Source organism: Pseudomonas sp. FP2300 (genome assembly GCF_030687595.1).
GTDB lineage: Bacteria > Pseudomonadota > Gammaproteobacteria > Pseudomonadales > Pseudomonadaceae > Aquipseudomonas > Aquipseudomonas bijieensis.
Genome location: NZ_CP117440.1, coordinates 5780017 through 6007116, shown reverse-complemented (window position 1 = coordinate 6007116; position 227100 = coordinate 5780017). Strand labels below are relative to the sequence as shown.

The window sequence follows — 227100 nt, the reverse complement described above, 5'->3', positions numbered from 1 at the left end:
TATTGCATCAGGACAGCAAAAAGTAATCACGCCCTTCGACCTGCCCGCGCCGCAACGGGTTGCGGGTGCACCACGGGGCATAGGCGGCGTCGACGAAGCGGTAGGGCAGGTGTTCGTCCCGGCCCTGGGGGATGCCCAGGCGGGTGGTCTGGATCGCATTGACCGTCGGCACGCCGACATCTTCCACCAGCAAGCGCTCGGGGTCGAAGCGTTTGGCGTCCCAGTCCGGTACTTTCAGCCCCAACGCCTTGCACAGCAGCGTCTGACCGGCACAGAGTTTCTGCGGCGTGCGTGGCCGGCCCTGGGCGTCGGGGTTGTTCAGCAGCATCTGCGCCAGGCTCGTCGGGCCGGAGACGGTGTCGACCCATGGGTACGCCGATTTGATCAGCACCGCATTGCCGGGTCCCTGAGCGCTGAAGTTCAACGAATCGCCGCCCCGGGCGTAGTACATATAGATGTGGCCGCCATCCAGAAACAAAGCCTTACGTTTTTCTGTGTAGCCCAGCGAGGCGTGGCTGCCCTTTTCGGCAAAGTAGTACGCCTCGGTCTCGATGATCCGCGCGCTGAGCCACAAGTCACCGACCTTGTGGCGAATGACTTTGCCCAGCAGGTCTTTGGCAAGCACCTGGGCGTCGCGATCGAAAAAGGCGTGGGGCAGGGCGTTGGGCGATGGCAAATCGGTCATGGTGATAGACGAAGGGAGGCCAAAGGAAGCGCGATGATAGCAATGGAAAGCTTAATCACCGCTGAACACTCGCTTCAACAGGCTGTTTACGCCGGTTTTGCTCCTCCGCCGGTCACCACTGCGAGTCCATGCTGTTAGTCGAGGGTTACGACAGCTATAATCTGCCGCTTTCCTCTTTGCCAAGACCACACAGACCATGACTGAGTCCGTTCTTGACTACATGACCCGCCTGGGTCGCGCCGCTCGCGAAGCATCGCGCATCATCGGCCGTGCCAGCACCGCGCAGAAAAACCGCGCCCTGCAGGCCACCGCCAATGCGCTGGACGCTGCGCGCGCCGAATTGTCCGCTGCCAACGAACTGGACCTGGCCGCTGGTCGGGCCAATGGTCTGGAGCCGGCCATGCTCGAGCGCCTGGCGCTGACTCCGGCCCGCATCGACGGCATGATCGTCGGTCTGCGCCAGGTCGCGGCCCTGCCGGATCCGGTCGGGGCGATCCGCGACATGAGCTACCGGCCGTCGGGCATCCAGGTTGGCAAGATGCGCGTGCCCCTGGGCGTGGTCGGGATCATCTACGAGTCGCGGCCGAACGTGACCATCGACGCCGCGAGCCTGTGCCTGAAGTCGGGCAACGCGACCATCCTGCGTGGCGGCTCCGAGGCTATCCACTCCAACCGCGCCATCGCCGCCTGCATCCAGCGCGGCCTGGCCGAGGCCGATCTGCCAGCGGCCGTGGTGCAAGTGGTGGAAACCACCGATCGTGCCGCAGTCGGTGCGCTGATCACCATGCCCGAGTTCGTCGATGTCATCGTGCCCCGTGGCGGCAAGGGCCTGATCGAACGGGTCAGCCGTGACGCCCGCGTGCCGGTGATCAAGCACCTGGACGGCATCTGTCATGTCTATGTAAGTGCCCACGCCGAATTGCCGAAGGCCCAACGTATCGCCTTCAACGCCAAGACCTACCGTTATGGCATCTGTGGCGCGATGGAAACCCTGCTGGTGGATCAGGCCGTTGCCCAGGCCTTCCTGCCATCGATGGCCGTCCAGTTCCGCGAAAAAGGCGTCGAACTGCGTGGTTGCGAGCGCACCCGGGCGATCATCGAAGCCGCGGTTGCCACTGAAGAAGACTGGAATACCGAATACCTGGCGCCGATCCTGTCGATCCGCGTGGTCGACGGGCTGGACGAGGCCATCGAGCACATCAATCGCCACGGCTCGCACCACACCGATTCCATCGTCAGTGAACACCAGGGCGAAACCCGGCGGTTCGTGGCCGAAGTGGATTCGGCGTCGGTGATGATCAACACCCCGACCTGCTTCGCCGATGGCTTCGAATACGGATTGGGTGCCGAGATCGGCATTTCTACTGATAAGCTGCACGCCCGCGGCCCGGTCGGCCTGGAAGGCCTGACCTGCGAGAAGTACATCGTGGTCGGTGACGGCCAGTTGCGCGGACAGGAGCCGGCCTGACTTGGGCGACCTCGACCCGTCAGCCGCAGTGACGACGACAACTGCGCCCCGGCGCATCGGTATCCTGGGCGGCACGTTCGACCCGGTGCACATCGGTCATTTGCGCGGTGCGCTGGAAGTCGCCGACGCCCTGGCCCTCGATGAGCTACGCCTGACGCCCAGCGCCCGGCCGCCTCACCGGGATACGCCGCAGGTGTCGGCGCAGGACCGCCTGGCGATGGTCGAGTGCGCGGTGGCCGGTGTGGCGCCGTTGGTGGTGGACGCCCGCGAATTGCAGCGGGACAAACCGTCCTACACCATTGATACCCTGGAGCTGATGCGTGCCGAACTGGCCGCCGATGCCCAGGTTTTTCTGCTTCTGGGCTGGGACGCATTTTGCGGCCTGCCCACTTGGCATCGCTGGGAAGAGTTGCTCCAGCATTGCCACATCCTGGTGCTGCAACGCCCGGATGCCGACAGCGAGCCGCCGGATGCCTTGCGCAACCTGCTGGCGGCCCGCTCGGTGAGCGACCCGCTGGCCCTGAAAGGGCCGAGCGGACAGATTGCATTCGTCTGGCAGACGCCGCTCGCGGTATCCGCCACCCAGATCCGTCAACTGCTGGCCAGCGGTAAGTCGGTACGTTTCCTGGTGCCCGACGCGGTCCTGGCCTACATCGATGCGCACGGGCTGTACCGTGCGTCGAACTGAAAAAGGCGCGCTTCAAGGCACGTGAATGCGTGTAGCGAAGCGCCCGAACATACGAGCAAAACGAGTTTTATATGACTGACAAAGACGTAAACAAAGTAAAGCGCAAAGGCACGTTCAAAAGCGCCCCGCTGCCCGTAGAAGCCCATACCGGCGTGGCACTGGCCGGCGAAGAGCTGGTCAAGGTGGCCGTGGCGGCCCTGGAAGACGTCAAGGCCCAGGACATCCAGGTGATCGACGTTCGTGAAAAGCAGAGCATCACGGACTACATGATCATCGCCACCGGTACTTCCAACCGCCAGATCGGCGCGATGCTGGACAAGGTCCGCGAAGCGGTCAAGGCCAAGGGCGTCAAGCCGCTGGGTGAAGAAGGCAAGGGCGACAGCGACTGGGTGCTGCTGGACATGGACGACGTCATCGTGCACATGATGACCGCCTCGGCGCGCCAGTTCTACGACCTGGAGCGCCTGTGGGCCGGTGCCGAGCAGAGCCGTTCGGCCAGCGCCGCGCACCACAGCCCGGAAAATCCCCATGAGCACTTCACCAAGCTCAACAAAGACCAGCAATAAGGGACCGCTGTGCGACTGCGCCTGATCGCCGTCGGTTCTCGCATGCCCAAGTGGGTGGAAGAAGGCTGGCATGAATATGCCAAGCGTCTTCCGTCCGAGCTGGCCCTGGAACTGGTGGAAATTCCGCTTAACACCCGTGGCAAGAATGCCGACGTGGCGCGCTTCATCCGCCAGGAAGGCGAAGCCATGCTGGCCAAGGTTGGGCCGAACGAGCGCATTGTCACCCTCGAAGTCCACGGCAAGCCCTGGAGCACCGAGCAACTGGCGGTGGAGCTCGATCGCTGGCGGCTGGACTCGCGCACGGTCAATTTCATGGTCGGTGGCCCGGAAGGGCTGGCGCCGGAAGTTTGTGCCCGGGCTGATCAGCGCTGGTCGTTGTCGCCGTTGACGTTGCCACACCCGCTGGTGCGGATCCTGATCGGCGAACAGCTGTATCGTGCCTGGACAGTTCTGTCCGGGCACCCTTACCACAAGTAATCCTGCCCCATGCCTCAGCCGATCCGCATCAAGGACCACGAAAAAGACGCCCGCCTGGTGCGGGGCCGCGTCGTGTTCGGCGCCATTACCGTGGTGACGCTGATCGGCGTGCTGATTGCGCGGCTGTATTTCCTCCAGGTGATCCAATACGAGTACCACTCGACCCTGTCGGAAAACAACCGGGTGCATGTGCAACCGATTCCGCCGACCCGCGGGCTGATCTTCGACCGCAACGGCGTGGTGGTGGCGGATAACCGGCCCAGCTTCAGCCTGAGCATGACCCGCGAGCGCTCCGGGGATTGGCAGCATGTGCTCGACGTGATCGTCGAAGTGCTGCAACTGACCCCCGAGGACCGGGCGATCTTCGAGAAGCGCATGCGCCAGGGCCGACGGCCGTTCGAGCCGGTGCCGATCCTGTTCGAGCTGACCGAAGAGCAGATCGCCCTGATCGCCGTGAACCAGTTCCGCCTGCCCGGCGTCGAGGTGGTGGCGCAACTGGTGCGGCACTATCCCCAGGGGCCGCACTTCGCCCACTCGGTCGGCTACATGGGGCGGATCAACGAGAAAGAGCTCAAGACCCTCGATCCGGTGAATTACAGCGGCACCCACCACATCGGCAAGACCGGCATCGAGCGCTTCTACGAGCCCGAACTGCATGGCCAGGTGGGTTACGAGGAAGTCGAGACCAACGCCCGTGGCCGCGTCTTGCGGGTGCTCAAGCGTACAGACCCGATTCCTGGCAAGGACATCGTCCTGAGCCTGGACATCAAGCTGCAAGAGGCGGCCGAAGCGGCGCTGGGCGGGCGTCGTGGCGCCGTGGTGGCGCTGGACCCGAATACTGGCGAGGTGCTGGCGATGGTCAGCCAGCCGAGTTTCGACCCGAACCTGTTCGTCACCGGCATCAGCTTCAAGGCTTACGCCGAGTTGCGCGACTCCATCGACCGGCCGCTGTTCAACCGCGTGCTGCGCGGCCTCTATCCGCCGGGCTCGACCATCAAGCCGGCCGTAGCGATTGCCGGGCTGGACTCCGGCGTGGTCAACGCTTCGAGCCGGGTCTACGACCCCGGGTACTACATGCTGCCCAACTATGACCACAAGTACCGTAACTGGAACCGCACCGGCGACGGTTATGTGGACCTGGAAACGGCGATCATGCGGTCCAACGACACCTACTTCTATGACCTGGCCCACAAGCTGGGGATCGATCGGCTGTCGTCCTACCTGGGCAAGTTCGGCATCGGCCAGAAAGTCTCGCTGGACATGTTCGAAGAATCCCCCGGTTTGATGCCGTCCCGGGAGTGGAAGCGCGCGACCCGTCGCCAGGCCTGGTTCCCCGGTGAAACCCTGATCCTGGGGATCGGCCAGGGCTACATGCAGGCCACGCCGCTGCAACTGGCCCAGGCCACGGCCCTGGTGGCGAACAAGGGCAAGTGGTATCGCCCGCACCTGGCCAAGACCATCGAAGGCCAGAAGCCGGTAGACCCGAATCCGATGCCGGACATCATCCTGCGCAATCCGTCGGACTGGCAGAAGGTCAACAACGGTATGCAGCAAGTGATGCACGGTGCCCGGGGCACCGCCCGCAAGGCGGCCATCGGCGCGCAATACCGCATTGCCGGCAAGAGCGGTACGGCCCAGGTCGTCGCTATCAAGCAGGGCGAGAAATACGACCGCTCCAAGGTCCAGGAACGCCATCGCGACCACGCCTTGTTCGTTGGTTTCGCGCCCGCCGACAACCCGAAAATCGTTGTGTCGGTGATGGTCGAGAACGGGGAGTCCGGCTCTGGGGTCGCCGCGCCAGTGGTGCGCCAGATCATGGACGCCTGGTTGCTGGATGAGCACGGACAGCTCAAGCCTGAATACGCAAGCCCCACCACCGCGGAGGCTACGGCCCGTGAAGAATAATTTCGACCGGATCCTCTCCAGCGAAGATGTGATGCGCCGCCGGGCCACCTTGTTGCAGCGCATGCACATCGACGGTCCGTTGCTGATCCTGCTGCTGACCCTGGCCGCCGGCAGCCTGTTCGTACTGTATTCGGCCAGTGGCAAGAGCTGGGACCTGCTGGCCAAGCAGGCCACCTCGTTTGGGATCGGCCTGGTTTCGATGATCGTCATCGCCCAGCTCGAACCGCGATTCATGGCCCGCTGGGTGCCGCTGGCGTATGTAGTGGGCGTGAGCCTGCTGGTGGTGGTGGACGTAATGGGCCACAACGCCATGGGCGCCACCCGCTGGATCAACATTCCCGGGGTGATCCGCTTCCAGCCTTCGGAGTTCCTCAAGATCATCATGCCGGCGACCATCGCCTGGTACCTGTCCAAGCGCTCCTTGCCGCCGCAGCTCAAGCACGTGTGCATCAGCCTGTTGCTGATCGGCATCCCGTTCATCCTGATCGTGCGCCAGCCGGACCTTGGCACTTCGCTGCTGATCCTGGCCGGCGGTGCTTTCGTGCTGTTCATGGGCGGGTTGCGCTGGCGCTGGATCCTCAGCGTGATCGCCATCGCGGTGCCGGTGTCGGTGGCCATGTGGTACTTCGTGATGCACGACTACCAGAAGCAGCGAATCCTGACTTTCCTCGACCCGGAGAGCGATCCGCTGGGCACCGGCTGGAACATCATCCAGTCCAAGGCCGCCATCGGCTCCGGCGGGGTGTTCGGCAAGGGCTGGCTGATGGGCACCCAGTCGCACCTGGACTTTTTGCCGGAAAGCCACACCGACTTCATCATCGCCGTGATGGGCGAGGAGTTCGGCCTGGTGGGCATCTGCGTGCTGCTGCTGATCTACCTGCTGCTGATCGGCCGCGGGCTGGTGATCACCGCCCAGGCCCAGACGTTGTTCGGCAAGTTGCTGGCGGGCAGCCTGACCATGACGTTTTTTGTTTATGTTTTCGTCAACATCGGTATGGTCAGTGGCCTGTTGCCGGTCGTGGGGGTGCCGTTGCCATTCATTAGCTACGGAGGAACTTCGCTGGTGACACTACTGTCAGCGTTTGGGGTTTTGATGTCGATTCATACGCATCGCAAGTGGATCGCACAGGTTTGAATAAGGTGAAGAGTTCAATGCAAGCAATGCGTGGCTGGTCGACGCGATATGCGCCGTGGATCGGCCTGGTCGGCTTCCTGGGCAGTGCATCGCATGCCTTGGCGGGCGAATACGAAGGTTCGCCCCAGGTGGCCGAATTCGTCGGTGAGATGACCCGCGACTACGGTTTTGCCGGCGAGCAGCTGATGGGGGTGTTTCGCGAGGCCGAACGCAAGCAATCGATTCTCGACGCCATCTCTCGGCCTGCCGAGCGGGTCAAGCAGTGGAGCGAGTACCGGCCGATGTTCATCACCGAGGCGCGTATCGCCCGGGGCGTGGACTTCTGGCGCCAGCACGAGGCGGCCCTGGCCCGGGCCGAGCAGGAATACGGCGTGCCGGCCCAGTTCATTGTGTCGATCATTGGCGTGGAGACCTTCTTTGGCCGCAATACCGGGAATTTCCGGGTGATCGACGCGCTGTCGACCCTGGGTTTCGATTACCCGCCGCGCGCCGAGTTCTTCCGCAAGGAGCTGCGCGAGTTCCTGTTGCTGGCCCGCGAAGAGCAGGTCGATCCGCTGACCCTCAAGGGCTCCTATGCCGGGGCCATGGGCCTGCCGCAATTCATGCCCAGCAGTTTCCGCGCCTATGCGGTGGACTTTGACGGCGACGGCCACATCAATATCTGGACCAACCCGACCGACGCCATCGGCAGTGTCGCCAGCTATTTCAAGCGCCACGGCTGGGAAGCCGGCCAGCCGGTGGTCAGCCGTGCCGACGTGCGTGGCGAGCAGGTGGACGAGGGCCTGACCGAGGGCATCGAGCCGACGAAAACCGTCGGGGAGTTGCGGGCCCTGGGCTGGTCGAGTCATGATGCGCTGCGTGACGACATGCCGGTCACCGCGATGCGCCTGGAAGGCGAACAAGGTCCCGAATACTGGATGGGCCTGAAGAATTTCTACGCGATTACGCGTTATAACCGCAGCGTGATGTACGCCATGGCTGTATATCAACTGTCTGAAGAGCTGGTCAAAGCACGGGGCGTCAAATAATGCGGGCAATGCCTACCTATCAACCCCTGAAAGCCAAGCCCCTCAAGCTCGTGGCATTGGCTGCGCTGTCGTTGTTGGTCGTCAGTTGTTCGACCAGCCGCGCGCCGACCCAGAAAAACACCACTGCCGTGCGCGCGACGCCGGGCCTGGACATCAACCGGGCCCACAAGGACGGCGCGCCATGGTGGGACGTGGACGTCTCGCGCATTCCCGACGCCACGCCGACCCTGCACACCGGCCCCTACAAGGCCAACCCGTACACGGTGCTGGGCAAGACCTATTTCCCGATGGCCGACTCCAAGCGCTACGTGGCTTCGGGCACGGCGTCCTGGTATGGCACCAAGTTCCACGGCCAGAACACCGCCAATGGCGAAGTGTATGACCTGTATGGCATGAGCGCGGCCCACAAGACCTTGCCGCTGCCCAGCTATGTGCGGGTGACCAACCTGGACAACAACAAGAGCGTGATTCTGCGGGTCAATGACCGTGGGCCGTTCTATTCCGACCGTATCATCGACCTGTCGTATGCGGCGGCGAAAAAACTCGGTTACGCTGAAATCGGCACCGCCCGGGTCAAGGTCGAAGGCATCGACCCGCAGGAATGGTGGGCCCAACGTGGCCGTCCGGCGCCTTTGATGCTCAACGAGCCGAAAGTGGCGCAAAATGCCGCGCCGACCGTGACGGCGTCCACCGGCACGGTCGAGCAGTGGACACCGCCGCCGCAGCAACATGCCGCGGCCGTGCTGCCGGTACAGATCGATGCAAAAAAAAACGCTTCTGCACCAGCGTCTGGCCAGTTTCTGCAAGTGGGCGCGTTCGCCAACCCGGACGCTGCCGAGCTGCTCCGGTCGAAGCTGAGCTCGATGGTGAGCGCCCCGGTGTTCATCAGCTCGATCGTGCGCAACCAGCAGACACTGCATCGGGTGCGCCTGGGGCCGATCGGTTCTCCGGGTGAAGTCCAGCAAGTGCAGAACAGTGTGCGCCTGGCCAATCTCGGTTCGCCGAGCCTGGTCACCGCCGAGTGATTGATTGAGGCCCGCTTGCGGTTGGAGCGGGTCAGGTTGTTGGCTCCATGAATAATAAAAGCCCGGCAAGGGTGTGAGTGAGCAACTTAAATACGCGGCAACCCGTTAGAAGGCTGCCTGTTTTAGTTTTGCCTTCGGGCAAGTCCCATTAGCGATTTCGAGAGACGGATGAACATCACCACCTTTGCCAAACGCCTTTGCCTGCTAGTCCCGCTGCTTCTCTCACCGGCCGCGTTCGCGGTCGAGATGATGCCGGCCCCGCCTCAATTGGCTGCCAAATCCTTTGTGCTCATGGATGCCAGCAGCGGCGAGGTGCTGGTAGAGAACAACGGTGACCAGCGCCTGCCACCGGCCAGCCTGACCAAGCTGATGACCGCCTACATCGCCACCCTGGAGATCCGTCGCGGCCAGATCGGTGAAAACGATCCGGTGACCGTCAGCGAAAACGCCTGGCGCACCGGCGGTTCGCGGATGTTCATCAAGGTCGGTTCGCAAGTGACCGTCAGCGACCTGCTGCACGGCATCATCATCCAGTCCGGCAACGACGCCAGCGTCGCCCTGGCCGAGCACATCGCCGGCAGCGAAGATGCGTTCGCCGACATGATGAACAAAACCGTGGCCGACCTGGGCATGACCAACAGCCACTTCATGAACCCCACCGGCCTGCCGAACCCTGAGCACTATTCCTCGGCTCACGACATGGCGCTGTTGGCCCGGGCAATCATCCATGAAGACCCGGCGCACTACGCCATCTACTCCCAGAAGGAATTCTTCTGGAACGGCATCAAGCAGCCTAACCGCAACCTGCTGCTGTGGCGCGACAAGACCGTCGATGGCCTGAAGACCGGTCACACCGACGAAGCCGGCTACTGCATGGTGTCTTCGGCGGTGCGTGACGGCATGCGCCTGATCGCCGTCGTCTTCGGCACCAGCAGCGAAGTGGCCCGTGCCGCCGAGACCCAGAAGCTGTTGACCTATGGCTTCCGCTTCTTCGAAACCCAGACCTTCTACCAGAAGGGCACCGAACTGGCCCAGGCCCAGGTCTGGAAAGGCTCGAGCAACCAGGTCAAGGCCGGCCTGGCCCAGGACCTGACCATGACCCTGCCCAAGGGCCAGCTCAAGAAGCTCGCTGCCAGCATGACCATGAACCCGCAACTGACCGCTCCCATCGCCAAGGGCGACGTGATCGGTAAAGTCGAAGTCAAACTGGACGACAAAGTGGTGCACAGCGCTGACCTGATCGCTCTGGACGCGGTCGAGGAAGGTGGTATCTTCCGCCGCATCTGGGATAGCATCCGTCTATTCTTCTACGGCTTGTTCAACTGATTGAAGTGTTGACCTGCATGGCCCCGTTTCCATCCGGAGCGGGGCCATGTGCGTTACCACGGCTTACGAGGCCGTTACGCCATGACAGACTCTGAAGTAAAGGCGCCAAAAATCGAATTCCCTTGCGCGGATTATCCGATCAAGGTGATTGGCGACACCGGTGTGGGTTTCAAGGACCGGATCATCGCGATCCTTGAAAAACATGCCACCGTTGATCACAAGACCCTGGCCGAACGCCAGAGTACCAACGGCAAGTACACGACGATCCAGTTGCACATCATTGCCACCGGCCAGGAACAGCTCTACGACATCAACAGCGAGCTGCGAGCGACCGGTTTCGTGCACATGGTGTTGTGATGCCGGGCACGCTGGGCTTTCGCGAGCTGGGTACGATGGCCTACGAGCCGGTCTGGCATGCCATGCAACGCTTCACCAACGAACGCGGCAACACCGCCGACGATGAAGTCTGGCTGGTGGAACACCCACCGGTGTTCACCCAGGGTCAGGCCGGCAAGGCCGAGCACCTGTTGTTGCCGGGGGATATCCCGGTGGTGAAGGTCGACCGGGGCGGGCAGGTGACCTACCATGGCCCTGGCCAACTGGTTGCCTATCTGTTGCTGGACGTGCGCAAGCTGGGGTTTGGCGTGCGCGAGCTGGTCACCCGCATGGAGACATGCCTGATCGAGCTGCTGGCCAGCTACGGTGTTACGGCGGCGGCCAAGCCGGATGCGCCGGGTGTCTACGTCGACGGGGCGAAAATCGCGTCCCTGGGTTTGCGGATCCGCCACGGCTGTTCGTTTCATGGCCTGGCCTTGAACGTGGACATGGACCTTGCGCCATTTCGACGGATTAATCCCTGTGGCTACGCTGGACTGGCAATGACCCAGTTGAGCGAGCACGCAGGATCGATTGAATTTGCCGAGGTAAGTGCCCGGCTGCGCGCGCAGCTCGTCAAACACCTCGACTATGCTGAGCAGACGACCCTTACGGGCGGAATCGACTGATATGACTACTGATGCAGTGCAAACCATTATCCCGACGCAGGACGTCACCGAGCGTCCGGCCCCGCGTGCCAAGGTAGAGGCCGGCGTCAAGCTGCGCGGCGCCGAGAAGGTTGCACGCATCCCGGTCAAGATCATCCCGACCACCGAATTGCCGAAGAAACCGGACTGGATCCGCGTGCGCATCCCGGTGTCCCCGGAAGTCGACCGTATCAAGGCCCTGCTGCGCAAGCACAAGCTGCACAGCGTCTGCGAAGAAGCCTCCTGCCCGAACCTGGGCGAATGCTTCTCTGGCGGCACCGCCACGTTCATGATCATGGGCGACATCTGCACCCGTCGCTGCCCGTTCTGTGACGTCGGCCACGGCCGTCCGAAACCATTGGACGTGAATGAGCCAGAAAGCCTGGCCATCGCCATCGCCGACCTGAAGCTCAAGTACGTGGTCATCACCTCGGTGGACCGCGACGACCTGCGTGATGGCGGTGCCCAGCATTTTGCTGATTGCATCCGCGAGATCCGCAAGCTGTCGCCGAACGTCCAGCTGGAAACCCTGGTGCCCGATTACCGTGGCCGCATGGACATCGCCCTGGAAATCACCGCCGCCGAGCCGCCGGATGTGTTCAACCACAACCTGGAGACCGTGCCGCGCCTGTACAAGGCTGCGCGTCCGGGTTCGGACTATCAGTGGTCGCTGACCCTGTTGCAACGCTTCAAGCAGATGATGCCGCACATCCCGACCAAGTCCGGTTTGATGCTGGGCCTGGGGGAAACCGACGAGGAAGTCATCGAGGTCATGAAGCGCATGCGTGAGCATGACATCGATATGCTGACCTTGGGGCAGTACCTGCAGCCTTCGCGTAGTCACTTGCCGGTGCAGCGTTTTGTGCACCCGGATACCTTTGCCTGGTTTGCTGAGGAAGGGTACAAGATGGGGTTCAAGAACGTTGCTTCGGGGCCGTTGGTGCGGTCTTCGTATCATGCGGATGAGCAGGCTAAGTTGGTCAAGGCTGAGCTGCTTGGGTCCTGATTTGTTTTTGGAGTGGTGTGTATATCCGTTTCTTCGGTAACGGCTACTTAGGGTTCCGCCCTTACGGCGGGTCACTTTTGAAGAGCGCAAAAGTAACCAAAACGCTTTTGCCCCACCACTCGGTGCCTCGCTAGGGCTCGGCATGCCTTCACTCCGGCATTGGTTCGTGGGCCGCCGCGAAGGGCCATCCATGGCCCAGCGCGGCTAACCCGGCATCCATGCCGGGTTGCCCACGAACCAATGCCTGCGTTCAGCCATCGTGGTTAACGGGGCGCCCGAGATCAACGTCCACCGCGAGGCGGCCTGATAGCCGACCTGGTTCTGGGTGAGATCGCGTTTCTCCTGTGGGAGCGGGCTTGCTCGCGAAAGCGGTGGGTCAATTTGCGGTGATGTTGGATGTGCTGACGCCTTCGCGAGCAAGCCCGCTCCCACAAGTTTTGTATCGTGCGCGGATGTTGTGAGCACCCACAACCCATGTGGGAGCGAGCCTGCTCGCGATAGCGGTGGTTCAGCTACAAAGATGCTGGATATATCCCGATCTGGCTTTGCTTTGCTTTGCTTTGCTTTGGATCTTGATCTTGATCTGGACGCCCCGTTAAACCACGCTGGCCGAACGCAGGCATTGCGCAGTGGGCATCCCGGCATGGATGCCGGGATAGCCGCGCTGGGCCATGGATGGCCCTTCGCGGCGGCCCACGGAGCAATGCCGGAGTGAGGGCACACCGAGCCTAGGCGAGGTGCCGAGTGGTGGGGCAAAGCGTTTTTGGTTACTTTTGGCGCTCTTCCAAAAGTGACCCGCTGTAAGAGCGGAACCATAAGTGGCCGTTACCGCAGAAACGGATATACACACGATCAAAAAAGCCGGGAACCCCATGGCCCTAACCCCACACCACCCCGTCCCAACCCTCCCTCAAGAAGGCCTGATCGGAGTGATCGCCCCCGCCGGCCCCGCCCCGCTGGACACGGACAAAGCCATCCAATGGATGCGCGCAAGGGGTCATGAGCTGCGAATATTCCCAGGCGTCTACGAAAAGGACAACTACCTGGCCGGCAGCGACGAAGTTCGTCTCAACGACCTGCACGCCGCCTTCGCCGACCCAGAAGTCAAAGCCATCATCTGCCTGCGCGGCGGCTACGGCACGCCCCGCCTGCTGGACCGCATCGACTTCGACCTCCTGCGACGCAACCCCAAGCCATTCATCGGCTACAGCGACATCACCGCCCTACATCTGGCCATCAGCCGTTACGCAGGCTTCGTCACCTTCCACGGCCCGCTGCTCAACGCCGATCTGCTGGGTGACAAGGAACCCCCAACCGTCACCTCGTTTTTCAGCCTGCTGCATGGGCAGTTGAAGGCCGGTAGTACACTGGACCATCCCGCCGCATATCCATTGACCACCGTCGAGCCGGGCATTGCCCACGGGCGTCTGCTGGGGGGCAACCTGTCGATCATCGCCGCGACCATGGGCACGCCTTATCAGATCGATGCCGACGGGGTGATCCTGTTCATCGAAGACGTCAACGAGCCGCTGTATCGTATCGACCGGCTGCTGACCCAACTACGCTTGGCCGGCACGTTGCACAAGCTACGCGGCGTGTTGGTGGGGGATGTGGCTGGGGTCGATGTCGAGGCGTTGAACCGCTTGCTCAAGCAGACCTTCGAGCCATTGCGCATTCCGGTGTTGTCGGGCTGGCGCAGTGGGCATTGCGATCCGAACCTGACGTTGCCCATGGGGGCATTGGTGACGTTGGATGCGGGGGAGAAGAGGTTGGTGTTGGAGCAGGATGTGGTAGTCAGTCGCTAGTCATATAGCGCCTGCGAATCAGCCATCGCGAGCAGGCTCGCTCCCACAGGTATTCCGATCAACCTGTGGGAGCGAGCCTGCTCGCGATGGCGGTAGCGGCCATAAGCTGATTCAGCGGCTACGCAACGCCTCCAGCAACTGGTGCGTCGGATACCCATCCGCCGGCCAGCCGAACGACTGCTGGGCGCTGCGGATGGCTTTGCGGGTGTTGGCGCCGATGATGCCGTCGGGGTTGCCCGCGTCGTAGTTGTGCTTGCCCAGCAGGGTCTGCAGTTCGATGCGTTCGCTGCGGCTCAGGGGCAGATCTTCTTTTGGCCACTGGCCGTAGACCAGCCCTGCACCGCTGAAGCGCTGTGACAACAAGCCAACCGCCAGGGCGTAGGACGATGAGTTGTTGTACTTGAGAATGGCGCGGAAGTTATCGAAGATCAGGAACGCCGGGCCGCGATGGCCGGCCGGCAACAGCAGGGCCGCCGATAGCTGTGCTTGATCGGGGGCTGTCGGCAGGCCGCCATATGCTGAAACGCCCAGCCGCATCCATTCGGAAACGGGCTTGCGGATCGTGCCATCGGCTAGCGTGTAGTCGAAGCCTTCACTGAGCGAGACCTCGAAGCCCCACGGCTGGCCGCGTTGCCAGCCGGAGCTTTGCAGGTAATGGGCGGTCGAGGCCAGGGCATCGGTGGAGCTGCCCCAGATGTCGCGGCGACCGTCACCGTCGAAATCCACCGCATGGGTGTTGTACGTGGTGGGAATGAACTGGGTCTGGCCCATGGCGCCGGCCCACGACCCGAGCATTTTTTCCGGTGTGATATCGCCTTGTTGCAGGATTTGCAGGGCCGCGATCAGTTGCGCATGGGCAAAGCCCGGGCGTCGTCCTTCGTAGGCGAGGGTCGCCAGGGAATTGATCACCGACTTGGTGCCTTGGAACTGGCCAAAGTTGCTCTCCATACCCCACACCGCCACCAGCGCCTCGCGATCGACGCCATAACGCTGCTCGATGCTTTGCAGGACCTGGGCGTTCTGTTGAATCAGGCTCTTGCCCTTGTTGACTCGCAGTGGCGACAACGCGCCATCGAGGTATTCCCACACCGGGCGGGTGAACTCCGGCTGGCTGCGATCGGCCTTGATCACGCTCATGTCCGGGCTGACGCCGATAAATGCACGGTCGAACAGATCGCCACGGATCCCGGCGGCCAGTGCCTCCTTGCGAAACCCGGCCTGCCATTCGGCGAAGGTCTGGGTGGGCGCAATGGTCAGCTCGTCACCGGTCGGCACCACGGGTGGCACGATGGCCGGAGCGGTCACGGCAGGGGCGGTCTGGAGTGGTTGGGCGTCGGCGGCGGTAGGTTTTTCGGCGCAGGCGACAAGCAGGGCGACACTTGCGGCAACGATCATTTGGCGCAGTGGCCAACGATGGGAAAGACAGAAGGGCATGCACGGGTCCAGAAATACAAATCAGGTGCTGACCTTAACATGCGAAAGGGGCGTAGGGCTTGTCCGGTTGTTTCAAGCTGCCAGAAAGCAAGAAGCCTCCCAGTTGTCAGACTGGAAGGCTTCGCGGCGGTAGCTGCCCTTGCCCTTGGCGGGTCGTTCCTGGCGGCTGCGGAACAGGGGTTGGGCGACGATGGACTTGGCCTTGTTGGGGCCATGCCTGGATGGCTTTTTGCTCATGATGGGATCTCTCGTGGGGTGGTTTTTGCGGGGCAAATCATGGGACAGAGTTGGGAGGTTGTCCAGTCCCTGGGTTGTGCAAGCAGTGTCATCAGACGGACACGCAACTTGTGGTGGAAGATGACCTGTGGCGAGGGGATTTATCCCCGCTGGGGCGCGAAGCGCCCCCATTACAAACTGCCTGACACTCCACGGCGCCTAGTTTTGGGGTTGCTTCGCAACCCAGCGGGGATAAATCCCCTCGCCACAGGTATGCAGTGTGCTTCTGCCGAGTGACTACTCAGCGGGCAAAGGCAGTCGCTGCCCAGCCATCAACAGCGACAACCGACTGAGGCTCATCCATGGCGAGCCAGCGGCCTGGCCCTTGATCTGCGCATCGATACGCTGGGCCTCGAGTAGCAATTGCGCCCAGCGCGGTGCGGAGTAGCGTTGCAGGGCCTTGCTCATCAGCGGTTTGCGTTTGTCCCAGACGGGCGGGCGGGCCTGGCTGAAGGCTTTGTCCAGCGGTACACCCTGGCTGTATTGCAGGGACAGGTTGGCCAGCAGGCGCAACTCCCGGGCCAGGGCCCAGAGGATCACCGGCGGCTCGACGCCTTCGCCCCGTAGACCTTCGAGCATGCGCAGGGCATGGGCGGCTTCGCCGTTGAGGATCGCATCGGTCAGCCCGAAGACATCGAAGCGCGCGCTGTCGGCCACGGCAGCCTGCACCGTTTCCACGGTGATCTGCCCACCTTCGGCCATTAGTTTGAGCTTTTCGATTTCCTGGGCGGCGGCCAGCAGGTTGCCTTCGACCCGGGCGGCGATCAGCTCCACCGCGTCCTGGCTGGCCGAGAGGCCGGCCTGGGACAGGCGCTGGCGGATCCAGCTGGGCAACTGGCTGACATCCACCGGCCAGATCTGCACGAACTGGGTTTGCGGCCCTTCGACCAGGGCCTTGCCCCATTTGGTCTTCTGCGCGCTACCGTCGAGTTTCGGCAAGCTGATCAGCAGCACCGTGTCTTCGGCGGGGCGCGAGCAGTATTCGATCAGCGCGGCGGCACCCTTGTCACCGGGTTTGCCGGAGGGTAGACGCAGTTCCAGCAGGCGTTTTTCGGCGAACAACGACATGCTCGCCCCGGCTTGCAGCAGCGTGCCCCAGTCGAAACTGGCGTCGGCGGCGAATACCTGGCGTTCATCGAAACCTTGCTGGCGTGCCGCAGAACGGATGGCGTCGGCGGCTTCCTGGCACAGCAGTGGGTCATCGCCACTGATGATGTAGACCGGCGCGAGGGCGCCTTGCAGGTGTTTGCCGAGTTGAGCGGGAGCGAGCTTCATAAGAGCGGGCGAGCGGGACGCCGGAGCGCCCCGCAAGGCTTATTCAGCCGGGATCTGCATTGGTGACTGTTGCGGGGTTTCCGCTTCAGCCTTGCGTGCCGCTTCCAGCGCATCGGCTTCGGCCTTGGCGCGAGCATCGGCAGTCTGTTGCAGTTGCTCCAACTGGGCCGGGCTCAGTTGTTGCAGACGCAGCATCATGCGCTGTATGAGTTCACGGCGCATTTCGCCGCGCACTTCGATGGACTCCTGGTCGGAACCGGTGATGTTGTTGCCGTCGTGCAGGTAGACCTTCTGCACTTGCAGTTTGTCGTCCATCAGCACCAGGTCGTTATGGCCGCGAATCTCATAGCTCAGCACGTTGTTCAGTTCGTACTCGGCCGAACGACCAGCGCCGGCATAGCTCAGGCTGCGCTGGCTTTGCTGTTCGCGAGTCAATACGAGCTTGTACGGGGCGCCGCTGTAGACTTTCACGCCGCTGCTTTCCAGGTTGTCGCGCAGCATTTTAACGGTGTCGCCATAGGCGTCCCGTGCGCTGAGGTCCAGTTCCTTGATCGCCAGCTCGGTGGTGCCGGTGCCGCGCAGTTGGAAGCCGCAGGCGCTCAACAGGACCGCCAGGCCCACTACCAGCAGATTACGTTTGATCATCTTGTTGCTCCCCTTGAACCCTATGGGGGTCGACCATGCGACCCCGCAGGTTGTATTCGGCGCCAGGCTCAAGCCTTGCGCCCGATCCAATTAGCTTGCGACGATGTTGACCAGCTTGCCGGGCACGACGATCACTTTGCGGATCGTCAGGCCATCGACAAAGCGCAGTACGTTGTCATTGGCCCGCGCAGCGGCTTCGACTTCTTCACGCGTGGCGGCGGCCGGCATTTCGATCTGGCCGCGCAGCTTGCCGTTGACCTGGATGACCAGGGTCAAGCTGTCCTGCACCAGCGCGGTTTCGTCCACCACCGGCCAGCTGGCGTCGATCACCGGGTCGGCGTGACCCAGGCGATTCCACAGCTCGTGGCTGATGTGCGGTGTGATTGGCGCCAGCAGCAAGGTCACGGCTTCCAGGCCTTCGTGAACCAGTGCGCGATCCTGCTCGGTGCCTTGCGCGGCTTTTTCCAGCACGTTCATCAGCGTCATCACCTGGGCGATGGCGGTGTTGAATTTGTGGTTCTGGCCGACGTCATGGCTGGCCTGCTTGATGGCCAGGTGGATCGAGCGACGAATGGCTTTCTGTTCGTCGTTCAGGCGGCTGATGTCCAGTTTGCCCGGCAGGCCCTGGGTGACGTGGGCTTGCGCCAGGCGCCAGACACGCTTGAGGAAGCGGTGCGAGCCCTCGACGCCCGAGTCGGACCACTCTGCGCTCATGTCAGGTGGCGAGGCGAACATCATGAACAGGCGGCAGGTGTCGGCGCCGAACTGGTCGATCATCGATTGCGGGTCAACGCCGTTGTTCTTCGACTTGGCCATCTTCTCGGTGCCGCCGATTTCCACCGGCAGGCCGTCGGCGATCAGCTTGGCACTGATCACCTTGGCTTTGCTGTCGCGTTCGAGTTCGACGTCGCTCGGGTTGAACCAGGTGTAGGCGCCGTTGGCTTCGCGACGATAGTAAGTCTCGGCGATCACCATGCCTTGGGTCAGCAGGTTCTTGAACGGTTCGTTGGAACTCACCAGGCCTTCGTCACGCATCAGCTTGTGGAAGAAGCGCGCGTAGAGCAGGTGGAGAATGGCGTGTTCGATACCGCCGATATATTGATCCACCGGCAACCAGTGGTCAGCCGCGGATTTCTCCACCAGGCCACCTTCATAGTGCGGTGAGGCGTAGCGGGCGTAATACCACGAGGACTCGACGAAGGTGTCCATGGTGTCGGTTTCACGCTTGGCCGGTGCGCCGCATTTCGGGCAGCTGCATTCATAGAACTCAGGCATGCGTGCCAGGGGCGAACCGGCGCCGTCGGGTACGACGTCTTCCGGCAGGACCACGGGCAGTTGGTCTTCCGGCACCGGTACGTCACCGCAGGTGTCGCAATGCACGATCGGGATCGGGCAGCCCCAGTAACGCTGGCGGCTGATGCCCCAGTCCCGCAGGCGGAACTGGGTGCGCGAGGCGCCGAGGTTTTTCTTGATCAGGGCCACTTCGATGGCATCGAACGCGCCGGGGAAATCCAGGCCGTCGAATTCGCCGGAGTTGATCAGCTCGCCGTGTTCGCCGTAGGCGTCCTGCCAAGGAGCCGGGGTCTGGTCACCGGCGCTGGTGCGCACGACGGCTTTGACCGGCAGGTTGTACTTGTGGGCGAATTCGAAATCGCGTTCGTCGTGGGCCGGCACGGCCATGACCGCACCGTCGCCATAGTGCATCAGCACGTAGTTGGCGACCCATACCGGCAGTTTCTCGCCGGTGAGCGGGTGCTCGACGAACAGCGAGGTTGGCAGGCCTTTCTTTTCCTGGGTGGCGACGTCGGCTTCGGCAACGCTACCGCCCTTGCATTCGGCGATGAACGCTTGCAGCTCGGGGTTGTTGCGGGCGGCCAGGGTCGCCAGCGGGTGCTCGGCGGCCACGGCCACATAGGTGGCACCCATCAGCGTGTCCGGACGGGTGGTGAAGACTTTCAGGGCGCCGGCTTCGCCAATGGAGGCGACGTCGTAGGGGAACTGCACTTCCATGCCCCGGGACTTGCCGATCCAGTTGCGCTGCATGGTCTTGACCTGTTCAGGCCAGCCAGTCAGTTCGTCGAGGCTCTCCAGGAGTTCATCCGCATAGGCGGTGATCTTGAAGTAGTACATCGGGATTTCGCGCTTTTCGATCAGCGCGCCGGAACGCCAGCCGCGACCGTCGATCACCTGCTCGTTGGCCAGTACGGTCTGGTCCACCGGGTCCCAGTTCACGGTGCCGTTCTTGCGGTAGATCACGCCTTTTTCGAACAGGCGGGTGAACAGCCATTGTTCCCAGCGGTAGTACTCGGGCTTGCAGGTGGTGACCTCGCGGGACCAGTCCACCGCCAGGCCCAGGCTGCGCAGCTGGGTCTTCATGTAGGCGATGTTTTCGTAGGTCCACTTGGCGGGGGCCACGTTGTTCTTCATCGCGGCGTTTTCCGCCGGCATGCCGAAGGCGTCCCAACCCATGGGTTGCAGGACGTTCTTGCCTTGCATGCGCTGGTAGCGGGAGATCACGTCGCCGATGGTGTAGTTGCGCACGTGCCCCATGTGTAGCTTGCCGCTGGGGTAAGGGAACATCGACAGGCAGTAGTAAGTCTCCTTGCCTGGCTGTTCACTGACTTCAAAGGACTTTTGCTCGTCCCAGAACGACTGGGCGGCGGCTTCGATTTCACGGGGCTGGTAGTGTTCGTGCATGGCTACTTTTGTACTGAATGGGGTGGCCCAATCCTCTTCGTTGCCATGCTGGACGCAGACGACGCCGAATGCGGCGTTTTCGATGTCCAGCCAAGCTGGAAGTGGAGTTACAGGAAGCGCCGTAGCATACATGACCGCGCTCTGCCGAGGGAAACCCTGATTGCTGCTCAACCGTTGCCAAACCATTGTCAATCATCGGCGATGACCGGTGTTCAGGGCCGTTGGTCGCGGCGCCCTGCCGGTTTGCCCAGCGAAGCTAAGCTTCTCAATGGGGAGTGAGTCTTATCTTCAATGAGGTGAGGGATGGTTGAATCACAACGAAAAGTCGCTACACCTGAGTTGTATGAAAAACTGATCGATCGTCTCGGGGTTGCCCTGGACGCTGCAAGAACCGCCGGTCGCTTGCGTGATGAACGCCCGGCAGAGCTGGAGCTGCGAGGCTTGAGCCCCGCAGAGTTCGAACTGGTCAAGGCTTACCTCGAACAGGCCGGACATCAAGCTCCCACCAGTGGGGCCCAGGTACTCAAGCGTCTCGATGCGCCCCGTTCGGCCAAGGTTGTATGGCTCAAGGACCGGACGCCTGACAAGGATGCTGTAAAGGTCCGGTCGCTGCAGTTCAAGTAAAGCCGGATTCACGCGTGTCGCTCTTTTTGATTCAAGGTTTTTTCGAATCTGTTGTCGCTTTGCGTCAACCCACCTAGGCTTCGGGCATCTATGGAGATGCCCGATGCCGTTTCGCTATTTCATCAAACAACTTTTATTGCCGCCCGGCATTCTTTTGCTGTTGTTGGCGCTTGCCTGGTGGTGGCGCGACTCTCGGCCGCGTATGGCCCGTCTGTGCTTTTTCGTTGGGCTGGGTGGTTTCTGGCTGATGAGCCTGCCCGGGGTGGTGCAATGGAGCGCCAGGGCGCTGGAGCGCGAACCGCCGCTGTTGCTCAGTGATTGGGCGACCCTGGCCCAACGCGCCGACGCCATTGTGGTGCTCGGTTCGGGCCGTGAACGCGGTGACCTGGCCTGGGGCGCCGACCAACCCACCGGCGTCGGCTTGGAGCGCCAGCGTTATGCCGCGCGACTGGCCAAGGCTTCAGGCTTGCCGGTGCTGACATCCGGCGGCTTGCACTATGGCACCCCGCCCAGCGAGGCTCGGCTGATGGCGGACTCGATGCTGGAGGATTTCGGCGTCAACGTGCGCTGGCAGGAGGGGCGTAGCCGTACGACCTGGGAAAACGCCCGGATGAGCGCCGAAATCCTGCTGCCGCAAGGCATCAAGCGGGTCGTGGTGGTCACCCAGGCTTGGCACATGCCACGGGCGGTCTGGAGTTTCCAGCGGTCGGGGTTTGACGTGGTGCCGGCGCCGGTGGGGTTCCTGGGACAGGACAATGCCCGGCCATTGGGCGGCTGGATGCCGGAGTTCAAGGCGATCTGGCAATCCGGGCAGTTGATGAATGAGGCGGTGGGGCTGGTGGGGTATTGGTTGTTCTATCGCTGAAACACCGCGCGGAGTGAAGTGATCGCTGTTGTGGCGAGGGAGCTTGCTCCCGCTGGACTGCGAAGCAGGCCCTGTTTTTGGGGCCGCTGCGCGCCCCAGCGGGAGCAAGCTCCCTCGCCACAGGGTTTTTCATTCACATGGGGAACGAGTCAAACCGTTTTGGCCATCCGTCCCGCCATCAACGCCCAGCCCAGCAACAACACACATAAAATGATCAATGGCCACGAACGCCATTGCAGGTACGGCGTCAGGTCCTGCATCGGCACCACTTCGCCATACAGGATGCCGCGTTCGAATTGCGGTATCTGCGCGGTGATCTGACCGAAAGGGTTGATCAGGCCGGTCACGCCGTTGTTGGTGGCGCGGATCATCCAGCGGCCGGCTTCCAAGGCGCGCATCTGCGCCATTTGCAGGTGCTGCAACGGGCCGATCGAGGTGCCGAACCAGGTGTCGTTGCTGATGGTCAGCAGCAAGTCGCTGCGCGCCGAGAGGCTGGCGGCAAATTCCGGGTAGACCACCTCATAGCAAATGAACGGTGCGATCTGGTAACCCTTGGCCTGCAGCAATGGCTGGTCGGCCGGGCCCCGGGCGAAGTCCGACATGGGCAGGTCGAAGAACGCGATCAGGCCGCGCAGGATGTCCTGTAGCGGTACGTACTCGCCGAACGGCACGAGTTTCTGCTTCAGGTAGGTGCCGTCGCCTTCGCCGGTCACGGTGATGCCATTGAAGTAACGCTTCTCGTGGTGGACCAGTTGGCGAATCGGCACGCCGGTGATCAACGCCGAATGCCGCTCGGCGGCGAAGTTGCCCATCATGTCCAGGTAGCCCTGGGCGGACTCCTTGAGCACCGGTACTGCGGTTTCCGGCCAGATCAGCAGGTCGACGCGCTTGGAGGCGAAGCTCATGTCGCGGTACAGCGCCAGTTGCGCGTTGAGCTGCTCGGGGTCCCACTTCATGCTTTGTTCGATGTTGCCCTGGATCGCCGCGACGCTCAGCGGATCGCCCGAAGGGCTGGTCCAGGCATGCCCCTTGAGAGCCATGCCGACTACCCACGGGCCGATCAGCAGCATCACGCCGGCCGCAATAAAACCTTTGCGCCCGCTGCGGATCAACTGGGGCGCGTTGTACAGCAGCGCGGCGGTCAAGGCCAGGGTGAAGGAGATCAACCACATCCCGCCCAGCGGCGCGAGGCCGGACAGCGGGCCGGCGAGTTGGCTGTAGCCGGAATAGAGCCACGGGAACCCGGTGAGGAACCAGCCACGGAAGGCTTCCTGGCCCAACCACAGCGCGGCGAACGCCAGGGCATCGGCCAGCGGCGCCTCGTTGCGCCGCAGCCAGCGCGCCCAGAGCCAGGCGGGCAAGGCGAAAAACCAGGCGATGGCGGCGATGAACAGCAGCATCAGCAACCCGGCGAGCAGCACCGAGGCGCCTCCGAAGTTATGGATGCTGACGTAGATCCAACTGGTGCCGGCGCCGAACAGACCAAAGCCGAAACACCAGCCCCGGCCCAGGGCCTGACGTGGCGACAACTCGCGCAGCCCGGCATAGAACAAGCCGACCGCCAGCAATGCCAGCGGCCAGATGTTGAACGGCGCCAGGGCCAGGGTGGTGATCGCACCGGCCGCCATGGCCAGCAGGTTACCGGGCCAGCCGGGGCGGGTTATCCAGCGCATTTTTGTCCTTAGCGGGGCTCGCAGGGGTTATCGGCCAATGGGGGACAGGCGCAGCAGGTGAATCCGACGGCTGTCGGCATTCAGGATGCGGAAGCGCCAGGAACCGATTTCCGTGGTTTCGTTGCGCTTGGGCAGATGCCCGAAAGCACTCATCACCAGGCCGCCGACGGTGTCGAACTCATCGTCGGAGAATTGGCTGTCGAAGAATTCGTTGAAGTTCTCGATCGGCGTCAGGGCCTTGATCAGGAAGTCACCGCTGGGCAGAGGCTTGATGTAGCTGTCTTCCTCGACGTCATGCTCGTCTTCGATGTCGCCGACGATCTGCTCGAGCACGTCCTCGATGGTGACCAGGCCGGCCACGCCGCCGTATTCGTCGATGACGATGGCCATGTGGTTGTGATTGGCGCGGAATTCACGCAGCAGCACGTTCAGGCGCTTGGACTCGGGCACGAAGGTGGCCGGGCGCAACAGGTCCTTGATGTTGAAGCTGTCGCCGTTTTCCTGAAGGATCAGCGGCAGCAGGTCCTTGGCCAGCAGCACGCCCATGACATCGTCATGGCTTTCGCCGACGACCGGGTAGCGTGAGTGAGCGGAGTCGACCACGGCGGGCAAAAATTCACGCGGGGTCTGGGTCGCCTTGATGCTGACCATTTGCGAGCGCGGGACCATGATGTCCCGAACTTGCAGGTCAGCGACCTGGATGGCGCCTTCGACGATGGCCAGCGCTTCGCTGTCCAGCAGTTTGTTCTGGTGTGCATCGCGCAGCAGCTCCAGTAGCTCCTGGCGGTTTTTCGGCTCATGGGCAAAAGCCTGGGTGAGCTTGCCCAGCCATGACTTCTGCCCGTTGCTCGATCGATCTTCGCTCATAGCGATTACTCTGAATCCTTTGTCGTTACAGGTTGATGTATCAGTGTTCGTCGCCGGCGTAAGGGTCGGGATGACCCAGCTCTGCAAGCAACGTTCGTTCCAGTGCTTCCATTTCTTCGGCTTCGGCATCTTCTATATGGTCGTAACCCAGTAGATGCAAGCAGCCGTGAATCACCAGATGGGCCCAGTGGGCCTCAGGGGTCTTGTCTTGTTCCGTCGCTTCACGCTCCACCACCGGGACGCAGATCACCAGGTCGCCCAGCAACGGGATGTCGAGCAGTTCGTCGGGGACGTCGGCGGGGAACGACAACACGTTGGTGGCGTAGTCTTTCTGCCGCCAGGTGTGGTTCAGTTCGCGGCCTTCGGGCTCGTCCACCAGGCGGATCGTCAGCTCCGAGTCGGCGCTGCGTTGGCGCAGGGCCAGTTCGCACCATTGGCGGAACTGGGCTTCGCTGGGGGCGGCGTGTTCGCAGGCCACTTGCAGGTCGAGTTCAAGCATCTTGGCGATTGCCCTTGTCTGCGGGCGCTGACTCGTCCTGGCGATGCTCGAAGCGCTCGTAGGCTTCGACAATGCGCTGCACCAACGGATGGCGCACGACGTCCTTGGGCATGAAGTGCGTGAAGCTGATGCCCGGCACATCCTTGAGGACTTGGATCACATGGTTCAGCCCGGACTTGGTGCCACGGGGCAGGTCGACCTGGGTGATGTCCCCGGTGATGACGGCGGTGGAGCCGAAGCCGATCCGGGTCAGGAACATTTTCATCTGTTCGACCGTGGTGTTCTGGCTTTCGTCGAGGATGATGAAGCTATTGTTCAGGGTCCGGCCACGCATGTAGGCCAGCGGCGCGACCTCGATGACCTGGCGCTCGATCAGCTTGGCCACGTATTCGAAGCCGAGCATTTCATAAAGCGCGTCATAGAGCGGGCGCAGGTATGGGTCGATCTTCTGGGCCAGGTCGCCGGGCAGGAAGCCGAGTTTCTCACCCGCTTCGACCGCCGGTCGCACCAGCAGGATGCGTCGTACCTGTTCCCGCTCCAGCGCATCGACGGCGCAGGCCACGGCCAGGTAGGTCTTGCCGGTACCGGCCGGGCCGATGCCGAAGTTGATATCGTTGCCGAGGATTTCCTTCACGTAGCGCTGCTGATTCAAGCCGCGAGGGCGAATCATGCCTTTTTTCGTGCGCAGGGCCACGGCAGGCTCCGACGGGGCGTGGTTGTCGAGTTCTTCGACAGCCGACTCCTGCAGGAACAGGTGGACGGTGTCCGGCGACAGCTCGCTCCCCTTGGTTTCCCGGTAGAGACGGCGCAGCAGGTTTTCCGCGGAGGTGGTGTGCTTGGGTTCGCCGATCAGTTCGAACTGGTTGCCGCGATTGCGGATCTCGATGGCCAGGCGCTGTTCGATCAAGCGCAGATGCTCGTCGAATTGCCCGCACAGATTGGCGAAGCGGCGAGCCTCAAAGGGCTCGAGAATAAAGCGATGTGGTTCGATGGGTGCGTTCAAGGTCGTTTTTAGCCGCCCAGGGGCAATTAAGGTGAAATCAAGGATAACGCCAGTAGGCTGGGTGCGAAAGCTCTTAATAAACCGAGCAATCTTGTGGGAGCAAGGCTTGCCCGCGATGAATGCAACTGGGTCTCTCAAGAATTGAGGCGCCTGTATCGCGGGCAAGCCTTGCTCCCACAAGTTCTGCTTTCACAGGGGATCGGGGGTTACTGGACCAGCGAACCGCGCAGCGAGTGCGGTTGCGCGGCGTCGATGTGCACGTCGGCGAACTGGCCGATCAGGGCCGGGGTGTCGCAGCGGAAGTTGACGATGCGGTTGTTCTCGGTCCGGCCTTGCAACTCGCCCGGATCTTTTTTCGAGTAATCGGTCACCAGGATCCGCTGGATGGAACCGACCATTTGTCGGCTGATCTCGAAACCTTGCTGGTTGAGGCGGTGTTGCAAGGCGTTGAGCCGTTCCTTTTTCACTTCTTCGGGGGTTTCGTCGGCGAGATCGGCGGCCGGGGTGCCAGGGCGCTGGCTGTAGACGAAGGAGTAGGAAAAGTCGAAGCCCACGTCTTCGATCAGCTTCATGGTCTGTTGGAAGTCTTTCTCGGTTTCGCCAGGGAAGCCGACGATAAAGTCCGAACTGATGCAGATCCCCGGCACCGCCGCACGCAACTTGCGCAGTTTGGATTTGTACTCCAGGGCCGTATGGTTGCGTTTCATGGCGGCGAGGATCCGGTCGGAACCCGATTGCACCGGCAAGTGCAGGTGCTTGACCAGCTCGGGAACGTCGGCGTGGGCCTGGATCAGGCTGTCGGAGAACTCCAGCGGGTGCGAGGTGGTGTAACGGATGCGGTCGATGCCGTCCACCGCCGCTACGACGCGGATCAGCTCGGCGAGGTCCGCCAGGCGGCCGTCATGGGTCAGGCCGCGATAGCCGTTGACGTTCTGCCCCAGCAGCGTGACTTCGCGCACGCCGTTTTCCGCCAGGTGGATGATCTCGGCGATCACGTCGTCGAACGGTCGGCTGACTTCTTCGCCACGGGTGTAGGGCACCACGCAGAACGTGCAGTACTTGCTGCAACCTTCCATCACCGACACATAGGCGCTTGGGCCGTCGATGCGCGGTTCGGGCAGGTGGTCGAATTTTTCGATCTCCGGGAACGAGACGTCCACTTGCGGCAGCTTGGTGCTGCGCGCGGCGTCGATCATCTCCGGCAGGCGGTGTAGGGTCTGCGGGCCGAAGACCACGTCCACGTATGGTGCGCGATCACGGATGGCGGCGCCTTCCTGGCTGGCCACGCAACCGCCCACGGCGATGACCATTTCCGGGTTGGCCAGCTTCAGCTCGCGCCAGCGGCCGAGCTGGGAGTACACCCGGTCCTGGGCGCGTTCGCGGATCGAGCAGGTGTTGAGCAGGATCACGTCCGCATCTTCAGCGCGGGCGGTGACTTCCAGGGCCTGGTGTTCACCCAGCAGGTCGACCATGCGCGAGCTGTCGTACTCGTTCATCTGGCAACCGTGGGTTTCGATGTAAAGCTTCTTGGCCATGGACGGGATCATCACGTGATTCAAAGAACCGCGCATTATAGGGAACAAGTCCCCCGGTTCCTACCGCTGTGCGAGCAGTGGCTATGCTATAGTTCGCGCCCTCATTTTTACCCGCCGATGTGTTTCGCCAGCCATGACCAAACGTGAAGCTCCAATCTACAAGGTGATTTTCCTCAACCAGGGCCAGGTGTTCGAAATGTACGCCAAGCAGATCTATCAAAGTGATCTGTGGGGCTTCCTGGAAGTGGAAGAGTTCGTCTTTGGCGAGCGCACGCAAGTGGTCGTCGATCCGAGCGAAGAAAAGCTCAAGGCGCAGTTCGAAGGCGTGGTGCGCAGCTTCGTGCCGATGCATTCGATCGTGCGCATCGACGAAGTCGAACGCCTGGGCACCCCGAAAATCAGCGAAGCCCGCGGCGCGGTCGGCAATGTGATGCCGTTTCCGATGCCGATGCCTGAGAAATAAACCTGTCGATAAGTTGAGCGCAGCCCTTTGTGGCGAGGGAGCTTGCTCCCGCTGGGCTGCGTAGCGGCCCTAAGATTTCTGGGAGCGCTTCGCACTCCAGCGGGAGCAAGCTCCCTCGCCACAATAAGCTCCCAGCCACAAGGCTGCGGTGGATTCAGGGCAGCGGGGAGAAAGGTGTACGCCCATCGGCGTTCTGCAATTCCATCAGGTATTTGCGAAAGATCTGCCCCAGCACCTGGGTCGCCACTTCCAGCTCGTCGCGGGGCATTTGCTCGGCGACTTCGTCGGCGGTGTCCAAGGCCTCTTCGGCGCCGTTGACCGCCGCCATCTTCAGGACAATGTAGGCCTGGACGTTGTTGGCCGGGACGCCTTCGCCGTGGAAGAACATGCCGCCGAGCTTGAATTGCGCCTGGGCATGGCCTTGCAGGGAGGCTTTTTCGAAGTAGTTGAGGGCCTGCTTGAGGTCGCGCGGTGCAGCCTTGCCTTCGTAGTAGAACTCGCCCAACTCGTATTGCGCTTGTGCATCACCTGCATCCGCCGCTTTTTGACAGGCGTCGAGTGCCGGTGCGAGATCTTGTGGCTGGGTGTTGAGCGTGCAACGGCCCAGCGCCGGGATCAACAACGAGTTGCCGCCTGCCTGTGCATTCGCCAGCAGGGGCTGAAGGAGCAACAGGCAGCCCAAGGCAAGGGTGCGGCCGGTGCGGTTCATGGGAATCGACTTACCTCTGAGGGGCGCGCGGACCCTCCGGGGGATCCAATAAGCGCGCATTATGAAATAAGCAGGGCCATCCTTACAAAGTCTTTACTCGTTTTTCTGCTGCGCGGGAATGCTAATAGCTGGTTCGGGCATAAATACGTAGGAAAAGAGCGGGGGAGTTGTCGGCAATCACTGACGCCAGCTTCAGCCAGCGTCAGTTATCCACAGTCTTACTTCAGCGCAGCGAAGGCTCGCTCGGCCGCATCGAGGGTGATCTTCAGCTCGGTCTCGCCGTGGGCGATGGAGGTGAAGCCGGCTTCAAATGCGCTCGGGGCCAGGTACACGCCACCCTCGAGCATCAGGTGGAAGAAGCGCTTGAACCGGTTGGCGTCGCTGGCCATCACGTCTTCGAAGGTGACGATGTCATCGGCGCCACTGAAGTACAGGCCGAACATGCCGCCGGCCTGGGTGGTCACGAACGGGATGCCCGCCGCGTCGGCACGAACCTGCAAACCGTCGAGCAGGCGGGTGGTGTAGTCGGTCAGTTCGGCGTGGAAGCCCGGGCGGCTGATCAGGCGCAGGGTGGTCAGGCCGGCGGCCATGGCCAATGGGTTGCCCGACAGCGTGCCGGCCTGGTAGACCGGGCCCAGCGGTGCGATGCATTCCATGATCTTGCGCTTGCCGCCGAAGCAGCCCACCGGCATGCCGCCGCCGATGATCTTGCCGAAGGTGCTCAGGTCCGGCGTGACGCCGTAATGGGCCTGGGCGCCGCCGAGGGCCACGCGGAAACCGGTCATCACTTCGTCGAAAATCAACACCACGCCATGCTGGTCGCACAGGCTGCGCAGGCCTTCGAGGAAACCCGGCGCCGGCGGTACGCAGTTCATGTTGCCCGCCACCGGCTCGACGATGATGCACGCCACTTCCTGGCCAACTTCGCCGAGCATCTTCTCGACTTCCTCGAGGTCGTTGAACGGCAGGGTCAGGGTGTGTTTGGCGAACGCCGCCGGTACGCCGGCCGAGCTCGGCACGCCCTGGGTCAGCGCGCCGGAGCCAGCCTTGACCAGCAGGCTGTCGGAGTGGCCGTGGTAGCAGCCTTCGAACTTGATAATGCTGTCGCGACCGGTGAAACCACGGGCCAGGCGGATCGCGCTCATGGTCGCCTCGGTGCCGGAGCTGACCATGCGCACCATTTCCATCGACGGCACGATCGAGCAGACCAGGTCGGCCATCTCGGTTTCCATCGCGGTCGGGGCGCCGTAGGACAGGCCGTGTACCAGTTGCTTGCGTACCGCATCCAGCACGTCCGGATGGCTGTGGCCGAGAATCATCGGGCCCCAGGAACCGACATAATCCACATAGCGCTTGTCGTCTTCGTCGGTCACGTACGCGCCTTCGGCGTGCTTGAAGAACAGCGGGGTGCCACCCACGCTCTTGAACGCACGAACGGGCGAGTTCACGCCGCCGGGGATGTGTTTCTGGGCATTGGCAAACAGGGTTTCGGAACGGGACATGGTTGGGCTCTCGAAAACGGAAAATAGACTATTTGTTCTGCAGCAGCTCGTTGAAGGCGCGGGCGCGGCGCGTCACTTCAGCACTGCTGTCGGCACCGAACAGGCCGTGGACCACCGCCAGCAGGTCGACCCCGTGGGCCACCAGCGGGGCGGCATTCTCCAGGGTGATGCCGCCGATGGCGCAAACCGGAATATGCAGTTTGATGCGCGCCTGTTCGAGCAGTTCAAGGTCTGCGCTGGGGGCGCCGGGCTTGGTATTGGAATTGAAGAAGCGCCCGAACGCGACATAACTGGCGCCTTCGCGGGCGGCCTGTTCGGCCAGTGCCAGGCTGGCGTGGCAGGTGGCGCCGACGATCGCCTTGTGTCCGAGCAGTGCCCGCACTGGCGCCAACGGGCCATCGGTCTGGCCCAGGTGCACGCCGACGCCCAGGCGCGCGGCCAGTTCAGCGTCATCGTTGATGATCAATTGGGTCTTGTAGCGCTCGCACAGGTTACGCAGTGCCTCGGCTTCCCGCAGGCGTCGGGCCTCGTCGCTGCTTTTGTCGCGGTATTGCAGCAGGGTCACGCCACCTTCCAACGCCGCTTCTACATAAGCGAGGAACTTGCCAGCCAGCAATTGGCTATCGGTGATGGCGTAAAGGCCACGTAATTTCATTCCACAGGCCTCCAGTGTTACGAGCAGAAATCCAGCGGCAGGCGACGCGGTACGAACTGGCCTTTGCCCAGTCGTTCGGCATCGCGCAAGGTGCGCCAGGTGTAGTCCAGCGCAGTCTTGACGGCGCTGGCGAGCTGTTCGCCCTGGGCTAGCCGACCGGCGAGGGCGCTGGCCAGGGTGCAGCCGGAACCGTGGTAACTGCCGGGCAAGCGCTGGCAGGTAAAGGTTTCGCGGCGGCCATCGCGGCTGTACAGGCGATTATGGACTTCATGTTCGTCGCCGTGACCACCGGTGATCAACAGGTGTTTGACGAAGGGCAGCAGTTTTTCCGCGCACTCGTCGGCGCTGCCTTCGGGCAGTTCGGCGAGGATGCGCGCTTCCGGCAGGTTGGGGGTGGCGATGACGGCCAGGGGCAGCAGGCGTTCGCGCATGGCGTAGCCGACCTCATCCTTGCCCAGGCGTCCGCCACCGCCGGCGCGCAGCACCGGGTCGCAGACCATGGGCAGATGCGGGTGCGCCTGGAGCAGTTCGACCACCGTGTCGACCATCTCCAGCGAGCCGAGCATGCCCAGCTTGACTGCCGCGACCTGCGAGTCGTTGAGCACGGCATTGGCTTGTGCCAGCACCCACGCTCGATCGAGCACCCGGAAATCACTGACGTTGACCGTGTCTTGCACGGTCAACGCGGTAACGGCGGGGGCGGCATGACAACCCTGGGCGAGCAGGGCTTCGATATCTGCCTGCAAACCGGCGCCGCCACTAGGGTCGTGGCCGGAGAGACAGAGGACAACGGGGCGGGAGCTGTAGATATTCATGGTGCGCGAGCTTACCACCAAACCTGTTTTATCGGTGGTCGGACGCTGAGGGTTTTGTACTGAGTGACTTGCTGGTGAGTGCTTTTGTGGCGAGGGAGCTTGCTCCCGCTGGAGTGCGCAGCGCTCCCAGGATTTATGGGGCCGCTGCGCAGCCCAGCGGGAGCAAGCTCCCTCGCCACAGGAAATCGCTCACCACTGTTCTGCGCCCGGTCAACTAACCAATCTGACCAAAGCAACAGCTCTATCTCAACGCTTGGCGCTGAAACGCCCGTTCTAGAGCCTTCTATAGGAAAGATTTCAATGGTGCAAATTGGCCATCAACGGCTATGCTAGAGATGGATCCAACTCATAACAGGTAATGCCGGTTTTACGTCTACTCAGGGAATGGGGGGCTTCCTGACTCAACCGGACAGGCCACGCTGGGACTTAAATGCGCTATTTGCTGATGTTGCTGCTGTGCTTGTCCCCTCTGGCAAGTGCTCTGGAATTCGATGAATTCACCCAAAGCCTGCCCTTGGGTCATGCCCTGCAGGTGTTCGAAGATGCGGGTGGCACTGCCACCATTGATGATGTCCTGGCCCAGGCTGCCACCGGCGCCTTCAAGCCCCATGACAAAGCCACGCTGAATGCCGGTTACTCGCGATCAGCCTTCTGGTTGAAAATCGACCTGCACTACCGCCCCGGCAATCCGGACGCCCAGCGCACCTGGCTGCTGGAACTGGCGTACCCGCCGCTGGACCACCTGGATTTGTATCTGCCAGATGCCGCCGGGGGGTACCGCCTGGTGCGCCAGACCGGCGATGCGTTGCCATTCGCCAGCCGCGAGATTCGCCAGAACAACTACTTGTTCAGCCTGGATTTCAAGCCTGAGCAGCGGCAGGTCCTGTACCTGCGCCTGCAAAGCCAGGGTTCGATCCAGGCGCCATTGACGCTGTGGTCGAGCACCGCCTATCTCGAACAGCAGCCGGTGCGCTTGTATGTGTTGGGGGTCATCTATGGCGTGCTGCTGGGAATGCTGGTGTACAACCTGTTCATCTACCTGAGCGTGCGTGATACCAGCTACCTCTATTACATCTTCTATATTGCCTCGTTCGGCCTGTATCAGTTGTCGGTCAATGGTGCGGCCGTGGAGTATTTCTGGCCGGACAATCCCTGGTGGGCAAACGCCGCGACGCCGTTTTTCATCGGCTGCGCGGGCCTGTTTGGCAGCCAGTTCGCCCGCAGCTTCCTGCAAACCGCCCGGCATGGCCGTTGGCTGGATCGCATGCTGCTGGCACTGATCGCCTACAGCGCGGTGGTGGTCGGCCTGTCGTTGATGACCAGCTATGCCTTGGCGCTGCGCCTGGCAACGGCGTTGGCGCTGGTATTCACGGTGGCGATCTTTGCCGCCGGGTTGTTTGCCTGGTGGCGTGGCCTGCGGGTGGCACGTTATTTCATCATTGCCTGGTCGGCGTTTCTGCTGGGGGGCATCATCAATACCTTGATGGTGCTGGGTTACCTGCCGAATGTATTCCTGACCATGTACGCCAGCCAGATCGGCTCGGCCATCGAAGTGGCGCTGTTGTCCCTGGCCCTGGCCGACCGTATCAATGCCATGCGCGAACAGCAGGCCCAGACCCTGTTGGACGCGGGGCAGAAACTCGAAGTGCTCAACCAGCAACTGGCCCACGGCAACAAGCTCAAGGATGAATTCCTCGCCACCCTGACCCATGAGCTGCGCACGCCGATGAACGGCGTGATCGGTTCCCTGGAATTGATGGAAACCGTCGAGATGGACGAGGAACTGACCCAGTATCAACAGACCGCCGCCGGTTCGGCGCGGGACATGATGCGCATGGTCAACGGCATCCTCACGCTTACCGAGTTGCAGGCCGGCAAGCTCAAGGTCTATCCGGCGCCGTTCAGCTTGCGTGGGGTGGTCGAGGCGCTGCAGGTGCAGTTCGGCGCCAATGCCGCGGCCAAGGGCCTTGATTTCAAGGTCGACGTGGCCCCGGGCCTGGCGGACCGACTGCTCGGTGACAGTGGCAAATTGGCCCAGTGCCTGGAATGCCTGCTGGACAACGCCATCAAGTTCACCCGAGTGGGCGGCCTGGCGCTGCGAGTCAGTGGCAGGCCGACGGAGCTTGACCGGCTGATGCTGTCCTTTGCCGTGATCGACACCGGAATCGGCTTTACCGACCTGGGGGAGGCGACCTTGTACCAGCGTTTCTTCCAGCTCGATGGTTCGATGACCCGCGAATATGGCGGCCTCGGCGTGGGCCTGGCCATCTGCCGGCAACTGGTGGAACTGCTGGGCGGGCGCCTGACCCATACCTCCGAGCCCGGTCGCGGCAGCCGTTTTCATTTGAACGTGGAGTTTGACCTGGCCTTGCCGGCAGCTGTGCCGACGCCGTTTTCCTTCGGTGGTCGCCAAGGTTCGCGCCTGCCACAGGATTGCACGGTGCTATTGGCGGATGACAACAGCATTGATCAGTTGGTCATGCGCGGCATGTTGCTCAAGCTCGGTTATCGGGTGCGCACTGCCGACAGCGGCCGTGCGGCGCTGGATCTGCTGCACGGCGAGAGCTTCGATGCGGTGCTGCTCGATTGCCAGTCGCCACCGCTGGACGGTGTGTCGGTCTGCTGCCAGATCCGTACCTTGTCCGGTTGCGAGGAACTGCCGGTGCTGGTGGTCAGCCCGAACCTGGGGCAAGAGCGCTGCCCGTCGGGCGCGCTGATCGATTACCTGAGCAAACCGGTGAAGTTCGAGACACTGCAGGCGACGCTCCAGCGCCGTGTGCTTTGCCACGGGCAGGGTGAAAGCGCCGATATTTAGGCGGATATGACACTTTGTTCGGCCTGGGGGCGGTGCTTAACTGAACCTCCTGGCTGATCGAGGAGCCCTGTCATGAACCTGCACCAGTTCGCTGAAACCCACGACGTCACCAATCAGCCGCCATCCCTGGATGGTGCCAACCTGTACCGCATCGACCTGCCGTTGCAAGAATGGTCGCGGCGTTTCGGCGCTGGCTGGGCGCAGGCGCGGATAGATGCGTATGGGGCGCTGGCCGGTGGGCCGTTGATGGAAGCGGGCTTCCTGGCCAATCAGAACAAGCCGGTGTTCTCCAGCCATGACCGTTATGGCCATCGCATCGACCTGGTGGAATTCCATCCCGCTTATCATCAGTTGATGCGTACCGCCGTCGAGCACGGCCTGCCCAGCTTGCCCTGGGCCCATCCACAGCCCGGCGCCCATGTCGCCCGTGCCTCGATGACCTATCTGCACAGCCAGGCCGAAGCCGGCACCGGCTGCCCGCTGACCATGACCTTCGCCAGCGTACCGGCGCTGCGCTTGCAGCCGGACCTGGCCGAACGCTGGCTGCCAAAGGTGCTCGCCACCGAATACGACCCGCGCAACGTTGGCATGGCGCACAAGGCCGGGGTCACCATCGGCATGGCAATGACCGAAAAACAGGGCGGCACCGATGTCCGGGCCAACACCACCAAGGCCTATCCGGTGGGCGCCAGCGGTCCGGGCCAAGCCTATGAACTGGTGGGCCACAAATGGTTCTGTTCGGCGCCGATGTGCGACGCCTTCCTCACCCTGGCCCAGACCGACAAGGGCCTGACCTGTTTCCTGCTGCCGCGCCATCGCCCCGACGACACGCGCAATCAGTTCTACATCCAGCGCTTGAAGAACAAGCTGGGCAACTGTTCAAACGCCTCCAGCGAAGTCGAGTTCCGTGGCGCACTGGCCTGGATGGTCGGTGAAGAAGGCCGAGGCGTGCCGACGATCATCGAGATGGTTGCCATGACCCGCTTCGATTGCATGGTCGGCTCCAGCGCCCTCATGCGCCAGGCGCTGACCCAGGCCAGTCACCACTGTGCCCACCGCAAGGTTGGCGGCAAGCTGTTGAGCGAGCAGCCGCTGATGCAGAACGTCCTGGCTGACCTGGCGTTGGAAAGCGAGTCCGCCCTGGCCTTGAGCCTGCGCATGGGCCAGGCGCTGGACCACTTGAATGACGAGCACGAAGCCAAGTTCGCCCGGCTGGTGACGGCGGTAGGCAAGTACTGGATCTGCAAGCGCGCCCCCGCGATGATCAACGAAGCCGCCGAATGCATGGGCGGCGCCGGCTACGTCGAAGACAGCATCCTGCCGCGCCTGTACCGCGAAGCGCCGGTCAACTCGACGTGGGAAGGCTCCGGCAACGTGCAATGCCTTGATGTGTTGCGCGCCTTGTCCAAGGAGCCCGGTGTGCTGGAGGTCTTGTTCAGCGAATTGGGCGACGGCCACGGCGACAAGCGCCTGGCCGGGCACATCCACCAATTGCACGCAGCGTTCAAGGACACCGACGACATCCAGTACCGCGCCCGGCAATTGACCGAAGACGTCGCCGTCGGCCTGCAGGCCAAGTTGTTGCTCGAGGCGGGAAACAGCGACATCAGCGACGCCTTCATTGCCAGCCGCCTTGGCTCGGCTGGCCGGGTATACGGTGCCTTGCCCCGGGGCCTGAATGTCGAAGCCATCGTCACCCGCTCCACCCCCCATGGTTTCTAGGAAGACCGCGAAACCCTTGATCCAGCATCTGTGGTGACTGACACACCGCCATCGCGAGCAAGGGATTGGCGGTGAATGAAGGGTTTGTAGTCACTGGAGGTCAAGGGTGGGAGCGAGCCTGCTCGCGATGGCGTCGGCACATCCAACAGCTCTGGTGACTGACGCACCGCTATCGCGAGCAAGCTCGCTCCCACAGGGATTGTCGATGAATGATCGAGCGCGCCAATACGCCACTGTTCCCGTCGGGCGGCGATGCAGGCAAGATGAAGGCCTGCAAGTCAGAACACAGGAAGCTGATCGTGACCGAAGCGTTTATTGTCGTTCAAACCGCCGAACAAGCCGTGGATCGTCTGGCGGCCCTGCACGAGCGTGCGACCACCGCGTTGAATCAGGCGCTGATGCGTTATCTCAAGGACCGCGTCGAGCCGGATGCCGAGCAACGTGCGTTGTTTCGCTATCCGGCCTTGCGCCTGACCTATCACTGCCACGGCGAAGTCCCGCAAACTACGCGTGCCTACGCCAAGGTCCAGTTGCCCGGCACCTACAGCGTCACCGTCACCCATCCCGCCGCGTTCCGTAAGTACCTGCTGGAACAGCTGGTCCCGCTGATGCACGACTTCACCGTCACCGTGGAAGTCGGTGTCAGCGAGCAGAACATTCCGTACCCGTACGTGGTGGAGCAGGGCGATGAACTGGCCGGCTCCGGTGTAACCGCCGCGGTACTGGCGCGGGTGTTCCCCAGCACCGACCTGTCGGCCGCCACCGACGGTATCGCCGACGGTCTCTACGATTGGGAAAACACCGACCCGCTGCCCCTGGCGCTGTTCGATGCCGCGCGGGTGGATTTTTCCCTGCGTCGGTTGGTGCATTACACCGGCAGCGACTGGCGTCATGTGCAGCCGTGGATCCTGCTGACCAACTATCACCGCTATGTCGACCAGTTCATCGTCCACGGCCTGGAGCAACTGCGCAGCGACCCGCGCTTTGTGCGCATGGTCCTGCCGGGTAACGTGATCATCGACAAGAACATGGACCACGGCGAAGCGTCGGCCATCGCCGCCGGTGTGGTCTGGCACCGCTACCAGATGCCGGCCTATCACCTGCAGACCAATGATGGCCATGGCGTGACCTTGGTGAACATCGGTGTCGGCCCGTCCAACGCCAAGAACATCACCGACCACCTGGCCGTGCTGCGCCCGCATTGCTGGTTGATGATCGGCCACTGCGGCGGGCTGCGGCAGTCCCAGACCATCGGTGACTACGTGCTGGCCCACGCCTACATGCGTCGCGATGGCATTCTCGACCGGGTGGTGCCGCCGAACATTCCGATTCCGGCCCTGGCCGAAGTGCAGATGGCGCTTCAGCAGGCTGCGGCGAATATCACCGGTGAAAAGGGCGACGAGCTGAAAAAACGCCTGCGCACTGGCACCGTGCTGACTTACGACGACCGCAACTGGGAGCTGCGCTGGGCCCAGGAGCGTCCGCTGATCAACCTGTCCCGCGCCGTGGCGGTGGACATGGAAAGCGGCACCATTGCCGCCCAGGGTTATCGCCTGCGGGTGCCCTATGGCACGTTGCTGTGCGTCTCGGACAAACCTTTGCACAGCGAGATCAAGTTGCCGGGCTCGGCCAACGCGTTCTATGAGCGCGCGGTCAACCAGCACCTGAAGATCGGCATCGAGGCGTTGGACCTGCTGCGCACCGAACTCAACTCGCTGCATTCGCGCAAACTGCGCAGCTTCGACGAGCCGCCGTTCCGCTGATACGGCGGTGGTTATTTAGCGGTCAGGCCACTAGCATTAGCGGCCCTGACCGCTAGATGTTGTGTTCGCCATGTCACGCCCCCCACGCCCTGTTTCCCGCCGCCCTGGCGCGAAACCCCCAGCTTCCGCGCCGCGCCGTGTGGCCAAGGCGCCGCCAGCCGAGCCAAAACTGATCCTGTTCAACAAACCTTTCGATGTGCTGACGCAATTCAGTGACGGTGAGGGGCGGGCGACGCTCAAGGATTTTATCGACGTACCGGGCATCTACCCGGCCGGACGGCTGGATCGCGACAGCGAAGGCTTGCTGTTGCTGACCAACGACGGGCAACTGCAGGCACGCATTGCCGATCCCAAACACAAGCTGGCCAAGACCTACTGGGTGCAAGTGGAGGGCGAGCCGAGTGCCGAGCAATTGCAGCGTTTGCGCGCCGGGGTGGAGTTGAACGACGGCATGACCTTGCCGGCCGAGGCCCGCCAACTGGACGAACCGCAATTGTGGCCGCGCAATCCGCCGGTACGTTTTCGTAAAAGCGTGCCCACGAGCTGGCTGGAACTGGTGATTCGCGAAGGACGCAACCGTCAGGTGCGACGCATGACCGCCGCCGTGGGCTTGCCGACATTGCGCCTGGTGCGTGTCAGGATCGGCGACTGGACGATCGAAGGGCTCGACCAGGGCCAGTGGAAAGAAGTGCCGGCGCGCTTATAGCGTCCCGGATTCGATCAGGCCAATCACCACGCTCTTGATGACGAATGCGGCCACACCGAGGCCCAGCACGAAAAACAGGATGAACGAGCCGAAACGCCCGGCCTTGGACTTCTTCGCCAGGTCCCAGACGATGAAACCCATGAAAATGATCAGGATGCTGACCAGGCCGGTCATCATCCACTCTTCGAAAACAGCAGGATCCATCAGGACACTCCGACGTGAGCTGGGTTGAAAAGGCGCGGCGAGTATACGGCATGGGGGGCGGGCGAGGGGTTGGCCTGCGGCGGTGTGTCGCAGCTATTCGTCGCGTGCTGTAGATTTTGTGGCGAGGGGATTTATCCCCGCTGGGCTGCGAAGCGGCCCCTAAACCAAGCAACTCAGTGTGCCAGGAAGATTGAATTTACTTCTTCAGGGCTGCTGCGCAGCCCAGCGGGGATAAATCCCCTCGCCACAAAAGCAGTCAGCTACGCAGATGAGTCAACGGCAGTTCAGTGCTGTTGAGCACCTGGTTCAGCACAAAACTCGAGCGCACGCTGGTAACGCCATCGATGCGCGTCAGGTGCCCCAGCAACAGCTTCTGGTAATGGTCCATGTCCGGCACCACCACCTTGAGCTGGTAGTCCGCGTCCATCCCGGTCACCAGGCTGCATTCCAGCACTTGCGGCAGGTTGCGGATGGCGGCTTCGAAGTTTTCGAAACGTTCAGGGGTGTGGCGGTCCATGCCGATCAGCACATAAGCCGTCAGGCTCAGGCCCAGCAGCTTGCGGTCGAGCAGGGCGACCTGGCGGGTGATGTAGCCGTCATCCTCCAACTGCTTGACCCGTCGCGAGCAGGGGGAGGGCGACAGGCCGATGCGTTCGGCCAGTTCCTGGTTGGAGATGCGCGCGTCGCGCTGCAATTCCGCCAGAATGCTCAGGTCGTAACGGTCGAGTTTGCTCATCGGTCGGGCCTTTATCTTGATAATTGCGGCAGATTATCTATCCTGGGTTAAAAATTGCGCAAGTGATGTTTATTTCCGCAATCTTCGCAATCATCCATCGACGCTCCAGGCTTATGCTTACCACCAAGATCACTGCTCGGACAAACAGTCCAGTGCAGCCCGCCCAATCAGGCCGGCTGCGGTCGCAGTACCCACCGGTACTGGCAGGCCCCCGAGCTGCACACTGTCCAGAAGACGGCGTGAGGTGAGCCGACGTCATAAGCGTCGAGCACGGACGAAATTCTCAAGGGGAGGCCGACGGGCCTCCCTTTTTTAATGCCTGCGAAATAAACCCCGTGGCTGATAATCTGTCGCAGAACCGGCCTGGGCTTTTCCAGTCTTATCTTCAGGCCCTGAACCGTTGTGAGGAATTTCATGAAGTCGCGCATCTGGCGTTTGGCAGGTGTTGGTCTGTTGTGGGCAAGTGTCAGTGCGCAGGGAATGGCCGACGATCAGCAAAACCGAGGCGGCCCGGACGGCGGTCGCGGGCAGGACGGGCGCGGCGGCAACGGCCAGGGTTACTCGGGCCAGCCGCGGCCGCAGAGCAACGAAATCATCCGGGGCGACAACAGTCGTCAGTTCGAGGTCAAGCCGCAGCCGCCGTACCAGGGCGGCCAACATTATGATCGTGGACCTCAAGACCCCAACGGCCATGGCCGCCCGCAACCGCAGCCTGGCAACAACCTGCCGATCCAGGGCCGGCCCGACAGCGTGACCCAGACCCGCGAACCGCAACCGGGATATTACCGCGACATCCCTCGTCGCAATGACGGCTATCCGAACGCAGGTCCGCGACCTGACCATGACGGCCGTCCCGATCAGCATTGGCCCGGTCGACCGGGTGGCCACGGCAACGGTTGGGGGCCGGGACCGCAATACCGTCCCGGTTATGTGATCGACCGTTTCCCGGATCGTAACTACCGCGTGCCTTATCGCGGCCAGGACTATTTCTATTCGGGCGGCTACTGGTATCGCCCGCAAGGACCGCGGTATGTCGTCGTGCAGCCACCACGGGGCATTCGCACCCGCTATCTGCCCGATTATGCCCGTGAGGTCTGGATCGGCAGTTCGCTGTTCTTCCTCGCTGCGGGTGCCTATTACATCTACGAAGCCAATACCCAGGATTACGTCGTGGTCGAGCCGCCTGTGGCCAACCCGCAACCTCAGCCTCAGGGCAACAGCTTTGACGTGGTGGCCTATCCGGCCAACGGCCAGTCCCCCGAGCAGGTCAATCAGGATGGCTACGACTGCTATCGCTGGGCGGTGCAGCAGAGTGGTTTCGATCCGCGCAACTACACCTATCCACCGGCGCCGGAAGTGGTGCAGACCTATCGGCAGGCCCAGGGCAGTTGCTTGAGCAGTCGTGGGTATCAGGTGACGTACTGATCACACGGTATAGAAGCAGTTCCCTGTGGCGAGGGAGCTTGCTCCCGCTGGCCTGCGCAGCAGGCCCAGGATCTTGCGGTCGCTGCGCAACCGAGCGGGAGCAAGCTCCCTCGCCACGGGTGTTGGGCATCAAGCGCTGGCGCGCTTCACCACTTCCGAAGGATCGGCATGCACCAGCACTTCGGCCTTTGGATAAGCATTGTGGATAGCATCGGCGGCCTGGTCGCTGATGCCGTGGGCCACTGACAGGGTCAAATCCCCTGGCAATTCCAGGTGCAATTGCACGAACCAGTGGTTGCCGGAAATCCGTGTACGCAGGTCATGGGCACCGAGCACGCCGGGCACGGCGCAGGCCAGTTCCAGCATATGTTGGCTGACGTCGGGCGGCAGTTCCTCATCCATCAGCACCGCGAAGCTTTCCCGGGCGATCTGGATGGCGCTCCACAGGATGTACGCCGCGATGCCCAGGCCGAACCAGGCGTCCAGTTGATACCAGCCGAACCCCGCCAATACCAGGGCGACCAGGATGCTGCCGTTGAGCAACAAGTCGGAGCGATAGTGCAGCGAGTCGGCACGCACGGCGTTGGAGCCGGTGGCGCGGATGACCCGATGCTGCAACGCCAACAAAGCCAGGGTCAGCCCGAGGGAAAACACGATTACGCCGACGCTGAGCCAGGGCGCGTCCACCGGCACCGGGTTTTTCAGGCGTTCGAAGGCCTGCAAGGCGATCAATACCGCACTGCCGCCGATGAACAGCGCCTGGGCCATCCCGGCCAGGGACTCGGCCTTGCCGTGACCGTAGCGATGGTCATCGTCGGCGGGACGCAGGGCGTAATGCACCGCCAGCAGATTGAGCAGCGAGGTGACGCCGTCCAGTGCCGAGTCGGTCAGCCCGGCGAGCATGCTCACCGAGCCGCTGAGCCACCAGGCCAACGCCTTGGCGACGACCAGGATAAGTGCCACGGCCACCGAGGCCCGGGTGGCCAGGCGTAGCAGGCGAGCGTGTTCGGTGCTGGCGGTCATGGCGCGGTCGTTCCTTCTGTGGCGCCGGTCATGCGGCCGGTTTGAGACCGAGCGCGGCCAGTTGCTGGGCGCTGCCCTTGTGCTGGATCAGCCGTGGATCGTCCAGCGGGAAGCTGCGGCCCAGTTCGTGTTCCAGGATCGCCTGCAACTTGTGGTTATTGACGGTGCCATCGGGGTTGATGGCCGGCTTGAGTTTTTCTGGCTCGATCTGGACGCTTTTGCCCGGTTCGAAATAAATGGCGCCGGTGGCGAAGTCCACGGCGAAGGCGATCAGGCCAGGGATGATGTAGAACAGCAGGCCGACGGCATCGAGCGCGGCAATCGCCGGGTCGATCTTGCCATCAATCTGGCCGCGACGGTCCGGGTAGAAGATCGAGCCACAGGCGCTGATCTGAGTCAGCAGGGAGGCGACCAGCACGCCACCGATCACGCGAAAGGGAATACGCATAGCAATCTCCTGAACAGGTAAAGGCGTTGCTGGTTGGAGTCCAGACCACGCTAAACAGTTCGCCGTTATACTCGGCCCTCTGTTTTGGAGCCAGCATGATTTCTTTGCCGATTGATGAAGTTTTACCCGCCCTGCGTCAAGCCTTGGCCTCACGCCACGAAGCCGTGCTCGAGGCGCCGCCCGGTGCCGGTAAAACCACCCGTGTGCCCCTGGCCCTGCTGAACGAGCCCTGGCTGGCCGGGCAGACCATCCTGATGCTCGAGCCCCGGCGCCTGGCGGCACGGGCGGCGGCCGAGCGACTGGCCAGTGAACTGGGGGAAAAGGTCGGTGAAACCGTCGGCTACCGGATTCGCCTCGACAGCAAGGTCGGGCCCCGGACCCGCATCGAGGTGGTCACCGAAGGCATCCTCACACGCCGCTTGCAGGATGATCCGGCGTTGGAAGGCGTGGGGCTGCTGATTTTCGATGAGTTCCACGAACGCAGCCTCGATGCCGACCTGGCCTTGGCCTTGAGCCTCAACGGCCGAGAGCTGTTTCGTGACGACCAGCCGCTGAAGATTCTGCTGATGTCCGCCACCCTGGAAGGGGAGCGCCTGGCCGGGTTGCTGGACGATGCGCCGATCCTGCGCAGCGAAGGGCGTATGTTCCCGGTGGCGGTGCGTTGGGGGCGGCCGTTTCAACCCGGTGAATTCATCGAGCCGCGACTGGTGCAGACCGTGCTGGAAGCGCTGCACGATGAAACCGGCAGCGTCCTGGTGTTCTTGCCCGGCCAGGCGGAAATCCGCAGGGTCCATCAACAACTGGCCGAGGCCTTGGGTGAAAACACCGATGTGCTGCTTTGCCCCCTGCATGGCGAGCTGGACCTGGCGGCCCAACGCGCCGCCATCGACCCTGCGCCACCGGGCCAGCGCAAAGTGGTGCTGGCCACTAACATCGCCGAAACCAGCCTGACCATCAACGGCGTGCGGGTGGTGATCGATGCTGGCCTGGCGCGGGTGCCGCGTTTCGACCCGGGCAGCGGCATGACCCGTCTCGACACCCAGCGCATTTCCCGGGCCAGCGCCACCCAGCGGGCCGGACGGGCCGGTCGATTGGAACCGGGCGTGTGCTATCGATTGTGGTCCGAAGACCAGCATGAACAACTGGCTGCTTACGGCAGTGCGGAGATTCTTTCGGCGGATTTGGCCGGGTTGGCCCTGCAACTGGGGCGCTGGGGTGTGGCGCCGCAGCAATTGGTCTGGCTCGATGTCCCGCCGGCCGCTGCATATGCCCAGGCCCAGGATCTGCTGCAACGCCTGGGCGCGCTGGAGGGCGAGCAACTGACCCGCCACGGCCAGGCCATGGCCGAACTGCCGGCCCACCCGCGTATCGCGCATCTGCTGCTGCGCGGCCAGGCGCTCGGGCTGGCGGACATGGCCTGTAACGTCGCTGCGCTGCTGGGCGAGCGCGACATTCTGCGCGGCGCCGGCGCGGATCTGCACAGTCGCCTGGCCTTGTTGTCCGGCGAAGAACGGGCGGCGCGGGGCGCCCAGGGTGGGGTGCAGCGGGCGCGGCAACTGGCCCGGCAGTATCGCGGTTATCTACGGGGCAAGGCCGAAGAAGCGGTGGCCGACCCCGAGCATCCGCGCTGGCTCGGTGCGTTGCTGGCGCTGGCCTACCCCGACCGCGTCGCCCAGCAGCGCCGGCCCGGCGGCGCGGAATATCGCTTGGCCAATGGCCGTGCTGCGCTGTTTGCCGAAGCTGACAGCCTGATGAAACAAGCGTGGCTGGTGATCGCCGACCTGGGCAGCCGCCATGGCCAGCGGGAAGAGCGGATCTACCTGGCGACGGATTTCGACCCAGCGTTGTTCGATTCGGTATTGGCCGAGCAAGTCCGTGTTGTGGATCAACTGGATTGGGACGAGCGTGAAGGTGTGCTGCGTGCCGAGCGCCAGCGCAAGGTCGGCGAACTGGTGCTCAGCCGCGAGCCATTGATCGGCCTGGATGAGTCAGCCCGTAGCCAGGCCCTGGTAAACCTGGTGCGTCGCAAGGGCCTGGAATTGTTGCCCTGGACCCCGGAACTGCGGCAATGGCAGGCGCGGGTGGCGCTGCTGCGTCGCCTGGACCTGGAGGCCAAGGGCGAGAGCGAGTGGCCGGATGTCAGCGACGTGGCGTTACTGGACAGTCTCGAACATTGGCTGATGCCGTATCTGGGGCGAGTCTCGCGCCTCAGTCACTTCGCCAACCTGGACTTGTCCAGCATCGTTCACAACCTGTTGCCCTGGCCCCTGCCGCAACGCCTGGATGAACTGGCGCCGCACCATTTGAGCGTGCCCTCGGGCTCGTCCATCCGGCTGGACTACAGCGAGCACCCGCCGATCCTGGCGGTGCGCTTGCAGGAGCTCTTCGGCCTGGCCGACACCCCGCGCATTGCCGGCGGGCGGCAGGCGGTCAAGTTGCACCTGTTGTCACCGGCGCGGCGACCGGTGCAGGTGACCCAGGACCTGGCGAATTTCTGGCGCAGCACCTACGCCGAGGTGAAGAAGGACCTCAAGGGGCGCTATCCCAAGCATTACTGGCCGGACGACCCCCTGGTGGCGGAGGCGACGGCGCGGGTCAAGCCGCGTAAACCCTAGTGCCCTGTATCACAAAGACTATTTCAGATGCCTCGAGACGATATCTGCAATCAAAAGACCTATTTTTTCGCTGAAGGCCACTGATACCTGACCGTTGGCATACTGGATCCTGGCCGGTGCGAGGGATTCGTCGCTTTCGGTCACGCCCTTTACAACGGCATATCCATTGACCGATACGGTCAGGCGAACTCTCTTGACCGACAAGCCATGGCCAAAGTCCTTTTGCAGGACGTCCGCCGGGACAATGCCTGAAATTCTGGGGTCCGCTAGCGGCGAGCTTGCATCTCTATCGTAGTGGTTGAAGAACCGCTCGATGAGTACGCCCTCTACCTGCTCGAATGTGAACGCCAGGTTGTCGAAAAGTCGGTGTGGGTCGAATTCCTGTGTTCTCAGGCAGAACGTCAAGACCTTCAAGATGACTTGCGACCCTTTGAAATTAGGGTTACCCGCAGGCGGATGAGTGCTTTCGGAGAAATGGAGCCGGGTCAGGTACAGGGCATCGTCCTTGACCAGGATATTCAAGTCGATCCTGGGTGGCGTGGGTTTTATCCCGGCGGATTTAATGCCGTACCATTCATAAAATCCGCCGAACCGGTCATGAATGGGGTATTGGGTTTGCGCCCGTTGTTGATGTCGGATTCGTAATACAGCATGTTGGAACACAGTGATTCCGCCAGTTCTTCAGTCGGCGAGATATGCGTCCAGGGCCACTCCTCGATGGAAGCGAAGCGTTCGTCTTCCGTTTCGATCTGGTGCCTGAGATGGTGTGTCCCGGAACCGGCTAGATAGCAGGTTCCAAAGTTCTTGGTGGTTATCGTGGCTTCGGGGCGGTGGATGTAGGCGCGCTTGGCACCTTTTCCATCCAGTAGAACGCCCAGCATATGGAATGCACCCGCGGTCCTGCCCATGCCCATTAGAGCCTGGTCGATCGTGTCGGCATCTATCAGGGCATCCGGTTGATAGCTGAGTTTTGTCTCGATCGACCCTGCCAGCGCCACCCAGAATTCATAAGCCGATCGACAATCCCCTGCAAAGGCGAGCATGCCGCTGTTGTTCTTCAGGATGTAGGTTTTTCGACCCATGCGCGCGATATGAAACGGACCGTCGGCGTCATGCCAATCAGTGGGTATCAACCCCAGTGAAGGAACCCATACAGACATCGATTTGCGCATGTCCGGACCGTCCGCGCTGATCAAACAGTCGGCGATCAAGTGCGGGTCATTCTCGGGGTTGATCAGGGCGATTACCGTCATGGTGACACTCCGTTCATGGCATTGCCGGCAACAAGAACCGCGCAATCACCGGCAAATGATCGGAGATGCGCAAGGTATCGTCCTGCCTTACCTGAGCTTCAACCCGTTTGATCCGCGGGCTGTAGAACAGGTAGTCGACGGTGCGGTCGGGGCCGTTGAGGCCGGGGTCGTTCGGGTAGTGGGTCAGCCAGTGTTCGCGGTCGATGCCGCTGGCCTCGTTGTTGGTGGGGATCATCGGGTATTTGTCCCACAACAGGTGCAAGGGGCTGTCGGCGGAGTAGGGCGTGCGTTGCTCGGACGGCAGGCGCCGGTACTGGCCCAGGGGCAACTGGTTGAAGTCGCCGCCGATCAACCAGGGCGTGCCCGCCGATTCGAATTTATCCAGTGTCTTGGCGACGGCGGTGATTTGTCTGGGCGGGGTTTCTTCCGGCTCGGTGGCCCGTTCCAGATGCGTGTTGAGCACCGCCAGTTGGCCGCCATCGCTCAGTGGCAGATAGCTCACCAACAAGGCATTTTTCGGCTGGAACTGACGGCTGATGAAGTTGGCGTCGGCCACCGGCAGTTGTACTCGTTCGGCGTGTTCGATGCGGTAGCGGCTCAGGGTCGCCAGTTGCCGGCCGACGCTGCCGAAGATATGCGGGTTGGGGATGAAGTCGGCCTTCCAGTCGAAGGCACTGGTGCCGCACGGGTAGAGGTCGGCCAGGCGTTCCTGCAACAGCTTGAGCTGGTCCTGGTAATCGCTGGCCTTGGCGCCCTTGTCCAGTTCCTGGAGCAGCACGATGTCCGGTTGCTCGTCGCGGATCACCCGTGCCACTTCGTCGAGGCTGAAGGCCATGTCTTCCAGGGTCGGGCTTTCATCGTCGCCCTGGGCCAGGTCATTCCAGAACACGTAGCGCTTGCCGGCGAGGAACTGAACGTTCCAGGTCATCACCTTCAACGCCTGGCCGGGCACCAGCGGTGCCGCGTTGGCGGTGCAACTGACCGGCACGGTTTCCCGGGGCTGTGGTCGCCAGGTCAGGCCGTAGATCGACAGGGCGGCCAGGCTGAGGATCAACAGCAGGCCCAGCAAGGTGTAGCGCAGTAGACGGGTCATGGCTCGGCTTATGGGCGAAACGCGAAAGTGCTCCCGAGCATAACCGAGAGCGGTTCTCAAGCCCAAGCCCAGGGCCTTCGCAGTGTGCGATCAGCGGTTATCAGGCTTGGCCTCGATCAACATGAACATGCGGAACAGCACCACGCTGGTGAACAGTTGCAGGAAACTGTGGACGCTGTCGATCAGCAGGCTGAGCACGGGGTTCTGGGGCGACGGATACACCGAGACGCTGACGCCCTTGAGCAGCCATAGCGGGCCCATCACCGCGAGAATGCACAGCAGGATCCGCCAGAAGTTGCCGCGGGACAGGTTCAGGCTTTCCTTCATCGCGGCCAGGGGTGTCAGGCCCCTGAGGACCAACAGGTATTCACTGAAGGCCAGGGTCACCATCAGCCACAGGCCAGGCAGGAAGTACAGCGAAAGCCCCACCAGGATCAACAGCGTGTTGAGGGCCGTCAGCAAGGCAAAGCGTGGCCACAGGGTGAGGGCCGTTGCGAGCAAGTCACGGGTGCGTGGCGCTTCACCGCGGCTGCGGGCGTCGAGAAACAGGATCAACGCGGCGGTGTACAAGGGGTAGACCAGGAGCCCGACGATCACGCTGTAGCCGGGGAAACCCTCGGGGCCGACGGCGTTGTCCACGCCTTGCTGCAGCACAGCCTCGAGTATGACCAACGGCAGGCACAATTGGGCGATCCGGCCCAGATGGCGCTTGAAGAAATACAAAGAGTCGCGCAACACGTCAAACGGATTCATGAGTCGGTATCGCAGTTCAAAAAAGCGGTTCGACACTTTAACCGATCAGGCGCCCGCACAAGCAAACGTAAACATCAGGTAAAGACCATTGAAACCTTTTTGGCGAGCCCCATTACTGGTGGGCACCGGTCTTCGGGATCGGAATGGTTTCTACCCGGCAATCTAACGAGGTCGCCATGAACAGCGAAGAACAAACCCTGATCGATGGACTGTTTTCACGGCTGCAACAGGCCGAAAAGGAATCAGCCCCGCGTGACGCCCAGGCCGAGGCGCGGATCAAGGAGCACATGGTCAGCCAGCCAGCGGCGGGCTATTTCATGGCCCAGGCGATTCTGGTGCAGGAGGCCGCGATCAAGCGCCTTGATGAACAGAACAAGCAACTGAGCCAGCAAGTCGAGCAATTGCAGGCCGAGCTGCAACAGGCCCGCAAACAGACGTCGGCGCCCAGCGGCGGCGGTGGTTTTCTCTCGAGTATTTTTGGTGGCAGCTCGCGGGATTCACGCCCATCGAGCCCGCCGGCCTCCAGTGGGGGCGGCTGGCGCGAACCGGCGCCGTCGTCCTTCAATGCTCCGCCCCAACAGGGCTTCGGCGCGCCGCCCGGCAATTACGGCGCACCGCAACAGCAGGCCCCGGCAGCGAGCAGCTTCCTGGGCGGCGCCCTGAAAACCGCAGCGGGCGTGGCCGGCGGCGTGATGCTGGCCCAAGGCATCAGCAGCCTGTTCCACAGCGGCCAGCAACCGCAGGAAATCGTCGAAGTCATCAAGGAAGAGCCGGCCCAACCGGTCAACGACACTGCCAACAGCAGCGACAACGGCTGGGGTGATGATCAGCGGGTGGCCGATAACGACACCTATGGCAATGACCAGGGTGGTTTCAGCGACGCGGACTACAGCGACGATTCTTCTTTCTTCGGCGACGACGACTCCTTCGTCTGACCCACCATTCGTCCGGGGCGCCCTGGCGCCTCGGGCCGATTATTCGCGGAACAATCCTTCAGACTGGCATACTGGGCAACTTTTCGGCCCTGGTGGTCTGCGTGCGTGTGCATCCAAGAGGAAACGCGGTGAAAAAAATTGCAGTGTTCGCCGATGTCCAGAACCTCTACTACACCGTGCGCCAGGCCTATGGTTGCCATTTCAACTACGCCGCGCTGTGGGCCGATGTGAGCAAGCAGGGGCAGATCGTCGAGGCCTACGCCTATGCGATCGATCGCGGCGACAGCAAACAGCAGCAATTCCAGCAGATCCTGCGCAACCTGGGTTTTGTCGTGAAGCTCAAGCCCTACATCCAGCGCAGCGACGGCTCGGCCAAGGGCGACTGGGACGTGGGCATCACCCTCGACATCATGGACGCCGCCGACCACGTCGATGAAGTGGTGCTGGCCTCCGGTGACGGCGATTTCGACATGCTGCTCGAGCGCATCATCCAAAAGCACGGCGTCCAGGCTGTGGCCTATGGCGTGCCGGGGCTGACCGCCAATTCGCTGATCCGCGCCGCCAGCCGCTACGTGCCCATCGAAGGCGCCTTGCTGCTCAAGAATTGATTTTTACGGAGCTCAGACAGGTTTGGAACGCATCGCAGTCATCGACTTTGAAACCACCGGCATCACGCCAAGCAGCAGTTGTCGGGCCACCGAAATTGCCGTGGTGATCCTTGAGCAGGGCCGGATCGTCGACCGCTACCAGAGCCTGATGAATGCCGGCGTGCGCGTCCCGGCGTTTATCGAGCAACTGACCGGCATCAGCAATGCCATGCTGCGCAGCGCACCGTCGGCGGAAAAGGTGATGAACGAGGTCAACGAGTTCGTCGGCATCACGCCGCTGCTGGCTCACAACGCTGCGTTCGACCAGAAGTTCTGGGACTTCGAACTGGGGCGAATCAAACGCACCCGCTTGCAGAATTTTGCCTGTTCACTGTTGCTGGCCCGGCGCCTGATGCCGGCGGCGCCGAACCACAAACTCGGCACCCTCAACGCGTTCGCTGGCTTGCCCCACACCGGCCAGGCTCACCGGGCCATGGCCGACGCCGAAATGGCCGCCAACCTCACCGCGCACCTGGCCTCGGAACTGCGGCAAAAGCATGGGCTGCGGGAGTTGTCCCATGATTTGCTGTGCAGCTTGCAGAAAGTGCCGGCGGCGAAGATCAACGAGCATCTCAAGCGGCATCGCGGGTTCTAAGCACACCACAAAACAAAAACTGTGGGAGCGAGCCTGCTCGCGATAGCGTTGGATCAGCCAACATCAATGTCGACTGACATACCGCAATCGCGAGCAGGCTCGCCCCCACAGTTTTGATTTGTGTTGGGTCGTTTATTTCCCGTTGCCTTCCAACTGCCCCAACGGCACACGCTTTTCAATGGCGCTGGACAGCACGATCGAGGTCTTGCTGAAGCCGAACTTGGCGATGCGGTTGATCAGCTCTTCCAGCTCCGGCATAGAACCGACCGCCGCTTGCATGATCACGCACGGATCGCCGGTCACCCGATGGCATTCGGTCAGTTGTGGGATCTTGCACAGTTCGTCGTAAGTCTTCTGTTTACCGTGTTGGTCCATCCGCAGTTCGATGACGCATTGGATCGGCAGGCCGATTTTCGCCATGTCGACTTTGGCCTGATAGCCGGTAATCACGCCGCTGGTTTCCAGCTTGCTGACTCGCTCGGCCACGGCGGGGGCCGACAGGTTCACTTTGCGGGCCAGTTCGGCGTAGGACGCACGACCGTTTTCCAACAAAGCGCTGAGCAGCATGCGGTCGTATTTATCCACGGTTTGGCTTCCGATGACATGACTTTCGAAAGCATGGTTTATAGCGTTTATCTCCGTGCTTTGAAAAGTGTATGGGTCGGATAAACAGGTTTTGTAACTTATTTTCCGTCTGTCGCCTTTCTAGAATAGCGTCTCTCATTGTCCTGACTTCGAGCCGACCATGCCTGGCCCACGCCGTTTTCCTTTGCCATTGATCGCTGCCTTTTTCGCCTTGTACGTCATCTGGGGGTCGACCTACCTGGTGATTCGCATCGGTGTCGAGCATTGGCCGCCGCTGTTGCTGGCGGGGATCCGTTTCGTGCTGGCCGGTTCGCTGATGTACGGCTTCCTGCGCTGGCGTGGAGCGCCGGCACCGACTTGGGCGCAATGGAAGGCCGGGGCCATCATTGGCGTGCTGTTGCTCAGTTTCGGTAACGGTGCGGTGAGTGTGGCCGAGCACACGGGCGTGGCATCCGGGGTCGCTGCGCTGGCGGTGGCGACGGTACCTTTGTTTACCCTGCTCTGCGGCTACTTCTGGGGCGCGCGCAATACCCGTCTGGAATGGGCGGGGATTGTGCTGGGGTTGATCGGCATCGCCATGCTCAATCTCGGTTCGAACCTGCAATCGAGCCCGTTGGGCGCGACCTTGCTGGTGTTCGCGGCAGCGTCCTGGGCCTTCGGTTCGGTGCTGAGCAAGCACCTGCCGTTGCCGGCGGGGGCGATGGCCAGCGCCGTGGAAATGCTGGTGGGTGGCGTGGTGCTGTTGATCGGCAGCGTGGCCAGCGGTGAGCATCTGGACAGTATTCCGCCGTTGGAAGGTTGGTTCGCCCTGGCTTACCTGACTTGCTTCGGCTCGATCGTTGCCTTCAACGCCTACATGTACCTGCTCAAGCATGTACGTCCGGCGGCAGCCACCAGTTATGCCTACGTCAACCCGGCCGTGGCGGTGTTGCTGGGCATTGTGTTCGCCGGTGAGACCATCGGCATCGAAGAAGCCCTGGCGATGCTGGTGATCATCAGTGCGGTGGTGTTGATCGGCTTGCCCCAGTGGCGCAAACCCAAGCCTGCGCCGGCCACATCCTGATTTAGGGTAAACTGCCGCGCATTGCACACCTTGCGCTGATTTTTCCTACGGTATTTCCATGACTTTCGCCACCCTTGGCCTGATCGAACCCTTGCTGCGCGCCCTCGAGACGCTTGGTTACCAGACCCCGACTCCGGTGCAGGCCCAAGCCATGCCGGCAGTGCTGGCCGGTCGCGACTTGATGGCCGCCGCCCAGACCGGTACCGGCAAGACCGCCGGTTTCGCCGTGCCACTGTTGCAACTGCTGACCACCGAGGGACCGAAAGTCGCGGCCAACTCGGTGCGGGCGTTGATCCTGGTGCCGACCCGCGAGCTGGCCGAACAGGTCCATGAAAGCGTGCGTCAGTACGCGCAAAACTTGCCGCTGAGCACTTACGCTGTGTACGGCGGCGTCAGCATCAACCCGCAGATGATGAAGCTGCGCAAAGGCGTCGACCTGCTGGTCGCCACGCCGGGCCGCTTGCTCGACTTGTTCCGCCAGAACGCGTTGAAGTTCAACCAGTTGCAGACCCTGGTGCTGGACGAAGCCGACCGTATGCTCGACCTGGGCTTCTCCGAAGAACTGGCGAATATCTACAAGGCCCTGCCGAAGAAGCGCCAGACCCTGTTGTTCTCGGCAACCTTTTCCGATGCGATCCGCTTGCTGGCCGGGCAGATGCTCAACGATCCGCTGAGCATCGAAGTGAGTCCGCGCAACGTGGCCGCCAACACCGTCAAGCAATGGGTGGTGACGGTGGACAAGAAGCGCAAGCCGGAATTGTTCGTGCACCTGATGCGCAAGAACAAGTGGAAGCAGGTGCTGGTCTTTGCCAAGACGCGCAACGGCGTCGATGCGCTGGTGGAAAAACTCCAGGGCCTGGGCGTCAACGCCGACGGCATCCACGGTGACAAGCCCCAGGCCACCCGCCAGCGTGCCCTGGACCGCTTCAAGGCCAGCGAAGTGCAGATCCTGGTGGCCACCGATGTCGCCGCCCGTGGCCTGGATATCGAGGATTTGCCGTTGGTGGTGAACTTCGACCTGCCGATCGTCGCCGAAGACTACATCCACCGTATCGGTCGTACCGGTCGGGCGGGCGCTACAGGGCAGGCGATTTCTTTGGTCTGCGCCGACGAAGTGAATCTGCTGTCGGCCATCGAGATGCTGACCCGTCAGACATTGCCCCGGCAGATGGAGCAGGACTTCGAGCCTGAGCATCGGGTGCCGGACACTGATGCCAGTGGCCAGGTCATCAAGAAACCGAAAAAGCCGAAGAAACCAAAGGCCTCGGGCGGTGGTGGCAAGCGCAACCTGGGCAAGTGGGTGGACAGCGGCGATTCCTCGCCTGTGGAACCCTCGGTCAAGCCTGTGCGAAAAGTGCCGGTGTTCAATACCGGGCCGCGTAAGCGTAAGCCTTGATGATCTGCTCTATCTGATAAACCGCTTTCGCGAGCAGGCTCGCTCCCACAGTGATCGCATTCTTTCTGAAAGAACTCGGTCGAATGTGGGAGCGAGCCTGTTCGCGATGGCCGCTCCTCGATCTTCAATCCAGGCGCTGTAACCACTCCACCATGCCCAATCCCGCCGCCCGGCCGCTGGCAAAGCACGCCGTGAGCAGGTAGCCGCCGGTCGGCGCTTCCCAATCGAGCATTTCCCCAGAGCAGAACACGCCAGGCATTTGCTTGAGCATCAGGCGTTCATCCAGGGCTTCGAACGCCACGCCACCGGCGCTGCTGATGGCTTCGTCCAAAGGCCGGGTCTTTACCAGGGTGACCGGCAAGGCCTTGATCGCCTGGGCCAGCCGCGCCGGGTCAGCGAAACAATCGGCGGGTGTGAGCTCGCGCAACAGCGCCGCCTTGACCCCATCGATGCCCAACTGGCTGTGCAGGTGCTTGGCCATCGAGCGTGAACCACGAGGTTTGTCCAGGGCTTGCTGGATTTTGTCCACAGGTCGCCCTGGCAGCAGGTCCAGGTGGATCGTTGCGCTGCCGTGTTGGTTGATCGCTTCGCGAATCGCTGCCGACAGCGCATAGATCAAGCTGCCTTCGATGCCCGTGGCGGTGATTACGCATTCGCCGAGGCGCGGCACATCGTCGTTCAGGCCGATGGCGATGTTCTTCAGCGGGGCGCCAGCGAATTTGCTGATCATCAGGTCGCTCCAGGCCTCTACCTCGAATCCGCAGTTGCTCGGTTGCAACGGTGCCAGGGCCACGCCGCGCTGTTCCAGCGCCAGCATCCAGGCGCCGTCAGAGCCCAGGCGTGACCAGCTGCCGCCGCCCAGTGCCAGCAGTGTCGCGTCGGGGCGTAGTGTTTTCTCACCTTCCGGACTCGCTATTCGCAAACTGCCATCGGGGTTCCAACCGAGCCAGCGATGACGGGTGTGGATCACCACGCCGGCATCACGCAGGCGCTTGAGCCAGGCGCGCAACAGCGGGGCGGCTTTCATGTCGGTGGGAAACACTCGCCCGGAACTGCCGACGAAGGTGTCGATGCCCAACCCGTGAATCCATGTGCATAACTCATCCGCACCGAATGCCCGCAGCAGCGGCGCGAGGTTCGGCGCGCGTTCGCCATAGCGGGACAGGAAGGCCTGGAAGGCTTCGGAGTGGGTGATGTTCATGCCGCCAACGCCAGCCAGCAGGAATTTCCTGCCCACCGATGGCATGCCGTCGTACAGGTCGACCTGGACCCCGACCTGGCTCAACACCTCGGCCGCCATCAGGCCGGCGGGGCCGCCGCCGATGATGGCGATGTTCGGTGTGGAAGGCTTGGCGGTCGAGGTCATGATTTGAACTGTGGGGGCTGGAATAGGCGGGGCATTCTACCAGCACAGATCCCTGTGGGAGCGGGCTTGCTCGCGAATGCGGTGTGTCAGTGACATAAATATCGACTGGCGCACCGCATTCGCGAGCAAGCCCGCTCCCACAGGAGTAGGTAGGTGCTCTTGAGAGCTGATCAAAAAACAACCAGGACTGCGCAAGCTATAGTCAACACAGCCTGTAGGCCGTTTCGCTCAGGTTATCCACAGGCCGGCCCACAGGCATTGTGGGTAACGCGCCCAGCGTTCAATGACAACCTGATGACGACCAGACCTTTTGTGCGCTGTGGTGCAGGATCCCATGGCGACGGGCCAGGGCCTGGCGGTCCTTGCTGTAGCCGCCGCCGATCACGCCGACCACCGGGATGTCGCGCCCCAGGCAATGGCGCATGACGCTCTCGTCCCGGGCGGCGAGGCCTTCGTCGGTCAGCTTCAGGTAACCGAGGGCGTCGTCCTTGTGGACATCGACGCCGGCGTCGTACAGCACCAGGTCGGGCTGGTAGAGCGGCAGCAGATAGTTGAGCGCATCGTCCACCACCTTCAAGTAAGCGGCGTCGCCCATGCCCATGGGCAAGGGGATGTCCCAGTCGCTTTGGGCCTTGCGTGCGGGAAAATTCTTTTCGCAGTGCAAGGAAACTGTCACGGCATCGGGGGTGTCATGGAGTATTCGAGCGGTGCCGTCGCCCTGATGTACATCGCAATCGAAAATCAGCACCCGCGAGACCCGACCGCTGGCCAGGAAATAGCGACTGATCACCGCCAGGTCGTTGAAAATGCAGAACCCGGCCGGGTGGTCGTAATGGGCGTGATGGGTGCCGCCGGCCAAGTGACAGGCCAGACCGTGCTCAAGGGCCTGTTCGGCGGCCAGGAGCGAGCCGCCCACGGCGCGTACCGTTCGACGGGCCAGGGCTTCGCTCCAGGGCAGGCCGAGTCGCCGTTGGTCTTCGCGGGACAACTCGCCGCCCATGTAGCGTTCGATATAGCCACGGTCGTGGGCCACGGCGAGGATATCTGGCGGACACAGCGCCGGGCGCAGCAGGTCGGCGTCGCGGGTCAGGCCGCTGTCGACCAGGTGATCGCGCAGCAGGCGGAACTTATCCATGGGGAAGCGATGTTCCGCCGGGAATTCGGGACTGTAGTCTTCGTGATAGATCAGTGGCAGCGGCATGGTGTTTTCAGTGGTGATTATGTGACGGATCCTACCAGCGTTGTAGACTCTGGGGCATGGAAGGGGAGTGAAGATGGAGCCGATACTGGAACTGGAAAGCGCACGGCTGCTGTTGCGGCAGTGGCGTGACGAGGACTTGCCGGAATTTGCCGCCATGTGCGCAGACCCACAGGTGATGCGTTATTTCCCCGCGCCCTTGAGCCGCCTGGAAAGCGCCGCCCTGATCGGTCGCGTGCGTGGGCATTTCGCCGAGCATGGTTTTGGTTTGTGGGCCCTGGAGCGCAAGGACACCGGGGCCTTCATTGGCTTTACCGGGCTCGGTGTGGTCGGGTTCGACGCGCCGTTCACACCGGCCATCGAGATCGGCTGGCGTCTGGCGCGGGAGCACTGGGGGCTGGGCTATGCCAGCGAGGCGGCGTGGACCGCACTGCGCTGCGCCTTCGACCAGTTGTTGCTGGACGAAGTGGTGGCGTTCACTGCTGTGGATAACCTGCCGTCGCAAAAGGTCATGCAGGCCATCGGCATGCAGCACGATCCGGCTGACGACTTCGAACACCCAAAGCTCGCGGTCGGGCATCCATTGCGTCACCATGTGCTCTATCGCATCAACCGTGAACAGTGGCTACAGACCCTGCACGGTTAGCCGACACGGACGTTTACAATGCCCGCCACAATGGCTCGGGCCAACAATCGATCCACCGCCGCAGCGCAGACTGCGCGGTGTTGCGCTGTGTGAGGAAAGTCTGAATGAGCCACGTGTTGGAAGATCTGGTCGACCTGCTGACCCTGGAACCGATCGAAGAAAACCTGTTTCGCGGTCGCAGCCAGGACCTGGGGTTCCGTCAGTTGTTCGGTGGCCAGGTGCTGGGTCAGTCGTTATCGGCGGCCAGCCAGACCGTGGAGGAGGCGCGTCATGTGCACTCAATGCACGGTTATTTCCTGCGTCCGGGTGATGCCGCACTGCCGGTGGTCTACCAGGTGGACCGGGTGCGTGATGGCGGCAGTTTCAGCACCCGCCGGGTGACGGCGATCCAGAAGGGCAACCCGATTTTCACCTGCAGTGCGTCGTTCCAGTATGACGAACAGGGCTTTGAGCACCAGAGCAGCATGCCGCAAGTCGTCGGGCCGGAGAACCTGCCGTCCGAGTTGGAGCTGACCCAGCAGCGCGCGCACCTGTTGCCTGAGCACATGCGCGAAAAACTGCTGTGCCCCAAGCCGATCGAGGTGCGCCCGGTCACCGAAAAAGACCCTTACAACCCGCAACCGGCCGATCCGATCAAGTACGTGTGGTTCCGCGCCGATGGCGCCCTGGCCGATTCGCCAGCGTTGCACAAATACCTGCTGGCCTACGCCTCGGACTTCGGCCTGTTGACCACTTCGCTGCTGCCCCACGGCAAATCGGTGTGGCACAAGGATATGCAGGTCGCCAGCCTCGACCACGCCTTGTGGTTCCACGCCGACCTGCGCGCCGATGACTGGTTGCTCTACGCGATGGACAGCCCGTGGGCTGGCAATTCCCGCGGGTTTTCCCGTGGTAGCGTGTTCAATCGCGCCGGGCAACTGGTGGCCTCGGTGACCCAGGAAGGCTTGATCCGCCACCGCAAGGACTGGGCATGAGCCTGGCCGACGTTCGACACTGGGTATTCGACATGGACGGCACGCTGACCATCGCCGTGCATGATTTCGCGGCGATTCGCGTGGCCCTGGCGATCCCGGCCGAAGATGACATCCTCACCCACCTGGCGGCGTTGCCGGCCGATGAAGCCGCGGCCAAGCATGCCTGGCTGCTGGAGCACGAACGGGACCTGGCGTTGGGCTCCAAGCCCGCACCGGGGGCGGTCGAGTTGGTGCGCGAACTGGCGGCGCGTGGCGTTCGCCTGGGGATCCTGACCCGCAACGCCCGCGAGCTGGCCCACGTGACCCTTGAAGCCATCGGCCTGGCGGACTGTTTCGCCGTGGAAGATGTGCTGGGCCGCGACGAAGCACCGCCCAAGCCTCATCCCGGTGGCCTGTTGAAACTGGCCGAGGCCTGGAACGTGGCACCTGAGACGATGGTGATGGTCGGTGACTACCGTTTCGACCTGGACTGCGGGCGTGCTGCTGGGGCGCGGACAGTGCTGGTGAACCTGCCGGACAATCCATGGCCGGAGCTGACGGATTGGCATGCGCGCGATTGTGTCGAGTTGCGGCGGATGCTTTTGGCTTGAGGGTTGTATTGTCTGATCGATCGTTATCGCGAGCAGGCTCGCTCCCACAAGGGGATTTCTGTTGATCGCAAAATTTGTGTCCACACCAGATCTACTGTGGGAGCGAGCCTGCTCGCGATGAGGTTCTGGCATTCGCTAAAAAACTCACTGACCGAACAACACCCTCAACCCCTCAGGCGAAGTCAGCATCCCATTCCCGTTATGCCCCACCCCCGGCACTTCGATCAGCCGCTGGTTCAACCCCACGGGATGGCGCCGGGTCAGGTAGTCAAAGAAGAAATGCCCGCGCAATAACCGATACGGCCCCTGGGTCTGCGCTTCGCAGCCCTTATCCAGCGCCGGCTGCTCCGGATCGGTGTCTTGTTGCCCGAGCAAATAGACGATGTCGCGCTTGACGTAGTTATTTTCCAGTTGCGTGGGTGTTTGTCCCGCCGCGTAGGCGGGCAAATCCTGCAGGCCGTATTTCCAGTGGTTGAAGCCAGGGCAACTGGCAGGGTCGAAAGCCATGGGGCGTTGGGCATCGAAGTAGGCATAGGACGACGGGTTGGCGATGACAAAGCGTGGCTCTATCCGATATTGACCGTGGGCGAGCAGGGCATAACGCTGCACGACCTGGGCGCCGCCGGAATGGCCGGCGATGACGATTTCTTTCACTTCGGGAAACTGCTGCCGGTCACTGACGCGCGCAACGATGTCGTCCAGAACCTGGTAGGAACTGACCGGATTGGGCCCTGTGGACAGGCCTCCGGCCATCCAGTCGTTGCCGTGCCAGCGCAGGACGTCATTGGGTAGCGTGTGGCGAGCCACGTCCTGCTCATTGAGGAACTGCGGGGCGATGATCAGGGTGGTGCCCAGTTGCCCGGCCTGCCCGGCAGCCTTTTCGGCGCTGTGCAGATAGGTGTTGGCATTGCGCAGCCGACCGTGGAGGATGATCAGCACACGCTGGATAGACGCCGGGGGCGGGCTCACGGCGACGGCCATGGCTCCGCCTTTGAGTTGCAGGCGCCCTTGGGCGACCACCTTGACGCTGTGTTCCTCGGCCTGGGCCACGGCGCAGCACAGCACCAGCCCGATCAATGCCCCCCACTTCATCTACAGGGTTTTCGCCGCGAACGTGTCGCACTGGCTGACCTGGCCCTGGGCGAAGCCGGTCTTGAACCAGCGCACTCGCTGCGCGGACGTGCCGTGAGTAAAGGAATCCGGTACCACGCGGCCCTGGCCTTGTTGCTGCAAGCGGTCATCACCGATGGCATTGGCGGCGTTCAAGGCCTCCTCGATGTCCCCCGGCTCCAGCCAGTTCAGGCGTTTTTGCGCATGGTTGGCCCACACGCCGGCCAGGCAGTCGGCTTGCAACTCCTGGCGTACCAATAAGCCTCCATCACCTTCCATCTGCCGACCTTGTTGGCGGGCTTCCTGGATTTTCGCCGACACGCCGAGCAGGGTCTGCACATGGTGTCCGACTTCGTGGGCGATGACGTAGGCCTGGGCGAAGTCCCCGGCGGCAGCGAAGCGTTGGGACATTTCCTTGAAGAAGCTCATGTCCAGGTAAACCTGGCGATCGGCCGGGCAATAGAACGGACCGGTCGCCGAAGAGGCGAGACCGCAGGCCGAGTTGACCCGACCGCTGAACAACACCAGTTTCGGTTGTTGGTATTGGCGTCCGGCTTGCTGGAAGACCTGGCCCCAGGTGTCTTCGGTGTCGCCGAGGATCGAGCGCACGAATTCGGCCTGTTCATCGTTGGCCGGTGGCGCCTGGCGGGTTTGTGAGGAAGTGGGCGCAGAGGTCTGGTCCATCTGCCCGGCCAGTTGTCCGAGAATCTGCATCGGATCCTGGCCGGTGATCCAGCCAATGCCGACGATCAGAATGATGGCCGTCAGGCTCAAGCCCTTGCCGCCGCCGAAGCGCATCCCGCCACCGCCCCCACCGTCACCGCGAGCGTCCACCACGTTGTCACTGCGGCGACCTTTTTTCCATAACATGTGGGCGTTCCTCTGATTGACCGGAGTGTCACTGTACTGCCGTTGCGGTGAGTCTAGCTTTTGGGGCGTCAGGATGCGCGTGGCGCCTGAGCTTTCAGGCAATCATCGCGGGGTTTGGTTCATCAGGGCATGAATGAATGGCTCACCGGTTCCAGAATTTGAATTACACTTTGCATATTCTGGAACTTGCGAACATTACATCTGGATCTCTCATGGCCGGCAGTCAAATCGAACGGGTTTTCAATGTGCTGGAAAGCCTCGCCAGCGATCCTCGCGGGTGGCCGCTGCTCGGCTTGGCCGAACAGTTGCAGATCCCCAAGAGTGCCACCCACCGTTTGCTCGCCGAACTGATGCGCCTGGGCTATGTGCGCCAGAACCCCGAGAACCTGCGTTATCACTTGTCGACCCGCCTGGTTGCCATGGGTTTTCGCTATCTGTCGCGAAGCGGTGCCGACATCGTGCAGCCAGTGCTCGATCGCCTGGCACGGGAAACGGGTGAACTGGTGCGCCTGGGTGTCATCGAAGGGGAGTGCCAGACCTGGATCGCCAAGTCTCAGGGGGCCCGTTCCGGCTTGCGCTACGACCCGGACATGGGGCGTGAGACGCCGTTGTTCTATACCGCGTCGGGCCATGCCTGGCTGGCGTGCATGAGTGATGCCGAGGCGTTGGCGCTGGTGGCGCGCCAGGCCGTGCAAATGCCGGCGGACGCCGGGCCGAACGCGCCACGCAGCAAGGCTGAACTGCTCCAGTACCTGCACCAGGCTCGTGAGCAAGGCTATGCCTGTGTCGAGGAAAGCTCGGCGATCGGCACGTCGGCCATTGCCGCTGTGGTCCGTCATCCATTGGATGGCCGGGTCATAGGTGTGCTGAGTGTTGCCGGGCCCAGCGCTCGGATGACACGGGCACGCCTGCATGAGCTGGCATCGACCTTGCTGGTGTTTGCGGAGGAGTTGTCGCAAGCCAGCCAGGCCTCGGAGTTGTTCAGCTGAATCCACGGTCGCAGATATTGGTTCTTCCCTACACACGCAACGCAGGATTCCTACATGACCGTCAGCACCCCGCTTTCCGGCGTCAATCAGGCCTTCAAGGGCATCCTGCTTATTCTCTGTGCGACGTTCCTGTTCTCCAGCCATGACGCACTGTCGAAATATCTCTCGGGTTTCTATCCGATCATCATGGTGGTGTGGGCCCGATACGTGGTGCATACGTTACTGATGGCAGGTATTTTCCTGCCGCGCTCGGGGCTGCGGGTCCTGCGGACCAAACGTCCTCTGTGGCAACTGGCCCGGGCCCTGTGCCTGCTGGGGACCAGCCTGTTCTTCACCACGGCCCTGATGTATATCCCGTTGGCCGAGGCGACCGCGGTCAACTTCCTGGCCCCGGTGCTGGTCACCGCGCTGTCGGTGCCATTGTTGGGCGAGCATGTGACGCGTGGCCAATGGATCGCGGTGATCTTCGGTTTTATCGGGGTGTTGATCATCGTCCATCCGGGCGGGGATCTGTTTACGCCGGCGGTGTTGTTGCCGTTCTGTTCGGCGCTGTTTTTCTGCTTCTACCAGTTGCTCACGCGCAAGCTCAGTGAGATCGACAGCCCGACCACCAGCAACTTCTTCGCCGGCCTGTGCAACACCTTGGTGATGAGCGCACTGGTGCCGTTCTTCTGGCAAGTGCCGAGCCTGTTGCACGGGGCGATGATGCTGGCGCTGGGGGCCTGCGGGATGACGGCGCACCTGATGCTGACCCAGGCCTTCCGCTTTGCCGCCCCGGCGCTGCTCGCGCCGTTCGGGTACTGCCAGATCGTGTTTGCCGGCTTGCTGGGGTGGTTGCTGTTCAACCACACGCCGACGCTGACCACGGTGGTGGGCATCGCTCTGATTTGCTTGAGCGGGCTGGCGGCGGCGTGGCAACAGCGGCGTAAATAACTGGCTACACAGACCTCCTGTGGCGAGGGGATAAATCCCCTCGCCACAAAGGTGCTCGGCTTGATTGCTTGAAGCTGGTCCGGTATCAGTTTTTCAGCGTCGGCACCTTGCGCGGCGCCATGAAGTACAGCCAGGTCAGGGCAATGAAGTACATCGCCGGAATCAGCGTGAACAGCACGGTGTAGTTGTTATTGGTGATCGTCAGGATGTGGCCCACCAGTTGGGTCATGAACATCCCGCCGATGGCCGCGCACATGCCGCCGAAGCCGAACACCGTGCTCATCATGTGCTTGGGTGTGTAGTCCATCACCAGGCTCCAGATGTTGGCAGTCCAGGCCTGGTGCGCGCCGATGGCCAGGGAAATGGCAAACACCGCCATCCACAGGTTGCTTGCGCCGGCCGCCATGATCACGCCGATGATGCAGCAGGCGAACAACAGCATGGACACCAGTCGCGCCTTGATCGGATTGAGGCCGCGACCGATCAGGAACGAAGACAGGATGCCGCCGCCCACGCTGCCGAAGTCGGCGGTGAGGTAGATGATGATCAACGGAATACCCATCTGGGTCACGTTGATGCCCAGGTTGTATTGCTGGTTCAGGAACGGCGGCAACCAATAGAGGTAGAACCAGAACACCGGTGCGGTGATCGAGTAGGCCAGGGCGAACGCCCAAGTGCCACGCATGCGCAGGATCCGGGAGAAGGGCACGCGGACCTGGTCTGGCTCGTCCTGGGCCTGGATGTAGTCCAGTTCCGACTGTTTGACGCGGGGATGATCTTCCGGGTTGAAGTATTTCAGGCCCCAGAACAGTAGCCAGATCCCGCCCAGCGCGGCCATGCACAGGAACGCGGCCTGCCAGCCCCATACGTGCAGGACCAGCGGCAGCAGCATCGGGGTGAACATCGCGCCGACGTTGGTCCCAGCGTTGAAAATGCCAGTGGCCACCGCCCGTTCACCGGCCGGGAACCACAGCCGCGTGGTCTTCACGCAGGCCGGGTAGTTGGCAGCTTCGGTCAGGCCCAGGATAAAGCGGCAGACCATGAAGCCCACTGCCGAGGTGGCCAGGCCGTGGGCGCCGGTCGCCAGGCTCCAGAGCAGCACGGCGCAGAAGAACACGCGCTTGACGCCGATCCGGTCGATCAGCCGCCCTTGCAACACGAAGCCGACGGCATAACCGACCTGGAACCAGAAGTTGATGTTGGCGTAATCCATCGCCGTCCAGCTCATCTCCTTGGCAAGAATCGGCTGCATCACGCCCAGGGCGGCGCGGTCGATGTAGTTCAGGGTGGTGGCAAAAAACACCAGGGCGAGCATGCCCCAACGGGTCTTGCCTACGGCCATGGCGCCGCGGATCTTGTCACCGATGCCACTGGTCGAGACACCCAGGCCGGGGGCCAGGCGGGAGCTTTGGGAAGGAATCATAGCGGGTACCCGTTTTTGAAATTCTTATGGTTGGTCTGGGTCTGTCCATTGATGCCGGCGGCCAGGGCCTGCGTCAATGTGGGAGCGATGGTGCGCAGTGAGCAAAAAATCGTCAATTCGGCAATCGGCATTTTGTTCGATAATCGCCCAAAAAACTAACTGGATGGTACATATTAAATTGCTGAAAGAAACCGGCAGCTCAATAATCGGCTGACTCTTTAAAAAGCGGCGCACCTTTTGTAGCCGATGCCTGTCCCGGGAGCCGAAGTCATGCAGCGTTCCATTGCCACCGTGTCCTTGAGCGGTACCTTGCCGGAAAAACTCGAAGCCATTGCCGCCGCCGGTTTTGACGGGGTGGAAATCTTCGAGAACGACCTTCTCTATTACGATGGCAGCCCTCGGGAAATCAGGCAGATGTGCGCCGATCTGGGCATTGCCATCACCTTGTTCCAACCGTTTCGTGACTTCGAAGGCTGCCGCCGCGATCGCCTGGCGCGCAACCTGGAGCGCGCCGAGCGCAAGTTCGACCTGATGCAGGAGCTGGGCACCGATCTGGTGCTGGTGTGCAGCAACGCCTCGGCCGACAGCGTCGGTGATGAACAGATCCTGGTCGATGACCTGCGCTTGCTCGCCGAACGCGCCGGTGCGCGTGGCTTGCGTATCGGTTACGAAGCGCTGGCCTGGGGGCGGCACGTCAATACGTATCAACAGGTCTGGAACATCGTGCGCCAGGCCGATCACCCCAGCCTCGGCGTGTTGCTCGACAGCTTCCACACCTTGTCCCTCAAGGGCGATCCGAGTGCGATTGCCGAGATCCCCGGCGAGAAAATTTTCTTCGTACAAATGGCCGACGCGCCGATCCTGGCGATGGATGTGCTGGAGTGGAGTCGGCATTTCCGCTGCTTCCCCGGGCAGGGTGAATTCGATTTGCCTGGCTTCCTGGCGCCGATCATCAAGAGCGGCTACACCGGGCCGTTGTCCCTGGAAATCTTCAACGACGGCTTCCGCGCCGCGCCGCCACGGGCCAATGCCGCCGACGGTCTGCGCTCGCTGCTGTACCTGGAAGAAAAGACCCGCCAGCGCCTGGCCGAAGAAGCGCCGTCCACCGGCAATGCCGATATCCTTTTCGCCACACCGCCGGCGAGTGAATACAACGGCATCGAGTTTCTCGAGTTTGCTGTGGACGATAACCTCGGCGCCAAACTGTCCCATTGGCTGGAGCGGCTGGGCTTCGTCAAGGCCGGTCAGCATCGCTCCAAGAATGTGAGCCTGATGCGCCAGGGCGATATCAACCTGATCCTCAACACTGAGCCGTACTCCTTCGCCCACAGCTTCTTCGAAGCTCATGGACCATCGTTGTGCGCCACTGCCGTGCGGGTGAAAAACAGCGCCAGTGCCCTGGAACGGGCGGTGGCCTACAAGGGTCAGCCTTATCGCGGGTTGGTGGGCCCCAACGAACTGGAACTGGCGGCGGTGCGTGCCCCGGACGGCAGCCTGATCTACCTGGTGGATCAGGAAGCCGACGTTTACGGCACCGATTTCAACTTGCAGCCCGGTGCCGTGATTGGCGCCGGACTCAAGCGCATCGATCACATGGCGATGGCGCTGCCGGCCGACAGCCTCGACAGTTGGGTGCTGTTCTACAAGAGCCTGCTGGATTTCGAGGCCGATGACGAAGTCGTCTTGCCCGACCCTTATGGCCTGGTAAAAAGCCGTGCGTTGCGTAGCCGCTGCAGTTCGATCCGCTTGCCGCTGAACATTTCCGAGAACCGCAATACCGCGATCTCACACGCACTGTCGAGTTATCGCGGTTCGGGGGTGCATCACATCGCTTTCGACTGCGACGACATCTTCGCCCAGGTCAGCCGTGCCAAGGAAGCTGGTGTGCCGTTGCTGGACATCCCGCTCAACTACTACGACGACCTGGCGGCGCGGTTCGATTTCGATGATGAGTTTCTCAGCGAACTGGCGTATTTCAACGTGCTGTACGACCGCGACGCCCAGGGTGGCGAGCTGTTTCACGTCTACACCGAGCCGTTCGAGGGGCGGTTTTTCTTTGAAATCATCCAACGCAAGAACGGTTATGCCGGTTACGGCGCGGCCAACGTTGCGGTGCGCCTGGCGGCCATGGCCAAGTCCCGCAGCGGTGGCTTGCGGCACGCCAAGTTGTAGGGAAATCGTAAATGCGGCGGTAAAGGGCAATGCCGTGGCTTCCTTCACTGCACGGTGCGGCCCATAATCGCCAGCCTGTGCAGTGATGGCCGTGAGCCCCGCAATGACTATGAATCCAGAGCTTTCCGCAGCGCTCGACGAACCCGTCGCCACGCCGCGCAAGAGTCGCAAGAACAACCCGGAGAAGACCCGGGAGAACATTCTTCAGGAAGCCATCGTCGAGTTCGTCCAGCAAGGCCTGGCTGGCGCCCGGGTCGACGCCATCGCCGAGCGCATCCACACCTCCAAGCGCATGATCTACTATTACTTCGGCAGCAAGGAGCAGTTGTACGTCGAGGTGCTGGAAAAACTCTACGGGGATATCCGCACCACCGAGAGTCGCCTGCACCTGGCCGAGCTGGCCCCGGTCGACGCGATCCGGCGCCTGGTGGAGTTCACCTTCGACCACCATGACCGTAATGTGGATTTCGTGCGCATTGTCTGCATCGAGAACATCCACAACGCCGAATACGTGAAGCAGTCAGGCGCGATCAAGGCGATGACCAATACCATCCTCGATTCCCTGGGCGTGATCTTGCGGCGCGGTGCTGAAGAGGGCGTATTCCGTCCTGATCTCCAACCCCTGGACGTGCACTTGCTTATCAGTTCTTTCTGCTTTTACCGTGTGTCCAACCGCCAGACGTTCGGCGAGATCTTTCAGATCGACCTGTCGGATGAAGCGGTCAAGCAGCGGCATCGGCGGATGGTTTGTGAGTCGGTGTTGAGATACTTGCAGGCCTGATTCTGGAAACCTTGTGGGAGCGAGCCTGCTCGCGATAGCGGTATGCCAGTCAAGTCGATGCTGGCTGATCCACCGCTATCGCGAGCAGGCTCGCTCCCACAGGGAGTTATCACCAGGTCTTAGTGATTCATGCTCTGGAAATGCGCCAGCATCCGTTGTGCATCCGGCGCCACGCCGCTGAACAGTTCGAACGCCTTCACCGCTTGGAACACGGCCATGTTGCCGCCGTCCAGCGTGCGGCAGCCGAGGGCACGGGCGTTGCGCAGCAGTTCGGTTTCCAGTGGGAAGTAGACGATTTCCGCGACCCACAACTCGCCCCGCAACAGCTCGACCGGTACCGGCATGCCCGGTAGTTTTGCCATGCCCATGGGCGTGGTGTTCACCAGGCCGTCGGCATCGGCCATGGCGCTGGCCAAGTCATGCCCGGCCCGGGCGCGGCCTGCGCCGAAGTGTTGGTTGAGGTTATTAGCCAGGGCCTCGGCACGGCTGACTTCGACGTCAAAAATGCTCAGCGTCTGCACGCCTTCTGCCAGTAGCGCATGGGCCACCGCCGCGCCAGCGCCACCGGCGCCCATCTGGACCACGCGCTGGCGCGCCACATCTCCCAGGCCGCGCCGAAAACCTTCGGCGAACCCCAGGCAGTCGGTGTTGTGGCCAATGCGTTTGCCATTCTTGAGCACCACGGTATTCACTGCGCCAATGCCCCGGGCCTCCGGTGACAGTTCGTCCAGCAATGGGATGATCGCCTGCTTGCAGGGAAAGGTAATGTTCAGGCCGGTGAAGTCCATGCGCTCGGCGGCCTTGAGCAAATCGGGCAGGGCGCCGCTGTCGAGTTTCAGCGCGTCGAGGTCGATCAGCCGATAGAGGTAGCGCATGCCCTGGGCATCGCCTTCACGCTCATGCAGCGCCGGTGTGCGAGACGCCTGGATGCCCGCACCGATCAGGCCGGCCAGCACAGTGATATTCGACATGCTCATCAACCCTTCAAACGCTGACTGAAATGTTCCAGGGCCATGCGATAACCATGGCTGCCAAACCCGCACATCACGCCGATGGCGACCGATGAGACGAAGGAGTGGTGGCGAAAGGTTTCCCGGGCGTGGACGTTGGACAGGTGGACTTCGATGACCGGCACTTCGCTCGCCACCAGGGCGTCGCGGATTGCCACCGAGGTGTGGGTCCAGGCTGCCGGGTTGATGACGATGCCGGCGCATCGGCCGCGTGCGCCATGCACCCAGTCGAGCAACTCGCTTTCCTGGTTGGTCTGGCGAAACTCCACCGCCAGGCCGAATTCTTCGGCGGCGCGGCCGCACAGTGCCGAGATGTCGGCGAGGGTTTCGTGGCCATAAGTTGCCGGCTCGCGGGTGCCGAGCAGGTTCAGGTTCGGGCCGTTGAGCACCAGAACGATCGGAGGCATCGCAATTTCTCCACATTTTTATTGTTGGCGTCGGCCAGGTTCAGCCGGTGGAGATAAATTGTACTAGATGGTTAATTTGGTCAAACAAAGCAGCCGACATCGGCCAATAAGTGTTCGATGATCGAACATGACCTTTGTCGGGAGAGGAGGGAGGGCACTTGTGGCGAGGGCATTTATTTGTGGGAGCAAGCCTTGCTCCCACAGAGTTTTGCTCCGTCCAGCCCATAGGGGAGGACGCCCCAGCGTTTAACGCCGAGTCAACAACACCCCAGATTCCATGTGATGGGTCCAGGGAAATTGATCGAACAACGCGCAGCGCGTGATGCGGTGGGTGTCGTTCAGTTGCGCGATATTCGCGGCGAGGGTGTCAGGGTTGCAGGAGATGTACAGGATGTTGTCAAAACGGCGGGTCAGCTCGCAGGTGTCCGGGTCCATGCCGGCGCGGGGCGGGTCGACGAAGACGCTACCGAATTCATAGCTCTTGAGATCGATACCGTGCAAGCGACGGAAGGGCCGGACTTCGTTCAAGGCTTCGGTCAGTTCTTCGGCGGATAGACGTACCAGCGTGACGTTATCCACAGCGTTTTCGCTGAGGTTGCTCAACGCGGCATTCACCGAGGTCTTGCTGATCTCGGTGGCCAACACTTTGCGTACGCGAGTGGCCAGGGGCAATGTGAAGTTGCCGTTGCCGCAGTACAACTCCAGCAGATCGTCGGCGCGATCACCCAGCGCGTCATACGCCCAGTTGAGCATCTTCTGGTTCACCGTGCCGTTGGGCTGGGTGAAGGCGCCTTCGGGTTGGCGATAGCTGAAGGTCCGGCCGCCGACGTCGAGTTTCTCCACCACGTAGTCGTGGCCGATCACTTCGCGCTTGCCCTTGGAGCGACCGATGATGCTCACGCCCAGGTCGGTCGCCAGTTTCGCGGCCGCCGCGTGCCAGTGTTCATCCAGCGGGCGGTGATAGCACAGGGTGATCATCGCGTCGCCCGCCAGGGTGGTCAGGAACTCCACCTGGAACAGCTTGTGGCTCAAGGGCGCGCTGGCCTGCCAGGCGGCCTTGAGCTGCGGCATCAACTGGTTGATGCGCAGGCTGGCGATGGGAAATTCCTCGATGAGGATCGGTGTGCGCTTGTCGTCCTGGGAGAACATTGCGTAGTGCCGTTCGCCGGCCTCGCGCCACAGGCGGAATTCGGCCCGCAGGCGAAAGTTTTTCAGGGGCGAATCGAACACCGCAGGTTCTGGTGCATCGAACGGGGCCAACAGGTCACGCAAGCGGGTGACCTTGTCCTGCAACTGGGCGGCATAGGCCTGGGAATCAAAAGTCATGCGTTGAACCAACCCAATTTGATCACGAACAGGATCGACAGAATGACCAGCGCCGGGTTCAGCTCACGGCCACGACCCGACACCAGCTTGATGGCGGTCCAGGCGATGAAGCCGAAGGCGATGCCGTTGGCGATGGAATAGGTGAAGGGCATCGCCAGGGCGGTGACCACCACGGGGGCGGCGACGGTGATGTCGTCCCAGTCGATTTCCGCCAGGCCCGAGGTCATCAGCACGGCGACGAACAGCAAGGCTGGGGCGGTGGCGAAAGGCGGGACACTGGCGGCCAGTGGCGAGAAGAACAGCGCCAGCAGGAACAGGATCGCCACGACGATGGCGGTCAGGCCGGTGCGGCCGCCAGCGCTGACGCCCGCTGCCGACTCGATGTAGCTGGTGGTGGTGGAGGTGCCCAGCAGCGAACCGGCCATGGCGGCGGTGCTGTCGGCGATCAGCGCACGGCCCATCTTCGGCATATGGCCGTCCTTGCCCATCAGCCCGGCGCGCTTGGCGACGCCGATCAGGGTGCCGGAGTTGTCGAACAGGTCGACGAACAGGAAGGCGAAGATCACGCTCACCAGGCCAATGTCCAGGGCGCCCTTGATGTCCAGTTGCAGGAACGTTGGGGCCAGGGACGGTGGCGCGGAAATGATGCCGCCAAACGGGGTGAAGCCCATCAGGATCGAGACTATGGTGACCGCCAGGATGCCGATCAGTACCGCGCCGCGTACTTTCAGTGCTTCGAGGGCGACGATCAGGATGAAACCAAGGGTGGCGAGGATTGGCGCCGGCTGTTTCAAGTCGCCGAGGCCGACCATGGTCGCCGGGTTTTTCACCACGATGCCGGCATTGTTCAGGGCGATCAGCGCCAGGAACAGGCCGATACCGGCGGCAATGGCCGAACGCAGGGGCAGCGGGATGCTGTTGATGATCCATTCGCGGATGCGGAAGATCGAGAGAATGAAGAACAGCACGGCGGAGATGAACACTGCGCCCAGCGCCACTTGCCAGGTGTGGCCCATGTGCAGGACCACGGTGTAGGTGAAGAAGGCATTCAGGCCCATGCCCGGGGCGAGGGCGATCGGGTAGTTGGCGATCAGGCCCATGACCGTGGAGCCGATGGCCGCGGCCAGGCAGGTGGCGACGAACACCGCGCCTTTGTCCATGCCGGTTTCGCCGAGGATGCTCGGGTTGACGAACAGAATGTAGGCCATGGCCAGGAAGGTCGTGACGCCCGCCAGGATCTCGGTCCGCACGTTGGTGTTGTGTGCCTTGAGTTGAAACAGCCTTTCCAGCATGTCTGCTCCCCGTGGCGCGCCCGGCGCCGTGAATGTATCGACCTCAACAGCAAAGCACAGGTCGCCAGCGGCGCCCGGGAATTTTCTGTGGGTCGGAAAAAGCCGCGCATCATACCAGCAGCGTAGCGTTGTGGCTGCGATCGTCGTCGATGTTTTGCCAACGCGCCAAGTGGGCCATACTGCGCGCGGTTCCGGGAGGTCTCTATGGTTCGCATGAATAAACAGCTGATGGCGGCAGTGGGCTGCACCCTGGGGCTGTGGTTGCCCGGCCAGGCTGCGGATGCCGCGTCGGCACCACCGCTGAGTGAGGTCAAGGTGCTCAAGGTCGAGTCGCCGGCCTGTGGCTTCGAGGACATCGCCTTGGGGCAGGCGCAGACGCGTTGCGATCACAGTGGCCCGAATATCAAGGTCTACGTGCTGGAGGTCGGCTATGGCCGTCAACCCCATGTCACCCTGGACGGCTTTGAAGTCGACGGCACCCGCTCGCCGGTGTGCGCGTACAGCAATGGCAATCTCAATGACTGCTCGGTGCGGACCAAAGTCGTGGGCTATTTGTACGTCTTCGACCTGAAGGGTAAGCAAGAGGGGACCTTCAGCTTCAGCAACATCTCGATCAACGCGCCGGGCAACCGGATGTCGACCCAGCTGTACATCAAATAACCGCTACCCCATGCAGGAGTTGTCGAGCGAAGCGAGGCTGCGATCTTTACCCCCACGCTTGAATCTCAAGCGCATATCAAAAGATCGCAGCCTTCGGCAGCTCCTACACTACAAGCATCATCCAGCGGAGAGCGCCCATGATTCCTGGAACCAAGATCCCCCGAGCCCTGATAGCCGTCGCCGAGGGTGTCGACGACTTGCAGACGGTCACCCTGATCGACGTGTTGCGTCGAGCGCAGATCGAAACCGTGGTGGCGAGCATCGAAGGGCGGCGTATGCTCACCTGCGCCCGCGGCACGCGCCTGACGGCCGATGGCATGCTGGTGGACATGCTCGTGCAGGATTTCGACCTGATCGTCCTGCCGGGCGGCATCATCGGTGCCCAACACCTGGCGGCCCATCAGCCGCTGCAACAACTGATCAAGGGCCAGGCCGCCACCGGACGTTTCTTCGCCGCCATCGCCGAAGCCCCGGCCCTGGCGCTACAGGCATTCGGCGTCCTGCGCCAGCGGCGCATGACCTGCCTGCCGGCGGTGAGCCAGCAACTGTCCGGTTGCAGCTTCGTCGATCAACCCGTGGTGGTGGACGGCAACTGCATCACCGCCCAAGGCTCGGCTGCCGCCCTGGCGTTTGCCTTGATGCTGGTGGAACAACTCAGCGGCAAGGGCGTAAGAAGCGTGGTGGCGGCGGAGCTGCTGGCCTGACACTCGTCAAGCCGACACCGGCCTGTGGTACCGCTATCGCGAGCAGGCTCGCTCCCACAGGGATTTATGGTGGATGCAGGATCTATGAGCACCCGAGAACCCATGTGGGAGCGAGCCTGCTCGCGATGGCGTCAGCACATTCAACCTCAGTGCAAGCTGACCCACTGAAGGCGCTGGCTTCCAACGTCAATCATTTGCCTTGAACGCTTCACCCCACCCAGAAGTCGTACCCCTTATGACGGCGGTTTCCCAAAACGCCGCGAGTACGACCAACCGTGAGGTGTTCCATGAGCGCGACCTTGTCCGAAGCGACGCCGGCGGCCTTCGTCCGTCACCCGATTCGCCTGACACTCAATGGCCAGGCACGTGAGCTGCAGGTGCTGCCCTGGACCACGCTGCTGGACCTGCTGCGCGAGCAATTGGACCTGGTGGGCAGCAAGAAGGGCTGCGACCACGGCCAGTGTGGCGCCTGCACGGTGCTGCGCGATGGCAAGCGAATCAACGCCTGCCTGACCCTGGCCGTGATGTGCGACGGTGCCGAGTTGACCACCGTTGAAGGCCTGGCTGGCGATGATGCCTTGCATCCCATGCAGCAGGCGTTCATCACCCATGACGCGTTCCAGTGCGGTTACTGCACGCCGGGGCAGATCTGTTCAGCGGTGGGGCTGGTCAACGAGGGCAGGGCGCAGACCCGCGCAGAGATCGTTGAACTGATGAGCGGCAATCTTTGCCGGTGCGGCGCCTACAACAACATTCGTGATGCTATCGAAGAGGCTTTGCCGCTCTGCCAGCAACCGGGAGGTGATCAATGAATCCCTTCCACTACAGCAAGCCAGACACCGTGCAGGCCGCCGTCGACTTGTCGAGCCCGGTGTCACGTTTCATCGCCGGCGGCACCAATCTGCTGGACCTGATGAAAGAGAACCTCACCCGCCCCGAACACCTGATCGACATTACCGGGCTGCCCCTGGCGGACCTCAGCGAAACCCCTTCCGGCGGGGTGATGATCGGTGCGCTGGTGAGCAATGCCGACCTGGCCTGGCACCCCTGGATCGAACGCCGCTATCCGCTGCTGTCCCAGGCGATCCTGGCCGGCGCCTCGCCGCAGTTGCGCAACATGGCCAGCACTGGCGGCAACCTGTTGCAACGCACCCGCTGCTATTACTTCTATGACGCCAGCGTGCCGTGCAATAAACGCCGACCCGGCAGCGGTTGCCCGGCCCGCAACGGTTTGAACCGGATCCACGCGATCTTCGGTGCCAGCGAACAATGTGTCGCCACTCATCCTTCCGACATGTGCGTGGCCTTGGCGGCCTTGGAGGCGGTGGTCCATGTCCTGGGGCGGGGTGGCGCGCGGACCATCGAGTTTGCCGACTTCCATCGCTTGCCCGGTGATGCCCCGGAACGGGATAACCAACTGGCCGATGATGAGCTGATCACTGCTATTGAGTTGCCTGCCGCCGGTTTTGCCGACCATAGCCACTACCTGAAGATCCGTGACCGCGCCTCCTACGCTTTTGCGCTGGTCTCGGTGGCGGCGGCGCTGGAGTTGGACGGGCCGGTGATTCGCCAGGCGCGCCTGGCCCTTGGCGGCGTGGCGCACAAACCCTGGCGCGACCGGGCTGTGGAGAGCTGGCTGGCCGGGCAGACCGTCAGTCGCGAAACCTTCACTGCCGCCGCCGATGCGCTGCTGCAAAACGCCGAGCCGTTGGAGCACAACGGCTTCAAGGTCCGATTGGCGCGCCGGGCAATTGTCCGCGCCTTGAGTGATGCCGCATTGGGTTGCGCACCGCAGGGAGGACACGCCTGATGAACGCTTCGAGCAAATCCATAGGGCAGCCACTGGACCGCGTCGATGGCCTGCTCAAGGTCACGGGCCAGGCTCGTTATGCCGGTGAGTACCCCGAGGACGGCCTGCTGCACGGCAGCGTCGTGTCCGGCACTCTCGCTCGCGGCCGCGTGCTGCGCATCGATGCCTCCCGAGCCCTGGCGCTGCCCGGTGTGGTCGCGGTCATCGATCACACCAATCGGCCGAGGATCGCCAGCTACGATGAGCCCTACCAGGATGCCGATGCGGCGGACGGCTCGCCGTTCCGGCCGCTGTACAACGACCACGTGCTCTACAGCGGCCAGCCATTGGCCCTGGTGGTCGCGGAAAACCTTGAGCTGGCCCGGTATGCAGGTTCCCTGGTTGAAATCGAATACGAGGCCCAGGAGCATCAGACCGATCTGATCACTCTGCAAAACGACGCCCATCCGGCACCGGCCGAACTGCCCAAGCCCCGTGGGAATTTTCAGGGCGAGTACGCCAGCGCCGCGCTCAGCGTGGATGTGTCCTACAGCACGCCGATTGAACACCACAACCCGATGGAGCCACACGCCTCCACCGTGCTGTATCAGCCTGATGGCAGCCTGCACATCCACGACAAGACCCAAGGCACGCAAAACTGCCAGGCCTATGTGCAAAAAGTGTTCGGGCTGGAGAAAGAGCAGGTGCGAGTGTTCGCCGCGTTTGTCGGCGGCGCCTTCGGTTCAGGGCTGCGCCCGCAGTACCAATTACCTTTGGCGGTGATGGCGGCGCTGGCCCTCAAGCGCTCCGTGCGGGTCAGCCTGACGCGCCAACAGATGTTTACCTTTGGCTATCGGCCGCGAACCCTCCAGCGCGTGCAACTGGGGGCGGCGGCCAACGGTCGCTTGCTGGCCGTGGCGCACACCGCCGTCGGCCAGACTTCGCGCTTCGAGGACTTCACCGAGCACGTGGTGGAGTGGAGCGGCATGCTCTATCACTGCGATAACGTCCAGTTGACTTACAAACTCGTGCCCCTGGACGTCTACACGCCCCTGGACATGCGCGCGCCCGGTGCCGCCCTTGGGCTGATTGGCCTGGAATGCGCCATGGATGAACTGGCCTGTGCCCTGGCGCTCGATCCGGTCCAGTTGCGGTTGATCAACTACGCCGAGCGCAACGAGAACGAAGGTAAGCCGTATTCCAGCAAAGAGTTGCGCGAGTGTTATGCCCAGGGCGCCCGTCGTTTCGGCTGGGACAAGCGCAACCCGGAGCCGCGCAGCATGCGTGAGGGGCGGCAACTGGTGGGTTGGGGCATGGCCGGTGGTGTATGGGAGGCCATGCAGCAGAAAGCCAGCGCCCGGGCCTCGCTGGACCTCGATGGCAAGCTGACTGTCAGCAGCGCCACCACGGATATCGGCACCGGGACCTACACGGTCATGACCCAGATCGCCGCCGAGGCGTGCGGTGTTGCCCTTGAGGACGTCACGTTTGTCCTGGGTGATTCGTCGCTACCCACCGCGCCATTGCAGGGCGGTTCGTTCACGGTTTCGTCGGTGGGCACCGCCGTGCAGCAAGCCTGTGAAGCGCTGAAGGAAAAACTCCTGGCCGTGGCTCGCCAGGCGTGTCCGGCCTTCGGTGGCGCGACCCTTGAACAAGTGACGTTTGTGGATGGCCAACTGCGGCTGGGCGAAGCGAGCGTTGCATTAGCGGAGTTGGCGCAGAAAAGCGGCGAGACCCCGTTGCAAGCCCAGGTCACGGCCAAGCCGGATGAAAAACGCCAGGCCTACGCCACGGCCACGCACTCGGCGGTGTTCGTTGAAGTGCTGGTGGATGAAGACCTGGGGACGGTGAAGGTCAACCGCGTGGTGAGCGCCATCGCCGCCGGCCGGGTCGTCAACCCGAAAACCGCCCGCAGCCAGATTCTCGGTGGCGTGGTGTGGGGCGTCGGCATGGCTTTGCACGAAGAAACCCTGACCGATCACACCCTGGGTCGCCACATGAATCACAACCTGGCCGAGTATCACGTGCCGGTCAGTGCCGACATCGGCGACATAGAGGTGATTTTTGTCGAGGAGCGTGACGAGATCGTCAATGCGCTGGGTTCCAAGGGCGTGGGTGAAATCGGCATCGTCGGGGTGGCCGCGGCGGTGGCCAATGCGATTTACCATGCCACCGGCAAGCGGGTGCGGGACTTCCCCATCACCCTCGACAAGTTGCTCTAGGCTTTTGCTTCGTCCACCGGTTCGTGCATCCGGTCACGGTTGGCCAGGGTCGGGAACAGTTTGATCCAGGCCCCGGTCACCAGCAGCGTGCCGATGCCGCCCATGACCACCGCCGGCACGGTGCCGAACCAGTGGGCGGTGAGGCCGGACTCGAACTCGCCCAGCTGGTTCGAAGCGCCGATGAACAGCCCGTTCACCGCGCTGACCCGGCCACGCATTTCATCCGGTGTTTCCAACTGCACGAAGGAGGCGCGGATGACCATGCTGATCATGTCCGCCGCGCCCAACACCACCAGCACCGCCAGGGAAAACCAGAACGAGGTGGAGAGGCCGAAGGCAATGGTGGCGACGCCGAACACGCCCACCGCAGTGAACATCACTCGGCCGACCTTGCGCTCCACGGCAAACCGCGCCAGCCACAGCGACATCAGCAAGGCCCCGACCGCCGGCGCCGAGCGCAACAGACCCAGGCCCCAGGGACCGGTGAGCAGGATGTCCTTGGCGAACACCGGCAGCAGCGCCGTCGCGCCGCCGAGCAAAACCGCGAACAGGTCCAGGGAAATCGCGCCGAGAATGTCCGGGCGACTGCGAATGAAGCGAATCCCGGCCAGCAATGAATCCAGCGTCGCCTTGCCTTTGTTCAGCGGCGTCTGCCGAGCGGGCAGGTTGAGCATCAGGCAACAGGCGATGAGGTAGAGCACCACGGTCGGTCCATAGACCCAGATGCTGCCGAAGGCATAGAGCAGGCCGCCGAGTGCCGGGGCGACGATGGTGGCCGATTGCTGGGCCGATTGCGCGGCGGCCACGGCCCGGGGAAACAGGCCCGCCGGCACGATACTGGGCAGCAGCGCCTGGGTGGTGGGCATCTCGAAGGAGCGGGCGGCGCCCAGGAGGAAGGCAAGGATGAAGATCATTTCCCGGGTGACATTGTCGGTGGCGCTGCCGATCACCAGGGCCAGGGCAATCATTGCCTGCAATGACTGGCAAATGGCCGCGACCTTGCGCCGGTCATAGCGGTCAGCCACATGCCCGGTGTGAAGCATGAACAGCACGCGCGGGGCAAACTCCACCAACCCCACCAGGCCCAAGTCGAGGACGTTGCCGGTCAGTTGATAGAGGTTCCAGCCAATGGCCACGGTGAGCATCTGGAAGCCGCTGGCGGTGAATATCCGTGCCAGCCAGAAGGCGATGAAGGGACGATGGTGACGGAGCAGCAGCGGCGCTTGGCTGGGCATCTATGACGGGTCCGGTGGTGAAGACCACGAGATTATCACCGAGCTGTAACAGGAAGTTGCGTTGGCTGGAAAAATAGTTAGCCAAACATCTACTTTTCACCTAGCACGCTTTTTTTGTGGCGAGGGGATTTATCCCCGCTCGAGTGCGCAGCGCTCGCAAAAGCTTGGGGCCGCTTCGCGCCCCAGCGGGGATAAATCCCCTCGCCACAACAGTGCACTCCTCAAGATTCAAGGAATCCTGGTTTGGAGCAGGGTTTCGACACTGAGACAACCTGCCACGCGACAAAAGACCACGCCGTCCATCGGTAATAATGCGACTACTCTTTGAGCATTGCTTGATCCAGATCAATACCTCTCGGGGCGTTGGGCTGGCGGCCATCCGGCCAGAGTCCTGCGTTGTGACGGTTATAAAAAGAACGATTTGAAAAGCATCGCACTCCATATCCCTGGGGATTGTGATGCAGGCCCCGCCCGCAGCCGGTTTTACCTGACAGAGGAAGACTTATGTTCGGTTTGGAGGCGCTCGATCTCGCCCGAATCCAGTTCGCGTTCACCATCTCGTTCCACATCCTGTTCCCGGCCATCACCATTGGCCTGGCGAGTTACCTGGCGGTACTCGAAGGCTTGTGGCTCAAGACTCGCGACGATACCTATCGCGACTTGTACCACTTCTGGTCGAAGATCTTCGCCGTCAACTTCGGCATGGGCGTGGTGTCCGGCTTGGTCATGGCCTATCAGTTCGGCACCAACTGGAGCCGCTTTTCGGACTTCGCCGGGGCGGTGACCGGACCGCTGCTGACCTACGAAGTGCTCACGGCGTTCTTCCTCGAGGCGGGTTTCCTGGGGGTGATGCTGTTCGGCTGGAATCGCGTTGGCCGTGGCTTGCACTTCTTCTCCACGGTGATGGTGGCGATCGGTACGTTGATCTCGACCTTCTGGATCCTGTCCTCCAATAGCTGGATGCAGACTCCGCAGGGTTACGAAATCGTCGATGGCCGGGTGATTCCGGTGGACTGGCTGGCGGTGGTGTTCAACCCCTCGTTCCCCTATCGCCTGCTGCACATGTCCACGGCGGCGTTCGTTGCGACGGCGTTCTTCGTCGGTTCATCGGCCGCCTGGCACCTCTTGCGCGGTCGCGATACCCCGGCCATCCGCCGGATGCTGTCGATGGCGATGTGGATGGCCTTGCTGGTGGCACCGATACAGGCGGTCATCGGCGACTTCCATGGCCTGAACACCCTCAAGCATCAACCGGCGAAGATCGCGGCCATCGAGGGCCACTGGGAAAACGTCGGCAATGAGCCCACCCCGCTGATCCTGTTCGGCTGGCCAGACATGCAGGCCGAGAAGACTCGCTTCGCCGTGGAAATCCCCTATCTGGGAAGCCTGATCCTGACTCACAGCCTGGACAAACAGGTGCCGGCCCTCAAGGAGTTCCCTCCTGAGGACCGACCGAACTCGACCATCGTGTTCTGGTCGTTCCGGGTCATGGTCGGCCTTGGATTGCTGATGATCTTCACTGGCCTGTGCAGTCTATGGCTGCGCCGCAACGATCGGATCTACCAATCACGACCGTTCCTCCACATGGTGTTGTGGATGGGCCCCTCCGGCCTGGTCGCGATCCTGGCCGGCTGGTTCACCACGGAGATCGGCCGCCAACCCTGGGTGGTCTATGGCTTGATGCGCACGGCCGATGCTTCCTCCGGCCACAGTTTCGCGCAGATGAGCATCACCCTGGTGCTGTTCGTCGTGGTGTATTTCGCGCTGTTCGGCGCGGGCTTGAGCTACATGATGCGTCTGGTGCGCAAGGGGCCGCAGGTCCACGAAACCGAGCCGAGCGATGGTGGCCCGGGCCAGAAACGTACGCCGGCCCGGCCATTGTCGGCCGCCGATGACGATGTGGACCAAAACGACCGCTCGAACAAGGGGAATTGAGTCATGGGTATTGATCTTCCGCTGATCTGGGCCGTGGTCATCATCTTCGGCATCATGATGTACGTGATCATGGACGGCTTCGACCTGGGGATCGGCATTCTCTTCCCCTTCGTCAAGGGTGAGCGCGACCGCGACGTGATGATGAACACCGTGGCGCCGGTCTGGGACGGTAACGAAACCTGGCTGGTGCTCGGTGGTGCCGGGCTGTTCGGGGCATTTCCGCTGGCTTATTCGGTAGTGCTTTCGGCACTGTACCTGCCGTTGATCCTGATGCTCATCGGGTTGATCTTCCGCGGCGTGGCCTTCGAATTCCGCTTCAAGGCCAAGGCCGAGAAGCGCCACCTGTGGGACAAGGCATTCATTGGTGGTTCGCTGACGGCCACTTTCTTCCAGGGGGTGGCGCTGGGGGCATTCATTGATGGCTTCGAGGTGGTCAATCGCCAGTTCGCCGGCGGCTCCTTGGACTGGTTCACGCCATTCACGGTGTTCTGTGGCTTGGCGTTGATCGCCGCCTATGCGTTGCTTGGCTGCACCTGGCTGATCATGAAGACCGAGGGCAAGCTGCAAGAGCAGATGCATGACCTGGCGCGGCCGCTGGCGTTCGTGGTGTTGGCGGTGATCGGTATCGTCAGCATCTGGACACCGCTGGCCCACGCGGACATCGCCGCCCGCTGGTTCACCCTGCCGAACCTGTTCTGGTTCCTGCCGGTGCCGATCCTGGTGCTGGTGACCATGTACGGCTTGTTCCGCGCGGTGGCGCGTAACGCCAACTACACGCCATTCATCCTGACCCTGGTGTTGATTTTCCTCGGCTACAGTGGCCTGGGCATCAGCCTGTGGCCGAATATCGTGCCGCCATCGATCTCGATCTGGGACGCCTCGTCACCGCCCCAGAGCCAAGGCTTCATGTTGGTCGGCACGCTGTTCATCATTCCGTTGATCCTGGTGTACACCTTCTGGAGCTACTACGTGTTCCGCGGCAAGGTGACCCATGATGATGGTTACCATTGAGGACGTTGAGCATGGCCAAACCTGACTTGAAGGACATCGAGGCCGCCGAACGCAAGCCGCTTTGGCAGCGGCTCGGCTGGCTGGCGCTGATCTGGGCCGGCAGTGTGCTGGCGTTGTTCATCGTCGCCAGCCTGATGCGGATGTTCATGAATGCCGCGGGGCTGACCACCCACTGATTTCCCTGTGGGAGCAAGCTTTGCGCCCACAGAGGACGATTTATTTCCGGGCTTTGAGTATCACGAACTTCGGCGTGGCGGCCACTTGTTCGACGCCTCGGAACAACCGCGCCAGTTTGCTGTGGTAGCCCAGGTGCCGGTTGCCGACGATGTACAGCGCGCCACCCACCACCAACGCTTCGCGAGCCTGCTGGAACATTCGCCAGGCGAGGAAATCGCCCACCACTTGCTGCTGGTGGAAAGGCGGATTGCATAACACCACATCCAGCGACTGCGCCTCTTGTCCCGCCAGGCCATCGCCGGCCCGGATGATCACTTCCCTATCGCCCAAGGCCGCACGCCAGTTCTCGGCGGCCGATTGCACGGCCATATACGACTCGTCCACCAGGGTGTAGTGGGCGTCGGGGTTTTGCAGGGCACTGGCGATGGCGAGCACGCCGTTGCCGCAGCCCAGGTCCGCGACACGGGCTGTCCCGAGGTTTTTCGGCAGATGTGGCAGGAACGCGCGGGTACCGATGTCCAGGCCTTCGCGGCAGAACACGTTGGCATGGTTGAGCAGTTCGATCTTCGGTTCGTCCAGCCAGTAACGCGTGGGGTAGGGCGATACGCTGGGCGGCTTGGCTTGCGGCGTGGCGATCAACAGGCGGGCTTTTTTCTGCGCCAGGGAGGCCTGCACCGGGCCAATATAGCGCTCCAGCAAATCGCCGGCGGCCCGCGGCAAGTGCTTGATCATGGCCCCGGCAATCACCTGGGCGCCTGGTGCCAGTTGGCCTTGCAGGCGAATCAGCTGTTCCTCCAGCAGGGCCAGGGTTTTCGGTACTTTGACCAGGACACGATCGAATGGGCCGGTCGGGGGCTCGCTGGCAGGCAACGTCGGCACCGCATCGAAGGGGCGACCGTTGCGCACCAGGTTTTTCTCCAGCGCCTGCAATGCCAGGAAGGAATCATTGCTGCTGGTTACTTGGACCTTGCCGGCCAGGCTGGCCGCCAGGGCGCCGAAGCCGTCATTGAGCACCAGGACCCGAGTCTGCGCGCTCGGCTGTTGTTCGGCCAGGTACGCGAGCAGGTATTCATCGGCTGCATCGAAGGCTTGCAGTGGTTCGTTCTGCTGTTCGGGTTGGCGGATCAGGTCGAGTTGGGCGAAGGGGCTGTCGAGCAGGGGCATGGCTGGGGACTCTGGAGATCAACGAATATCCCGCTGCCTGGAGGTAGGTGTCTGTGCGGGACCGCCTGAATGAACTGCGTCGCGTGCAAGAAGCGGCATCATTCAAGTGGGACCGTAAATGGTACGTTTTTTTGTTGCACATTACTCGCAGGTTTTCGGCTTGGCGCTGCCACTCCACTGTTCAGATCACATGGATCTGGGCCGCTTTTGCCACCGCTGAAATTTTATTGCTGACGTTCAGTTTCCGCATGCAGCTGCACACATGGAAGTTCACGGTTCGTTCGGAAAGACAGAGAATCCTGCCCACTTCCGACGCTGTCTTGCCTTCGGCAGACCACCTCAACACCTCGATCTCTCTGGGCGACAGGTGGTATTTGGGCTTGACTGCCAGGGCGTCAGACAATTTTTTGCTGGCGAGTACGTGCAGCCTTTGACTGGCGAAGATGGCATAGCCGAGATTTGCGTAGTGTTCCTCGATATCAATGGGGCAATGACTCCGGGCCAGGCTGAACAGGCTGCAACGTGACCCCTGGTCATCATGAACGGCTTGGGTCCAGCCGTACTTGAGTCCCTGTCGATTAAGTTCTCGCCATAACTTGGGGGCCTGAGCGAAAACAGTCTCATCCCATAAAATGGGGAGTAGTGATTGATTGCAATGTGCTACTAATGGATCGTTCGATGCATAGCCATTCTGTTCATAAAGTCTGTCCCATCCATAAGGGTAGTTATTGAGGTTCACCTTGCTGGTGTGCTTGTCGGGGCTTCCGAGATAGGCTGAAAATGCGCAATATTCAAATCCCTGATTGTTAAAGAAATTCAGGACCAGACGATAGGCCGTCTGCAGGTCTTTTTCACAAGACAACTTTCTCAATAGCAAGTCCTTCCACTTTTCCATCGCTCTCTCCTGGGTTGATTCGTCCATGCGGATCCAATCCATGATGCGAAATTTCAGTGTAGGACTATTCTTAGTTTGTAGTGAGTTTTTTTTGATTTGCTTACATTGAGGGATGTTTAAAAAAATAAACTTTTTAATTAATTATTACTACAGCTACTGCGGTTTTGTATAGGTTTGGTAAAGGTTTTTGCCGGGTGGCGCGAAATTAGTGGTTAAAGTGCTATTGCTCACCGTTGGTGGTGGAGACGCTCGCTTTGCGGGACACTGTGAGTCTTGTCCCATTGGAGTGGCTCATGACCGACAGCGCAGAGAAGTTCACCCGCCAGACCCTGCTCGATGTCCAGCCGTTGACATCTCATTTGTTTACTTTGCGTACGACCCGGGATCGCGGCTTTCGCTTCCGGGCGGGTCAGTTTGCCCGGCTGGGGGTTGTCAAGGCGGACGGGAGCACCGTCTGGCGGGCGTATTCCATGGTGTCTTCGCCGTTCGACGAGTTCCTCGAGTTCTTTTCCATCGTGGTTCCCCATGGTGAGTTCACCAGTGAACTCAGTCGCTTGCAGCCGGGTGACGAACTGCTGGTGGAGCGGCAGGCCATCGGCTACCTGACACCGGATCGTTTCGTCGACGGTCGGGATTTATGGCTGCTGTCCACGGGGACGGGGGTGGCGCCGTTTCTTTCGATCCTCCAGGATTTTGAGGTCTGGGAGAAATTCGAGCGGATCATCCTGGTGTACAGCGTGCGCGAAGCACGAGAGCTGGCGTATCAGGAGTTGATCAAGGACCTGACCCAGCGCGACTACCTGGCCGAGTACGCTCATAAGTTTCGTTTCATTGCGACCGTCACCCGCGAGCAGCATCCAGGGGCGCTCAATGGGCGGATTACCACGCTGATCGAAAATGGTGAGCTGGAGCGAGTGGCCGGTGTAGCGCTGACGCCGGAGCATTCGCGAGTGATGTTGTGTGGCAACCCGCAAATGATCGACGACACGCGCAAGTTGCTCAAGGCCAGGGGGCTGCAACTGAGCCTGACCCGTCGGCCAGGCCAAGTGGCGGTGGAAAACTACTGGTAGGCTGATGTCGATCAGTTGGGGGTATGGCTGTGACCGACTGGTTCAGGGCCGTTCGTTCTGAGCCTTGAGCAGGTCGCGAATCTCGGTGAGCAGCAATTCTTCCTTGGTTGGAACGGGAGGCGCGCTAGGGGCTACGGCTTCTTCGCGCTTGAGGCGGTTGATGGCCTTGACGCCCATGAAAATGGCGAACGCCACGATGATGAAGTCTATGGTGCTCTGGATGAATTTACCGTAGGCCAGTACCACGGCAGGTGCATCACCTTGGGCTGCCTTGAGGGTGATGGCCAGGTCACTGAAGTCCACCCCACCGATCAGCAGGCCAATTGGAGGCATGACCACGTCGCCAACGAATGACGAAACGATCTTGCCAAAAGCGGCACCGATGATGATCCCGACGGCCATGTCGACGACATTGCCCTTGACCGCGAAGGCCTTGAACTCGCTTAGCACGCCCATGAGTTATTCCTTGTGACAGATGAAAGATGAGTGGCAGTGTAAATCAGCCTAGCGAGTCCCGCTCGAAACACCGGCTTACAAAGCTTCAGTTATCGACCCGGCCCTGGGGGAAAAGTTTTCAAAGTGCCATCAATCGCGCGTGATACGCGGTTTTAGCATAGCCCCCCATAACGTTTTTTCTATCGATGCGGTACGGCATTTCTATTTAGGTTTTCCTTTTTCGAGCACTAGCCTCTGGATGGCGCACATGGATGCGCTCTATAACATCAGAGGAACACGCCTATGAATACTTCCTTCGGCTACGGGCCTTATTCCCATCGCCGCGCTTTTTTTGTGCTGACCGCGAGCCTCTTGTCCTTGTCGGTCAACGCGGCCACCCTGACCCGGGACAACGGTGCGGCTGTCGGTGACAACCAGAACTCGCAAACGGCGGGCCCCAACGGCCCAACCCTGTTGCAAGACGTGCAGTTGATCCAGAAGCTCCAGCGCTTTGACCGTGAACGCATCCCCGAGCGCGTGGTGCATGCCCGTGGTACCGGCGCCCATGGCACATTCACGGTGTCCGACGATCTCAGCGACCTGACCAAGGCCAAGGTCTTTGCCGCAGGCCAGGTCACGCCAGTGTTCGTGCGTTTTTCTGCCGTGGTACACGGCAATCATTCGCCGGAAACCCTGCGCGACCCCCGTGGTTTTGCCACGAAGTTCTACACCGCCGACGGTAATTGGGACTTGGTGGGTAACAACTTTCCGACCTTCTTCATTCGTGATGCCATCAAGTTTCCAGACATGGTCCACGCCTTCAAACCCGACCCGCGGACCAATCTGGACGATGATTCACGTCGTTTCGATTTCTTCTCCCATGTACCAGAATCGACCCGCACTCTGACCGAGTTGTATTCCAACTCCGGGACCCCGGCCAGTTACCGTGAAATGGACGGTAACGGCGTGCATGCTTACAAACTAGTTAATGCCAAGGGCGAAATTCATTATGTGAAGTTTCATTGGAAAAGTTTGCAGGGGCTGAAAAACCTCGATCCGAAAGAAGTGGTGAAAGTTCAGGGTCAAGATTACAGCCATATGACAAACGATCTGGTGGCTCATATTAATAAGGGCGACTTCCCGAAGTGGGACTTGTACGTCCAGGTACTGAACCCACAAGACCTTGCCAAGTTTGATTTCGATCCACTGGACGCGACCAAGATCTGGCCAGGCGTGCCTGAGCGAAAAGTCGGGCAAATGGTCTTGAACCGCAATCCGGCGAATGTCTTCCAGGAAACCGAACAGGTGGCCATGGCGCCGGCCAATCTTGTGCCGGGTATCGAACCATCCGAGGATCGCTTGCTCCAGGGGCGCGTATTTTCCTACGCCGATACGCAGATGTACCGGATAGGCGCCAACGCCCTGCAATTGCCGATCAACGCCCCCAAGGTGGCGGTGAACAACGGTAACCAGGACGGTGCGATGAACCCGGGCAGCACCAGCACCGGCGTGAACTATCAGCCAAGTCGCCTGACCCCTCGTGAAGAGCCGCAAGCGGCACGCTACAGCCAGACTGCGCTGACCGGCAGTACCCAGCAGGCGAAGATCCAGCGTGAGCAGAACTTCAAGCAGGCCGGTGATTTGTATCGTTCGTTCAGCAAGAAAGAGCGTGATGACCTGATCGAAAGCTTCGGCGGCTCTTTGGCGACCACCGATGACGAGAGCAAGCACATCATCCTGTCGTTCCTCTACAAGGCTGACCCTGAGTACGGCACTGGCGTGGCCCGTGTCGCCAAAGGCGACCTGGCCCGGGTCAAGGCCCTGGCGGAAAAACTGAGCGACTGATTCACAGTCCGGCAAGTGCATAGCCTGTGGGAGCAAAGCTTGCTCGCGAAGCAGGCGCTGCGGTCTGAATCCAGACCGAGTTGTCTGCGTCGCGGGCAAGCATGCGCCCACAGTCGTATGCCAGAGGAGACATCATGATGCGCAGATTCCTTTTATCGATGCTTGCGATCTGGTCAATGAGCGTACTGGCCGATCAGCCAATACCCACTGAGCCCGCAGCCGTACAGGAACAGTTGCAAAACTATTATTTCGACGCCGCTCGCCGCGGCGATGTGCCGATGCTCGATACCTTTATAGAGGCCGGTTACTCGTTGGATACCCGGGATGAAAAGGGCTACACCGCGCTGATTCTGGCGGCCTATCACGGCCACGGCCCGGCGGTGGAGCGGCTGCTGGCGGCAGGGGCCGATGCCTGTGCCCAGGACAAACGCGGCAACACAGCGTTGATGGGCGCCATTTTCAAGGGCGAAGTGCAGATTGCCCGGCGTCTGCTGTCCACCGATTGCAGTCCGGACCAACGCAATGGTGCCGGGCAGACCGCAGCGATGTATGCCGGTCTGTTCAAGCGTGATGAATTGCTCGACGCCTTGAAGGCCAAGGGCGCCGACCTGGAGGCCAAGGATCCGTTGGGCAATACCGCGATGGGACTGGCCAAGGGTGAAATCAGAATGCCGGCCCCTCAGTGAACCTTCACTGGGCTATCATCGCGGTTTTGACCCGGAGTTCAGATGGCCAAGGCAAAGCGCATGTACGGCTGCACCGAGTGCGGCTCGACCTTTCCCAAATGGGCCGGCCAGTGCAGCGAGTGCGGGGCCTGGAACACCCTGACCGAAACCATGGTGGAGAGCGGCGGAGCGGCGGCGCCCACCGGTCGCACTGGCTGGGCCGGGCAGCAGGCGCAGATCAAGACCCTGGCCGAAGTCAGCGTCGAAGAAATTCCACGTTTCTCCACCGCGTCCGGTGAACTGGACCGCGTACTGGGCGGTGGCCTGGTAGACGGTTCGGTGGTGCTGATCGGCGGTGATCCGGGTATCGGCAAATCCACCATCCTGTTGCAAACCTTGTGCAACCTTGCCACCCGCATGCCGGCGCTGTATGTCACCGGCGAAGAGTCCCAACAGCAGGTCGCCATGCGCGCCAGGCGCCTGGGCTTGCCCCAGGACCAACTGCGGGTCATGACCGAGACCTGCATCGAAACCATCATCGCCACGGCACGCCTGGAAAAACCCAAGGTGATGGTGATCGACTCGATCCAGACGATTTTCACCGAACAACTGCAATCGGCCCCCGGCGGCGTGTCCCAGGTGCGCGAAAGCGCGGCGTTGCTGGTGCGCTACGCCAAGCAGAGCGGCACGGCGATTTTCCTGGTGGGCCACGTCACCAAGGAAGGTGCGTTGGCGGGGCCACGGGTGCTGGAGCACATGGTCGATACGGTTTTGTATTTCGAGGGCGAATCCGATGGTCGCCTGCGTTTGCTGCGGGCGGTGAAGAACCGCTTCGGTGCCGTCAACGAACTGGGTGTGTTCGGCATGACCGACCGGGGCCTGAAAGAAGTCTCGAACCCTTCGGCGATCTTTCTGACACGAGCCCAGGAAGAAGTCCCCGGCAGTGTGGTCATGGCAACGTGGGAAGGGACTCGCCCGATGCTGGTGGAAGTGCAGGCGCTGGTGGACGACAGCCATTTGGCGAACCCGCGCCGGGTCACCCTGGGCCTGGATCAGAACCGGCTGGCCATGCTGCTGGCGGTGTTGCATCGACACGGTGGGATTCCGACTCATGACCAGGACGTGTTCCTCAACGTCGTGGGTGGGGTCAAGGTGCTGGAAACCGCGTCCGACCTGGCGTTGATGGCGGCGGTCATGTCCAGTCTGCGCAACCGGCCGCTGCCCCACGATCTGTTGGTGTTCGGCGAAGTGGGGCTGTCAGGCGAAGTGCGGCCGGTGCCCAGTGGGCAGGAGCGGCTCAAGGAGGCGGCCAAGCACGGCTTCAAACGCGCCATCGTGCCCAAGGGCAACGCGCCGAAGGAAGCGCCGGCGGGGTTGCAGATCATTGCCGTGACACGCCTGGAACAGGCGTTGGATGCGTTGTTCGAATAACACTGGCCATTGCGGAAGAAATGTATGTGGGAGCAAAGCTTGCTCGCGATGCAGGCGACTCGATTTCGAAAGACCGCATCGCAGCCATCGCGGGCAAGCCTTGCTCCCACATGGATCCCCGTGCCAAGGGGCGGGGCAGCTCAGATATGAATCAACGCCGCCAACTCCCGCTCCAGTTCATCATGATCGGCCAGGTTCAGCTCCACCAGTCGGCGCAGGTGGGCGATGGAGTCCAGGTCGATATGCTCGCAGACGAAGCCCAGGTGGCCGTGGTCGTCGTGGGCCAACCGAACCTCCATCTGCACTTCCACCTCATTGCTCAGGTGAATGTCGGCAGTAAAGGTTTTCTCGGGATTACCCAGCCAGGGCTCGGGTTTTTCGATCAGCAGACCCTTGAGGGACAGGTCCAGCAGCTCCACCGGCCATTTGTATGGGGGCTGGCTCAGTTCGGTCCTGGCATGGAATTCGATTCGTACGAAGCGGCGACGATCGCTCATTACGTATTCCCTCTGAAGATTCATTGACTATAGACCCTGCTGGCGGAGCATCGTCACCGTTCGGCCGCCGACAGACGAATGTCGGGTATGGCCTTTGCCCTGGTTAGCGCTAAACTCCAGTGGCTGCCTTTCTTGTCCACCCTGGCTGGAATATAAAAATGAAAAACAATAATAGCCTGCTGCGCCATCTACCCTGGCTACTGCTGGCCGTCGTAGGAGCGTGCGCCCTGGGCGTCGTGGCTTTGCGTCGAGGCGAGGCGATCAACGCCCTCTGGATCGTCGTCGCGGCCGTGGCCATCTACCTGGTCGCCTACCGCTACTACAGCCTCTTCATCGCCAACAACGTGATGCAACTCGATGCGCGCCGGGCCACCCCCGCCGTGCTCAACAACGATGGGCTGGACTATGTCCCGACCAACAAACACATTCTCTTCGGCCACCACTTCGCGGCCATTGCCGGCGCGGGGCCGCTGGTCGGGCCGGTGCTGGCGGCGCAGATGGGCTACCTGCCCGGTACGCTCTGGCTGATCGCCGGCGTGGTGCTGGCCGGTGCGGTGCAGGACTTCATGGTCCTGTTCCTGTCCACCCGCCGCAACGGGCGCTCCCTGGGCGACATGGTGCGCGAGGAAATGGGCCGCATCCCCGGCACCATCGCGCTGTTCGGCTGCTTCCTGATCATGATCATCATCCTCGCGGTGCTGGCGCTGATCGTGGTCAAGGCCCTGGCCGAGAGCCCGTGGGGGATCTTCACGGTGATGGCGACCATCCCGATCGCGATGTTCATGGGCCTCTACATGCGCTACATCCGTCCGGGCCGCATCGGCGAGATCTCGCTCATCGGCGTGCTGTTGCTGCTGGGCTCGATCTGGCTGGGCGGGCAGATCGCCGCCGACCCGGTCTGGGCCAAGGCCTTCACCTTCACCGGGATCCAGATCACCTGGATGCTGATCGGCTACGGTTTTGTCGCGGCGGTACTGCCGGTGTGGCTGATCCTGGCGCCGCGGGACTACCTGTCGACCTTCCTCAAGATCGGCACCATCGTCGCCCTGGCCATCGGTATCCTGGTGACCATGCCCGAGCTGAAAATGCCGGCGCTGACCCAGTTCACCGACGGCACCGGGCCGGTGTGGAAGGGCGGGCTGTTCCCGTTCCTGTTCATCACCATCGCCTGCGGCGCGGTCTCGGGCTTCCATGCGCTGATCTCCTCGGGCACCACGCCCAAGCTGCTGGATAACGAAACCAACGCCCGCTACATCGGTTACGGCGGCATGTTGATGGAATCCTTCGTGGCGATCATGGCCATGGTCGCCGCTTCGGTGATCGAGCCAGGCGTGTACTTCGCCATGAACAGCCCGGCGGCGATCGTCGGCGGTGACGTGGTGGCCGTGGCCCAGACTGTCAGCAGTTGGGGCTTCGCCATCACGCCAGAGGCGCTGCAAGCGGTGGCCAAGGACATCGGCGAGACCACCATCCTGGCCCGTGCCGGCGGTGCGCCGACCCTGGCGGTGGGGATCGCACAGATCCTGCACTCGGTGCTGCCGGGTGAGAACACCATGGCGTTCTGGTACCACTTCGCGATCCTGTTCGAGGCGCTGTTCATCCTCACGGCGGTGGACGCCGGCACCCGTGCCGGGCGGTTCATGCTGCAGGACTTGCTCGGCTCGTTCGTGCCTTCGCTCAAGCGCACCGAATCCTGGCCGGCCAACCTGATCGCCACCGCCGGTTGCGTCGCACTCTGGGGCTACTTGCTGTACCAGGGCGTGATCGATCCGCTGGGCGGCATCAACACCTTGTGGCCGCTGTTCGGCATCTCTAACCAGATGCTGGCCGGTATCGCGCTGATGCTCGCCACCGTGGTGCTGATCAAGATGAAGCGCCAGCGCTACGTCTGGGTCACGCTGCTGCCGGCGTCCTGGCTGTTGATCTGCACCACCACCGCGGGCCTGATCAAGCTGTTCGACGCCAACCCGGCGATCGGCTTCCTGGCCCTGGCACGCAAATACAACGATGCCCTGGCCGCCGGCCAGATCCTGGCCCCGGCCAAGAGCATCGAGCAGATGCAGCATGTGGTGTTCAACGCCTACACCAACGCGACGCTGACGGTGTTGTTCCTGTTCGTGGTCTTCAGCATCCTGTTCTACGCGCTCAAGGTCGGCATCGCCGCCTGGGGCACCAAGGAACGCACGGACAAAGAAGCGCCATTCCAGGCACTGCCGGACGCTTGAGAGGATTGCAACGATGTTCAATGACTTGAGTCGCCTGGGTAAATACCTCGGTCAGGCCGCCCGCCTGATGGTCGGCATGCCCGACTACGACAACTACGTCGAGCACATGCAGACCAAACACCCGGACAAGCCGTTGATGGACTACGAGGCGTTCTTTCGCGAACGCCAGGAGGCCCGTTACGGCGGCAAGGGTGGGCCCAAGTGCTGTTGAAGCACCGCTTGGGTTGAGGTAACTCCTTGTGGGAGCGGGCTTGCTCGCGATAGCGGAGTGTCAGTTAACGATGCTGTTGACTGACCCACCGCGATCGCGAGCAGGCTCGCTCCCACAGTTGTTTTGGGGTGGTCTCAGGATTTGCATACGCCACAGAACCCCTGTGGTCTTCTTTTAATTTCGAAACAGGAGAACCATGTTGTCCTCTCCCATCCCGGTCACCATCCTCAGCGGCTTCCTCGGCGCCGGCAAGACCACGCTTTTGCGCTATCTGCTCAAGGCCGAGCACGGCCTGAAAATCGCCGTGATCGAGAATGAATTCAGCGATGCCGGCATCGATACCCAGCTATTGGGCGACGAGCCGGTGCAAGTCATGACCCTGGCCAACGGTTGCGTGTGCTGCACCATTCACACCGACCTGACCAAGGCCCTGTACCTGCTGCTCGAACGACTGGACAGCGGCGAAATCGCCTTCGACCGCCTGGTGATCGAATGCACCGGCCTGGCTGATCCGGCGCCAGTGGCGCAGACGTTCTTCATCGACGAGGACTTGCGCGAGCGCTATATCCTCGACGGCATCCTGACCCTGGTGGACGCCGCGCACGCCGAGATCCACCTGACCCAGGCCATCGCCCAGGCCCAGGTCGGGTTTGCCGATCGCCTGCTCCTGAGCAAGACCGATCTGGTGGAAGCGGCCCAGGTCCAGGCCCTTGGCGAGCGTCTGGCGCGGATCAACCGGCGCGCGCCGATCAGGGTGGTCGAACACGGCAAGATCGACCTGGCCGAGCTGCTCGACATTCGTGGTTTCAACCTCAATGCCGACCTGGGCGCGGGGTTCAGCCTGCGTCCGGTTGGCAAGGCGACCCCGGGCGATCGCATCAGTAGCTTGGTGCTGCGCACGGACAAGCCGCTGGATATCGACAAGCTCAGCGAGTTCATGAACCAGTTGCTGGAAGAACATGGCAAGCAATTGCTGCGCTACAAAGGCGTGCTGAACATCGCGGGCGAACCCCGTCGGCTGGTGTTCCAGGGCGTGCTCAAATTGTACGGTTTCGATTGGGACACCGAATGGGCGCCAGGCGAAGCCCGGGAAAGCGTGATCGTGTTCATCGCCGACGAACTGCCCGAAGAGAAGATCCGCGCCGGCTTCGAAGCCGCTCTACTTTGACGATCCCGTGCCTGCGGCCAGCAGCAGTTTTTGCTCCAGGTGGTCCAGGTGCTCGTCCATCAGCCGCAGCGCTTCGTTGACGTTACGGCCTTCCACCGCGTCGACGATTGCCAGGTGTTCCTGCCAGGCGCAGTGCCGGCGGGATTTGACCTCGTGCCGCGCCAGGGCCAGCGAGGTCAATGGCACCAGGCTACCGAGGAATTGTGCCAATGGCGCGTTGCCGGCCATGGCGGCCAGTTGCAGGTGAAACTCGCCGGACAGGCGTATCGCCGGGCCGCGCTCACCTCGGTCCAGGCAGCGCTGTTCCTGTTCCACCAGATCCCGCAGGTGCCGTAGATCCTGCGGTTGCGGTGCCTTGCAGGCCAGGCGCACCAGGGTCTGCTCAGCCAGGCGGCGGGCGTGGAGGATCTGCCGGGTCTGCTCCAGGTCCGGCGCGGCGACTTGTGGCCGGTGGTTCGGTCGCAGGATCACCACTTGCTGGTGGGACAGGCGCGCCAGCACCCGGCGAATGATGCTGCGGCTGACACCGAACACATCCCCCAGGCTTTCTTCGGTGAAGCGGCTGGCCGGGGCAATGCGTTGTTCGAGGATGGCGTCGAAGATTCGCGGGTAGATATCGTCCACCGACGGTTTGCCGATCCGGCCGGGCAGAGGCAGGGCGGCAAGCATATTGCGATTATGTTGATGGGAAACGAGAGTGTTCATGGCGGTCTCCGCAGGCAATGGCTCAGGTGCCGAGGTTGTCGTCCGGAATATTCAATTCGATGCCCATGCGCTGGCCTTCCCGGAGAATGTGCCGACGCATTTCGGCGCTGGCCTGGGCGCTGTTCTTGCCCCGGATGGCACGGACCACGGCTTCGTTTTCTTCCAGGCGCTCGGCCAGGTGTTCGGGTGAGTTGCGCAGCACATCGGCGCTTTGCTTGAGGGCGTTGCTGGTCTGCTGGACCACGTTCTGGAAGATCGGGTTGGACGTCAGGGCAAACAATTCTTCATGGAAGGCGATGTAGGCGTTGGCGCAGGCATCGCTGTCGTCGGCTTCCAGGGCTTCGCGCATGTCCATGAGGGTCAGGCGCAACTGGCCGACTTCCTTGCTGCTGATGGACTGGGCCACAAGACCGACGATGAAGGGCTCCAGGGTGTAGCGCAGTTGCAGCACGTCTTCCAGGCTCGCGCCGGCCATGGCGCTGCCTTCACTGGCTGTATCGCTGAGAGTGGCCTCCAGCACCACCACGCCCTTGCCGGGCATCGAGCGCACCAGGCCCAGGGTCTCCAGCACAATCACCGCTTCACGCAGGCTGGGTCGGCTGATGCCCAGTTGTTCGGCCAGCTCGCGTTGGCCGGGCAGCATCTCGCCCGAGCGCCATTGGCCCCGGGCCAGGGCGGCGCGGAGCTTCTCCACCACGGAATTGACGACGGTTGATGAACTGATCACATGTCACTCCTTGAAAATCACTCAGGCGGTGCCGGTTCGCGGGCCGGCACCGCAGTCTTTCAGAATTGCTGGTGATGGGCACTGCCCACCGGTTTTCTGGGTTGGAAGGTATAGCCTTGTTGACCGGACAGCACCTTGCGCGCACGAGGGATGTCGATGTCTTTTTCCCAGCGGGCGATCGCCACGGTCGCCACGCAATTGCCAATCAGGTTGGTCAGGGCGCGACCGATGCCCATGAACCAGTCCACGGCCAGCACCAGCACCAGGCCGACCACCGGGATTGCCGGGATCGCTGTCAGCGTGGCCGCCAGGATCACCAGCGCCGAGCCGGGAATCCCATGGGCGCCCTTGGAGGTGATCAGCGAGACCAGCAGGATGGTCAACAGATCGCTCATGGCCAGGGGCGTACCGGTCGCGTTGGCGATGAAGACAATGGCCAGGGTCAGGTAGATCGAAAAACCATCGAGGTTGAACGAGTAGCCGGTGGGAATGACCAGGCCCACGGTAGAGCTGCCGACCCCCAGGTGTTCGAGTTTGCGCATGATCTGTGGCAACACGGCGTCGGACGACGCGGTGCCGAGTACGATCAGCAGCTCTTCGCGCAGGTATTTGAGGAACGGCAGCATCGGCAGGCCCGACACGCGCATCACCACGCCCAGGATCACCGCGACAAAAGCGATGCAGGTCAGGTAGAACAGGCCGACGAGGTTGCCCAGGTGCTGTAGCGAATCCAGGCCGTATTTGCTGGTGGTGAAGGCAATGGCGCCAAAGACACCGATAGGGGCCAGGCGCACGATCATGCCCATGATGCGGAAGATCACGTGGCTGAGTTCGTTGATCAGGCGGGAAATACCGGACGCGGCATCACCGACGAGATTCAGTGCGCTGCCAAACAGCACGGCAAACAGCAGCACCTGCAGGATGTTGTTCTCCGCGAATGCTCCGATCACTGACGTCGGGATCAGGTTCATCAGGAACTGGGTGGTGGTGACCATGTGCTGGCCGCGCTGGGCGATATCGCCCATGTCGGCGCTGGAAAGCTGGTCAAGATGGATGTTCGCGCCGCTGCCGATGCCCGTGGTGAAGGCAAAGACCAGGCCGATGACCAAGGCGATGGTGGTGAGTATTTCGAAATAGATGACCGACTTGAGGCCGATGCGCCCGACCTTCTTGAGATCACCGGCGCCGGAGATGCCGCTGACCACCACGCAGAACACGATCAGGCCGATGAGCATCTTGATCAGCTTGATAAAGCCGTCGCCGAGGGGTTTGAGCTGTGCAGAGTATTCGGGAAGGGTAAGCCCGCAGACGATGCCGAGCACCAGTCCGAGGACAACTTGAAGGAAGATCGACCGCGAGCACCATTTGAGCATGGGAGGGATTCCTGGTTCGGTGTCCATGTCCGCCGGCGCTGGGGCTGTTGGCGTCAGGACTTCATTATTGTGGTCTTACCGGTTTGTCCAGTGCAGGCGCAGTCTAGGCGCTGTTTTTGCGGGTATGCAAGCTTGATTGTGATGATTTGGCTTTACCGGTCTTACCAGTTGTGGTGAAAGCCTTGAGCTTGAGCCTTTTTCCGGCCGGAAAAAAATTTTGCCGCCAGATGCCTACGCAAATAGTGAGGAGAGAACACAAGACTGTGGCGCAATGCTGTTCACTTAAGGATTGCTTGATTCATTGTGGCGAGGGGATTTATCCCCTCGCCACAGGGGATAGATGGGTTGTCCCTGTCTTACATTAAAATGTTCTACGGGTATTTTGTTCAGAGAATACTCAGAATGAACGTCGCTTTTGACTGTTCTTCCGTCTCGGCAAGATAGAGATAAGGCGAACCTCGCAGTCTTAATCCCCCCACATGTTTTTTATTGGCGGTCATGAGCGAAATGCGGGTGTGGCCGGATTTGATATTTTTCGGCGTGATGACATTCTGTTGAAAGTCGATAAGGGTGAAGAGAGTCGGCTTTTTAGTATTGGGATCCTTTGCACCAAGTACTTCGAACCAGCTTTTACTGAGCACTTTGTTGTAGTGCTCGCCAGTGTTTTTTAGGGTCAGGAGATAGCCATTCGCGGTATGCCGGAAGTGCAACCGCAAGGGTTCACCGCGCGTCCTCGGATCTTCGGCGCGCATGCCAAGCAGGTGTGAATGATCCTGGGTCTGGGGTTTGCCGGTATAAAAACCACCGCTGAAAGAGCTGACGGTCGCCAGCGCGGGTTTGCCATGCAGCCTTTCCAGTAGATTGACGTGAGCGCTAAACATATCAAGTGTTGCATGAAAGGAATTTTCACTGTCCATGTGAATATTGACTCCTGTAGTTGTTGATTAAATTTTGGATGGGGCGAACTGGATCTTATTGAGTTGTTAATCCCTTGTGGGGCTGTCTGTATTACAGGAGGTTAAATGCTGGCTGGCGTTAGTTGTTTGATCGTATGTTTTACAACGCCAATAAAAAAGGCCCGCATCTTTCGATGCGGGCCTTTTTGGTTACGTTTTGGCGAGCTGATTAAGCGCCGTACACCGGCAGCTTCTTGCAGATAGCCTTGACCTTCTCACGCACGGCGTCGATCACCGCTTCGTTGTTCAGGTCTGCCAGGATGTCGCAGATCCAGCCGGCCAGTTCCTTGCACTCGGCTTCCTTGAAGCCGCGAGTGGTCACGGCCGGGGTGCCGAAACGCAGGCCCGAGGTGACGAACGGGGAGCGTGGGTCGTTTGGCACCGAGTTCTTGTTCACGGTGATGAACGCCTTGCCCAGCGCCGCATCGGCGTCTTTTCCGGAGATCTCTTGCTTGATCAGCGAGAGCAGGAACAGGTGGTTCTCGGTACCGCCGGACACCACGTCGAAGCCGCGTTCGATGAACACGCCGGCCATGGCCTTGGCGTTTTTCACCACTTGCTGCTGGTAAGCCTTGAACTCAGGTTGCAGGGCTTCCTTGAAGCAGATCGCCTTGGCAGCGATCACGTGCTCCAGTGGGCCACCCTGGGCGCCTGGGAAGACAGCGGAGTTCAGCTTCTTCTCGATATCGGCGTTGGCGCGAGCCAGGATCAGGCCGCCACGTGGACCGCGCAGGGTCTTGTGGGTGGTGGTAGTGACCACGTCGGCGAATGGCACCGGGTTCGGGTAGACGCCAGCGGCGACCAGGCCGGCCACGTGAGCCATGTCGACGAACAGGTAGGCACCGACCTTGTCGGCGATCTCGCGAAAGCGCGGGAAGTCGAGGACCTGGGAGTAGGCGGAGAAACCGGCCACGATCATTTTCGGCTTGTGTTCCAGCGCCAGGCGCTCGACTTCATCGTAGTCGATCAGGCCGTTGCCGTCGATGCCGTACTGGATGGCGTTGTACAGCTTGCCGGAGGAGGAAACGCTGGCGCCGTGGGTCAGGTGACCGCCGTGGGCCAGGCTCATGCCCAGGATGGTGTCACCGGCCGACAGCAGCGCCAGGTACACGGCGGCGTTGGCTTGGGAGCCTGCGTGCGGCTGGACGTTGGCGTAATCGGCGCCGAACAGTTGCTTGGCGCGGTCGATGGCCAGTTGCTCGACCACGTCGACATACTCGCAACCACCGTAGTAGCGCTTGCCCGGATAGCCTTCGGCGTACTTGTTGGTCAGTACCGAGCCTTGAGCTTCCATCACCGCGGGGCTGGTGTAGTTTTCCGAAGCGATCAGCTCAATGTGCTCTTCCTGGCGCTGAGCTTCTTGCTCCATGGCGGCAAAGAGATCGGCGTCGTACTTGGCAATAGTCAAATCACGGCTGAACATGGCGGTCCTCAAGGATCGGGGGCAGAAAAGGGGGGCATTCTAACCCAACCGGTTTTGGAAGGCATATGAAAGGACATCATGTCGCGGACGAATGGGTTTCACGCAACAGGGGTGTCACCTGTGCAGGCCCTATCGCGGGCAAGCCTTGCTCCCACAGAAGTCTGCGTTCCCCTGTGGGAGCAAGGCTTGCCCGCGATAGGGCGGCCCAGATGGTACAAGGCCTCAGTCGAGCATGAACAACGCATCATTGCTGAACTGCGCTTCAAACCGGTTGGCCGGCATCGGCCGACCGAACAGGTAGCCCTGGACTTCGTCGCAGCCGTGTTCGCGCAAAAAGTCCAATTGCTCGTGGGTCTCGACCCCTTCGGCGATTACCGCTAGGTTGAGGCTGTGGGCCATGGCGATGATCGCCCGGGCGATCTGTGCATCCTGCTCGCCGGACGGCAGGCCGTCGACGAACGTGCGGTCGATCTTCAGCACGTCGATGGGGAATTGCTTGAGGTAGTTGAGCGAGGAATAACCGGTGCCGAAGTCATCCACGGCGATGCTCAGTCCCAGGTTTTTCAAACCGGCCAGAATCTGCATCGCCTCGCTGACTTCGCGCATCAGGATACTTTCGGTCAGTTCCAGCTCCAGGCAGGCCGGCGGCAGGCCGGTGCTGCGCAGGATATTGGCGATGCGCGTGCCCAATTGGCCGTCGGAGAACTGCCGGGCGGAAATGTTGACCGAGACCTTTGGCACCCGGACCTTGGCCTGGTGCCACGTCCTGAGCTGCCGACAGGCTTCGGTGATGACCCAGTCGCCGACGTCCACCACCAGCCCGAGTTCCTCGAGTACCGGGATGAAGTCTCCCGGCGGCACCAGGCCGCGACGTGGATGGCGCCAGCGCAGCAGCGCTTCGGCGCCGGTCAAACGTTTGCCATCGCCGCTGAACTGCGGCTGGTAGTACAACACGAACTCGTTCTGTTCCAGGGCGTGGCGCAAATCGCTTTCCAGTTCCAGGCGCTCCAGGGCGCTGGCGTTCATGTCGGCCTGATAGAACTGGAAGTTGTTCTTGCCGCGTTCCTTGGCGTGGTACATGGCCGTGTCGGCGTTTTTCATCAACTGGCTCAGTTCACTGCCATCCTGGGGACTCAGGGCGATGCCGATACTGGCGGTGACGAAGAACTCCCGGCCTTCGAGCACGAATGGCCGGACCAGGCTGGCGAGGATCTGCTCGGCCACGGTAATGGCCCGGTTCAGCGCCATTTCGCGGCTGGCGCGCGGCTGTAGCAACAGGGTGAATTCGTCGCCGCCCATGCGCGCCACGGTATCGTCGTCGGCGACACAACCGAGCAGGCGCGTGGCCATTTCCTTGAGCATCCGGTCACCGGCGGCGTGACCCAGGGAGTCGTTGATGGGCTTGAAGCGGTCCAGGTCGAGGAACATCAGCACCACCCAGGTCTTCTGCCGCTCGGCCGATTGCAGCGCGGTGTGCAGGCGATCCTGGAACAGCGTGCGGTTGGGTAGGTGAGTCAGGGCGTCGTAATAGGCCAGGCGATGAATGCGTTGCTCGCTGGCCTTGCGTTCGCTGATGTCGCTGAAAAAACACACATAGCTGGCCAGGTCGCCTTCGTCATCGAGCACGGCGGTGATGCCGACCCAGGCCGGGTAATGCTCGCCATTGCGACGCTTGAGCCAGACTTCGCCTTCCCAGGTGCTGTGCTGTTGCAGTTGCTTGAGCACGTAGCGCAGGTGGGCTTCCTGCTGCTCGTCCACGGTCAGCATGTTGGGCAACTGGTCCAGCACTTGCGACACGGCATAACCGCTGACGCGACTGAAGGCTTCGTTGGCCTGGACAATGTAGCCCGCCGGGTCGGTGATCAGGATTGCCGAAGTCGAATGCTCGAATACCGTGGCGGCCATGCGCAGGTCTTTTTCGGCGCGACGCTGCTGGCTGATGTCGCGGCCGACGCCGAGCACGCCTTCGAACGCGCCGCTTTCATCCCACACCAGCACCAGCCGCAACTCGATGGGGATCTTGCGCCCGTCGGCACGCAGGCAGTCGAACAGGAACAGCTGGGTCTGCATCTGGTTGCGCAGCTCGGCCAGTTGTTCGGGCTTGTCGAGGGCCTTGCTGACCCGGTCCATCAGGCTGTAGATGCCGGTCAGTTGTTGCGGATTGGCGATGATCGATTGCCAGCCGTTCTGGAAAATCCAGTCGGCGGTGTAACCCAGCACCGCTTGCACCGACGGGCTGACATAGTTGAGCGAAAGCTTGTTGTCGGTGGAGAAGATCACGTCGCTGATGCTTTCGGCGAGCATCCGGTAGCGTTGCTCGCTGTCGCGCAGCGATTCGCTGGCCTCGATCTGCTCTGTGACGTCCTTGGCCACGCCGATGATGCGTGTCACCTGGTCGTGCCGGTCCCGGGCCAGGGCCTGTTCACGGATGTCGAAGCAGCGCCATCTGCCATTGCGATGACGAAAGCGCAGCTGGCATTGCAACAGTTGCGTGTACCCGCCCCGGCGCTGTTCCTGGCGCAGGTTGTGGTAGTGATCGGCGTCTTCGCTGTGCAGCAGGATTTCCCAGAAGTACTCGCCCATCTGGTGCAGTTCGGTGCGGTCGTATCCCAGGGTCTGGCCCAGGTGATGGTTGCTGAAGATCATCCGCTGGCTGATGACGTCCTGCACATAGAGATGATCCGGCACGGTGCGCACCACGTCGGACCAGAAACCCTCGCGTTCGAGCAGCGAGAGTTCGATCAGCTTGCGGCTGGTGATGTCACTGATGCTCAGGATGACCGCGTTGTAGTCGTGCTGTTTTTCCGGCAGGCGCAAGACCAGCCACAGGTGCTGGTCGCGGCCATGGGCGTCCTGGAGCTTGATTTCCAGTTCCAGTTGCTTGTGTTGGTCGAGCAGTGCTTCGAGCAGCTTCGAACCAACGGGGTTGTGTTCCTGCGCACCCTTGCCGACCAGCAGTTGCCAGGCCTGGTCGCAGGAGTCGACGTTGAGCAGTTTCAACGCCATCTGGTTGACTTCGGTGACGTGAACTTCCTGGCGCAATTGTTCGAGTTGATGAGAGGTTTTCATCCAGGCGCGCAGTTGATCGCCATTGTGCAGGCCGGCCCGCTCAAAAAAGGCCTTGAGCCCCGACAGGTCGAGCACGCACAGGGCTACGCCGGTGCCTTCGAAAATGTCCTGGTAGCGCCGCCGACCTTCATGCAACTGTCGCTGCCGCCGGCGCATGTTCAACAGCGCGATCACTGGCAACAACGAAAACGCCAGGCCCAGCAGGCATTTGCCGATGAAGGCCGGCAGCAGTTGCTCGAGCACCTGGCGACGGTCGAACAGCCCCCGCAACTGCCAGTCGCTGCTGCTCAGGGGGATGGTCAGTACGGTGTTCTCCAGGTCATCCGGCGACAAATGGGTAGGGCTGCTCGAGGGCAGGCTTTCGTCGCGGCTGATGATCTGCTGGTTGAGACGGTTTTCCACCAGCCACAGCGGGCGCAGCCCCACATCGGCCTGCTTGGTCAGGGTCGAGAAAAAGCTCGGCGTCAGGCGCAGGGCCCAGTAGCCACGACTGCTACCGCTGGCCTGGTGCAGCAATAGATGCACCACGGAGCCGTCTTCGGCATTGCTGAAATAATGTGCCTGGGCACGGCTACGTCGCACCAGCTCACCCAGGTAATCGGCGTCGTGACTGTCGGCGTCGCTGTCACTGAGCACTCGGCCGGAGGGGCTCAGCAGTGCCAGGCTGCGCAATTCAGGGAGCGATTGCTGGAGTTTGCGAACGAGGGCCCGCTGTTCGTCGGCTGTTTGTGGTTGTTCGACGATCGGTAGCAGGTTAAGGGCGATTTGCGCGTTCAGGGCCATGTTCAGGCTGACCTGCGCGGCGAGATCGGCGGTGTAGTCGATGGTGTATTGGCGTTGTTGCTGCTGGGTTTCGCGCAGTTGGTCGAGCAATTGCCAGAACAGCAACCCGAGCAATAGCAGCACGAGGGTAGCCAGCGCGCCCTTCAATGTCCCGCGCAGGGGCGAGCCGGGCACGACAGCGGGTGCGCGAGGGGACAGGGGCGGCGTGACGTTGGACAAGCTGTAATCCTGCGGTTTGCTGGACTGGCGCGACGTGCACTATAAGCCGGACGCCCGAAGGGCGGCTAGCATGCCTTGACTTGTGGCAAAGTGCCAGCCCCTGGCGGCTGGACCTTGACCGACGGTTGAGGTAGCTTTGCCGATCAAACAAGAGCGTTCCAGCTCCAGATTCCCAGGCTCTATCCGCCCGCAGGCATTGATGACCGTCAAGTGCCGGCGCCGCGCATGGCCTGGCTCGTTCTTTTCACCTGTCACTGACGCTAGGTTCACCATGGCTCAATACGTCTTCACCATGCATCGGCTGAGCAAAGTTGTTCCGCCGAAGCGGGAAATCCTGAAAAACATTTCACTGTCCTTCTTCCCCGGCGCCAAGATCGGCGTACTGGGCCTCAACGGCTCGGGTAAATCCACGCTGCTGAAAATCATGGCCGGCGTCGATAACGAATTCGATGGCGAAGCCCGGCCAATGCCGGACCTGAATATCGGCTACCTGCCGCAGGAACCTCAGCTGGACCCGAGCAAGACCGTTCGCGAAGTGGTCGAGGAAGCGGTCAGTGTGATCAAGGACGCCCAGGCGCGCCTCGACGAGGTCTATGCCGCCTACGCCGACCCGGATGCCGACTTCGACAAGCTGGCCGCCGAACAGGCCAAGCTCGAAGCGATCCTGCAGGCCAGCGACGGCCACAACCTGGACCGCCAGCTGGAAGTCGCCGCCGATGCGCTGCGCCTGCCGGCCTGGGACGCGAAGGTCGAGCACTTGTCCGGCGGTGAGAAGCGCCGCGTAGCCCTGTGCCGCCTGCTCCTGTCGGCTCCGGACATGCTGCTGCTCGACGAACCAACCAACCACCTGGACGCCGATTCCGTCGCCTGGCTCGAACACTTCCTGCACGACTTCCCAGGCACCGTGGTCGCGATCACGCACGACCGTTACTTCCTGGACAACGTCGCCGGCTGGATCCTGGAGCTCGACCGTGGTGCAGGCATTCCGTATGAGGGCAATTATTCGGGCTGGCTGGAAGCCAAGTCCGATCGTCTGGCCCAGGAATCCAAGCAGCAGTCGGCCCATGAAAAAGCCATGAAGGAAGAACTGGAATGGGTGCGCAAAGGCGCCAAGGCCCGTCAGTCCAAATCCAAGGCACGCCTGCAACGCTTCGAGGAAATGCAGTCCCAGGAATTCCAGAAGCGCAGCGAAACCAACGAGATCTATATCCCGGCCGGTCCGCGCCTGGGTGACAAGGTCATCGAGTTCAAGAACGTCACCAAGGGCTATGGCGATCGCGTACTGATCGACAACCTGTCGTTCTCCATGCCCAAAGGCGCCATCGTCGGTGTGATCGGTGGTAACGGTGCGGGTAAATCCACGCTGTTCCGCATGTTGATGGGCAAGGAAACCCCGGATTCGGGCAGCATCGAAATCGGTGAAACCGTGCAACTGGCCTGCGTCGACCAGAGCCGCGAAGACCTGGACGGCAGCAAGACCGTGTTCCAGCAGATCTCCGACGGCTCCGACCAGATCCGTATCGGCAACTATGAAATCCCGTCGCGCACTTATGTGGGCCGCTTCAACTTCAAGGGTGGCGACCAGCAGAAGTTCGTCAAGGACCTGTCCGGTGGTGAGCGTGGTCGCTTGCACCTGGCGCTGACCCTGAAGGAGGGCGGTAACGTCCTGCTGCTCGACGAACCGTCCAACGACCTCGACGTCGAAACCCTGCGTTCCCTGGAAGAAGCCCTGCTGGACTTCCCGGGCGCCGCCATTGTGATCTCCCACGATCGGTGGTTCCTCGACCGTGTGGCGACCCACATCCTGGCGTACGAAGACGACTCGCAGGCGGTGTTCTTCGAAGGCAACTACACCGAGTACGAAGCCGATCGCAAGAAGCGCCTCGGCGAAGCGGCTGCCCAGCCGCATCGCGTACGGCACAAGAAACTGGCCTGATTCGGTCAGTTGCATAAAAAACGGAGCCTTCGAAAGGCTCCGTTTTTTTATGGCCGCCGCAAATTCCCTGTGGGAGCGGGCTTGCTCGCGAAGGCGTCGGATCAGCAAGCATTGTGGTTGACTGACCCAGCGCTTTCGCGAGCAAGCCCGCTCCCACAAGGTATGTGGCTGTTTTTATCCCGTGGACTGCTTCGCAAAATCGAGCGAAAGAATATTCGGAAGGGTCGGATCCATCTCGTACAGCAAGGCATAGCCTGCACCGGTTATTCCAGTCAACAGACTGACATCGGGCACCCGATCGCTGTCGAGATAGGGCCCTTCGAAAAACTGCCGGGAGACATCCTCAAGTGCTTTTCTGACTCTGCTGATGCCCTCAGGATTATCCGAGTGTCGATACAGGTCATACAGGCAGAGCAGATTGCCAAAATCGCCATGACAAAGGTTGTAGCCATCGCCAAACCCGTGTTGCCAGAGATTGTTTTCGCACCGCTGTATATCGTCGAGCACTGTCTGCCGGGTCGCTTCGTCCAGGGCGTCCCCCATCGACTCCATGAGCTGTCGCCTGGCGATGAGGATACCGCCGTCGCCGTGGCACCATTTGGACGCATGGTCCAGCGGCCCGAGGTTGCGCAGGTCCAGCCAGAAACCATCCCGACTCAAGCGGTTTTCTCCCTCGAGCACCTGGACGGCCAGGGGCACCAGGGTCACGTCGCCGGTCACCTCATAGGCTTTGCACAATGCATGGATGACACCCGAGAGGCCGTGGGACAAGCCTGTCAAAATGACGGAGCGCTCATCACGTCGCAGAAGCTGGCCGTCTTCAATCAGGATTTGGCTCTTTATGTAGTCGACCATGCGTTGGATCGCCGGCCGCACATCCTCTTGCGCAGAGAGTGCATGGATATTGGCCAGCAGTGTCACAGCACCACAACAACCGCCCAGGAAGTCGAAATCATAGTCTTCAGGAGGCACTTCAATCAGTTGGGTCAGCAGGCCAGCAATTTTCTCATCATGCCTGGCGTCCCCAGTGATCTGGCGACGATTGATGAGCAGATAGAGGTAAGCCCCCAGTCCGTGATACGCGCTGACAGTCAAATCGGTTTTGAAAAAGCCGAAGCGTTGTTCCAGTGAGTCCAGGACCTGATCCATGCGTGACAGAAAGTGTGGTTTGCCGCTCACCTTGAACAGGCTCAGATAAAACAGGCCAATCCCGGCGATACCGGAGTACAGCCCGTGATCCATTGGCGACGGATATTTTCTCTGAGTCGTGGGGTGTGTATGGAAAGACAGCCAGCTTACATCCTCTACTGCGCCCACTATTGCGAGTTCCTCGAGGCGGGTGCTGATCCTCAGGATCGCGTCGAGGGGCTCCTTTTCAAGGTTCGCCAGGGGCTGCTCGATACGCGATGGAAGATGTCCATTCTGTTCTGGGAACAAACAGATTTCGAGCAAGGTGCGTTGCAAGGCCCAGTCTTTGCGAGACAGGTTGGCTATTTTCTGTAGGCAGCTTTCTAGCGGGGGCTCCACGGCTGCCATCGGTATTGTTTCACCCTGTGCGCTCGTAAAATAGTTGGCGTTCAGCGGCATGGTAAAGCACGGAATGCTGGACCTTTGCAGGTCGGCTATTTCATAGCGGGGAATGCCCTTTTTCCGATAGGGTTCTTTCAAATCTTTCCACAAGGTCGCGAGCAGAAGTTCTCTGTCGAGCATGTTTTGCATGAAGCGTGGGTGGCGGATCAGCCCGATGAAATCAGCGTAGCGCTGAGAGTTTTTCAGCAACACCCGGGTCGACAGTTCGCCTGCGGCTTGTTCAAGCCTTTGCATGATCGCGTGCCGATGAACCATGAGTCTGCCATAGGCATATTCAAAGCCTTGGAGAAGCTCTGCTTTATAAGCTTCGGGCCCCTTGCGCTCACCCTGCAAAAGAGGCAGGTGTTTTTGCATCAGGTGGTGTTCGAATTCAACTTTACGCAGATGGTAAAAGCCACTGTCGAAAATCAGGGAATTGCGGGTCGAGATGAATAGAGCTTGCCGGGTCAGACCGCTTTGGTCGTTTCTGGACTGTTGTGAAAAGGGTACGAAGCCGCTGGAACATATCGACCGCTGGACCAATTTAAAGCTATTGGACAGTGCGCAGCCAGCGGGGAGGTCAGTGAGCAGGTCGCTGGTGGAAGCCGTGAACAAACACTCGAGGTCAATCATGACCGGACTGTTGCCGCACGCGATAATGTTTTCGTAGTGAAAGTCGATCCCATTCAACGCATGGATGATGGCTATTTGTGCCCCCATTTTTTCATAGAACAGTCCAACCTCCGCTTCGCTGTCACAAGGCAGGTTGTCGATTTTCTCTACCCAGCTATGTCGCTCGCGGCTGAGGATCCTTGGGGTGTGGATGGAAAAACAATCCGCACCTGTCCACTCATGCAATTGTCCAAGAAGACGATAGAAAAAAATCGCCTCCCGGTTTGCTCTTGGCTTGTAGACCAATGAAGTCGTGCTGATTTTGACTTGGCAAACCGTTTCGCCGCGACCATGGGGGTCACCCAGGCCAAGCTCGATAGCCTCGATTTTCCGGGATGGGATCGAAAATTCCCGCTCCAGCGCTTCCGCATCGTCGGCGAAGTTGTGAATGACTGCATAAAGGTAATGGAGGGTGTCTTCCAGCAGGTCAAACAGCAGTGTCGCCAGCACTGGGTAGGATTCGAAGAATTTCAGCAGCGGCAATGTGTGCAGATGCTCATTGAATCCGTTCAGGTCAATGTCATCACCGTTCGCAATTCGTGTATTCAAATAATGGACCAGGCTTTGTTCTGCCGTGCGTCCAACCCGGGCCAGGACATAGCGTTCAAGGCTTGCAAACAAAGCGGGTTCATCAATGTGCGTTGACGCATTCAAATAGCGCTCATCGGCCTTGAAGGTGTCGACGAAATAAAGAAAAAAACGATAGCTGAACCAATAAAAATTATCCGTGCCGCCTGAGCTTTCTTTTTCAATGCTAATGCTATCGAGGCGGGCAAGTTTATCCTTGAGGGTGTTCAAGGCGGTTTCGCCATCGGCGGGCAAGCACTGCTGGTTGATAGGTTCCTTGATATAAGAGACCAGTTGTTCCCTGTTCAACCCAAAGTGATTCAGCAAGGTTTGGTCGTCAGCATGCAGACGGGTCAGGTTGTTTTCAAAAAGGGCGATGTCGCCTTCGGAAGAACCTCTGTGCTTCCCTCGCTGATCCAACTTCAAAGCGTTAACAAGCATGCCGTAGCTCCTGGCATGGATAGAGCAGGCGATGCCTGCTCTATGTTTATAAGTGTTGCCTGTGTGATGATTGGTTAACTGGGGTTAACACATGATTGTCGAGCATTCGAGGTTGGTGCACGTTCCAAAAGTATTGCATTCCATCGTGGTTGCCAGCATTCCCCCAATGTTGTTGGCGGGCGCTTGGTAAGCGTCGAATTCGAGATGGAAGTCGCCGGACATGTTCAGGATTTTTTCGCTCATGGTATTTCCTCATCAATTATTAAACATCACGTACAGTAATCTGCGGTCAATCGGAGCCGATCAGTGCGCCCGAACTGTAGGATGTGAAATGAAGTTTTTTATGAATGGGATTAGGGATGTTAAAAGTCGTGTTGCATGGACGACTTTGAAAGGGTGGGATTTAGCACAAAAGAGCGGTGCACCCTATGGTGCCGCACTCGACAATGGTCCGCGCTGCTGACTCAATGCCAAGACTGTTAACTTGTCGGTAGGACATGAAGTCACCGTCGAAGTCACCTGACATTGCCAGTATTTGTTCGCTCATTATGTTTCTCCTCTTTTGTTGTTATGCACCTGTTGGGGTGCGGGAAAAACAGTAGCATGCTCCTGATTTGACACCAACTTGTCGTTATGACCTTATGTTGCGGTTACATGTTGCTACAGGCATGTAACCTACTGTCATCACCTTCTAGTGATAGAGCTTTTAGAACGCCGATCCTGTTGGTGATGAGAGTGGTTTGCAATGTTTTATCGGTGCACTTAATGACAGTCGCTTAATCAAGCTCTATCGCAATGATTTCAATGGCGAGATTCCCCACCGGTCGCTCCCAGATCACCTCATCCCCGACCTTCGCTCCCAGTAACGCTCGCCCCAGCGGCGAGCCCCAGTTGATCAGTCCGCTGGCCGCATCGGCCTGGTCTTCACCGACCAGTTGCACCCGCTGTTCATGATCATGCTCGTCGACGAAGGTCACCCAATGTCCGATCCGCACCTGATCCATTGATGTCGGTACAACGACCTGCGCACTCTGCAAACGCTGGTTGAAGTAGCGCAGGTCGCGTTCAATGTCGGCGATGCGTTGTTTGTCTGCTTGATCGCCTTTGGCCGCGTGTTGGCCATGTAGCGCTTGTAACTGGGCGACGCGGGCCTGCAACTGGGCAAGTCCCGAAGGGGTCACGTAGTTGGGTTGCGCACTGACCTGGCGTTCGACCGGCTGGTCGGCCTGGGCTGCGGCGTTGTCTTCGTTGACGAAAGCGCGACTCATGGTGTTCTCCTCTATTGGAGTTTGGGCCATGGTCGCAGGGTTTTGGTTTCGATGAATGTCTGTACGCGACTCACTGCGAGCGATAAGCCCGGGCGGCGTCTTGGTCTTTCTGTTGCTGCCAGGCCCGTTCACGTTCGTCCCAATGGCGTTCGCGATAGGCATTACGCTCTTCGCTCTCGCGCATGGCCTGGCACTGACGGAAACCATCGCTCCAGCCTTCGGCGTAGCGCGGGTCCTTGAGGTAGCGCGGTACGTCTTTCCTGAACTGGCCGGTGATCACACCCGCCGCTTGCCGGCCACTGCTGCAACCATCGTCGTAGCCGTCGGCGAACGCAGGTGGATAACCCCGGGCGATCAAGTCTTCGTGGGTGGTTTCACAGCCACCGAGCAACATCAACATACCCAGGACCACTGCCACACGCTTCATTCCGCTTTTCCGCCGATTCCCGCTCATACAAGAAGTCTAGGAGTGAATTCGTCAGAAAGGCGTGAAAGGCCGGTGATTAATCCGTTCGTTGCACGCGCCGTTGTCAGTAGTGGTACCACTTCACCTCAAGCATCACCTCGTTCTCCGGCGAGGCCAACTGGCTGAATTCCCGCTGGGCGCTCAGGCGCAGGCCGAGGTTGCGGGACAATTCCCACTGCTGATTCAGGCTCAGGCTACGGCGCACTTCGCCGTTGACGAAATAATCGCCCTTGGCTTCCAGGCTCAGGTTGCCCATGGGATTTTTCCACAGCACACCGCTGTTGAAGCCGGCGGCCGGGGCGATGAATTGGGCGAAGTCATTGTTGTGCTCGACTCGCACCGTGCCCAGGGCAAAGCCCAGCACATCTTCACCCAGCGCCCAGGTGCCGCCCGCGCCGCCATTGACGTGACTGACCAGGGTTTCATCGTCGTGTTTGCCCGGTACCCGCTCCAGGCCGCCGGTGACCTGCCAGGACAGTGGTTGCAGCAACTCATTGCGCGGCGTCAGCGAGCGAATGGTTGCCAGGTCGAGTTGCTGCACCTGCCAATCATTGCCTTCGTACTGGCGCAGTTTCAATTGCAGGATCTCGATCTGCGCGCCCAAGGGGAAACTCTCGGCGTTGTCATTGAGGTCGTGGTAGGCCATGCGCAAGCCATATTCGCCGAACGCCCGGTCGCCCCGCGTGCCGAGGCCGGCCTGCCAGGTGCGTGATTCATGACCGTCCTCGGGCAGGCCCGGTTGCGGGATTTCGAGTTCTGGCGCGGGGTTCTGGTTGATCGCCCGTAACAGTTCGAAGCTGCGCTGGGCGCGTTGCGGATCGCGTTCCTGGCCATTGGCGCGATAGCGTTCCAGGCGATAGGCCGCATCGATGATCAGCGCCTGGCGTTCGCGCGCCAGCGCTTTGAATCCAGGCGTTTGCAGTTGTTGCTGGTCGGCGCTGACTTTCAGTACCCATTGCTGCTCATCGTCGCTGAGCGGCTCGGCGCGGCTGAGCAGTTCCCGTTCCCGGGACGGTCGATACTGGATGCTTTCCACCAACCCGGCTTCTTTCACTGCCTTGACGGTGTCGGTGGGAATCGCCGTCAGTGGGAATTGTTCGGTCAGGCGCAGGCTGGGACGGGCCACTTGCAGCAGCTCGAGCAGGCGATAAGAGCAGTTTTCGTCGAAGAAGAAATAGTCGAACTGGATCTGCTTGAGTTCCCAGACGTGCTCGACCATGCGCTCGGTTTCTGCCTGGCTCAGGTTCAGGCGGTATTCCCACAGGTCGCGGTTTTCCAGGCTACGGTACTCGGAGAGCTTTTCTTGGTATGGCACCAGGGCGAACAGGCCGGGATAGCCCCCCATCAGGCCTTTCCAGGCGTAAAGGATGCTGTTGTCCGAACCTTCGATGTAGGCGCCGAAATTGATCGCATAGCTGAGCAGGGCGGTCTTGTCGCTTTGCACGTCGGCCTGGTCGATGCGCAGCAGGGTATGGCCGAACATCGAGGACGGGCTGTTCAGGTAGGCGGCGGGAAAGATCATCACCGCGCTGTGGGGCGACACGTCCTTGAACCACTGGTTGAATTCGCTGCAATCGACGGTCGGCAGGTCGGTCAGGTTGAGCTGCGCCTTGAGCCAGCGCGTTCGCGCCGGGTACACGCACTGGGCATGCTGCTGGCCGGCGCTGGCAGGGCCATAGAGGGCTCGCAGCGTGGCGGTCAGTTCTCGGTCAGGATGTTGATTGCCGTCGGGGGCGAGGAAGAATTTTTTGTCGCTGATATAGCTGCGCCAGCCACCCAGTTTGGCGGTTTCGTAGTGGCCCAGGGAAATCCAGAAGCGGTCATTGGCCAGTTGCTGCAAACGTTGAGGATCGACATGAGGCGCGGCGGACAGCGGGGCGCACACACAGAGCGCCAGCCAGGCAAGGCGTTTGAGCATAGTCGGCTACTTGGAAAGTCGAAAAAAAAGACCGAAGGGGCCCCAAAAAGAAAACCCGCTCCCCGAGAGGAGCGAGTGCTGTCGAGCTTAAGCTTGAGTGGCGTACTTGGCCAGGCGAGGATCGTTTTTCAACACGGCCAGGGTATTGGTATGCACATCTTCGGCGGTCACGTCAGCCTTGCTGAAGATCTGCTGGAAGTGCTCGTGGGTGACGGCGGAGAAGTGCGCGCGGTCTTCCGGGGCTACGCCCAGTACCACGGCGTAGGTGGTCAGCGCTTCGCCCTGACCCTTGGCCATGTCCTCGGACAGCTCGTTCATCATGCCATTCATGGCCAGCCAGGACTTGCCACCGTAGGTCAGTGCCGCGTTGGTCGAGCAACCGTTGGTGCCGGATGTCATGCCGAAGGTAGCGTTACCGGAAGTGCCGTTGGTGGTGGATGCCAGGAAGTGAGCCGGGGTGCCACGCTGACCTTCGAACAGCATGTTGCCCCAGCCGCAATCCGGGCCGCCCGGCGCCTGAGCCATGGCGTTGATGGATACAGCGGTGAAGAGAGTACCGAGAAGAATCCGTTTCATAGCTATGTTCTCTTTATGTGCATACCGATGGACAGGGTCTGGCACCTCGTTCCTGTTGGGCTAGGCGCCAGTGGGCCGGTTATTGTTCCAGCCGCGCAATTTGGAGTTTAGGCACGATCCCAGGGTTCCGTGACATTTTGCAAAAACATTACGGGCGATCGCCTCTACGGGCCTGCCCGAGGTTTTCCCGTTGACTATGCTTTGGCAGAGACGCTCCTTGCCAGTCAGGTACAGGCGGCGCCAGAATGCCGCTATCTGCCCCGCCTGATGTAAGGAAGCCCGATGCCTGATCCTGTTGCTGCCAGCTTGCGTCTAGCGCCCGAAGCGCTGACCCGTCCGTTTTCCGCTGAACAGTTCAGCTTCTCTACCACCAATGATCTGGAGCCCTTCCGCGGTGTGCTTGGCCAGGAACGTGCGGTCGAAGCCTTGCAGTTCGGCGTGGCCATGCCGCGCCCCGGTTACAACGTATTCGTCATGGGCGAGCCCGGCACTGGCCGGTTCTCGTTCGTCAAACGCTACCTCAAGGCCGAAGGCAAGCGCCTGCAGACCCCGGCGGACTGGGTCTACGTCAACAACTTCGATGAGCCCCGCGAACCCCGTGCCCTGGAACTGCCATCGGGCACGGCCGGGGCTTTCATCGCCGACATCAACGGCCTGATCGACAACCTGCTGGCGACTTTCCCGGCGGTGTTCGAACACCCGTCCTACCAGCAGAAAAAAAGCGCCATCGACCGCGCCTTCAACCAGCGCTACGACCGTGCCCTGGATGTGATCGAGCGCCTGGCGCTGGAGAAAGATGTCGCGCTGTATCGTGACAGCAGCAACATCGCTTTCACGCCGATGAGTGAAGGCAAGGCCCTGGACGAGGCGGAATTCGCCCAGTTGCCGGAAGCCGAGCGCGAGCGTTTCCATGAGGACATCTCGGGCCTGGAAGAGCGCTTGAACGAAGAGCTCGCCAGCCTGCCGCAGTGGAAGCGCGAGTCCAGTAATCAACTGCGCCAGCTCAACGAAGAAACCATCACTCTGGCCCTGCAACCGTTGCTGGCACCGTTGTCGGAGAAGTACGCCGAGAACGCTGCGGTCTGCGGTTATTTGCAGGCCATGCAGGTCTATCTGCTCAAGACCGTGGTCGAGCAATTGGTGGACGACAGCAAGACCGACGCCATCGCCCGCAAGCTGCTGGAGGAGCAATACGCCCCGAGCCTGGTGGTGGGGCATCCGTCCAGCGGTGGCGCGCCGGTGGTGTTCGAGCCGCACCCGACCTACGACAACCTGTTCGGCCGGATTGAATACAGCACCGACCAGGGCGCGCTCTACACCACCTATCGGCAGCTGCGTCCGGGTGCCTTGCACCGGGCCAATGGCGGTTTCCTGATTCTCGAAGCGGAAAAAATGCTCGGCGAGCCGTTCGTATGGGATGCGCTCAAGCGCGCCCTGCAATCGCGCAAGCTGAAGATGGAATCGCCGCTGGGCGAGCTGGGACGGCTGGCGACGGTCACCCTTACACCGCAACACATCCCGTTGCAGGTCAAGGTCGTGATCATCGGCGCCCGTCAGCTGTATTACGCCTTGCAGGACCTGGATCCGGACTTCCAGGAAATGTTTCGCGTGCTGGTGGATTTCGACGAAGACATCCCGATGGGCGACGAGAGCCTGGAGCAGTTCGCCCAGTTGCTCAAGACCCGCACTTCGGAAGAGGGCATGGCGCCGCTGACCGCCGACGCGGTGGCGCGCCTGGCGACCTACAGCGCGCGGCTGGCCGAACACCAGGGGCGCTTGTCGGCGCGTATCGGCGATCTGTTCCAACTGGTCAGCGAGGCGGATTTCATTCGCCAACTGGCCGGTGACGAGATGACCGACGCCGGCCACATCGAGCGGGCCCTCAAGGCCAAGGCTACCCGTACCGGGCGCGTCTCGGCACGGATCCTCGACGATATGCTGGCCGGGATCATCCTGATCGACACCGACGGCGCGGCGGTGGGCAAGTGCAACGGGCTGACGGTGCTTGAGGTCGGCGACTCGGCGTTTGGTGTGCCGGCGCGAATTTCCGCCACGGTGTACCCGGGCGGCAGCGGCATCGTCGATATCGAACGGGAGGTCAACCTCGGCCAGCCGATCCACTCCAAGGGCGTGATGATCCTCACCGGCTACCTGGGTAGCCGTTATGCCCAGGAGTTCCCGTTGGCGATCTCGGCCAGCATCGCCCTTGAGCAATCCTACGGTTACGTGGACGGCGACAGTGCGTCCCTGGGCGAGGCTTGCACGCTGATCTCGGCTCTGTCGAAAACGCCGTTGAAGCAGTGCTTCGCCATCACCGGCTCGATCAACCAGTTCGGTGAAGTGCAGGCGGTGGGCGGGGTCAACGAGAAGATCGAAGGCTTCTTCCGCCTCTGCGAAGCCCGTGGGCTGACCGGTGAGCAGGGGGCGATCATTCCCCAGGCCAACGTCGCCACCCTGATGCTCGACGAGAAAGTCCTGGCTGCCGTGCGCGCCGGTCAATTCCATGTTTATGCAGTGCGTCAGGCCGACGAAGCCCTGAGCCTGCTGGTGGGTGAGCCTGCCGGCGAGCCGGATGAAAACGGCGAGTTCCCGGAGGGCAGCGTCAACGCCCGGGTGGTGGAACGGCTGCGGGTGATCGCGGAGATGATCAGCGAAGACGACATCAAGGAAGCGGAAAAGGAACTGGCGCAGCAAGCCTTGGCGGAGGCCAAGCCGGCTTGATGTTTTCCTGACCGCCGCAAGCCCCTGTGGGAGAACAGCCTGTGGGAGCAAAGCTTGCTCGCGATAACGTTTGTCCAGTCAACAGAAATGTTGCATATGACAACCCCATCGCGAGCAAGCTTTGCTCCCACAGGCTTGCTCTCACAATCAATATTTTGTGGATTATTACTGAAAGGTGCCACCACTTTGGCGTCAATATTCACACTGTGACCGCTCGGCGCATTCTGGTCTCGAAACCCCTTGCGGTCGGAACTTTTCTTCTATCCTCTGCTCAAGGATAACGAGAGTCATCATCGGATCGAAACAGCCTCTTCCCGAGACTGAATACCGGATCTACCGAGGGGCGCCGCCATGTCGCGCAACCTTTGCCTCACTCGTCAATGCCTGGGCCTTGTCACCCGTATCGAATGCGCCATCCGTCCCCTGGCGGGAGATACCGGGATGTGGACCTTGCTCTTCGCCGCCGGAATGGCCGGTGAACAACCTTCCGCCATCAAGGCCCAGGGGCCATTCCCCGGCCCGACTGCCGCCGAATCCATCCTCGATACCATTGTGCAGAGCCTGACATTGCACGGCTATGAGCTGGCCGACGACCCGCAGATCTGGTCCCTGCACATGCAAGCCCAACTGCGTGAAATCAATGGAGGCCGTTGTCGCAACGTGGGTGGCTTCGAGTTTCGCCCGCTGCACTGAAGGCCAACACCGCGCGGACACTGGCAGTAAAGTTTTGACACAAGGGCAGGGACCACGGAGGGCCCCGGCATTTGTGGGGCCAGTCGTGGCTGATATACTCGCCGCGATTTTTCAGCCCTGGTGTGAGACTCAATGGAACGCTTTATCGAAAACGCAATGTATGCCTCCCGTTGGCTGCTGGCGCCAATCTATTTCGGGCTGTCCCTGGGCTTGCTGGCCCTGGCGCTGAAATTCTTCCAGGAAGTCTTTCACGTCATCCCCAACGTGTTCTCCATGGCCGAGTCCGACCTGATCCTGGTGCTGCTGTCGCTGATCGACATGGCGCTGGTGGGCGGCCTGCTGGTGATGGTGATGATTTCCGGCTACGAGAACTTCGTCTCGCAACTGGACATCGGTGACGACAAGGAAAAACTCAACTGGCTCGGCACCATGGACTCTTCATCGCTGAAGATGAAGGTTGCTGCCTCGATCGTGGCCATTTCCTCCATCCACCTGTTGCGCATTTTCATGGATGCCAAGAACGTCGATCCCGAACACTTGATGTGGTACGTGATCATCCACATGACCTTCGTGGTCTCGGCATTTGCCATGGGTTACCTGGATAAACTGACCAAGCACTGAGGTCGTTTTATCGCCCAGGCGCGACGCCCGCCTGCTGAGAAGCAGGTGGGCGTTGTCGTTTCTGGCGGCGGCCCTTGATGCGGGGCTCGTCACCCGCCCCGGCATCTGTGCTAGTCTGCTCGCCCTTTTGGTTCCGGGCGCTCCTGGAGGCGCTGTGGTACACACGGCAACTCTGGAGCCGTCCGCACAGCGGAGCAGCATCATGTCCGAAGTTAACCTGTCCACCGACGAAACCCGCGTCAGCTACGGCATTGGCCGCCAGTTGGGCGACCAACTGCGCGACAACCCGCCACCGGGCGTGAGCCTGGACGCGATCCTGGCCGGCCTGACCGACGCGTTCGCCGGCAAGCCAAGCCGCGTGGGCCAGGAAGAGATGTCCGCCAGCTTCAAGGTCATTCGTGAAATCATGCAGGCCGAAGCCGCTGCCAAGGCTGAAGCCGCTGCTGGCGAAGGCCGTGCATTCCTGGCCGAAAACGCCAAGCGTGAAGGCATCACCACCCTGGCTTCCGGCCTGCAATTCGAAGTGCTGACTCAGGGTGAAGGCGCCAAGCCGACCCGTGAAGACCAGGTGCGTACCCATTACCACGGCACCCTGATCGACGGCACCGTGTTCGACAGCTCCTATGATCGTGGCCAGCCAGCCGAATTCCCGGTAGGCGGCGTGATCCCAGGCTGGACCGAAGCACTGCAACTGATGAACGCCGGCAGCAAATGGCGCCTGTACGTGCCGAGCGAACTGGCTTACGGCGCTCAAGGCGTTGGCAGCATTCCGCCGCACAGCGTACTGGTGTTTGACGTCGAGCTGTTGGACGTTCTGTAAGACCCTGCCTGGTTTAGCGTCGGGCAAATAGGTGGGAGCGGGCTCGCTCGCGAATGCGGACTGTCAGTCGACATTATCGTTAACTGACACACCGCTTTCGCGAGCAAGCCCGCTCCCACATGACTTCTGCGTTCATCCGTGGAACCTGGCATTGAAATCGCCAGTCGGGCGCAACGCCCGGGCATAGCAGAACAGAAACAGATTGCGCACCAGCTCCTTGAGCACCAACGGTTCGCTGGAATTGAGGCTGTTGAGGTCCAGGTCTCCTTGGTCCTGCAGCTCGTTCAGGGCTTCTTCTTCAAGCACTGCACAGACTTCCCCGGTTTCCCGATGCAGGATCCTGAGGTAGGGATGTGGGCGGTCCAGCCAGGCATCGATCAAATAAGTCATGGTTCTCATCTCCTTGATGGGGTTCGATGAGAATAATTCTTATTCGCTAAATAGCAAGCCTCTATTGGTGTTCCGATTGTTTTTCTGGTGATGGGTTGTGGCCGCTCAAGACGGCTGGCACCTGGCCGGCGCCCGAGAAATGGGGCTGGAGCGGGGAGGGTGGGGCACCATCCCGCACACGGGGTGCGGGATGGAATACAGCAAGATCAGACTTTTCTGACGAACTCGGATTTGAGTTTCATCGGGCCGATGCCGTCGATCTTGCAGTCGATGTCGTGGTCGCCATCGCACAGGCGGATGTTCTTGACCTTGGTGCCGACCTTGACTACCAGCGAAGTGCCCTTGACCTTGAGGTCCTTGATCACGGTGATGGTGTCGCCGTCCTGCAGGACATTGCCGACCGAATCTTTCTTCACGGTGTCGTCGGATACCGCTTCAGCTTCGCCGCTGGCGGACCATTCGTGGGCACACTCCGGGCAGACCAGTTGGGTACCGTCTTCGTAGGTGTATTCGGAATTGCATTTCGGGCAGGGAGGCAACGTGCTCACTAAGGTTCCTTGGGTATCAGGAGGACAAAAGGGCGCACATTATATAGGGATTTGTGGCGAAAGAGGGACGGTGCTGCGTTCGGAGATCCTGTGGCGAGGGAATTTGTGGGAGCAAGGCTTGCCCGCGATGGCGACGATGCGGTCCTTCAGAAACCGAGTCGCCGGTTTCGCGGGCAAGCCTTGCTCCCACACAAGCCTTGCTCCCACAAAAAAATCCCTTGTGTATCAGTGGGTACGGGCGACCGCGAACTCGCTCAGTTCCACCAGGGCATCGCGGTATTCGCTGGCCGGCAGGGCGTCGAGGCATTTGATCGCGCGGGCGACGTAGTCCCGGGCCAGTTTCGCGGTGTAGTCCAGCGAGCCAGACGCTTCGACCGCGGCACGGATGCTCTCCAGGTCTTCGATCCCGCCTTTCTGGATTGCCTGGCGGACCAGGGCCGCCTGTTCTGGCGTGCCTTCACGCATGGTGTAGATCAGTGGCAGGGTCGGCTTGCCTTCGGCCAGATCGTCACCGACGTTCTTGCCCAGGGTTTCGGCGTCGCCTTTGTAGTCCAGCAGGTCGTCCACCAATTGGAAAGCCACGCCCAGGTGATCGCCAAAGGTGCGCAGCGCCTCGCTCTGCTCGGCGCTGGCGCCGGCCAGGGCCGCGGCGCTGTGGGTCGAGGCTTCGAAGAGCATGGCGGTCTTGCCGCGGATGACTTCCATGTAGGTTTCTTCCGTGGTGCTGGCGTCACGCACCTTGGACAGTTGCAGCACCTCGCCTTCGGCGATGATGCGCGTGGCCTGGGACAGGATCTTCATCACCGGCATCGAGCCCAGTTCGACCATCATTTCGAACGAGCGCGAATACAGGAAGTCGCCCACCAGCACGCTCGGGGCATTGCCCCACATGGCGTTGGCGGTCGAACGGCCACGGCGCATGCCGGACATGTCGACCACATCGTCGTGCAGCAGGGTCGCGGTGTGCAGGAATTCGATGGTGGCGGCCAACAGGCGCATGTCATCGCCTTCGCGACCCAGGGCCTTGCCACACAGCAGCACCAACAAAGGACGCAGGCGCTTGCCACCGGCTGAGGTGATGTAGTCGCCGATTTTCGATACCAGAGGCACTCGGGAAGTCAGCTGCTTCTTGATGATGCCGTCGACGGCGCTAAAATCGTCCGCCACCGCGCGGTAGAAAGCTTGGGGTTGCATCAGCGACAGGTGCTCCAGAAGGGTTGCGCGGCATGCTAGGACCCACGTCCGCAGGTGTCAAGGCGCGATGGACGGCTACTTGCAAGGCTGTCTTGGCTTGCGTACAATCGCGCACCCTGAACTTCCTGGGCAGCACCTGCCTTACGCAATTGCATCCGGGCCTTCCAGCCCATGCAGCCATGCCAGCCAATACCTCTTCTTATAAAGCGCTGGGTGAGCAGGATTATCGGAGAAATACCATGTCGTACGCAGTAATTGTTACTGGTGGCAAGCAATACAAGGTCGCCCCAGGTGAATACCTGAAGATCGAAAAACTGGAAATCGCTACCGGCGAATCCGTGACTTTTGATCGCGTTCTGTTGGTCGCCAATGGCGATGACGTGAATATCGGCGCTCCAGTCGTTGCTGGCGCTACCGTTGTGGCTGAAGTGATCTCCCAAGGTCGTCACGATAAAGTCCGCATCATCAAGTTCCGTCGCCGTAAGCACCACATGAAGCGTATGGGCCACCGCCAGTGGTACACCGAGATCAAAATCACCGGTATTCAGGCTTAATTTCAGCCTAATTCCTCACTAGGAGAATTGAACTCATGGCACACAAAAAAGCTGGTGGTAGTACCCGTAACGGTCGCGACTCAGAAGCCAAACGCCTTGGCGTGAAGATGTATGGCGGCCAGGCTATCAAAGCAGGCAACATCATCGTGCGTCAGCGCGGCACCCAATTCCACGCTGGCTACGGCGTTGGCATGGGCAAGGATCACACCCTCTTCGCTAAAGTCGAAGGCGTGATCAAGTTCGAAGTAAAAGGCGCCTTCGGTCGTCGTTACGTAAGCGTTATCGCAGCTTAATTGCGAGACCGCTGGAAAAGCCCTGTCTTGCGACGGGGCTTTTTCGTTTGTGGGGTGAGTCTCTTGCAAAACTGTTTGTATGGGCTGTCGGCGCTGCGGTTGGGGCGTGTCATCAGGTCGCTGCGCTCATTTTTGCAAGAGTCTTATGTCTTGTTTTTTTGGCTCGTCCGTATGGCGAGAGGCGTGTGTCATGAAGTTTGTTGATGAAGTATCGATTCGAGTGAAGGCCGGCGACGGCGGCAATGGTTGCATGAGTTTCCGTCGGGAAAAATTCATTGAAAACGGTGGCCCGAACGGCGGTGATGGTGGCGACGGCGGCTCGATCTATATGCTCGCCGACGAAAACCTCAATACCCTGGTGGACTACCGTTACACCCGGCACTTCGATGCCGAGCGTGGCTCCAACGGTGGCAGCACCGACTGCACCGGCAAGAAGGGTGAAGACCTGATCCTGCGCGTGCCGGTCGGCACTACGGTGATCGATTCCGCCACCCAGGAAGTGATTGGCGACCTGACCAAGGCTGGCCAGCGTCTGTTGGTCGCCCATGGCGGCTGGCACGGCCTGGGCAACACCCGTTTCAAATCCAGTACCAACCGTGCGCCACGCCAGACCACGCCAGGCAAGCCGGGCGAGCAGCGTGACCTCAAGCTGGAAATGAAAGTGCTGGCCGACGTGGGTCTGCTGGGCCTGCCGAACGCCGGTAAAAGTACCTTCATTCGCTCGGTGTCGGCGGCCAAGCCGAAAGTCGCTGATTATCCGTTCACCACCCTGGTGCCGAACCTGGGCGTGGTCAGTGTCGATCGTTGGAAGAGCTTCGTGATCGCCGATATTCCGGGGTTGATCGAAGGCGCTTCCGAGGGCGCGGGCCTGGGCATTCGCTTCCTCAAGCACTTGTCCCGTACCCGTCTGCTGCTGCACCTCGTGGACATGGCGCCATTGGATGAAACCAGTGCCGCCGATGCCGCCGAAGTCATCGTCAACGAACTGACCAAGTTCAGCCCTGCCCTGGCCGAGCGTGACCGTTGGCTGGTGCTGAACAAGTGCGACCAGATCCTCGAAGAAGAACACGAGGAGCGGGTCAAGGAAATCGTCGACCGCTTGGAATGGGAAGGTCCGGTCTATGTGATCTCGGCCATCGCCAAGGAAAACACCGAGCGCCTGTGCCACGACATCATGCGTTACCTGGAAGATCGCGCCGACCGTCTGGCCAACGATCCGGCCTACAAGGAAGAGCTGGCCGAGCTCGATCAGCGCATCGAAGACGAGGCTCGTGCCCAGTTGCAGGCGCTGGACGACCAGCGTGCCCTGCGTCGCAGTGGCGTGAAGTCGGTCCATGACATCGGTGATGACGATTGGGACGAAGAGGATGTGGATGACGAAGACGGTCCGGAAATCATCTACGTTCGCGACTGATCGTGTGCTGATGTCACTCAACTGAAGCCAAGACCTGTGTGGGCGAATCTGTGGGAGCAAAGCTTGCTCGCGATAGCGGTTTGCAGCCAGCAAAGGTGTTGGATGTGACGAGGCCATCGCGAGCAAGCTTTGCTCCCACAGGCTCACTCCCTCAAGGATTCTTGGGGACAGGTTTAACTGGTCCTGCGCGGTGTTATCATCGCCGGCAAGCCGGTTCCCAAGGCGCCGCTCATTCGAGCGGCGTTTTGGTATCTGTAAAACGCAAATACGAATAATCCCATGGGCGGCGCTGGGTCGCGCCGTTCGCTGGCAAAGGTTGAAGATGATGCGGAGCAAGGTGACGGGTGCGCGGCGCTGGGTCGTGAAGATCGGCAGCGCACTGCTGACGGCGGATGGCAAGGGCCTGGATCGCCAGGCAATGGCGGTGTGGGTCGAGCAGATGGTGGCCTTGCATGAGGCTGGCGTCGAGCTGGTATTGGTCTCTTCGGGGGCTGTGGCGGCCGGTATGAGCCGTTTGGGCTGGACGTCGCGACCCAGCGCGATGCACGAATTGCAGGCCGCTGCCGCCATCGGCCAGATGGGGTTGGTGCAGGCTTGGGAATCGAGCTTTGCCGAGCACGGTCGCCATACGGCGCAGATCCTGCTGACCCACGACGACCTGTCCGACCGCAAGCGCTACCTCAATGCCCGCAGTACCTTGCGCGCGCTGGTGGAGCTCAAGGTCATCCCGGTGATCAACGAGAACGACACGGTCGTCACCGACGAAATCCGTTTCGGCGATAACGACACACTGGCCGCGCTGGTGGCGAACCTGGTGGAAGCGGACCTGCTGGTGATTCTCACGGATCGCGACGGCATGTTCGACGCCGACCCGCGCAACAATCCGGATGCCAAGTTGATCTACGAAGCCCGTGCCGATGATCCGGCACTGGATGCGGTGGCGGGCGGTACCGGTGGTGCGCTGGGCCGTGGCGGCATGCAGACCAAGTTGCGTGCGGCGCGTCTGGCCGCGCGTTCCGGGGCGCACACCATCATTGTCGGCGGTCGGTTGGAGCGGGTGTTGGATCGCCTGAAGGCGGGCGAGCGCATCGGCACCTTGCTTTCCCCTGAGCGCGGCATGCTGGCGGCACGTAAGCAATGGTTGGCCGGGCACCTGCAAACTCGTGGCACCTTGGTATTGGACGAAGGCGCGGTCGCGGCTTTGTCCCAAGGCAACAAAAGCCTGCTGCCGGTGGGGGTGAAGCTGGTCCAGGGCAGTTTCCGTCGTGGCGAAATGGTGGTGTGCGTAGCGCCGGACGGTCGTGAGATCGCTCGTGGCCTGGCCAACTACAGCGCCCTGGAGGCGCAGAAAATCATCGGCCAGTCGTCTGATGCGATTGTCGGTCTGTTGGGCTACATGGCTGAGCCGGAATTGGTTCACCGTGACAACCTGATCCTCGTCTAAGGAAAAATCATGGGTTTGGCAAAAGGATTGATTGGCTTGCTGCTGGCAGTGCCGCTGCTGGCTTCGGCCGAGGAGATCGGCCAGGTATCGACGGTGTTCAAGTTTGTCGGGCCGAACGACCGGATCGTGGTCGAGGCGTTCGATGATCCCAAGGTGGATGGCGTGACCTGTTATCTGTCGCGGGCCAAGACCGGTGGCGTGAAGGGTGGCCTGGGCCTGGCCGAGGATCGTGCCGAGGCCTCTATTGCCTGTCGTCAGGTTGGCCCTATCAGCTTCAAGGGTGAACTCAAGGATGGCGAAGAAGTGTTCCGCGAGCGTACCTCGCTGGTGTTCAAGACCATGCAAGTGGTGCGCTTCCTCGACAAGAAGCGTAATACGCTGGTGTACCTGGTCTACAGCGACCGCGTGATCGAAGGCAGCCCGCAGAACGCGGTGACGGCTATTCCGATCTTGCCGTGGCGTTAAGTATCGAATGACGGGCGAGCCGATCGGCTCGCTTTTTAATTTCCATGGATTTGTTGTGCTTTTGGCGCGAAGGGATTCGTATGCGTTCGTTTTTGCTGCTGTTTGTATTGGGTTGTTCCGTTTGCGCCGGGGCGCTGGCCGAGCCGTTTTATGGTGCAAAGCCGCTGGCGCATCCGGTGATAAAAACTTCCCAGGAGAGTGGGGCGACGCTGGCGTTTATCCGCGAGACGGAGGGTGTCGTCGGCTATTCATGCCTGTGCGATTCGCCGGACGGTGTCCCGCAAGTGCTCGACACTTATGGCGATGCGAGCATCGAGTCGGTGTTCTACGCCAGTCTCGACAGTGATCTACAGACGTTGATCGTGTTGTCCCGCATCAAGGGGCAATCTGCACTTCACGGCTATCGCTTCGTGCCGGCCACTGGTGGGTATCGCCGGCTGGAGACGCTGCAACCGGTATTGGATCGTATTGCCGCTGAGCGCAAGGTCCTCACTGCTGCGCTGGTCCAGAAAGAGCTGGGCAAGTTGCCGCCCTACGACTACAGCGCTGTGTTACCCAAGACCGGCATCGCCGAGTTCGACGCGTTGGAGCCCGCGAGTGGCACGCTGGTGGGTTACTTCGGCGTTGATGGTGTCCCGGCGTCTGCGGGGCAGTCGGCAGAGGATCCTCATCGCGACACCTACAAAAAGACCTTCCAGCAGCGCGAAGGTCGATGGCTCACGCTGACTTATGGGCGTGTGCCTCCCCGGGACGAGGATGTGGGCTCTGCCTACCGTGTCAGCAGAATGGCTTGGGAGACCAATCCAAAGGTCTATCAGGGCTCCGAGGATGGGGCCTGGGCGGCCTTGGGCGATGGGCGGCTCTGGGCGCTGGGGTCGTATGTCCAGGGTAAGAGGTCGGGCCAGTGGACTGAATTCGACGAGTCGGGCTACGCGTCCACTGGCGCCTATGTGGAGGGATTGCGCCAGGGGCCGTGGGTCGTCAGTGACGGAGGCACGGTTTCCAAGGGCATGATCGTCGACGATTTTTATGAGGGGCGCTGGACGATAGAAGCGCGGGACGATGGGGAGCAGATGTCGGGCTTCGATACTTACAAGCATGGTGATTTTGACGGGCCATCCGAGCGCGTAAGCCGGGGCGTGGTTGTCCAGCGCGGCGATTTCGTGGCGGGGCAACAACACGGGGACTGGATAATGCCCTGGGGTGAGGGGCGTTATGTGCGAGGTGTGCGAGAGGGTCGCTGGACATTGAAAATGGACGGCGGCGGTATCCAGACTGTGGATTTTGTCGCCGACAAGAAGCAAGGCGAATTGCGCGAAGTGGATGCCGGGGGTGTATTGCGGCTCGTCGAGCATTACCGCGCGGGTGTGCTGGATGGCTTGAAAGAAACCTACGCGGCCAATGGCAAACTCACCTATTCGGCCAACTACACCAATGGTCAGATCGAAGGGCGGGCGCTGACCTACACCGATGACGGTGCGGTGCTGCTTTCAGATATCTCGTGGCGCCATGGTTCGCGAGAGGGCGCTTTCCGTCTCTATCACCCCAATGGTCAGCCCGATACGGTGGCAACCTACGAGGCGGATGAGCCCATTGGTAACGTGCAGTCATTCGATGCGAATGGGGTGTTGATCGCGGACCGGAACTATTGCCACGTACCTGATGGTAAATACACTCGTATCAAGCTTTGCGGCAAGCAACGCGGGGCTTTCAATAATGGTCATTTCGACTCGGAGAGTGATTACCTGTTCGGCAATGAGCAAAGTGCCCGCCATAGCCAGGATGGGCGCAAGGTTCGGGAGGTGTTGCTGGGGCCTGATGATCGCGTGACTCACAACGAGTACTACCCCAGCGGTCAGCTGAAATTCTCCGAGGCCAAGCAGGGCTTTCGCCTGATAACGGTCGAGGGGAAGGAGTACAAGGATTACTCATACGCCAAGCGTGAAGGCGAGACGGTCTACTACTACCCGACGGGTGTGGTTGAGCGCCGCATGAACTTCAAGGATGACAAGATAGTGGGGTGTTACACCGGCTACGATGAGGCAGGCGTGCAGAATTTCCCGCCGCCGGGAGGTTGCCCTCCGCCCAAGCCGGTGGTTTTCAATTTTGGGGAATAGAGTTATCGCGGAGAATGTGGGGTGAGCTCAGGGCTCATGCCCACTGAAGATCCAGTGTGGGAGCGAGCCTGCTCGCGATGAGGGCAGTGCAGTCGCCATCTTCATCGTCTGGCCCGCCGCCATCGCGAGCAAGCTCGCTCCCATAGGAGAAAGGTGCTCTGGTTGGAGGTAGATCGCAGGCAATAAAAAACCGACCCTGAGGTCGGTTTTTTAACGAGCGCGTCGCTTAGGCAGCAGCGGCAACGTTCAGGGCCTTTACGTGGCCATTCAAACGGCTCTTATGGCGAGCAGCCTTGTTCTTGTGGATGATGCCTTTATCGGCCATGCGGTCGATAACTGGCACAGCCAGAACGTAAGCAGCTTGAGCTTTTTCAGCGTCTTTTGCGTCGATGGCCTTGACTACGTTCTTGATGTAGGTACGGACCATGGAACGCAGGCTGGCGTTGTGGCTGCGACGCTTCTCAGCCTGTTTTGCACGTTTTTTGGCGGAAGGTGTGTTGGCCACCGTCGAGCTCCTCGAAAGACTTTTTGGGAAATAGCAAACAAAATAGGCCGCGAATCATGCCGATGAGTTGAAGTCTTGTCAAGGGCGGGTGACGCGTTCCGCTGAATGGCAGGTGCGGCGCACCGAAGGATTTCTTTCCGGCGTGCGACCTGTAAACTCGCGGGCTTTGGCTCTGCACTGTTTAGCGGCGCGGAGTATCGCACAAGTGGGCGCGTTGTTCGCCTGCTGTTTATCGACAGGCAAAAACTCTTTTCATGAATCTGCTCAAATCGTTGGCTGCCGTCAGCTCTATCACAATGCTTTCCCGCATCCTGGGGTTCGTTCGCGATACGCTCATCGCACGGATATTCGGCGCCGGGATGGCCACCGACGCCTTCTTCATCGCCTTCAAGTTGCCCAACCTGTTACGGCGGATCTTCGCCGAGGGGGCGTTTTCCCAGGCCTTTGTGCCGATCCTGGCGGAATATAAAAGCCAGAAGGGCGACGAAGCGACCCGCACGTTCATTGCCTATGTCACGGGGCTACTGACCTTGGTGCTGGCACTGGTCACGGCCGCCGGCATGCTCGCCGCGCCCTGGGTGATCTGGGCCACGGCGCCGGGTTTCACCGATACGCCGGAAAAGTTCCAGCTCACCTCGGACCTGCTGCGGGTGACCTTTCCTTATATATTGCTGATTTCCCTGTCGTCCCTGGCTGGGGCGATCCTCAATACCTGGAACCGCTTCTCGGTGCCGGCCTTTGTGCCAACCCTGCTCAACGTCAGCATGATCGTGTTCGCGGTATTCCTGACACCGTATTTCGATCCTCCGGTGATGGCCCTGGGCTGGGCGGTGCTGGTGGGTGGCCTGGCGCAATTGCTGTATCAACTGCCGCACCTGAAAAAGATCGGCATGCTGGTGCTGCCACGGCTGAACCTGCGCGACAGCGGCGTGTGGCGGGTAATGAAGCAGATGCTGCCGGCGATCCTCGGGGTTTCGGTGAGCCAGATTTCCCTGATCATCAACACCATCTTTGCCTCGTTTCTGGTGGCCGGGTCGGTGTCGTGGATGTATTACGCCGATCGGTTGATGGAATTGCCGTCCGGTGTGCTGGGTGTGGCCCTGGGCACGATCCTGCTGCCAACCCTGGCCAAGACCTACGCCAGCCAGGATCGCCATGAATACTCGCGCATCCTCGATTGGGGCCTGCGCCTGTGTTTCGTGCTGGTGTTGCCGTGTGCCCTGGCGCTGGGCATCCTGGCTGAGCCACTGACGGTTTCGCTGTTCCAGTACGGTCAATTCAATGCGTTCGACGCCTTGATGACCCAGCGTGCGCTGATCGCCTACTCGGTGGGCTTGCTCGGGATCATCGTGATCAAGGTGCTGGCGCCAGGCTTCTATGCCCAGCAGAACATTCGCACGCCGGTGAAGATCGCCATTTTCACCCTGGTGATGACCCAATTGTTCAACCTGTTGCTGATCGGTCCGCTGGCGCACGCCGGCCTGGCCTTGGCGATCAGCGCCGGGGCCTGTCTCAACGCCGGGCTGCTGTTTTATCAACTGCGCAAGCAGAAGATGTATCAGCCGCAACCGGGCTGGGGCAAATTTGGCCTGAAGCTGCTGGTAGCCGTGACGGTGATGTCGGCGGTTTTGCTTGGCGCGATGCATTTCATGCCGGCCTGGGGCGAAGGGCAGATGCTCGCGCGTTTCCTGCGTCTGGGCGTATTGGTCGTCGCTGGTGTGGTGGCGTATTTCGGTATGTTGCTGCTGATGGGTTTCCGTCTGCGCGACTTCAATCGCAAGGCCTTGGGCTGAAGGGGCGGCCCTCGATAATTCAGGGGCGGACGGCGGTTTTGTCGGTTCGATCACTTTGGGGTGCGGTGTTGCCTGTCGTCGGCCGCCGGGTGTGGTTATAATCGGCCACTTTATGAGCAAGAAGCGCGTTATGCAGCTGGTTCGAGGCCTCCACAACCTGCGCCCCCAACATCGGGGCTGTGTCGCCACTATTGGCAACTTTGACGGTGTTCACCGTGGCCACCAGGCTATCCTGGCGCGGTTGCGCGAGCGTGCGCTGGAATTGGGCGTGCCGAGCTGCGTGGTGATCTTCGAACCGCAGCCCAGGGAGTTTTTCGCCCCGGACACCGCCCCGGCCCGGCTGGCCCGGTTGCGGGACAAGCTGCAATTGCTGGCCGCCGAAGGTGTCGATCGGGTGCTGTGCCTGGCCTTCAACCAGCGCCTGAGCAAGCTCAGCGCCGCCGAGTTCGTCGAGACCATCCTGGTGGACGGTCTGGACGTGAAGCATCTGGAAGTCGGCGATGACTTCCGTTTCGGCTGCGACCGGTCAGGGGATTTCGATTACCTGCAACAGGCCGGTAGCGTCCATGGCTTCACCGTCGAAGCGGCGCAGACCGTCGAGATGGGCGGCTTGCGCGTCAGCAGCACCCAGGTCCGCAATGCCCTGGCGGCTGCCGACTTCGAATTGGCCGAGCGCTTGCTCGGCCGGCCGTACCGGATTGCCGGGCGGATCCTGCACGGGCAGAAGCTGGCGCGCCAATTGGGCACGCCGACGGCCAACGTGCAGCTCAAGCGTCGTCGTGTGCCGCTGACCGGGGTGTTCCTGGTGAGTGTCGAGATCGACGGCAAGACCTGGCCCGGTGTCGCCAATATCGGCGTACGGCCCACGGTCCAAGGGGATGGCAAGGCCCACCTCGAAGTACATGTTCTGGATTTTGCCGGCGATCTGTATGACCGGCGTTTGACGGTGGTTTTCCACCAAAAGCTGCGTGAAGAGCAGCGTTTTGCCTCTCTGGAGGCGCTCAAGACGGCGATCCATGCAGATATCGCCGCCGCCCGTGCCCTTGTCGCAACCAGCGCCAATCGCTAATGAAGAGCCTTAAATGACCGACTATAAAGCCACGCTAAACCTTCCGGACACCGCCTTCCCAATGAAGGCCGGCCTGCCTCAGCGCGAACCACAGATTCTGCAGCGTTGGGACAGCATTGGCCTGTACGGAAAGTTGCGCGAGATTGGCAAGGATCGTCCGAAGTTCGTCCTGCACGACGGCCCTCCGTACGCCAACGGCACTATTCACATCGGTCACGCGCTGAACAAGATTCTCAAGGACATGATCATCCGCTCCAAGACCCTGTCGGGTTTTGATGCGCCGTATGTCCCGGGCTGGGACTGCCACGGCCTGCCGATCGAACACAAGGTCGAAGTGACCCACGGCAAGAACCTGGGCGCGGACAAGACCCGCGAGCTGTGTCGTGCCTACGCCACCGAGCAGATCGAAGGGCAGAAGTCCGAATTCATTCGTCTTGGCGTGCTGGGCGACTTCGCCAACCCGTACAAGACCATGGACTTCAAGAACGAAGCCGGTGAAATCCGTGCCCTGGCGAAAATCGTCGAGGGCGGTTTCGTGTTCAAGGGCCTCAAACCGGTGAACTGGTGCTTCGATTGCGGTTCGGCCCTGGCCGAGGCGGAAGTCGAGTACGAGAACAAGAAGTCCTCGACCATCGACGTCGCGTTCCCGATTGCCGATGAAGACAAGCTCGCCGCCGCTTTCGGCCTGGGCAAGCTCGCCAAGCCGGCCGCGATCGTGATCTGGACCACCACCCCGTGGACCATCCCGGCCAACCAGGCGCTGAATGTCCACCCGGAATTCAACTACGCCCTGGTCGACGTCGGCGACAAGCTGCTGGTGCTGGCCGAAGAATTGGTCGAATCCTGCCTGGCCCGCTACAACCTCGAAGGTTCGGTGGTCGCCACCGCGCCAGGTTCGGCGCTGGAGCTGATCAATTTCCGTCACCCGTTCTATGACCGTCTGTCGCCGGTATACCTGGCCGACTACGTGGAACTGGGTGCGGGCACTGGCGTGGTTCACTCCGCGCCGGCCTATGGCGTCGACGACTTCGTGACCTGCAAGAAATACGGCATGGTCAATGACGACATCCTCAACCCGGTACAGAGCAATGGCGTGTACGCGCCGTCGCTGGAGTTCTTTGGCGGCCAGTTCATCTGGAAAGCCAACCCGGCCATCGTCGACAAGCTGACCGAAGTCGGCGCACTGCTGCACACCACTGTCATCGAACACAGCTACATGCACTGCTGGCGCCACAAGACCCCGCTGATCTACCGCGCCACCGCGCAGTGGTTCATCGGCATGGACAAGCAGCCCACCACTGGCGACACCCTGCGCCAGCGTTCCCTCAAGGCCATCGAAGACACCACGTTCGTGCCGGCCTGGGGCCAGGCGCGCCTGCACTCGATGATCGCCAACCGTCCCGACTGGTGCATCTCCCGCCAGCGTAACTGGGGCGTGCCGATCCCGTTCTTCCTGAACAAGGAAAGCGGCGAGCTGCACCCGCGCACCGTCGAACTGATGGAAGAGGTGGCCAAGCGCGTCGAAGCCGAAGGCATCGAAGCCTGGTTCAAGATGGATGCCGCTGAGCTTTTGGGTGACGAGGCGCCGCTGTACGACAAGATCAGCGACACCCTGGACGTCTGGTTCGACTCCGGCACCACCCATTGGCATGTGCTGCGCGGTTCGCACCCGATGGGCCACGAAAGCGGCCCGCGTGCCGACCTGTACCTGGAAGGCTCGGACCAGCACCGTGGCTGGTTCCACTCCTCGTTGCTGACCGGTTGCGCCATCGACAACCACGCGCCGTACCGCGAGTTGCTGACCCACGGCTTCACCGTCGACGAGTCCGGCCGCAAGATGTCCAAGTCCCTGGGCAACGTGATCGCGCCGCAGAAGGTCAACGACACCCTGGGCGCCGACATCATGCGCCTGTGGGTGGCCTCCACCGACTACTCCGGCGAAATGGCCGTTTCCGAGCAGATCCTGCAGCGCAGCGCGGACGCCTACCGGCGGATCCGTAACACTGCGCGCTTCCTGCTTTCCAACCTGACCGGTTTCAACCCGGCCACCGACCTGCTGCCCGCCGAAGACATGCTCGCGCTGGACCGTTGGGCCGTGGACCGTACCCTGCTGCTGCAACGCGAATTGCAGGAACACTACGGCGAATACCGTTTCTGGAACGTCTACTCCAAGATCCACAACTTCTGCGTGCAGGAGCTCGGTGGTTTCTACCTCGACATCATCAAGGACCGCCAGTACACCACCGGCGCCAACAGCAAGGCGCGCCGTTCGTGCCAGACCGCGTTGTTCCACATCAGCGAAGCGCTGGTACGCTGGATCGCGCCGATCCTGGCGTTCACCGCCGACGAGTTGTGGCAATACCTGCCGGGCGAGCGCAACGAATCGGTGATGCTCAACACCTGGTACGAAGGCCTGACCGAACTGCCGCAAGGTTTCGAGCTGGACCGTGCGTATTGGGACCGCGTGATGGCGGTCAAGGCAGCGGTCAACAAGGAAATGGAGATCCAGCGTGCGGCCAAGGCCGTCGGTGGCAACCTGCAGGCCGAAGTGACCCTCTACGCCGAAGACGCCCTGAGTGCCGATCTGGCCCGGCTGAGCAACGAGCTGCGCTTCGTGCTGATCACCTCCACCGCCAGCGTTGCACCTTTCGTGCAGGCGCCGGCCGATGCGGTGACCACTGAAGTCAGCGGCCTGAAGCTCAAGATCGTCAAGTCGAACCACACCAAGTGCGCTCGTTGCTGGCACTGCCGCGAAGACGTTGGCGTGAACCCGGAGCATCCGGAAATCTGCGGTCGTTGCGTGGACAACATCAGCGGCAGCGGTGAGGTTCGTCACTATGCCTAACGTGGCGAGCCGTTTCGGACGGCTGGGCTGGTTGTGGTTGAGCGCGCTGGTCCTGGTCATCGACCAGGCCAGCAAGTACTACTTCGAACACTCGCTGACCATGTACCAGCAGATCGTGATCATTCCTGACTACTTCAGCTGGACCTTGGCTTACAACACCGGGGCGGCGTTCAGTTTCCTGGCCGACAGTTCCGGCTGGCAGCGCTGGCTGTTCGCCCTGATTGCCGTCGTGGTCAGCGCTGTGCTGGTGGTCTGGCTCAAGCGCCTGGGGCGCAATGAGACCTGGCTGGCGGTGGCGCTGGCCTTGGTACTCGGTGGTGCCCTGGGCAACCTCTATGACCGCATCGCCCTGGGCCACGTCATCGATTTCATCCTGGTGCATTGGCAGAACCGCTGGTATTTCCCGGCGTTCAACTTTGCCGACAGCGCCATCAGCGTGGGCGCCGTGATGCTCGCCCTGGACATGTTCAAGAGCAAGAAAACCGGAGAAGCCGTCCATGACTGAGCAGCGTATCGCTCAAAACACCGAAGTGAAGCTTCACTTCGCCCTGCACCTGGAAAACGGTGACACCGTCGACAGCACCTTCGACAAGGCCCCGGCGGTGTTCAAGGTCGGTGACGGCAACCTGCTGCCCGGCTTCGAAGCGGCAATTTTCGGTTTCAAGGCCGGTGACAAGCGCACTGTAGTGGTTCCACCGGAAAATGCCTTTGGTCAGCCCAATCCGCAAAACGTGCAGACCATGCCACGCTCCCAGTTCCAGGACATGGAGTTGTCCCAGGGCCTGCTGGTGATCTTCAACGACGCGGCCAATACCGAGCTGCCGGGTGTGGTGAAGGCATTCGACGACGCCCAGGTAACCGTGGACTTCAACCATCCGCTGGCGGGCAAGACCTTGAGCTTCGAAGTGGAAATTATCGAGGTCAAGGCGCTTTAAGGTTTAACGGGCAGTGGCTGCCCCCACAATTCCTGTGGGAGCGAGCCTGCTCGCGATAGCTGAGTCCCAGCCACCGTCAAGCTGACTGATCCACCGCATCGCGAGCAGGCTCGCTCCCACAGACACGAGGCACAGCATGCAAATCAAACTCGCCAACCCCCGTGGCTTCTGCGCCGGTGTGGACCGGGCGATCGAAATCGTCAACCGCGCCCTGGAAGTCTTCGGGCCGCCGATCTATGTGCGCCACGAAGTGGTCCACAACAAATTCGTCGTCGAAGACCTGCGTAGCCGCGGCGCCATTTTCGTCGAGGAACTGGACCAGGTGCCGGACGACGTCATCGTGATCTTCAGTGCCCACGGGGTTTCCCAAGCGGTGCGCACCGAAGCCGCCGGCCGTGGCCTGAAGGTATTCGATGCCACTTGCCCACTGGTGACCAAGGTGCACATTGAGGTGGCGCGCTACAGTCGCGACGGCCGCGAATGCATCCTGATCGGCCACGAAGGCCATCCGGAAGTCGAAGGCACCATGGGCCAATACGATGCCAGCAACGGTGGTGCGATCTACCTGGTCGAAGACGAGGACGACGTTGCGGCCTTGCAGGTGCGCAACCCTGAGAGCCTGGCTTTTGTCACCCAGACGACCCTGTCCATGGATGACACCAGTCGTGTGATCGACGCCCTGCGTGCTCGTTTCCCGGCCATCGGCGGCCCGCGCAAGGATGACATCTGCTACGCCACCCAGAACCGTCAGGACGCGGTCAAGCAACTGGCCAACGAATGTGATGTAGTGCTGGTTGTCGGTAGCCCGAACAGCTCCAACTCCAACCGCTTGCGCGAGCTGGCCGAGCGCATGAATACGCCGGCCTACCTGATTGATGGCGCCGAGGACATGCAACGCAGCTGGTTCGATGGCGTCGAGCGCATCGGCATTACCGCCGGTGCCTCCGCGCCGGAAGTGCTGGTGCGCGGCGTGATCCAGCAATTGCAGGCCTGGGGCGCAATCGGTGCCGATGAGTTGGCCGGTCGCGAGGAAAACATCACTTTCTCGATGCCGAAAGAGCTGCGCGTCCGCTCCTTGCTTTAAGTTCTTTTTCGCACAGCGCCTGCTCGGCTTTGACGCTTTCCAGGTGGACGCGGCCGGAGGGCGCCAGTATCACTTGATGGTGGCTGACCGGCCCGCGTTTGGCGCAGACATGCAGCGTGCCTGCCTGGAATGCGCCGTTGGCGTGCAGCGCTTCTCCCTGGCTGCCGAACCTCACCCTGCGTTTCACCGGCTGGTTGCCGACCACCCGGGCGCTTGCCCTGCGCTCCATCAGCACGGTCTTGTCCTTGTCGTCCAGGGTAATGCGCCATCCCCGGCCCCAATCGTCATCTATCCCCCTGAGCACGACTGTCTGGTTGCGGGCAATGGCTTCGGTGCGGGCGCTGCGCAAGCCGCTGATCAGCAACTGCGCGGTGTCCTTGCGTTCGATGGATTCGATCAGCTCTTTGTAGCCCGCGCCGGCCCACGGCAGAACAATTGCGGCAATTGCCAGTCCCATGAGCAGTTCGATCAGGCTGAAGCCCTGTTGATACATGACGTCTCCTCCCTGGAGAGCGTGAAGCGGATTCAAGACTTATGAATCATTGTGGCGAGGGGATTTATCCCCGTTGGGCTGCGTAGCAGCCCCAATAAGGCTAAATCCCCTCACCACAGATGCACACAAAGGCGGTGGTTTGTTCTAGCGTGTACAAGCAGGTATAGCCGACGGCAACGGAGGGCACCGATGGATCTTCGTACAAAAGGTTTCACGCTGATCGAGGTGCTGGTGGCCCTCGGCGTGCTGCTGATCCTGATCACCATGGCGGTGCCGGCGTTTACCGGATCGATGCAGAGCACCAAGGCCGATACCGAGATCGGCGATCTGCGCCGGGCGCTGAACTTTGCCCGGATGGAGGCGATCGACCGTGGTATCACCACGCGAATTCGTCCCACGGCCCAGGGCAGTGCCTGGAGCGGCGAACTGACGGTGTATGACAGTACTGGCTCGTCGCCCAATATATTGCGGGTTGTTCCAGCGATGGGCAGTGGCGTGACTCTGACGCTAACCTCAGAGGTGAGCAATATTGATTTCAACAACCTTGGCGGGTTGTCGGCACCGGCCACGCCGGTGAGTTTCAATTATGTACGAGGGGCGCAGAGCAGGACGCTGAGTGTTTGCCTCAATGGAAGAATCGTATTGGGTGGAAGTTGCGGATGAAGGGTTGCAGTAAAAGGGCGCAGGCCGGCATGACGTTGATCGAGGTGCTGGTGGCGGTGCTGATTCTCGGCGTCGGCTTGCTGGGGGCGGCAATGATCCAGCTCAATGCGCTCAAGTACACCGACAGTTCGCGCATGACCAGCCAGGCCAGTTTCATTGCCTACGACCTGCTGGACCGCATTCGCGCCAATTCCGGCGCCGACTACACCATCACGCCGCCCAGCTCGCCGAACCTCAGCGTGGCCCGGGACCAGGACCTTTATGATTTCAAGACCAACATCATCGCCTTCGGCGGCGCCACTGCCACCGGCACCATTGCGCTGAATCTGCGGGTCTACACCATCACCATTTCCTGGGACGACGCACGCGCCGCCAACACCACCAACGCGGCCGAGGCGCGGCGCAGCTTTGTGCTGACCAGTCGCGTCGCCGTCGATCCGGTGGGGGCGACGCCATGAACCGGCACAGTCGCGGTTTTGGCCTGATCGAGTTGATGATCGCGCTGGTGCTCAGCTTGATCGTCGTGCTGGGTGTCGTGCAGATCTTCATCGCCGCCAAGAACACCTACATCAGCCAGAGCGCGGCGGCGGTGATGCAGGAGGACGCCCGGTTCGTACTGAGCAAAATGGTCCAGGAGATTCGCATGGTGGGCATGTTCGGTTGCCTGGGGACCATTACCGATGCGTCCACGGCCAATGATTTCAATGCCAGCCAGATCACCCCGATCCGCTGGGACAACGCTAACCGGAGATTGACCCTGGTCACCGCGGACATAGGCAGTGGCGGGAGCACTCCGACCTGGACCGTCGTCTCCGATTGCCGCACCTCGGCGACGGCCTATACCAATGCACGGTTACCGGCGGCGGGGCAGTTGGCCTTCCCGATCCGTCGACTGATCTACAGCTTCAACAACAATCAATTGCTGCTGGGTAGCGGCGCCGGCAACCCGACCTTGTCGGTGCTGGTGGATAACGTGCGGGCGTTCGACGTGACCTTCGGCGTGGCCGGGAGCGCGACGGATATCGCGGCGTCGAGCTACACCGCCAACCCGGCAGACCCGGCACTGATCCGCAGCGTACGCTTGACCCTGACGCTCTTTGATCCGAAGAACGCGGTGCGCGAGCAGACCTTCAATGTGGTTGCCGCCTTGCGCAACCGGCTTCTATGAGGGGGCGATCGATGAGTTCGATGAATCTCAAGCATCGCCAGCGAGGCATGGCTCTGCTGGTCAGCCTGGTTTTTCTGTTGCTGCTGACGCTGATCGGCCTGTCGTCGATGCAGAGCGCCACTCTCCAGGAAAAAATGACCAGCAGCGTCATGCTGCGCAACCAGTCCTTCCAGATTGCCGAGGCGGCGTTGAGGGTGGGTGAGAGCGCGGTGCAGGTCGAGACCTATTCACTGGCGGTCTGTACCACCGCGACTCAGTGCGCGCCACCGGCCGAGTCGGCGACCATCATGGCGGCCGGGCGCAATTCATCCTCGGGGGTGCTCTGGGTCGCCGCTGCCGGCGGGTTTTATGGCGTGCAGAACATCGGCACCACGCTCGCGGCGGTCAATGTACCCAGCAATACATCCGCGACGCTGTACCGGATCACGGCGGTAGCCGTGGTGGGCAATAACCAGCGCAGCGTGGTGGAGAGCATCTATGCGAAATACTGAGGCTCGCCGTGGCTGGATAGCGATGTTGTGGGGGGTATTGCTCAGCCTTTATCTGGCTGCCCCGGCCTATGCGTTCACGCCTTCGGACTCGCCGTTGCTGAGTGCGGGTGCCGTCACGCCGAACGTGATGCTGCTGATCGATGACTCGGGGAGTATGAACAACATTATCTGGGCGGCGGGGTTTGATCCGGCTGTGACGCAAGTGCGCACTTATGCCTGCAGCGCCAGTAACAACTGTAACGACAGGTATGAGCTGGACCTGGAAGATTCGAACATCCTGTTGGTGGGCCTGTTGCGTGGCGGCTGCTCGTCTGGCTGGTACGGTTTCTATCGACCCAGCATTGGGCGGGTCTGCCTTCGGTTGCCAGATCCTGTGGGAGGCGGCAATACCCGTTACACCGGTAAATACCTGGCGTATCTGGTGACCCTGGCCAACGGCTCGAGCCGGGATTTCACCACCGGCACGATTCCCAACGATTATCGAATCAACGTGGCGCGGGATGTGTCCAACGACCTGGTTGCCAGCAATCGTGCCTTGCGTATCGGCCTCGCCACGTTCAACCCGCCCAACAGCAGCAATTCCGGGCCAGGAGGCTACATCGCTCGCGCCATCAGCGACCTTTCGCCGGTCAGCGGCAGCGTGACCCAGACCCAGGCCAACAGCAACTACACTGCCCTGATCAACGCGATCAACGGTCTGGGCGCCGTGGCGAATACGCCGCTGGCCGAGAGCTATTACGAAGTCACCCGTTATTTCAGGGGCATGGCGCCGTACTACAACAGCACACCGGCCACCTATACCAGCCCGATCCAGTACCGTTGCCAGAAAAACTTCGGCGTGGTGATCACCGACGGCTTGCCTACCTATGATCGTACGTTTCCCACCAACGACCCGCTGGGAGGGGCCCGCTTGCCGAACTGGGATGGCATCAGCACCAACGATGGTGACAACCCCAGCGGTGACGGCGAGGGCGATACGCTGTACCTGGACGACATCGCCAAGTTCGCCTTCGACATCGACATGCGCTCCACTGGCACCGATGCCACCGGCCAGAGCTGGAACGCCACGGATTTCACTCGGCAGTACCTCAATACCTACACCGTGGGTTTTACCGCCACCAATCAAATGCTGTCCGACGCCGCCCGCTACGGTGCAGGCAAGTATTACCAGGCGACCGACAGCGAAGGCCTCAACTCTGCGTTGGCCTCTGCCCTGAGCGATATCACCTCCAAGGCTGGATCCGGGGGCGCAGGCACGACCAATGCCGCCACGTTGTCCAGCACCTCCAGCTACTACCAGACCACGTATGACCCCAAGGACTGGCGCGGGACCATCCGGGCATTCGGCTTCACCACGACAGGTACGGTCAACAGGGCTGCGGCGCAATGGACCACCGACACGGCCATCGTGCCCGGTGCCACGGCGCCGATTTACCAGTCGTGGAATACCGCGACCAATGTGCCTGTCACCCTGGCCTACGCTAACTTCTCGCCGGCCCAGCAAATCAGCCTCAGCCAGAACCTGCCCACGGGGATCACCGGTAACGATCTGGTGGAGTGGAGCAAGGGGGTCAATAAGACCGGTTTGAAGGTGCGCAGTGTATTGCTGGGGGACATCATCAATTCGCCGTTGGTGCTGGCATCGCCCAATGAGCAGACCGCTGCGGATTTGCTCAACGACACCAGCTACAGCACGTACCTGACCACCAAGGCGACGAACATGAATACCAGCCTGGTGGTGAACGCCAACGACGGTTTTTTCAGCGTCATCAACAGTGCCAACGGTACCCGGCGTTACGCCTATATGCCGTCGAGCGTGCTGCCCTCGTTGCAGAGCATTGCCGACACCAACTACATCAATGGTGTGAGCCACAAGTTCCTGGTGGATGGACAGGTCGGCGTATTCGATACGCAATCGGGGAGTGTCTGGAAGACCGTGGCCCTGGGCGGCACTGGTGCCGGGGGCAAGACGTTCTATGCGGTTCAGTTGTTCGATGCGACAGCGGGCAATGTGTTGCGGGCGTTGTGGGAGATCAGCGCGCCGACCGTGGCCAACACCGCCAACGCCTTCAATGACCTGGGCTACGCCTACGCCCGTCCCGAAGTCGCCCGCCTGGCGGATGGGCGCTGGGCGGCGTTCATTTCCAATGGCTACGGCAGCAACAGCGGTGTCGCGGCGTTGTACGTGGTAGATATCCGCGACGGCTCGCTGATCAGGAAAATCGTCATCAACAGCAGCGAGACCGGCAATGGCTTGTCGTCGGTCAAACTGCGGGTCAATTCCCAGAACGTGGTGCAGGCGGCATACGGGGGCGATTTGAAAGGGCGGATGTGGAAATTCGACCTCAGTGCCACTTCACCGGCCACATGGGGCGTGGCGTTTTCCGGCCAGCCGTTGTTCACCACTTCCGGTGGCGCGACTCAGCCGATCACCGTTCAACCGCTGCTGGCGGACAACCCGCAGGGCGGTACCCAGGTGTTTTTCGGCACCGGCAAGTTCAACGAAACGGCGGATAAACTCAACAAGGACCTGCAAGGGTTCTACTCGATATGGGACGCCACCGGCGGTGCCGGGCAAATCACCGTGTCGAACCTGCAGGCCCAGTCGATCACGGGGGTGTTCTCAGGCAGTACGGGGCAGTTCGTGACCACCAGCCAGACCGACGTGGCTTATCCTTCGAAAAAGGGCTGGTACCTGCCCTTGGTGTACAACAACGTGCTGACTGGGGAGCGGGTGATCAACCCGGCCAATCTGGTGAGCGGGCGCGTGGTCTTTACCACGGCTGCCGTGGACACCACCGACCCTTGCGCCAGCTTTGGTACCGGTAAACTGATCGAAGTGGATGCGTTCAACGGTAAGATGCTCAACTATGCGGTGCTCGATACCAACGGTGACGGCAAGCTCAACAGTTCTGACACGATTTCCAGCGGGGTGGTCTTCACGGGCGGTATTCCGACCTTGAGCGCCGTGGTTAGCGCCAGTGGGGCTACCAACATGATCGTCAACGACTCCAGCGGCAATATCACCGAGTTGCTGGAAAAATCCGTGGGCGGCAGCCGTCGCATCATGTGGCGACAAATACAGTGAGAGGCAAGGCATGCGCAGATCCAACCGGGGTTTCACCTTGATCGAAATCATGATCGTGATTGCGATCATCGGTATCGTGATCACCGTCGGCTATCCGAGCCTGACCGAATACATGAAGAAGGGCCGGCGTACCGAAATCGCTGGGTTGCTGTCGCAGCAAGCGCAGATTCTCGAGCGCTACTACTCGAAGAACAACGTCTACACCAACGCGACCGGCCTGAGCAGCGGTAACGATTTCTACACCATTACCCCGACCCTGGCAGACCAGAGCTTCACCCTGACCGCCGTGCGCAAGAGTGGCTCGTCCATGGCCACGGACAAATGCGGTGACTTCACGATCAACAATACCGGTGTGCGGAGCATGATCAACGCTGCTGCCGGGCTGACCACCAAGGATTGCTGGGGCCGCTGAGTTTCTTTTATTCGGGCGCTGCCTTGCGCCCTCTGTCTTATGAGTCGAATCAGAACATGACCAGGCAACAGCAAGTGGTGATTGTCGGCGGCGGAGTCATTGGCCTGTTGACAGCGTTCAATCTGGCGTCCGAAGGGCAGCGCGTGGTGCTGCTGGACCGCTCCAGTGTCGGCCAGGAATCGTCCTGGGCTGGCGGCGGTATCGTGTCGCCATTGTATCCATGGCGCTATAGCCCGGCGGTCACGGCGTTGGCCCACTGGTCGCAGGACTTTTATCCACAGTTGGGGGAGCGTTTGTTCGCCGCCACCGGGATCGATCCGCAAGTGCATGTCACCGGCCTGTACTGGCTGGACCTGGACGACCAGGACGAAGCGCTGGCCTGGGCCGAACGGGAAGGGCGCCCGCTGCGGGCTGTGGATATCTCGGCTGTCCACGATGCGGTGCCGGTGCTGGGCGCGGATTTTTCCCGGGCGATCTACATGGCCGACGTGGCTAACGTGCGTAACCCCCGGTTGGTGAAATCCCTCAAGGCTGCATTGTTAGCGCTGCCGAATGTCACGTTGCATGAACACTGTGAAGTCAGCGGGTTCATCCGTGATGGCGGGCGTGTTGTCGGGGTGGACAGTTCTGCCGGGCAGATTCGTGGCGATCAGGTCGTGCTGGCGTCTGGCGCCTGGAGTGGTGAGTTGCTCAAGACTTTGGGGCTGAAATTGCCGGTCGAGCCGGTCAAGGGCCAGATGATTTTGTATAAATGCGCGTCGGATTTTCTGTCGAGCATGGTTCTGGCCAAGGGCCGTTATGCGATTCCGCGTCGTGATGGGCATATTCTGGTTGGCAGTACGCTGGAGCGTGAGGGCTTCGACAAGACCCCGACGGATGCTGCGCTGGAGAGTCTGAAGGCTTCGGCCCAGCAGCTGATTCCGGCGCTGGCGGGGGCTGAGGTGGTTGGGCATTGGGCTGGGTTGCGGCCTGGATCGCCTGAAGGCATTCCCTATATCGGTGAGGTGCCGGGGTTTGCGGGACTGTGGTTGAACTGTGGGCATTATCGCAATGGGTTGGTGTTGGCGCCGGCGTCGTGTCGGTTGTTTACGGATTTGATGTTGGGGCTTGAGCCTGTGATTGATCCTGCGCCTTATGCGCCGGCGGGGCGGTTGTAAGGTTCGGTTTTGGCTTGGGAGTTTTGGTGACGAGGCGGCCTTAAAGCCGACCGGGATTTGTTGACCGAGTACATATCCATTCCTGCGGTAACGGCCACTTATGGTTTCGCTTTTACAGCGACTCACTTTCGAAGAGCCCGGAAGCCGGCCCAGTCGAAAGTGAGCAAAGCGCTTCTGCCCCACCACTCGGTGCCTCGCCTAGGCTCGGCATGCCCGAACGAAGGCATTGCTCCGTGGGCCCGCCGCGAAGGGCCATCCATGGCCCAGCGCGGCTACCTCGGCATCCATGCCGAGGTGCCCACTGCGCAATACCTTCGTTCGGCCATCGTGGTTAACGGGGCGCCAAAATCTACGTCCACCGCGAGGCGGCCTGACAGCCGGCCTGGCTCTCCTCGGTGGTACACCAATCAGATTTTGTGGGAGCAAAGCTTGCTCGCGAAGGCGGCCTTACAGCCGACCTGCTTCTCCTGCTGTGCCCCCGATCCAATTGTGGGGCTGTTCGCGAAGGCGGCGGTACAGTCGATGAATATGTTGAATGCTCCAGTCTCTTCGCGAGCAGGCTCGCTCCCACAGGAGGATCGCGATCATCAAAAAATCAGGTCGGCTATAAGGCCGCCTCGCAGTGGACGTTGATCTCGGCGCCCCGTTAACCACGCTGGCCGAACGCAGGTATTGCGTAGTGGGCATCCCGGCATGGATGCCGGGATAGCCGCGCTGGGCCATGGATGGCCCTTCGCGGCGGGCCCACGGAGCAATGCCGGAGTGAGGGCACACCGAGCCTAGGCGAGGTGCCGAGTGGTGGGGCAGGAGCGCTTTGGTTACTTTCGCGCTTTTCGAAAGTGACCCGCTGTAAGAGCGGAACCATAAGTAGCCGTTACCGCAGAAACGGATATACACACCGCCCTCACAGCCGACCTGTCTTTGTGGGAATGATCGGACAAAGTTCTGATTCGAACCGAATTTTCAGACGAGTTCTGGCGGTTGCCGGGTGGGAAGGGCATTGGCTAACCTTTTCCCGTCGCTGCCAATTCAGCGTCCGGGCGTCGCGGCCCGCTAACTTGGTGCATAATTCCAGTCGACGACAGTGCTTCGGTATTTGTCGTTCCGTCATGGCTGGCTGTGCGTGGGATACCTTCGGGTATGCCGGAGGCTCCAAGTTCGGTCCGCGAACCTGCGTACAGCAGCCACTCCCAATCGCGTCGCGGCGATCGGTGGCAGCTCCAAAACTTGGAGATGCACGATGATCAAAGTCACACCCAATCCCCCCGAAACCGATCCCTCGTCAGCCCATGGCGGGCTCGATTCTCAAAAACTCGATGAAGCCGCCAAGCGCGCCCTCGACTATTACCTCGGCCCAAAACCCGAAGCCAAAAAGAAATCCGCCTCAAACCAGTTATTCACTGTCGTGGACGGCATCGACACCGAATGCCTCCTCACCAACCTCAGCGAAACCCTGGCCTCCGCCAACGCAACGGTCAGCGACCTGGCCTTCGAGCTCGAAGGCTCGCGGCGACATGTTGCCTTGGGGGTACAACAGTTGATTGAGCTGAGCGAGTTGTTGGCCAATCGAGTACTGGATAAACAGGTGCCGGTGGCGCAAGGCTAGAAGAGCTGCCAAGGCAAACACAGAACCTGTGGCAAGGGAGCAAGCCCCCTCGCCACAGGGGTTAGCGTGGCTTCAACGCCGCGGCTCAATCCAACCCCAACTTCTTCAACCGATACCGCATCGACCGAAACGACAACTTCAACCGCTGCGCCGCCGCCGTGCGGTTCCAGCGGGTTTGCTCCAGGGCCTGGAGGATGAGCTTGCGCTCGACGTCTTCCAGGTAATCCTCCAGGTTGTCGACCTGCATCAAATCGGGATTGCCCGCCTCAGTAGTACTATTACCCTCGGCCAGGCGCAGGTCGTCGGCTTCGATTTGTTGCTGTTCGCAAAGGGTGTAGGCACGTTCAAGCATGTTCTCCAGTTCCCGCACGTTGCCCGGGAAGCGGTAATTCCTGAGAGCGTCCAACGCCTGGGGATGCAACTTGGCCGGTGGACTACCGGTGTTGGCCGCCAGACGCTGGAGCATGTGATTGGCCAGCGGTTCGATGTCTTCGCGACGTTCGCGCAAGGGCGGGACGCGCAGTTCGATGACATTTAGCCGGTAATACAAATCCTGGCGAAAGCGCCCGGCGGCGACTTCGGCATCCAGGTCCTTGTGGGTGGCGCAGAGGATTCGCACATCCACCACTTCTTCCTGTTGGCCGCCAACAGCGCGCACGGCCTTTTCCTGGATCGCCCGCAGTAGCTTGACCTGCATGGCCAGGGGCAGGTCGGCCACTTCATCGAGGAATAAGGTCCCGCCGTGGGCGGCCTGGAACAGCCCGGGCTTGTCTTCGATGGCGCCGCTGAAGCTGCCTTTTCGATGGCCAAAAAACTCGCTTTCCATCAGCTCAGTGGGAATCGCCCCACAGTTGACTGGCACAAAACCCTGGTTGGAACGGGGCCCCTGTTCGTGGATCAGCCGGGCGACCAGTTCCTTGCCGCAGCCCGATTCCCCGCTGATGTACACCGGTGCCTGGCTGCGAGCGAGTTTTTCGATCTGTTTGCGCACATTGCGCATCGGCGGGGAGTCACCCAGCAGGCAACGCTCGATAGTGCTTGCCGGAAGAGCGACCGGCGGCAGGCGCAGGGCGCTGCTGACCAGCTCCCGCAACCGACCCAGGTCGACCGGCTTGGTCAGGAAGTCGAAGGCGCCGGCCTTGAGGGCGTCGATGGCGGTTTCCAGGCTGCCGTAGGCAGTGATCATCGCCACGGGCAGTTGCGGGTAGCGCTGCTGGATGTGCTGCACCAGTTCCAGGCCGGTGCCATCGGGCAGGCGCATGTCGGTCAGGCACAGGTCGAAGGTATCCCCCGCCAGCAGGCTCTGGGCCTCGGCCAGGTTCTTGGCGCTGCGGGTGTCGAGTTTCATCCGGCCCAGGGTAATGTCCAGGAGTTCGCGGATGTCCGGTTCGTCGTCGACGATCAGGATTCGTTGCCGTGAGCGAATATTCAAATCTGTTTCCGTCCGTGAGCAAAGGTGATGCGAAAGCAGCCGCCGCCTTGGCGTGGTTTGAAGTCTAGGCGGGCCTGGTTGCTTTCGCACAGCTCACGGGACAGATAGAGCCCAAGGCCGGTGCCCTGGCTGCTGGTGGTAAAGAAGGGCTCGAACAAGTGCGCTTGCTGTTCTGGAGTCACGCCGGGGCCGTTGTCGATGATGTCCAGTGTGGACAGCTGGCTGTGGGGATCGATGAACAGTTTCAGCCAGGCCTCGGCCTGTTCGTGGGCCATTGCGCTGTGGCGCCAGGCGTTGCGCAGCAGGTTGTCGAGTACCTGGGTCAACTGGTCGGGGTCCATCAGCGTGGTGTAGTCGCCCGGATCGATGCTCAGGTGCAATTGCTGGTGCTCGGCCATGCTTTCGTGGGCCTGTCGGACGAACTGTTCGAGCCAGGTCCGCAGATCGAGGCGTTGGGGTGTGGTTTGCTGGCGGCGAGACAGTTGCAGGACGTTTTCAATGACGCGATTCATTCGTTGAGAGTGATCTTGAATAATCTGCGTCAGACGCCGATCCGCGTCGTTCAGTTCCTCGGATTCGCGCAGCAATTGCGCCGCGTGGCTGATGGCGCCCAGGGGGTTGCGGATTTCGTGGGCGATGCCGGCCGTCAGGCGTCCGAGGGAGGCTAGCTTGAGTTGTTGGGCCTGCTGCGCAACCTGGGCCAGGTCTTCGAGGAAGACCAGGATCTGATGTTGCTCGTTGTGGCCCAGGGCGATGAAGCTCGGTTGCAGTGCCAGGCCCGTGCCGCTGATGGTCAGGCTCTGCGCGCGCAGGCTAGGGTTGTTCAGCCACAGTTGTAGACGTTCGACCAGGGCGACGGAGTAGTCATCGATCCGCTGGCCGACCAGGTCGTGCATGCCCAGCAGGTTCAAGGCGCTTTCGTTGGCCAGTTGTACCCGACGTTCGCGGTCCAGCACCAGGATGCCGGTGCGCATGCGCTGCAGGATCAGCGCGTTGAGTGCTTCGAGGCCGATCACTTCGCTGGCCCGTTGCTCAGCCAGGGTTTCGCTGGCTTCCAGCCGTCGGGTCAGGCCTTGTACCAGCAGGGCGGCGGCGAAGCACAGTGCCCCCAGGGTCCCGGCTTGCAGGTAGCTGCTGGGGCGGTTCGAGTCGCTCAGGCCGAGGAAGAAAGTCGAGCCGACGATACCGATCGTGGCGACAGCGGCGATCAACAGGCCGACTCGGCCTCGCAATAGCGTATTGCCGATGGCTACCGAGACGATGAGCAGGTTGCCGATGGCGCTGGGCACACCGCCTGCGGCGAAGAACAGCCACGAAAGCAGCAGTACGTCGGTGAGGGCCAGGCCGAACAGCCGGGCAGGGCGGCGAGTGTTTTCAAGGAACACTACAAGCAGGATGTTCAGCACCAGATACAACCAACTGCCGCTGCGCAGCAGGTCGTCGTTGGCGAACTCCAGCAGGCGATTGTCCAGTTTGCTGGAGATCAGCAGCACCAGGGTGATGCCGATGCTCAGGCGGTACAGGTGATAGAGACGCAGCAGACGCTGCGTCTGTTTTTCGCGCGGGCTTGAGGTCTCAGCGCTCACGAGTGCCCGGGCCTTGCTCGAGGTGAGCCTGGCTGCAATACCATTGTTGTTCGAGGGCCAGTGCCCGGTCGCGAGGCAGGTGTACGCCGCAATGAGCGCAACGGACCATGGGGGGAGCGTCCTGCTCGCGGGGTGCCTGCGATGGGGAAGAGGTGCTCTTGAGCTTGCGCCAGAACCATACCGCGGCGGCAATCAGGGCGATCCAGAACAGTAAACGAAGCATGATGGGCGGCTTTTTGGCTAATGATCCGGCAGTTTAGCCAAGGACAGGAACGGCGCACAGCGCAATAAAAGCCAGGTACAAAAAAGGGAGACCGTCGGGTCTCCCTTTTTGCTGATGCCCCTGTCTCAGTCGAACAGGCCGAAGGTCAGGTGGCTGAACCAGGAGCGGTCGCTGGACTCGTTCTCAGGCTCTTCTTCTTCGATCACGTCACCATTTTCATCCTTGGGCTTGAGTTCGTTCGGGATGGCTTCCTTGGCATCCTGGAATTGGCGTTGCACGTCCTGGTTGGCGCGCGTCTCTCCCGGCGGCAGCGGCGGACGCGACTCGATCAGGCCCAGGGTCGCCTTGCTCAGCCACGAACGGTTGTCCGCTTCGTCGACCCGCGGGGTGAACTGGCCATCGACCAGGGATGGGTGATCCGGGTAGTTCAGCTTGAGGGTTTCCAGGCTGGTGGCCGCCAGGTCGTCCAGGTGCAGGCGCTGGTAGGCTTCTGTCATCACGGCCAGGCCGTCGCCCACCGATGGGGTTTCCTGGAAGTTTTCCACCACGTAGCGACCACGGTTGGCGGCGGCGACGTAGGCCTGACGAGTCAGGTAGTAGTCGGCCACGTGGATTTCGTAGGAAGCCAGCAGGTTGCGCAGGTAGATCATGCGCTGCTTGGCGTCCGGCGAGTAGCGGCTATTGGGGAAGCGGCTGGTCAGCTGGGCGAACTCATTGTAGGAGTCGCGCGCGGCGCCCGGGTCACGCTTGGTCATGTCCAGCGGCAGGAAGCGCGCCAGCAGGCCGACGTCCTGGTCGAAGGAGGTCAGGCCCTTGAGGTAATAGGCGTAATCGACGTTCGGGTGCTGCGGGTGCAGGCGAATGAAACGCTCGGCGGCGGACTTGGCGGCTTCCGGCTCGGCGTTCTTGTAGTTGGCGTAGATCAGCTCCAATTGGGCCTGATCGGCGTAGCGACCGAACGGATACCGCGACTCCAGCGCCTTGAGCTTGGCGGTGGCGCTGGTATAGCTGTTGTTATCCAGGTCGTTCTGCGCCTGTTGGTACAGTTCGACTTCGCTCAGGTTTTCGTCTACGACTTCCTTCGACGAGCAAGCAGCAGTCAATGCGAGGATGGCGATCAGCAGCAGGTGTTTCACTTGCATGGCGGCTTGCGTCCCTATGACGGCCGCTGTCTTGGGCGGGGCCGTCCTGTTATGATGAGCGCCCCGTTGAAAAGCCTCGGGGCAAAAGACGCCGTATTTAACCACAAGCGCGCAGCCGAAACCAAAGGCTGTGCCGACGCCCAGTCCGAGCATGTCCGATAAAATAGAACTTCGCGCAGAGGTGCCGTCCGAATTGGGCGGCCAACGCCTCGATCAAGTCGCCGCACAACTCTTCGCCGAGCACTCGCGCTCGCGCCTTTCCGCCTGGATCAAGGACGGCCGCCTGACTGTGGATGGGGCGGTGATCCGCCCGCGCGACATCGTCCACGGCGGTGCCATCCTCGAGCTGACCGCCGAGCAGGAGGCCCAGGGAGAATGGGTCGCCCAGGACATCGCCCTGGACATCGTCTATGAAGACGACGACATCCTGGTGATCAACAAGCCGGCGGGCCTGGTGGTGCACCCGGCTGCCGGTCATGCCGACGGGACGTTGCTCAATGCCTTGCTGCACCATGTACCGGACATCATCAATGTGCCGCGTGCCGGCATCGTGCATCGCCTGGACAAGGACACCACCGGTCTGATGGTGGTGGCCAAGACCATCCAGGCGCAGACACAACTGGTCACTCAGTTGCAAAGCCGCAGCGTCAGCCGTATCTATGAGTGCATCGTGATCGGCGTGGTCACCGCCGGTGGCAAGATCAACGCACCGATTGGCCGTCACGGCCAGCAGCGCCAGCGCATGGCGGTGATGGAGGGCGGCAAGCAGGCGGTCAGCCATTATCGTGTGCTTGAACGCTTCCGTTCCCACACGCATGTGCGGGTCAAGCTGGAAACCGGGCGTACCCACCAGATCCGTGTGCACATGGCCCACATCAACTTTCCGTTGGTGGGTGACCCGGCCTACGGTGGTCGCTTCCGCATTCCGCCAGCCGCCAGCCAGACCATGGTCGAATCGCTGAAGAATTTCCCGCGCCAGGCGCTGCACGCGCGTTTCCTGGAGTTGGATCATCCGACGACCGGCAAGCGCATGAGCTGGGAGTCGCCGTTGCCGGATGACTTTGTCTGGCTGCTGACGTTGCTCAAGCAGGACCGCGAGGCGTTCGTCGGATGAGTGACTGGCTGATACCCGACTGGCCTGCGCCGGCCCGGGTCAAGGCCTGCGTCACCACCCGAGGGGGCGGCGTCAGCCTGGCGCCGTTCGACAGCCTCAACCTGGGCGACCATGTGGGCGACGACCCCACGGCTGTCGCCGAAAACCGCCGTCGTCTCACCGATCAGTTCGCCATCACCCCGGCCTGGTTGCAGCAGGTCCACGGCATTGCCGTGGTCGAGGCTGACCCCACCCAGGTAGCGACCGCCGATGCCAGTTGGACCGACACACCGGGTATCGCCTGCGCGTCAATGACGGCGGACTGCCTGCCCGTACTGTTCTGCAACCGTGCCGGCACCCGCGTCGCAGCGGCCCATGCCGGTTGGCGCGGGCTGGCCAACGGTGTGCTGGAGGCCACCCTCGACAGCCTTGCCGTGCCTGCGGATGAAATCCTCGCCTGGCTCGGCCCGGCCATTGGTCCGCAAGCGTTTGAAGTTGGGCCGGAGGTGCGTGAAGCCTTCATCGCGCAACTGCCTGAAGCGGTAAAAGCTTTCGCCGCGAGCCCCAACGCCGGCAAGTTCCTGGCCGACATCTATCAGTTGGCCCGCTTGCGGCTGGCGGTGCGCGGTGTCACTGCGGTGTACGGTGGTGGCCTGTGCACCGTGACCGACCCTCGTTTCTTTTCCTACCGCCGCAATCCGTGCACCGGTCGCTTCGCCTCGCTGATCTGGATCGAGCGCTAGACTTCGCTGATCTGCATCAAGGCTGCGCTGCTTGAAACTTCCAGAATCGACCACATCTATAAGGGTATCTGGCAGGTTTCTTCATTCAGGATGTGTTTAGGTCCGGCCTGCTCAAAAGGAAGGTGACCCATGCGTATTGATCGTTTAACCAGCAAATTACAGTTGGCCCTGTCCGATGCCCAGTCCCTGGCCGTCGGCCTGGACCATCCCGGTATCGAACCGGCGCATTTGATGCAAGCCATGCTCGAACAGCAGGGCGGTTCCATCAAGCCCCTGCTGATGCAGGTCGGCTTTGACGTCAACAGCCTGCGCAAAGAACTGGCGAAAGAACTCGACCTGTTACCCAAGATCCAGAATCCGACCGGTGACGTGAACATGTCCCAGGACCTGGCGCGGCTGCTCAACCAGGCCGATCGCCTGGCCCAGCAGAAGGGCGACCAGTTCATTTCCAGCGAGCTGGTGCTGCTCGCCGCCATGGATGAAAACAGCAAGCTCGGCAAACTCCTGCTTGGCCAGGGCGTGAGCAAGAAAGCCCTGGAAAATGCCATCAACAACCTGCGTGGCGGCGAAGCGGTCAACGACGCCAACCACGAAGAGTCGCGCCAGGCGCTGGATAAATACACCGTCGACCTGACCAAGCGTGCCGAAGAAGGCAAGCTCGACCCGGTGATCGGCCGTGACGACGAGATCCGCCGCACGATCCAGGTGCTGCAACGCCGCACCAAGAACAACCCGGTGCTGATCGGTGAGCCAGGCGTGGGTAAAACCGCCATCGCCGAGGGCCTGGCCCAGCGCATCATCAACGGCGAAGTGCCGGATGGCCTCAAGGGCAAGCGGCTGTTGTCCCTGGATATGGGGGCCTTGATCGCCGGCGCCAAATACCGTGGTGAATTCGAAGAGCGGCTCAAGGCGCTGCTCAATGAGCTGTCCAAGCAGGAAGGACAGATCATCCTGTTCATCGATGAACTGCACACCATGGTCGGTGCGGGCAAGGGTGAAGGCTCGATGGACGCCGGCAACATGCTCAAGCCAGCGTTGGCTCGTGGCGAGCTGCACTGCGTCGGCGCGACCACGCTCAACGAGTACCGCCAATATATAGAGAAAGACGCGGCCCTTGAGCGGCGCTTCCAGAAAGTACTGGTGGAGGAGCCGAGCGAAGAGGACACCATCGCTATCCTGCGCGGCCTTAAAGAACGCTATGAAGTTCACCACAAGGTGGCGATTACCGATGGCGCGATCATCGCGGCGGCCAAGCTCAGCCACCGCTACATCACCGACCGCCAATTGCCGGACAAGGCCATCGACCTGATCGACGAGGCGGCCAGTCGCATCCGCATGGAAATCGACTCCAAGCCTGAAGTGCTGGATCGGTTGGAGCGGCGACTGATTCAACTCAAGGTCGAATCCCAGGCCCTGAAGAAAGAAAGCGACGAAGCGGCGAAGAAGCGTCTGGAAAGGCTGCAGGAAGAAATCGTTCGCCATGAACGCGAGTATTCCGACCTCGAGGAAATCTGGAACTCGGAGAAAGCCGAAGTCCAGGGCTCGGCGCAGATCCAGCAGAAGATCGAACAGTCCCGCCAGGAGCTGGAAGCGGCGCGCCGTAAAGGCGACCTCAATCGCATGGCCGAGCTGCAGTACGGGGTGATCCCGGATCTGGAGCGCAGCCTGCAGATGGTCGACCAGCACGGCAAGAGCGAAAACCAGTTGCTGCGCAGCAAGGTCACCGAGGAAGAAATCGCCGAAGTGGTCTCCAAGTGGACCGGTATTCCGGTGTCGAAAATGCTCGAGGGCGAGCGTGACAAGCTGCTGAAGATGGAAAGCCTGCTGCACCAGCGCGTGATTGGTCAGGAAGAAGCGGTGGTGGCGGTGTCCAACGCCGTGCGCCGTTCCCGCGCCGGGCTGTCGGACCCTAACCGGCCGAGCGGTTCGTTCATGTTCCTCGGCCCTACCGGTGTCGGTAAGACTGAATTGTGCAAGGCGTTGGCCGAGTTCCTCTTCGATACGGAAGAGGCCATGGTGCGCATCGACATGTCCGAGTTCATGGAGAAACATTCCGTGGCACGGTTGATCGGTGCGCCACCAGGTTATGTCGGCTATGAAGAGGGTGGCTACCTGACCGAGGCTGTGCGGCGCAAACCGTACTCGGTGATCCTGCTCGATGAAGTCGAGAAGGCGCACCCGGATGTGTTCAACATCCTGCTGCAAGTGCTGGAGGATGGTCGCTTGACCGACAGCCACGGGCGCACGGTGGATTTCCGTAACACGGTGATCGTGATGACCTCCAACCTGGGCTCGACGCAGATCCAGGAACTGGTGGGTGACCGCGAGGCGCAGCGCGCTGCGGTGATGGATGCGATCTCTACCCACTTCCGTCCAGAGTTCATCAACCGGGTCGACGAAGTGGTGATCTTCGAGCCGCTGGCCCGCGATCAGATTGCCGGCATTACCGAGATCCAGTTGGGTCGCCTGCGCAGCCGTCTTACCGAGCGTGAGCTGAAACTGCAATTGAGCGATGAGGCGTTGGACAAGTTGATTGCCGTGGGTTACGACCCGGTCTATGGCGCACGGCCGCTGAAGCGGGCGATCCAGCGCTGGATCGAAAACCCGCTGGCGCAGTTGATCCTGTCGGGTCGCTTCATGCCGGGTGAAACCGTGACCGGTACGGTGGAGAACGACGAAATCGTCTTCAACTGAAAGCCGGCATTGTCTGCAATTGGAATGGCCTCGCTTTGCGAGGCCATTTTTTTCATCAGGCCGTTGAACTCAAAGGAAAAGGCTTGTAAAGTGCGCCCCGCAGTCAGTCACCCCAAGGACGACTTCTCACTGAGAAGGAATCCAAAATAAGTTGCAAATCATTGTCTTGAAAGCAATTTAAGGGGTTGACAGAGGTTTTGAAGATTGTAGAATAGCGCGCCTCAGACACACGAACGCAGCGATGCGTAAGGGTAGAAGAGGTTGAAGCTAGCTTCAACGTTGTAACTTGAAATATCAGTTCCGTGATAGCTCAGTCGGTAGAGCAAATGACTGTTAATCATTGGGTCCCAGGTTCGAGTCCTGGTCACGGAGCCATTTCAATCGGGGTATAGCGCAGTCCGGTAGCGCGCCTGCTTTGGGAGCAGGATGTCAGGAGTTCGAATCCCCTTACCCCGACCATATTTGGGTCGTTAGCTCAGTTGGTAGAGCAGTTGGCTTTTAACCAATTGGTCGTAGGTTCGAATCCCACACGACCCACCATTTTTGAAACCAGTTCGCTGGAATCGAATCTTAAGATCAGATGCCAAAAGCGCTGATCGAGAAGGCGACTTGCGAAGGTCGCCTTTTTTTTACCGGGGTATAGCGCAGTCCGGTAGCGCGCCTGCTTTGGGAGCAGGATGTCAGGAGTTCGAATCCCCTTACCCCGACCATATTGAAAATCCTCGTATCGAAAGATACGGGGATTTTTTTTGCCTGCGATAAAGCAGATTGCCTTAAGTCATCGTACAACCTGCCGATAACCCACCGACAGGGGCATGGCCCCACTTCAGGCCAATAATAAAAAAGGCGCTCCCCATGGTTCTTCGTCAACTGAATATCGCCCCCCGTGCTGCGTTGGGTTTCGCTTTGATCGCCGTGCTGGTGGCATTGCTCGGGGTGTTTGCGCTGGGACAGATGTCGAGTATCCGTGACAGTGAAGTCGCGGTAGAAACCCAGTGGTTGCCCAGTATTCGCGGCGGTGACGAGATCCGTGAATTGATGTTGCGCATCCGCACGATCTCCCTGCGCATGGCCCTGGACCAGGATCCGAAGAACATCTCGGTGTATCGTGGGCAAATGGACACCCGCGACAAGGAACTGAGCGAAAAAATCGCCAGTTACGAAAAGCTGGTCGTCACGCCTGAAGGCAAAGCGCTTTATGACCAGTTCAAGCAAACCTTCGCTGCTTACCGCACGGGCATCGCCCAATCCTTTGCACTGGCAGAGCAGGGACGTCGGGACGAGTTGATCAAGCTGCTGCTGGTGGACATGAAGACCGTGGTGGACGGTTCCGGCAAACAACTCAACGACCTGGCGGAGCTGTTCTCCAAACAAGTCTCCATCGAAAGCCAGAAATCCCAGGAGCACTACGTCAATTCCCGGATGATCGTCAGCCTGTTCATCGTGCTCGCCGCCCTGGCGACGGTGGCCCTGGCCATGCTGCTCACCCGCAGTATCGTCAAGCCTTTGGGCGAGGCCTTGAATGCTGCCGAGAACGTTGCCCGAGGCGACCTGACCCGACCGATCGAGACCCACGGCAGCGACGAAGTGAGCCGCTTGCTCAAGGCGCTGGCGACCATGCAGCAGAACCTGCGTGAAACCCTGCAGGGTATCAGCGGCTCGGCTACCCAACTGGCGACCGCCGCCGATGAGCTGAACGCGGTCACCGTCGATAGCACCCACAGCCTGCAACAGCAGAACAACGAAATCGAACAGGCGGCCACAGCCGTCACCGAAATGACCACCGCCGTGGAGGAGGTCGCGCGCAATGCGGTTTCCACCTCCGATGCCACGCGTCAGTCCAGTGAGTCGGCGTCCCTTGGGCAGCAGCGGGTCAGCGACACGGTCGATGCCATCGGCGCCCTTGCCAGCGATGTGCAAGTGACTGGCGGCCTGGTGCAATCCCTGGCCAACCAGTCGCAGGATATCGGCAAGGTGCTGGATGTGATCCGGGCCATCGCCGAGCAGACCAACCTGCTGGCCCTCAACGCGGCCATCGAAGCGGCCCGGGCGGGTGAGAGTGGACGGGGGTTCGCGGTGGTCGCGGACGAGGTGCGGGCGCTGGCTTATCGCACGCAGCAATCGACCCAGGAAATCGAACAGATGGTCCAGGGCATGCGCAGCGGTGCCACCCAGGCACTCGACTCCATGCAGGCCAGCTCCAGTCGCGCCGCCAGCACCCTGGCGATGGCGGAACGGGCAGGGGAAGCGCTACAGACCATCACGGCCTCGGTCAACGAGATCCACGAGCGTAACCTGGTGATCGCCAGCGCCGCCGAAGAACAGGCGCAAGTCGCCCGTGAGGTGGATCGCAACCTGGTGAACATTCGTGACTTGTCGGTGCGCTCGGCCTCCGGCGCGGACCAGACCAGCGCGTCCAGCCATGAGTTGTCGCAACTAGCGAATTCGCTGCGCACGATGGTGCAACGGTTTCAGGTTTGATTGATGCTGCGGAGCTCGATTTTTATCGTTTAGATGACTATTGACTGCACTGCCGCCTTCGCGAGCAAGCCCGCTCCCACAGGAGATCGAGTATTTCATGAGTATGCGATCAACTGTGGGAGCAGGCTTGCTCGCGAAAACGGTGGAACAGGCGATGCACCTCTAGAACCCATCGCTGTCACGAGCAGTTTACGCGTCGCTTTTATCCTCAGTGCAACTTCAGCCGAGGCTCAGTCCCACGCCCGATCTTGCTCCCCAACATCAGCATCGCCGTGCGAAACATGCCGTACAGCGCCATCTGGTGCATGCGGTACAGCGACACGTAGAACATCCGCGCCAGCCAGCCTTCGAGCATCACGCTGCCGGTCAGGTTGCCCATCAGGTTGCCCACTGCCGAGAACCGCGACAGCGAGATCAACGAGCCGTAGTCGGTGTACTTGTATTCAGGCAGGGCCTTGCCCTCGATCCGCAGCTTCAAGGACTTGGCCAGCAGCGAGGCCTGCTGATGCGCTGCCTGGGCGCGGGGCGGGACGTTGCGTTCGCTGCCGGGTTGCGGGCAGGCGGCGCAGTCACCGAAGGCGAAGATGTTCTCGTCACGGGTGGTCTGTAGCGTAGGCAGCACGTGCAACTGGTTGATCCGGTTGGTCTCCAGGCCGTCGATGTCCTTGAGGAAGTCCGGTGCGCGAATCCCGGCGGCCCAGACTTTCAGGCTCGCGTCGATCACTTTGCCATCCGCCGTAATCAGGCTGTCGGCGGTCACCTGGCTGACAGCGGCGTTGGTCATGACATTGACCCCGAGTTTTTCCAGGGTCTTGTGCACCGGCCCGCCGATACGCTCCGGCAGTGCCGGCAAGACGCGTGGGCCTGCCTCGATCAGGGTGATGTGCATGTTTTCCGGTTTGATGCGGTCCAGGCCGTAGGCGTGCAGTTCGTGGGCGGCATTATGCAGCTCGGCCGCCAGTTCGACCCCGGTCGCACCGGCGCCGACGATGGCGACGCTGATGCTCTCGACGATATCGGTCTGCCCGGCGTGGGCACGCAGATAGTGGTGGAGCAGTTGCTGATGGAAACGCTCGGCCTGTTTGCGAGTGTCGAGGAACAGGCAATGCTGCGCCGCGCCTTCGGTGCCGAAGTCGTTGGTGGTACTGCCGACGGCAATCACCAGGGTGTCGTAGCCTAGTTCCCGGGCCGGCAACAATTCGACGCCGCCCTCGTCATAGGTGGCGGCCAGTTGGATTCTCTTGCGCTCGCGATCCAGGCCACTCATGCGCCCGAGCTGGAACTCGAAGTGGTTCCATTTTGCCTGGGCAACATAGTTGAGTTCGTCTTCGGAGGAGTTCAAGGAACCGGCGGCCACTTCGTGCAGCAGGGGTTTCCAGATGTGGGTCAGGTTCGCGTCGACCAGCATCACACTGGCCGTACCGCGCTTGCCCAGAGTCTTACCCAGACGGGTAGCCAACTCCAGACCGCCGGCGCCGCCGCCAACGATGACAATACGATGAGTCATGGGGATATCTCGCAAGGCTAAAGGAAATCGGTGCCGTTACCCGCGCGAGCATCAAGCGGCTCATAGCGTCAGGTAACTGATCAGTCGGCTCAACAGGCCCAGGCCGATGGTCACGGCCAGCACCACCACCAGGAGCATCCACGGCCGGAAGGGCCGGCGCTCGACTCGGTGCTGGGACAGTTGCAGGTACTCTTCGACATGCTTCTGGTCATCTGGGTTCAGGCGGCTGGTCATAAAGGCCTCGTCAGGTAGACGTTGCGAAAGGTGTAGACGCTACAGCGTCCGGCTATCCGGCATTGAAAGCAGCGTAGCCGCTCGCCGGAACAGGTTCGACACGCAAGCTGTCGTCCAGGCGAATGATTCCACTTTTTAACACCCGGGCTGTGATTCCGCCATGGCCGCGTACGGCCTGGAACGTCCCTTCGCCGAGGTTTCGCTCCAGTCGCGCGCACGGCTGGCACCAGCCGGTGGTTTCGAAGATCGCCTGGCCGATGCGAAAGCGCCGGCCCTTGAGGCTGAACAGATTGATGCCGCTGATCACAAGGTTGCGTCGCAGCTCTTGTGGCAACACCGGTTGATCCGCCGCGCGGCCCATCAGGGAACTGATCACGGCCAGGTGCTCCCACTGAATCAAGGTGACTTGCCGGGCATTGCGCACGCCGGGGCGGGCATGATCACCCGTCAGGCCGGCTTCCAGGCGGGCCTCCACGGCGTCCAGTTCGATCATGGGGGCGTGGCCCTGGGGGCGCACGCCAATCCAGCGTACGCGGCCCTGCTGCGGCACGGCGGCGATCAATTCCTGCAATGGGCTCACAGGCTGATCCCGACATCGAACACAATGCTGCGCCCCAGGTTGCTGCGCAGGAAGTCCGGCGCATCGGGATGGGCGAACAGCACCCGGGCGAACGTCGGCCCCACCAGCGACAGCGAGCGCCAGCCCTGGCGCAGGTATTCGGTCGGCGGCGGGAAATGGCTGTTGAGGTCCAGCACTTCGCGCTTGAGGCTGGCGAAGGCGATGATGTCCAGGTCGCCCAGGTCCATGCCGCGCTCGGTGTAGTTGTGGGCTTTCTTGCGCAGGGTCGGGGCCAGCCGCATCAGGAATTCATTGGCCGGGATCCGCCGGGGCTTGGCCTCGCGACGCACCAGTTGGCTCAGGGAGAACGCACTGCGGCGGCGTTGCAGTTCATCGCGCCATTCATCATTGAGACGGCGGCCCTCGTCGAGCACGAAAAAAACCTCGAAATTGGCATCGCGAAACAAGACGTCCGGCGGTTCGCCGGCCGGCGCGAACTCGTCGGCGCGATAAGGCACGTTCAGCCCTTGCAGCAGACGCTGGCAGACCCAACGCTCACGCTCCCATTTGCGGGCATTGGAGAGAAAGGCGTTGGCTTGCTCGGCCGCGATGGTCAGCAGGCGTAAGTAATCGGAGTCATCCATGAGCCCAAGCTTAGCGTTCAATTGCGACAAGCTGGAAGCGTTGCGTTGATTAATGGCCGTTATGGGGCGGGGTGTAGACTGCCAGCTTGGATCGCGAAGCGATCAAGGAGTCTTTGATGCAAGGGCAAGTGAAAGGAGTAGTCCCATGATCGGTGCTGAACTGCTCTCACCGCAGACCCTGGCGGCCGGTTGGCTGATTTATGTGCCGGTATTGGTCTGGGCGGTGTCGCGAGCACCGTGGGTCGAGTTGTTCACCGACAGTCGTCGCCAGCACCTGCTGTTCGGCACGGTGCTGGCGTTGTTCATGCTGTGGCTGGTGCGCCGGGATTTCGACACGGGTGTCTCGTATCACTTCATCGGCATGACCGCCGTGACGTTGCTGCTGGACTGGCCGTTGGCGATCCTGGGGGGCCTGTGTGCACAGTTTGCGCTGGTGCTGCTGGGTCGTCAGGACATGGCGGCGGTAGGGGTCAACGGTGCGCTGTTGATCCTGTTGCCGGTGCTGGTTACCGAGTGTTGCGCGATCCTGGTGGAGCGCGCCCAGCCGCGCAATCTGTTCGTATATATCTTCTGCTCGGGTTTTCTCGCTGCCGCGCTTTCGGCGTTGGCGTGCCTGCTGCTGGGGCTTGGCCTGCTGTGGTACGACGGTATATTCGCCATGCCTTACTGGCTGGAAGATTTTGTCGGCTACCTCTGGCTGATCATTTTTCCCGAGGCCTTCATCAACGGCATGGTGATCAGTGCGTTGGTGGTGTTCAGCCCCGAATGGCTGGAAACCTTCAACCGCACGCGCTACCTGTCGGCCCCGTGGAACGATGATGACAAGCCTTGATTCACGTCAAGGCTGCACAATCGCATGCCCTTCATGCTCTGGAAAACTTCCAGGAGCACAACCATGAGTGTTTATGAGTGGGCGAGACAAGAGATCAGGCGTAGTCACGATGCCGCAATGGAGATCGGTTTCGACCCGGGCTTGAGCCTGCGTGCCTTGCTCAGTGCGATCGTGCAGCAGAGCAAAACAGTGCGCAGCCCAGAAGACCTGGCCGATGAGTTGAGTTTCCTGGCGGAAAACCTCGACGATGAACAGGACTACGGTTTCATGCGGCCTTAATGATGTGAACGCGGTTCGAAATCTTCGCTGAACAGCTCATCCTCGGCATCGGGACTGACCGGAATCTTGTGTTCCTCCGATGCCCATGCGCCCAGGTCGATCAGTTTGCAGCGATCAGAACAGAACGGCCGGAATTTGCTCTCCGGGCTCCATTCCACGGGGGCGCCACAGGTTGGGCAATCAACGGTTGGGATTTGGCTCATGACTGGCCTCCACGCAAAGTAAGGTAAAAGTGATGCAGGCGCTCGACCTCGCTGTGCAGCCAGGCGAGGTCGCGATCGTTGACCACCACATCGTCGGCATGGCTCAGGCGATCCTGACGGCTGGACTGGGCCTTGAGAATCGCCTGGACCTGCTGCTCGCTGGTCTGGTCGCGCTGCAAGGTACGTTCGATCTGCAGTTGTTCCGGCGCATCGATCACCAGGATCCGCTGGGTCATGGCGTACTGCCCTGACTCGATCAGCAGTGGCGATACCAGGATCGCGTAGGGCGATTGTGCCTGGGCCAGATGATGGGCGATCTCATCGGCGATCAGCGGATGCAGCAACGCCTCGAGCCAACGGCGTTCGTCGGCATTCTCGAAGATCAGCTTGCGCAGCGCCGCCCGGTCAAGTGCGCCATCGGCCTGCAATACACCGGGGCCGAAGTGCTCGGCGATTTTCGCCAGCGTCGGACGCCCGGGCTCGACCACCCAGCGCGCCGCATGATCGGCGTCGATCACGTGCACACCCAGATCGATGAAATGCTGGGCCGCTGCGCTCTTGCCGCTGCCGATGCCACCGGTCAGGCCGAGAATCCAGGGTTTTTCCAGGGGGGTATTCATTAGAAACCGACAGACTGCCAATAGAAGTCGGTTATTTGACCACCCCAGAGCAAGGCAATCCAGCCGGCAATGGCCAGATAAGGCCCAAAGGGGATCTGCGTCGACCCTGGGGCATCCCGCAGGCGCAGCACGATGACCCCGATAACGGCGCCCACCAGCGACGACAACAACAACGTCAGCGGCAGGATCTGCCAGCCACCCCAGGCCCCCAGCATCGCCAGCAGCTTGAAATCCCCGTAGCCCATGCCCTCCTTGCCGGTGATCAGCTTGAACACCCAGAACACCGACCACAGCGCCAGATAACCGGCCACCGCGCCCCACATCGCCTGGTTCAAGGAAACGAACAGCCCGAAGCTGTTGACGATCAAGCCCAGCCACAATAACGGCAATACCAGGGTATCGGGCAGCAATTGATGTTCGGCGTCGATCAGGCTCATGCCCAGCAGGCCCCAGGACAACACCATCACCATCGCCGCTTGCCAGCCAAAGCCGAAATGCCAGGCGACGAACGCTGACAGCGCGCCGCAGGCCAGTTCGGTCAGGGGGTAACGCCTGCCGATGGGCGCGGCGCAGCTCGAACAGCGACCGCGCAGCATCAGGTAGCTGAGCAGCGGAATGTTTTCCCAGGCGCGGATGCGATGGCCGCAGTGCGGGCATTGGGAATGGGGCAGCATCAGGTTATAGATCGGGCCCGGGGTTTCAGCCGGCAGGCCCAGCAGGTCGTGGGCTTGCAGGCGCCATTCGCGGTCGAGCATCTTTGGCAGGCGCCACACCAGCACGTTGAGGAAGCTGCCGATGATCAGACCGAGCAGTGCCGCAACGAGCACGAAAGCCAGGGGATACAGCACGAAGAATTCGCTCAGGGGCATGTCAGATCGCAGAGCCGAGTTGAAAGATGGGCAAGTACATGGCAACCACCAGGCCACCGACGACGACCCCCAGGACCACCATGATGAAGGGTTCCATCAGGCTGGTGAGGTTGTCCACCAGATTGTCCACCTCGGCCTCATAAAAGCTCGCCACCTTGTCGAGCATGTCATCCAGCGCACCGGATTCTTCGCCGATGGCGGTCATCTGGATCGCCAGGTTCGGAAAGATCCCTGAGGTACGCATGGAGAAATTCAACTGCATGCCGGTCGAGACGTCTTGCTTGATGCGCTGCACCGCGCGCTTGAACACCACGTTGCCGGTGGCGCCAGACACCGAGTCCAGGGCTTCCACCAGCGGCACGCCGGCGGCGAAGGTGGTGGAGAGCGTGCGGGCGTAGCGGGCCACGGCGGATTTGTACATCAGGGTGCCGATCAGTGGCAGCTTGAGCAGCCATTTATCGCGCCAGTCACGAAAGGCCTCGGAGCGCCTGAGTGCGTATTTCACGCCAAAGAATCCGCCCACCATCCCGCCGAGCAGTATCCACCATGACTCCTGCATGAACTCTGACAAGCCGATGACCATCACCGTGAAGGCCGGCAGCTGCGCGCCGAACCCGGAGAATACCGATTCGAACTGCGGCACCACCTTGACCAGCAGGATCCCCGTGACCACTGCAGCAACGAGAACGACGGCGGCTGGATAGGTCATGGCTTTCTTGATCTTGGCCTTGAGGGCTTCGCTCTTTTCCTTGTAGGTTGCGACCCGGTCCAGCAGCGTGTCCAGGGCGCCGGCCTGTTCACCGGCGTCCACCAGGTTGCAGTACAGGTCGTCGAAATACTGCGGGCATTTGCGCAGCGATGCGGCAAAGCTGTTGCCGGCGGCGACTTCCTGTTTCACCTCATCCACCAGCTTGCGCATATTGGCGTTGTCGAAGCCTTCGCCAATGATGTCGAACGCCTGTAACAGCGGCACGCCCGCCTTGAGCATCGTTGCCATCTGGCGGGTGAAGAGGGCGATATCCAATGGCTTGATGCGCTTGCCCTTGCTGAATATCGAGGTGGACTTCTTGCGTACCTTCTGCGGGTTGATGCCTTGTTTACGCAGCTGTGCCTTGACCAGGGCCGGGCTCTGGCCCGTCAGCTCGCCGGTCATTTTGGTGCCTTTGCGGTCCTTGCCTTCCCAAGTGTAAACATCGGTTTTGACTGCTTTGACCGCCATGTTCAATCCTTGGTGACCCGGTTGATTTCTTCGAGGCTGGTGACGCCCTGCATCACTTTGAGCAGCCCCGATGTACGCAGGTCATTGAAACCGTCCTTGCGCATTTGCAGATCGATTTCCAGCGAGTTGCCCTCGGCCATGATCAATCGCTGCAGCTCGGGCGTGTTCTTGACCACTTCGTAGACCCCCACGCGCCCTTTGTAACCATGGTTGCACTGTTCGCAACCGACCGGCTCATAGATCGTGAATGTGCCGATGCGTTCCCGGGGGAAGCCTTCCTTGAGCAAGGTCTCTTCGGGGATCTCGATGGCCTTCTTGCAGTGGTTGCACAACTTGCGCGCCAGCCGCTGGGCGATGATCAGGTGCACGGCGGTGGCGATGTTGAACCCTGGAATGCCCATGTTCTGCAGGCGGATCAGGGTTTCGGCGGCGCTGTTGGTGTGCAGGGTGGAGAGCACCAGGTGCCCGGTCTGGGCGGCCTTGATGGCGATCTCGGCGGTTTCCAGGTCGCGGATCTCGCCGACCATGATCACGTCCGGGTCCTGGCGCAGGAACGAACGCAGGGCCTGGGCGAAGTCCAGCCCCTGGCGTGGGTTCACGTTGACCTGGTTGATGCCTTCCATGTTGATCTCCACCGGGTCTTCAGCGGTGGAAATGTTGATGTCCACGGTGTTGAGGATGTTCAGCCCGGTGTACAGCGATACGGTCTTGCCCGAGCCGGTCGGCCCGGTCACCAGGATCAGCCCTTGCGGTTGCTTGAGGGCCGCCATGTACAGGTCTTTCTGGTCCGGTTCGTAGCCCAGGGCATCGATGCCCATTTGCGCGCTGGACGGATCGAGGATCCGGATCACCACTTTTTCGCCCCAGAGCGTGGGCAGGGTGTTGACCCGGAAGTCGATGGATTTACTTTTCGACAGGCGCATTTTCAGGCGCCCGTCCTGGGGTTTGCGTCGTTCGGAAATATCGAGGCTGGCCATGACTTTCAGGCGCGCGGCGATACGGTTGGCCAGTTGGATCGGCGGCCTGGCGACTTCCCGCAGCATGCCGTCGGTGCGCACCCGCACCCGGTAGATTTTTTCATAGGGCTCGAAGTGCAGGTCGGAAGAGCCGCCCTTGATCGCGTCCAGCAGCATCTTGTTGACGAAGCGCACCACGGGCGCGTCGTCGGTGTCCTGGCCGGCGATGGAATCCTGTTTGGTATCGTCGATCGATTCGATGTCCAGGCCATCGAGGTCGACATCGCCCATGCCTTCCAGGCCTGTGCTACTGGATTCGAAGAACTTTTCGATGGCGTCGCTGAGCTTGTCGTCCTCCACCAGGATGGCTTCGGTGGTCAGGCCGGTGCTGAACTGGATGTCATTGATGGCCTGGTGATTGGTGGGGTCGGAGATGCCCACGAACAATTTGTTGCCGCGTCGCCACAGCGGCAGGGCGTGATGCTGGCGCACCAGTTTTTCGCTGACCAGGCCTGTGGGCTGGGTTTCCTTGTCCAGGCTGTTGAGGTCGAGTAGGGCGACGCCGAAGTGCTCCGAGGCGATTTCCGCGACCTGGCGGCTCTGGACCAGTTTGTTCTGTACCAGATAACTGACCAGGGGTATGCGACTGCGCTGGGCCTGTTGATACGCCTGTTGCGCGCTTTGCTCGGTGAGCAGTTCGGCCAGTACCAATTGCTTGGTCAGGCCGCTGAGGGCGATGTCATTCATGGGAATCCCGGCGGCGAACAGTTCATGACTTATAGCCTAGTCAAGCATCGACGCCAAACCAGCGAGCCAGGGTGACAAAAAACGTCAGATAGTGCGGTTGTTGAGGTAGGACGTAGCCGTTGAGCTGGTTGAAACCCCCTTGCTCATGGGGTTGCCGGGTTGGCATGTGCCCTGCAATGGCCGTTTCAGGTCATGAGATTCCGACTCATGCATGGGAGATGTCTATGAATAAGCAGAGTGGCTTTACCTTGATCGAGCTGCTGATCGTCGTGGCGATCATCGGCATTCTGGCGACCTTTGCGTTGCCGCAATATTCCAAGTACCAGGCGCGAGCCAAGGCAACGGCGGGACTGGCGGAAGTATCTGCGTTGAAGGTGCCGTTCGAGGACATCATGAATCAAGGCACCAACCCATCATTGGCCAATATTGGTGGGACATCGCCTACCAGCAATTGCACCTTGACCGCTTCAGGTACTGCTTCGGCTGGAACGGGTACCATCGCATGTACCTTGTTGAACGCGCCCGCTCCGGTCCTTGGCAAGGCGATCACTCTTACACGTTCTGCCGAAGGTGTTTGGAGTTGTGGTTCGACAGCTGCCCAGGAGTTCTTGCCAGCCGGCTGTACTGGTACAGCGGCTCCGTAAATTGAAGTTCGCTTGATCGGGTGGCGAGGGAGCGGGCTCCCTCGTTAAAGAAAATCCTTCGCAATTCATTAGCTTAGAAAAAGACCCAAACCCGCAAGTTGCATGTCCAGAATCACCGCTTCATGCATTTTGCATGATCACGAAAATCGCCGCTTCGCTTAACTTACTGATTTATAAGAAATTAATAAAAATTTCAAAAGTGGCACAGCCTTCGCACTACTCCTGATAACCCTGCCGGGATGCACGTCCGGCAGTTTTTGAGAAAAACAGGAGTTACTCGTATGAAGAAGTTCGCTATCACTGCCGCCGCTGCTACCGCTCTGACCCTGTCCATGGCTAGCGCATTCGCCGAGACCACTCAAGCAACTCAGGCGCCAATGATGCTGGCTGCGGGCGAAGTGACAGAGGCCAAGGAAGACGTTTCCGATACCTGGATCACCACCAAGGTCAAAGCTGATCTGGTCACTGAAAAAGGCATTCCAGGCACAGATATCAAAGTCGAAACCAACAAAGGTGTTGTGTCCCTGTCTTCGATGACCAAAGTCACTGATGCACAAAAAGACACCGCTGTGGCGATCGCCAAGAAAATCAAAGGCGTCAAGGCCGTATCGGCTGACGGCCTGAAAGCCGAGTAAGGCTAAGACTTCTCGCCTGGACTGGGAGAAGGCGCGGCAAGCGGGCCAGGATATACGTTTGCCGTCGCTTTGGAGTTCATGCGAAAGGCCACAAGGATGTGGCCATTACAGGCCTCCGGCATTCGTGTCGGGGGCCTGTTCTATTTCAGGGTGGCTCAAACTGTGGGTCAGACTCAGGCACCGGGCTGTTGCCATCGTGAGCAGGCTCGCTCCTACAGGTGATCGATTTCTCTCAGGAAGAACGCAATCCAATGTGGGAGCGAGCCTGCTCGCGATGAAGGCGGTACTTCACAACACATATGGGTGGACAAGCTCAGCGCCCACGCTTGCTGGTAATCTGCACCAGCCGATTGCCCTCGAAACGCAGGTACTGATACATGCCGCTGTTGGGGCCGTAGGTCCATTCTTCCACCGGGTATTCCTCCCGACGATTGACGCTGCGCTTATAGCCCAGGTCATCCCGCGCCGCAGGCTCCCCGCACTTTTGCAGCACTTCGCTCGAGCGGTCGCCGACGCTGATCAACTGGTTGCCACAGCGCAGTGTGTTGGCAGCCGAGGCCTGGCCGGCGGCGAGCAATAGAACCAGGCTGAGCCCGAACCAGATTTTCATTTATTCGGCATCTAGGTGCATAGGGGTAATCACTCGGCCATCGCTCTCGGCCTGGCCGAGGCTGGCGTCGATGAAATACACGCGGTCGTCGGCCAGTTGCCCTTTGTCCACCAGGAAGTCCTTGATACTGCTGGCCCGTTCCTGTCCAAGTTGGCGCAGGAGCACGTCACTGCCACTCCAGAACTTGATCACGCCTTCACGCAGTTTCTCGATACGCGCCTTTTTGTCCAGTTGCGTCCATTCGGCGGGCGGCTGGGTCTTGAGGCGGGTGCGGTAGATGCCTTCGAGCAGTGGTGGTTTTTCATCCTCGGGCACCTGTATCAGCGAGGCCTGGGCCGGTACCTTATCGCCCCGACGCTGCAGCATCTTGTAGTAGTTGTACTGGTACTCGCGCTCCAGGCGCTGGGCGGCGAGCAGCGGGCCGTCGCTGCTCTCGGCGGCAGTGCCTTCGATCTCCAGGCGCAGCTCCGGACGTTTACCCAGGGCCTCGGACAGCTTGAGCAGTACACCTTCGTTTTCCTTGCTCAGATCGCTGGAGCCGGGAGCGAACGACACACTGCCCAGGTCCTCAGAACCGCCACCGGCTACCAATCCGCCAATGAGCTTGAACGGCGCCTGGGCCGCTCGTACCAGCAGGTTGCGCAGGGTCTGCCAGATGATTGGCATGACGCTGAATTGCGGATCGTTGAGATCGCCGGACACCGGCAGTTCGATGGAAATCTTGCCGTCGGAGTCCTTCAGCAGTGCGACAGCCAACTTGAGTGGCAGGCTCACGGCGTCCGGGCTGTCGACTTTTTCCCCCAATTGCAGTTGCTCGACCACCACCTTGTTCTCCGCCTGGAGCTTGCCCTGGGTGATCCGGTAATGCAGGTCGAGATTGAGCCGGCCCTTGCGGATGCGATAGCCAGCGAACTTGCCGGAGTAGGGGGTCAGGGTGGTCAACTCGACCCGTTTGAAGCTGGTGGCGATGTCGAGGCTGGCCATCGGGTCGAAGGGGTTGACCGCACCCTTGATGGTGACCGGTGCATAGCGATCGACCTTGCCCTTGATGTCCACGCTGGCCGGTTTGGCCTGGCGGCTGTCGATGGTGCCGATCTGGCCGTTGAGCTGCTGGATGGCCGTGGCGAAGTTCGGGGTCAGGCTGAAGTCGGCGAAGTTGGCCGAGCCGTCGTTAATGGCAATGCCGCCGATATGGATACCCAGCGGTTTTTCCTGGGAGGCCGGTTTTGCCGCGGTTTTCTTCGTGCCGCTGTCGGCCGGTTGTGGGATCAGCAGGTCATCGACGTTGGTGGTGCGGTCGTCGTTGATCATGAAGCGCGCGTACGGCTGGAACAGGTTGACCTTGTCGATGGACAGGCTGTCCCCGTGCTGATAGTTCAGGCCCTCGAGGACCAGGCTCTGCCACTTGAGGAAATCGCGGGTCTTGAGGGTGTCGAGGGTGTGCAACTGATCGACCTGGGCGCGACCGGTAACGGCGAATGCCAGCGGCTCGGTGCTCTTGAGATCCACCGCCAGGTCGCTGCCGAGCATCCCGGAGCGTAATTCCAGGCGAATGAATGGGTTGATGTACGACTGGGCAACACGCAGGTCGACGTCCTGGGTCTTGACCTTGAGCCGTGCGCTGATCGGGTTCAGGTTGACCTCGCCGTCGGCCAGGATCTTGCCCTGTTTGCCTATCCCGGTGTCCAGCTTGAGGGTAAAGGGCGAGCCGTTGAGAGTGTCGTAGTTCTGCAGGTCGAGGTTCAGCGGGCCGACCTCCAGTGCCACGGCGGGCTGCGCCTGGCGGTCGGCCAGGTGCACCTGGTAGTTGCGCAGTTGCACGTCCTTCAACATCACCTGCCACGGTTTGCTGGGCGGTGCCGGTTCAGCTTTTGGCGAATCGGCCGCTGCCGGGGCGGACGCCGGTTCAGCCTTGACCTGGGGTTTGGCCGGCTGGCTGGCGAAGAGTTTCTGCCAATCCAGTTGTCCGTCCGCCTCGCGTGCGGCCCAGGTTTCCAGCTTCTGGCTGCGGATCTTGCCCACCACCACTTGCTGCTTGGCCAGGTCCACCGTGGTTTCACTGACGTCCAGGCGTTCGAGTTTCACCAGTGGACGGCCATCGGGGGCCTTGATGGCGAAAGGTGCAACGCTGACGGCGACGTTGTTGAGCAACAACTCGGTGCCCTTGGCCAGGTTCAGCTTGTAGTCGGTGCTGAGGTTCAGGATGCCGTTTTCCAACACCAGCGGTACGGCGTCGCGCACATAGGGCCACCAGGCTTTCATCTGGCCGCCGGTGACTTTGAGCGTGCCTTGGGAGGCGATCGGCGTGAGGCTGAAATTACCGGTCCAGTCGATCTGCCCGCCTTCTGGGCCGGCGGCCACCAGGGTCATGTCGGCATTGTCGTCGGGCAGGGTGCTGAGATTTTTCAGCTCGAAATCGAGGGTGTCGTAGAGAAATTCGATGGGCTCGCTGGGACGCAGGTCCTGGAAATGCACATAACCGCCGGCCAACTTGATGCGATCGACCCGCAGGGGGAACGGTTTGGCCTCGGGGTCGGCGGGCGTCGGTTCGCTGGCCGGCAGCTTGAACAGGCCCAGCAGGTTCAGCTGGCCGTCCTTGGTGAACACCACTTCGGTCTTGGGCTTGTCCAGTTCGATGTCGACCAGATGCAGGGCGCCGGACCACAGGCTATCGAGTTGCAGGTTGGCGTAGAGCCGTTCGAAGCCGACCTGCTCCTTGCCCGGTTCGCCGATATTCAGGCCCCAGAGGGTGACTTCCAGACTGAAGGGATTGAGTTCTATACGCTGGATCTGGGCCGGCACCGTCGCAAGGGCGGCCAATTGCTGGTTGGCGATGCGCAAGGCAATGCCCGGCAATATCAGGAAACCCAACAGGCTGTAGAGGGCCAGTGCGGTCAACAGAGCGCCGATAGCGCGAATCAATCCTTTGGGCATGTGCGGCTTCATCTTGGTGTGAATTCGGAATGCCTTGGAGTATGGCATGCGTTTACGGTTCCGAAGCCACTGTGATTTATGAGATTTGTCTGGTTTTCTCGGTAAGAATTTCGACGCGGGCCTAGAGCTGGAGGATCAACGTCTTGAGCGGCGGTTGCTGATCCAGCGAGGGGAAATCGCCGCCAGGCGTCAGCACGCTCCATTCGCGCACCGGCCGGCCAGCCTTTTCCGCGCAACGCAACACCTGCTCGCGCCAGTCGTCCATGGACACTTTTGCCAGGTTGTTGCAGCAGATCAGTACGCCATTGTCGGCGGTGGTGAGCAGCGCCGGTTTCAGCAAGCTTTGGTAGTCACGCAACAGGTCGACGGTGCCGAACGCACTTTTCGCCCAGGCCGGTGGGTCGAGCAGCACCAGGTCGTACTGGCGTTGCTCCAGGCGCGCGTAGCTTGGCAGTTTCTGCCCGCGACGCTGGCTGATGGGCAGGCCGGCCAGTTGGCGGATCGCCGGGAAGTAATCCGACTGCACGAATTCCATCGGCGGCAAATCGGGGTTGAGCAGGCCGTTTTCGCGGCCCACCGCCAAATTGCCCTCGGCGAAGTCCAGGTTGCACACCTCCCGCGCGCCACCGGCCGCAGCGCTCAGGCCGACGCCACAGGTGTAGGCGAACAGGTTCAACACGCTTTTGCCACGGCTGTGTGCCTTGACCCAGCCCCGAGCGTTGCGCAGGTCGAGAAACAGCAAGGGATCCTGCCCGGCATGGCGGCCGCGAACGCGATAATTCAAGCCCCATTCATGCCCGACCAGGTCTTGCAGGGCGGCCTCGTCCGCCTGATGGACCGTGTCCTGGCGGTCGATGCGCGAATTGCCCCGGGCGCGGTCGTTGTAGACCAACAAGGTTTCCAGGCCCAGCCATTCGTTGACGATGCCATGCAGTTGCAGCAGGTCGTCGCGCTCCAGTGATTGATGGAAGCTCTGCACCAGCAGTTGCGGGCCGTAGCGGTCGACGGTCAGGCCGGGCGCGCCTTCCTGGCTGCCGTGGAACAGGCGATAGCAATCGGTGCCTTGCTCATGCAATTGGCCAAGCAGTTCCTGACGCTGGTCGAGGGCGGCGCGCAGCGCCTGATTCAAGGAAGACATGCTGGGCGCGCCTTTGAGAAATGAGGCGCGGGAGTTTAGCAGTTATGAAAGATCGGGTTTGAGGTTGCATCAGGCTGCGAACCCGATACGGTCCCGTGGCGAGGGAGCTTGCTCCCGCTGGGCTGCGCAGCGGCCCTATGATTTTTGGGAGTGCTACGCACTCCAGCGGGAGCAAGCTCCCTCGCCACAGGTTCTTGTGCTTATCGATTCAAGCGCTTGTCGATCAGCCCCTCCACCACACTTGGATCGGCCAGGGTCGAGGTGTCGCCGAGGCTGTCGAGTTCGTTGCAGGCGATCTTGCGCAGGATGCGTCGCATGATCTTGCCCGAACGGGTCTTGGGCAACGCCGGTGCCCACTGGATCAGTTCCGGCTTGGCGAAGCTGCCGATTTCCTTGCTGACGTGGGCCAGCAACTCCTTCTTCAACTCGTCATTGGCCTCCACACCGTTCATCGGCGTGACGAAAGCATAGATGCCCTGGCCCTTGAGGTCGTGGGGGTAGCCGACGACCGCCGCTTCGGCAATGTTGTCGTGCAATACCAGGGCGCTTTCCACCTCGGCGGTGCCAATGCGATGCCCGGAGACGTTGATCACATCGTCGATACGCCCGGTGATCCAGTAATCGCCGTCCTCATCGCGGCGTGCCCCATCGCCGGTGAAGTAATAGCCGGGATAGGGCTTGAAGTAGGTGTCGACCATGCGCTGATGGTCGCCGAAGACGCTGCGAATCTGCCCAGGCCAACTGGATTTGATCGCCAGTACACCGCTGCCGGCGCCGCTGATTTCCTTGCCCACCTCATCCAGCAAGACCGGTTGTACGCCGAACATTGGCCGGGTGGCGCAGCCGGGCTTGAGCCGTGGCGCGCTCACCAAGGGGCTGAGCATGATGCCGCCGGTTTCGGTCTGCCACCAGGTATCGACAATCGGGCAGCGCTGTTCGCCGACCGCGTTGAAGTACCATTCCCACGCCTCCGGGTTGATCGGCTCACCGACACTGCCGAGCAATCGCAGGCTTTTGCGCGACGTTTCCTGCAGCGGTCCGGTGCCTTCGCGCATCAAGGCCCGCAGTGCGGTGGGTGCGGTATAGAAGATGTTGACCTGATGTTTGTCGATCACCTGCCAGAAACGCGAACTGCTGGGGTGGCTCGGCACGCCTTCGAAGATCAGCGTGGTGGCGCCGTTGGCCAACGGGCCGTAGACGATGTAACTGTGGCCGGTGACCCAGCCGACGTCGGCGGTGCACCAGAACACTTCGTTGTCGCGGTAATCGAGCACGTACTTGAACGTCATCGCCGCTTGCAGCAAATAGCCGCCCGTGGTGTGCAGCACGCCCTTGGGTTTGCCGGTGCTGCCGGAGGTGTAGAGGATGAACAGCGGATCCTCGGCATCCATCGGTTCGGGTGGGCAGTCGTCGCTCATCTCGTGCATGGCCTCGTGGTACCAGAGGTCACGCCCTTCAACCCAGTCCACGTCGCCCTGGGTGCGCTCGACCACCAGCACGGTGCTGACGTTCGGACAGCTTTCCAGGGCTTTGTCGACGTTGCGCTTGAGCGGTATGAAGCGCCCGCCGCGCACACCCTCGTCGGCGGTGATCACGGTGCGGCAATCGGCATCGAGAATTCGGTCACGCAGCGAATCCGGCGAAAAACCGCCGAACACCACCGAATGCACCGCGCCGATGCGGGTGCAGGCGAGCATGGCGTAGGCGGCTTCCGGAATCATCGGCATGTAGATGCAGACCCGGTCGCCTTTCCTCACCCCACGGCTTTTCAGCACGTTGGCCAGGCGGCTCACATGATTGTGAAGTTTCCTGTAAGTGATTTGCGCCGATTCGGCGGGGTCGTCGCCTTCCCAGATGATCGCGACCTGGTCACCGCGGGTGTCCAGGTGGCGGTCGATGCAATTGGCGCTGACGTTCAGCTTGCCGCCGGCGAACCAGGTCGCGTCGCCGTTCTTGAGGTCATAGCGCTGAACGGTTTGCCAGGGCGTCATCCAGTCGAGAAAGCGCGTGGCCTGCTCGGCCCAGAAGGCGCTGGGGTGTTCGATGGATTCTTTGTAGAGCCGCTGGTATTCGTCTTGACTCAGTTGCGCAGCCCGGCGGACGGCATCGGCGTGGGGGTACTGGCTGATATCGAACATGACGGTTCCTTATTCTTGTTTTTGCGACAAGTCATAAAGATGCGCCCAGTAGCGGGAGGGTTCAAGTCATGTACAAAGCAACTGTGGGAGCGAGCTTGGTGGGGGCAAAGTTTGCTCGCGATGACGTCGTCACATTCAACGGATAGGTTGATGTCAGACCGCTATCGCGAGCAAGCTTTGCTCCCACCAAGCCCGCTCCCACAGGGGGAGTGAAAACCCAGGGATCAGCCGCGATGACGCCCGCGGAAGTAGCTGATCAAGCCCTGGGTCGAGGCATCTTCGGCCGGGCTTTCTTCGCTGCCCACCAGGCGGTTGTAGACGCCCTTGCCCAGTTCCTTGCCCAGTTCCACGCCCCATTGGTCGAAGGCGTTGATGCCCCAGACCACGCTCTGCACGAACACCTTGTGTTCATACAGCGCCACCAGTGCGCCGAGGCGCCGTGGGCTGATGCGTTCGACCACCAGGGTATTGCTCGGACGGTTGCCGGGGATCACCTTGTGGGAGGCCAGTTTCTGCACCTCTTCTTCGCTGGCGCCCTTGTCCCGCAGTTCGGCTTCGGCTTCGGCGCGGGTCTTGCCGAGCATCAGCGCCTGGCTCTGGGACAGGCAGTTGGCGTACAGCCACTGGTGGTGATCGGAAACCGGGTTGAAGCTGACGATCGGCACGATGAAGTCGGCCGGGATCAACTGGGTGCCTTGGTGCAGCAACTGGTGATAGGCGTGCTGGCCGTTGCAACCGACGCCGCCCCAGATCACCGGGCCCGTGTCGGTCGACACCGGCGTGCCGTCCTGGCGCACGCTCTTGCCGTTGGACTCCATGTCCAGTTGCTGCAAGTGCTTGGTGATGTTGCGCAGGTAATGGTCGTACGGCAGGATCGCGTGGCTCTGCGCGCCCCAGAAGTTGCCGTACCACACGCCCAGCAGTGCCAGGAGCACCGGCATGTTCTGCTCGAACGGTGCGCTCTGGAAATGCTGGTCCATGGAATAGGCCCCGGACAGCAACTCCTTGAAGTTCGACATGCCGATGGCCAGGGCGATCGGCAGGCCGATGGCTGACCACAGCGAGTAGCGCCCGCCGACCCAGTCCCACATCGGGAAGATGTTTTCTTCGCGAATACCGAAGGCCACGGCGGCGGCGTTGTTGCTCGACACGGCGATGAAGTGGCGATACAGCTCCGCTTCGGAACCGCCCTGGGCCAGATACCAGGCGCGGGCGGCCTGGGCGTTCTTCAGGGTTTCGAGGGTGTTGAAGGATTTCGACGAAACGATGAACAGCGTGGTTTCGGCGCGCAGCTTCATGGTCAGTTCATGGAATTCGCTGCCGTCGATGTTCGCCAGGTAGTGGCAACGAACGCCTTTTTGCGCGTAGGACAACAGCGCTTCGGACACCAGTTCCGGGCCGAGGAAAGAGCCGCCGATACCGATGTTCACCACGTCGGTGATGGGCTTTTCGGTGTAGCCGCGCCACAGGCCGTCGTGAATGCGGCCCACCAGGTCGGTGATCTGGTTCAGCACTTTATGTACGTCCGGCATCACGTTGACACCGTTGACCAGCAACTTGTCGCCCACTGGCCGACGCAGGGCCGTGTGCAAGGCAGGGCGGTTTTCCGAGGCGTTGACGATTTCGCCTTCGAACAGCGACTTGATTGCGCCCTTGAGGTCGACATCGTTGGCCAGTCCCACCAGCAGGTCGCGGGTCTGGGCATTGATCAGGTTTTTCGAGTAGTCGAGAAACAGGCCGCAGCTCGACAGGGTGAATTGAGTGAAACGCTGCGGATCGGCATTGAACGCTTCGCGCATGCTGAAATCCTGCATGGCTTTGCGGTGGTCATTCAGCGCTTGCCAGGCTGGCAGAGCGGTCACGTCATGAGGGGTTCGGTAATACGCCATCGCTGCGGGTTTCCTTTTTACTTGAACGACCTTTTGTACACTAAAAATTCCGACGCGGCTCGAGGTGGGCGTCTGGACACTGCGTCGACACGATCGCCGGACGCAGGGCGACTACAGTAAACCTCGCGTTGCGATCTGTCTTGACTTTGTAAGACCGGTTCCCGGTACTTTTTTATACAACGGGGGTGGGACGGGGCCGACAGACGGAAACGCGATGAGGTCTTGCGGACAAACTGAGTTGTTGTGGGGGGGAGCCTTGTGGGAGCAAAGCTTGCTCGCGACGACGCGGTCACATTCAACACCTATGTCGACTATCAGATCGCTATCGCGAGCAAGCTTTGCTCCCACGGGCCTCCTCCCGCGGGGTGTGCGTTGGTTCAGGCGGGAGTGTCGAGTTCCAGGTGCAGGTTATCGATCAGGCGCGTGGTGCCCAAAAATGCAGCCACCAGAATCACCAGGTCGCGGTCCTCGCTCGACGCCGGACGCAGGGTCTTGGCGTGACGGATTTCCAGGTAATCGGGGCGCAGGCCAGCGGCTTCGAGTTGCTTGAGCTGCTCGCCGATCAGCGCCGGGAAGTCCCGTTGGCCCTGCCTGATCGCCTCGGCGATCTGGCTCAGGCTGCGATAGACCACGGGTGCGACCGCGCGTTGCTCCGGGCTGAGGAAGCCGTTGCGCGACGACAGCGCCAGGCCGTCCTCGGCACGGACGGTCGGCTCGCCGATGATCTGGATCGGCATGTTCAAGTCATGGACCAGGGCGCGAATCACCGCCAGTTGCTGGAAGTCTTTCTGGCCAAACACCGCCAGGTCAGGCTGGACCATGTTGAACAGTTTGCTGACCACCGTCGCCACACCCTCGAAATGCCCTGGACGGCTGGCGCCGCACAAGCCTTCGGACAATTGCGGGACGCTGACCCGGGTTTGTCCGGCCATGCCGTCGGGGTACATCTCTTCAACGCTGGGAGCGAACAGCAGATGGCAGCCGGCCTGGAGTAGTTTTTCCTGGTCGGCCGCCAGGGTGCGGGGGTATTTGTCCAGGTCTTCGCCGGCGCCGAATTGCAGCGGATTGACGAAAATGCTCGCCACCACGAAGTCGGCCCGTTGCGCAGCCTTGGTCACCAGCGCCATATGACCGCTGTGCAGGTTGCCCATGGTCGGTACGAAGGCGATGCGTTTGCCTTCGCCGCGGGCACGGGCCACGGCGGCCCGCAGTTCGCGTACGGTTTTGACGGTGTTCATGCGGAGAATCCGTGTTCAATGCCTGGGAAGGTGGCTGCCTTGACTTCAGCGACGTAGGCACCCAGGGCCGCCTGGATGGAGGTTTGCCCGGTCATGAAGTTCTTCACGAACTTGGGCACGCGACCGGTGATCGACAGCCCGACCATGTCGTGCAGGACCAGCACCTGGCCGTCGGTGGCGCTACCGGCGCCGATCCCGATGACCGGGATCTTCACCGCCTGGGTGATTTCTTCAGCCAGCTCGCTGGGCACGCATTCAAGCAGCAACATCGCCGCGCCAGCCTGCTCCAGTGCAATGGCATCGGCGCGCATCTGCCGCGCCTGGTTTTCATTGCGGCCCTGGACTTTGTAGCCACCGAGGATGTTCACCGCTTGCGGGGTCAGGCCCAAGTGCGCGCACACCGGGATACCGCGCTCGGCCAGTAACCGAATCGAATCGGCCAGCCACAACGCGCCTTCGACCTTGACCATGTGGGCACCGGCCTGCATCAGCATGGCGCTGTTGGTCATGGTTTGTTCGAGGGTGGCGTAGGCCATGAATGGCAGGTCGGCGAGGATCAGTGCATCGGTGTTACCGCGTTTGACAGCGGCTACATGGTAGGCCATCTCGGCGGTGGTCACCGGCAGCGTGCTGTCGTGACCTTGCAGCACCATGCCGAGGGAATCGCCCACCAGCAACACTTCGACACCGGCCTCATTGCAGGCGTGGGCGAAGGTCGCGTCATAGCAGGTCAGCATGGCGATTTTCTCACCTTTTTGCTTGAGACCTTGCAGCGTGGTCAGGGTAATAGCTGGCATGAAAAAGTCCTCATTAGGCGCTCGTGAATTACTGCGAGTAACGCGCATGATTCGTCATTTATACAGGCGCACCCTCTATGCGTGGTGCTTGTAAGGCCTGGACTGCGCCCTTTAAACGCCGCGTTGGCGGCAACGGGACGCCTATAGTCGTGAGGAGCACTCGGGAAGTCAATTGGATGTGTTACCGCCGGGTGTTACCGGGGTTACTGATGCGTTTCAGCGTAGAGGGAGTGTCCCGGATCTGACTGTCCGGTACCGGATCCTGTGGGAGCGAGCCTGCTCGCGATAGCGGTGTGTCAGTCGACATATACATTGACTGATCCGCCGCTACCGCGAGCAGGCTCCCTCCCACAAGGGTATCTATGTCAGTTGGGAGGCAAGCGTTCCAGGCCGACGAATGGGCACGCCGCAAGCAGGTCCTTGAGCCGGCGCCCATCGGCCAGGCGCAGGTCGGCGGGCGCCAACTCGGCCAGTGGATACAGCACGAAGGCCCGGGCCTGCATGTGGTAATGGGGGACCTTGAGGCGGGGCTCGTCGATCAGGCGATCACCAAACAGCAGGATGTCCAGGTCCAGGGTGCGCGGGCCCCAGCGTTCGAGGCGTTCGCGACCCTGTCCGGTTTCGATGGCTTGCAGCGCATCGAGCAGATCCAACGGCGCCAGGTGGCTGTCCAGCGCCGCCACCGCGTTGGTATAGCGCGGCTGGCCGGGCAGCAGGGAATCGCTTTGATAAAACGCCGAGACCCCCACCAGTTGGGTCTCGGGCAATTGCGCCAGCGCCTGGACGGCACAGCGCAATTGTTCGGCGGGTTCGGCCAGGTTGCTGCCCATGCCGATGTAGATGCGTTCCATCGATTACTCGCCCGATGCGCTCGGTACACCGGCACGCTTGCGCTTGGCGCCGCTGCTGCGACGACGCTTGCGCGGGCCGCTGGCGCCGTCATCCTTGCCGCTGAGTTCGCGAATCATGTCGCGGCGCTCGCTGTCGTTGGCGTCCTGGTAATCGGTCCACCATTCGCCCAGGCCATCGGTCTGCTCGCCTGCGCTTTCACGCAGCAGCAGGAAGTCGTAGCCGGCGCGGAAACGCGGGTTGTCCAGCAGCAGGTCGGCACGTTTGCCGCTGCGCCGTGGCAGGCGCTCCTGCATGTCCCAGATCTCGCGGATCGGCATGGTGAAGCGTTTTGGAATGGCGATGCGCTGGCACTGCTCGGCGATCAGCTCGTGGGCGGCCTCCTGCATCGCCGGGATCGGCGGCATGCCACGTTCCTGCAGGCGCAGTACCCGGGCCGGCAGGGCCGGCCAGAGCAGGGCGGCAAACAGGAAGGCCGGGGTTACCGGCTTGTTCTGCTTGATGCGCAGGTCGGTGTTGATCAGCGCTTCGCTGATCAGGGTGTGGGTATAGGTCGGGTTGTGCTCCAGGGCCTCGGCGCTGGCGGGGAACAGCGGATCGAACAGTTGCAGGTCCACCAGCATCTCGAAGGTGTCCGCCGCGTTGCCCGACAGGAACAGCTTGAGCACTTCTTCGAACAGTCGGGCCGAAGGAATTTCCCGCAGCATCGGCGCCAGTTCGCGAATCGGCAGGGCGCTGTGTTTTTCGATGCCGAAATCCAGCTTGGCGGCGAAACGCACCGCCCGCAGCATCCGCACCGGATCTTCCTGGTAGCGCTGCTTGGGGTCGCCAATCAGGCGGATCAGGCGATTGCGAATGTCGTGTACGCCGTTGGCGTAATCGAGGATGCGCTCGCTGACCGGATCGTAATACAGGGCGTTGATGGTGAAGTCGCGGCGTTGCGCGTCTTCTTCCAGGGTGCCGTAGACGTTATCGCGCAGGATGCGCCCGCTCTCGTTGCGAGAAGACTGGTTGCTGTCTTCCTCTTCGTCGTTTTGCGGGTGATTGGCGCGGAACGTCGCCACTTCGATGATTTCGCGACCGAAGTGGATGTGGACCAGCTTGAAGCGCCGGCCAATGATCCGCGCATTGCGAAATTCGGCCCGTATCTGTTCCGGCGTGGCACTGGTGGCGACGTCGAAATCCTTGGGCGTGATGTTGAGCAGCATGTCGCGCACGCAGCCACCGACCAGGTAAGCCTGGTAGCCGGCGTTCTGCAAACGTTCGACGATGTTCACCGCATAACGGCTGAACTGGGCCTTTTGCAGTGAATGCTGGCCGCTGTTGAGCACTTCAGGCGTGCTGCGAATGTGTTGCGTACGACGCAAGGGAGAACGGAATGACTGGAACAGCTTCTTCAGCATGGGATGCACTGTTTGAAGGAATATTCGGCCAAAAACAAAGAATGACCGCATGATGGGCCGGGATTCTAGCATTTAGTCGAGGGATGGTGTAGGACGCAGGAGTTTTGAGCTGCAAGCTTGCGCGACAAGCCTTGTAGGCTACGGGAGAGTGGAACGACAGAAACCACAAGGGGAGCCGAAGCTCCCCCAGAATTAGTTGCGTGCTCTGTTTTTATTATTGGTTTCGGGCTTCTTGTTTTTGTTGAGTGCCCGCGCCACGAGGTTTTCCCTTCGTGACCCTCCCAATCGGGAGTCAAGAGCAAACGGATTGCTTTGGTCGCTGTGTTGCAGTGATCTGTCGATCCAACCAGTTCAGGCACCTGTCTTGAGACAGTTTTTATTGTTCTCGGCCTGGTTGTGGGGCAAGCCCCAAATACAACGCCTCTCCAAAAGAATCAGTTAGCTGCGCCTCTCGCCGTCTTGTTTTTATTGTGCGTGAGTCGATTCGTCTTATTTTTATTGTCTTTTGCATTGCTTGTTATTGTTCTTGTACCAAAGCTATAGCAGGGTGCGTGCCAACTTTTGCGAAACCCAGCGAAACCGGGGGTTCTATGGTTATAGCCATTTTCCCGGGGCGAAAAAAAGCCGGGGTTTCGTTACCGTAAACCCCGGCTTCTGTTACGTGAAAAAGACTGGGGTAACAGTTTTTTCACATTCAGAGGTGTTACCCCCACACCTCAGCTTTCGCTGGTCGCCCCGGTCTTGCGCCGTGGAATCCCCAGGCGCTGGCGACGTTCCCACAGGCACTTGCGGCTGACGCCCAGCTTGCGTGCCAGTTCGGTCTCGGTCATGTGGTCCTGGTGCTCGAGCACGAAGTGCTGGAAGTAGTCTTCCAGGGACAGGTCTTCAGTGGGTTCGTGGCTGGTGTTGTTGGCGGCGCCGCCCTGTTGCGGGGCCAGGCCGATGAATTCTTCGTCGTCCAGGTCACTCAGCTCGATGTCGATGCCCAGCAGGTCGGCAGAGATTTCCGGGCTCTCGCACAGGATCACTGCCCGCTCGACTGCGTTTTCCAGCTCTCGAACGTTACCCGGCCAGGCGTAGTGACGAATGGCTTGTTCAGCGTCCGGGGCGAACTTGAGGTCGGTGCGGTTGACCCGCGCACTCTGGCGGGCCAGGAACGCCTGGGCGATTTCATTGACGTCCGCGCCACGCTCGCGCAGGGGAGGCAGCTTCAAGGCGATGACGTGCAAGCGATAATACAAGTCTTCACGGAACTGGCCGATCTTGGCCAGGCTCTTGAGGTCTCGGTGGGTGGCCGCGATCAGCCGGACGTCGACCTTTTGCGACTGCACCGAGCCGACCCGGCGGATTTCGCCTTCCTGAAGGACCCGCAGCAATCGTGCCTGGGCTTCCAGTGGCAGCTCGCCGATTTCATCGAGGAATAACGTGCCGCCGTCCGCCGCTTCCACCAGACCGGCACGTCCGGCGCTGGCACCGGTGAACGCGCCTTTTTCGTGGCCGAACAGTTCGGACTCGATCAGGCTTTCCGGAATCGCCGCGCAGTTCACCGAGATCATCGGTGCCTTGGCCCGGCGTGACAGATTGTGCAGGGCCCGGGCCACCAGTTCCTTGCCGGTACCGGATTCGCCCTGGATCAGGACATTGGAGTCGGTGGGCGCCACTTTGCGGATCTTGCCGTACAAGTCCTGCATGGGCGGGCAGGAACCGATGATGCCGATTTCGCCATTGCTGTTGCTGGCGCCGGCTTTCGCCGAGGCGCTGGCCTTGCCGACGGGTTCCGCCGGGTTGCTGGTCGCCGCCTGTCGGTCGCGCAGGATGCGGGCCACGGCCTGGAGCATCTCGTCGTGGTCGAACGGCTTGGCGATGTAGTCCACCGCGCCCATTTTCATGGAGTCGACCGCCGAGCGCAGGCTGGCGTAACTGGTCATGATCAGCACGGGGGTGCCCTGGCCGAGCTTGATCAGCTCGGTACCCGGGGCGCCAGGCAGGCGCAGGTCGCTGACGATCAGGTCAAACGTGGGAATGCTGAAACGCTCTTGTGCTTCCTGCACTGAACCGGCTTCGCTGACCTGGTACTGGTTGCGTTCCAGCAGGCGGCGCAAGGCGGAGCGGATAATTGTTTCGTCTTCGACGATCAAAATGTGCGGCATTGATTCGATTCTCTCGACGGTCTCAGTTCACAGCGGACGTCGCTTCGACATGACGCGGCAAGGTCACCCGGATACGGGTGCCGCGTTGGCTTTGTACATCGGCCGGGCTGTCGATGGTGATTTGTCCATAATGCTCTTCAACGATGGAATAGACCAGTGCGAGGCCCAGACCGGTGCCTTCGCCAGGATCCTTGGTGGTGAAGAAGGGTTCGAACAATCGGTCCATGATGTTCTGTGGGATTCCGCTGCCTTCGTCTTCGACGATCAGGTCGACCGTGTGTTCGAAGGCTTCGCTCTTGACCCGCACCGCGCTGCCGGCCGGTGAGGCGTCCCGCGCGTTGGATAGCAGGTTGATCAACACCTGGGCGAGCCGCTGGGGGTCGCCATCGACCCAATGTTCCGGGTCGCACAGGTTGAAGAATTGCACTTCGAAATTGCGCCGGTTCAGCGCCAGCAGACCAATGGCATCCTGGGCCACTTCGGCCAGACAGACGGGCTCGTCATTGTGCTGGTGACCGCCGGCATGGGCGAAGCTCATCAGCGACTGGACGATACGCGACACGCGCTTGGTCTGTTCGAGGATCTGGCCGCTGATTTCCGTCAGCTCGCCGTCGTCCTCGCGCTCTTCGCGCAGGTTCTGCGCCAGGCAGGCGATGCCGGTGATCGGGTTGCCGATCTCGTGGGCCACCCCGGCGGCCAGCCGGCCGATGCTTGCCAGCCGTTCGGAATGCACCAGCTTGTCTTCAAGCATCTGCGTGTCGGTGAGGTCTTCCACCAGCAGCACCAGGCCGCTGTTACCGGGTGCCAACGGCTCGTCGATGGCCGCCTTGTGCAGGTTCAGCCAACGGGTCTGGCCGTCGAGGGCCAGGTGCTGTTTGTGCAAGTGCTCGTCCGGCAGGTCGATGAAGCCTTGCAGCAAGCCTTTCCACGGTTCACCCAAGGTGCTCAGGCGCGAACCGACCACGCGTTGGGCGGCGATCCCGGTCAGTTCTTCCATGGCTTTGTTCCACATCAGGATTTCCTGGTCCTTGGCCAGGGAGCACACGCCCATCGGCAGTTCCTGCAAGGTCTGGCGGTGGTAACGGCGCAAGGCGTCCAGTTCGGCGGCCAGGCCCGTGAGCCGCGAGTGGTAATCCTCGAGGCGGCTTTCGATGAAGTGGATGTCTTCGGTGACATAGTTTTCGCCGCCGGCCTTGTAGGGCAGGAACGTCTCGACCATGTCCTGGGCCACGCTGGGGCCCATCAGGCCGGACAGGTTGGCTTCGATCCGGTCCCGCAGGCGACGCAAGGCATACGGGCGGCGTTCATCGAAGGGCAGGTAGAGGTCGCGCAGGGCCTGTTCGACTTCCTTTTGCGCGGCCTTGGCGCCCAGGGGTTTGGCCAGTTGCGTGGCGAATTCCTGGGGCGAGGCGGCGTGCAGCTCGCGTCGCTGCGGGCGGCGGACGTTGTCCACCGCACAGGCTTCGGCGGCGCTGGCCTCTTCGCTGCTGGCGTTGGTGAACAGTGAGATCAGGGTGAACATCAGCACGTTCGCCGCCAGGGAGGCGATGGCCGCCATATGCCAACTGGTGTCGTCGAGCACGTAGATCATATTCAACAGCGGAATATAGAAGCCCTGCAGGTTGCCCATCAGTGGCAACAGCATCGCCACCAGCCACACCAGGATCCCGGCCAACAGGCCGGCGATGAACCCGCGGCGGTTGGCGGTTGGCCAATACAGCACCGACAACACGCCTGGCAGGAACTGCAAGGTAGCGACGAAGGCGACGATGCCCAGGTTGGCCAGGTCCTGTCCGTCACCCAGCATCAGGTAGAAGCCATAGCCGGCCATGATGATCGCGACGATCAGCGCCCGACGCGTCCATTTCAGCCAGCGATAGATATTGCCTTCGGCCGGTGGCTGGTAGAGCGGCAGCACCAGGTGGTTGAGAGCCATGCCCGACAGGGCCAGCGTGGTGACGATGATCAGGCCGCTGGCCGCCGAGAGGCCGCCAACGTAGGCCAGCAGCGCCAGGGCCTTGCTGTTGGCGGCGATGCCGATGCCGAGGGTGAAGTACTCCGGATTGGTGCTGGCGCCCAGTTTCAAGCCGGCCCAGAGGATCAGCGGTACCGCCAGGCTCATCAGCAGCAGGAACAGCGGCAAGCCCCAGCTCGCGCTCACCAGCGAGCGCGGGTTGAGGTTTTCGGTAAAGGTCATGTGGTACATGTGCGGCATCACGATGGCCGATGCGAAGAACACCAGCAACAGCGTGCGCCACGGCCCTTCCTGCAAGGGCGTGTGCAGGGCGGCGAGGGCGGTCTGGTTCTGCAGCAGCCACAACTCAAGCTGCTGCGGGCCATCGAACACGCCGTACAAGGCATAGAGCCCGACGCCGCCAATGGCGATCAGCTTGATCACCGACTCGAAGGCGATGGCGAACACCAGGCCTTCGTGCTTTTCCCGCGTGGCAATGTGCCGGGAGCCGAAGAAAATCGTGAACAGGATGATCAGCGCACAGAAGCTCAACGCCACCCGGTGCTGTACTGGCTCGCGGGTCAGGATGCTGATGGAGTCGGCCACGGCCTGGATTTGCAGGGCCAGCAGCGGCAACACCCCGACCAGCATGAAGATCGTGGTCAGCGCACCGGCCCAGGTGCTGCGAAAACGAAAGGCGAACAGGTCGGCCAGCGACGACAGTTGGTAGGTGCGGGTGATTTTCAGGATCGGGTAGAGCAACACCGGCGCCAGCAGGAACGCGCCCGATACACCGAGGTAACTGGAGAGGAAACCATAGCCGTACTGGTAGGCCAGCCCGACCGTGCCATAGAACGCCCATGCGCTGGCATAGACACCCAGCGACAGGGTGTAGGTCAGCGGGTGGCGGATGATCGCCCGGGGGATCATGCCTCGTTCGCTGATCCAGGCGACACCGAACAGCACGGCCAGGTAGGCGGCGCTGATCAGGATCATCTGGGTCAGGCTAAAGCTCATCGGCATCTTTTTGGCTCTGCAGGATGAAGGTCACGACAATCAGGATCAGCCAGAGCAGGTAAGGCCGATACCAGGCACCCGTGGCATCGATCCACCAATCCATGATGGCCGGGGAGAACAGATAAATCCCCACTACCAGGAGCAGGACCAAGCGATAGATATACATCCCGGCCTCTCTAATTTATGCGCGTGCCCGAAAACGTGCGGCGATGGTAACGGATGGGCGCCAAGCTGCAAGGGCCGTCAACGTATTTGCGCTTCGGGCAGGCTCAGTGTGCGCGGGATCTTGCCCGCGTCCCAGTGGCGAATGCCCCAAGCCAGCAGTTCCCGTGGGCTGGCATCGACCAGTTCGAGGCCCGGTTGCTGGCCCAGCGCGCGCAACGCCCGTAACAGCAGCGGTGTGGCCTGGTCGGCCGCCAGGGGCGGTGAACGATAGGATTTGCCCAGCTTGTGCCCGTCGGGCTGGGTGATCAACGGCACGTGCAGGTAACGCGGTTGTGGCAATCCGAGCAATTCTTGCAGGTAGAGTTGGCGTGGCGTGGAGTCCAACAGGTCGGCACCGCGCACGATATCGGTTACCCCCTGCCAGGCGTCGTCGAGGACCACGGCCAGTTGATAGGCGTAGAGCCCGTCGCGGCGGCGGATCACGAAATCGCCGACCTCACGGCCCAGGTGCTGGCGGAACTCGCCCTGGACCCGGTCGGTAAAGTGATATTCAAGTTCGGGGACGCGCAGGCGGATGGCGGCGTCCTCGGTGTCATGCCCGGCGTTGCGGCACAGGCCCGGATAAATGCCCTGGTACGGCTCCAGTTGTTTGCGCGAGCAGGTGCAGGCGTAGGCCAGGCCCTGGCTGAACAGCCGGTTGATGACCTGGTCATAGGCAGCATGGCGCTCGCTCTGGCGGACCATTTCGCCGTCCCACTCAAACCCGTAGCTTTCCAGCGCCTTGAGAATCGCCGCTTGTGCGCCCGGTTCCTCCCGGGGTGGGTCGAGGTCCTCCATGCGCAGCAGCCAGCGCCCGCCCACGGCCCGGGCATCCAGGTACGACGCCAGGGCGGCGACCAGCGAGCCGAAATGCAAGTGGCCGCTGGGGGTGGGGGCGAAGCGGCCGATGTAGGGGGTGATAGTCATAGGGAAATATTACTAGCTTGGATCTGGCAGAAGCGCATTTGTGGGAGCGAGCAAGCCCGCTCCCACAGGATGTCGCAAGGTTCAGGATGGTGGTCAGGTGCCGGAAACAAAAAACGGAGCGTATGAACGCTCCGTTTTTGTCACAGCCCCGGCGATTACTTGCCGACCTGTTTTTCCTTGATTTCCGCCAGGGTCTTGCAGTCGATGCACAGGTCGGCGGTCGGGCGGGCTTCCAGGCGGCGAATGCCGATCTCGATGCCGCAGGACTCGCACCAACCGTATTCTTCGTCTTCGATCAGTTGCAGGGTTTTGTCGATTTTCTTGATGAGCTTGCGTTCGCGATCACGGGCGCGCAGTTCGAGGCTGAACTCCTCTTCCTGACTGGCACGGTCGGCCGGGTCCGGGAAGTTGGCCGCTTCGTCTTTCATGTGATCCACGGTGCGGTCGACTTCCTGCATCAAGTCCTGTTTCCACTTGTTCAGGATCTTGGTGAAGTGCGCGCGCATGGGGGCGCCCATGTACTCTTCGCCAGCTTGCGGGACGTAAGGCTCAAACCCGCTGAGCGTGTTATTTGGGTTTTGCTTTGCTTGGGTGGGCATGAATGGACCGCCTCTACTCTTGTAATCCACTACGCAGGATTGCTCCATCACCGACACCTGCCGGCCCTGCGGCTGCAAGCGGGCGAACTTACCAGATCAAATCGGGCCGCGCTACTCCCGGTTGTCGAGCCTGCGGCGGCCGGGGTCTGTAGAACGTGGCTGGGTTCGCTTCGGTGGGGATGTAAACCTGCTCAATGCTTGATTCTAGTCAAGCCTGGGCCAATCGCGGGAGTCATTTCCTGCAATTCACGGCCTCAGACCGCTTTCGGTTCGCGCTCGTTCCCGCAGTTGTTTCTGACTTGGCGGGAGAGTTGGGTAGAATCGGTTCTTTTTTTCCTGAAGGAAGGCCAATGGCTCAGCCCTACAGTGCGCGCAGCCGCGCCATCGAACCTTTCCATGTGATGGCGCTGCTGGCCCGTGCCAACGAGCTGCAGGCCGCCGGGCATGACGTCATCCACCTGGAGATAGGCGAGCCGGACTTCACCACCGCCGAGCCGATCATCCAGGCCGGTCAGGCTGCGCTGGCGGCGGGCAAGACCCGCTACACCGCGGCCCGCGGCATTCCCGAGCTGCGCGAGGCCATCGCCGGTTTCTACGATCAGCGCTATGGGGTGGAGATTGATCCGCGACGCATCCTCGTGACCCCAGGCGGATCCGGCGCGTTGTTGCTGGCCAGCGCCTTGCTGGTGGACCCTGGCAAGCATTGGCTGCTGGCCGACCCCGGTTATCCGTGCAACCGTCATTTCCTGCGCCTGGTCGAAGGTGCGGCGCAATTGGTGCCCGTGGGGCCGGAGGTGCGTTACCAATTGACGCCGGACCTGGTGAACCGGCATTGGGATCAGGACAGCGTCGGTGCGTTGGTGGCCTCGCCGGCCAACCCGACCGGGACGATTCTCACTCGGGACGAACTGGCGGGGTTGTCCAAGGCCATCAAGGGCCACAACGGTCATCTGGTGGTGGACGAGATCTATCACGGCCTGACCTACGGCACCGATGCCGCCAGCGTGCTGGAAGTCGACGACGAGGCCTTTGTCCTCAACAGTTTCTCCAAGTATTTCGGCATGACCGGTTGGCGGCTTGGCTGGCTGGTGGCCCCGTCGGCGGCCGTCGGCGAGCTGGAAAAGCTCGCGCAGAATCTCTACATCAGTGCGCCGAGCATGGCCCAGTACGCCGCCCTGGCCTGTTTCGAACCCGCGACCATCGAGATCTTCGAGCAGCGGCGGGCCGAGTTCGCCCTGCGCCGTGACTTTCTACTGCCGGCCTTGCGTGAATTGGGCTTCGGTATCGCGGTGGAGCCGGAAGGGGCGTTCTACCTGTATGCCGACATCAGCGCGTTCGGCGGCGATGCCTTTGCGTTCTGCCAGCACTTCCTGGAAACCGAACACGTGGCCTTCACGCCGGGGTTGGATTTCGGCCGCCATCAGGCCGGCCACCATGTGCGTTTCGCCTACACCCAGAGCCTGCCGCGGCTCCAGGAAGCGGTGGCGCGAATCGAACGTGGACTACGGAGTTGGCAAGGCTGATGCATTTTTCTCCTGCGTTGGAAGAAGGTCGCTTGATTCGGCGTTACAAGCGTTTTCTTGCGGATATCGAGACCGTTCACGGCGAACTGCTCACCATTCACTGCCCGAACACCGGCTCGATGCTCAATTGCATGGCTGAAGGCGCGCGCGTCTGGTTCAGTCGTTCCAGTGATCCCAAGCGCAAGCTGCCCGGTACATGGGAAGTCGGCGAAACGCCTCAGGGGCGGCTGGCCTGCATCAATACGGCGCGGGCCAATGCCTTGATCGAAGAAGCCCTGCGCGCCGGGGTCATCAGCGAATTGAACGGGTTTACCGGGCTCAAGCGTGAAGTGGCCTACGGTCAGGAAAACAGCCGTATCGATTTTCGGCTGGACTACGAAAACAGTTCGGCCTGGGTCGAAGTCAAAAGCGTCACGCTGGGTTTCGATGGCACCAACGTGGCGGCATTTCCCGATGCGGTGACCCTGCGCGGAGCCAAGCATCTGCGCGAACTCGCCTGCCTGGCCCTGGAAGGCGCGCGGGCGGTGCAACTGTATTGTGTGAACCTGAGCGGTATCGAAGCGGTGCGCCCGGCACAGGAAATCGACCCGGTGTACGCCGCCGCCCTGCGTGACGCGGTGGCGGCGGGTGTGGAGGTGCTGGCCTATGGGGTCACGCTGACGCCCGAGCAGATGTGGGTCGACCGCGCGTTGCCGGTGTTGCTCGAGCCGCTAGAGCTGGACCCAGATGCCATGCTCGTCCTCCCGGCTGTCTAGGGCCGCCAGGAACTGGCCGGCGCAGGGCCCGGCCACGCATTCACCGCTTTCGATCAGGAACAGCGCGCCGTGAGTGGCGCACTGGATCAGGCTGGCGCTGGGGTCGAGGAACTGGTCGGGTTGCCATTCCAGCGGCACGCCACGGTGCGGGCAGCGGTTGAGATAGGCATACACCTGGCCGGAGCGCCGCACGGCCAGCACCTTGCGCCCATCCAGATCGAAACCGCGACTGCCGTTGTCGGGCACTTCGGCGGCGGTACAAAGAAACTTCATGGGTATCTCTATATTTGTGTTGAAAAGTCCCCTGTGGGAGCGAGCAGGCTCGCTCCCACAGAGGTTCATGCCACAGATGTCTATGCTTGACGGTCAAATGAAAACAATTATCAAATGGCGCCATCCTTCGCAGATGGGGGAGGATACTTGGCCATGCCCGCTCCTGCGAAAAACTTCTTTGAGGACGCTGCCTGATGCGCCTGAACATCCGCTTTGTTGCGCTCTGTGTCGCACTGTTGATCAACCAGGGGGCCCGCGCGGACGAATTGCCGCAACGTTGGGTCAGCGCCGGTGGCGCGTTGTCGGAGTGGGTCAGTGCGTTGGGGGGCGAGTCGAAGCTGGTGGGCGTGGACACCACCAGCCAGCATCCCGAATCCTTGCGGGCCCTGCCCAGTATCGGCTATCAACGACAGCTGTCGGCGGAGGGGGTGCTGAGCCTGCGTCCGCAGATCCTGGTGGGCACCGAAGAAATGGGGCCGCCGCCGGTGCTGGCTCAGATTCGCAACGCAGGCGTGCAGGTCGAACTGTTCTCGGCCACGCCTGATCTGCCTACCCTCCAAGGCAATTTACGTCATTTAGGGCAGTTGCTGGGGAGTGAAGCCCAGGCCGCGCAGTTGTTTCAAGGTTATCACCAGCAGTTGGACCGGCAAGCTGCCCGGGTGCGCGAAGTCCAGCTCAAGCAAAAGGCTCCCGGCGTGTTGCTGCTGGTGGGAAGTTCCGGCGGCAAGTTAATGGTGGCCGGCAAGGACACCGTCGCTGACTGGCTGTTGCAGCAGGCCGGGGGCCGCAACCTGGCGACCCACGGTGGCTACAAGTCTTTTTCCGTGGAGAGCCTGGCCGGCCTGAATCCTGAAGTGCTGGTCTTTGCCGACCGTGCCTTGAGCGGCGAAGAAGCGCGCGCGGCGCTGTTCAAGGAAAACCCGATTCTGTCCTCGACCCGAGCCGCCAGGGATGGGCGCGTCATGGAGCTGGACCCGACGCTATTGGTGGGTGGGCTGGGTCCACGGTTGCCACAAAGCTTGGAGAAACTGACGGCAGGGTTCTATCCGGCTGTGTCGGCCACGGCGCCATGACTTCGTTGGTCAAACCTCGCACCTTGTTCATCGGCCTGAGCCTGTTGTGTCTGCTGGCGACCTGGTTGTCCCTGGCCCTGGGGCCGGTGAGCTTGCCGCTGCTCGACACCTTGCGCGCCGCCGCGCGCCTGCTGGGTTTGCCGGTGGCTGCCGATGGTCTGGAGCAGGCCGAACTGATCCTCGGCCAGATCCGTTTGCCGCGTACCTTGCTGGGGTTGGCGGTGGGCGGGGTGTTGGCATTGTCCGGTGTGGCGATGCAGGGGCTGTTTCGCAACCCATTGGCCGACCCGGGGCTGGTGGGCGTTTCCAGCGGTGCGGCACTGGGCGCCGCGTTCGCCATTGTCGGTGGCTCGGCGTTGGGTGGGTTGCCCGAAGCCTTTGGCCCCTACGTGTTGTCATTGTGTGCATTCCTCGGTGGGCTTGGCGTTACGGCGCTGGTCTATCGTCTGGGGCGACGTAATGGCCAGACCCATGTCGCGACCATGCTCCTGGCCGGTATTGCCCTGACCGCACTGTCCGGTTCGGCCGTCGGCCTGTTCACCTACCTGGCGGACGACGCGACCCTGCGCACCCTGACGTTCTGGAACCTGGGCAGTCTCAACGGCGCCAGCTATGCGAGGTTGTGGCCGCTGTTGCTGGTCAGCTTTGGTGTGGCGCTCTGGTTGCCTCGGCGGGCCCGGGCGCTCAATGCGCTGTTGCTGGGGGAGTCCGAAGCGGCCCATTTGGGCGTCGACGTCGAAGGCCTCAAGCGTGAACTGGTGTTTTGTACGGCGATGGGGGTTGGCGCGGCGGTGGCGGCGGCGGGCATGATCGGTTTTGTTGGGCTGGTGGTGCCACATCTGGTGCGACTGGTGGCCGGCCCTGACCACCGTGTGTTGTTGCCCGCCTCTGTGTTGGCGGGTGCCAGCCTGTTGCTGTTCGCCGATCTGGTGGCGCGCCTGGCACTGGCCCCTGCGGAATTGCCGATCGGCATTGTCACGGCCTTCATCGGGGCACCGTTCTTCCTTTATCTATTGGTGCGAGGGCGCGCCTGATGCTGCGAGCGCAGAACCTGCACATTCAGCGTGGCCGGAAAACCGTGCTGGCGGACATCGATCTGCTGCTCAACCCCGGCGAAGTGCTCGGTGTGCTCGGGCCCAACGGTGCGGGCAAAAGTACCTTGCTGGCGGGCCTGTGCGGCGAGTTGCGCCCGGCCCAGGGGCAGGTCTGGCTCGATGACCGGCCACTGGCCCAGTGGCACGGTGCCGAGCGTGCCCGTCGCCTGGCGGTATTGCCGCAGTCCTCGACCCTGGATTTTGCCTTCCGTGTCGAGGAAGTCGTCGGCATGGGGCGCCTGCCGCACCAGAGTGGTCGGCTGCGTGACGAGCAAATCGTCGCCGAGGCGCTGCAAGCGGCAGATGCTGCACATCTGCACGGTCGCAGTTACCTGGCGTTGTCCGGTGGCGAGCGCCAGCGGGTACATCTGGCGCGGGTATTGACGCAGTTGTGGCCGGGTGAGGCAGGGCAAACCCTGTTGCTGGACGAGCCGACCTCGATGCTCGACCCGCTGCATCAGCACACCATCCTCCAGGCGGTGCGTGAGTTCGCCAGTCGCGGCGCCGCCGTGCTGGTGATCCTGCATGACCTGAACCTGGCGGCGCGTTACTGTGATCGTCTGTTGCTGCTCGCGTCCGGTCGCCCAGTGGCCCTGGACTCGCCCCGGCATGTGCTGCGCCCGGAACCGCTCAAGGCGGTGTTTGGCCTGGACGTGTTGGTGCAAGACCATCCGGAGCGCGGGCATCCATTGATCATTGCCCGTTGAGGGCACCCTTGAGGATACCGACGTGCGCCTGCTCCTGATTCTGGCATTGAGTGTACTGACGGCGTGCCAGAGCATCGCACCGCCCCCGCTTGGCGGACGAATCCGTGATTTGCACAATGGCCAGGCCGTGACGCCCCAGGCGTTGATCGAACGCCTGGCAAAGGCGCCTCGGGTGGTGATGGGAGAACGGCACGACAATCGCGATCACCATGCACTGCAGGTATGGCTGCTCCAGGCTTTGGCCGGGCAGCGGGCCCAGGGCAGCCTGTTGCTGGAAATGCTCACCCCCTCCCAACAGCCACGCGTCGATTCGGTCCGCCAGTTACCCGCCTTGCCAACGGACCTGCCCGAGGCGCTGGCCTGGTCGCCCGGCTGGGATTGGAGCCTGTACGGGCCCGTGGTCGAGTTTGCCCTGGCGCAACGTTATCCGTTGCTGGCCGCCAATCTGGACGCCGCCGAGATCCAGCGTTTCTATCGAAACCCACCCACCTTGATGGGCGCTCGCTCCAATGCGGCCACAGTCAAGGAGGAGTTGTTGGGGCAGATCCGTGAATCCCACTGCGGTTTGCTGCCGGAGTCGCAAATGCCAGCGATGCTGGCTGTGCAGCAACAGCGTGACCGCCGCATGGCCGAACGCCTGCTGCAAGCGCCGACACCGGCATTGTTGTTCGCCGGTGCCTGGCATGCTCGAAAGGATGTCGGTGTGCCGCTGCATGCAGTGGATCTTGGTGCCAGCGAGGCACCGATCGTCCTGATGCTGGCCGAGGAGGGCAGTGACGTAACATCGGCCATGGCGGATTACGTGTGGTACACGCCGGCCATGCCACCACAGGATTACTGCGCGCAGATGCGTGAACACGCCGGAAAATGATCTTCTACAGGTGATTTTTCTACAGGCAAAAAAAGACCCGGCAAAAGCCGGGTCAAATAACCGTGATTAGCCTGATGAGGAGATATCTGAGAGTCCGAACCAAGGGCTGTTCAAATATCGACCAGTCTCGCGACCGGATGTGGTAATCATAGCGATTCTCATTACCATGTCAAACATTGTTTTTCGATTCGCGGAAATAACCTGGTCGGTTATGGCGCCATTCGACAAAACAAGAGGCAGTCAGGCTTTATTACGCGTCGAAATGGCGTCCAGCTGCTTGTTCAGGGCTTCCTTGCGTTCGGCGGGGATGTCGTTCCAGTGCACATCCATCAATGCGCCTTCGATGGCGTACAGCAACACCTTGGATGCCCGGAAGCCGCGCGTGCGCACGGCCCGATAAGCGTCCACCGCACCAAGCCGGCGTAAATCCGAGGCGCTGTGAATGCCGACGGCGTGCAGCCACTGGGCTGATGTCTTGCCCAGATTCTTCAGGTGTTGCAGTTCATCATTCATCGAGCCTCCTTGCGACGGCCGACTGGTGCATTGGGCAAGCTTCTGAGCAGTGTAGCGGTCAGTAGGAAAAGCGTGATTCTTTGGTGGGATTCGATGCAAAAGCTTCTAATGCATTACGCACGATAGGGGGAGCGTGCGGCACGGTGCATCGTCCAGCGCGGGCGGGGGCGCTGGAGCTCAGTTCGGACTGTGGTGGGTTCGCCGCATGTCGGCTTACCCGGTTTCCACCGTATCAGCGGGTGCGATAGCGCAGGCGGGTGCCGAAGTTCATCGACATCAGGATCTCGTCCGCAGACAGTTCGGGCGGGAAGTAGGCGCCGGATATTTGCGCATGGGCCAGGCTCGCACCTTCCAGTGACGACTTGCGAAAATCGATGCCTCGCAAATCGGCGGAGCGAAAGTAGGCGTCGCTGAAGTCAACGTCATCCGCGTTCAGTTCCCGCAGATCGAGGCCTCGAAAGTCGCCGCCGCGCATGTCGACCGGACCTTGTGGGCGTTCGCTGTTGAACCCGGCGATATCGTCTTTGCGCAGCAAGGCATAAAGCGGGGTATTGAGAAGCTTGGGAAGGCTCATTTCATATCACCTGTTGGTTTTATGACGCCAGTATAGTGCCACTATTTGGTGGCCGTGAAGCCGGGCATCGCTTCACGGCCCAAATAGTTACCTACAGGCCGGGCAGGCGCTGGCGGATTTGCGCGACCACGACGTCGAGCGTGCCGCTTTCATTGGTTTGGACTCGTTTGCTGCAGAGGATTTCCGCCGGAGTAAGGGCTTCACGGCTGGACTGTTGGGCAGCAATGACCGCCAGGTTCGCATCGGAAGGGTCGTTCTGGTCGGCCTGGCGCTGGGCCAGCCGGCTTTCGATGACCGCTTGCGGTGCGTCGCAGTCGAGGATCAGGAACGGGGCGCCGGTGGCCTCGGCGATTTTCGCCGCGGCGTCGCGCTGATCGTGCTTGAGGTAAGTGGCATCGATCACCACCGGGAAGCCGGCGCGCAGGATCACCGCGGCGATTTCATGCAGGCGGGCGTAGGTGGCGTTGCTGGCGTCGTTGTTATAAATGCCGGCCTGTGGGGCGTTGGGCACCTGTTGCTGGCCGAACAGGCGCTTGCGCTCTACATCCGAACGCAGGCGAATGGCGCCCAGCGCCTCTACCAGACGCATCGCGACATGGCTTTTGCCGACGGCCGAAACACCGTGGGTAATAGCCAGGAAGCGCGACGGAATGGTGCTGTAGCTTTCGGCCAGGTTGGCGTAGTTGCGGTACTGGCGCAGGGTGGTGGCGCGCTGCACCGGATCGGCTTCGGCGGGCATGCTGAACAGCGCGACTTTTGCCCGGACAAGGGCGCGATAGGCTTTATAGAAGTTCAGCAACTCCAGGCCCTGGTAGTCACCGGTCAGTTCCAGGTACTGGCTGACGAAGCGCCGCGCCAGCGACTTGAGGCCGCGGTCCTCCAGGTCCATCGCCAGGAACGCGGTGTCGGCGTAGACGTCGGTGAAGCGGAACGGTTCGTTGAACTCGATGCAGTCGAAGATCACCACCTTGCCGTCGATCACGGTGGCGTTGCCCAGGTGGATATCGCCGTGGCATTCGCGGATGAAACCTTCGGCCTTGCGTTGGGTGAACAACGGCTTGAGGCGTTCGAAACTGGTCTCGGCCCAGGCTTGCAGCGCTTCGAGTTGCAGCAGGTCGGCCTTGTCGTTGAGGAATGGGCGGATCTGTTCGAAGTTCTGCAGCACCGGAGCCATCACGCTTTGCGGGGTGCCGGCGTCGTTCTCGGCGGGTACCTTGGGCGTGGAGAGGTGGAACCGGGCGATTTGCGCGGCCATCTCATCGATGTGCGTGGTGGTCAGTTCGCCGTTGGCTTGCAGCGTGCTGAGCAGTTGGCTTTGGGGGAACTGGCGCATTTTCAGGGCGTATTCGATGGCTGGGCCGTCGCCACCCAGTTGCGGCGCTTCGGCGCTGCCGGTAATCGGCAGGACGTCCAGGTACAGGTCCTGGGTCAGGCGCTGGTTCAGGCGCAACTCCTCGCCACAGAAATGTTTGCGCGCCTCGAGGCTGGTGAAGTCGAGGAAACCGAAGTTGACCGGCTTCTTGAATTTGTAGGCGTAGGGCCCGGTGAGCAATACCCAGGAAATGTGGGTCTCGATGACCTGGAACCCTTCGACGGGATGCGGGTAGAGGGCCGGGTTTTGCAGGGCAGCGATCAGGGATTGGCTCACGGGCGGTCCTTCAGAGACTGGAAAATTCAAGGCCGTCATTATGGCCGTAAGCGACGTTAACGCAAACCTCGTCGGGCTCATGTTGAACCGCGGCAAAGTGCGTATAATCCGCCGCCATGACTCGTACCCGATCCCCCCGTACCCCCAAGAAACCACCCGCCAGCCGCCTGCGGCCCTGGCTGGGCTGGGCCCTTAAACTCAGCCTCGTGGGCCTCGTCGTGCTCGCCGGTTTTGCGGTCTACCTCGATGCCGTGGTCCAGGAGAAATTCTCCGGCAAGCGCTGGACCATTCCGGCCAAGGTCTATGCCCGGCCGTTGGAGCTGTTCGTCGGACAAAAACTGAGCAAGGATGATTTCCTGACCGAGCTCGATGCCTTGGGGTATCGCCGTGAAAGCGTGGCCAATGGCCCGGGTGCGGCCTCGGTCAATGGCAATACCATCGATCTCAACACCCGTGGCTTCCAGTTCTATGAAGGCATGGAGCAGGCGCAACCGGTGCGGGTGCGTTTTTCCGGCGATTATGTCGCTGCACTGACCGGCGCCAACAATGCGAGCCTGTCGGTGGTGCGCCTCGAACCGCTGCTCATTGGTGGCTTGTACCCCAAGAACCTCGAAGACCGGATCCTGATCAAGATCGACCAGGTGCCGCCGTTCCTGCTCGATACGCTGATCGCCGTCGAAGACCGCGACTTCTATCATCACTTCGGCGTCTCGCCCAAGTCGATTGCCCGGGCCGTCTGGGTCAACACGTCCTCGGGTCATATGCGCCAGGGCGGCAGTACCCTGACCCAACAGTTGGTCAAGAACTTCTATCTGACCAACGAGCGCAGCCTGACCCGCAAGCTCACCGAAGCCATGATGGCGCTGTTGCTGGAGCTGCATTACGACAAGCAGGAGATCCTGGAGGCCTACCTCAACGAGGTATTTATCGGCCAGGACGGTCAACGAGCGGTGCACGGTTTCGGCCTTGCCAGCCAGTTCTTCTTCAGCCAGCCACTGTCCGAGCTCAAGCTGCACCAGGTAGCGTTGCTGGTGGGCATGGTCAAGGGGCCGTCTTCCTACAACCCGCGGCGTAATCCGGAGCGTGCCCTCGAGCGGCGCAACCTGGTGCTCGACCTGCTGCAACAGCAAGGCGTGGCGACCGCCGAGCAAGTCGAAGCGGCGAAAAAGATGCCATTGGGCGTGACCAAGCGTGGCAGCCTGGCGGACAGTTCCTTCCCCGGCTTCATGGACCTGGTCAAGCGTCAGTTGCGCGAAGACTATCGCGACGAAGACTTGACCGAAGAAGGCCTGCGCATCTTCACCAGTTTCGACCCGATCCTGCAGATGAAGGCCGAAGCCTCGGTCGAAGACACCTTCAAGCGGCTGGGCGGGCGCAAGGGCGCTGACGAAGTCGAAGCAGCCATGGTGGTGACCAACCCGGAAACCGGCGAAGTGCAGGCCATGATTGGTAGTCGCCAGGCCAGTTTCGCCGGTTTCAACCGGGCCCTGGACGCGGTGCGCCCGATTGGCTCGCTGATCAAGCCGGCGGTTTACCTCACCGCCCTGGAAAAACCGAGCCAGTACACGCTGACCAGTTGGCTGTCGGACGAGACGTTCTCGGTCAAGGGCGCTGATGGCCAGGTCTGGAAACCGCAGAACTATGATCGTCGTTCCCACGGCACGGTGTTCCTGTACCAGGGCCTGGCGCATTCCTACAACCTGTCGACGGCTCGCCTCGGGTTGGAGGTCGGCGTGCCGAACGTACTCAAGACCCTGGCGCGCCTGGGGGTGAGTCGCGAGTTCCCGGCGTTCCCATCGATGCTGTTGGGGGCTGGCGGCCTTACGCCGATCGAGGTGGCGGCCATGTACCAGACGCTGGCCAACGGCGGTTTCAATACGCCGATGCGCGGGATCCGCAGCGTGCTGACCGCCGATGGCGAGCCGCTCAAGCGTTATCCGTTCCAGATCCAGCAGCGTTTCGATCCGGCCTCCATTTATCTGATCCAGAGCGCCATGCAGCGGGTCATGCGCGAAGGGACCGGCAGTTCGGTCTATAACGTGTTGCCCCGGACCTTGAACCTGGCGGGCAAGACCGGCACCAGTAACGATTCGCGCGACAGTTGGTTCGCCGGCTTCAGCCAGGATCTGCTGGCGGTGGTCTGGCTCGGCCGGGATGACAACGGCAAGACCCCATTCACCGGTGCCACCGGTGCGTTGCAGGTCTGGACCAGTTTCATGCGCAAGGCCGACCCGTTGCCGCTGGACATGCCACAACCGGACAATATCGTTCAGGCCTGGGTCGATTCGCGCACGGGACAAGGCTCAGATGCCAATTGCCCGGGCGCCGTGCAGATGCCGTATATTCGCGGCAGCGAGCCGCCACCCGGTGCTGCCTGTGGCGGCACGAATCCCGCCGAATCGGTGATGGATTGGGTCAAGGACTGGATGAATTAAGCAAAGAGGGTTTCAAGTGAACAAGTGGTTGATTCCAGCGGTAACGGCCGTGGCTTTGCTCAGTGGTTGCTCTACCGTACAGCGCGGTTCGATTCCGGTCGTAGACTCCGGCACCGCTGTTTCCAACAGTGAGCGGGTCTCGGCCAACGGCGGTTTCCGGCAAACGACGGTGAAGCGGCCGGCGCAGGGCCAGGTCCAGGCAATTCCCCAGGGCGACACCGGTGTCGTCGTGATGGTGCCCGGTGGTGGCGCGACGACCTCGGCACCGATCAGCAGCACGCCGATCACGCCGGGCCCGATTACCCCGGGCCCTATCGAGACTTCGCCGATCGATCAGGGCAGCTACAGCATGCCTTCGACGCCGAGCAGCATTCCGTCGGCGGGCGCCGGTGGGTTGTCCGCCGATGAGCAACTGGACGGCCCGGTGTTGGCCTTGCTGACCACGGCGCAACAGCAACAGGCCGGAGGTGACCTCAACGGTGCCTCCTCCAGCCTGGAACGTGCCCAGCGTGTGGCGCCGCGCGAACCCCAGGTTCTGTATCGCCTGGCCCAGGTGCGCATGGCCCAGGGCGATGCGCCGCAAGCCGAACAACTGGCCCGGCGTGGCCTGACATTCTCCAGCGGTCGTCCGGCGCTTCAGGCCAGCTTGTGGGAATTGATCGCCCAGGCTCGTGAGAAACAAGGCGATTCCGCTGGCGCGGCGTTGGCCCGTCAGAAGGCCAAGGTTTCGCTCTGATGGATACGCGTTTTCCCCAGATCGCCGATCAGTTGTTGCTGATCGAGCGGGAACTGCGTGTCCAGGGCTGGTGGAGCGACGTTTCGCCTTCGGCGCAAGCGTTGGCCAGTGTCGAGCCGTTTGCGGTCGACACCCTGGACTTCGAGCAATGGCTGCAATGGATTTTCCTGCCGCGGATGAAAACCATCCTGGAAAATGACCTGCCGCTGCCCAACGCCTCGGGCATCCTGGCCATGGCTGAAATGGTCTATGCCCAGCGGCCAGGGCAGGGCGTGGCGCTGCAGCGGCTGTTGGCGCAGTTCGATCAGATGATCAGTAACGTCGGCTGACCGACGTTACTGGCAGTGCTCCTCGATCTGCTTGCTGGTTTCATCAATGCGCTGGCGCCGCTCTTCGTCAGTGAGGCGGCGCATTTCCCCCTCTACGTCCTCGCGAACCCTCGGGTTGTTTTGCAACTGCGCCAGGTTGGTCCTGGCCTGTTCGCAAAATGCCTTGAGCTGGGCTTCCTGCTCGGCAATCTGTTTCTTGACCTCTTTATCGATCGCTTTCTGGTCACCAATGGGCCCACCGGAAGGCGGCGCTGGCGGTTTGGTGACGGACGGTGAGGACTTGATCACGGTGGTGGCCTCGGTGCCTTCGGGCGGCTGGGCGCCGAAGTGGGTAACGCCCTGGGCGTCTACCCATTTGTAGACCTGGCCGGCCATGCACATCGGGCTCAGGCCAACCAGCAGGCTGGCCGTCAGGAAGATCATTCGCATGCTGTTTCCTTGTCATGGGTTGCGCAATTGAAGCTAACACAGTTGCCGTTTAAAGGTTTTTTCTTGCGTTCTCATGCGCTTACTTCGAATAAAGCACATTGACGACTTGACTTGCAGAAGGCGAAACAGAAGAATCCAAAGTCCGCTGTAGAGGGACTGCCAGAAGCAGACCCACTCGGCAGATCATGAGGCGCACATCCGCGCCGACCTGTTACACCCGCAACGCGTTACCTCGCGCTGGGTGGGAAAGGCCCGCAACACTTGGGACGATCCCAATACTTGCTCAGTCAGTGCTGACGTAGTCGGCGACCACCGTCGCTCATGCTCTGCCGAGAAGTAAACCTATTAAGACCCGTCCCCTCTTTGTGGGTCGGTATTCTGGCGTTTTAGAGGTGAACAACGTGGAGCTTTTATCTGGCGGTGAGATGCTCGTCCGCTTTTTGCGTGACGAAGGCGTCAAATATATCTACGGGTACCCCGGTGGTGCTCTTCTTCATGTCTATGATGCCCTGTTCAAAGAACCGGAAGTGACCCACATCCTGGTTCGTCACGAGCAGGCGGCCACCCATATGGCTGATGGTTATGCCCGTGCTACCGGCAAGGCCGGCGTGGTATTGGTGACTTCCGGTCCAGGCGCCACGAACGCCATCACCGGTATCGCCACCGCGTACATGGACTCCATCCCGATGGTGATCATCTCCGGCCAGGTGCCTAGCACCATGGTCGGCACCGATGCGTTCCAGGAAACCGACATGATCGGCATCTCCCGGCCGATCGTGAAGCACAGCTTCATGATCAAGCACGCGTCGGAAATCCCGGAGGTCATGAAGAAAGCTTTCTACCTGGCTGAATCCGGTCGTCCGGGCCCGGTCGTGGTCGATGTCCCGAAAGACATGACCAACCCGGCCGAGAAGTTCGAATACATCTTCCCGAAAAAAGCCAAGCTGCGTTCCTACAGCCCCGCGGTCCGTGGTCACTCCGGGCAAATCCGCAAGGCAGCCGAAATGCTGCTGGCGGCCAAGCGCCCTGTGCTGTACTCCGGTGGTGGTGTGATCCTCGGCGGTGGCTCCGCGCCGCTGACCGAGCTGGCGAAAATGCTCAACCTGCCGGTCACCAATACACTGATGGGCCTGGGCGCGTTCCCGGGCAGCGACCGTCAGTTCATCGGTATGCTCGGCATGCACGGCAGCTACACCGCCAACCTGGCGATGCACCACGCCGATGTGATCCTGGCGGTCGGCGCGCGTTTCGATGACCGTGTCATCAACGGCGCGGCGAAATTCTGCCCGAATGCCAAGATCATCCACATCGACATCGACCCGGCTTCCATCTCCAAGACCATCAAGGCAGACGTGCCGATTGTCGGTCCGGTAGAGAGTGTGCTGACTGAAATGGTCGCCATTCTCAAGGAAATCGGCGAGGTTCCGAACAAGGATTCCGTGGCCAGCTGGTGGAAGCAGGTCGATGAATGGCGCGGCGATCGTGGCCTGTTCCCTTACGACAAGGGCGACGGCAGTGTGATCAAGCCGCAGACCGTGATCGAAACCCTGTGCGAAGTGACCAAGGGCGATGCCTTTGTGACCTCCGACGTGGGCCAGCACCAGATGTTCGCCGCGCAGTACTACAAGTTCGACAAACCCAATCGCTGGATCAACTCCGGCGGCCTGGGCACCATGGGCTTCGGTTTCCCGGCGGCCATGGGCATCAAGTTGAGCTTTCCGGATGCCGACGTCGCCTGCGTCACCGGCGAGGGCAGTATCCAGATGAACATCCAGGAACTGTCCACCTGCCTGCAATACGGCTTGCCGGTGAAGATCGTGATCCTGAACAACGGTGTGTTGGGCATGGTTCGCCAGTGGCAGGACATGAGCTACGGCAGCCGTCACTCGCACTCCTACATGGAATCGCTGCCTGATTTCGTCAAGCTGGCGGAGGCCTATGGTCACGTTGGCGTGCGCATCACCGAATCGAAGGATTTGAAGTCGAAGATGGAGGAGGCGTTCGCCATGAAGGATCGCCTGGTGGTGATCGATATTGCGGTCGACACCAGCGAGCACGTCTACCCGATGCAGATCAAAGACGGCTCCATGCGCGATATGTGGCTGAGCAAGACGGAGCGTACCTAATCATGCGACATATTATTTCCTTGCTTCTGGAAAACGAACCGGGTGCGCTGTCTCGTGTTGTAGGCCTGTTCTCGCAGCGTAACTACAACATCGAAAGCCTGACCGTGGCGCCAACCGAAGACCCGACCCTGTCGCGTCTGACGCTGACCACCGTAGGGCACGATGAAATCATCGAGCAGATCACCAAGAACCTGAACAAGCTGATCGAGGTGGTCAAGCTGGTGGACCTGTCGGAAAGCGCTCACATCGAGCGTGAGCTGATGCTGGTCAAGGTCAAGGCCACCGGCGCCCAGCGCGCCGAGATCAAACGTACTACCGATATTTATCGTGGGCAGATCGTCGATGTCAGCGCCAGCGTCTATACCGTTCAGTTGACCGGTACCAGCGACAAGCTCGACAGCTTCATTCAATCGATCGGTACTGCCTCGATTCTGGAAACCGTACGCAGTGGCGTCACCGGGATTGCCCGTGGCGACAAAGTACTGAGCATCTAAACCAAATTAGCGAATGGCCTGAACGGCCGGATATAGGGGAATTTCATGAAAGTTTTCTACGATAAAGACTGCGACCTGTCGATCATCCAGGGCAAGAAAGTCGCCATCATCGGCTACGGTTCCCAAGGTCACGCCCAGGCGTGCAACCTGAAGGACTCTGGCGTTGACGTGACCGTCGGCTTGCGTAAAGGCTCGGCCACCGTTGCCAAGGCTGAGGCCCATGGCCTGAAAGTCGCTGACGTGGCTTCTGCCGTTGCCGCCGCCGACCTGGTGATGATCCTGACCCCGGACGAGTTCCAGGGCGCGTTGTACAAGAACGAAATCGAGCCGAACATCAAGAAAGGCGCGACCTTGGCCTTCTCCCACGGCTTCTCGATCCACTACAACCAGGTTGTTCCGCGTTCCGACCTCGACGTGATCATGATCGCGCCGAAGGCCCCGGGCCACACCGTGCGTTCCGAGTTCGTGAAGGGCGGCGGTATCCCTGACCTGATCGCGATCTATCAGGATGCGTCCGGCAACGCCAAGAACGTGGCCCTGTCCTACGCCGCTGGCGTGGGTGGCGGTCGTACCGGCATCATCGAAACCACCTTCAAGGACGAAACCGAAACCGACCTGTTCGGCGAGCAAGCCGTTCTGTGTGGCGGTACCGTCGAGCTGGTCAAGGCCGGTTTCGAAACCCTGGTTGAAGCTGGCTACGCGCCAGAAATGGCCTACTTCGAATGCCTGCACGAACTGAAGCTGATCGTTGACCTCATGTACGAAGGCGGCATCGCCAACATGAACTACTCGATCTCCAACAACGCCGAGTACGGCGAGTACGTGACTGGCCCGGAAGTCATCAACGCCGAGTCCCGCCAGGCCATGCGCAACGCCCTGAAACGTATTCAGGACGGCGAATACGCCAAGATGTTCATCAGCGAAGGCGCCACCGGCTATCCTTCGATGACCGCCAAGCGTCGCAATAACGCCGCCCATGGCATCGAAATCATCGGCGAGCAACTGCGCTCGATGATGCCGTGGATCAGCGCCAACAAGATCGTCGACAAAACCAAGAACTAAGTCGCGAGCTTGATCGAAAAACGCGGCCTTGGCCGCGTTTTTTCGTTTGGGCGGTGGCTTCTGGTATAAAGCTGCATCGTTTGCGGCCGAACCGTCGACCCAGACATCTGTCGAATTTTTTCACACCGTTGCAAGGTATTGTCCATGAGCGAACGTCCCGACGAGCCAAACCAGGCTCCTGACGCCGAAAGCCTGTTGCCCATCGATGAGCACATCGAAGAAGGCCATGACGCTGAAGGCCGTAAGGTCCGGCATCGTGGCATCTATCTGCTGCCGAACCTGTTCACCACCGCGAACCTGTTCGCCGGCTTCTATTCCATCATCAGCTCCATGAGTGCCCAGGCCGCCTTGAGCGCCGGCGATAGCGCAGGGGCGAGCCGCTACTTCGCGTTCGCCGCCATCGCGATCTTCGTCGCCATGGTGCTCGATGGCCTGGACGGGCGTGTCGCCCGCATGACCAATACCCAGAGCGCGTTCGGCGCCGAGTACGATTCGCTGTCCGACATGGTCGCTTTTGGCGTGGCTCCCGCCTTGCTGGCATTTGGCTGGGCGCTGGGGGACATGGGCAAGGTCGGCTGGATGGTCGCCTTTATCTACGTGGCAGGTGCGGCGTTGCGCCTGGCGCGTTTCAACACGCAAGTAGGCAAGGCTGACAAGCGCTACTTCATTGGCCTGGCCAGTCCGGCTGCGGCCGGTGTCGTGGCCGGTGTCGTCTGGGCATTCAGCGACTACGGCATCCAGGGTTCGAAGATGTCGTTCCTGGTGGCGTTGCTGGTTGCGGCGGCCGGGATGCTGATGGTCAGCAACATCAAGTACAACAGCTTCAAGGAGTTGGATCTGAAGGGCCGTGTGCCGTTCGTTGCGATTCTGGCGGTGGTGCTGGTATTTGCCGTGGTGTTCAGTGACCCGCCGCGTATCCTGCTGCTGGTGTTCCTTGCCTATGCCGCTTCCGGCCCGGTGCAGTACTTGCTGCGTCTTCGTCGACGCTAAACGTTGCCTTAATGTAATTTCCCCCATACTCCGCAGTCTATTGGTGCATCTGCCCTCCAATACTGCGGAGTTGTCATGCTGATCAAGATCCCCAAGTCGTCCGACTGCCGTGAATCGGATGTCACGCCCGAATCCCTCTATCTATCCCGTCGTCAAGTTCTGGGGGCCACCATGGCGGGTCTCGCCGTGAGCAGCTTGCCGCGATGGGCCGGCGCGGCCGATGCGGCGCGTTACGCCGATGTCGAGCCCGGCAAGGCTCCGTCCTGGTTTGTCGAGAAACTACCGTCTACCCAATGGGGGGCGGTCACGGTCAAGAATGAGCCCATTACACCGTTCAAGGACGCGACTCATTACAACAACTTCTATGAGTTCGGGACCGACAAGGGGGATCCGGCAGCCAATGCCGGATCCTTGAAGACCGAGCCCTGGAGCGTGGTAGTGGACGGGGAAGTGGGCAAGCCGGGACGCTATGGGTTGGAAGACTTCATGAAGCCTTATCAACTGGAAGAGCGTATTTATCGATTGCGCTGTGTCGAGGCTTGGTCGATGGTCATTCCGTGGATCGGCTTTCCCATCTCTGCATTGCTCAAGCAGGTCGAGCCGACCTCCAGGGCCAAATATATCCGCTTCGAAACCCTGCAGGATCCCAAGACCATGCCCGGGCAGCGTTCAGGTTTCGCTTTGATCGACTGGCCGTATGTCGAAGGCTTGCGATTGGATGAGGCGATGAACTCGCTGGCCATCCTGGCGGTGGGGATGTACGGGCGGGAGTTGCCGAACCAGAACGGCGCGCCGTTGCGGTTGGTGGTGCCGTGGAAGTACGGTTTCAAAAGTGTGAAGTCGATTGTGCGGATCAGTCTGGTGAGTGAGCAGCCGAAGACGACTTGGCAAAGCATTGCGTCTGATGAGTACGGCTTCTATGCCAACGTCAATCCGACAGTCGATCACCCGCGTTGGACCCAGGCACATGAACGCCGTCTGCCCAGTGGGCTGTTCAGCCCCAATGTCCGCGATACGTTGATGTTCAACGGCTATCAGGATGAAGTCGCTTCTTTATATGCGGGGATGGACCTGAGGAAGGACTACTGATGCGTTTTCCTGTCTGGCGAATTGGCGTCTTCATCGCGGCGGCGGTCTGGCCGTTGTTCTGGCTTTACGAGGCCTTGATGAACGCGCTGGGTCCTGACCCGGGCAAAGTCCTGGTGGATCGGCTCGGGTTGGGGACGCTGATTCTGTTGCTGATCACCTTGAGCATGACACCGCTGCAGAAACTGACGGGGTGGGCGGGGTGGATCGCCGTCCGGCGGCAGTTGGGGTTGTGGTGCTTTGCTTATGTGGTGTTGCATTTGAGTGGGTATGCGGCGTTCATATTGGGGTTCGACTGGTCGCAGTTGGGCGTGGAGTTGAGCAAGCGGCCTTACATTATCGTCGGGGCGCTCGGGTTCCTCGGTTTGTTGGCGCTGGCGGTCACATCCAATCGCTACAGTCAGCGACGGCTTGGTGTGCGCTGGAAGAAATTGCATCGCCTGGTTTATCTGATCCTGGGGCTTGGGTTGCTGCATATGCTGTGGATCGTGCGGGCGGATCTGAAGGAGTGGGCGATATACGCCTTTATAGGTGGCGTACTGTTGCTGCTGAGGGTGCCGCCGGTGATGCGCCGGATCCCGCGTTTGCTGGGCAGGAAAGTTCCTTCCGCAACAAAAGCGTAATTAAGGGTTGACGGCAAATTCTGGACGTCTATAATTCGCCCCACTTCCGGCGCAGTCGAAACGGAAAACTCCTTGAGATTCAATGAGTTAAGTGGGTTTCGAAGGGGTCGGGCTTCAGGTTATCGAAGCCAGGAAGTAGCTGATAAGGCAGTGTGGGTTTGGTCTTGTCAGCGGTTCGATCTTCTCGGTCGAAAGCGGTGAAAAAGAGGTGTTGACAGCAGCGAGTAACGCTGTAGAATTCGCCTCCCGCTAACGAGAGATCGGAAGCGCAAGTGGTTGAAGTTGAAAAGGAAACTTTGAAAACTTCTGAAAATAACCGCTTGACAGATACACCGGGCGCTGTAGAATGCGCGCCTCGGTTGAGACGAAAGCTCTTAACCAACCGCTCTTTAACAACTGAATCAAGCAATTCGTGTGGGTGCTTGTGGAGTCAGACTGCTAGTCAACAGATTATCAGCATCACAAGTTACTCCGCGAGAAATCAAAGATGTAACCAACGATTGCTGAGCCAAGTTTAGGGTTTTCTCAAAACCCAAAGATGTTTGAACTGAAGAGTTTGATCATGGCTCAGATTGAACGCTGGCGGCAGGCCTAACACATGCAAGTCGAGCGGTAGAGAGGTGCTTGCACCTCTTGAGAGCGGCGGACGGGTGAGTAATGCCTAGGAATCTGCCTGGTAGTGGGGGATAACGCTCGGAAACGGACGCTAATACCGCATACGTCCTACGGGAGAAAGCAGGGGACCTTCGGGCCTTGCGCTATCAGATGAGCCTAGGTCGGATTAGCTAGTTGGTGAGGTAATGGCTCACCAAGGCGACGATCCGTAACTGGTCTGAGAGGATGATCAGTCACACTGGAACTGAGACACGGTCCAGACTCCTACGGGAGGCAGCAGTGGGGAATATTGGACAATGGGCGAAAGCCTGATCCAGCCATGCCGCGTGTGTGAAGAAGGTCTTCGGATTGTAAAGCACTTTAAGTTGGGAGGAAGGGCATTAACCTAATACGTTAGTGTTTTGACGTTACCGACAGAATAAGCACCGGCTAACTCTGTGCCAGCAGCCGCGGTAATACAGAGGGTGCAAGCGTTAATCGGAATTACTGGGCGTAAAGCGCGCGTAGGTGGTTCGTTAAGTTGGATGTGAAAGCCCCGGGCTCAACCTGGGAACTGCATTCAAAACTGTCGAGCTAGAGTATGGTAGAGGGTGGTGGAATTTCCTGTGTAGCGGTGAAATGCGTAGATATAGGAAGGAACACCAGTGGCGAAGGCGACCACCTGGACTGATACTGACACTGAGGTGCGAAAGCGTGGGGAGCAAACAGGATTAGATACCCTGGTAGTCCACGCCGTAAACGATGTCAACTAGCCGTTGGGAGCCTTGAGCTCTTAGTGGCGCAGCTAACGCATTAAGTTGACCGCCTGGGGAGTACGGCCGCAAGGTTAAAACTCAAATGAATTGACGGGGGCCCGCACAAGCGGTGGAGCATGTGGTTTAATTCGAAGCAACGCGAAGAACCTTACCAGGCCTTGACATCCAATGAACTTTCCAGAGATGGATTGGTGCCTTCGGGAGCATTGAGACAGGTGCTGCATGGCTGTCGTCAGCTCGTGTCGTGAGATGTTGGGTTAAGTCCCGTAACGAGCGCAACCCTTGTCCTTAGTTACCAGCACGTTATGGTGGGCACTCTAAGGAGACTGCCGGTGACAAACCGGAGGAAGGTGGGGATGACGTCAAGTCATCATGGCCCTTACGGCCTGGGCTACACACGTGCTACAATGGTCGGTACAGAGGGTTGCCAAGCCGCGAGGTGGAGCTAATCCCACAAAACCGATCGTAGTCCGGATCGCAGTCTGCAACTCGACTGCGTGAAGTCGGAATCGCTAGTAATCGCGAATCAGAATGTCGCGGTGAATACGTTCCCGGGCCTTGTACACACCGCCCGTCACACCATGGGAGTGGGTTGCACCAGAAGTAGCTAGTCTAACCTTCGGGGGGACGGTTACCACGGTGTGATTCATGACTGGGGTGAAGTCGTAACAAGGTAGCCGTAGGGGAACCTGCGGCTGGATCACCTCCTTAATCGACGACTCAGCTGCTCCATGAGCTCCCACACGAATTGCTTGATTCATTGAAGAAGACGATTGGGTCTGTAGCTCAGTTGGTTAGAGCGCACCCCTGATAAGGGTGAGGTCGGCAGTTCGAATCTGCCCAGACCCACCAATTTCATGGTGTCCCCGGTAAAGATACGGGGCCATAGCTCAGCTGGGAGAGCGCCTGCCTTGCACGCAGGAGGTCAGCGGTTCGATCCCGCTTGGCTCCACCATTACAGATTGGCACAACGTTTAAAGCTTAGAAATGAGCATTCCACCCCAGGGTGATGAATGTTGATTTCTAGTCTTTTGATTAGATCGTTCTTTAAAAATTTGGGTATGTGATAGAAAGATAGACTGAACGTTACTTTCACTGGTAACGGCTCAGGCTAAGGTAAAATTTGTGAGTTGCTCTCATGAGCAAGATCGAATTTTCGGCGAATGTCGTCTTCACAGTATAACCAGATTGCTTGGGGTTATATGGTCAAGTGAAGAAGCGCATACGGTGGATGCCTTGGCAGTCAGAGGCGATGAAAGACGTGGTAGCCTGCGAAAAGCTTCGGGGAGTCGGCAAACAGACTTTGATCCGGAGATGTCTGAATGGGGGAACCCAGCCATCATAAGATGGTTATCTTGTACTGAATACATAGGTGCAAGAGGCGAACCAGGGGAACTGAAACATCTAAGTACCCTGAGGAAAAGAAATCAACCGAGATTCCCTTAGTAGTGGCGAGCGAACGGGGACTAGCCCTTAAGCTTCTTTGATTTTAGCGGAACGCTCTGGAAAGTGCGGCCATAGTGGGTGATAGCCCTGTACGCGAAAGGATCTTAGAAGTGAAATCGAGTAGGACGGAGCACGAGAAACTTTGTCTGAATATGGGGGGACCATCCTCCAAGGCTAAATACTACTGACTGACCGATAGTGAACTAGTACCGTGAGGGAAAGGCGAAAAGAACCCCGGAGAGGGGAGTGAAATAGATCCTGAAACCGTATGCGTACAAGCAGTGGGAGCCCACTTTGTTGGGTGACTGCGTACCTTTTGTATAATGGGTCAGCGACTTATTTTCAGTGGCGAGCTTAACCGAATAGGGGAGGCGTAGCGAAAGCGAGTCTTAATAGGGCGTCTAGTCGCTGGGAATAGACCCGAAACCGGGCGATCTATCCATGGGCAGGTTGAAGGTTAGGTAACACTGACTGGAGGACCGAACCGACTACCGTTGAAAAGTTAGCGGATGACCTGTGGATCGGAGTGAAAGGCTAATCAAGCTCGGAGATAGCTGGTTCTCCTCGAAAGCTATTTAGGTAGCGCCTCATGTATCACTGTAGGGGGTAGAGCACTGTTTCGGCTAGGGGGTCATCCCGACTTACCAAACCGATGCAAACTCCGAATACCTACAAGTGCCGAGCATGGGAGACACACGGCGGGTGCTAACGTCCGTCGTGAAAAGGGAAACAACCCAGACCGTCAGCTAAGGTCCCAAAGTTATGGTTAAGTGGGAAACGATGTGGGAAGGCTTAGACAGCTAGGAGGTTGGCTTAGAAGCAGCCACCCTTTAAAGAAAGCGTAATAGCTCACTAGTCGAGTCGGCCTGCGCGGAAGATGTAACGGGGCTCAAACCATACACCGAAGCTACGGGTATCACGCAAGTGATGCGGTAGAGGAGCGTTCTGTAAGCCTGTGAAGGTGAGTTGAGAAGCTTGCTGGAGGTATCAGAAGTGCGAATGCTGACATGAGTAACGACAATGGGTGTGAAAAACACCCACGCCGAAAGACCAAGGTTTCCTGCGCAACGTTAATCGACGCAGGGTTAGTCGGTCCCTAAGGCGAGGCTGAAAAGCGTAGTCGATGGAAAACAGGTTAATATTCCTGTACTTCTGGTTATTGCGATGGAGGGACGGAGAAGGCTAGGCCAGCTTGGCGTTGGTTGTCCAAGTTTAAGGTGGTAGGCTGGAATCTTAGGTAAATCCGGGATTCTAAGGCCGAGAGCTGATGACGAGTTACCCTTTGGGTGACGAAGTGGTTGATGCCATGCTTCCAAGAAAAGCTTCTAAGCTTCAGGTAACCAGGAACCGTACCCCAAACCGACACAGGTGGTTGGGTAGAGAATACCAAGGCGCTTGAGAGAACTCGGGTGAAGGAACTAGGCAAAATGGCACCGTAACTTCGGGAGAAGGTGCGCCGGTGAGGGTGAAGCACTTGCTGCGTAAGCCCACGCCGGTCGAAGATACCAGGCCGCTGCGACTGTTTATTAAAAACACAGCACTCTGCAAACACGAAAGTGGACGTATAGGGTGTGACGCCTGCCCGGTGCCGGAAGGTTAATTGATGGGGTTAGCTAACGCGAAGCTCTTGATCGAAGCCCCGGTAAACGGCGGCCGTAACTATAACGGTCCTAAGGTAGCGAAATTCCTTGTCGGGTAAGTTCCGACCTGCACGAATGGCGTAACGATGGCGGCGCTGTCTCCACCCGAGACTCAGTGAAATTGAAATCGCTGTGAAGATGCAGTGTATCCGCGGCTAGACGGAAAGACCCCGTGAACCTTTACTATAGCTTTGCACTGGACTTTGAATTTGCTTGTGTAGGATAGGTGGGAGGCTTTGAAGCGTGGACGCCAGTTCGCGTGGAGCCATCCTTGAAATACCACCCTGGCAACTTTGAGGTTCTAACTCAGGTCCGTTATCCGGATCGAGGACAGTGTATGGTGGGTAGTTTGACTGGGGCGGTCTCCTCCTAAAGAGTAACGGAGGAGTACGAAGGTGCGCTCAGACCGGTCGGAAATCGGTCGTAGAGTATAAAGGCAAAAGCGCGCTTGACTGCGAGACAGACACGTCGAGCAGGTACGAAAGTAGGTCTTAGTGATCCGGTGGTTCTGTATGGAAGGGCCATCGCTCAACGGATAAAAGGTACTCCGGGGATAACAGGCTGATACCGCCCAAGAGTTCATATCGACGGCGGTGTTTGGCACCTCGATGTCGGCTCATCACATCCTGGGGCTGAAGCCGGTCCCAAGGGTATGGCTGTTCGCCATTTAAAGTGGTACGCGAGCTGGGTTTAGAACGTCGTGAGACAGTTCGGTCCCTATCTGCCGTGGACGTTTGAGATTTGAGAGGGGCTGCTCCTAGTACGAGAGGACCGGAGTGGACGAACCTCTGGTGTTCCGGTTGTCACGCCAGTGGCATTGCCGGGTAGCTATGTTCGGAAAAGATAACCGCTGAAAGCATCTAAGCGGGAAACTTGCCTCAAGATGAGATCTCACTGGGACCTTGAGTCCCCTGAAGGGCCGTCGAAGACTACGACGTTGATAGGCAGGGTGTGTAAGCGCTGTGAGGCGTTGAGCTAACCTGTACTAATTGCCCGTGAGGCTTGACCATATAACACCCAAGCAATTTGTATCCTCCAGGCCAAAGGCCAAGAGACCAGATTGCGGTGTGTGAAGACGACACGAACCGAAAGTTCGCATCGCTCACGAACGCAACACACAAATCTATCGCATACCCATTCGCTGGCACGTGACCGCAAGGCACGCACCGGCTACCGAATTTCTTGACGACCATAGAGCATTGGAACCACCTGATCCCATCCCGAACTCAGAAGTGAAACGATGCATCGCCGATGGTAGTGTGGGGTTTCCCCATGTGAGAGTAGGTCATCGTCAAGATTAAATTCCGAAACCCCTATCTGCTGACGCAGGTAGGGGTTTTGTTTTGCCCGTAGGAAAAGTCTACGAAAGCTCGTGATAAATTTGCACAGTTATTTCCGAGCTGGAGCACTAGAATAGCCCCACCTTAGCTGAGCCAGAGCTGTTTATGCCCGATCCGTCAGACATTGATAGGTTGTCAGATCTACCCCTGAGCGATCTGGTGGCATGTCATGAGTGCGACCTTTTGATGCGCAAGCCTCAACTGGCCCATGGCGAAAAAGCCGAGTGCCCCCGCTGCGGCTATGAGCTCTATGCTCACCGGCACAACGTAGTCGAGCGCAGTCTTGCCCTGGTTATTGCCGCCCTGCTGTTATACGTGCCGGCCAACTTCTTACCCATCATGCAACTCAATCTGCTCGGGCAGTCGTCCCAGGATACCGTTTGGAGTGGGGTAGTCGGTTTGTTCGATACCGGTATGCAAGGCATCGCGGCAGTGGTGTTCCTGTGCAGCATGGGCATCCCGCTGCTCAAGTTGCTTTGTCAGTTGGCTGTGCTGTTGACCATTCGCTTGGACTTTGGCCGTAGCTACGGTTTGTTGCTGTACCGCATTTATCACCATTTACGAGACTGGGGGATGCTTGAGGTCTACCTCATGGGCGTGCTGGTGGCCATCGTCAAGTTGGCCGACATGGCGGCCATCACCGTAGGCCTTGGCCTGGTGTGTTTCATCAGTTTGTTGCTGGTCCAGGTCTGGCTGGAGGTGGTGATGTCACCGCATCAGATCTGGCAGGCGTTATCAGGAGAAGATGCCCATGCGGGCGATTGATGCAGGCATTCTGATCTGTACGGAGTGCCATGAGTTGAATCGGCAGGACGCTGAAGCCGACAACCAAACCTGTACTCGCTGCGGCGCGCTGGTTCACCCCCGTCGCCCGAACAGCTTGATGCGGACCTGGGCATTGTTGATCACGGCCGCGATTCTCTATATTCCGGCCAACATGTTGCCGATCATGACCATCAACTCGCTGGGCCAAGGTGCCCCGAGTACGATCATGTCCGGCGTCATCGAGTTGGTACAACACGGCATGATTCCCATCGCCGCCGTGGTGTTCATCGCCAGTATCCTTGTACCCACCTTCAAGTTGGTGGGTATCGCCTTGTTGCTGTTTTCCGTGCAACGGCACCAGCCCATGTCGGCGCGGCAACGCATCTTTATGTACCGTTTCATCGAGTTCATTGGTCGTTGGTCGATGCTGGATATTTTCGTGATTGCCATTCTGGTGGCAGTGGTGAATTTTGGGCGACTCGCCAGTGTCGAAGCCGGTCTCGGCGCGATCGCTTTCGCCAGCGTAGTGATTTTGACAATGATTGCCGCAGTAACTTTCGATCCCCGACTGATTTGGGATAACACGGAGTCGGATGACGACCATGACTGATTTGCCTACCGCTAAAACCCGACCGGCTTCGAACTGGTCGGCCATCTGGGTCTTGCCGTTGATTGCCTTGATCATCGGCGGCTGGCTCGGCTGGCGGGCTTATAACGAGACCGGAATCGAGATCACTGTGCGCTTTGAGAGTGGCGAAGGCATCCAGGTCAACAAAACCGAAGTCGTCTACAAAGGGATGACGGTCGGCAAAGTGACGGCCCTTAAACTCGATGACGAAGGCAACTCCAAGGGCGTGGTCGCGACGGTCGAGATGAATAAGGACGTCGAGCAATACCTCAAGACCGGAACGCGTTTCTGGCTGGTCAAGCCGAGCGTAAGCCTGGCCGGGATCACTGGCCTGGAAACCCTGGTATCGGGTAACTATGTGGCCATCAGCCCCGGTGAAGGCGAATCGACCCGTAAATTCAAGGCCCTGGTCGAAGAGCCGCCGCTGTCGGACGCCAAGCCGGGTTTGCATCTGACCCTCAAGGCTGATCGGTTGGGTTCACTGAACCGTGGCAGCCCGGTGTTCTACAAACAGATCCAGGTCGGTCAGGTGAAGAGCTACCTGCTGTCCGAGGATCAGAGCAAGGTCGAGATCAAAATCTTCATCGAGCCGACCTATGCCAACCTGGTGCGCAAACATACGCGTTTCTGGAACGCCAGTGGCATCAGCATCGATGCCAACCTCTCGGGCGTCAAAGTGCGCAGCGAGTCCCTGGCCAGCATCGTGGCCGGGGGGATTGCCTTCGCCACGCCGGAAAGCCGCAAGGACAGCCCGCCGACGGACCCAAGCCTGCCGTTCCGTCTTTACGAAGACTTCGACGCTGCTGCGGCGGGTATCCGTGTAAAGGTCAAACTCAGCGATTTCGAAGGATTGCAGGCCGGCCGTACGCCGGTCATGTACAAGGGTATTCAGGTCGGCAGTCTGAAGAACCTCAAGGTCGATCCAGACCTGTCCAGCGCCACGGCTGAATTGACCCTGGACCCGCTGGCCGAAGATTACCTGGTGACCGGCACGCAGTTCTGGGTCGTCAAGCCGTCGATCTCCCTGGCGGGTATCACTGGCCTGGAAGCGCTGGTCAAGGGCAACTACATTGCCGTGCGACCGGGTGACAAGGGCGGCGCGCCGCAGCGCGAGTTCGAAGCCCGGGCCAAAGCGCCGCCGCTGGACTTGCGTTCCCCGGGGCTGCACTTGGTCCTGCTGACCGAAAACCTCGGATCGCTGGAGGTTGGCAGTCCGATCCTCTACAAGCAGGTCAAGGTCGGCTCGGTGCAGAGCTATCAGTTCTCCCGCAAGAAAAAGCAGTTGATCATCGGTGTACACATCGAGAAGGAATACGAAGGACTGGTCAACGGCTCCACACGTTTCTGGAACGCCAGTGGCATCACCCTCTCGGGAGGCTTGACGGGCGGGATCCAGGTCAAGAGTGAGTCCCTGCAAAGCCTGATGGCTGGCGGGATTGCCTTCGAAACCCCGGAACCGAATGTGCCGCTGAAAAGACGCATTCCACGCTTCCGCCTGTTTGCCGATCATGAAACTGCACAGCAGCGGGGCACCATGGTCACGATCAAGGTCGACCGCGCCGATGGTTTGCGCAGTGGTACGCCGATTCGTTTCAAAGGGTTGGATGTAGGCAAGATCGAGGATGTTGATCTCAGCGCCGATATGCAATCGGTGCTGCTCACTGCGCGTATCACCGAAGTGCCGGAGCGCATCGCCCGGGTCGGGTCCCAGTTCTGGGTGGTCAAGCCTGAACTGGGGTTGATGAAGACCTCCAACCTGGAAACGCTGGTAACCGGCCAATACATTGAAGTGCAGCCTTCGGCGAAAAACCTCGGGCCGCAGAAGAGCTTCGTGGCCCTTGCCAATCCACCGGAAAGCGCTGTGCCCGAAGCGGGGCTGAGCCTGGTGCTGAGCGCGGCCCGCCGTGGTTCGTTGAAGATCGGCGTGCCGGTGACCTATCGCGAGATTACGGTGGGCAAGGTTACCGGTTATGAACTGGGCCAGACGGCGGACCGGGTGCTGATCCATATCCTGATCGAGCCTAAATATGCGCCGTTGGTGCGCAGCGGCTCACGCTTCTGGAACAGCAGTGGCTTCGGTCTGGACTTCGGTCTGTTCAAGGGCGCCACGGTGCGAACCGAGTCGCTTGAAACGCTGATCCAGGGTGGCATTGCCTTCGCAACGCCGGATGGCGAAAGAATGGGCAGCCCGGCACGAGCGGAGCAGACCTTCCCACTGTTCGACAAGTTTGAAGATGAATGGCTGACTTGGGCGCCGAAGATCAGTCTCGGCAAATAATTGGGCCGCGTTAGTTTGTCCTGACGTCTTCGCGAGCAGGCTCGCTCCCACAGATCAAGTGTCGTTCATGGCTATCAAGTACGACATCAATCCAATGTGGGAGCGAGCCTGCTCGCGATGATGTTCATTAAAGACTTCGCAATGAAAAAGGCCGCGATCCATTTGGATCGCGGCCTTTTTCACATCCGGAGATTCACATCACACCGGATCCAGCTCCGGCTCATCGGCCTGTACATTCACCGTGGCCCTCACCGCATCGTGACGCCGGATGTATTTCCAGTCCGCTTCGTCGATGTAAATGCCGTTCGGGCCGCTGCCGCCTTCCAGGTCGATGGCGACACTGGCGCAGACTTGCGGCTTCACGCTGGCCAGGATCGGCACGAAGCCCAGTTGCAGGCTGGTTTCCAGCAGCGCGGCCTGGTTTTTCTCGTCGATGTCCGCCGCTTCGTCGAGGTAGTACGGCAAGCGCACACGACCGGCCTGTTCGCGGTCCATCAGGTGCAGCAACAAATACATGTTGGTCAGCGCCTTGATGGTCATGGTGGTGCCGTTGGATGCCGCACCGTCGATGTCGGTGTGGATCACGGGTTGGCCGTTGACCTTGGTGATCTCGAACGCCAGTTCGAACAGGTCCTTGAGACCGAGCTGGTTGTGGTTCGCTGCCACCAGACGCGCCAGGTATTCCTTGGCTTCTTCGTTCTTGTTGTCCTGCTCGGCGCTCTGGCTGAGGTCGAACACCGACAGCGTCTCGCCTTCCTCGTACTGGCCGGCACTGTGGATGATCTGGTCGATGTGCTTGAGCGCTTCCTTGTTCGGCGCCAGGACGATCCGGAAGCTCTGCAGGTTGGACACCTGGCGCTTGTTGATCTCGCGGTTGAACAGCGCCAGTTGATGTTCGAGGCTGTCGTAGTCGCTGCGAATGTTGCGCAGGGTCCGGGCAATGTCGGTCACTGCCGCGCGTCGGGCCTTGCCCAGGGTCAGGGCTTCGTCGGTGCGGTGGGCATAGGCGTTGATCAGCAGTTGCAGACGGCGTTCCATGTCGTCTTCACTGTCGAACTTGGCCACGCCCTTGAGGCGCACCTGGGCATACAGCGCTTCGATCTGGCCGTCGACCCGCAACAGGCCTTGCCAGCTATCCTGATAGTCATTGAGCAGCGGCAGCAGGTTGTCCATGGAATCGTCGACCGGGTCCATGAATGGCGTGCCGAACGGCAGGTCCGCGGGCAGCAATTGGCGACGGCGCAGGGCGTCGTCGAGGGTGCGCTGCTTGGCTTCCATGTCGGCGATCTGCCTGCCCACCAGTTGCAACTTGGCGGACAACTGCTGGACGCGCTCGGTGAAGGCATCGCTGGAGCGCTTGAGTTCGTCCTGGGCGGCTTCCATTTGCGCCAGTTGCTCGAGCTTCTCGCCTTCCTCGGCACTCAGGGTCTGGGTGCGGCGGAAGTCTTCCAGGGCTTTTTGCGCATCCAGGACCTGTTGGTACAGCGCTTCGGTCTGGGTCTTGCTCGCGGCACGGTCGGCGGCCACGGCTTGCTGGGTCTTAAGCTGCTTGAGTTCTTTTTCCAGGCGCTCTTTCTGGTCCCGCAGTGCGGCGCGATCGGCCAGGGCTTGCAGGGCTGGCGGTTCGATGTGGGACAGGTCGATGGACAGGCCCGGGACTTCGAAGCGTTCGCCCTTGAAGCCGTCGAGGATCAGTTCCATGGATTTGACCCACTCGCCGTTTTCGTCCAGCGCGATGCCGTGTTCGCCCAGTGGCAGGCTGAACAGGGCGCTGTTGAACAGGCGCATCAGGCGCTCGACATCCTGTTGCGAGAACTCTTCGCGCAGGCGGGCGTAGCTGTTGTTGTCGGCGTGATCGAGTTGCTGCTTGACCGACTTCAGGCGTTTTTCCAGATCCCGCAGGCGCTCTTCGAGGTCTTCGGCGCTGAACTGCCGGGACTGGGCCAGGGCGCCGGCCAGTTCATCGTGGGCGTCCTTGGCGGCGAGCAGTTGCTGCTCCAGGACCTTGACGTCATCCACCAGGGCGAAGCGGTTCTTGAGCACTGACAGCTCGCCGATCCAGCGCTGGATACCGCTGATTTCCCGCTCCAGGCGCATCAGCTCCTGGGTGCCACCGCGCTGGTCGTTCTGCAGCGAATCCTGTTCGTTGCGATAGTGTTCGGCCTGGATGGTCAGCTCTTCCTTGCGCGCACTGGCGTAGTCCGACCAGGTACCCAGCAACGAGTCGAGCAATGGCGACAGGCGATGCAGTTTTCCGCGCAAAATGTCGCGCTGCTTCACGCCATTGGCCAGGGCTTCAACCAGCGGGCCGGCGGCGACCAGGGAGTTGTAGTCCTGCTCCATGCGTCGTACGTCGCGGAAGGCTTCTTCGCACGCGGCGATGTAATCCACGCTACCGGAGCGCAGGCTGTGCTCGAACGCGTCGAGGAACAGTTGCTTGAGCTTGGCCGCGGTGATTTCGCGCATGTGCAGCAGGTTGATGAACAGCGCGCGGAAAGTCTTGAGGCTTTGCTCGCTGGTGGAGCGCAGCGGGATCAGCGTCAGGTCCAGCGGAATCGAGGTGTGCCCACCCACCAGCAGGCGCCGCAGTTCATCCGGTTTGAGTTCGTAGGCTTTGAGGCCTTCACGCTCCAGGTTGGTGAACAGCTCTTTCTGCCGCAGGCAGGTGTCATCTTTCTGGTAGTGAGCCAGGTCCAGTTTGCCGGCGTAGGCAAAGAACTGGTGACCGAAACCGCCGCCCGGGCCGCGACCGACCACGCCGATCACATGCGGGCCGTGGGGCAGGGCGACTTCCACCAGGATGTAGCTGGTGTCCGAGGCAAAGTAGAACCTCCGGGATTGCTCCAGGCTGTACTTGCCGAAGCTCATGTCCGACATGCGCGCCAGGATCGGGAACTGCAAGGCGTTGATCGAGGCGGATTTACCCAGGTTGTTCGCACCGTATACCGACAGCGGTTCTTCCAGCGGGAACAGACCGAGGCTGTAGCCGGCGGTGTTCAAAAGGGCAAAGCGGCGGATGCCGTAGCGTTCCTTGCTCATGCGTCGGTCTCCTGTTCTTCGGCAATGGCGCGGGCCAGTGCGTCTTCTTCGCTTTCACCTTCGAATTCGCTCAGATCCAGCGGATCATCGGTTTGCAGCAGCTTCTCGTCGCTGTCTTCGTCGATCAGCACCGGTGCCGGCAACGGCAGCACGCTGTGCAGGCTGGCGGCCAGGTCGCGGTCCTGCTGGACCGACAGGCAGACATCGAGGAAGCGGTGCATCGGCGGCAGGAAGCGGTACACGCCGTTCTCTTCGCTGGCAAAACCCAGTTGGGTCATGCGCCGCATGATTTTTTCTTCCAGCTCTTCCTGGGTTTGTACTTCGGCCTGGATGAACAGGTCGCGGTATTTTTCCAGCAGCGAAGGCAGCTCATCGCGGCCCAGGCTGCCACCGTCGAGCACGGCGATCGGGTCGCGGCCCTGGTCGGCCAGGTGCTCGACGAGGATGAAGGTGAACAGGGCCAGGCGCTGGGCGGTCTTGTTCACCGCCGCGGCGGCCAGGTCCGGCACGAAGTAGTAGAAGCCACGGGTGTCGCATACCAGCTCGAAGCCCAGGGCCTTGAACAGCGTGCGGTACTGGTCCTGGAAGTTCGACAGTTGCGCGTACAGCTCCGGGTCGCGGCGGCTGACGTGATAGCCCTTGAACAGCTCGCGGAAGATCGGCGCCAGCTGGGACAGTTCGGATAGATCAAGATGCATGGGGGATGCTCGCAGAATCCTCGGCGGCGCTGTCGCGGGCCGAGAGCAGGGCGAAGGAGCGCAGGCTGACCTGATGCTCGTGAGTGTGGTATTCGCGGCGTTCCAGACGCTCGCGCTTGAAACGTTTTTCCCGCGACAGGCGCGAGAACCAATACAGCAATTCGTCGGTGGCGCCGTCCGGTTCCTGTTCCAGCAGCCAGGTCATGAGGTCCGGCATCGGCAGGGCGTCTTCGCAACGCTCGACCATCTCGCGCACGGTGCGTGGCGCACGCGGTGCTTCGCCGCCCTTGTGGGTCTTGTGGGACTTGGGGAAACGCGCCGGTTTCGGTTCGAAACGGGCCAGGGCATAGACATAGGCCTCGACCTGGCTGGCGCTGCCGAGGAAGGTGCTTTGCGGCCGTGTGAACAGCGGCATGGCGGCCTGTGGCACGGCATCGATGCCTTTGCGACGAATGGCGGCCAGGGCCAGCGCGGCGCCACGGGTCACGGCGTTGTGGCGGCGGGCTTCTTCGCGCAGTGGCAGGAGCAGTTCACGGGCATGGCGCAGGGTCAGTTGGGCACTGGTCTGCATCTCGAGGATGCGCGCGTGGGTGCGCAGCAGCATGTCGTCGTCCACCAGGTGGCCGAGGCGCTGCTGTTCGGTGAGCATGCGCAACAGCACGTTCTCGACCTTGCGCACGCCTTGCTCGAACGCGCCATCGGCGTTCACCAGTTGGATCATCGGCTCGACGTATTCGTCCCAGGTTGCCAACACTTCCGCGTAGCGCTGGCGCAGCGGGATCTGCCGGTCGCTGGTCTTGGCCCGTTCGGCCACGGCCACCAGAGCCTGTTCGTCGTTGGCGAGTTTCTTGAGCACGTCGCGCACGCGCATGTCCAGCAGGCGCAACTGGCGGGCCAGGTCGTTGCCGTCGCGGATGTCGAAGGCGTCCTGGATGTAGCCGGCGAGGCGCTCGAGGTGGCGCAGGTAGGCTTCGATCTCCAGGCACAGGCCCAGGCGGTGTTCGCGGCGCAGGTAGGCGAGGAAGTCATGGATCTGGGCATTGAGCTCGAAGCGGTTCGGGCTTTTCGCCACCGGTACGAGGATGTCCAGGCGGATCCACACGTCCAGCAGGTTGGTGATGTCCTGGGGCGTGCTGTCCAGTTGTTGGGCGGCCAGCTGTGAACGCAATTCGTTGAGGCTCAGGGTGCCCTGGTCGAAGTGCTCGCACAAAGGTTCCAGCAATGCCCAGTGTTCAGCGAGGGCGCGCAAGACGCGCTTGGGTTCGATCATCGCAATGGCCGTCGGGTTGGCAATTAAAAGCGGCGATTGTACTGCATCGGGCCGGTTGCGATTCATCCCTTGGACGGACTGTCGTTCTGTATCGATCAACTATCGGTGCAACAGGGAAGCGATCCGCGCCGAAGGGCGGTAGAATCCCTTCCACTTTCAGTTATCCACAAGTGGCCGACCCTTGCTTATCGAGTCCCGTCGCCGCGCCTATCTGACCGCCATGCAGGTGGTCAACTGGCTGCCGCGTACCGAATTGCCGTTCGCCGCCCCGTCGCGGCCCGAGCTGCTGGAAACGCCCGAGCCCGAGTACATCGCGCCGGTCGTGACCGCGCCTGTGGCCAAGACGGTGGCCGAGCCGGTAGCGCCCGTGGCCGAACGGCCGAAAATCGAAGTGCCGCGGCCGAGCCTGGCCTCGACCCGGACCAATGCCAAGCCGGTGGAAGAAGTTGTCGAGGCGCCGCCCAAGGCACCTTACGTCGCGCCGCCGCGTTTCGCCCTGCAACTGCTGCGGGCCGGGCGTTGCCTGTTGCTGGTGGAATTGCCCACGGGCGATCCCTTCCAGAGCCGCGACCCGGCGTATCTGCTGCTCAAGGACATGCTGCGCGCCGCCGGTCTGCCGGACAGCCCGCAAATCATCGGTGAACCGGTGCGCTGGCCGCTGTTGTCCCGCGGCACGATGGACCAGGGGCCGGAAGCGGCGCGGGATTTCGTCCAGGGCTTTGTTTCGGCGCGGCTCGAAGATGAACCCTGTGCGTGTTTGTGGCTGATCGGCCTGCCGGCGATGAAGTTCGCCGGCGAGGCGGATGCCGAAGCGTTCAATCGCGAACTGCAGGTCGAAGGCCTGGGCTCGGCCTGGGCGTTGCCCGGCCTGGAACTGTTAATGGAAACGCCACAGCGCAAGGCTGATGTCTGGCAAGCCATGCGCCGGCTGATGGCGCGCTGGAAAGAATCGAATGAGTGACGCTGTATCGTTCCGCCCGATGACCGAGGCGGACCTCGACGCTGTGCTGAAGATCGAATACGCCGCCTACAGTCATCCCTGGACCCGCGGGATATTTCTCGACGGGCTGGGCAAATACCAGATCTGGCTGATGTTCGAAGGCCAGCAGCAAGTGGGCCATGGCGTGGTGCAGATCATCCTGGATGAGGCGCACCTGCTCAACATTACCGTCAAGCCGGAAAACCAGGGCCGTGGCCTGGGCTTGCGTCTGTTGGAACACTTGATGTCGATTGCCTACAAGGCCGAGGCCCGGGAATGCTTCCTGGAAGTGCGCGACAGCAACCGCACCGCGTTCCGGCTGTATGAGCGCTATGGCTTCAATGAAGTGGGCCGGCGCCGGGATTATTACCCAGCGGTGGGTGGGCGTGAGGATGCGGTGGTCATGGCGTGTACCTTGGTGGACTGAACTGCCACATCAAGGTTGACCGCAACACCGTCATCGCGAGCAGGCTCGCTCCCACATTAGATCTGCATCGCTCAAGACATTTGGTTATGACGCAGAACCTGTGGGAGCGAGCCTGCTCGCGATGGCGTCAGCTCTATCGACACTTACCGCTTGCCATCCAGCGGATCGATATCGGCCATTTCCGCTTCATCCAGCCCATCCCCCCCACCAATATCATTTTCATCCACCACGCTCAGGTCCCAGTCCGCCTGCTCGTCGTCCCCGGCCTCGCGGGCATCCCGGGCACCGTCTTCGCGAATCAGTGTTTCCGGGCTCAGGTCGTCGTCGGTCGGCTCGTGATCATCCGTCGAGGCGCCGGTCATGCCCGCTTCGCGCACGCGTTCACGTGGCATCAGCTGTTCGCGTTCGTTTTCCGGCAATTCGTCGCCGATTTTCGCACTGGGCTGTTCGTCGTCGAACTCCAACTCATGCATCGAGCCCATGCGATCTTCGTTGTCGTCGATGGGTTCCGGTTGCGTCGCATCGAAGGGGCGTCGTGAATCATTCATGGCAATTCCTCATACTGTGGGCCTTACTGGTGTCGACCGGCAGAGCACCCAGGAATTCCAATGCATCGCTGACGTGACCTCGACCGGCGGTCGTCTGTCACAGTTGCGCACTCTCTATCGAGGCTAGACAGCATGAACGAATTACAAGATCTGATTGATAACAACGCGCGCTGGGCCGATGCGATCAAGCAGGAAGATCCTGACTTCTTCTCCAAGCTGGCCCGTCAGCAAACCCCGGAGTACCTGTGGATCGGCTGTTCCGATGCGCGGGTGCCGGCCAACGAGATCGTCGGCATGTTGCCGGGCGATCTGTTCGTACACCGTAACGTGGCCAACGTGGTGCTGCACACGGACCTCAACTGCTTGTCGGTGATCCAGTACGCGGTGGACGTGCTCAAGGTCAAACACATCCTGGTCACCGGCCATTACGGCTGTGGCGGTGTGCGGGCCTCGATGCAGGACCGGCAACTGGGCCTGATCGACGGCTGGTTGCGCTCGATTCGCGACCTGTACTACGAGCATCGCGAGGCGTTGGGCCAATTGCCGACCGAAGAGGAACGTGTCGACCGTTTGTGCGAGCTCAACGTGATCCAGCAGGTGGCCAACGTCGGTCATACCAGCATCGTGCAGAACGCCTGGCACCGTGGGCAGAAACTGTCGATCCACGGCTGCATCTACGGCATCAAGGACGGACGCTGGAAGAGCCTGGACACCACGATCAGCGGTTTCGAGCAACTGCCGCCGCAGTATCGGCTGCGTCCGGTCGACGCACCCTGATTCAGGGTCAGTCGCGATGACAGCGACGACGCCAGTGCCGTAGGAATTTCATTCCCTGCTCATTGGGCGGTTCGTCATAGCCGGTGATCCAGCCATGACAGTTGGATGAACCGCACCGGCAGGCGAACTGCCGATACAGTTTCTGTTCGGTGCTGGCGTAGTCCATCGTCAGGTAGTCGCCTTTGTGGATGTGGGTCAGCGACCACAACCACAATTCGCTCATGTCGAGAAAGACATTCGGGTTGCAGGAATGCAGCAGCAATCCAGCGAAACGCGGGTCATACATGTGTATTTCCGGCAATATCTGCAGCGTATGCAGGCGTCGTCGGCTCACCAGAAGCCCCGATACCCTGCACATCCGTTCCATGGGGATGAAGGCCCTTCGGGCGATGACCCCATTGCTGCGTCCGTCGCTCGTTTGATGCACGTCGAAATCGCGGACGGATGGATAACCCAGGTGGGTGCTGAGTTCTTTTTCAGGGTAAATGCAATCCCGGTTCTGTGAGCGAGCTCTATCTGCAATGAAGGTGGTCATGACGGTCCCTGTCGGCTTTTAGGGCACTCGACTTTTTGGCACCGGCGATCCTGCCAGCGGTCGCTATAGACATTGATAGCTTCGCCCAAGTTGAACATTGCATCTACTGTCGACTCTGACAGGAGCCAAAGGCGCTTTCCCGCGTCAGTGCAAGCTTACGCGGGAAGGCGCCCCAAGGTTCAGACCGCTTCGGCAGGCAGCGGCATGGGCACCTTCAGCTGCGGAAGTTGCGACTTGATCGCCGGCGTTTCGCATTTTTTCTCAGCGTCTTCCTCGCTCAGTTTACGCACCGAGGTGTAGAACAACTCGCAGGTCTTTTCCTTTTGCGTGACTTGCCAGGTCTGCGTGCACTGGTTCAGCAGGGCGCTCGGATCGGTGCCCGGCTTGCTGCCCATGCCAGCCTGCCAGCATGCAGCACTCAGGTCCTGGCCCATGACTTTCAAGCCGGCGGCATCGGCCTTGGCTTCGTCACCGTCGTAGTTTTCCTTGTCGGCGGCGTACCAGATGTAGCTCGGGTGGTTGGAGCCCAGGACCGGCACCTTGACCCCCGCAGTCGGCGTGATGCTCGCCAGGCCGAGCACGCCCACAGTCTGGCCGTACTGGGTCTTGATCCAGTTCCGAACGGGCGCTCCGAAGGCCACCATCGGCAACGCGGCGCCGCTGGCGGTTTGGGTGATCTGCGTGACCATGGTGGTCTGGTAATCGTTGAAGTAACTGTAGAGGCCTTCCAGCGTGCTGCCGGCATTGGACGGCGCTGCGATGGGCGCGATGTCGATGATGGTCTGGTAGGCCGGTGTCTGGTCGGCGGCAATGCCGTTGACGGTCAGCAGGGTGGCCCAGCGATCGGTGGTGGCCGACTCCAGGTAGTCCTGGGCCTGGGTCAGGGAGTAATCCGGCGGGAAGTGCAGCAACTCGACACTCTTGCGGTTTTCCAGGGCCATGCCCAGCGGCAGGAACAGGTACCAGTTGTAGGACCATTTCTTGTCGCTGTTGAGTTTGCTCGCGCCGTTATACGCCAGGTCACCAGCGTCGAGCAGGGCCTTCAGTGGTTGGCCGTAGCTCTTGGGCACTCCGCTGATGCTGGCATAGACCTTGTCGTTATCGATTTTGACGTGGACCTTGGCCGTGCCGTAGCCGTCGCGCTGCACGCTTTGGGTCAGGTAATGCTCGACGGTCTGTTCCAGGGTCCAGTCGCGAAAGCAAATGACGTTGCAGTTGTTGGGGTAGGCGAAGAGGCGGGTAACGCGTTCGGTGCTGCCCAGTTGTACGTCAATGTCGGTGGCATGGGCGGCGGCACTGAAGGCCAGGGCGGCAAAAGAAAGTACGGCGAGTTTGGACATGCTCAGATCCTTTTCAGCGTGTGGACCCCTCGAAACAGGGTGTCTCCATACTGAAACAGACCGGGCCGAAGAAAAAGTGGGCCGACGGAAATATCGGCCCTTTTTTATGGCTTTATGGCATCACTGGCGGTAAATAACTCAATGTTGTCCCCAGCGCCCACAGCAGCACCAGTACCAGGGGCGTATGCACCAGCAACTGCACGAAGGAAAAACCGATCAGGTCCCTGGCCTTCAGCCCCAAAACCCCCAGCAAAGGCAGCATATAGAACGGGTTGATAAGGTTCGGCAGCGCTTCGGCGGCGTTGTAGATCTGTACGGCCCAGCCCAGGTGATAGTTCAGGTCATTGGCCACCTGCATGACGTAGGGCGCCTCGATAATCCACTTGCCGCCGCCGGAAGGAATGAAGAAGCCCAGCACTGCCGAGTAGATGCCCATCAACAGGGCGTAGGTGTCGTGGGAGGCGATCTGGACGAAAAAGGTCGAGATGTGGTGGGCCAGGGTCTGGGCGTCACTGCCCTTGACCGTGGTCAGCAGCGCGGCGATCGAGCCATACAACGGAAACTGGATCAACACGCCCGTGGTGGTCGGCACCGCGCGCGCCACGGCGTCGAGAAAGCTGCGCGGCCGCCAGTGCAGCAAGGCGCCCAGCATGATGAACAGGAAGTTATAGGTGTTGAGGCCGGAAATGGCACTGATCGCAGGTTTGGTTGAAAACTCGTGGAACAGCCAGCCGGCGGCCAGCAGCACCAGCGCAATGATCAGCAGCGGACTGTGCTCCAGCCACTCCCCAGGTCGGGTGCGGGGCTGCAACGCCGGCATGCTGAAACTCGGATCGATCCCGCAAGCGGCGGCGTCACGGGCGCTGTTGGGGCCGGGAGCAGTGGCGTAGGCGACGATCAACGAGATCACGATCAGCGCCAGCAGCATCACGCCAGACTGCCAGAGGAAAATCGTCTGGGTAAACGGAATGACACCGGTAATGGACAGGATCGACGGCGGCAGGCTGGCCGGGTTGGCCTGCAATTGCGCTGCCGACGAAGACAAGCCCAGGGCCCACACCGCGCCCAGGCCCAAGTAGGCGGCGGCTCCGGCGGCGCGGTAGTCCATCTTCAAGTCGGTGCGACGGGCGAGGGCGCGCACCAGCAAACCACCAAATACCAGCGACAGGCCCCAGTTGAGTAATGACGCGACCATGGAAATCAGCGCTACCCACGCCACCGCGGAGCGGCCGTTGGTCGGAATGCGTGCCAGGCGGTCAATCAATTTTACGGCCGGTGGCGAGCTGGCGACCACGTATCCGCCGATCACCACGAAGGCCATTTGCATGGTGAATGGGATCAGGCTCCAGAAGCCGTCACCGAACGCCATGGCCGCCGCCGTAGGCGTGGCGCCGATCAATTGTGTCGCCATGGCAACCACCAGCACCGCCAGCGCGGCAAAGACCCAGGAGTCCGGGAACCAGCGCTCGGCGAAACTGGAACAGCGCAAGGCGAAGCGGGCGGAACGGCTGTCTTCGATGTCGGTGGTCACGGTAATTACCTCGTTTTTATGGTTATGGGTATTGATGGCGGCAAGGCTTCAAGGGACAGGCGCAACAGTAGAACAATCCAGTGACCATGGCAGGCTTATCGGGTTCGAGGGCGTCCTGGAATATTTTCAATATGGGCTCGCGGCGCTCTTTAGAAAAAAAACGCTGCGCCGATGGCAAGGGAACAAGCCACTTAATTCTCCCGCTGTCGGAGCTGCCCAATGTTTAACAACCGCCTGAAGCAGGAGCTACTGGCTCTGCGCCAAGAACTGTCCAGCCTTATGCAAGTCAAGGAAAGCCTGGACCGTGAAATGCTTGGCCTCACCCTGGACGCCGACGGACGGATTCAATCGGTCAACCAGAACTTCCTCGACGAGATGCGTTACAAGAGCCAGGACTTGATTGGCCGGCCTGTGAATGAGCTGGTTCCCGCGTATTTGAAATCCAATGAGTTCCAGGTTCGCTTCACGTCGGCGCTGACCCGCGGCGAACACTTTTCCGGTGCCGTGCGCCTGCTGCGGGGCAATGGCCAGGAAGCCTGGCTGCGTTCGATCCTCCAGCCCGTACGGAATGTCGATGGGCGGATTCGCTATTTTTCGATGTACTCCAATGATCTGACCCGCACCATCGAGGCTTCTCGCGAGCATGAGAACCTCATCGGTGCGTTGGTGCGTTCAACGGCGGTGATCGAGTTCGATTTGGGTGGTCATGTGCTGACGGCCAATGATCGCTTCCTCAACGCCATGGGCTATAGCCTTGCGCAGATCAAGGGCAAGCATCACCGCACGTTTTGCGAGCCTGAGGAATACAACAGCGCGGCCTACGAGCAGTTCTGGAAGCGCCTGAACAGCGGTGAATTCGTGGCTGGCCGTTTCAAGCGTCTCGACAGCAGTGGTCGCGAGGTCTGGCTGGAAGCTTCCTACAACCCGGTGCTCGATGCCAACGAGCGGTTGTACAAAGTGGTCAAGTTCGCGACCAACATCACGGACCAGGTCAACCAGGAAAAAGCCGTCGCCGAAGCCGCCAACATTGCCTACAGCACCTCGTTGCAGACCGACAACAGTGCCCAGCGCGGCACGACCGTGGTGACCCAGGCGGTGGATGTGATGCGCGACCTGGCCCGGCACATGCAAACCGCTGGCGAAGGCATCGAGGCCCTGAATGAGCAATCCCTGGTGATCGGTACCATCGTCAAGACCATCAGCGGCATCGCCGAACAAACCAACCTGCTGGCGCTCAACGCCGCGATCGAAGCGGCCCGGGCCGGCGAGCAAGGGCGCGGTTTTGCGGTGGTGGCCGATGAAGTGCGACAACTGGCATCGCGCACCAGCCAGGCGACCGATGAAATCGTCGGCGTGGTCCGCCAGAACCAGGACATGGCCCGCAATGCCGTGGCCCTGATGACCGATGGCCAGCACCAGGCCGAACATGGCTTGGCCCTGGCCGCCGAAGCGGGGACGGTGATCGTCGAGATCCAGGACGGGGCGAAGAAGGTGGTCGATGCGGTGAGCCAGTTTGCCAACCAGCTATCGACTTGAGAAACCTGCTGAGCGAGCCGCCATCGCGAGCAAGCTCGCTCCCACAGTTTCCTGGTACACCGAAAAATCCATGTCCACCACAATCCCCTATGGGAGCGAGCTTGCTCGCGATGGCGCCCGCACATCCAAAATCTGTGCAGGCTGACCCAACGCTATCGCGAGCACATTCAACACCCAAGCAAGCTGCCCGATTTGATCGGCGAGCGTTCAATCTCCCAGCGCTGCTCCTTCCCGCCGCGGATCCGCGCCGCCGGCCAGAGATGTTTTCCCTTGCGCGTCGCGCACCCGGACGATGGCCTGGGTGCCGCTGTTCATGTCGATCTCGCTCACGGTGTGGCCCTTGTCTTTCAGGGCCTGGATCAGCGTCGGGCTGAACTGCCCCTTTTCCAGTTCGGTGGGGCCGTTGCGGCTGCCGAAGTTGGGGAGGTTGATAGCGGTTTGCGGGTCCAGGTTCCAATCCAGCAGACCAATGACTGACTTGGCGACGTATTCGATGATTTGCGAGCCGCCGGGGGACCCGACAGCGGCCACCAATCTACCTTGCTGATCGAAGATCAGCGTCGGAGCCATGGATGAGCGAGGGCGTTTGCCCGGTTCGACGCGGTTGGCGACTTTTTGCCCATTCTCTTCGGGGATGAACGAGAAGTCGGTCATCTGGTTGTTGAGCATGAAGCCCTGGACCATCAAATGTGAGCCGAACGCCGATTCCACCGTCGTAGTCATGGACACCGCGCCACCCTGGTCGTCCACGGCCACTACTTGCGAGGTGGAAATACGCAGGGGGGAACGGTCCGGGGCGTAGGCCACCTGGATGCCCGGTGGGGTGCCGGGCTTGGCGACACCCATGCTTCGAGGGCCGATCAGGCTGGCACGGCTGGCCAGGTAACCTCGGTCGACCAGGCCTTTGAGCGGTACCGCGACAAAATTCGGGTCGGCGATGTATTGGGCGCGGTCGGCATAGGCCAGGCGCTCGGCTTCGGCGATCAGGTGCACCGCTTCGGCGGTGGGTTCAATGCCGGCGGGTTTAGTGGTATTGAGCGGTTTCAAGGGCGCGAGGGCGGCGCTGCTGTCGCGCTGTTCCAGGGCCTGCAATGTCCCGAGGATCTGCGCCACGGCAACCCCGCCCGAAGACGGTGGTGGCATGCCGCAGATTTGCCAGCGCTTGTAGTCGGTGCATAACGCTGGCCGCTCCCGTGCGGTGTAGCCCTTAAGGTCGTTCAGCGAAAGACTGCCGGGGTTGGCGTGGCCCTGCACCTTGGCGACGATTTCCTCGGCAACCGGCCCTTTGTACAAGGCATCGGGGCCTTCGTGGGCGATGCGCTTGAGCACGCCGGCCAAGGCTGGATTCTTCAGCACAGTGCCGACCGCTTTTGGGCTGCCATCGGCATTGAGAAAGTAGGCCGCCATGTCTGGCGAGCCCGGCAACGACGGGTCGGACGCGATCAAGGCATGCAGTCTGGGAGAGATCGCGAAGCCCTGCTCCGCCAGCGCGATGGCCGGCTCGAACAGCGTCGCCCATTCGAGACGGCCATGTTTGCGATGGGCCAGTTCCAGTCCGCGCAATACCCCCGGTGTACCCACCGAACGACCGCCGATCTGCGCGGCAGTAAAGGGCATGGGTTGGCCGTCGGCCTGCAGGAACAGTCTTTCGGTGGCACCGGCCGGTGCCGTTTCGCGTCCGTCGTAAGTGCGTACGGCGTTGCCATCCCACAGCACAATGAACGCGCCGCCGCCGATGCCTGAAGATTGCGGTTCCACGAGGGTCAGCACCGCTTGCATCGCAATCGCCGCGTCGATGGCCGAGCCGCCACGTCGCAACATCTCCCGCCCGGCCTCGGCCGCCAACGGGTTGGCCGCGGCAGCCATGTGCTTGTCGGCGTAGCGGGTCTGTAGATCGGTGCGGTAGCCGGAGACGACCTCCGGTGGGGCAGGCAATGCCGGTGTGGTTGTGGAGGAGGGCGGGGCCTTACAGGCTGCGAGTGTCAGAGCGAAAGCCAGCAGCGAAACGGCTGACAGGCGATGAAAGTTCGGTTTCAGATCTGTAGGCACGTGTCACTCCATCCGTGGGCTTGGGATATAGAGGCTGACTGTAGCCATGGGAGGCGTGTGGCGCAAATCGCAGCGGATTTGAATGAAGTGAATCCGTGGCGGGGCAAACCTTGGATGATTGACGGTGCCAGCCTCTCGCTTTCCCTGGCTGAGTTAATGAGCTGGGCGTGAATGGCATGTAGCTCTAAGGCGTAGCTTTTTCTTCATATCAGCTTGCAGATAACAAAATCTCAGCTATTTCTCCATACCAATAAATATCATAAAGCCATCACTTGGATGTGGAACATGGGGAACAAAAAAATCATCTGGTCATGCTTAGTCATAAGCATCGCATTGACGTCTGGTTGTGCGTCACTGCAAAGAAACCTCGGTTTGCCATCAATCCCTAAGGAACCTCTTTGGCCGTGGACTGAGGAGAAGCAGCCTTGTACGGCTCAATGTGAGGAGAAAGACGCCGTGAAAGCTTATGCGGCAGCGATCACTTATTGCATTGAACTCCAGCGCTATATGGGGCAAGGCAGCGGAGCGATAAGCTCGGGACGATTTATGTTAGCTGCAACCGGTACTTTGGCTGGTGCGGTATTCGCACCCATGGCCAAAGGTTCTGCTTCAACGGCTTGGTCGGGCTTATCTGGCTCAACAAATGCCCTTCAGGCAGCCGTCGATGAGAATTTCTCGGGCGTCTTAGCGCTGAAGCGCAGAGCGAGTGTCGCAACTGCCGGCAAAGACGGTATCGTGGGATATCCAAAGGGAGGAAGTGCGAATGATCGAGTCTATGCTTCGGTCACCATGGCTTTTAACTGCGCTGTCGCACCTGCAGGCGTCGAATCTGCGGCGATCAAGGCAGTCAGTGAAGCGGCAGTTGTAAGCTCATCCATATCATCTGACCAACCGAATATACAGTCAGTGCCTCCAGCAGCACCGCCAACTCAGCCTGTAGCCCCCACCCCGCCCTAGGCGGGTTTCTTGGTGATCCATAGACTGTTGAGCCTGTCCAGAATCCGTCTGGGGTCTGTTAGGGGGGGAGACGCCCAGGCAGGTTACTTTGACGGGGCGGGCGCGGGCTCCTCTCATACCTGTCTCACATTCCGCCAGAGCCTGCTCAAATTGTGAAAGGCTGCGCCTCAGGTATTGACCTATTTCAAGTCTTTTGCATTTCTCGAAATAGCTGTTCGCCAAGGTCCTGGGCGGCGCTTCTGAAGCTCGATAGCGATGTTGTATTCAGTGAAGTGAGCGAAGTAAGCGAG

At 60.9% G+C, this 227100-nt stretch carries 201 protein-coding genes, 6 tRNA genes, 3 rRNA genes and 2 pseudogenes (1 of these 212 only partly in view); 116 read left to right on the top strand and 96 right to left on the bottom strand.

Going from position 1 to position 227100, the window contains the following annotated elements; all coding sequences use genetic code 11:
- Window positions 1–7 precede the first annotated feature (7 nt).
- Window positions 8–685: a DNA-3-methyladenine glycosylase gene (locus PSH86_RS26725; RefSeq protein ID WP_305486054.1), complete on the bottom strand. Its 678-nt coding sequence runs from the start codon at window positions 683–685 to the stop codon at window positions 8–10.
- A 196-nt stretch (window positions 686–881) separates the two neighbouring features.
- Here PSH86_RS26725 and PSH86_RS26720 point away from each other — a divergent pair, with 196 nt between their 5' ends.
- The 13 genes from PSH86_RS26720 to PSH86_RS26660 all read left to right on the top strand — a co-directional run bounded on the left by PSH86_RS26720 (window position 882) and on the right by PSH86_RS26660 (window position 14136).
- Complete coding sequence (locus PSH86_RS26720; protein WP_305486052.1) at window positions 882–2153, top strand: glutamate-5-semialdehyde dehydrogenase; 1272 nt, start codon at window positions 882–884, stop codon at window positions 2151–2153.
- 1 nt (window position 2154) lies between these two features.
- Window positions 2155–2841, top strand: coding sequence for a nicotinate-nucleotide adenylyltransferase (nadD, locus tag PSH86_RS26715; protein ID WP_063324226.1), 687 nt, complete (start codon window positions 2155–2157; stop codon window positions 2839–2841).
- A gap of 71 nt (window positions 2842–2912) precedes the next feature.
- Window positions 2913–3407, top strand: a complete 495-nt coding sequence (rsfS, locus tag PSH86_RS26710; protein WP_109756290.1) for a ribosome silencing factor — start codon at window positions 2913–2915, stop codon at window positions 3405–3407.
- Window positions 3408–3416: 9 nt separating this feature from the next.
- On the top strand, window positions 3417–3884 hold the full coding sequence (gene rlmH, locus PSH86_RS26705) for a 23S rRNA (pseudouridine(1915)-N(3))-methyltransferase RlmH (RefSeq protein ID WP_003185785.1): 468 nt from the start codon (window positions 3417–3419) through the stop codon (window positions 3882–3884).
- Between the two features lie 9 nt (window positions 3885–3893).
- Complete coding sequence (mrdA, locus tag PSH86_RS26700; RefSeq protein WP_109756289.1) at window positions 3894–5789, top strand: penicillin-binding protein 2; 1896 nt, start codon at window positions 3894–3896, stop codon at window positions 5787–5789.
- A gap of 31 nt (window positions 5790–5820) precedes the next feature.
- Entirely contained in the window at window positions 5821–6924 is a 1104-nt protein-coding gene (gene rodA / locus PSH86_RS26695) for a rod shape-determining protein RodA (protein WP_162893928.1), read from the top strand.
- A 17-nt stretch (window positions 6925–6941) separates the two neighbouring features.
- The gene (gene mltB / locus PSH86_RS26690; RefSeq protein ID WP_109756287.1) at window positions 6942–7952 is read left to right on the top strand and encodes a lytic murein transglycosylase B; all 1011 of its coding nucleotides are present in this window, start codon (window positions 6942–6944) and stop codon (window positions 7950–7952) included.
- Window positions 7952–8977, top strand: a complete 1026-nt coding sequence (locus tag PSH86_RS26685) for a septal ring lytic transglycosylase RlpA family protein (RefSeq protein ID WP_109756286.1) — start codon at window positions 7952–7954, stop codon at window positions 8975–8977. The genes mltB and PSH86_RS26685 overlap by 1 nt, the downstream gene beginning before the upstream one ends.
- A gap of 168 nt (window positions 8978–9145) precedes the next feature.
- Complete coding sequence (locus PSH86_RS26680) at window positions 9146–10303, top strand: D-alanyl-D-alanine carboxypeptidase family protein (RefSeq protein ID WP_060740482.1); 1158 nt, start codon at window positions 9146–9148, stop codon at window positions 10301–10303.
- A gap of 81 nt (window positions 10304–10384) precedes the next feature.
- Complete coding sequence (locus PSH86_RS26675; RefSeq protein ID WP_003185772.1) at window positions 10385–10660, top strand: DUF493 domain-containing protein; 276 nt, start codon at window positions 10385–10387, stop codon at window positions 10658–10660.
- Window positions 10660–11307 (top strand): lipoyl(octanoyl) transferase LipB, encoded by a 648-nt coding sequence (gene lipB, locus PSH86_RS26670; RefSeq protein ID WP_095963499.1) that lies wholly within the window; start codon window positions 10660–10662, stop codon window positions 11305–11307. The genes PSH86_RS26675 and lipB overlap by 1 nt, the downstream gene beginning before the upstream one ends.
- Before the next feature lies 1 nt (window position 11308).
- Window positions 11309–12331 (top strand): lipoyl synthase, encoded by a 1023-nt coding sequence (gene lipA, locus PSH86_RS26665; RefSeq protein WP_109756285.1) that lies wholly within the window; start codon window positions 11309–11311, stop codon window positions 12329–12331.
- Window positions 12332–13203: 872 nt separating this feature from the next.
- A complete protein-coding gene (locus PSH86_RS26660) occupies window positions 13204–14136 on the top strand; it encodes an LD-carboxypeptidase (protein WP_305486038.1) in 933 nt (310 codons plus the stop codon).
- Window positions 14137–14247: 111 nt separating this feature from the next.
- Here the strand turns inward: PSH86_RS26660 and PSH86_RS26655 are convergent, their stop codons facing one another.
- The 5 genes from PSH86_RS26655 to leuS form a co-directional block, all read right to left on the bottom strand.
- Window positions 14248–15570: a lytic murein transglycosylase gene (locus PSH86_RS26655; protein WP_305486036.1), complete on the bottom strand. Its 1323-nt coding sequence runs from the start codon at window positions 15568–15570 to the stop codon at window positions 14248–14250.
- A gap of 72 nt (window positions 15571–15642) precedes the next feature.
- Entirely contained in the window at window positions 15643–15807 is a 165-nt protein-coding gene (gene arfA / locus PSH86_RS26650; protein ID WP_030140368.1) for an alternative ribosome rescue factor ArfA, read from the bottom strand.
- Window positions 15808–16083: 276 nt separating this feature from the next.
- Window positions 16084–17121 carry a DNA polymerase III subunit delta gene (gene holA / locus PSH86_RS26645; RefSeq protein WP_109756281.1) on the bottom strand — a complete coding sequence of 346 codons (1038 nt, stop codon included), beginning with the start codon at window positions 17119–17121 and terminating at the stop codon, window positions 16084–16086.
- A 39-nt stretch (window positions 17122–17160) separates the two neighbouring features.
- Complete coding sequence (gene lptE, locus PSH86_RS26640; RefSeq protein WP_109756280.1) at window positions 17161–17766, bottom strand: LPS assembly lipoprotein LptE; 606 nt, start codon at window positions 17764–17766, stop codon at window positions 17161–17163.
- 90 nt (window positions 17767–17856) lie between these two features.
- The gene (gene leuS / locus PSH86_RS26635) at window positions 17857–20463 is read right to left on the bottom strand and encodes a leucine--tRNA ligase (RefSeq protein WP_109756330.1); all 2607 of its coding nucleotides are present in this window, start codon (window positions 20461–20463) and stop codon (window positions 17857–17859) included.
- Window positions 20464–20766: 303 nt separating this feature from the next.
- Between leuS and PSH86_RS26630 the strand changes: the two genes are divergently transcribed.
- Window positions 20767–21087: a hypothetical protein gene (locus PSH86_RS26630; protein WP_109756279.1), complete on the top strand. Its 321-nt coding sequence runs from the start codon at window positions 20767–20769 to the stop codon at window positions 21085–21087.
- A 103-nt stretch (window positions 21088–21190) separates the two neighbouring features.
- Window positions 21191–21952: a YdcF family protein gene (locus tag PSH86_RS26625; protein WP_305486025.1), complete on the top strand. Its 762-nt coding sequence runs from the start codon at window positions 21191–21193 to the stop codon at window positions 21950–21952.
- 149 nt (window positions 21953–22101) lie between these two features.
- Here the strand turns inward: PSH86_RS26625 and lnt are convergent, their stop codons facing one another.
- From lnt to miaB, 5 genes are all read right to left on the bottom strand, one after another.
- Window positions 22102–23625, bottom strand: coding sequence for an apolipoprotein N-acyltransferase (gene lnt, locus PSH86_RS26620; protein ID WP_305486022.1), 1524 nt, complete (start codon window positions 23623–23625; stop codon window positions 22102–22104).
- 27 nt (window positions 23626–23652) lie between these two features.
- Window positions 23653–24492, bottom strand: coding sequence for an HlyC/CorC family transporter (locus PSH86_RS26615; RefSeq protein WP_003205870.1), 840 nt, complete (start codon window positions 24490–24492; stop codon window positions 23653–23655).
- Between the two features lie 40 nt (window positions 24493–24532).
- Window positions 24533–24991: an rRNA maturation RNase YbeY gene (gene ybeY / locus PSH86_RS26610; protein ID WP_109756276.1), complete on the bottom strand. Its 459-nt coding sequence runs from the start codon at window positions 24989–24991 to the stop codon at window positions 24533–24535.
- Window positions 24984–25994 carry a PhoH family protein gene (locus PSH86_RS26605; protein ID WP_109756275.1) on the bottom strand — a complete coding sequence of 337 codons (1011 nt, stop codon included), beginning with the start codon at window positions 25992–25994 and terminating at the stop codon, window positions 24984–24986. Before PSH86_RS26605 ends, ybeY begins: the two co-directional genes overlap by 8 nt.
- 206 nt (window positions 25995–26200) lie before the next feature.
- Window positions 26201–27529 (bottom strand): tRNA (N6-isopentenyl adenosine(37)-C2)-methylthiotransferase MiaB, encoded by a 1329-nt coding sequence (miaB, locus tag PSH86_RS26600; protein WP_162893869.1) that lies wholly within the window; start codon window positions 27527–27529, stop codon window positions 26201–26203.
- A gap of 133 nt (window positions 27530–27662) precedes the next feature.
- On the opposite strand from miaB, the gene PSH86_RS26595 reads away from it, so the two are divergent.
- Window positions 27663–27992: a DUF1820 family protein gene (locus tag PSH86_RS26595; RefSeq protein ID WP_003185742.1), complete on the top strand. Its 330-nt coding sequence runs from the start codon at window positions 27663–27665 to the stop codon at window positions 27990–27992.
- Window positions 27993–28146: 154 nt separating this feature from the next.
- Here PSH86_RS26595 and PSH86_RS26590 read toward each other — a convergent pair whose 3' ends face one another.
- The 4 genes from PSH86_RS26590 to PSH86_RS26575 form a co-directional block, all read right to left on the bottom strand.
- The gene (locus PSH86_RS26590) at window positions 28147–28701 is read right to left on the bottom strand and encodes a tetratricopeptide repeat protein (RefSeq protein WP_053188388.1); all 555 of its coding nucleotides are present in this window, start codon (window positions 28699–28701) and stop codon (window positions 28147–28149) included.
- 218 nt (window positions 28702–28919) lie between these two features.
- On the bottom strand, window positions 28920–30203 hold the full coding sequence (hemL, locus tag PSH86_RS26585) for a glutamate-1-semialdehyde 2,1-aminomutase (RefSeq protein ID WP_116833526.1): 1284 nt from the start codon (window positions 30201–30203) through the stop codon (window positions 28920–28922).
- A gap of 28 nt (window positions 30204–30231) precedes the next feature.
- Window positions 30232–30858, bottom strand: a complete 627-nt coding sequence (gene thiE / locus PSH86_RS26580; protein WP_109756272.1) for a thiamine phosphate synthase — start codon at window positions 30856–30858, stop codon at window positions 30232–30234.
- A 17-nt stretch (window positions 30859–30875) separates the two neighbouring features.
- The gene (locus PSH86_RS26575) at window positions 30876–31673 is read right to left on the bottom strand and encodes a hydroxymethylpyrimidine/phosphomethylpyrimidine kinase (protein ID WP_109756271.1); all 798 of its coding nucleotides are present in this window, start codon (window positions 31671–31673) and stop codon (window positions 30876–30878) included.
- Between the two features lie 430 nt (window positions 31674–32103).
- On the opposite strand from PSH86_RS26575, the gene PSH86_RS26570 reads away from it, so the two are divergent.
- The 4 genes from PSH86_RS26570 to PSH86_RS26555 all read left to right on the top strand — a co-directional run bounded on the left by PSH86_RS26570 (window position 32104) and on the right by PSH86_RS26555 (window position 38679).
- On the top strand, window positions 32104–34488 hold the full coding sequence (locus PSH86_RS26570) for a hybrid sensor histidine kinase/response regulator (RefSeq protein ID WP_109756269.1): 2385 nt from the start codon (window positions 32104–32106) through the stop codon (window positions 34486–34488).
- A gap of 72 nt (window positions 34489–34560) precedes the next feature.
- Window positions 34561–36210: an acyl-CoA dehydrogenase family protein gene (locus PSH86_RS26565; protein WP_305486010.1), complete on the top strand. Its 1650-nt coding sequence runs from the start codon at window positions 34561–34563 to the stop codon at window positions 36208–36210.
- 263 nt (window positions 36211–36473) lie between these two features.
- Window positions 36474–37973 (top strand): AMP nucleosidase, encoded by a 1500-nt coding sequence (gene amn / locus PSH86_RS26560; RefSeq protein WP_163858942.1) that lies wholly within the window; start codon window positions 36474–36476, stop codon window positions 37971–37973.
- Window positions 37974–38112: 139 nt separating this feature from the next.
- Window positions 38113–38679, top strand: coding sequence for a pseudouridine synthase (locus PSH86_RS26555; RefSeq protein WP_162893925.1), 567 nt, complete (start codon window positions 38113–38115; stop codon window positions 38677–38679).
- Here the strand turns inward: PSH86_RS26555 and PSH86_RS26550 are convergent.
- Window positions 38674–38883, bottom strand: coding sequence for a DUF2788 domain-containing protein (locus PSH86_RS26550; protein ID WP_007937369.1), 210 nt, complete (start codon window positions 38881–38883; stop codon window positions 38674–38676). The genes PSH86_RS26555 and PSH86_RS26550 overlap by 6 nt on opposite strands.
- 256 nt (window positions 38884–39139) lie before the next feature.
- The gene (locus PSH86_RS26545) at window positions 39140–39619 is read right to left on the bottom strand and encodes an Lrp/AsnC family transcriptional regulator (protein WP_003185723.1); all 480 of its coding nucleotides are present in this window, start codon (window positions 39617–39619) and stop codon (window positions 39140–39142) included.
- Between the two features lie 414 nt (window positions 39620–40033).
- Here PSH86_RS26545 and PSH86_RS26540 point away from each other — a divergent pair, with 414 nt between their 5' ends.
- Entirely contained in the window at window positions 40034–41044 is a 1011-nt protein-coding gene (locus PSH86_RS26540) for a DUF6515 family protein (RefSeq protein ID WP_109756265.1), read from the top strand.
- Between the two features lie 129 nt (window positions 41045–41173).
- On the opposite strand, the gene PSH86_RS26535 is transcribed toward PSH86_RS26540, so the two are convergent.
- Both PSH86_RS26535 and PSH86_RS26530 read right to left on the bottom strand, forming a co-directional pair.
- Window positions 41174–42067 carry a cation diffusion facilitator family transporter gene (locus tag PSH86_RS26535; protein ID WP_232201644.1) on the bottom strand — a complete coding sequence of 298 codons (894 nt, stop codon included), beginning with the start codon at window positions 42065–42067 and terminating at the stop codon, window positions 41174–41176.
- Between the two features lie 28 nt (window positions 42068–42095).
- On the bottom strand, window positions 42096–42515 hold the full coding sequence (locus PSH86_RS26530; protein WP_109756263.1) for a polyribonucleotide nucleotidyltransferase: 420 nt from the start codon (window positions 42513–42515) through the stop codon (window positions 42096–42098).
- A gap of 95 nt (window positions 42516–42610) precedes the next feature.
- Here PSH86_RS26530 and hrpB point away from each other — a divergent pair, with 95 nt between their 5' ends.
- On the top strand, window positions 42611–45130 hold the full coding sequence (gene hrpB, locus PSH86_RS26525) for an ATP-dependent helicase HrpB (protein WP_305486005.1): 2520 nt from the start codon (window positions 42611–42613) through the stop codon (window positions 45128–45130).
- 18 nt (window positions 45131–45148) lie between these two features.
- Here the strand turns inward: hrpB and PSH86_RS26520 are convergent, their stop codons facing one another.
- The 4 genes from PSH86_RS26520 to PSH86_RS26505 all read right to left on the bottom strand — a co-directional run bounded on the left by PSH86_RS26520 (window position 45149) and on the right by PSH86_RS26505 (window position 48229).
- Window positions 45149–45652, bottom strand: coding sequence for a hypothetical protein (locus PSH86_RS26520; RefSeq protein ID WP_305486002.1), 504 nt, complete (start codon window positions 45650–45652; stop codon window positions 45149–45151).
- Between the two features lie 23 nt (window positions 45653–45675).
- A complete protein-coding gene (locus PSH86_RS26515; RefSeq protein ID WP_305485999.1) occupies window positions 45676–46383 on the bottom strand; it encodes a hypothetical protein in 708 nt (235 codons plus the stop codon).
- Window positions 46384–46396: 13 nt separating this feature from the next.
- Window positions 46397–47476 carry an endonuclease/exonuclease/phosphatase family protein gene (locus tag PSH86_RS26510; RefSeq protein ID WP_109756260.1) on the bottom strand — a complete coding sequence of 360 codons (1080 nt, stop codon included), beginning with the start codon at window positions 47474–47476 and terminating at the stop codon, window positions 46397–46399.
- A gap of 90 nt (window positions 47477–47566) precedes the next feature.
- Entirely contained in the window at window positions 47567–48229 is a 663-nt protein-coding gene (locus tag PSH86_RS26505; protein WP_109756259.1) for a YciC family protein, read from the bottom strand.
- A 176-nt stretch (window positions 48230–48405) separates the two neighbouring features.
- On the opposite strand from PSH86_RS26505, the gene PSH86_RS26500 reads away from it, so the two are divergent.
- The 3 genes from PSH86_RS26500 to PSH86_RS26490 all read left to right on the top strand — a co-directional run bounded on the left by PSH86_RS26500 (window position 48406) and on the right by PSH86_RS26490 (window position 50406).
- On the top strand, window positions 48406–49164 hold the full coding sequence (locus PSH86_RS26500) for a DUF2076 domain-containing protein (protein ID WP_163856523.1): 759 nt from the start codon (window positions 48406–48408) through the stop codon (window positions 49162–49164).
- Window positions 49165–49292: 128 nt separating this feature from the next.
- Window positions 49293–49772, top strand: a complete 480-nt coding sequence (locus tag PSH86_RS26495; RefSeq protein WP_053182045.1) for an NYN domain-containing protein — start codon at window positions 49293–49295, stop codon at window positions 49770–49772.
- A gap of 22 nt (window positions 49773–49794) precedes the next feature.
- Window positions 49795–50406, top strand: coding sequence for a PolC-type DNA polymerase III (locus tag PSH86_RS26490; RefSeq protein WP_116833518.1), 612 nt, complete (start codon window positions 49795–49797; stop codon window positions 50404–50406).
- A gap of 132 nt (window positions 50407–50538) precedes the next feature.
- On the opposite strand, the gene PSH86_RS26485 is transcribed toward PSH86_RS26490, so the two are convergent.
- On the bottom strand, window positions 50539–50991 hold the full coding sequence (locus PSH86_RS26485) for an Lrp/AsnC family transcriptional regulator (protein ID WP_109756256.1): 453 nt from the start codon (window positions 50989–50991) through the stop codon (window positions 50539–50541).
- A gap of 160 nt (window positions 50992–51151) precedes the next feature.
- Between PSH86_RS26485 and yedA the strand changes: the two genes are divergently transcribed.
- Window positions 51152–52054 carry a drug/metabolite exporter YedA gene (yedA, locus tag PSH86_RS26480; protein WP_109756255.1) on the top strand — a complete coding sequence of 301 codons (903 nt, stop codon included), beginning with the start codon at window positions 51152–51154 and terminating at the stop codon, window positions 52052–52054.
- 58 nt (window positions 52055–52112) lie between these two features.
- Entirely contained in the window at window positions 52113–53450 is a 1338-nt protein-coding gene (locus PSH86_RS26475; protein ID WP_116833517.1) for a DEAD/DEAH box helicase, read from the top strand.
- A 124-nt stretch (window positions 53451–53574) separates the two neighbouring features.
- Here the strand turns inward: PSH86_RS26475 and PSH86_RS26470 are convergent, their stop codons facing one another.
- Both PSH86_RS26470 and PSH86_RS26465 read right to left on the bottom strand, forming a co-directional pair.
- The gene (locus tag PSH86_RS26470; RefSeq protein ID WP_305485988.1) at window positions 53575–54816 is read right to left on the bottom strand and encodes a TIGR03862 family flavoprotein; all 1242 of its coding nucleotides are present in this window, start codon (window positions 54814–54816) and stop codon (window positions 53575–53577) included.
- Between the two features lie 280 nt (window positions 54817–55096).
- Window positions 55097–56017, bottom strand: coding sequence for a histone deacetylase (locus PSH86_RS26465; protein WP_116833515.1), 921 nt, complete (start codon window positions 56015–56017; stop codon window positions 55097–55099).
- A 73-nt stretch (window positions 56018–56090) separates the two neighbouring features.
- On the opposite strand from PSH86_RS26465, the gene PSH86_RS26460 reads away from it, so the two are divergent.
- From PSH86_RS26460 to PSH86_RS26450, 3 genes are all read left to right on the top strand, one after another.
- A complete protein-coding gene (locus PSH86_RS26460; RefSeq protein WP_116833514.1) occupies window positions 56091–56660 on the top strand; it encodes a GNAT family N-acetyltransferase in 570 nt (189 codons plus the stop codon).
- A gap of 104 nt (window positions 56661–56764) precedes the next feature.
- Entirely contained in the window at window positions 56765–57634 is an 870-nt protein-coding gene (tesB, locus tag PSH86_RS26455; RefSeq protein WP_003185696.1) for an acyl-CoA thioesterase II, read from the top strand.
- Window positions 57631–58224 (top strand): HAD family hydrolase, encoded by a 594-nt coding sequence (locus tag PSH86_RS26450; protein ID WP_116833512.1) that lies wholly within the window; start codon window positions 57631–57633, stop codon window positions 58222–58224. The genes tesB and PSH86_RS26450 overlap by 4 nt, the downstream gene beginning before the upstream one ends.
- 144 nt (window positions 58225–58368) lie before the next feature.
- Here the strand turns inward: PSH86_RS26450 and PSH86_RS26445 are convergent, their stop codons facing one another.
- Both PSH86_RS26445 and PSH86_RS26440 read right to left on the bottom strand, forming a co-directional pair.
- Window positions 58369–59316 (bottom strand): alpha/beta hydrolase, encoded by a 948-nt coding sequence (locus PSH86_RS26445; RefSeq protein ID WP_163856533.1) that lies wholly within the window; start codon window positions 59314–59316, stop codon window positions 58369–58371.
- On the bottom strand, window positions 59317–60204 hold the full coding sequence (locus PSH86_RS26440; RefSeq protein WP_163856535.1) for a neutral zinc metallopeptidase: 888 nt from the start codon (window positions 60202–60204) through the stop codon (window positions 59317–59319).
- A gap of 212 nt (window positions 60205–60416) precedes the next feature.
- On the opposite strand from PSH86_RS26440, the gene PSH86_RS26435 reads away from it, so the two are divergent.
- Window positions 60417–61193, top strand: a complete 777-nt coding sequence (locus PSH86_RS26435) for an IclR family transcriptional regulator (RefSeq protein ID WP_249015579.1) — start codon at window positions 60417–60419, stop codon at window positions 61191–61193.
- 54 nt (window positions 61194–61247) lie between these two features.
- Window positions 61248–62126 (top strand): DMT family transporter, encoded by an 879-nt coding sequence (locus PSH86_RS26430; RefSeq protein WP_116833508.1) that lies wholly within the window; start codon window positions 61248–61250, stop codon window positions 62124–62126.
- Window positions 62127–62211: 85 nt separating this feature from the next.
- Here PSH86_RS26430 and PSH86_RS26425 read toward each other — a convergent pair whose 3' ends face one another.
- Window positions 62212–63549: an MFS transporter gene (locus PSH86_RS26425; RefSeq protein WP_305485980.1), complete on the bottom strand. Its 1338-nt coding sequence runs from the start codon at window positions 63547–63549 to the stop codon at window positions 62212–62214.
- 270 nt (window positions 63550–63819) lie between these two features.
- Here PSH86_RS26425 and quiC point away from each other — a divergent pair, with 270 nt between their 5' ends.
- Window positions 63820–65721 (top strand): 3-dehydroshikimate dehydratase QuiC, encoded by a 1902-nt coding sequence (gene quiC, locus PSH86_RS26420; RefSeq protein ID WP_305485978.1) that lies wholly within the window; start codon window positions 63820–63822, stop codon window positions 65719–65721.
- Window positions 65722–65824: 103 nt separating this feature from the next.
- Window positions 65825–66502 (top strand): TetR/AcrR family transcriptional regulator, encoded by a 678-nt coding sequence (locus PSH86_RS26415; protein WP_116833506.1) that lies wholly within the window; start codon window positions 65825–65827, stop codon window positions 66500–66502.
- Between the two features lie 119 nt (window positions 66503–66621).
- Here PSH86_RS26415 and PSH86_RS26410 read toward each other — a convergent pair whose 3' ends face one another.
- The 4 genes from PSH86_RS26410 to PSH86_RS26395 form a co-directional block, all read right to left on the bottom strand.
- Complete coding sequence (locus PSH86_RS26410) at window positions 66622–67473, bottom strand: shikimate dehydrogenase (RefSeq protein WP_370873694.1); 852 nt, start codon at window positions 67471–67473, stop codon at window positions 66622–66624.
- Between the two features lie 5 nt (window positions 67474–67478).
- Complete coding sequence (gene aroQ, locus PSH86_RS26405) at window positions 67479–67919, bottom strand: type II 3-dehydroquinate dehydratase (RefSeq protein WP_109756239.1); 441 nt, start codon at window positions 67917–67919, stop codon at window positions 67479–67481.
- A 246-nt stretch (window positions 67920–68165) separates the two neighbouring features.
- Entirely contained in the window at window positions 68166–69245 is a 1080-nt protein-coding gene (gene trmA, locus PSH86_RS26400) for a tRNA (uridine(54)-C5)-methyltransferase TrmA (protein WP_116833505.1), read from the bottom strand.
- On the bottom strand, window positions 69242–70537 hold the full coding sequence (locus PSH86_RS26395) for an NCS2 family permease (RefSeq protein WP_109756231.1): 1296 nt from the start codon (window positions 70535–70537) through the stop codon (window positions 69242–69244). The genes trmA and PSH86_RS26395 overlap by 4 nt, the downstream gene beginning before the upstream one ends.
- A gap of 213 nt (window positions 70538–70750) precedes the next feature.
- Between PSH86_RS26395 and PSH86_RS26390 the strand changes: the two genes are divergently transcribed.
- The 5 genes from PSH86_RS26390 (at window position 70751) to PSH86_RS26370 (ending at window position 75912) form a co-directional block, all read left to right on the top strand.
- On the top strand, window positions 70751–71197 hold the full coding sequence (locus PSH86_RS26390; RefSeq protein ID WP_370873838.1) for a DUF4879 domain-containing protein: 447 nt from the start codon (window positions 70751–70753) through the stop codon (window positions 71195–71197).
- A gap of 137 nt (window positions 71198–71334) precedes the next feature.
- The gene (locus tag PSH86_RS26385) at window positions 71335–71901 is read left to right on the top strand and encodes a DJ-1 family glyoxalase III (RefSeq protein WP_116833502.1); all 567 of its coding nucleotides are present in this window, start codon (window positions 71335–71337) and stop codon (window positions 71899–71901) included.
- 287 nt (window positions 71902–72188) lie between these two features.
- Window positions 72189–72713 carry a (2Fe-2S)-binding protein gene (locus PSH86_RS26380; protein ID WP_109756228.1) on the top strand — a complete coding sequence of 175 codons (525 nt, stop codon included), beginning with the start codon at window positions 72189–72191 and terminating at the stop codon, window positions 72711–72713.
- The gene (locus PSH86_RS26375) at window positions 72710–73711 is read left to right on the top strand and encodes a xanthine dehydrogenase family protein subunit M (protein ID WP_109756227.1); all 1002 of its coding nucleotides are present in this window, start codon (window positions 72710–72712) and stop codon (window positions 73709–73711) included. The genes PSH86_RS26380 and PSH86_RS26375 overlap by 4 nt, the downstream gene beginning before the upstream one ends.
- Window positions 73711–75912 carry a xanthine dehydrogenase family protein molybdopterin-binding subunit gene (locus tag PSH86_RS26370; protein ID WP_116833501.1) on the top strand — a complete coding sequence of 734 codons (2202 nt, stop codon included), beginning with the start codon at window positions 73711–73713 and terminating at the stop codon, window positions 75910–75912. Before PSH86_RS26375 ends, PSH86_RS26370 begins: the two co-directional genes overlap by 1 nt.
- On the opposite strand, the gene PSH86_RS26365 is transcribed toward PSH86_RS26370, so the two are convergent.
- Window positions 75909–77147 (bottom strand): MFS transporter, encoded by a 1239-nt coding sequence (locus PSH86_RS26365; RefSeq protein WP_116833500.1) that lies wholly within the window; start codon window positions 77145–77147, stop codon window positions 75909–75911. The genes PSH86_RS26370 and PSH86_RS26365 overlap by 4 nt on opposite strands.
- 504 nt (window positions 77148–77651) lie before the next feature.
- On the opposite strand from PSH86_RS26365, the gene PSH86_RS26360 reads away from it, so the two are divergent.
- Genes PSH86_RS26360 through PSH86_RS26350 form a run of 3 tightly spaced genes read left to right on the top strand, consistent with a single transcriptional unit; the run spans window position 77652 to window position 80269 of the window.
- The gene (locus tag PSH86_RS26360) at window positions 77652–79082 is read left to right on the top strand and encodes a cytochrome ubiquinol oxidase subunit I (protein WP_116833499.1); all 1431 of its coding nucleotides are present in this window, start codon (window positions 77652–77654) and stop codon (window positions 79080–79082) included.
- A gap of 3 nt (window positions 79083–79085) precedes the next feature.
- On the top strand, window positions 79086–80093 hold the full coding sequence (cydB, locus tag PSH86_RS26355; RefSeq protein WP_053125566.1) for a cytochrome d ubiquinol oxidase subunit II: 1008 nt from the start codon (window positions 79086–79088) through the stop codon (window positions 80091–80093).
- 11 nt (window positions 80094–80104) lie between these two features.
- The gene (locus PSH86_RS26350; RefSeq protein WP_003205785.1) at window positions 80105–80269 is read left to right on the top strand and encodes a DUF2474 domain-containing protein; all 165 of its coding nucleotides are present in this window, start codon (window positions 80105–80107) and stop codon (window positions 80267–80269) included.
- Between the two features lie 40 nt (window positions 80270–80309).
- Here PSH86_RS26350 and PSH86_RS26345 read toward each other — a convergent pair whose 3' ends face one another.
- Window positions 80310–81434 carry a class I SAM-dependent methyltransferase gene (locus tag PSH86_RS26345; protein WP_163856545.1) on the bottom strand — a complete coding sequence of 375 codons (1125 nt, stop codon included), beginning with the start codon at window positions 81432–81434 and terminating at the stop codon, window positions 80310–80312.
- A gap of 181 nt (window positions 81435–81615) precedes the next feature.
- On the bottom strand, window positions 81616–82356 hold the full coding sequence (locus PSH86_RS26340) for an autoinducer binding domain-containing protein (RefSeq protein ID WP_232201711.1): 741 nt from the start codon (window positions 82354–82356) through the stop codon (window positions 81616–81618).
- Between the two features lie 266 nt (window positions 82357–82622).
- Between PSH86_RS26340 and PSH86_RS26335 the strand changes: the two genes are divergently transcribed.
- Entirely contained in the window at window positions 82623–83399 is a 777-nt protein-coding gene (locus PSH86_RS26335; RefSeq protein WP_109756222.1) for a ferredoxin--NADP reductase, read from the top strand.
- Window positions 83400–83441: 42 nt separating this feature from the next.
- On the opposite strand, the gene mscL is transcribed toward PSH86_RS26335, so the two are convergent.
- Window positions 83442–83855: a large-conductance mechanosensitive channel protein MscL gene (mscL, locus tag PSH86_RS26330; RefSeq protein ID WP_072411386.1), complete on the bottom strand. Its 414-nt coding sequence runs from the start codon at window positions 83853–83855 to the stop codon at window positions 83442–83444.
- A 282-nt stretch (window positions 83856–84137) separates the two neighbouring features.
- On the opposite strand from mscL, the gene katB reads away from it, so the two are divergent.
- The 3 genes from katB to radA all read left to right on the top strand — a co-directional run bounded on the left by katB (window position 84138) and on the right by radA (window position 87775).
- On the top strand, window positions 84138–85679 hold the full coding sequence (gene katB, locus PSH86_RS26325) for a catalase KatB (protein WP_163856547.1): 1542 nt from the start codon (window positions 84138–84140) through the stop codon (window positions 85677–85679).
- A gap of 137 nt (window positions 85680–85816) precedes the next feature.
- Window positions 85817–86365 (top strand): ankyrin repeat domain-containing protein, encoded by a 549-nt coding sequence (locus PSH86_RS26320; RefSeq protein ID WP_305490389.1) that lies wholly within the window; start codon window positions 85817–85819, stop codon window positions 86363–86365.
- A 42-nt stretch (window positions 86366–86407) separates the two neighbouring features.
- A complete protein-coding gene (radA, locus tag PSH86_RS26315) occupies window positions 86408–87775 on the top strand; it encodes a DNA repair protein RadA (protein ID WP_030140305.1) in 1368 nt (455 codons plus the stop codon).
- Window positions 87776–87915: 140 nt separating this feature from the next.
- Here radA and PSH86_RS26310 read toward each other — a convergent pair whose 3' ends face one another.
- A complete protein-coding gene (locus tag PSH86_RS26310) occupies window positions 87916–88272 on the bottom strand; it encodes a PilZ domain-containing protein (RefSeq protein WP_109756220.1) in 357 nt (118 codons plus the stop codon).
- A gap of 158 nt (window positions 88273–88430) precedes the next feature.
- On the opposite strand from PSH86_RS26310, the gene PSH86_RS26305 reads away from it, so the two are divergent.
- The 3 genes from PSH86_RS26305 to yjiA all read left to right on the top strand — a co-directional run bounded on the left by PSH86_RS26305 (window position 88431) and on the right by yjiA (window position 91876).
- Window positions 88431–90497 (top strand): carbon starvation CstA family protein, encoded by a 2067-nt coding sequence (locus PSH86_RS26305; RefSeq protein WP_134925898.1) that lies wholly within the window; start codon window positions 88431–88433, stop codon window positions 90495–90497.
- A 13-nt stretch (window positions 90498–90510) separates the two neighbouring features.
- The gene (locus PSH86_RS26300) at window positions 90511–90708 is read left to right on the top strand and encodes a YbdD/YjiX family protein (protein WP_003201656.1); all 198 of its coding nucleotides are present in this window, start codon (window positions 90511–90513) and stop codon (window positions 90706–90708) included.
- A gap of 196 nt (window positions 90709–90904) precedes the next feature.
- On the top strand, window positions 90905–91876 hold the full coding sequence (gene yjiA, locus PSH86_RS26295; RefSeq protein WP_212801476.1) for a GTPase: 972 nt from the start codon (window positions 90905–90907) through the stop codon (window positions 91874–91876).
- Here the strand turns inward: yjiA and PSH86_RS26290 are convergent.
- The 6 genes from PSH86_RS26290 to PSH86_RS26265 all read right to left on the bottom strand — a co-directional run bounded on the left by PSH86_RS26290 (window position 91868) and on the right by PSH86_RS26265 (window position 101131).
- Window positions 91868–92581, bottom strand: a complete 714-nt coding sequence (locus PSH86_RS26290; protein WP_116833493.1) for a GntR family transcriptional regulator — start codon at window positions 92579–92581, stop codon at window positions 91868–91870. The genes yjiA and PSH86_RS26290 overlap by 9 nt on opposite strands.
- A gap of 22 nt (window positions 92582–92603) precedes the next feature.
- A complete protein-coding gene (locus PSH86_RS26285; protein WP_109756399.1) occupies window positions 92604–93308 on the bottom strand; it encodes a FadR/GntR family transcriptional regulator in 705 nt (234 codons plus the stop codon).
- A 59-nt stretch (window positions 93309–93367) separates the two neighbouring features.
- Window positions 93368–94681, bottom strand: a complete 1314-nt coding sequence (locus tag PSH86_RS26280; protein ID WP_109756398.1) for a C4-dicarboxylate transporter DctA — start codon at window positions 94679–94681, stop codon at window positions 93368–93370.
- 386 nt (window positions 94682–95067) lie between these two features.
- Window positions 95068–95598, bottom strand: a complete 531-nt coding sequence (locus PSH86_RS26275) for a hypothetical protein (protein ID WP_176689103.1) — start codon at window positions 95596–95598, stop codon at window positions 95068–95070.
- A 208-nt stretch (window positions 95599–95806) separates the two neighbouring features.
- Window positions 95807–97060: a serine hydroxymethyltransferase gene (gene glyA / locus PSH86_RS26270; protein ID WP_058544066.1), complete on the bottom strand. Its 1254-nt coding sequence runs from the start codon at window positions 97058–97060 to the stop codon at window positions 95807–95809.
- Between the two features lie 222 nt (window positions 97061–97282).
- Complete coding sequence (locus PSH86_RS26265; RefSeq protein WP_109756396.1) at window positions 97283–101131, bottom strand: bifunctional diguanylate cyclase/phosphodiesterase; 3849 nt, start codon at window positions 101129–101131, stop codon at window positions 97283–97285.
- A 271-nt stretch (window positions 101132–101402) separates the two neighbouring features.
- On the opposite strand from PSH86_RS26265, the gene ettA reads away from it, so the two are divergent.
- Complete coding sequence (gene ettA, locus PSH86_RS26260) at window positions 101403–103067, top strand: energy-dependent translational throttle protein EttA (protein ID WP_018601028.1); 1665 nt, start codon at window positions 101403–101405, stop codon at window positions 103065–103067.
- A gap of 174 nt (window positions 103068–103241) precedes the next feature.
- On the opposite strand, the gene lanM is transcribed toward ettA, so the two are convergent.
- From lanM to PSH86_RS26230, 6 genes are all read right to left on the bottom strand, one after another.
- Window positions 103242–106316 carry a type 2 lanthipeptide synthetase LanM gene (gene lanM / locus PSH86_RS26255; RefSeq protein ID WP_305485949.1) on the bottom strand — a complete coding sequence of 1025 codons (3075 nt, stop codon included), beginning with the start codon at window positions 106314–106316 and terminating at the stop codon, window positions 103242–103244.
- Window positions 106317–106400: 84 nt separating this feature from the next.
- The gene (locus PSH86_RS26250; RefSeq protein ID WP_162893868.1) at window positions 106401–106559 is read right to left on the bottom strand and encodes a hypothetical protein; all 159 of its coding nucleotides are present in this window, start codon (window positions 106557–106559) and stop codon (window positions 106401–106403) included.
- Between the two features lie 533 nt (window positions 106560–107092).
- On the bottom strand, window positions 107093–107584 hold the full coding sequence (locus tag PSH86_RS26245; protein WP_109756394.1) for a GreA/GreB family elongation factor: 492 nt from the start codon (window positions 107582–107584) through the stop codon (window positions 107093–107095).
- 70 nt (window positions 107585–107654) lie between these two features.
- Window positions 107655–108011 carry a hypothetical protein gene (locus PSH86_RS26240; protein WP_109756393.1) on the bottom strand — a complete coding sequence of 119 codons (357 nt, stop codon included), beginning with the start codon at window positions 108009–108011 and terminating at the stop codon, window positions 107655–107657.
- A gap of 103 nt (window positions 108012–108114) precedes the next feature.
- Window positions 108115–109968: a DUF4105 domain-containing protein gene (locus PSH86_RS26235; protein ID WP_305485944.1), complete on the bottom strand. Its 1854-nt coding sequence runs from the start codon at window positions 109966–109968 to the stop codon at window positions 108115–108117.
- An 87-nt stretch (window positions 109969–110055) separates the two neighbouring features.
- Entirely contained in the window at window positions 110056–110544 is a 489-nt protein-coding gene (locus PSH86_RS26230; RefSeq protein WP_030140293.1) for a DUF3015 domain-containing protein, read from the bottom strand.
- Window positions 110545–110826: 282 nt separating this feature from the next.
- On the opposite strand from PSH86_RS26230, the gene PSH86_RS26225 reads away from it, so the two are divergent.
- From PSH86_RS26225 to PSH86_RS26210, 4 genes are all read left to right on the top strand, one after another.
- A complete protein-coding gene (locus PSH86_RS26225) occupies window positions 110827–113265 on the top strand; it encodes a Lon protease family protein (RefSeq protein WP_109756391.1) in 2439 nt (812 codons plus the stop codon).
- Window positions 113266–113616: 351 nt separating this feature from the next.
- Window positions 113617–113958, top strand: a complete 342-nt coding sequence (locus PSH86_RS26220; protein ID WP_013694243.1) for a hypothetical protein — start codon at window positions 113617–113619, stop codon at window positions 113956–113958.
- 132 nt (window positions 113959–114090) lie between these two features.
- Window positions 114091–114579 carry a TIGR00645 family protein gene (locus PSH86_RS26215; RefSeq protein ID WP_003205748.1) on the top strand — a complete coding sequence of 163 codons (489 nt, stop codon included), beginning with the start codon at window positions 114091–114093 and terminating at the stop codon, window positions 114577–114579.
- Between the two features lie 202 nt (window positions 114580–114781).
- Window positions 114782–115399: an FKBP-type peptidyl-prolyl cis-trans isomerase gene (locus tag PSH86_RS26210; protein WP_042731943.1), complete on the top strand. Its 618-nt coding sequence runs from the start codon at window positions 114782–114784 to the stop codon at window positions 115397–115399.
- Between the two features lie 132 nt (window positions 115400–115531).
- Here the strand turns inward: PSH86_RS26210 and PSH86_RS26205 are convergent, their stop codons facing one another.
- From PSH86_RS26205 to PSH86_RS26195, 3 genes are all read right to left on the bottom strand, one after another.
- On the bottom strand, window positions 115532–115789 hold the full coding sequence (locus PSH86_RS26205) for a hypothetical protein (protein WP_116833489.1): 258 nt from the start codon (window positions 115787–115789) through the stop codon (window positions 115532–115534).
- Window positions 115790–115995: 206 nt separating this feature from the next.
- On the bottom strand, window positions 115996–116337 hold the full coding sequence (locus tag PSH86_RS26200) for a zinc ribbon domain-containing protein YjdM (RefSeq protein ID WP_109756390.1): 342 nt from the start codon (window positions 116335–116337) through the stop codon (window positions 115996–115998).
- 225 nt (window positions 116338–116562) lie between these two features.
- Window positions 116563–117531, bottom strand: coding sequence for a polyprenyl synthetase family protein (locus tag PSH86_RS26195; RefSeq protein WP_109756389.1), 969 nt, complete (start codon window positions 117529–117531; stop codon window positions 116563–116565).
- A gap of 239 nt (window positions 117532–117770) precedes the next feature.
- Here PSH86_RS26195 and rplU point away from each other — a divergent pair, with 239 nt between their 5' ends.
- The 6 genes from rplU (at window position 117771) to PSH86_RS26165 (ending at window position 123818) form a co-directional block, all read left to right on the top strand.
- Entirely contained in the window at window positions 117771–118085 is a 315-nt protein-coding gene (rplU, locus tag PSH86_RS26190; protein ID WP_003176051.1) for a 50S ribosomal protein L21, read from the top strand.
- 35 nt (window positions 118086–118120) lie between these two features.
- Window positions 118121–118378 (top strand): 50S ribosomal protein L27, encoded by a 258-nt coding sequence (gene rpmA, locus PSH86_RS26185; RefSeq protein ID WP_003205738.1) that lies wholly within the window; start codon window positions 118121–118123, stop codon window positions 118376–118378.
- A 190-nt stretch (window positions 118379–118568) separates the two neighbouring features.
- Window positions 118569–119792, top strand: a complete 1224-nt coding sequence (gene cgtA / locus PSH86_RS26180) for an Obg family GTPase CgtA (protein WP_039593902.1) — start codon at window positions 118569–118571, stop codon at window positions 119790–119792.
- A 325-nt stretch (window positions 119793–120117) separates the two neighbouring features.
- Entirely contained in the window at window positions 120118–121236 is a 1119-nt protein-coding gene (gene proB, locus PSH86_RS26175) for a glutamate 5-kinase (RefSeq protein WP_176689619.1), read from the top strand.
- A 9-nt stretch (window positions 121237–121245) separates the two neighbouring features.
- Window positions 121246–121701 (top strand): CreA family protein, encoded by a 456-nt coding sequence (locus tag PSH86_RS26170; protein WP_003205733.1) that lies wholly within the window; start codon window positions 121246–121248, stop codon window positions 121699–121701.
- Window positions 121702–121781: 80 nt separating this feature from the next.
- Entirely contained in the window at window positions 121782–123818 is a 2037-nt protein-coding gene (locus PSH86_RS26165) for a toxin-antitoxin system YwqK family antitoxin (protein WP_305485928.1), read from the top strand.
- Window positions 123819–124044: 226 nt separating this feature from the next.
- On the opposite strand, the gene rpsT is transcribed toward PSH86_RS26165, so the two are convergent.
- Complete coding sequence (gene rpsT / locus PSH86_RS26160) at window positions 124045–124323, bottom strand: 30S ribosomal protein S20 (RefSeq protein WP_003185593.1); 279 nt, start codon at window positions 124321–124323, stop codon at window positions 124045–124047.
- Window positions 124324–124577: 254 nt separating this feature from the next.
- On the opposite strand from rpsT, the gene murJ reads away from it, so the two are divergent.
- From murJ to ispH, 6 genes are all read left to right on the top strand, one after another.
- Complete coding sequence (gene murJ / locus PSH86_RS26155; protein ID WP_116833487.1) at window positions 124578–126116, top strand: murein biosynthesis integral membrane protein MurJ; 1539 nt, start codon at window positions 124578–124580, stop codon at window positions 126114–126116.
- A 130-nt stretch (window positions 126117–126246) separates the two neighbouring features.
- Window positions 126247–127185, top strand: coding sequence for a bifunctional riboflavin kinase/FAD synthetase (gene ribF / locus PSH86_RS26150; protein WP_162893867.1), 939 nt, complete (start codon window positions 126247–126249; stop codon window positions 127183–127185).
- A gap of 13 nt (window positions 127186–127198) precedes the next feature.
- The gene (gene ileS / locus PSH86_RS26145) at window positions 127199–130030 is read left to right on the top strand and encodes an isoleucine--tRNA ligase (protein WP_163856561.1); all 2832 of its coding nucleotides are present in this window, start codon (window positions 127199–127201) and stop codon (window positions 130028–130030) included.
- The gene (gene lspA, locus PSH86_RS26140; protein WP_109756384.1) at window positions 130023–130535 is read left to right on the top strand and encodes a signal peptidase II; all 513 of its coding nucleotides are present in this window, start codon (window positions 130023–130025) and stop codon (window positions 130533–130535) included. The genes ileS and lspA overlap by 8 nt, the downstream gene beginning before the upstream one ends.
- On the top strand, window positions 130528–130965 hold the full coding sequence (gene fkpB, locus PSH86_RS26135) for an FKBP-type peptidyl-prolyl cis-trans isomerase (protein WP_116833486.1): 438 nt from the start codon (window positions 130528–130530) through the stop codon (window positions 130963–130965). Before lspA ends, fkpB begins: the two co-directional genes overlap by 8 nt.
- Before the next feature lie 136 nt (window positions 130966–131101).
- Complete coding sequence (gene ispH, locus PSH86_RS26130) at window positions 131102–132049, top strand: 4-hydroxy-3-methylbut-2-enyl diphosphate reductase (RefSeq protein WP_109756382.1); 948 nt, start codon at window positions 131102–131104, stop codon at window positions 132047–132049.
- Here ispH and PSH86_RS26125 read toward each other — a convergent pair.
- A complete protein-coding gene (locus PSH86_RS26125; protein ID WP_305485914.1) occupies window positions 132003–132542 on the bottom strand; it encodes a GspH/FimT family pseudopilin in 540 nt (179 codons plus the stop codon). The genes ispH and PSH86_RS26125 overlap by 47 nt on opposite strands.
- 189 nt (window positions 132543–132731) lie before the next feature.
- Here PSH86_RS26125 and PSH86_RS26120 point away from each other — a divergent pair, with 189 nt between their 5' ends.
- From PSH86_RS26120 to PSH86_RS26085, 8 genes are all read left to right on the top strand, one after another.
- Window positions 132732–133205: a GspH/FimT family pseudopilin gene (locus PSH86_RS26120; protein WP_305485911.1), complete on the top strand. Its 474-nt coding sequence runs from the start codon at window positions 132732–132734 to the stop codon at window positions 133203–133205.
- Window positions 133202–133663 (top strand): type IV pilus modification protein PilV, encoded by a 462-nt coding sequence (gene pilV, locus PSH86_RS26115; protein ID WP_305485907.1) that lies wholly within the window; start codon window positions 133202–133204, stop codon window positions 133661–133663. The genes PSH86_RS26120 and pilV overlap by 4 nt, the downstream gene beginning before the upstream one ends.
- Window positions 133660–134373: a PilW family protein gene (locus PSH86_RS26110; protein WP_109756378.1), complete on the top strand. Its 714-nt coding sequence runs from the start codon at window positions 133660–133662 to the stop codon at window positions 134371–134373. The genes pilV and PSH86_RS26110 overlap by 4 nt, the downstream gene beginning before the upstream one ends.
- A gap of 20 nt (window positions 134374–134393) precedes the next feature.
- Window positions 134394–134864 (top strand): PilX N-terminal domain-containing pilus assembly protein, encoded by a 471-nt coding sequence (locus PSH86_RS26105; protein WP_116834281.1) that lies wholly within the window; start codon window positions 134394–134396, stop codon window positions 134862–134864.
- Window positions 134851–137952: a pilus assembly protein gene (locus tag PSH86_RS26100; RefSeq protein ID WP_305485902.1), complete on the top strand. Its 3102-nt coding sequence runs from the start codon at window positions 134851–134853 to the stop codon at window positions 137950–137952. The genes PSH86_RS26105 and PSH86_RS26100 overlap by 14 nt, the downstream gene beginning before the upstream one ends.
- Window positions 137953–137962: 10 nt before the next feature.
- Complete coding sequence (locus tag PSH86_RS26095) at window positions 137963–138364, top strand: type IV pilin protein (protein WP_134925875.1); 402 nt, start codon at window positions 137963–137965, stop codon at window positions 138362–138364.
- 56 nt (window positions 138365–138420) lie between these two features.
- Window positions 138421–139521 carry a glycine oxidase ThiO gene (gene thiO / locus PSH86_RS26090; protein WP_305485897.1) on the top strand — a complete coding sequence of 367 codons (1101 nt, stop codon included), beginning with the start codon at window positions 138421–138423 and terminating at the stop codon, window positions 139519–139521.
- A gap of 1240 nt (window positions 139522–140761) precedes the next feature.
- Window positions 140762–141127: a DUF6124 family protein gene (locus PSH86_RS26085; protein ID WP_305485894.1), complete on the top strand. Its 366-nt coding sequence runs from the start codon at window positions 140762–140764 to the stop codon at window positions 141125–141127.
- 85 nt (window positions 141128–141212) lie between these two features.
- Here PSH86_RS26085 and PSH86_RS26080 read toward each other — a convergent pair whose 3' ends face one another.
- The 4 genes from PSH86_RS26080 to PSH86_RS26065 all read right to left on the bottom strand — a co-directional run bounded on the left by PSH86_RS26080 (window position 141213) and on the right by PSH86_RS26065 (window position 145510).
- On the bottom strand, window positions 141213–142559 hold the full coding sequence (locus PSH86_RS26080) for a sigma-54 dependent transcriptional regulator (RefSeq protein WP_163856580.1): 1347 nt from the start codon (window positions 142557–142559) through the stop codon (window positions 141213–141215).
- Window positions 142556–144145 carry a nitrogen regulation protein NR(II) gene (locus PSH86_RS26075; protein WP_109756372.1) on the bottom strand — a complete coding sequence of 530 codons (1590 nt, stop codon included), beginning with the start codon at window positions 144143–144145 and terminating at the stop codon, window positions 142556–142558. Before PSH86_RS26075 ends, PSH86_RS26080 begins: the two co-directional genes overlap by 4 nt.
- The gene (locus PSH86_RS26070) at window positions 144135–144368 is read right to left on the bottom strand and encodes a PP0621 family protein (protein ID WP_109756371.1); all 234 of its coding nucleotides are present in this window, start codon (window positions 144366–144368) and stop codon (window positions 144135–144137) included. Before PSH86_RS26070 ends, PSH86_RS26075 begins: the two co-directional genes overlap by 11 nt.
- 125 nt (window positions 144369–144493) lie before the next feature.
- Window positions 144494–145510, bottom strand: coding sequence for an outer membrane protein assembly factor BamD (locus PSH86_RS26065; protein ID WP_092204245.1), 1017 nt, complete (start codon window positions 145508–145510; stop codon window positions 144494–144496).
- Window positions 145511–145661: 151 nt separating this feature from the next.
- Between PSH86_RS26065 and rluD the strand changes: the two genes are divergently transcribed.
- The 9 genes and pseudogenes from rluD (at window position 145662) to PSH86_RS30750 (ending at window position 152521) form a co-directional block, all read left to right on the top strand.
- Window positions 145662–146624 (top strand): 23S rRNA pseudouridine(1911/1915/1917) synthase RluD, encoded by a 963-nt coding sequence (rluD, locus tag PSH86_RS26060; RefSeq protein ID WP_116833478.1) that lies wholly within the window; start codon window positions 145662–145664, stop codon window positions 146622–146624.
- The gene (gene pgeF, locus PSH86_RS26055) at window positions 146621–147346 is read left to right on the top strand and encodes a peptidoglycan editing factor PgeF (protein ID WP_305485885.1); all 726 of its coding nucleotides are present in this window, start codon (window positions 146621–146623) and stop codon (window positions 147344–147346) included. Before rluD ends, pgeF begins: the two co-directional genes overlap by 4 nt.
- A gap of 129 nt (window positions 147347–147475) precedes the next feature.
- Complete coding sequence (gene clpB, locus PSH86_RS26050; RefSeq protein ID WP_305485882.1) at window positions 147476–150040, top strand: ATP-dependent chaperone ClpB; 2565 nt, start codon at window positions 147476–147478, stop codon at window positions 150038–150040.
- Between the two features lie 299 nt (window positions 150041–150339).
- Window positions 150340–150415, top strand: a tRNA-Asn gene (locus PSH86_RS26045).
- A gap of 7 nt (window positions 150416–150422) precedes the next feature.
- Window positions 150423–150499, top strand: a tRNA-Pro gene (locus tag PSH86_RS26040).
- Between the two features lie 5 nt (window positions 150500–150504).
- Window positions 150505–150580: transfer RNA gene (locus PSH86_RS26035), tRNA-Lys, on the top strand.
- Window positions 150581–150673: 93 nt separating this feature from the next.
- A tRNA-Pro gene (locus PSH86_RS26030) sits at window positions 150674–150750 on the top strand.
- Between the two features lie 145 nt (window positions 150751–150895).
- A pseudogene (locus PSH86_RS30755) lies at window positions 150896–151618 on the top strand (MCP four helix bundle domain-containing protein); the annotation flags it as partial.
- Between the two features lie 39 nt (window positions 151619–151657).
- Window positions 151658–152521 carry a methyl-accepting chemotaxis protein gene (locus PSH86_RS30750; protein ID WP_370873837.1) on the top strand — a complete coding sequence of 288 codons (864 nt, stop codon included), beginning with the start codon at window positions 151658–151660 and terminating at the stop codon, window positions 152519–152521.
- Between the two features lie 208 nt (window positions 152522–152729).
- Here PSH86_RS30750 and PSH86_RS26020 read toward each other — a convergent pair whose 3' ends face one another.
- Genes PSH86_RS26020 through PSH86_RS26005 form a run of 4 tightly spaced genes read right to left on the bottom strand, consistent with a single transcriptional unit; the run spans window position 152730 to window position 155465 of the window.
- A complete protein-coding gene (locus tag PSH86_RS26020; protein WP_305485879.1) occupies window positions 152730–154028 on the bottom strand; it encodes an NAD(P)/FAD-dependent oxidoreductase in 1299 nt (432 codons plus the stop codon).
- 60 nt (window positions 154029–154088) lie between these two features.
- Window positions 154089–154262 carry a DUF3094 domain-containing protein gene (locus tag PSH86_RS26015; protein WP_003185543.1) on the bottom strand — a complete coding sequence of 58 codons (174 nt, stop codon included), beginning with the start codon at window positions 154260–154262 and terminating at the stop codon, window positions 154089–154091.
- Window positions 154263–154314: 52 nt separating this feature from the next.
- On the bottom strand, window positions 154315–154842 hold the full coding sequence (locus PSH86_RS26010; RefSeq protein ID WP_116833475.1) for an MOSC domain-containing protein: 528 nt from the start codon (window positions 154840–154842) through the stop codon (window positions 154315–154317).
- Window positions 154839–155465, bottom strand: a complete 627-nt coding sequence (locus PSH86_RS26005; protein ID WP_003205682.1) for a DUF1780 domain-containing protein — start codon at window positions 155463–155465, stop codon at window positions 154839–154841. Before PSH86_RS26005 ends, PSH86_RS26010 begins: the two co-directional genes overlap by 4 nt.
- 145 nt (window positions 155466–155610) lie before the next feature.
- Between PSH86_RS26005 and PSH86_RS26000 the strand changes: the two genes are divergently transcribed.
- Entirely contained in the window at window positions 155611–156297 is a 687-nt protein-coding gene (locus PSH86_RS26000; RefSeq protein WP_116833474.1) for an energy-coupling factor ABC transporter permease, read from the top strand.
- Between the two features lie 63 nt (window positions 156298–156360).
- Window positions 156361–156576, top strand: a complete 216-nt coding sequence (locus PSH86_RS25995; protein WP_013694234.1) for a hypothetical protein — start codon at window positions 156361–156363, stop codon at window positions 156574–156576.
- Here PSH86_RS25995 and yacG read toward each other — a convergent pair.
- The 5 genes from yacG to pilB are packed head-to-tail and all read right to left on the bottom strand — an operon-like array spanning window position 156573 to window position 161190.
- Complete coding sequence (gene yacG / locus PSH86_RS25990) at window positions 156573–156779, bottom strand: DNA gyrase inhibitor YacG (RefSeq protein ID WP_109756364.1); 207 nt, start codon at window positions 156777–156779, stop codon at window positions 156573–156575. The two genes, PSH86_RS25995 and yacG, sit on opposite strands and share 4 nt — an antisense overlap.
- Complete coding sequence (gene coaE, locus PSH86_RS25985; protein ID WP_305485871.1) at window positions 156776–157399, bottom strand: dephospho-CoA kinase; 624 nt, start codon at window positions 157397–157399, stop codon at window positions 156776–156778. Before coaE ends, yacG begins: the two co-directional genes overlap by 4 nt.
- On the bottom strand, window positions 157399–158268 hold the full coding sequence (locus PSH86_RS25980; protein WP_109756362.1) for an A24 family peptidase: 870 nt from the start codon (window positions 158266–158268) through the stop codon (window positions 157399–157401). The genes coaE and PSH86_RS25980 overlap by 1 nt, the downstream gene beginning before the upstream one ends.
- 1 nt (window position 158269) lies before the next feature.
- Window positions 158270–159487 carry a type II secretion system F family protein gene (locus PSH86_RS25975; RefSeq protein WP_109756361.1) on the bottom strand — a complete coding sequence of 406 codons (1218 nt, stop codon included), beginning with the start codon at window positions 159485–159487 and terminating at the stop codon, window positions 158270–158272.
- Window positions 159488–159489: 2 nt separating this feature from the next.
- A complete protein-coding gene (gene pilB, locus PSH86_RS25970; protein ID WP_109756360.1) occupies window positions 159490–161190 on the bottom strand; it encodes a type IV-A pilus assembly ATPase PilB in 1701 nt (566 codons plus the stop codon).
- Between the two features lie 224 nt (window positions 161191–161414).
- Here pilB and PSH86_RS25965 point away from each other — a divergent pair, with 224 nt between their 5' ends.
- Both PSH86_RS25965 and PSH86_RS25960 read left to right on the top strand, forming a co-directional pair.
- On the top strand, window positions 161415–161834 hold the full coding sequence (locus PSH86_RS25965) for a pilin (protein ID WP_134925863.1): 420 nt from the start codon (window positions 161415–161417) through the stop codon (window positions 161832–161834).
- A 281-nt stretch (window positions 161835–162115) separates the two neighbouring features.
- Complete coding sequence (locus tag PSH86_RS25960) at window positions 162116–162469, top strand: BON domain-containing protein (RefSeq protein ID WP_109756359.1); 354 nt, start codon at window positions 162116–162118, stop codon at window positions 162467–162469.
- A 313-nt stretch (window positions 162470–162782) separates the two neighbouring features.
- On the opposite strand, the gene PSH86_RS25955 is transcribed toward PSH86_RS25960, so the two are convergent.
- From PSH86_RS25955 to dksA, 14 genes are all read right to left on the bottom strand, one after another.
- Entirely contained in the window at window positions 162783–163079 is a 297-nt protein-coding gene (locus PSH86_RS25955) for a DUF2845 domain-containing protein (RefSeq protein ID WP_305485864.1), read from the bottom strand.
- The gene (locus tag PSH86_RS25950; protein ID WP_212801465.1) at window positions 163080–166013 is read right to left on the bottom strand and encodes a DUF748 domain-containing protein; all 2934 of its coding nucleotides are present in this window, start codon (window positions 166011–166013) and stop codon (window positions 163080–163082) included. It abuts the gene before it with no gap.
- Window positions 166014–166134: 121 nt separating this feature from the next.
- Window positions 166135–167151, bottom strand: a complete 1017-nt coding sequence (locus PSH86_RS25945; protein ID WP_305485860.1) for a class I SAM-dependent rRNA methyltransferase — start codon at window positions 167149–167151, stop codon at window positions 166135–166137.
- Between the two features lie 200 nt (window positions 167152–167351).
- Window positions 167352–169289, bottom strand: a complete 1938-nt coding sequence (acs, locus tag PSH86_RS25940) for an acetate--CoA ligase (protein ID WP_305485857.1) — start codon at window positions 169287–169289, stop codon at window positions 167352–167354.
- 224 nt (window positions 169290–169513) lie between these two features.
- Entirely contained in the window at window positions 169514–171178 is a 1665-nt protein-coding gene (gene pgi, locus PSH86_RS25935) for a glucose-6-phosphate isomerase (RefSeq protein WP_163856605.1), read from the bottom strand.
- A 377-nt stretch (window positions 171179–171555) separates the two neighbouring features.
- Window positions 171556–172416, bottom strand: coding sequence for a pantoate--beta-alanine ligase (gene panC / locus PSH86_RS25930; RefSeq protein WP_305485853.1), 861 nt, complete (start codon window positions 172414–172416; stop codon window positions 171556–171558).
- On the bottom strand, window positions 172413–173213 hold the full coding sequence (gene panB / locus PSH86_RS25925) for a 3-methyl-2-oxobutanoate hydroxymethyltransferase (protein WP_305485850.1): 801 nt from the start codon (window positions 173211–173213) through the stop codon (window positions 172413–172415). The genes panC and panB overlap by 4 nt, the downstream gene beginning before the upstream one ends.
- A 365-nt stretch (window positions 173214–173578) precedes the next feature.
- The gene (gene folK / locus PSH86_RS25920) at window positions 173579–174064 is read right to left on the bottom strand and encodes a 2-amino-4-hydroxy-6-hydroxymethyldihydropteridine diphosphokinase (RefSeq protein ID WP_109756352.1); all 486 of its coding nucleotides are present in this window, start codon (window positions 174062–174064) and stop codon (window positions 173579–173581) included.
- 3 nt (window positions 174065–174067) lie between these two features.
- Window positions 174068–175465, bottom strand: a complete 1398-nt coding sequence (locus PSH86_RS25915; RefSeq protein WP_057450877.1) for a polynucleotide adenylyltransferase PcnB — start codon at window positions 175463–175465, stop codon at window positions 174068–174070.
- Window positions 175466–176181: 716 nt separating this feature from the next.
- Window positions 176182–177615 (bottom strand): sigma-54 dependent transcriptional regulator, encoded by a 1434-nt coding sequence (locus tag PSH86_RS25910; protein WP_116833466.1) that lies wholly within the window; start codon window positions 177613–177615, stop codon window positions 176182–176184.
- A gap of 22 nt (window positions 177616–177637) precedes the next feature.
- Window positions 177638–180592 carry a sensor histidine kinase gene (locus PSH86_RS25905; RefSeq protein WP_163856611.1) on the bottom strand — a complete coding sequence of 985 codons (2955 nt, stop codon included), beginning with the start codon at window positions 180590–180592 and terminating at the stop codon, window positions 177638–177640.
- Window positions 180576–180752, bottom strand: a complete 177-nt coding sequence (locus PSH86_RS25900) for a hypothetical protein (protein WP_003176118.1) — start codon at window positions 180750–180752, stop codon at window positions 180576–180578. Before PSH86_RS25900 ends, PSH86_RS25905 begins: the two co-directional genes overlap by 17 nt.
- A 77-nt stretch (window positions 180753–180829) precedes the next feature.
- Window positions 180830–181717 carry a tRNA glutamyl-Q(34) synthetase GluQRS gene (gene gluQRS / locus PSH86_RS25895; RefSeq protein ID WP_305485840.1) on the bottom strand — a complete coding sequence of 296 codons (888 nt, stop codon included), beginning with the start codon at window positions 181715–181717 and terminating at the stop codon, window positions 180830–180832.
- Between the two features lie 155 nt (window positions 181718–181872).
- A complete protein-coding gene (gene dksA / locus PSH86_RS25890; protein WP_109756347.1) occupies window positions 181873–182316 on the bottom strand; it encodes an RNA polymerase-binding protein DksA in 444 nt (147 codons plus the stop codon).
- Window positions 182317–182666: 350 nt separating this feature from the next.
- Here dksA and PSH86_RS25885 point away from each other — a divergent pair, with 350 nt between their 5' ends.
- Both PSH86_RS25885 and sfsA read left to right on the top strand, forming a co-directional pair.
- A complete protein-coding gene (locus PSH86_RS25885) occupies window positions 182667–183839 on the top strand; it encodes a pyridoxal phosphate-dependent aminotransferase (protein WP_109756346.1) in 1173 nt (390 codons plus the stop codon).
- Window positions 183839–184594 (top strand): DNA/RNA nuclease SfsA, encoded by a 756-nt coding sequence (gene sfsA, locus PSH86_RS25880; RefSeq protein ID WP_305485833.1) that lies wholly within the window; start codon window positions 183839–183841, stop codon window positions 184592–184594. The genes PSH86_RS25885 and sfsA overlap by 1 nt, the downstream gene beginning before the upstream one ends.
- Here the strand turns inward: sfsA and PSH86_RS25875 are convergent.
- Window positions 184550–184867, bottom strand: coding sequence for a Rieske (2Fe-2S) protein (locus PSH86_RS25875; RefSeq protein ID WP_109756344.1), 318 nt, complete (start codon window positions 184865–184867; stop codon window positions 184550–184552). The two genes, sfsA and PSH86_RS25875, sit on opposite strands and share 45 nt — an antisense overlap.
- Window positions 184868–185061: 194 nt before the next feature.
- Here PSH86_RS25875 and PSH86_RS25870 point away from each other — a divergent pair, with 194 nt between their 5' ends.
- From PSH86_RS25870 to PSH86_RS25855, 4 genes are read left to right on the top strand one after another with little or no spacing between them, the layout of a single operon-like run.
- Complete coding sequence (locus PSH86_RS25870; protein ID WP_305485829.1) at window positions 185062–185940, top strand: hemin ABC transporter substrate-binding protein; 879 nt, start codon at window positions 185062–185064, stop codon at window positions 185938–185940.
- 50 nt (window positions 185941–185990) lie between these two features.
- Window positions 185991–186974, top strand: coding sequence for an iron ABC transporter permease (locus PSH86_RS25865; RefSeq protein WP_162893923.1), 984 nt, complete (start codon window positions 185991–185993; stop codon window positions 186972–186974).
- Entirely contained in the window at window positions 186974–187741 is a 768-nt protein-coding gene (locus PSH86_RS25860; protein ID WP_305485826.1) for a heme ABC transporter ATP-binding protein, read from the top strand. Before PSH86_RS25865 ends, PSH86_RS25860 begins: the two co-directional genes overlap by 1 nt.
- Before the next feature lie 22 nt (window positions 187742–187763).
- Entirely contained in the window at window positions 187764–188612 is an 849-nt protein-coding gene (locus PSH86_RS25855; RefSeq protein WP_305485823.1) for a ChaN family lipoprotein, read from the top strand.
- A gap of 240 nt (window positions 188613–188852) precedes the next feature.
- On the opposite strand, the gene PSH86_RS25850 is transcribed toward PSH86_RS25855, so the two are convergent.
- From PSH86_RS25850 to PSH86_RS25840, 3 genes are all read right to left on the bottom strand, one after another.
- Window positions 188853–189125 (bottom strand): TfoX/Sxy family protein, encoded by a 273-nt coding sequence (locus PSH86_RS25850; RefSeq protein ID WP_232201597.1) that lies wholly within the window; start codon window positions 189123–189125, stop codon window positions 188853–188855.
- Between the two features lie 232 nt (window positions 189126–189357).
- Window positions 189358–189699 (bottom strand): pentapeptide repeat-containing protein, encoded by a 342-nt coding sequence (locus PSH86_RS25845; protein ID WP_063324353.1) that lies wholly within the window; start codon window positions 189697–189699, stop codon window positions 189358–189360.
- A gap of 91 nt (window positions 189700–189790) precedes the next feature.
- On the bottom strand, window positions 189791–191347 hold the full coding sequence (locus PSH86_RS25840; protein WP_109756339.1) for a bifunctional aminoglycoside phosphotransferase/ATP-binding protein: 1557 nt from the start codon (window positions 191345–191347) through the stop codon (window positions 189791–189793).
- A 116-nt stretch (window positions 191348–191463) separates the two neighbouring features.
- On the opposite strand from PSH86_RS25840, the gene mrcB reads away from it, so the two are divergent.
- From mrcB to PSH86_RS25825, 3 genes are read left to right on the top strand one after another with little or no spacing between them, the layout of a single operon-like run.
- The gene (gene mrcB / locus PSH86_RS25835; RefSeq protein WP_109756338.1) at window positions 191464–193782 is read left to right on the top strand and encodes a penicillin-binding protein 1B; all 2319 of its coding nucleotides are present in this window, start codon (window positions 191464–191466) and stop codon (window positions 193780–193782) included.
- 16 nt (window positions 193783–193798) lie between these two features.
- A complete protein-coding gene (locus PSH86_RS25830; RefSeq protein WP_003205617.1) occupies window positions 193799–194518 on the top strand; it encodes a M48 family metallopeptidase in 720 nt (239 codons plus the stop codon).
- Window positions 194518–194847 carry a YqcC family protein gene (locus PSH86_RS25825; RefSeq protein WP_116833458.1) on the top strand — a complete coding sequence of 110 codons (330 nt, stop codon included), beginning with the start codon at window positions 194518–194520 and terminating at the stop codon, window positions 194845–194847. Before PSH86_RS25830 ends, PSH86_RS25825 begins: the two co-directional genes overlap by 1 nt.
- A gap of 6 nt (window positions 194848–194853) precedes the next feature.
- Here PSH86_RS25825 and PSH86_RS25820 read toward each other — a convergent pair whose 3' ends face one another.
- Window positions 194854–195276, bottom strand: a complete 423-nt coding sequence (locus tag PSH86_RS25820; RefSeq protein WP_162893865.1) for a DUF4124 domain-containing protein — start codon at window positions 195274–195276, stop codon at window positions 194854–194856.
- Between the two features lie 401 nt (window positions 195277–195677).
- Here PSH86_RS25820 and PSH86_RS25815 point away from each other — a divergent pair, with 401 nt between their 5' ends.
- The 14 genes from PSH86_RS25815 (at window position 195678) to PSH86_RS25750 (ending at window position 211124) form a co-directional block, all read left to right on the top strand.
- Window positions 195678–197402 (top strand): acetolactate synthase 3 large subunit, encoded by a 1725-nt coding sequence (locus PSH86_RS25815; RefSeq protein ID WP_116834279.1) that lies wholly within the window; start codon window positions 195678–195680, stop codon window positions 197400–197402.
- Window positions 197403–197404: 2 nt separating this feature from the next.
- Window positions 197405–197896 (top strand): acetolactate synthase small subunit, encoded by a 492-nt coding sequence (gene ilvN / locus PSH86_RS25810; RefSeq protein WP_003205610.1) that lies wholly within the window; start codon window positions 197405–197407, stop codon window positions 197894–197896.
- Between the two features lie 45 nt (window positions 197897–197941).
- Window positions 197942–198958: a ketol-acid reductoisomerase gene (gene ilvC, locus PSH86_RS25805; RefSeq protein ID WP_109756335.1), complete on the top strand. Its 1017-nt coding sequence runs from the start codon at window positions 197942–197944 to the stop codon at window positions 198956–198958.
- Window positions 198959–199102: 144 nt separating this feature from the next.
- The gene (gene pssA / locus PSH86_RS25800; protein ID WP_053125264.1) at window positions 199103–199948 is read left to right on the top strand and encodes a CDP-diacylglycerol--serine O-phosphatidyltransferase; all 846 of its coding nucleotides are present in this window, start codon (window positions 199103–199105) and stop codon (window positions 199946–199948) included.
- A 75-nt stretch (window positions 199949–200023) separates the two neighbouring features.
- Window positions 200024–201037: a protein-methionine-sulfoxide reductase catalytic subunit MsrP gene (gene msrP, locus PSH86_RS25795; protein WP_305485808.1), complete on the top strand. Its 1014-nt coding sequence runs from the start codon at window positions 200024–200026 to the stop codon at window positions 201035–201037.
- Window positions 201037–201657 (top strand): protein-methionine-sulfoxide reductase heme-binding subunit MsrQ, encoded by a 621-nt coding sequence (gene msrQ / locus PSH86_RS25790; protein WP_109756333.1) that lies wholly within the window; start codon window positions 201037–201039, stop codon window positions 201655–201657. The genes msrP and msrQ overlap by 1 nt, the downstream gene beginning before the upstream one ends.
- Window positions 201658–202201: 544 nt before the next feature.
- Window positions 202202–203738: ribosomal RNA gene (locus PSH86_RS25785) — 16S ribosomal RNA — on the top strand.
- Window positions 203739–203802: 64 nt separating this feature from the next.
- Window positions 203803–203879: transfer RNA gene (locus PSH86_RS25780), tRNA-Ile, on the top strand.
- Window positions 203880–203906: 27 nt separating this feature from the next.
- Window positions 203907–203982 (top strand) — tRNA-Ala (locus tag PSH86_RS25775).
- Between the two features lie 249 nt (window positions 203983–204231).
- Window positions 204232–207123: ribosomal RNA gene (locus tag PSH86_RS25770) — 23S ribosomal RNA — on the top strand.
- 171 nt (window positions 207124–207294) lie between these two features.
- A 5S ribosomal RNA gene (rrf, locus tag PSH86_RS25765) occupies window positions 207295–207410 on the top strand.
- The 16S, 23S and 5S rRNA genes sit together here with 2 tRNA genes alongside, the layout of an rRNA operon.
- A 148-nt stretch (window positions 207411–207558) precedes the next feature.
- Window positions 207559–208218, top strand: coding sequence for a paraquat-inducible protein A (locus tag PSH86_RS25760; RefSeq protein WP_116833455.1), 660 nt, complete (start codon window positions 207559–207561; stop codon window positions 208216–208218).
- On the top strand, window positions 208205–208828 hold the full coding sequence (locus PSH86_RS25755) for a paraquat-inducible protein A (protein ID WP_109754934.1): 624 nt from the start codon (window positions 208205–208207) through the stop codon (window positions 208826–208828). Before PSH86_RS25760 ends, PSH86_RS25755 begins: the two co-directional genes overlap by 14 nt.
- Window positions 208821–211124 carry a PqiB family protein gene (locus tag PSH86_RS25750; protein WP_116834278.1) on the top strand — a complete coding sequence of 768 codons (2304 nt, stop codon included), beginning with the start codon at window positions 208821–208823 and terminating at the stop codon, window positions 211122–211124. The genes PSH86_RS25755 and PSH86_RS25750 overlap by 8 nt, the downstream gene beginning before the upstream one ends.
- Before the next feature lie 198 nt (window positions 211125–211322).
- Here PSH86_RS25750 and mksF read toward each other — a convergent pair whose 3' ends face one another.
- The 3 genes from mksF to mksB are packed head-to-tail and all read right to left on the bottom strand — an operon-like array spanning window position 211323 to window position 216131.
- Complete coding sequence (gene mksF / locus PSH86_RS25745) at window positions 211323–214163, bottom strand: Mks condensin complex protein MksF (protein WP_135847177.1); 2841 nt, start codon at window positions 214161–214163, stop codon at window positions 211323–211325.
- Entirely contained in the window at window positions 214160–214861 is a 702-nt protein-coding gene (gene mksE / locus PSH86_RS25740) for an Mks condensin complex protein MksE (protein WP_014340217.1), read from the bottom strand. Before mksE ends, mksF begins: the two co-directional genes overlap by 4 nt.
- A complete protein-coding gene (gene mksB / locus PSH86_RS25735; protein ID WP_109754932.1) occupies window positions 214851–216131 on the bottom strand; it encodes an Mks condensin complex protein MksB in 1281 nt (426 codons plus the stop codon). Before mksB ends, mksE begins: the two co-directional genes overlap by 11 nt.
- Window positions 216132–216312: 181 nt before the next feature.
- Here mksB and PSH86_RS25730 point away from each other — a divergent pair, with 181 nt between their 5' ends.
- Both PSH86_RS25730 and rimI read left to right on the top strand, forming a co-directional pair.
- Window positions 216313–217092, top strand: coding sequence for an energy transducer TonB (locus PSH86_RS25730; RefSeq protein WP_305485791.1), 780 nt, complete (start codon window positions 216313–216315; stop codon window positions 217090–217092).
- Window positions 217085–217537, top strand: coding sequence for a ribosomal protein S18-alanine N-acetyltransferase (rimI, locus tag PSH86_RS25725; protein WP_047229376.1), 453 nt, complete (start codon window positions 217085–217087; stop codon window positions 217535–217537). Before PSH86_RS25730 ends, rimI begins: the two co-directional genes overlap by 8 nt.
- A 143-nt stretch (window positions 217538–217680) precedes the next feature.
- On the opposite strand, the gene PSH86_RS25720 is transcribed toward rimI, so the two are convergent.
- On the bottom strand, window positions 217681–218085 hold the full coding sequence (locus tag PSH86_RS25720) for a serine kinase/phosphatase (RefSeq protein WP_176689131.1): 405 nt from the start codon (window positions 218083–218085) through the stop codon (window positions 217681–217683).
- A 132-nt stretch (window positions 218086–218217) separates the two neighbouring features.
- Here PSH86_RS25720 and can point away from each other — a divergent pair, with 132 nt between their 5' ends.
- A complete protein-coding gene (gene can, locus PSH86_RS25715) occupies window positions 218218–218862 on the top strand; it encodes a carbonate dehydratase (RefSeq protein WP_003205581.1) in 645 nt (214 codons plus the stop codon).
- Between the two features lie 7 nt (window positions 218863–218869).
- Here can and PSH86_RS25710 read toward each other — a convergent pair whose 3' ends face one another.
- The 3 genes from PSH86_RS25710 to PSH86_RS25700 form a co-directional block, all read right to left on the bottom strand.
- A complete protein-coding gene (locus PSH86_RS25710) occupies window positions 218870–219397 on the bottom strand; it encodes a lysine methyltransferase (protein WP_305485788.1) in 528 nt (175 codons plus the stop codon).
- A gap of 179 nt (window positions 219398–219576) precedes the next feature.
- Window positions 219577–220737: a hypothetical protein gene (locus tag PSH86_RS25705; RefSeq protein WP_109754928.1), complete on the bottom strand. Its 1161-nt coding sequence runs from the start codon at window positions 220735–220737 to the stop codon at window positions 219577–219579.
- 112 nt (window positions 220738–220849) lie between these two features.
- The gene (locus PSH86_RS25700) at window positions 220850–222268 is read right to left on the bottom strand and encodes a short-chain fatty acid transporter (RefSeq protein ID WP_109754927.1); all 1419 of its coding nucleotides are present in this window, start codon (window positions 222266–222268) and stop codon (window positions 220850–220852) included.
- Between the two features lie 219 nt (window positions 222269–222487).
- On the opposite strand from PSH86_RS25700, the pseudogene PSH86_RS30745 reads away from it, so the two are divergent.
- Together PSH86_RS30745 and PSH86_RS30740 are read left to right on the top strand one after the other, a co-directional pair.
- Window positions 222488–223216: pseudogene (locus tag PSH86_RS30745) on the top strand (PAS domain-containing protein); the annotation flags it as partial.
- Window positions 223217–223372: 156 nt separating this feature from the next.
- On the top strand, window positions 223373–223804 hold the full coding sequence (locus PSH86_RS30740; RefSeq protein ID WP_370873836.1) for a methyl-accepting chemotaxis protein: 432 nt from the start codon (window positions 223373–223375) through the stop codon (window positions 223802–223804).
- Between the two features lie 207 nt (window positions 223805–224011).
- Here the strand turns inward: PSH86_RS30740 and ggt are convergent, their stop codons facing one another.
- Window positions 224012–225853 carry a gamma-glutamyltransferase gene (gene ggt, locus PSH86_RS25690; protein ID WP_305485781.1) on the bottom strand — a complete coding sequence of 614 codons (1842 nt, stop codon included), beginning with the start codon at window positions 225851–225853 and terminating at the stop codon, window positions 224012–224014.
- Window positions 225854–226309: 456 nt separating this feature from the next.
- Between ggt and PSH86_RS25685 the strand changes: the two genes are divergently transcribed.
- A complete protein-coding gene (locus PSH86_RS25685) occupies window positions 226310–226810 on the top strand; it encodes a hypothetical protein (protein ID WP_212801454.1) in 501 nt (166 codons plus the stop codon).
- Window positions 226811–226989: 179 nt separating this feature from the next.
- On the opposite strand, the gene PSH86_RS25680 is transcribed toward PSH86_RS25685, so the two are convergent.
- Window positions 226990–227100, bottom strand: partial view of a hypothetical protein gene (locus tag PSH86_RS25680; protein ID WP_305485779.1) — the final stretch only. Its footprint extends 786 nt past the window's final position; 111 of the gene's 897 nt are visible here — the last part of the coding sequence; its start codon lies beyond the right edge, outside the window; the stop codon is at window positions 226990–226992.

Excerpts from the sequence above, each read along its gene's own strand:
- PSH86_RS26725 (WP_305486054.1), bottom strand. The coding sequence starts at position 685 with ATGACCGATTTGCCATCGCCCAACGCCCTGCCCCACGCCTTTTTCGAT.
- PSH86_RS26720 (WP_305486052.1), top strand. The coding sequence starts at position 882 with ATGACTGAGTCCGTTCTTGACTACATGACCCGCCTGGGTCGCGCCGCT.
- rsfS (WP_109756290.1), top strand. The coding sequence starts at position 2,913 with ATGACTGACAAAGACGTAAACAAAGTAAAGCGCAAAGGCACGTTCAAA.
- mrdA (WP_109756289.1), top strand. The coding sequence starts at position 3,894 with ATGCCTCAGCCGATCCGCATCAAGGACCACGAAAAAGACGCCCGCCTG.
- rodA (WP_162893928.1), top strand. The coding sequence starts at position 5,821 with ATGCGCCGCCGGGCCACCTTGTTGCAGCGCATGCACATCGACGGTCCG.
- mltB (WP_109756287.1), top strand. The coding sequence starts at position 6,942 with ATGCAAGCAATGCGTGGCTGGTCGACGCGATATGCGCCGTGGATCGGC.
- PSH86_RS26685 (WP_109756286.1), top strand. The coding sequence starts at position 7,952 with ATGCGGGCAATGCCTACCTATCAACCCCTGAAAGCCAAGCCCCTCAAG.
- PSH86_RS26680 (WP_060740482.1), top strand. The coding sequence starts at position 9,146 with ATGAACATCACCACCTTTGCCAAACGCCTTTGCCTGCTAGTCCCGCTG.
- PSH86_RS26675 (WP_003185772.1), top strand. The coding sequence starts at position 10,385 with ATGACAGACTCTGAAGTAAAGGCGCCAAAAATCGAATTCCCTTGCGCG.
- lipB (WP_095963499.1), top strand. The coding sequence starts at position 10,660 with ATGCCGGGCACGCTGGGCTTTCGCGAGCTGGGTACGATGGCCTACGAG.
- lipA (WP_109756285.1), top strand. The coding sequence starts at position 11,309 with ATGACTACTGATGCAGTGCAAACCATTATCCCGACGCAGGACGTCACC.
- PSH86_RS26660 (WP_305486038.1), top strand. The coding sequence starts at position 13,204 with ATGGCCCTAACCCCACACCACCCCGTCCCAACCCTCCCTCAAGAAGGC.
- PSH86_RS26655 (WP_305486036.1), bottom strand. The coding sequence starts at position 15,570 with ATGCCCTTCTGTCTTTCCCATCGTTGGCCACTGCGCCAAATGATCGTT.
- arfA (WP_030140368.1), bottom strand. The coding sequence starts at position 15,807 with ATGAGCAAAAAGCCATCCAGGCATGGCCCCAACAAGGCCAAGTCCATC.
- holA (WP_109756281.1), bottom strand. The coding sequence starts at position 17,121 with ATGAAGCTCGCTCCCGCTCAACTCGGCAAACACCTGCAAGGCGCCCTC.
- lptE (WP_109756280.1), bottom strand. The coding sequence starts at position 17,766 with ATGATCAAACGTAATCTGCTGGTAGTGGGCCTGGCGGTCCTGTTGAGC.
- leuS (WP_109756330.1), bottom strand. The coding sequence starts at position 20,463 with ATGCACGAACACTACCAGCCCCGTGAAATCGAAGCCGCCGCCCAGTCG.
- PSH86_RS26630 (WP_109756279.1), top strand. The coding sequence starts at position 20,767 with ATGGTTGAATCACAACGAAAAGTCGCTACACCTGAGTTGTATGAAAAA.
- PSH86_RS26625 (WP_305486025.1), top strand. The coding sequence starts at position 21,191 with ATGCCGTTTCGCTATTTCATCAAACAACTTTTATTGCCGCCCGGCATT.
- lnt (WP_305486022.1), bottom strand. The coding sequence starts at position 23,625 with ATGCGCTGGATAACCCGCCCCGGCTGGCCCGGTAACCTGCTGGCCATG.
- PSH86_RS26615 (WP_003205870.1), bottom strand. The coding sequence starts at position 24,492 with ATGAGCGAAGATCGATCGAGCAACGGGCAGAAGTCATGGCTGGGCAAG.
- ybeY (WP_109756276.1), bottom strand. The coding sequence starts at position 24,991 with ATGCTTGAACTCGACCTGCAAGTGGCCTGCGAACACGCCGCCCCCAGC.
- miaB (WP_162893869.1), bottom strand. The coding sequence starts at position 27,529 with ATGGCCAAGAAGCTTTACATCGAAACCCACGGTTGCCAGATGAACGAG.
- PSH86_RS26595 (WP_003185742.1), top strand. The coding sequence starts at position 27,663 with ATGACCAAACGTGAAGCTCCAATCTACAAGGTGATTTTCCTCAACCAG.
- PSH86_RS26590 (WP_053188388.1), bottom strand. The coding sequence starts at position 28,701 with ATGAACCGCACCGGCCGCACCCTTGCCTTGGGCTGCCTGTTGCTCCTT.
- hemL (WP_116833526.1), bottom strand. The coding sequence starts at position 30,203 with ATGTCCCGTTCCGAAACCCTGTTTGCCAATGCCCAGAAACACATCCCC.
- thiE (WP_109756272.1), bottom strand. The coding sequence starts at position 30,858 with ATGAAATTACGTGGCCTTTACGCCATCACCGATAGCCAATTGCTGGCT.
- PSH86_RS26575 (WP_109756271.1), bottom strand. The coding sequence starts at position 31,673 with ATGAATATCTACAGCTCCCGCCCCGTTGTCCTCTGTCTCTCCGGCCAC.
- PSH86_RS26570 (WP_109756269.1), top strand. The coding sequence starts at position 32,104 with ATGCGCTATTTGCTGATGTTGCTGCTGTGCTTGTCCCCTCTGGCAAGT.
- PSH86_RS26565 (WP_305486010.1), top strand. The coding sequence starts at position 34,561 with ATGAACCTGCACCAGTTCGCTGAAACCCACGACGTCACCAATCAGCCG.
- amn (WP_163858942.1), top strand. The coding sequence starts at position 36,474 with ATGAAGGCCTGCAAGTCAGAACACAGGAAGCTGATCGTGACCGAAGCG.
- PSH86_RS26550 (WP_007937369.1), bottom strand. The coding sequence starts at position 38,883 with ATGGATCCTGCTGTTTTCGAAGAGTGGATGATGACCGGCCTGGTCAGC.
- PSH86_RS26545 (WP_003185723.1), bottom strand. The coding sequence starts at position 39,619 with ATGAGCAAACTCGACCGTTACGACCTGAGCATTCTGGCGGAATTGCAG.
- PSH86_RS26540 (WP_109756265.1), top strand. The coding sequence starts at position 40,034 with ATGAAGTCGCGCATCTGGCGTTTGGCAGGTGTTGGTCTGTTGTGGGCA.
- PSH86_RS26535 (WP_232201644.1), bottom strand. The coding sequence starts at position 42,067 with ATGACCGCCAGCACCGAACACGCTCGCCTGCTACGCCTGGCCACCCGG.
- PSH86_RS26530 (WP_109756263.1), bottom strand. The coding sequence starts at position 42,515 with ATGCGTATTCCCTTTCGCGTGATCGGTGGCGTGCTGGTCGCCTCCCTG.
- hrpB (WP_305486005.1), top strand. The coding sequence starts at position 42,611 with ATGATTTCTTTGCCGATTGATGAAGTTTTACCCGCCCTGCGTCAAGCC.
- PSH86_RS26515 (WP_305485999.1), bottom strand. The coding sequence starts at position 46,383 with ATGACGGTAATCGCCCTGATCAACCCCGAGAATGACCCGCACTTGATC.
- PSH86_RS26510 (WP_109756260.1), bottom strand. The coding sequence starts at position 47,476 with ATGACCCGTCTACTGCGCTACACCTTGCTGGGCCTGCTGTTGATCCTC.
- PSH86_RS26505 (WP_109756259.1), bottom strand. The coding sequence starts at position 48,229 with ATGAATCCGTTTGACGTGTTGCGCGACTCTTTGTATTTCTTCAAGCGC.
- PSH86_RS26500 (WP_163856523.1), top strand. The coding sequence starts at position 48,406 with ATGAACAGCGAAGAACAAACCCTGATCGATGGACTGTTTTCACGGCTG.
- yedA (WP_109756255.1), top strand. The coding sequence starts at position 51,152 with ATGCCTGGCCCACGCCGTTTTCCTTTGCCATTGATCGCTGCCTTTTTC.
- PSH86_RS26475 (WP_116833517.1), top strand. The coding sequence starts at position 52,113 with ATGACTTTCGCCACCCTTGGCCTGATCGAACCCTTGCTGCGCGCCCTC.
- PSH86_RS26470 (WP_305485988.1), bottom strand. The coding sequence starts at position 54,816 with ATGACCTCGACCGCCAAGCCTTCCACACCGAACATCGCCATCATCGGC.
- PSH86_RS26465 (WP_116833515.1), bottom strand. The coding sequence starts at position 56,017 with ATGCCGCTGCCACTGATCTATCACGAAGACTACAGTCCCGAATTCCCG.
- PSH86_RS26460 (WP_116833514.1), top strand. The coding sequence starts at position 56,091 with ATGGAGCCGATACTGGAACTGGAAAGCGCACGGCTGCTGTTGCGGCAG.
- tesB (WP_003185696.1), top strand. The coding sequence starts at position 56,765 with ATGAGCCACGTGTTGGAAGATCTGGTCGACCTGCTGACCCTGGAACCG.
- PSH86_RS26450 (WP_116833512.1), top strand. The coding sequence starts at position 57,631 with ATGAGCCTGGCCGACGTTCGACACTGGGTATTCGACATGGACGGCACG.
- PSH86_RS26445 (WP_163856533.1), bottom strand. The coding sequence starts at position 59,316 with ATGAAGTGGGGGGCATTGATCGGGCTGGTGCTGTGCTGCGCCGTGGCC.
- PSH86_RS26440 (WP_163856535.1), bottom strand. The coding sequence starts at position 60,204 with ATGTTATGGAAAAAAGGTCGCCGCAGTGACAACGTGGTGGACGCTCGC.
- PSH86_RS26435 (WP_249015579.1), top strand. The coding sequence starts at position 60,417 with ATGGCCGGCAGTCAAATCGAACGGGTTTTCAATGTGCTGGAAAGCCTC.
- PSH86_RS26430 (WP_116833508.1), top strand. The coding sequence starts at position 61,248 with ATGACCGTCAGCACCCCGCTTTCCGGCGTCAATCAGGCCTTCAAGGGC.
- PSH86_RS26425 (WP_305485980.1), bottom strand. The coding sequence starts at position 63,549 with ATGATTCCTTCCCAAAGCTCCCGCCTGGCCCCCGGCCTGGGTGTCTCG.
- quiC (WP_305485978.1), top strand. The coding sequence starts at position 63,820 with ATGCAGCGTTCCATTGCCACCGTGTCCTTGAGCGGTACCTTGCCGGAA.
- PSH86_RS26415 (WP_116833506.1), top strand. The coding sequence starts at position 65,825 with ATGACTATGAATCCAGAGCTTTCCGCAGCGCTCGACGAACCCGTCGCC.
- PSH86_RS26410 (WP_370873694.1), bottom strand. The coding sequence starts at position 67,473 with ATGTCGAATATCACTGTGCTGGCCGGCCTGATCGGTGCGGGCATCCAG.
- aroQ (WP_109756239.1), bottom strand. The coding sequence starts at position 67,919 with ATGCCTCCGATCGTTCTGGTGCTCAACGGCCCGAACCTGAACCTGCTC.
- trmA (WP_116833505.1), bottom strand. The coding sequence starts at position 69,245 with ATGACTTTTGATTCCCAGGCCTATGCCGCCCAGTTGCAGGACAAGGTC.
- PSH86_RS26395 (WP_109756231.1), bottom strand. The coding sequence starts at position 70,537 with ATGCTGGAAAGGCTGTTTCAACTCAAGGCACACAACACCAACGTGCGG.
- PSH86_RS26390 (WP_370873838.1), top strand. The coding sequence starts at position 70,751 with ATGAATAAACAGCTGATGGCGGCAGTGGGCTGCACCCTGGGGCTGTGG.
- PSH86_RS26385 (WP_116833502.1), top strand. The coding sequence starts at position 71,335 with ATGATTCCTGGAACCAAGATCCCCCGAGCCCTGATAGCCGTCGCCGAG.
- PSH86_RS26380 (WP_109756228.1), top strand. The coding sequence starts at position 72,189 with ATGAGCGCGACCTTGTCCGAAGCGACGCCGGCGGCCTTCGTCCGTCAC.
- PSH86_RS26375 (WP_109756227.1), top strand. The coding sequence starts at position 72,710 with ATGAATCCCTTCCACTACAGCAAGCCAGACACCGTGCAGGCCGCCGTC.
- PSH86_RS26370 (WP_116833501.1), top strand. The coding sequence starts at position 73,711 with ATGAACGCTTCGAGCAAATCCATAGGGCAGCCACTGGACCGCGTCGAT.
- PSH86_RS26365 (WP_116833500.1), bottom strand. The coding sequence starts at position 77,147 with ATGCCCAGCCAAGCGCCGCTGCTGCTCCGTCACCATCGTCCCTTCATC.
- PSH86_RS26360 (WP_116833499.1), top strand. The coding sequence starts at position 77,652 with ATGTTCGGTTTGGAGGCGCTCGATCTCGCCCGAATCCAGTTCGCGTTC.
- cydB (WP_053125566.1), top strand. The coding sequence starts at position 79,086 with ATGGGTATTGATCTTCCGCTGATCTGGGCCGTGGTCATCATCTTCGGC.
- PSH86_RS26350 (WP_003205785.1), top strand. The coding sequence starts at position 80,105 with ATGGCCAAACCTGACTTGAAGGACATCGAGGCCGCCGAACGCAAGCCG.
- PSH86_RS26345 (WP_163856545.1), bottom strand. The coding sequence starts at position 81,434 with ATGCCCCTGCTCGACAGCCCCTTCGCCCAACTCGACCTGATCCGCCAA.
- PSH86_RS26340 (WP_232201711.1), bottom strand. The coding sequence starts at position 82,356 with ATGGACGAATCAACCCAGGAGAGAGCGATGGAAAAGTGGAAGGACTTG.
- PSH86_RS26335 (WP_109756222.1), top strand. The coding sequence starts at position 82,623 with ATGACCGACAGCGCAGAGAAGTTCACCCGCCAGACCCTGCTCGATGTC.
- mscL (WP_072411386.1), bottom strand. The coding sequence starts at position 83,855 with ATGGGCGTGCTAAGCGAGTTCAAGGCCTTCGCGGTCAAGGGCAATGTC.
- katB (WP_163856547.1), top strand. The coding sequence starts at position 84,138 with ATGAATACTTCCTTCGGCTACGGGCCTTATTCCCATCGCCGCGCTTTT.
- PSH86_RS26320 (WP_305490389.1), top strand. The coding sequence starts at position 85,817 with ATGCGCAGATTCCTTTTATCGATGCTTGCGATCTGGTCAATGAGCGTA.
- radA (WP_030140305.1), top strand. The coding sequence starts at position 86,408 with ATGGCCAAGGCAAAGCGCATGTACGGCTGCACCGAGTGCGGCTCGACC.
- PSH86_RS26310 (WP_109756220.1), bottom strand. The coding sequence starts at position 88,272 with ATGAGCGATCGTCGCCGCTTCGTACGAATCGAATTCCATGCCAGGACC.
- PSH86_RS26305 (WP_134925898.1), top strand. The coding sequence starts at position 88,431 with ATGAAAAACAATAATAGCCTGCTGCGCCATCTACCCTGGCTACTGCTG.
- PSH86_RS26300 (WP_003201656.1), top strand. The coding sequence starts at position 90,511 with ATGTTCAATGACTTGAGTCGCCTGGGTAAATACCTCGGTCAGGCCGCC.
- yjiA (WP_212801476.1), top strand. The coding sequence starts at position 90,905 with ATGTTGTCCTCTCCCATCCCGGTCACCATCCTCAGCGGCTTCCTCGGC.
- PSH86_RS26290 (WP_116833493.1), bottom strand. The coding sequence starts at position 92,581 with ATGAACACTCTCGTTTCCCATCAACATAATCGCAATATGCTTGCCGCC.
- PSH86_RS26280 (WP_109756398.1), bottom strand. The coding sequence starts at position 94,681 with ATGCTCAAATGGTGCTCGCGGTCGATCTTCCTTCAAGTTGTCCTCGGA.
- PSH86_RS26275 (WP_176689103.1), bottom strand. The coding sequence starts at position 95,598 with ATGGACAGTGAAAATTCCTTTCATGCAACACTTGATATGTTTAGCGCT.
- glyA (WP_058544066.1), bottom strand. The coding sequence starts at position 97,060 with ATGTTCAGCCGTGATTTGACTATTGCCAAGTACGACGCCGATCTCTTT.
- ettA (WP_018601028.1), top strand. The coding sequence starts at position 101,403 with ATGGCTCAATACGTCTTCACCATGCATCGGCTGAGCAAAGTTGTTCCG.
- lanM (WP_305485949.1), bottom strand. The coding sequence starts at position 106,316 with ATGCTTGTTAACGCTTTGAAGTTGGATCAGCGAGGGAAGCACAGAGGT.
- PSH86_RS26250 (WP_162893868.1), bottom strand. The coding sequence starts at position 106,559 with ATGAGCGAAAAAATCCTGAACATGTCCGGCGACTTCCATCTCGAATTC.
- PSH86_RS26245 (WP_109756394.1), bottom strand. The coding sequence starts at position 107,584 with ATGAGTCGCGCTTTCGTCAACGAAGACAACGCCGCAGCCCAGGCCGAC.
- PSH86_RS26240 (WP_109756393.1), bottom strand. The coding sequence starts at position 108,011 with ATGAAGCGTGTGGCAGTGGTCCTGGGTATGTTGATGTTGCTCGGTGGC.
- PSH86_RS26235 (WP_305485944.1), bottom strand. The coding sequence starts at position 109,968 with ATGCTCAAACGCCTTGCCTGGCTGGCGCTCTGTGTGTGCGCCCCGCTG.
- PSH86_RS26230 (WP_030140293.1), bottom strand. The coding sequence starts at position 110,544 with ATGAAACGGATTCTTCTCGGTACTCTCTTCACCGCTGTATCCATCAAC.
- PSH86_RS26225 (WP_109756391.1), top strand. The coding sequence starts at position 110,827 with ATGCCTGATCCTGTTGCTGCCAGCTTGCGTCTAGCGCCCGAAGCGCTG.
- PSH86_RS26220 (WP_013694243.1), top strand. The coding sequence starts at position 113,617 with ATGTCGCGCAACCTTTGCCTCACTCGTCAATGCCTGGGCCTTGTCACC.
- PSH86_RS26215 (WP_003205748.1), top strand. The coding sequence starts at position 114,091 with ATGGAACGCTTTATCGAAAACGCAATGTATGCCTCCCGTTGGCTGCTG.
- PSH86_RS26210 (WP_042731943.1), top strand. The coding sequence starts at position 114,782 with ATGTCCGAAGTTAACCTGTCCACCGACGAAACCCGCGTCAGCTACGGC.
- PSH86_RS26205 (WP_116833489.1), bottom strand. The coding sequence starts at position 115,789 with ATGACTTATTTGATCGATGCCTGGCTGGACCGCCCACATCCCTACCTC.
- PSH86_RS26195 (WP_109756389.1), bottom strand. The coding sequence starts at position 117,531 with ATGCAACCCCAAGCTTTCTACCGCGCGGTGGCGGACGATTTTAGCGCC.
- rplU (WP_003176051.1), top strand. The coding sequence starts at position 117,771 with ATGTCGTACGCAGTAATTGTTACTGGTGGCAAGCAATACAAGGTCGCC.
- rpmA (WP_003205738.1), top strand. The coding sequence starts at position 118,121 with ATGGCACACAAAAAAGCTGGTGGTAGTACCCGTAACGGTCGCGACTCA.
- cgtA (WP_039593902.1), top strand. The coding sequence starts at position 118,569 with ATGAAGTTTGTTGATGAAGTATCGATTCGAGTGAAGGCCGGCGACGGC.
- proB (WP_176689619.1), top strand. The coding sequence starts at position 120,118 with ATGCGGAGCAAGGTGACGGGTGCGCGGCGCTGGGTCGTGAAGATCGGC.
- PSH86_RS26170 (WP_003205733.1), top strand. The coding sequence starts at position 121,246 with ATGGGTTTGGCAAAAGGATTGATTGGCTTGCTGCTGGCAGTGCCGCTG.
- PSH86_RS26165 (WP_305485928.1), top strand. The coding sequence starts at position 121,782 with ATGCGTTCGTTTTTGCTGCTGTTTGTATTGGGTTGTTCCGTTTGCGCC.
- murJ (WP_116833487.1), top strand. The coding sequence starts at position 124,578 with ATGAATCTGCTCAAATCGTTGGCTGCCGTCAGCTCTATCACAATGCTT.
- ribF (WP_162893867.1), top strand. The coding sequence starts at position 126,247 with ATGCAGCTGGTTCGAGGCCTCCACAACCTGCGCCCCCAACATCGGGGC.
- ileS (WP_163856561.1), top strand. The coding sequence starts at position 127,199 with ATGACCGACTATAAAGCCACGCTAAACCTTCCGGACACCGCCTTCCCA.
- lspA (WP_109756384.1), top strand. The coding sequence starts at position 130,023 with ATGCCTAACGTGGCGAGCCGTTTCGGACGGCTGGGCTGGTTGTGGTTG.
- fkpB (WP_116833486.1), top strand. The coding sequence starts at position 130,528 with ATGACTGAGCAGCGTATCGCTCAAAACACCGAAGTGAAGCTTCACTTC.
- ispH (WP_109756382.1), top strand. The coding sequence starts at position 131,102 with ATGCAAATCAAACTCGCCAACCCCCGTGGCTTCTGCGCCGGTGTGGAC.
- PSH86_RS26125 (WP_305485914.1), bottom strand. The coding sequence starts at position 132,542 with ATGTATCAACAGGGCTTCAGCCTGATCGAACTGCTCATGGGACTGGCA.
- PSH86_RS26120 (WP_305485911.1), top strand. The coding sequence starts at position 132,732 with ATGGATCTTCGTACAAAAGGTTTCACGCTGATCGAGGTGCTGGTGGCC.
- pilV (WP_305485907.1), top strand. The coding sequence starts at position 133,202 with ATGAAGGGTTGCAGTAAAAGGGCGCAGGCCGGCATGACGTTGATCGAG.
- PSH86_RS26110 (WP_109756378.1), top strand. The coding sequence starts at position 133,660 with ATGAACCGGCACAGTCGCGGTTTTGGCCTGATCGAGTTGATGATCGCG.
- PSH86_RS26105 (WP_116834281.1), top strand. The coding sequence starts at position 134,394 with ATGAATCTCAAGCATCGCCAGCGAGGCATGGCTCTGCTGGTCAGCCTG.
- PSH86_RS26100 (WP_305485902.1), top strand. The coding sequence starts at position 134,851 with ATGCGAAATACTGAGGCTCGCCGTGGCTGGATAGCGATGTTGTGGGGG.
- PSH86_RS26095 (WP_134925875.1), top strand. The coding sequence starts at position 137,963 with ATGCGCAGATCCAACCGGGGTTTCACCTTGATCGAAATCATGATCGTG.
- thiO (WP_305485897.1), top strand. The coding sequence starts at position 138,421 with ATGACCAGGCAACAGCAAGTGGTGATTGTCGGCGGCGGAGTCATTGGC.
- PSH86_RS26085 (WP_305485894.1), top strand. The coding sequence starts at position 140,762 with ATGATCAAAGTCACACCCAATCCCCCCGAAACCGATCCCTCGTCAGCC.
- PSH86_RS26070 (WP_109756371.1), bottom strand. The coding sequence starts at position 144,368 with ATGCTTCGTTTACTGTTCTGGATCGCCCTGATTGCCGCCGCGGTATGG.
- PSH86_RS26065 (WP_092204245.1), bottom strand. The coding sequence starts at position 145,510 with ATGCAAGTGAAACACCTGCTGCTGATCGCCATCCTCGCATTGACTGCT.
- rluD (WP_116833478.1), top strand. The coding sequence starts at position 145,662 with ATGTCCGATAAAATAGAACTTCGCGCAGAGGTGCCGTCCGAATTGGGC.
- pgeF (WP_305485885.1), top strand. The coding sequence starts at position 146,621 with ATGAGTGACTGGCTGATACCCGACTGGCCTGCGCCGGCCCGGGTCAAG.
- clpB (WP_305485882.1), top strand. The coding sequence starts at position 147,476 with ATGCGTATTGATCGTTTAACCAGCAAATTACAGTTGGCCCTGTCCGAT.
- PSH86_RS30750 (WP_370873837.1), top strand. The coding sequence starts at position 151,658 with ATGCAGCAGAACCTGCGTGAAACCCTGCAGGGTATCAGCGGCTCGGCT.
- PSH86_RS26020 (WP_305485879.1), bottom strand. The coding sequence starts at position 154,028 with ATGACTCATCGTATTGTCATCGTTGGCGGCGGCGCCGGCGGTCTGGAG.
- PSH86_RS26015 (WP_003185543.1), bottom strand. The coding sequence starts at position 154,262 with ATGACCAGCCGCCTGAACCCAGATGACCAGAAGCATGTCGAAGAGTAC.
- PSH86_RS26005 (WP_003205682.1), bottom strand. The coding sequence starts at position 155,465 with ATGGATGACTCCGATTACTTACGCCTGCTGACCATCGCGGCCGAGCAA.
- PSH86_RS26000 (WP_116833474.1), top strand. The coding sequence starts at position 155,611 with ATGATCGGTGCTGAACTGCTCTCACCGCAGACCCTGGCGGCCGGTTGG.
- PSH86_RS25995 (WP_013694234.1), top strand. The coding sequence starts at position 156,361 with ATGAGTGTTTATGAGTGGGCGAGACAAGAGATCAGGCGTAGTCACGAT.
- yacG (WP_109756364.1), bottom strand. The coding sequence starts at position 156,779 with ATGAGCCAAATCCCAACCGTTGATTGCCCAACCTGTGGCGCCCCCGTG.
- coaE (WP_305485871.1), bottom strand. The coding sequence starts at position 157,399 with ATGAATACCCCCCTGGAAAAACCCTGGATTCTCGGCCTGACCGGTGGC.
- PSH86_RS25980 (WP_109756362.1), bottom strand. The coding sequence starts at position 158,268 with ATGCCCCTGAGCGAATTCTTCGTGCTGTATCCCCTGGCTTTCGTGCTC.
- PSH86_RS25975 (WP_109756361.1), bottom strand. The coding sequence starts at position 159,487 with ATGGCGGTCAAAGCAGTCAAAACCGATGTTTACACTTGGGAAGGCAAG.
- pilB (WP_109756360.1), bottom strand. The coding sequence starts at position 161,190 with ATGAATGACATCGCCCTCAGCGGCCTGACCAAGCAATTGGTACTGGCC.
- PSH86_RS25965 (WP_134925863.1), top strand. The coding sequence starts at position 161,415 with ATGAATAAGCAGAGTGGCTTTACCTTGATCGAGCTGCTGATCGTCGTG.
- PSH86_RS25960 (WP_109756359.1), top strand. The coding sequence starts at position 162,116 with ATGAAGAAGTTCGCTATCACTGCCGCCGCTGCTACCGCTCTGACCCTG.
- PSH86_RS25955 (WP_305485864.1), bottom strand. The coding sequence starts at position 163,079 with ATGAAAATCTGGTTCGGGCTCAGCCTGGTTCTATTGCTCGCCGCCGGC.
- PSH86_RS25950 (WP_212801465.1), bottom strand. The coding sequence starts at position 166,013 with ATGCCCAAAGGATTGATTCGCGCTATCGGCGCTCTGTTGACCGCACTG.
- PSH86_RS25945 (WP_305485860.1), bottom strand. The coding sequence starts at position 167,151 with ATGTCTTCCTTGAATCAGGCGCTGCGCGCCGCCCTCGACCAGCGTCAG.
- acs (WP_305485857.1), bottom strand. The coding sequence starts at position 169,289 with ATGTTCGATATCAGCCAGTACCCCCACGCCGATGCCGTCCGCCGGGCT.
- pgi (WP_163856605.1), bottom strand. The coding sequence starts at position 171,178 with ATGGCGTATTACCGAACCCCTCATGACGTGACCGCTCTGCCAGCCTGG.
- panC (WP_305485853.1), bottom strand. The coding sequence starts at position 172,416 with ATGAACACCGTCAAAACCGTACGCGAACTGCGGGCCGCCGTGGCCCGT.
- panB (WP_305485850.1), bottom strand. The coding sequence starts at position 173,213 with ATGCCAGCTATTACCCTGACCACGCTGCAAGGTCTCAAGCAAAAAGGT.
- folK (WP_109756352.1), bottom strand. The coding sequence starts at position 174,064 with ATGGAACGCATCTACATCGGCATGGGCAGCAACCTGGCCGAACCCGCC.
- PSH86_RS25915 (WP_057450877.1), bottom strand. The coding sequence starts at position 175,465 with ATGCTGAAGAAGCTGTTCCAGTCATTCCGTTCTCCCTTGCGTCGTACG.
- PSH86_RS25910 (WP_116833466.1), bottom strand. The coding sequence starts at position 177,615 with ATGCCGCACATTTTGATCGTCGAAGACGAAACAATTATCCGCTCCGCC.
- PSH86_RS25905 (WP_163856611.1), bottom strand. The coding sequence starts at position 180,592 with ATGCCGATGAGCTTTAGCCTGACCCAGATGATCCTGATCAGCGCCGCC.
- PSH86_RS25900 (WP_003176118.1), bottom strand. The coding sequence starts at position 180,752 with ATGTATATCTATCGCTTGGTCCTGCTCCTGGTAGTGGGGATTTATCTG.
- gluQRS (WP_305485840.1), bottom strand. The coding sequence starts at position 181,717 with ATGACTATCACCCCCTACATCGGCCGCTTCGCCCCCACCCCCAGCGGC.
- dksA (WP_109756347.1), bottom strand. The coding sequence starts at position 182,316 with ATGCCCACCCAAGCAAAGCAAAACCCAAATAACACGCTCAGCGGGTTT.
- PSH86_RS25885 (WP_109756346.1), top strand. The coding sequence starts at position 182,667 with ATGGCTCAGCCCTACAGTGCGCGCAGCCGCGCCATCGAACCTTTCCAT.
- sfsA (WP_305485833.1), top strand. The coding sequence starts at position 183,839 with ATGCATTTTTCTCCTGCGTTGGAAGAAGGTCGCTTGATTCGGCGTTAC.
- PSH86_RS25875 (WP_109756344.1), bottom strand. The coding sequence starts at position 184,867 with ATGAAGTTTCTTTGTACCGCCGCCGAAGTGCCCGACAACGGCAGTCGC.
- PSH86_RS25870 (WP_305485829.1), top strand. The coding sequence starts at position 185,062 with ATGCGCCTGAACATCCGCTTTGTTGCGCTCTGTGTCGCACTGTTGATC.
- PSH86_RS25860 (WP_305485826.1), top strand. The coding sequence starts at position 186,974 with ATGCTGCGAGCGCAGAACCTGCACATTCAGCGTGGCCGGAAAACCGTG.
- PSH86_RS25850 (WP_232201597.1), bottom strand. The coding sequence starts at position 189,125 with ATGAATGATGAACTGCAACACCTGAAGAATCTGGGCAAGACATCAGCC.
- PSH86_RS25845 (WP_063324353.1), bottom strand. The coding sequence starts at position 189,699 with ATGAGCCTTCCCAAGCTTCTCAATACCCCGCTTTATGCCTTGCTGCGC.
- mrcB (WP_109756338.1), top strand. The coding sequence starts at position 191,464 with ATGACTCGTACCCGATCCCCCCGTACCCCCAAGAAACCACCCGCCAGC.
- PSH86_RS25825 (WP_116833458.1), top strand. The coding sequence starts at position 194,518 with ATGGATACGCGTTTTCCCCAGATCGCCGATCAGTTGTTGCTGATCGAG.
- PSH86_RS25820 (WP_162893865.1), bottom strand. The coding sequence starts at position 195,276 with ATGCGAATGATCTTCCTGACGGCCAGCCTGCTGGTTGGCCTGAGCCCG.
- ilvN (WP_003205610.1), top strand. The coding sequence starts at position 197,405 with ATGCGACATATTATTTCCTTGCTTCTGGAAAACGAACCGGGTGCGCTG.
- ilvC (WP_109756335.1), top strand. The coding sequence starts at position 197,942 with ATGAAAGTTTTCTACGATAAAGACTGCGACCTGTCGATCATCCAGGGC.
- pssA (WP_053125264.1), top strand. The coding sequence starts at position 199,103 with ATGAGCGAACGTCCCGACGAGCCAAACCAGGCTCCTGACGCCGAAAGC.
- msrP (WP_305485808.1), top strand. The coding sequence starts at position 200,024 with ATGCTGATCAAGATCCCCAAGTCGTCCGACTGCCGTGAATCGGATGTC.
- msrQ (WP_109756333.1), top strand. The coding sequence starts at position 201,037 with ATGCGTTTTCCTGTCTGGCGAATTGGCGTCTTCATCGCGGCGGCGGTC.
- PSH86_RS25760 (WP_116833455.1), top strand. The coding sequence starts at position 207,559 with ATGCCCGATCCGTCAGACATTGATAGGTTGTCAGATCTACCCCTGAGC.
- PSH86_RS25755 (WP_109754934.1), top strand. The coding sequence starts at position 208,205 with ATGCGGGCGATTGATGCAGGCATTCTGATCTGTACGGAGTGCCATGAG.
- PSH86_RS25750 (WP_116834278.1), top strand. The coding sequence starts at position 208,821 with ATGACTGATTTGCCTACCGCTAAAACCCGACCGGCTTCGAACTGGTCG.
- mksF (WP_135847177.1), bottom strand. The coding sequence starts at position 214,163 with ATGAGCAAGGAACGCTACGGCATCCGCCGCTTTGCCCTTTTGAACACC.
- mksE (WP_014340217.1), bottom strand. The coding sequence starts at position 214,861 with ATGCATCTTGATCTATCCGAACTGTCCCAGCTGGCGCCGATCTTCCGC.
- mksB (WP_109754932.1), bottom strand. The coding sequence starts at position 216,131 with ATGATCGAACCCAAGCGCGTCTTGCGCGCCCTCGCTGAACACTGGGCA.
- rimI (WP_047229376.1), top strand. The coding sequence starts at position 217,085 with ATGAGTGACGCTGTATCGTTCCGCCCGATGACCGAGGCGGACCTCGAC.
- PSH86_RS25720 (WP_176689131.1), bottom strand. The coding sequence starts at position 218,085 with ATGAATGATTCACGACGCCCCTTCGATGCGACGCAACCGGAACCCATC.
- can (WP_003205581.1), top strand. The coding sequence starts at position 218,218 with ATGAACGAATTACAAGATCTGATTGATAACAACGCGCGCTGGGCCGAT.
- PSH86_RS25710 (WP_305485788.1), bottom strand. The coding sequence starts at position 219,397 with ATGACCACCTTCATTGCAGATAGAGCTCGCTCACAGAACCGGGATTGC.
- PSH86_RS25705 (WP_109754928.1), bottom strand. The coding sequence starts at position 220,737 with ATGTCCAAACTCGCCGTACTTTCTTTTGCCGCCCTGGCCTTCAGTGCC.
- PSH86_RS30740 (WP_370873836.1), top strand. The coding sequence starts at position 223,373 with ATGCGCGACCTGGCCCGGCACATGCAAACCGCTGGCGAAGGCATCGAG.